This window comes from Pseudomonas sp. SWRI81 (genome assembly GCF_014268545.1).
Taxonomy (GTDB): domain Bacteria; phylum Pseudomonadota; class Gammaproteobacteria; order Pseudomonadales; family Pseudomonadaceae; genus Aquipseudomonas; species Aquipseudomonas hamedanensis.
In genome coordinates, this window is sequence record NZ_JABWQS010000003.1 from 1 (window position 1) to 230686 (window position 230686).

The 230686-nt window shown below is 59.7% G+C and carries 182 protein-coding genes and 4 pseudogenes (1 of these 186 cut by a window edge); 115 read left to right on the top strand and 71 right to left on the bottom strand.

The genetic code is table 11. From position 1 onward, the window contains the following. Positions 1-525: 525 nt before the first annotated feature. Both HU765_RS02685 and HU765_RS02690 read right to left on the bottom strand, forming a co-directional pair. Positions 526-1854 (bottom strand): ATP-binding protein, encoded by a 1329-nt coding sequence (locus HU765_RS02685; RefSeq protein WP_186618937.1) that lies wholly within the window; start codon positions 1852-1854, stop codon positions 526-528. Then, positions 1851-2558 carry a response regulator gene (locus tag HU765_RS02690; protein WP_186548271.1) on the bottom strand — a complete coding sequence of 236 codons (708 nt, stop codon included), beginning with the start codon at positions 2556-2558 and terminating at the stop codon, positions 1851-1853. Before HU765_RS02690 ends, HU765_RS02685 begins: the two co-directional genes overlap by 4 nt. 161 nt (positions 2559-2719) lie before the next feature. On the opposite strand from HU765_RS02690, the gene HU765_RS02695 reads away from it, so the two are divergent. The 3 genes from HU765_RS02695 to proP all read left to right on the top strand — a co-directional run bounded on the left by HU765_RS02695 (position 2720) and on the right by proP (position 5384). Beyond that, positions 2720-3037, top strand: a complete 318-nt coding sequence (locus HU765_RS02695; RefSeq protein WP_186618938.1) for a hypothetical protein — start codon at positions 2720-2722, stop codon at positions 3035-3037. After that, positions 3037-3696: a DUF3313 family protein gene (locus HU765_RS02700; RefSeq protein WP_186619080.1), complete on the top strand. Its 660-nt coding sequence runs from the start codon at positions 3037-3039 to the stop codon at positions 3694-3696. Before HU765_RS02695 ends, HU765_RS02700 begins: the two co-directional genes overlap by 1 nt. 185 nt (positions 3697-3881) lie before the next feature. Next, entirely contained in the window at positions 3882-5384 is a 1503-nt protein-coding gene (gene proP, locus HU765_RS02705; RefSeq protein ID WP_186618939.1) for a glycine betaine/L-proline transporter ProP, read from the top strand. Between the two features lie 12 nt (positions 5385-5396). Here proP and HU765_RS02710 read toward each other — a convergent pair whose 3' ends face one another. Continuing rightward, positions 5397-6503 carry an AI-2E family transporter gene (locus HU765_RS02710; RefSeq protein WP_186618940.1) on the bottom strand — a complete coding sequence of 369 codons (1107 nt, stop codon included), beginning with the start codon at positions 6501-6503 and terminating at the stop codon, positions 5397-5399. A gap of 425 nt (positions 6504-6928) precedes the next feature. On the opposite strand from HU765_RS02710, the gene HU765_RS02715 reads away from it, so the two are divergent. From HU765_RS02715 to HU765_RS02755, 9 genes are all read left to right on the top strand, one after another. Further along, positions 6929-8632, top strand: coding sequence for an amidase (locus HU765_RS02715; RefSeq protein ID WP_186618941.1), 1704 nt, complete (start codon positions 6929-6931; stop codon positions 8630-8632). Between the two features lie 265 nt (positions 8633-8897). Beyond that, positions 8898-9461 carry a nicotinamide riboside transporter PnuC gene (gene pnuC / locus HU765_RS02720; protein ID WP_186618942.1) on the top strand — a complete coding sequence of 188 codons (564 nt, stop codon included), beginning with the start codon at positions 8898-8900 and terminating at the stop codon, positions 9459-9461. After that, positions 9458-9982: an AAA family ATPase gene (locus HU765_RS02725; RefSeq protein ID WP_186618943.1), complete on the top strand. Its 525-nt coding sequence runs from the start codon at positions 9458-9460 to the stop codon at positions 9980-9982. The genes pnuC and HU765_RS02725 overlap by 4 nt, the downstream gene beginning before the upstream one ends. A 343-nt stretch (positions 9983-10325) precedes the next feature. Next, entirely contained in the window at positions 10326-10775 is a 450-nt protein-coding gene (locus HU765_RS02730; RefSeq protein WP_186618944.1) for a hypothetical protein, read from the top strand. A 1-nt stretch (position 10776) separates the two neighbouring features. Then, complete coding sequence (locus HU765_RS02735) at positions 10777-11349, top strand: adhesin (RefSeq protein WP_186618945.1); 573 nt, start codon at positions 10777-10779, stop codon at positions 11347-11349. 70 nt (positions 11350-11419) lie between these two features. Continuing rightward, positions 11420-12412, top strand: a complete 993-nt coding sequence (locus HU765_RS02740) for a heme utilization protein (RefSeq protein WP_186618946.1) — start codon at positions 11420-11422, stop codon at positions 12410-12412. 63 nt (positions 12413-12475) lie between these two features. Then, the gene (locus HU765_RS02745; RefSeq protein WP_186618947.1) at positions 12476-13156 is read left to right on the top strand and encodes a C39 family peptidase; all 681 of its coding nucleotides are present in this window, start codon (positions 12476-12478) and stop codon (positions 13154-13156) included. Between the two features lie 43 nt (positions 13157-13199). Beyond that, entirely contained in the window at positions 13200-13946 is a 747-nt protein-coding gene (locus HU765_RS02750) for a hypothetical protein (protein ID WP_186618948.1), read from the top strand. A gap of 45 nt (positions 13947-13991) precedes the next feature. Next, complete coding sequence (locus HU765_RS02755) at positions 13992-15296, top strand: hypothetical protein (protein WP_186548298.1); 1305 nt, start codon at positions 13992-13994, stop codon at positions 15294-15296. Positions 15297-15356: 60 nt separating this feature from the next. On the opposite strand, the gene HU765_RS02760 is transcribed toward HU765_RS02755, so the two are convergent. Then, positions 15357-16682, bottom strand: coding sequence for a sigma-54 dependent transcriptional regulator (locus tag HU765_RS02760; protein WP_186548300.1), 1326 nt, complete (start codon positions 16680-16682; stop codon positions 15357-15359). A 343-nt stretch (positions 16683-17025) separates the two neighbouring features. On the opposite strand from HU765_RS02760, the gene HU765_RS02765 reads away from it, so the two are divergent. The 4 genes from HU765_RS02765 to nhaB all read left to right on the top strand — a co-directional run bounded on the left by HU765_RS02765 (position 17026) and on the right by nhaB (position 21604). Further along, a complete protein-coding gene (locus HU765_RS02765) occupies positions 17026-17292 on the top strand; it encodes a hypothetical protein (protein ID WP_186618949.1) in 267 nt (88 codons plus the stop codon). Between the two features lie 281 nt (positions 17293-17573). Continuing rightward, positions 17574-18863: a hypothetical protein gene (locus tag HU765_RS02770; RefSeq protein WP_186618950.1), complete on the top strand. Its 1290-nt coding sequence runs from the start codon at positions 17574-17576 to the stop codon at positions 18861-18863. Positions 18864-19001: 138 nt separating this feature from the next. Beyond that, on the top strand, positions 19002-19925 hold the full coding sequence (locus HU765_RS02775; protein WP_186618951.1) for a hypothetical protein: 924 nt from the start codon (positions 19002-19004) through the stop codon (positions 19923-19925). Positions 19926-20101: 176 nt separating this feature from the next. Beyond that, positions 20102-21604, top strand: a complete 1503-nt coding sequence (nhaB, locus tag HU765_RS02780) for a sodium/proton antiporter NhaB (RefSeq protein WP_186618952.1) — start codon at positions 20102-20104, stop codon at positions 21602-21604. A 126-nt stretch (positions 21605-21730) separates the two neighbouring features. Here the strand turns inward: nhaB and HU765_RS02785 are convergent, their stop codons facing one another. Genes HU765_RS02785 through gnd form a run of 3 tightly spaced genes read right to left on the bottom strand, consistent with a single transcriptional unit; the run spans position 21731 to position 25037 of the window. Then, positions 21731-22540, bottom strand: coding sequence for an HAD family hydrolase (locus HU765_RS02785; protein ID WP_186618953.1), 810 nt, complete (start codon positions 22538-22540; stop codon positions 21731-21733). Further along, positions 22537-24060 carry a glucose-6-phosphate dehydrogenase gene (zwf, locus tag HU765_RS02790; RefSeq protein ID WP_186618954.1) on the bottom strand — a complete coding sequence of 508 codons (1524 nt, stop codon included), beginning with the start codon at positions 24058-24060 and terminating at the stop codon, positions 22537-22539. Before zwf ends, HU765_RS02785 begins: the two co-directional genes overlap by 4 nt. Next, a complete protein-coding gene (gene gnd / locus HU765_RS02795) occupies positions 24057-25037 on the bottom strand; it encodes a phosphogluconate dehydrogenase (NAD(+)-dependent, decarboxylating) (protein ID WP_186618955.1) in 981 nt (326 codons plus the stop codon). The genes zwf and gnd overlap by 4 nt, the downstream gene beginning before the upstream one ends. A 275-nt stretch (positions 25038-25312) precedes the next feature. On the opposite strand from gnd, the gene HU765_RS02800 reads away from it, so the two are divergent. The 4 genes from HU765_RS02800 (at position 25313) to HU765_RS02815 (ending at position 30323) form a co-directional block, all read left to right on the top strand. Continuing rightward, positions 25313-25495: a DUF6026 family protein gene (locus HU765_RS02800; RefSeq protein ID WP_186548314.1), complete on the top strand. Its 183-nt coding sequence runs from the start codon at positions 25313-25315 to the stop codon at positions 25493-25495. Positions 25496-25703: 208 nt separating this feature from the next. Beyond that, a complete protein-coding gene (locus tag HU765_RS02805) occupies positions 25704-27452 on the top strand; it encodes a phosphoethanolamine transferase CptA (protein ID WP_186618956.1) in 1749 nt (582 codons plus the stop codon). A 339-nt stretch (positions 27453-27791) separates the two neighbouring features. Next, on the top strand, positions 27792-30020 hold the full coding sequence (locus HU765_RS02810) for a TonB-dependent siderophore receptor (protein WP_186618957.1): 2229 nt from the start codon (positions 27792-27794) through the stop codon (positions 30018-30020). A gap of 93 nt (positions 30021-30113) precedes the next feature. Beyond that, positions 30114-30323 carry a hypothetical protein gene (locus HU765_RS02815; protein WP_186548318.1) on the top strand — a complete coding sequence of 70 codons (210 nt, stop codon included), beginning with the start codon at positions 30114-30116 and terminating at the stop codon, positions 30321-30323. Positions 30324-30405: 82 nt separating this feature from the next. On the opposite strand, the gene HU765_RS02820 is transcribed toward HU765_RS02815, so the two are convergent. The 3 genes from HU765_RS02820 to zapE all read right to left on the bottom strand — a co-directional run bounded on the left by HU765_RS02820 (position 30406) and on the right by zapE (position 32778). Continuing rightward, positions 30406-30903 carry a GNAT family N-acetyltransferase gene (locus HU765_RS02820; RefSeq protein WP_186618958.1) on the bottom strand — a complete coding sequence of 166 codons (498 nt, stop codon included), beginning with the start codon at positions 30901-30903 and terminating at the stop codon, positions 30406-30408. Positions 30904-31058: 155 nt separating this feature from the next. After that, positions 31059-31640, bottom strand: coding sequence for a DinB family protein (locus tag HU765_RS02825; protein ID WP_186618959.1), 582 nt, complete (start codon positions 31638-31640; stop codon positions 31059-31061). 19 nt (positions 31641-31659) lie between these two features. After that, positions 31660-32778: a cell division protein ZapE gene (zapE, locus tag HU765_RS02830; protein ID WP_186618960.1), complete on the bottom strand. Its 1119-nt coding sequence runs from the start codon at positions 32776-32778 to the stop codon at positions 31660-31662. A gap of 718 nt (positions 32779-33496) precedes the next feature. Between zapE and HU765_RS02835 the strand changes: the two genes are divergently transcribed. From HU765_RS02835 to HU765_RS26740, 4 genes are all read left to right on the top strand, one after another. Next, positions 33497-34354, top strand: coding sequence for an SDR family oxidoreductase (locus HU765_RS02835; protein WP_186618961.1), 858 nt, complete (start codon positions 33497-33499; stop codon positions 34352-34354). A gap of 87 nt (positions 34355-34441) precedes the next feature. Next, positions 34442-35053, top strand: coding sequence for a Yip1 family protein (locus tag HU765_RS02840; RefSeq protein ID WP_186618962.1), 612 nt, complete (start codon positions 34442-34444; stop codon positions 35051-35053). 42 nt (positions 35054-35095) lie between these two features. Beyond that, complete coding sequence (locus tag HU765_RS02845) at positions 35096-36439, top strand: cation:proton antiporter (RefSeq protein WP_186618963.1); 1344 nt, start codon at positions 35096-35098, stop codon at positions 36437-36439. A 21-nt stretch (positions 36440-36460) separates the two neighbouring features. Beyond that, positions 36461-36916 carry a hypothetical protein gene (locus HU765_RS26740; protein WP_238344632.1) on the top strand — a complete coding sequence of 152 codons (456 nt, stop codon included), beginning with the start codon at positions 36461-36463 and terminating at the stop codon, positions 36914-36916. Between the two features lie 105 nt (positions 36917-37021). Here HU765_RS26740 and HU765_RS02855 read toward each other — a convergent pair whose 3' ends face one another. From HU765_RS02855 to HU765_RS02870, 4 genes are read right to left on the bottom strand one after another with little or no spacing between them, the layout of a single operon-like run. Continuing rightward, complete coding sequence (locus HU765_RS02855) at positions 37022-37552, bottom strand: hypothetical protein (protein WP_186548336.1); 531 nt, start codon at positions 37550-37552, stop codon at positions 37022-37024. Positions 37553-37608: 56 nt separating this feature from the next. Next, entirely contained in the window at positions 37609-39549 is a 1941-nt protein-coding gene (locus tag HU765_RS02860; RefSeq protein ID WP_186618964.1) for a PAS domain-containing sensor histidine kinase, read from the bottom strand. Between the two features lie 5 nt (positions 39550-39554). Next, on the bottom strand, positions 39555-41873 hold the full coding sequence (locus tag HU765_RS02865) for an ATP-dependent DNA helicase (RefSeq protein WP_186618965.1): 2319 nt from the start codon (positions 41871-41873) through the stop codon (positions 39555-39557). Continuing rightward, complete coding sequence (locus HU765_RS02870; protein ID WP_186618966.1) at positions 41870-43522, bottom strand: VRR-NUC domain-containing protein; 1653 nt, start codon at positions 43520-43522, stop codon at positions 41870-41872. Before HU765_RS02870 ends, HU765_RS02865 begins: the two co-directional genes overlap by 4 nt. A gap of 190 nt (positions 43523-43712) precedes the next feature. On the opposite strand from HU765_RS02870, the gene HU765_RS02875 reads away from it, so the two are divergent. After that, positions 43713-43937: a YgdI/YgdR family lipoprotein gene (locus HU765_RS02875; protein WP_186548345.1), complete on the top strand. Its 225-nt coding sequence runs from the start codon at positions 43713-43715 to the stop codon at positions 43935-43937. A 139-nt stretch (positions 43938-44076) separates the two neighbouring features. On the opposite strand, the gene HU765_RS02880 is transcribed toward HU765_RS02875, so the two are convergent. The 14 genes from HU765_RS02880 to HU765_RS02945 form a co-directional block, all read right to left on the bottom strand. Then, positions 44077-44451: a hypothetical protein gene (locus tag HU765_RS02880; RefSeq protein WP_186618967.1), complete on the bottom strand. Its 375-nt coding sequence runs from the start codon at positions 44449-44451 to the stop codon at positions 44077-44079. Positions 44452-44686: 235 nt separating this feature from the next. After that, positions 44687-46540 (bottom strand): polyurethanase, encoded by a 1854-nt coding sequence (locus HU765_RS02885; RefSeq protein ID WP_186619082.1) that lies wholly within the window; start codon positions 46538-46540, stop codon positions 44687-44689. Between the two features lie 200 nt (positions 46541-46740). Then, the gene (locus HU765_RS02890) at positions 46741-48429 is read right to left on the bottom strand and encodes a polyurethanase (protein WP_186618968.1); all 1689 of its coding nucleotides are present in this window, start codon (positions 48427-48429) and stop codon (positions 46741-46743) included. A 57-nt stretch (positions 48430-48486) separates the two neighbouring features. Next, positions 48487-51564, bottom strand: coding sequence for an autotransporter serine protease (locus HU765_RS02895; RefSeq protein WP_186618969.1), 3078 nt, complete (start codon positions 51562-51564; stop codon positions 48487-48489). Positions 51565-51789: 225 nt separating this feature from the next. Next, positions 51790-54729, bottom strand: coding sequence for an autotransporter serine protease (locus HU765_RS02900; RefSeq protein WP_186618970.1), 2940 nt, complete (start codon positions 54727-54729; stop codon positions 51790-51792). Positions 54730-54795: 66 nt separating this feature from the next. Further along, positions 54796-56166, bottom strand: a complete 1371-nt coding sequence (locus HU765_RS02905; RefSeq protein WP_186618971.1) for a TolC family outer membrane protein — start codon at positions 56164-56166, stop codon at positions 54796-54798. A 2-nt stretch (positions 56167-56168) separates the two neighbouring features. Then, positions 56169-57518 carry an HlyD family type I secretion periplasmic adaptor subunit gene (locus HU765_RS02910; RefSeq protein WP_186618972.1) on the bottom strand — a complete coding sequence of 450 codons (1350 nt, stop codon included), beginning with the start codon at positions 57516-57518 and terminating at the stop codon, positions 56169-56171. Further along, entirely contained in the window at positions 57515-59290 is a 1776-nt protein-coding gene (locus HU765_RS02915) for a type I secretion system permease/ATPase (RefSeq protein WP_186618973.1), read from the bottom strand. Before HU765_RS02915 ends, HU765_RS02910 begins: the two co-directional genes overlap by 4 nt. Before the next feature lie 200 nt (positions 59291-59490). Beyond that, positions 59491-59919, bottom strand: a complete 429-nt coding sequence (locus HU765_RS02920) for an AprI/Inh family metalloprotease inhibitor (RefSeq protein WP_186548422.1) — start codon at positions 59917-59919, stop codon at positions 59491-59493. 92 nt (positions 59920-60011) lie between these two features. Beyond that, positions 60012-61457 carry a serralysin family metalloprotease gene (locus HU765_RS02925; protein WP_186548361.1) on the bottom strand — a complete coding sequence of 482 codons (1446 nt, stop codon included), beginning with the start codon at positions 61455-61457 and terminating at the stop codon, positions 60012-60014. Between the two features lie 462 nt (positions 61458-61919). Continuing rightward, positions 61920-63005 (bottom strand): polyamine ABC transporter substrate-binding protein, encoded by a 1086-nt coding sequence (locus HU765_RS02930; RefSeq protein WP_186618974.1) that lies wholly within the window; start codon positions 63003-63005, stop codon positions 61920-61922. A gap of 54 nt (positions 63006-63059) precedes the next feature. Then, complete coding sequence (locus HU765_RS02935) at positions 63060-63404, bottom strand: cupin domain-containing protein (RefSeq protein WP_186618975.1); 345 nt, start codon at positions 63402-63404, stop codon at positions 63060-63062. A gap of 31 nt (positions 63405-63435) precedes the next feature. Then, positions 63436-64842 carry an FAD-dependent oxidoreductase gene (locus HU765_RS02940; protein ID WP_186618976.1) on the bottom strand — a complete coding sequence of 469 codons (1407 nt, stop codon included), beginning with the start codon at positions 64840-64842 and terminating at the stop codon, positions 63436-63438. A gap of 52 nt (positions 64843-64894) precedes the next feature. Then, entirely contained in the window at positions 64895-65710 is an 816-nt protein-coding gene (locus tag HU765_RS02945; RefSeq protein ID WP_186548370.1) for a helix-turn-helix domain-containing protein, read from the bottom strand. A gap of 262 nt (positions 65711-65972) precedes the next feature. On the opposite strand from HU765_RS02945, the gene HU765_RS02950 reads away from it, so the two are divergent. Beyond that, a complete protein-coding gene (locus HU765_RS02950; RefSeq protein ID WP_186548372.1) occupies positions 65973-66245 on the top strand; it encodes a DUF1652 domain-containing protein in 273 nt (90 codons plus the stop codon). A gap of 187 nt (positions 66246-66432) precedes the next feature. Here HU765_RS02950 and HU765_RS02955 read toward each other — a convergent pair whose 3' ends face one another. Then, complete coding sequence (locus HU765_RS02955; RefSeq protein WP_186618977.1) at positions 66433-68907, bottom strand: UvrD-helicase domain-containing protein; 2475 nt, start codon at positions 68905-68907, stop codon at positions 66433-66435. Positions 68908-69165: 258 nt separating this feature from the next. Between HU765_RS02955 and HU765_RS02960 the strand changes: the two genes are divergently transcribed. After that, positions 69166-69861, top strand: coding sequence for a pirin family protein (locus HU765_RS02960; protein WP_186618978.1), 696 nt, complete (start codon positions 69166-69168; stop codon positions 69859-69861). A gap of 56 nt (positions 69862-69917) precedes the next feature. Here the strand turns inward: HU765_RS02960 and pgm are convergent, their stop codons facing one another. The 4 genes from pgm to HU765_RS02980 all read right to left on the bottom strand — a co-directional run bounded on the left by pgm (position 69918) and on the right by HU765_RS02980 (position 76155). Further along, positions 69918-71564, bottom strand: coding sequence for a phosphoglucomutase (alpha-D-glucose-1,6-bisphosphate-dependent) (pgm, locus tag HU765_RS02965; protein ID WP_186618979.1), 1647 nt, complete (start codon positions 71562-71564; stop codon positions 69918-69920). 106 nt (positions 71565-71670) lie between these two features. Further along, positions 71671-73071 (bottom strand): aminotransferase class I/II-fold pyridoxal phosphate-dependent enzyme, encoded by a 1401-nt coding sequence (locus HU765_RS02970; protein ID WP_186618980.1) that lies wholly within the window; start codon positions 73069-73071, stop codon positions 71671-71673. A 49-nt stretch (positions 73072-73120) separates the two neighbouring features. Beyond that, complete coding sequence (locus HU765_RS02975) at positions 73121-74584, bottom strand: hypothetical protein (protein ID WP_186618981.1); 1464 nt, start codon at positions 74582-74584, stop codon at positions 73121-73123. 548 nt (positions 74585-75132) lie between these two features. Next, positions 75133-76155, bottom strand: a complete 1023-nt coding sequence (locus HU765_RS02980) for a zinc-dependent alcohol dehydrogenase family protein (RefSeq protein ID WP_186548384.1) — start codon at positions 76153-76155, stop codon at positions 75133-75135. A 270-nt stretch (positions 76156-76425) separates the two neighbouring features. Here HU765_RS02980 and HU765_RS02985 point away from each other — a divergent pair, with 270 nt between their 5' ends. Next, positions 76426-77340 carry a LysR family transcriptional regulator gene (locus tag HU765_RS02985; protein WP_016774850.1) on the top strand — a complete coding sequence of 305 codons (915 nt, stop codon included), beginning with the start codon at positions 76426-76428 and terminating at the stop codon, positions 77338-77340. 97 nt (positions 77341-77437) lie between these two features. Here HU765_RS02985 and HU765_RS02990 read toward each other — a convergent pair whose 3' ends face one another. Then, positions 77438-78457, bottom strand: coding sequence for a chemotaxis protein CheB (locus HU765_RS02990; RefSeq protein ID WP_186618982.1), 1020 nt, complete (start codon positions 78455-78457; stop codon positions 77438-77440). Positions 78458-78602: 145 nt separating this feature from the next. Next, positions 78603-79697 carry a GNAT family N-acetyltransferase/peptidase C39 family protein gene (locus tag HU765_RS02995; RefSeq protein ID WP_186618983.1) on the bottom strand — a complete coding sequence of 365 codons (1095 nt, stop codon included), beginning with the start codon at positions 79695-79697 and terminating at the stop codon, positions 78603-78605. Positions 79698-79791: 94 nt separating this feature from the next. Here HU765_RS02995 and HU765_RS03000 point away from each other — a divergent pair, with 94 nt between their 5' ends. The 3 genes and pseudogenes from HU765_RS03000 to HU765_RS03010 all read left to right on the top strand — a co-directional run bounded on the left by HU765_RS03000 (position 79792) and on the right by HU765_RS03010 (position 82172). After that, on the top strand, positions 79792-81372 hold the full coding sequence (locus tag HU765_RS03000; protein ID WP_186618984.1) for a RimK family protein: 1581 nt from the start codon (positions 79792-79794) through the stop codon (positions 81370-81372). 150 nt (positions 81373-81522) lie between these two features. Beyond that, entirely contained in the window at positions 81523-81813 is a 291-nt protein-coding gene (locus HU765_RS03005) for a type II toxin-antitoxin system ParD family antitoxin (protein ID WP_169378849.1), read from the top strand. A gap of 2 nt (positions 81814-81815) precedes the next feature. Then, positions 81816-82172: pseudogene (locus HU765_RS03010) on the top strand (type II toxin-antitoxin system RelE/ParE family toxin). A gap of 162 nt (positions 82173-82334) precedes the next feature. Here the strand turns inward: HU765_RS03010 and HU765_RS03015 are convergent. After that, on the bottom strand, positions 82335-83216 hold the full coding sequence (locus tag HU765_RS03015; protein ID WP_186618985.1) for a LysR family transcriptional regulator: 882 nt from the start codon (positions 83214-83216) through the stop codon (positions 82335-82337). Between the two features lie 100 nt (positions 83217-83316). On the opposite strand from HU765_RS03015, the gene HU765_RS03020 reads away from it, so the two are divergent. The 6 genes from HU765_RS03020 (at position 83317) to HU765_RS03045 (ending at position 91468) form a co-directional block, all read left to right on the top strand. Continuing rightward, on the top strand, positions 83317-84330 hold the full coding sequence (locus HU765_RS03020; protein WP_186618986.1) for an aldo/keto reductase: 1014 nt from the start codon (positions 83317-83319) through the stop codon (positions 84328-84330). A 179-nt stretch (positions 84331-84509) separates the two neighbouring features. Then, the gene (locus HU765_RS03025) at positions 84510-84857 is read left to right on the top strand and encodes a DUF4190 domain-containing protein (RefSeq protein WP_186551442.1); all 348 of its coding nucleotides are present in this window, start codon (positions 84510-84512) and stop codon (positions 84855-84857) included. 17 nt (positions 84858-84874) lie between these two features. After that, complete coding sequence (locus HU765_RS03030; protein WP_186618987.1) at positions 84875-85327, top strand: DUF805 domain-containing protein; 453 nt, start codon at positions 84875-84877, stop codon at positions 85325-85327. 274 nt (positions 85328-85601) lie between these two features. Next, positions 85602-86855 carry a multidrug efflux RND transporter periplasmic adaptor subunit MexE gene (mexE, locus tag HU765_RS03035; protein ID WP_186551440.1) on the top strand — a complete coding sequence of 418 codons (1254 nt, stop codon included), beginning with the start codon at positions 85602-85604 and terminating at the stop codon, positions 86853-86855. 15 nt (positions 86856-86870) lie between these two features. Then, positions 86871-90050, top strand: coding sequence for an efflux RND transporter permease subunit (locus HU765_RS03040; protein ID WP_186618988.1), 3180 nt, complete (start codon positions 86871-86873; stop codon positions 90048-90050). After that, a complete protein-coding gene (locus tag HU765_RS03045) occupies positions 90047-91468 on the top strand; it encodes a TolC family protein (RefSeq protein ID WP_186551438.1) in 1422 nt (473 codons plus the stop codon). The genes HU765_RS03040 and HU765_RS03045 overlap by 4 nt, the downstream gene beginning before the upstream one ends. A 203-nt stretch (positions 91469-91671) precedes the next feature. Here HU765_RS03045 and HU765_RS03050 read toward each other — a convergent pair whose 3' ends face one another. Genes HU765_RS03050 through HU765_RS03060 form a run of 3 tightly spaced genes read right to left on the bottom strand, consistent with a single transcriptional unit; the run spans position 91672 to position 94967 of the window. Then, positions 91672-92637: an HlyD family secretion protein gene (locus HU765_RS03050; RefSeq protein WP_186618989.1), complete on the bottom strand. Its 966-nt coding sequence runs from the start codon at positions 92635-92637 to the stop codon at positions 91672-91674. Positions 92638-92641: 4 nt separating this feature from the next. Next, positions 92642-92842: a DUF1656 domain-containing protein gene (locus tag HU765_RS03055; protein WP_186551436.1), complete on the bottom strand. Its 201-nt coding sequence runs from the start codon at positions 92840-92842 to the stop codon at positions 92642-92644. Then, positions 92832-94967 carry an FUSC family protein gene (locus HU765_RS03060; RefSeq protein WP_186618990.1) on the bottom strand — a complete coding sequence of 712 codons (2136 nt, stop codon included), beginning with the start codon at positions 94965-94967 and terminating at the stop codon, positions 92832-92834. Before HU765_RS03060 ends, HU765_RS03055 begins: the two co-directional genes overlap by 11 nt. A 170-nt stretch (positions 94968-95137) precedes the next feature. Between HU765_RS03060 and HU765_RS03065 the strand changes: the two genes are divergently transcribed. The 3 genes from HU765_RS03065 (at position 95138) to HU765_RS03075 (ending at position 99495) form a co-directional block, all read left to right on the top strand. Then, a complete protein-coding gene (locus HU765_RS03065; RefSeq protein WP_186618991.1) occupies positions 95138-96193 on the top strand; it encodes a tetratricopeptide repeat protein in 1056 nt (351 codons plus the stop codon). Positions 96194-96325: 132 nt separating this feature from the next. Beyond that, positions 96326-97828: an ATPase domain-containing protein gene (locus HU765_RS03070; RefSeq protein WP_186551433.1), complete on the top strand. Its 1503-nt coding sequence runs from the start codon at positions 96326-96328 to the stop codon at positions 97826-97828. Then, entirely contained in the window at positions 97825-99495 is a 1671-nt protein-coding gene (locus HU765_RS03075; RefSeq protein WP_186551432.1) for an ATP-binding protein, read from the top strand. Before HU765_RS03070 ends, HU765_RS03075 begins: the two co-directional genes overlap by 4 nt. Before the next feature lie 131 nt (positions 99496-99626). Here the strand turns inward: HU765_RS03075 and HU765_RS03080 are convergent, their stop codons facing one another. The 6 genes from HU765_RS03080 to HU765_RS03105 form a co-directional block, all read right to left on the bottom strand. Continuing rightward, positions 99627-102515 carry an RHS repeat protein gene (locus HU765_RS03080; protein ID WP_186618992.1) on the bottom strand — a complete coding sequence of 963 codons (2889 nt, stop codon included), beginning with the start codon at positions 102513-102515 and terminating at the stop codon, positions 99627-99629. Between the two features lie 98 nt (positions 102516-102613). Then, on the bottom strand, positions 102614-102991 hold the full coding sequence (locus tag HU765_RS03085) for a response regulator (protein ID WP_186618993.1): 378 nt from the start codon (positions 102989-102991) through the stop codon (positions 102614-102616). 44 nt (positions 102992-103035) lie between these two features. Continuing rightward, positions 103036-104250, bottom strand: coding sequence for a hybrid sensor histidine kinase/response regulator (locus HU765_RS03090; protein WP_186551429.1), 1215 nt, complete (start codon positions 104248-104250; stop codon positions 103036-103038). Further along, entirely contained in the window at positions 104244-104837 is a 594-nt protein-coding gene (locus tag HU765_RS03095; RefSeq protein WP_186618994.1) for a chemotaxis protein CheB, read from the bottom strand. The genes HU765_RS03090 and HU765_RS03095 overlap by 7 nt, the downstream gene beginning before the upstream one ends. Continuing rightward, complete coding sequence (locus HU765_RS03100; protein WP_186551427.1) at positions 104834-105658, bottom strand: protein-glutamate O-methyltransferase CheR; 825 nt, start codon at positions 105656-105658, stop codon at positions 104834-104836. Before HU765_RS03100 ends, HU765_RS03095 begins: the two co-directional genes overlap by 4 nt. Then, positions 105658-109155: a response regulator gene (locus HU765_RS03105; RefSeq protein WP_186618995.1), complete on the bottom strand. Its 3498-nt coding sequence runs from the start codon at positions 109153-109155 to the stop codon at positions 105658-105660. The genes HU765_RS03100 and HU765_RS03105 overlap by 1 nt, the downstream gene beginning before the upstream one ends. Positions 109156-109420: 265 nt before the next feature. Between HU765_RS03105 and HU765_RS03110 the strand changes: the two genes are divergently transcribed. From HU765_RS03110 to HU765_RS03210, 21 genes are all read left to right on the top strand, one after another. Next, on the top strand, positions 109421-109792 hold the full coding sequence (locus tag HU765_RS03110; protein WP_186618996.1) for a response regulator: 372 nt from the start codon (positions 109421-109423) through the stop codon (positions 109790-109792). 168 nt (positions 109793-109960) lie between these two features. Next, positions 109961-113839: a hypothetical protein gene (locus HU765_RS03115; RefSeq protein WP_186618997.1), complete on the top strand. Its 3879-nt coding sequence runs from the start codon at positions 109961-109963 to the stop codon at positions 113837-113839. Between the two features lie 85 nt (positions 113840-113924). Then, the gene (locus tag HU765_RS03120) at positions 113925-115217 is read left to right on the top strand and encodes a glycosyltransferase (RefSeq protein ID WP_186618998.1); all 1293 of its coding nucleotides are present in this window, start codon (positions 113925-113927) and stop codon (positions 115215-115217) included. Between the two features lie 134 nt (positions 115218-115351). Beyond that, positions 115352-116239 (top strand): phospholipase, encoded by an 888-nt coding sequence (locus HU765_RS03125; protein ID WP_186618999.1) that lies wholly within the window; start codon positions 115352-115354, stop codon positions 116237-116239. Positions 116240-116314: 75 nt separating this feature from the next. Then, on the top strand, positions 116315-117220 hold the full coding sequence (locus tag HU765_RS03130) for an AraC family transcriptional regulator (protein ID WP_186619000.1): 906 nt from the start codon (positions 116315-116317) through the stop codon (positions 117218-117220). 341 nt (positions 117221-117561) lie between these two features. Then, a complete protein-coding gene (locus tag HU765_RS03135) occupies positions 117562-118872 on the top strand; it encodes a sugar ABC transporter substrate-binding protein (RefSeq protein WP_186619001.1) in 1311 nt (436 codons plus the stop codon). Positions 118873-119022: 150 nt separating this feature from the next. After that, positions 119023-119949: a sugar ABC transporter permease gene (locus HU765_RS03140; protein ID WP_186619002.1), complete on the top strand. Its 927-nt coding sequence runs from the start codon at positions 119023-119025 to the stop codon at positions 119947-119949. A gap of 8 nt (positions 119950-119957) precedes the next feature. Beyond that, positions 119958-120788 (top strand): carbohydrate ABC transporter permease, encoded by an 831-nt coding sequence (locus HU765_RS03145; protein WP_186619003.1) that lies wholly within the window; start codon positions 119958-119960, stop codon positions 120786-120788. A gap of 163 nt (positions 120789-120951) precedes the next feature. Next, complete coding sequence (gene ugpC, locus HU765_RS03150) at positions 120952-122055, top strand: sn-glycerol-3-phosphate ABC transporter ATP-binding protein UgpC (protein ID WP_186619004.1); 1104 nt, start codon at positions 120952-120954, stop codon at positions 122053-122055. A 10-nt stretch (positions 122056-122065) separates the two neighbouring features. Next, positions 122066-123538: a mannitol dehydrogenase family protein gene (locus tag HU765_RS03155; RefSeq protein ID WP_186619005.1), complete on the top strand. Its 1473-nt coding sequence runs from the start codon at positions 122066-122068 to the stop codon at positions 123536-123538. 144 nt (positions 123539-123682) lie between these two features. After that, on the top strand, positions 123683-125179 hold the full coding sequence (gene xylB / locus HU765_RS03160) for a xylulokinase (protein ID WP_186619006.1): 1497 nt from the start codon (positions 123683-123685) through the stop codon (positions 125177-125179). A 13-nt stretch (positions 125180-125192) separates the two neighbouring features. After that, complete coding sequence (locus tag HU765_RS03165) at positions 125193-126131, top strand: carbohydrate kinase (protein ID WP_186619007.1); 939 nt, start codon at positions 125193-125195, stop codon at positions 126129-126131. 45 nt (positions 126132-126176) lie between these two features. Beyond that, positions 126177-126797, top strand: coding sequence for a hypothetical protein (locus HU765_RS03170; RefSeq protein ID WP_186619008.1), 621 nt, complete (start codon positions 126177-126179; stop codon positions 126795-126797). Between the two features lie 363 nt (positions 126798-127160). Next, positions 127161-129209 (top strand): type VI secretion system tip protein VgrG, encoded by a 2049-nt coding sequence (locus tag HU765_RS03175; RefSeq protein ID WP_186619009.1) that lies wholly within the window; start codon positions 127161-127163, stop codon positions 129207-129209. Beyond that, positions 129200-130057, top strand: coding sequence for a DUF4123 domain-containing protein (locus HU765_RS03180; protein WP_186619010.1), 858 nt, complete (start codon positions 129200-129202; stop codon positions 130055-130057). The genes HU765_RS03175 and HU765_RS03180 overlap by 10 nt, the downstream gene beginning before the upstream one ends. 28 nt (positions 130058-130085) lie before the next feature. Beyond that, positions 130086-133640: a LysM domain-containing protein gene (locus tag HU765_RS03185; protein ID WP_186619011.1), complete on the top strand. Its 3555-nt coding sequence runs from the start codon at positions 130086-130088 to the stop codon at positions 133638-133640. Next, positions 133637-134644 carry a sel1 repeat family protein gene (locus tag HU765_RS03190; protein WP_186619012.1) on the top strand — a complete coding sequence of 336 codons (1008 nt, stop codon included), beginning with the start codon at positions 133637-133639 and terminating at the stop codon, positions 134642-134644. Before HU765_RS03185 ends, HU765_RS03190 begins: the two co-directional genes overlap by 4 nt. A gap of 109 nt (positions 134645-134753) precedes the next feature. Continuing rightward, positions 134754-135725 carry a sel1 repeat family protein gene (locus HU765_RS03195; RefSeq protein ID WP_238344633.1) on the top strand — a complete coding sequence of 324 codons (972 nt, stop codon included), beginning with the start codon at positions 134754-134756 and terminating at the stop codon, positions 135723-135725. 44 nt (positions 135726-135769) lie between these two features. Beyond that, positions 135770-136699, top strand: a complete 930-nt coding sequence (locus HU765_RS03200) for a sel1 repeat family protein (protein WP_186619013.1) — start codon at positions 135770-135772, stop codon at positions 136697-136699. A gap of 318 nt (positions 136700-137017) precedes the next feature. Then, entirely contained in the window at positions 137018-137287 is a 270-nt protein-coding gene (locus tag HU765_RS03205; protein WP_186619014.1) for a DUF2790 domain-containing protein, read from the top strand. A gap of 89 nt (positions 137288-137376) precedes the next feature. Then, positions 137377-137775, top strand: a complete 399-nt coding sequence (locus HU765_RS03210) for a hypothetical protein (protein WP_186619084.1) — start codon at positions 137377-137379, stop codon at positions 137773-137775. On the opposite strand, the gene HU765_RS03215 is transcribed toward HU765_RS03210, so the two are convergent. Further along, positions 137772-138041 (bottom strand): DUF1652 domain-containing protein, encoded by a 270-nt coding sequence (locus HU765_RS03215; RefSeq protein WP_186551408.1) that lies wholly within the window; start codon positions 138039-138041, stop codon positions 137772-137774. The two genes, HU765_RS03210 and HU765_RS03215, sit on opposite strands and share 4 nt — an antisense overlap. A 366-nt stretch (positions 138042-138407) precedes the next feature. Here HU765_RS03215 and eco point away from each other — a divergent pair, with 366 nt between their 5' ends. Beyond that, positions 138408-138893, top strand: a complete 486-nt coding sequence (gene eco / locus HU765_RS03220; RefSeq protein WP_186619015.1) for a serine protease inhibitor ecotin — start codon at positions 138408-138410, stop codon at positions 138891-138893. A gap of 36 nt (positions 138894-138929) precedes the next feature. Here eco and ilvA read toward each other — a convergent pair. Then, positions 138930-139925: pseudogene (gene ilvA, locus HU765_RS03225) on the bottom strand (threonine ammonia-lyase, biosynthetic); the annotation flags it as partial. A 249-nt stretch (positions 139926-140174) separates the two neighbouring features. On the opposite strand from ilvA, the gene HU765_RS03230 reads away from it, so the two are divergent. After that, the gene (locus tag HU765_RS03230) at positions 140175-140498 is read left to right on the top strand and encodes a DUF2834 domain-containing protein (RefSeq protein ID WP_186619017.1); all 324 of its coding nucleotides are present in this window, start codon (positions 140175-140177) and stop codon (positions 140496-140498) included. 96 nt (positions 140499-140594) lie between these two features. Next, positions 140595-140777: pseudogene (locus HU765_RS26745) on the top strand (hypothetical protein); the annotation flags it as partial. A gap of 195 nt (positions 140778-140972) precedes the next feature. Here the strand turns inward: HU765_RS26745 and HU765_RS03235 are convergent. From HU765_RS03235 to HU765_RS03245, 3 genes are all read right to left on the bottom strand, one after another. Continuing rightward, positions 140973-141215 carry a hypothetical protein gene (locus HU765_RS03235; protein ID WP_186619018.1) on the bottom strand — a complete coding sequence of 81 codons (243 nt, stop codon included), beginning with the start codon at positions 141213-141215 and terminating at the stop codon, positions 140973-140975. 162 nt (positions 141216-141377) lie between these two features. Beyond that, the gene (locus HU765_RS03240; protein WP_186619019.1) at positions 141378-142679 is read right to left on the bottom strand and encodes an ATP-binding protein; all 1302 of its coding nucleotides are present in this window, start codon (positions 142677-142679) and stop codon (positions 141378-141380) included. 4 nt (positions 142680-142683) lie between these two features. Next, complete coding sequence (locus tag HU765_RS03245) at positions 142684-143385, bottom strand: response regulator transcription factor (RefSeq protein ID WP_186619020.1); 702 nt, start codon at positions 143383-143385, stop codon at positions 142684-142686. Between the two features lie 263 nt (positions 143386-143648). Here HU765_RS03245 and HU765_RS03250 point away from each other — a divergent pair, with 263 nt between their 5' ends. The 8 genes from HU765_RS03250 (at position 143649) to HU765_RS03285 (ending at position 154204) form a co-directional block, all read left to right on the top strand. Beyond that, positions 143649-144806, top strand: a complete 1158-nt coding sequence (locus HU765_RS03250) for an efflux RND transporter periplasmic adaptor subunit (protein ID WP_186619021.1) — start codon at positions 143649-143651, stop codon at positions 144804-144806. Positions 144807-144821: 15 nt separating this feature from the next. Continuing rightward, entirely contained in the window at positions 144822-147920 is a 3099-nt protein-coding gene (locus tag HU765_RS03255) for an efflux RND transporter permease subunit (RefSeq protein ID WP_186619022.1), read from the top strand. 180 nt (positions 147921-148100) lie between these two features. Next, positions 148101-148742 carry a DUF1345 domain-containing protein gene (locus tag HU765_RS03260; RefSeq protein ID WP_186619023.1) on the top strand — a complete coding sequence of 214 codons (642 nt, stop codon included), beginning with the start codon at positions 148101-148103 and terminating at the stop codon, positions 148740-148742. A gap of 143 nt (positions 148743-148885) precedes the next feature. After that, the gene (locus HU765_RS03265; RefSeq protein WP_186551398.1) at positions 148886-149914 is read left to right on the top strand and encodes a LacI family DNA-binding transcriptional regulator; all 1029 of its coding nucleotides are present in this window, start codon (positions 148886-148888) and stop codon (positions 149912-149914) included. Between the two features lie 151 nt (positions 149915-150065). Further along, on the top strand, positions 150066-150848 hold the full coding sequence (locus HU765_RS03270) for a TIM barrel protein (protein WP_186619024.1): 783 nt from the start codon (positions 150066-150068) through the stop codon (positions 150846-150848). Then, entirely contained in the window at positions 150841-151869 is a 1029-nt protein-coding gene (locus HU765_RS03275; protein ID WP_186619025.1) for a sugar kinase, read from the top strand. Before HU765_RS03270 ends, HU765_RS03275 begins: the two co-directional genes overlap by 8 nt. A gap of 47 nt (positions 151870-151916) precedes the next feature. After that, positions 151917-153215, top strand: a complete 1299-nt coding sequence (locus HU765_RS03280) for an MFS transporter (RefSeq protein ID WP_186619026.1) — start codon at positions 151917-151919, stop codon at positions 153213-153215. Positions 153216-153226: 11 nt separating this feature from the next. Next, positions 153227-154204 carry a D-glycerate dehydrogenase gene (locus HU765_RS03285; protein ID WP_186619027.1) on the top strand — a complete coding sequence of 326 codons (978 nt, stop codon included), beginning with the start codon at positions 153227-153229 and terminating at the stop codon, positions 154202-154204. Between the two features lie 196 nt (positions 154205-154400). Here the strand turns inward: HU765_RS03285 and HU765_RS03290 are convergent, their stop codons facing one another. The 4 genes from HU765_RS03290 to HU765_RS03305 form a co-directional block, all read right to left on the bottom strand. Continuing rightward, a complete protein-coding gene (locus HU765_RS03290; RefSeq protein WP_186619028.1) occupies positions 154401-155588 on the bottom strand; it encodes an aminotransferase class I/II-fold pyridoxal phosphate-dependent enzyme in 1188 nt (395 codons plus the stop codon). A 41-nt stretch (positions 155589-155629) separates the two neighbouring features. Continuing rightward, positions 155630-157255, bottom strand: a complete 1626-nt coding sequence (locus HU765_RS03295) for a methyl-accepting chemotaxis protein (protein ID WP_186619029.1) — start codon at positions 157253-157255, stop codon at positions 155630-155632. A gap of 177 nt (positions 157256-157432) precedes the next feature. Beyond that, positions 157433-158572 carry a glycerate kinase gene (locus HU765_RS03300; RefSeq protein WP_186619030.1) on the bottom strand — a complete coding sequence of 380 codons (1140 nt, stop codon included), beginning with the start codon at positions 158570-158572 and terminating at the stop codon, positions 157433-157435. Between the two features lie 217 nt (positions 158573-158789). Continuing rightward, positions 158790-159908, bottom strand: a complete 1119-nt coding sequence (locus HU765_RS03305) for a sugar diacid recognition domain-containing protein (RefSeq protein ID WP_186619031.1) — start codon at positions 159906-159908, stop codon at positions 158790-158792. 170 nt (positions 159909-160078) lie between these two features. Here HU765_RS03305 and HU765_RS03310 point away from each other — a divergent pair, with 170 nt between their 5' ends. Next, a complete protein-coding gene (locus HU765_RS03310; RefSeq protein ID WP_186619032.1) occupies positions 160079-161389 on the top strand; it encodes an MFS transporter in 1311 nt (436 codons plus the stop codon). Positions 161390-161523: 134 nt separating this feature from the next. Here HU765_RS03310 and HU765_RS03315 read toward each other — a convergent pair whose 3' ends face one another. Continuing rightward, positions 161524-163461: a hypothetical protein gene (locus tag HU765_RS03315; RefSeq protein WP_238344634.1), complete on the bottom strand. Its 1938-nt coding sequence runs from the start codon at positions 163459-163461 to the stop codon at positions 161524-161526. 212 nt (positions 163462-163673) lie between these two features. Between HU765_RS03315 and HU765_RS03320 the strand changes: the two genes are divergently transcribed. From HU765_RS03320 to rarD, 3 genes are all read left to right on the top strand, one after another. Next, positions 163674-164687 (top strand): aldo/keto reductase, encoded by a 1014-nt coding sequence (locus tag HU765_RS03320; protein ID WP_186619033.1) that lies wholly within the window; start codon positions 163674-163676, stop codon positions 164685-164687. Between the two features lie 109 nt (positions 164688-164796). After that, on the top strand, positions 164797-166917 hold the full coding sequence (locus HU765_RS03325; RefSeq protein WP_186619034.1) for an acyltransferase family protein: 2121 nt from the start codon (positions 164797-164799) through the stop codon (positions 166915-166917). A 96-nt stretch (positions 166918-167013) separates the two neighbouring features. Continuing rightward, the gene (rarD, locus tag HU765_RS03330) at positions 167014-167895 is read left to right on the top strand and encodes an EamA family transporter RarD (RefSeq protein WP_186619035.1); all 882 of its coding nucleotides are present in this window, start codon (positions 167014-167016) and stop codon (positions 167893-167895) included. A gap of 188 nt (positions 167896-168083) precedes the next feature. Here rarD and hppD read toward each other — a convergent pair whose 3' ends face one another. Further along, positions 168084-169160, bottom strand: coding sequence for a 4-hydroxyphenylpyruvate dioxygenase (hppD, locus tag HU765_RS03335; RefSeq protein ID WP_186529047.1), 1077 nt, complete (start codon positions 169158-169160; stop codon positions 168084-168086). 244 nt (positions 169161-169404) lie between these two features. Next, entirely contained in the window at positions 169405-170352 is a 948-nt protein-coding gene (locus HU765_RS03340) for a DMT family transporter (protein WP_186619036.1), read from the bottom strand. Between the two features lie 78 nt (positions 170353-170430). On the opposite strand from HU765_RS03340, the gene HU765_RS03345 reads away from it, so the two are divergent. The 3 genes from HU765_RS03345 to HU765_RS03355 all read left to right on the top strand — a co-directional run bounded on the left by HU765_RS03345 (position 170431) and on the right by HU765_RS03355 (position 173546). Continuing rightward, positions 170431-171303, top strand: a complete 873-nt coding sequence (locus HU765_RS03345) for a LysR family transcriptional regulator (RefSeq protein ID WP_186619037.1) — start codon at positions 170431-170433, stop codon at positions 171301-171303. A 115-nt stretch (positions 171304-171418) separates the two neighbouring features. Next, on the top strand, positions 171419-172954 hold the full coding sequence (locus HU765_RS03350) for an EAL domain-containing protein (RefSeq protein ID WP_186619038.1): 1536 nt from the start codon (positions 171419-171421) through the stop codon (positions 172952-172954). Between the two features lie 226 nt (positions 172955-173180). Further along, a complete protein-coding gene (locus tag HU765_RS03355; RefSeq protein ID WP_123468398.1) occupies positions 173181-173546 on the top strand; it encodes a histone-like nucleoid-structuring protein, MvaT/MvaU family in 366 nt (121 codons plus the stop codon). 217 nt (positions 173547-173763) lie between these two features. Here the strand turns inward: HU765_RS03355 and HU765_RS03360 are convergent, their stop codons facing one another. Next, a complete protein-coding gene (locus HU765_RS03360) occupies positions 173764-174282 on the bottom strand; it encodes a DUF4946 domain-containing protein (RefSeq protein ID WP_186619039.1) in 519 nt (172 codons plus the stop codon). A gap of 140 nt (positions 174283-174422) precedes the next feature. Here HU765_RS03360 and gloA point away from each other — a divergent pair, with 140 nt between their 5' ends. Further along, positions 174423-174944, top strand: a complete 522-nt coding sequence (gene gloA / locus HU765_RS03365) for a lactoylglutathione lyase (RefSeq protein WP_186546354.1) — start codon at positions 174423-174425, stop codon at positions 174942-174944. 174 nt (positions 174945-175118) lie between these two features. Here gloA and ahpF read toward each other — a convergent pair whose 3' ends face one another. From ahpF to HU765_RS03380, 3 genes are all read right to left on the bottom strand, one after another. Then, positions 175119-176681 (bottom strand): alkyl hydroperoxide reductase subunit F, encoded by a 1563-nt coding sequence (ahpF, locus tag HU765_RS03370; protein ID WP_186619040.1) that lies wholly within the window; start codon positions 176679-176681, stop codon positions 175119-175121. Positions 176682-176805: 124 nt separating this feature from the next. After that, positions 176806-177369 (bottom strand): alkyl hydroperoxide reductase subunit C, encoded by a 564-nt coding sequence (gene ahpC, locus HU765_RS03375; protein WP_186546356.1) that lies wholly within the window; start codon positions 177367-177369, stop codon positions 176806-176808. Positions 177370-177506: 137 nt separating this feature from the next. Continuing rightward, positions 177507-178445 carry a site-specific integrase gene (locus HU765_RS03380; protein WP_186546357.1) on the bottom strand — a complete coding sequence of 313 codons (939 nt, stop codon included), beginning with the start codon at positions 178443-178445 and terminating at the stop codon, positions 177507-177509. A gap of 176 nt (positions 178446-178621) precedes the next feature. Between HU765_RS03380 and HU765_RS03385 the strand changes: the two genes are divergently transcribed. Further along, entirely contained in the window at positions 178622-179638 is a 1017-nt protein-coding gene (locus HU765_RS03385) for a DNA-binding protein (RefSeq protein WP_186619041.1), read from the top strand. Here HU765_RS03385 and gorA read toward each other — a convergent pair. Continuing rightward, positions 179635-180993: a glutathione-disulfide reductase gene (gorA, locus tag HU765_RS03390; RefSeq protein WP_186619042.1), complete on the bottom strand. Its 1359-nt coding sequence runs from the start codon at positions 180991-180993 to the stop codon at positions 179635-179637. The genes HU765_RS03385 and gorA overlap by 4 nt on opposite strands. A 129-nt stretch (positions 180994-181122) precedes the next feature. Further along, a complete protein-coding gene (gene galU, locus HU765_RS03395) occupies positions 181123-181962 on the bottom strand; it encodes a UTP--glucose-1-phosphate uridylyltransferase GalU (protein WP_007912230.1) in 840 nt (279 codons plus the stop codon). Between the two features lie 258 nt (positions 181963-182220). Here galU and HU765_RS03400 point away from each other — a divergent pair, with 258 nt between their 5' ends. Beyond that, on the top strand, positions 182221-182406 hold the full coding sequence (locus tag HU765_RS03400) for a hypothetical protein (RefSeq protein WP_016774922.1): 186 nt from the start codon (positions 182221-182223) through the stop codon (positions 182404-182406). Positions 182407-182540: 134 nt separating this feature from the next. Further along, positions 182541-182828 carry a hypothetical protein gene (locus HU765_RS03405; RefSeq protein ID WP_186546360.1) on the top strand — a complete coding sequence of 96 codons (288 nt, stop codon included), beginning with the start codon at positions 182541-182543 and terminating at the stop codon, positions 182826-182828. A gap of 4 nt (positions 182829-182832) precedes the next feature. Here the strand turns inward: HU765_RS03405 and HU765_RS03410 are convergent, their stop codons facing one another. Further along, positions 182833-183063, bottom strand: a complete 231-nt coding sequence (locus HU765_RS03410; protein WP_186546361.1) for a hypothetical protein — start codon at positions 183061-183063, stop codon at positions 182833-182835. Positions 183064-183135: 72 nt separating this feature from the next. Further along, positions 183136-183492 carry a hypothetical protein gene (locus tag HU765_RS03415; RefSeq protein ID WP_186546362.1) on the bottom strand — a complete coding sequence of 119 codons (357 nt, stop codon included), beginning with the start codon at positions 183490-183492 and terminating at the stop codon, positions 183136-183138. Between the two features lie 210 nt (positions 183493-183702). Here HU765_RS03415 and HU765_RS03420 point away from each other — a divergent pair, with 210 nt between their 5' ends. From HU765_RS03420 to ada, 5 genes are all read left to right on the top strand, one after another. Continuing rightward, positions 183703-184005 (top strand): DUF1883 domain-containing protein, encoded by a 303-nt coding sequence (locus tag HU765_RS03420; protein ID WP_007912251.1) that lies wholly within the window; start codon positions 183703-183705, stop codon positions 184003-184005. 28 nt (positions 184006-184033) lie between these two features. Further along, entirely contained in the window at positions 184034-184204 is a 171-nt protein-coding gene (locus HU765_RS03425) for a hypothetical protein (protein WP_186619043.1), read from the top strand. A gap of 94 nt (positions 184205-184298) precedes the next feature. Continuing rightward, on the top strand, positions 184299-185009 hold the full coding sequence (locus HU765_RS03430; protein ID WP_186619044.1) for a 2OG-Fe(II) oxygenase: 711 nt from the start codon (positions 184299-184301) through the stop codon (positions 185007-185009). Positions 185010-185014: 5 nt separating this feature from the next. Beyond that, the gene (gene alkB / locus HU765_RS03435) at positions 185015-185680 is read left to right on the top strand and encodes a DNA oxidative demethylase AlkB (protein ID WP_186619085.1); all 666 of its coding nucleotides are present in this window, start codon (positions 185015-185017) and stop codon (positions 185678-185680) included. Positions 185681-185766: 86 nt separating this feature from the next. Beyond that, positions 185767-186834, top strand: a complete 1068-nt coding sequence (ada, locus tag HU765_RS03440) for a bifunctional DNA-binding transcriptional regulator/O6-methylguanine-DNA methyltransferase Ada (RefSeq protein WP_186619045.1) — start codon at positions 185767-185769, stop codon at positions 186832-186834. Here the strand turns inward: ada and HU765_RS03445 are convergent. Further along, positions 186824-187807 (bottom strand): MDR family oxidoreductase, encoded by a 984-nt coding sequence (locus tag HU765_RS03445; RefSeq protein WP_186619046.1) that lies wholly within the window; start codon positions 187805-187807, stop codon positions 186824-186826. The two genes, ada and HU765_RS03445, sit on opposite strands and share 11 nt — an antisense overlap. A gap of 314 nt (positions 187808-188121) precedes the next feature. Here HU765_RS03445 and HU765_RS03450 point away from each other — a divergent pair, with 314 nt between their 5' ends. The 8 genes and pseudogenes from HU765_RS03450 (at position 188122) to HU765_RS03485 (ending at position 193908) form a co-directional block, all read left to right on the top strand. Beyond that, on the top strand, positions 188122-188337 hold the full coding sequence (locus HU765_RS03450; RefSeq protein WP_186619089.1) for a hypothetical protein: 216 nt from the start codon (positions 188122-188124) through the stop codon (positions 188335-188337). A gap of 84 nt (positions 188338-188421) precedes the next feature. After that, positions 188422-189486 carry a nitronate monooxygenase gene (locus HU765_RS03455; RefSeq protein WP_186619047.1) on the top strand — a complete coding sequence of 355 codons (1065 nt, stop codon included), beginning with the start codon at positions 188422-188424 and terminating at the stop codon, positions 189484-189486. A gap of 144 nt (positions 189487-189630) precedes the next feature. Then, positions 189631-190401 carry a molybdate ABC transporter substrate-binding protein gene (modA, locus tag HU765_RS03460; protein WP_186619048.1) on the top strand — a complete coding sequence of 257 codons (771 nt, stop codon included), beginning with the start codon at positions 189631-189633 and terminating at the stop codon, positions 190399-190401. Beyond that, positions 190401-191081, top strand: a complete 681-nt coding sequence (modB, locus tag HU765_RS03465; protein ID WP_186546370.1) for a molybdate ABC transporter permease subunit — start codon at positions 190401-190403, stop codon at positions 191079-191081. Before modA ends, modB begins: the two co-directional genes overlap by 1 nt. Before the next feature lie 3 nt (positions 191082-191084). After that, positions 191085-192164, top strand: coding sequence for a molybdenum ABC transporter ATP-binding protein (gene modC, locus HU765_RS03470; RefSeq protein WP_186619049.1), 1080 nt, complete (start codon positions 191085-191087; stop codon positions 192162-192164). Positions 192165-192232: 68 nt separating this feature from the next. Further along, entirely contained in the window at positions 192233-193270 is a 1038-nt protein-coding gene (locus HU765_RS03475; protein ID WP_186619050.1) for a DNA topoisomerase IB, read from the top strand. Between the two features lie 87 nt (positions 193271-193357). Then, positions 193358-193600: pseudogene (locus HU765_RS03480) on the top strand (hypothetical protein). A gap of 77 nt (positions 193601-193677) precedes the next feature. Continuing rightward, positions 193678-193908 carry a hypothetical protein gene (locus HU765_RS03485; RefSeq protein ID WP_186546374.1) on the top strand — a complete coding sequence of 77 codons (231 nt, stop codon included), beginning with the start codon at positions 193678-193680 and terminating at the stop codon, positions 193906-193908. Here the strand turns inward: HU765_RS03485 and HU765_RS03490 are convergent. Then, entirely contained in the window at positions 193901-195082 is a 1182-nt protein-coding gene (locus HU765_RS03490; protein WP_186619051.1) for a XylR family transcriptional regulator, read from the bottom strand. The two genes, HU765_RS03485 and HU765_RS03490, sit on opposite strands and share 8 nt — an antisense overlap. Positions 195083-195248: 166 nt before the next feature. On the opposite strand from HU765_RS03490, the gene xylA reads away from it, so the two are divergent. The 4 genes from xylA to HU765_RS03510 all read left to right on the top strand — a co-directional run bounded on the left by xylA (position 195249) and on the right by HU765_RS03510 (position 200554). After that, positions 195249-196565, top strand: a complete 1317-nt coding sequence (xylA, locus tag HU765_RS03495; RefSeq protein ID WP_186619052.1) for a xylose isomerase — start codon at positions 195249-195251, stop codon at positions 196563-196565. Between the two features lie 134 nt (positions 196566-196699). Further along, positions 196700-197701, top strand: coding sequence for a D-xylose ABC transporter substrate-binding protein (gene xylF, locus HU765_RS03500; RefSeq protein WP_186546377.1), 1002 nt, complete (start codon positions 196700-196702; stop codon positions 197699-197701). A gap of 159 nt (positions 197702-197860) precedes the next feature. Further along, positions 197861-199417: a D-xylose ABC transporter ATP-binding protein gene (xylG, locus tag HU765_RS03505; protein WP_186619053.1), complete on the top strand. Its 1557-nt coding sequence runs from the start codon at positions 197861-197863 to the stop codon at positions 199415-199417. Beyond that, positions 199418-200554, top strand: coding sequence for a sugar ABC transporter permease (locus HU765_RS03510; protein ID WP_186619054.1), 1137 nt, complete (start codon positions 199418-199420; stop codon positions 200552-200554). A 17-nt stretch (positions 200555-200571) separates the two neighbouring features. Here HU765_RS03510 and HU765_RS03515 read toward each other — a convergent pair whose 3' ends face one another. Next, positions 200572-201318, bottom strand: coding sequence for a gamma-glutamyl-gamma-aminobutyrate hydrolase family protein (locus tag HU765_RS03515; protein ID WP_186619055.1), 747 nt, complete (start codon positions 201316-201318; stop codon positions 200572-200574). Positions 201319-201757: 439 nt separating this feature from the next. Between HU765_RS03515 and HU765_RS03520 the strand changes: the two genes are divergently transcribed. Together HU765_RS03520 and HU765_RS03525 are read left to right on the top strand one after the other, a co-directional pair. Continuing rightward, the gene (locus tag HU765_RS03520; protein WP_186619056.1) at positions 201758-202588 is read left to right on the top strand and encodes an SRPBCC family protein; all 831 of its coding nucleotides are present in this window, start codon (positions 201758-201760) and stop codon (positions 202586-202588) included. After that, a complete protein-coding gene (locus HU765_RS03525) occupies positions 202588-203757 on the top strand; it encodes a zinc-dependent alcohol dehydrogenase (RefSeq protein WP_186619057.1) in 1170 nt (389 codons plus the stop codon). Before HU765_RS03520 ends, HU765_RS03525 begins: the two co-directional genes overlap by 1 nt. Before the next feature lie 56 nt (positions 203758-203813). Here HU765_RS03525 and HU765_RS03530 read toward each other — a convergent pair whose 3' ends face one another. After that, positions 203814-204128 carry a hypothetical protein gene (locus HU765_RS03530; protein WP_186619058.1) on the bottom strand — a complete coding sequence of 105 codons (315 nt, stop codon included), beginning with the start codon at positions 204126-204128 and terminating at the stop codon, positions 203814-203816. A 402-nt stretch (positions 204129-204530) separates the two neighbouring features. Between HU765_RS03530 and cyoA the strand changes: the two genes are divergently transcribed. The 12 genes from cyoA to HU765_RS03590 all read left to right on the top strand — a co-directional run bounded on the left by cyoA (position 204531) and on the right by HU765_RS03590 (position 228447). Next, the gene (gene cyoA / locus HU765_RS03535) at positions 204531-205460 is read left to right on the top strand and encodes a ubiquinol oxidase subunit II (protein ID WP_186619059.1); all 930 of its coding nucleotides are present in this window, start codon (positions 204531-204533) and stop codon (positions 205458-205460) included. A 2-nt stretch (positions 205461-205462) separates the two neighbouring features. Continuing rightward, positions 205463-207436, top strand: a complete 1974-nt coding sequence (gene cyoB / locus HU765_RS03540; protein WP_186546384.1) for a cytochrome o ubiquinol oxidase subunit I — start codon at positions 205463-205465, stop codon at positions 207434-207436. A gap of 2 nt (positions 207437-207438) precedes the next feature. After that, entirely contained in the window at positions 207439-208053 is a 615-nt protein-coding gene (gene cyoC, locus HU765_RS03545) for a cytochrome o ubiquinol oxidase subunit III (protein ID WP_186546385.1), read from the top strand. A 1-nt stretch (position 208054) separates the two neighbouring features. Continuing rightward, a complete protein-coding gene (cyoD, locus tag HU765_RS03550) occupies positions 208055-208393 on the top strand; it encodes a cytochrome o ubiquinol oxidase subunit IV (RefSeq protein WP_186546386.1) in 339 nt (112 codons plus the stop codon). After that, a complete protein-coding gene (cyoE, locus tag HU765_RS03555; protein ID WP_186619060.1) occupies positions 208351-209244 on the top strand; it encodes a heme o synthase in 894 nt (297 codons plus the stop codon). Before cyoD ends, cyoE begins: the two co-directional genes overlap by 43 nt. Positions 209245-209289: 45 nt before the next feature. Beyond that, on the top strand, positions 209290-209532 hold the full coding sequence (locus tag HU765_RS03560; protein ID WP_186619061.1) for a DUF2934 domain-containing protein: 243 nt from the start codon (positions 209290-209292) through the stop codon (positions 209530-209532). Positions 209533-209562: 30 nt separating this feature from the next. Continuing rightward, positions 209563-210711 (top strand): MFS transporter, encoded by a 1149-nt coding sequence (locus HU765_RS03565; RefSeq protein ID WP_186619062.1) that lies wholly within the window; start codon positions 209563-209565, stop codon positions 210709-210711. Positions 210712-210736: 25 nt separating this feature from the next. Beyond that, complete coding sequence (locus tag HU765_RS03570; protein WP_186619063.1) at positions 210737-211411, top strand: polysaccharide lyase family 7 protein; 675 nt, start codon at positions 210737-210739, stop codon at positions 211409-211411. A gap of 480 nt (positions 211412-211891) precedes the next feature. Next, positions 211892-223612 carry a BapA/Bap/LapF family large adhesin gene (locus HU765_RS03575; protein ID WP_186619064.1) on the top strand — a complete coding sequence of 3907 codons (11721 nt, stop codon included), beginning with the start codon at positions 211892-211894 and terminating at the stop codon, positions 223610-223612. A 46-nt stretch (positions 223613-223658) separates the two neighbouring features. Next, positions 223659-225095, top strand: a complete 1437-nt coding sequence (locus HU765_RS03580; protein ID WP_186546392.1) for a TolC family outer membrane protein — start codon at positions 223659-223661, stop codon at positions 225093-225095. Continuing rightward, positions 225092-227254, top strand: coding sequence for a type I secretion system permease/ATPase (locus HU765_RS03585; RefSeq protein ID WP_186619065.1), 2163 nt, complete (start codon positions 225092-225094; stop codon positions 227252-227254). The genes HU765_RS03580 and HU765_RS03585 overlap by 4 nt, the downstream gene beginning before the upstream one ends. An 8-nt stretch (positions 227255-227262) precedes the next feature. Beyond that, positions 227263-228447 (top strand): HlyD family type I secretion periplasmic adaptor subunit, encoded by a 1185-nt coding sequence (locus tag HU765_RS03590; protein WP_186619086.1) that lies wholly within the window; start codon positions 227263-227265, stop codon positions 228445-228447. On the opposite strand, the gene HU765_RS03595 is transcribed toward HU765_RS03590, so the two are convergent. Next, positions 228448-229044, bottom strand: a complete 597-nt coding sequence (locus tag HU765_RS03595) for a trypsin-like peptidase domain-containing protein (RefSeq protein WP_186619066.1) — start codon at positions 229042-229044, stop codon at positions 228448-228450. A gap of 938 nt (positions 229045-229982) precedes the next feature. On the opposite strand from HU765_RS03595, the gene HU765_RS03600 reads away from it, so the two are divergent. Further along, complete coding sequence (locus HU765_RS03600; protein WP_186619067.1) at positions 229983-230336, top strand: hypothetical protein; 354 nt, start codon at positions 229983-229985, stop codon at positions 230334-230336. A gap of 3 nt (positions 230337-230339) precedes the next feature. On the opposite strand, the gene HU765_RS03605 is transcribed toward HU765_RS03600, so the two are convergent. Beyond that, positions 230340-230686, bottom strand: partial view of a DUF4145 domain-containing protein gene (locus tag HU765_RS03605; protein ID WP_186619068.1) — the 3' portion only. Its footprint extends 325 nt past the window's final position; only the last 347 of its 672 coding nucleotides appear in the window; its start codon lies off the right edge, out of view — the gene reads right to left on this strand; the stop codon is at positions 230340-230342.

Genomic DNA, 230686 nt, shown 5'->3' on the forward strand with positions numbered 1-230686 from the left:
ACCTGTGGGAGCGAGCCTGCTCGCGAAGGCGCCGGTCAGTGAAATCAATGCTGACTGACCCACCGCCTTCGGGAGCAGCCCCCTCCCACAATTGGTTTTGTGGCGGGCAGTAATAACTCTGGTGTACCCCAAACCTGTGGGAGCGAGCCTGCTCGCGAAAGCGCCGGGTCAGTGAAATCGATGCTCACTGGCCCACCGCCTTCGGGAGCAAGCTCCCTCCCACAATTGGTTTTGTGGCGGGCAGTAATAACTCTGGTGTACCCCAAACCTGTGGGAGCGAGCCTGCTCGCGAAAGCGCCGGGTCAGTGAAATCGATGCTCACTGGCCCACCGCCTTCGGGAGCAAGCCCCCTCCCACATTGGTTTTGTGGCGGGCAGTAATAACTCTGGTGTACCCCAAACCTGTGGGAGCGGGCTTGCTCGCGAAGGCGGCATGTCGGCCGATATCTGTGCTAACTGACACACCGCCTTCGGGAGCAAGCCCCCTCCTACATCGATCTCCAACACTTGCGCCCCCCCCAAAGTTTCACACTGGCAACTCGACCCGTGCTACCAGTCCGCCCTTGCGTGCGTTGCGCAGTGTCAGTTCCCCGCCCTGCTCGCGCGCAATCGCTCGGGCGGTCGAAAGCCCCAGGCCCACGCCGCCGGTGTCGCGGTTGCGCGACGCTTCGAGACGGAAGAACGGGTCAAACACCTGCTCCAGCGCAGCCTCGGGGATGCCCGGGCCGTCGTCGCTGACTTCAATGGCGATGGCATATTCCTCACGATTCAAGGCAATGCGCGGGTGCTGCGCATACTTGCGCGCATTCTCCAGCAGATTGACCACCACCCGCTTGATGCCTAACGGCCGGCCTTCGTACACCAGGTGCGCCGGACCGTCGAAAACGATGTCAATGTGCTGATCGCGGTAGTCATCGACGATGGTTTGCAGCAACTCCGACAGGTCGAACGCCGTGGTTTGTTCGCGATGGGTGTCCTCCCGAAAAAACGCCAGGGCAGCATTGATCATCGACTGCATTTCCTCGACATCGCGAATCAGTTTGCGCTGGTGGTCGAGGTCTTCCATGAACTCGCTGCGCAAACGCATCCGCGTCAGTGGCGCGCGCAGGTCGTGAGAAATCGACGCGAGCATGTGCGTGCGCTCGCTGATGAAATGCTGGATCTGTGCCTGCATGGTGTTGAACGCCACGATGGCCTGGCGGATTTCATGCGGGCCTTCGATCTTGATCGGCGGCGCGCGCAAGTCAGTGCCGAAACGCCGCGCCGCGCAGGCGAAGCGCTGCAAGGGATTGGCCAACTGGCGCGTGGCGATCCAGGCGACCAGCACTGTCGCAATCAGGCCCAGCGCGATGATGATGGCGATCCGCGTGGGCAACTCCAGACCCCAACTGCGCTCGGGCGGGATAAAGGACAACCAGCTGCCGTCGACCAGTTGCACCAGTGCGGCGTAATGCGCCTGCGGATTATCGCCGGGCCAGTCGCCGGGGTTGAAGGCTTCGATCTTGCGCTGATCACCGAGCAATTGCTGCAGCACCGGCACCCTGCTCGCTTCGACGCGAGCGCCATCGCCCGGCAGTTCGAATTCAGCGCGTTGCGCTTTCCACGACACTTGCAGGAGGCTGCTGCTCGCCGCGGCGGCCAATTGCGGGCGCAGGCTGGCGGGCGCCGCCTCGATCACCCGTGAGGTTGCGGCAATTTGCTCAAGCAGGCCGGTGCGCTCGATGGGCGGACGCGCCCAGATGCCGGCGACCTGAACGAACAGCGCGTTCAGCGCCAGCGACGCGAGCATCGCCGCCAGAATGGTCAGGGCGATTCGCCGTCTGAGGGTGTCGCCCGGCAGCAGTCGGCGGATCACGAGCGGCTGACCTTGGCGGTGAACATATAACCGCCATTGCGCACGGTGCGAATCAGGTCCGGCCGTTTGCAGTCCGGCTCGATCTTGCGCCGCAGACGACTGACCTGCACGTCGATGCTGCGATCGAACGCGTCGTGGCCCTGGCCGTGGGTCAGATCGATCAACTGTTCGCGGGTGAGGATGCGTTGCGGATGGTCGAGAAACACCACCAGCAGATCGAACTCGCCGCCGGACAGCGGAATCATCACGTTGTCGGGTGAGCGCAATTCGCGACAGGTGATGTCCAGGTGCCAACCGGCGAAGGCGACGACCGGCCGCGCTGGCGTGGTCGGATTGCGTTGCTCGCCGGCGCGCCGCTGCAAGGCGCGCACGCGTGCCAGCAGTTCCTGCGGGGCGAACGGTTTAGTCAGGTAGTCATCGGCGCCCAGCTCCAGGCCGACGATGCGATCACTCAACTCGGCCATGGCGGTGAGCATGATGATCGGAATGCCCATCTGCGCGCGCACTTTCTGGCACAGGCTCAAGCCGCCTTCGCCGGGCAGCATCAGGTCGAGAATGATCGTGTCCGGACGTTGCGCGGCAATCGCCGCCCACATGGCCTCGCCGTGTGCGGCGACGTCGACGTCATAGGCGTGCTGCATGAAAAACTTCTTCAGCAGCGCGAGAATTTCCACGTCATCGTCGACGATCAGCAGTCTGCTCACGGTTCCAGGCCCACCCACGAAAAAACACGCAATCTAAAGCCAATCGGCGCCCGGGTCATTTATTTCAATCGTGCAACATCTCTACACCACCGACACCAAATGGACATCGTCCGGCAAAACCGCTGGGGCACTCTGCAGCCATTCCAGTCCAGGGGGTTTGCATGAAGGATTTGTATAACAGCCATCGCGTCGGCGGGCACTGCGTCAACCGGCCTTTGATCCTCAGCCAGCGCACCGCCGCGCTCGGCCCTGACACGCCGATTGTGTTCCATGAGTCATGCCTGGGCGTTTCCGACGACCAGAGCCGAATCGTCCTGCGCCGTTATTTCGAGCACTTCAGCCCGACCAGTGCGCACTGGGTCGAGTACGTCCACAGCATTTCGGCGGCCGATCTGGTCGCGTGGATCATGACTCACGGCCAGCTCCATATCGAGTGCTCGGACCACACCGGGTCTCAACACAAGGAAACTTCGCTTTGATCAACAGCGTTCGCTCACTGTCGCTGGCGCTCGCCGCCGCCCTGAGCCTGTCGGCGTGCACCAGCAAAAAAGCCGAAAACAGTGGCTTTCTGCATGATTACACGGTGCTGACCGAGCGTCAGTCACCGTCCGGTCAACCCGTGCTGGCCTGGGTCAGCCCGGCATTGGCCAGGGGCCGTTATACGCAGGTTTACCTGGCGCCGAGTCAGTTCTACCCCAGCGCCGAACCGACGGTGCGGATTCCTCTCAGCACGCTGTCCGGGGTCACCGATTATTACGACGCAGCGCTGAGAATCGAATTGAGCAAAGTGCTGCGCGTCGTCGACAGACCCGGCCCGGGCACGCTGACGGTCCGGCCGGCGATTACCCAGGTCGCCACTCACGTGCAAGGGTTGCGCTTTTATGAGTGGCTGCCCGTCACCCTGGTGGCCGCCGGGGTGAGTACCGCGACCGGGATTCGCGACCAGGACAGTACCGTCGCCACAGAGGTCTCATTTGAAGACGGCTCCACGGGAGAAGTGATCGCCGAAGTGGTGCGCACGGGCACCGGTCTGCCGCTGGACAACGACCGGCAGGTATTAAGCCCCGATGACGTTAAAGGGGTGCTGGACGGCTGGGCCAGCGACCTCGGCCAATCCTGGCTGACGCTGCGTCGATAATTCACTGCGCGATGGGTGAGTGAAGAAAATAAGCGTGAGTGGTGAATTATTTGGTTACTTCTGATCTCTGATCTCAAAGAAGGTGCCATCGAAAGGATGGCATCGCATGAGAACGGAACTCGTCTTCCCCGCCCCACCCCGGGGCCGCGGTTGTGACAAGACGGACCAGCGACAGAGTAATTCACATGAAATCACGCAAGAACACGGTCAAGCCGATCGGCCTGAAAGACATCACCATTGTCGACGACGCCAAGATGCGCAAGGCGATCACCGCCGCCGCGCTGGGCAACGCCATGGAATGGTTCGACTTTGGTGTGTATGGCTTTGTTGCCTACGTGCTCGGCAAGGTATTTTTCCCCGGCGCCGATCCTGGCGTACAGATGATCGCCGCGCTCGCGACGTTCTCGGTGCCGTTCTTGATCCGGCCCTTGGGCGGGCTGTTCTTCGGCGCTCTGGGGGACAAATACGGGCGGCAGAAAGTCCTCGCCGCGACCATCGTGATCATGTCCCTCAGCACCTTTGCCATCGGCCTGATTCCGTCCTATGCCTCGATCGGCATCTGGGCGCCGATTCTGTTGCTACTGGCGAAAATGGCCCAGGGCTTCTCGGTCGGTGGCGAGTACACCGGTGCCTCGATCTTTGTCGCCGAATACGCGCCAGACCGTAAACGCGGCTTCCTTGGCAGTTGGCTGGATTTCGGCTCGATCGCCGGTTTCGTCTTCGGTGCCGGCGTCGTGGTTTTGATTTCGACCATTCTCGGCGAGCAGCGCTTCGAGGAATGGGGCTGGCGCATTCCGTTCTTCCTCGCCCTGCCCCTGGGCATGATTGGCCTCTATCTGCGCCACGCGCTGGAGGAAACTCCGGCGTTCCAGCAGCACGTGGAAAAACTCGAGCAGGGCGACCGCGAAGGTCTGGCGCGCGGCCCGAAAGTTTCGTTCAAGGAAGTCGCGACCAAACACTGGCGCAGCCTGATGACCTGCATCGGCGTGGTCGCGGCGACCAACGTCACCTATTACATGCTGCTGACCTACATGCCGAGCTACCTCACGCATAACTTGCATTACAGCGAAAACCACGGCGTGCTGATCATCATTGCGATCATGGTCGGCATGCTGTTCGTACAGCCGCTGATCGGCTTCATCAGCGACAAGATCGGCCGCAAGCCTTTCATCGTGGTAGGCAGCATCGGCTTGTTCATCTTCGCCATCCCGGCGTTCATGCTGATCAACAGCGGCAGCATCGGCCTGATCTTTTCCGGGTTGCTGATCCTCGCGGTGCTGCTCAACTTCTTTATCGGGGTGATGGCGTCGACCTTGCCGGCGATGTTTCCCACGCACATCCGCTACAGCGCGCTGGCCAGCGCGTTCAACGTCTCGGTGCTGATCGCCGGCCTGACCCCGACCGCAGTGGCTTGGCTGGTTGAAAGCACCAACGACCTGTACATGCCGGCTTACTACCTGATGGTGATTGCCGTGGTCGGTCTGGTCACCGGTGTGACCATGAAGGAAACCGCTAACAAACCCTTGCGCGGTGCGGCCCCGGCAGCGTCCGACCTGGAAGAGGCCAAGGAATTGCTGCAAGAGCACCACGACAATATCGAACAGAAAATCGAAGACATCGACACGCAAATCGCCGAGCTGGAAGCCAAGCGCAAGGAACTGGCGCAACAGCATCCGCGGATTGATTGAGGCCAGGTCCGGTCACGGTTCAGGCGTTTCCTCGACAAGACGGCTGACATCCGCCGGCTGGTAGACCCAGCCGATGAACAACTCATAACCCACCGCGAGAATCACCGGGCCGGTGAACAAGCCGATGATGCCACTGGTAACCATGCCACCGAGCGCACCGATCAGCACCACCGGCATCGGCACCGCGACGCCGCGTCCCAGCAACAGCGGCTTGAGCACGTTGTCGGAGAGCCCGGCGATGATCATCCACACGGCAAAAATGATCGTGCCGGCGCTGACGCCGTCATGGGCGAATACGAAGATCACCACGGGGATTGTGATCAGCAGCACCGGTAACTGCATAATGCCCAGCAGCAACACCATCAGCGCCAGAATGCCCGCAGCGGGAACGCCCATGATCACCAGCGCGACACCGATCAGCAGCATCTGAATGAAGGCGATGCCGACCACACCCTGCGCCACTGCGCGGATGGTCGAGGTGCACAGTTGCGCGATCTGCGGGCCGCGCACCGGGCCGGAAATCCGCGTGGTGATTGCCACGGCGGTGCGGTGGCCGCGCTCGCCGTGGGTCATGATCAGCCCGGCGATAATCAGTGCGATGACAAACACCACGATCCCCGCGCCGACGCCGGCGGCCTGATGCAGCAGCACCTTGCCCCAGCTACTCAGGTGCGGCGCCAGTTCCTTGAACGCCCAGCTCAAATCCTGCGAGGCGTGTTGCCAGATGCCGAAGATTGGCGCGCCGATCAGCGGCCAGTCGGCGACGCTGGGCGGTGGCGGCGGAATTTCAAAATGGTCCGCCTCCATCGTGTGCATGCCGGCTTTGACCGAGTCGGCCACCGACGCACCGAGCAGGCTCAGCGGCACCATCAGGATCAGCAGGCCGAGCAACACCAGCAGGATCGCCGCCCAGGCATAGCGATTGCCCAGTTTTGCCCCGAGCTTCTGGTTCAGCGGATACAGGGTGATGGCGAGAATCAGCGCCCACAGCATCACGTTGAGGAATGGATGAAAGATATCGAAGCAGAACAGCACCAGCGTGGCGATCAGCCCGGCACGGATCAGCACGTCCAGCAGCGCTCTGGAACTGTTCAAGGCAATGAGCGGCTGTTCTTCCATTTCGCGTTCTCCCGAGGCTGAAAATCGTCACTGCGCTGAGCCTAGATCACAACGGCGCGGTCGTCGTGTTTTCGAGCACTGGCGCCAGTCGCGACACTGGTGCTTCGGCCGATTCCCGTCTAAACCTGATGCACGTCCCTGTTGATAAGGAAGTTGCGGATGCGGTCGACACACTCACTGATGATTCTGGCGTTGGCCGGCAGCGCCGGGCAGGCACTGGCGGGCACTGCCGGGCGGTATTCAGCTATATGAAGCCGGTCAGGAAGGTGCCGGTCGCATCGAAAATCAATCCTGCCGATTACTCCGCACGCGGCTTGGTGTTAAATAGGCGCCAGTCTTAACCTTGTCGTCTCAAGCTGTGCACCGAGAACCGAAATGAACACGCCTTCCAGACAAAAAACGCCCTGCCTGACAGCGGTGATTGCATGATCGAAGTCACCGAAGTTTCCATTGCCCAACTGCGCGCTGCGCTTGAATCCGGCCAGACCACCGCGGTCGAGCTGGTGCAGGCTTATCTGGCCCGTATCGATGCCTACGACGGCGCGGACACACCGACGGCGCTCAATGCCGTGGTGGTGCGCAATCCTGAAGCGTTGAACGAAGCACGCGCCTCCGATGCCCGGCGTGCCCGAGGCGAAACCCTCAGCCCGCTCGACGGCATTCCCTATACCGCCAAGGACAGCTATCTGGTCAAGGGCCTGACCGCCGCGTCCGGCAGCCCGGCGTTCGCCGATCTGATTGCCTATCGCGACGCCTTCACCATCGAGCGTCTGCGCGGTGCCGGTGCCATTTGCCTGGGCAAGACCAACATGCCGCCGATGGCCAATGGCGGCATGCAGCGCGGTGTCTATGGCCGTGCCGAAAGCCCGTACAACGCCGACTACCTGACAGCGCCGTTCGCTTCGGGTTCGTCCAATGGTGCCGGCACCGCCACCGCTGCCAGCTTCGCCGCATTCGGTCTGGCCGAAGAAACCTGGTCGAGCGGGCGTGGCCCGGCGTCCAACAATGGCTTGTGCGCCTATACCCCGTCGCGCGGGGTGATCTCGGTGCGCGGCAACTGGCCGTTGACCCCAACCATGGACGTGGTGGTGCCCTTCGCCCGGACCATGGCGGACCTGCTTGAAGTACTCGACGTTGTCGTCGCCGAAGACCCGGACACCCGTGGCGACCTGTGGCGCCTGCAACCATGGGTGCCCATCCCCAGCGTCAGCGAAGTGCGCCCCGCGTCTTACGCTGATCTGGCCGCCGATGCCAAAGCCCTTGCCGGCAAGCGTTTCGCCGTACCGCGCATGTTCATCAATGCCGATCCTGAGGCGGGCACCAGCGAAGCACCGGGTATCGGTGGGCCGACGGGGCAGCGCATTCAGACCCGCGCCTCGGTGATCGAGTTGTGGAACCAGGCGCGGCAGGCCCTCGAAGCCGCCGGTGCCGAAGTGGTCGAAACCGACTTCCCGCTGGTGTCCAACTGTGAAGGCGATCGCCCGGGCGCGCCGACGGTGTTCACCCGCGGGCTGGTGTCAAAAGAGTTCTTGCATCATGAGTTGTGGGACCTGACAGCCTGGGCATTCGACGACTTCCTGCAAGCCAACGGCGACCCGAAACTCAATCGTCTGGTTGACGTCGACGGGGCGAAAATTTTCCCGCACGACCCGGGCACCCTGCCCAACCGCGAAGGTGATCTGGCCGCCGGCATGGATGAATACGTGCGCATGGCCGAGCGCGGTATCACGCCGTGGAATGAAATCCCCACCGTGCCCGATGGCTTGCGTGGGCTGGAGCAGACCCGGCGCATCGACCTTGAAGACTGGTTGGACCGACTCGGCCTCGACGCGGTGCTGTTCCCCACCGTCGCCGACGTTGGCCCGGCCGATGCAGACGTCAACCCGCAATCGGCCGACATCGCCTGGAGCAACGGCGTCTGGGTGGCCAACGGCAACCTCGCGATCCGCCATCTCGGCGTCCCGACCGTCACCGTGCCCATGGGCCTGATGGCCGACATCGGCATGCCGGTCGGCCTGACCTTCGCCGGCCGCGCCTACGACGATTCGAATCTGCTGCGCCTGGCGTCGGCATTCGAATCGACCGGCAGCAAACGCCAGATCCCACCGCGCACGCCGCCACTGGTCTGACGCAACACAATTGTGGGAGCAGGCTCGCTCCCACAGGGGGAACGCATTTCAATTGTAGGAGTGAGCCTGCTCGCGATGAGGCCTTAAGCCGCACCCTCTCTGCTGGCTGGAAAGCCGCCTTCGCGAGCAGGCTCGCTCCCACATTGGATCGTGTGTAAACCTATTAATCTGATCCAGGCAGAGATCCCCGGGAGCCTGCGTCGGGCCATTATTCTGGCGGATGCAGTACAATCCGCAGCTTTCTCTCACTCCCCAAGGAGTTTTCATGTCCGGGCTCGAACTGTTTGCCGCCGCCCTCGGCGTGATCGCCGTCTGGCTGACGGTCAAACAGAATCCATGGTGCTGGCCGATCGGGCTGGTCATGGTGTTGCTCTACAGCTGGATCTTCTTTGAGGTGAAGCTGTATTCGGACATGTTATTGCAGGTGATCTACGCCGCGCTGCAACTCTACGGCTGGTGGCAGTGGACCCGCGCCGGCACGATGCACGACGGGCGGGATGTCACGCGGCTGACTTCGCGCGCGATTCTGTCCGGTCTGGGCATCGGTGCGGTCGGCAGTCTGTTGCTCGGCGCGGCGATGGCCCATTGGACGGATGCCGCGCAGCCCTGGCTCGACGCGGCTCTGACCGGGTTCAGCCTGGTGGCGCAGTGGTGGATGGCGCAGAAGCGCTTGCAATGCTGGACGCTGTGGTTCGTGCTCGATGTGATTTTCGTCGGGCTGTTCCTCTATAAAGGGCTGTACCTCACCGCTGCGTTGTACGGGCTGTTCACCCTGCTCGCCGTCCAGGGTTATCGCGAATGGCGAGCCGATCCGGCGCTGCAACGATGAAAGTTGTCGTGTTGACAGGACCTGAGTCCACCGGCAAAAGCTGGCTGGCGGCGGGTCTGCAACAACGTTTCGGCGGCGTTCGGGTGGATGAATACGTGCGTCGGTTTATCGAACTCAATCCCCGCGACACCTGCCTGGCCGACATCCCCGAGATCGCCCGCGGCCAGTTGCAATGGGAGGATGAGGCACGCGCGCAACAGCCGTCGTTGCTGATCCTCGATACCCATCTGTTGAGCAATATTCTCTGGAGCCAGACGCTGTTCGGCGCCTGCCCGGCCTGGCTGGAAGCGGAACTGCTCAAGCGCCATTACGACTTGCACCTTCTGTTGTCACCGGAGCAGATCGACTGGACCGAAGATGGCCAGCGCTGCCAACCAGACCTGCCCGAGCGTCTGGCGTTTTATAGCGCCACGCGCCACTGGCTCGAACAGCACCAGCAACCGTTGCAAATAATTCAGGGCGACTGGGCCGCACGGCAAGTGCAAGCCTTTGCCGCCGTCGAGCAATTACTCGCCGAATGATCCGGCGGCGGGTGCCAACGCCCGTCGAGTCGGCGCAAAGTGTCCATTTCTGAAACACCGCCGACCGCGCAAAGGCCGCTGCGGGCCATGTTCATGGCTTTGTCATCAGCGTTGTTACACCAATGAAACACCTCGACGTTAGCCCCGCGCCAGAGCATCCCTCAGGCCAGTGCCAACTGCGTGCCGCTCGGCGTGTTTCACGTTTGAAACAGATCCCAGCCCAAACCCGCACGGGGTTTACGCAAATCATTGAAAACCCAAGGCATTCCAAAAGCGGCACAGCTTTCGCTCTCTCCTTCACAACGCTGACCAAGGGCAGCCCACCGAAGAAGGAATTGCAGCCGTGGGGAATTTCAATAAAGGTTTGACCTGTCTTCTGCTGATCGGATCAGCCGCCAGCGTCGTGTTCAGTGTCAGCGCGCAGGCCGAAGGCAATGGCGTGATCGTCCTCAATCGCGACGTGCAGCCGATCCCTATCGGTCGCAATGGCGGCAAAGACCCCTACCCGACCACCGTCAACGCCAACCCTTCGGCGCGGATCAATCAGACCCTCAGCAACACCGAACTCAGCGACGGCGATTTCGCCGGTGTCGCCAGCGGTTCTTCGATTCGCGGCAACATGACCACCCCCAGCTCCAACCTGCCCGGCATGAATACCCTGACCAACCAGAACGGTCTGCCCGGCATGCGTGTTGGCACGGGTGGCGGCGCGGGCGGCTCGATCTCCAATACGGTCAACCGGGCGATGAGTACCGGTCTGGCGCCCCTGACCCGCATGGCCGGAGGCCAGTGAGATGAATCGCACTCTTGTGCTACTTGCCCTGCTCGGTTGCACCAGCGCCATGGCCGATTCGACTTCGGTCAACCAGGCAAATATTCAGGATTCAGGCGCGCAGTACCGCGGCAACTTCAATGTCAACCAGGCTGCCGGTGACCAGATGCAGCAAGCCAACACCAAGGCGATTGCCATCGGCACCGAAGCGCACGCCGCCACCCGCATCACCCAGACCCTCGATACCTCCGCCAGCCGCGCTATCGACGCGAGCGCCAACATCGGCGGCAATTCTTTCAGCAATGGCAACGGCATCCTCGGTGTGAACCAGGGTGCCGGGGCCAATAACCAGATGGCCAACGTCACGCGCGTCAGCATCAGTGCTGCACCGCAGAGCGTTGACGACAGCGCCCTTTCGCAACAGAACGTGGCGTTTTTACCGAGCTCAGGAGCAACTGGTACCCCACCCGGCAGTCGCCAGGTCACGACAAGTGATCAGGCCTTCACCGGCAGCCGCGGGGTCATCCAGGTGAACCAGAGTGCCGGGGTGGGGAACCGCATGGCTAACACCCTGAGCATCCGGGTCGCAGACTGACCCAAACACACGCAGTGCAATTAGAAAGTACCAACACTTAACCAACTAATAAGCACGATGGAGAAACACCATGAAACCTACAATGGCTCTCAAACCACTGGTTTTCGCACTTGCAGCAGTGATGGCAATCGCAGCACAGGCAGGCGGCCGCGACAACGGTCATGGTAACGGGCATGGCAACGGGCACGGTAATCACCAGCCCAAAGGCCCTACCCTGGAACAACTTCTGCAAATCACTGCCGGCGCCGGCGCCGCCGTACTTGACGTGCAAGACAGCGACGGCAACGTGGTGAAAAACCAGGGCACGCTCAATAACGCCAATGCCAGCGACTCGCTCAATGGCTCCAACGGCAACATGGGCGCCAACGTTGCTGCCGGCGACGGCAACCAGCAGGACAATGCTGCTGCATTGGCCACGGCTGACGAAAGCTTCATCTTCGGTAACGCGGTTGCGGCCTCGAGCGCGACTCAGGTCAACAACAATAACTACGTGAAAAACTCGTCGACCTTCAACAACGCCACCCTCAACAACGCAGGCAACAGTGGTTCCGGCAACATCGGGATCAACGTGACAGCCGGCAACTTCAACCAGCAGAAAAACAACCTCGCCATCGCCGTATCGGGTGGCCGTGTAGCGCAGGCTGCTGCCTCTGCCAACCAGTCCTCGACTGGCCTGGTTGTCGAGAACAAAGGCGTGCAGGCGTACAAAACCGACACCCTTACCGACACTTATGCAGCCGCTGGCACGTTCAAAGCCACAGGCAAAGGCACCTCCGAAAGTACGAACAACCACGGCGGTTGGGGCAATCGTGGCGGCGGCCACGGTGGCGACGATGATCAGAAATTCAAGTTCGAAGCCGTGGGTACTTTTGGCCTCGCTGGCGTCACCACCCACCAAGTGTTGACCAAAGACGGCTGGAAAACCCCTGTTGTCAACAATGCCAACATGACCAACTCGATGAACAACTTCTCCGGCAACGGTGGAGCCAACGTCTCGGCCGGTGTGGGCAACCAGCAAAGCAACTCGCTGTCCATCGCCGCAGGTTGCAAAGCCTGCATGTAACGCGATCGAAACGAAAGCCCCGGCAACGGGGCTTTTCCCCGGTTCCACAAGGCGTATTCGATCATGCGAACTCCTGCCCTCCTCGCTCTGCTTTGTCTGTGTGGCCTGACTCAGGCAGCGCAGATGCCTGTCGCTGCCCTGCCGGGTGGCGTGCTGGTTTACAAGGACGTGCAGAGCCTGCGTGAGCGCAAGTTTGCCGACATCGTCGAACAGAAGACCGATTTCAGCTGCGGCGCTGCTGCACTGGCAACGGTCCTGCGCCAGGCCTATTGGCTCGACGTCGATGAGGAGCACATCATCAAAGGCATGCTGGTCAACGCTGACCAGGACCTGGTGCGAACCCAGGGTTTCTCCATGCTCGACATGAAGCGCTACGTGGAAAGCATCGGCATGCGCGCCCGAGGCTACCGGATCCCGCCCGAGAAACTCGAAGCGGTGACCATTCCGGTGGTGGTCCTGATGGACATTCGCGGCTACAAGCATTTCGTCGTGTTGCAGCGTTCGGACAAGCACTGGGTGTACATCGCAGACCCGGTACTCGGCCACAAACGCTACAAACATGATGACTTTGTCAAAGGTTGGAACGGTATTGTCTTCGCCATCGTGGGTCCCGGGTATGACAAGGTCAATGCCTTGCGCAGCCCTCCGGTGCCGCTGACGGCAAAGAACAAGCTGGACGGTTTCAACCCGGTCAAAGATGCGGAATTGATGGATTTCGGGTTCATTCAGAGCGACTTCTTTTAATCGCCGAGTTAGAGAATGGGACTGGATGTCCCGGGAGCAGCAAATGAAAAGCTCATACTGGCTGGCCGCCGCCTGCCTGGCAGCGAGTGCATCAGGTTTTGCCCAAGCAGGGTTCAAACCCATTGAGATCAAGGACCAGGAGCTCGCCGAGCTGCGTGGTCGGTATGTGATGCCGGGGCGGATTATCAGCTTCGGCATTGTCATGAGCAGTACCTGGCGCAACGCCAGCGGCGACCTGATCGGGGCCGCGACCTCAATGCAGATCCAGGCTGCAACGGTCAAACCGGAATTTTATGTCTCGACCATCAAGGAGTCGGGCAACGGCAGCACCCCCACACTGGGCACTGGCACCGTCATCGGTGGCGCCGGCCTCAACAGCACGCAGGGCGTGACACAAAGCGTACGCGCGGCGGGCGATGGCAACACCGCCAACAACAATGTGGCGATCAACGTCAGCGAAGCCAGTCAGGCGCCGGCACTGCTGCCGTCGCAAGGTCAGGCGCTCGTGACCGGACAGACCATCACCGGCAGCAACGGCGCCGGCAGCGTCGCGGTTTCCGCGTCGGGCGGAGGCGTGCAAATGGCCATTCAGGCCAGTGGCAACCAGGGCACGGCATTGCAACAAGTCGCCCAGGGCGGACTGCTGCAGAACACCCGCCTGCTGGGCAGTGCCAACGTGGTCAATAACCTCACACAGCTCAACGTCGTACTGAACAATAACGGCAGAAGCGCCGGCGCACTGGACTGCAACCTGACTCAACTCGGGGCCCTACGCATAAGCGGATATTGAACTACGCTGACTCTCGATCATTGGGCTTAAAGGGACGGCTTATTCATGTATCGATCAGTATCACTGCGTGCCGCAGTGTGTTTGAGTACCCTTCTACCCGCGGCGATGCTGCAAGCAGCTCCCGACGCCGATGTAGAAGCCCTGAAACGGGAACTTCTGGAACTGAAACAACGATACGAAGTACAGCAACAGGCCCTGGCGGTACTCGAACAACGGGTTCGCCAGGTTGAAGAACAGCCCGCCGCCCCACCGCCAAAACGACTGGCCAAATCGCCATCGGACATGAAAGGCAACCGTGTCGCCACCGGCACCGGTGCAGCCGCTGCATCGGGAGGCGCCGCCGGGGGCAGTGGCGCTTCTTACGGTCAGTCGCTGGCCGACGATTCGCAACCGGCGCAAAGCGTCTCCAACCTGTATGACGAAGCCAGCGGCTTTTTTGGCGGTGGCAAGTTCAGTGTCGAGACCGGCATCACCTATTCGCGCTATGACACTCGCCAATTGATCCTCAACGGTTTCCTCGCGCTGGATTCGATCTTTCTCGGCAACATCAACCTCGACCGGATCAAGGCCGACACCTGGACCTTCGACCTGACGGGTCGCTACAACTTCGACAACCGCTGGCAATTCGACCTGAACGTGCCGGTGGTGTACCGCGAATCGACGTACCAGTCGGGTGGCGGTAACGAAGGCGCGGCCGGCGTCACCACCGAAGAAACCGTGACCAAGGACCCAACCCTGGGCGACGTCAACTTCGGCATCGCCTATAAATTCCTCGACGAATCGGTCAACACCCCGGATGCGGTCGTCACCTTGCGGGTCAAGGCGCCGACGGGCAAGGACCCGTTCGGCATCAAGCTGCGCCAGACCGATGCCAACTCCAACCTGTTCGTCCCCGATACCCTGCCGACCGGCAACGGCGTCTGGTCGATCACACCGGGTATCTCGCTGGTCAAGACGTTTGACCCGGCGGTGCTGTTCGGCAGCCTGTCGTACACGCACAACCTGGAGGAGTCGTTTGACGACGTCAGCTCCACGGTCAACCAGAAAAACCCCGGCAAGGTGCGCATCGGCGACAGCTTCCAGATCGGCGCCGGTATCGCTTTCGCGTTGAACGAGAAGATGAGTATGTCGTTCTCGGTGTCCGACCTGGTGCAACGCAAGAGCAAGCTGAAACAGGATGGCGGGGACTGGGAATCGGTGGTGTCCAGCGACGCCAACGCCGGATACTTCAACGTCGGCATGACCATTGCCGCCAGCGATAACCTGACCATCGTGCCGAACCTGTCGATCGGCCTGACGGACGATGCGCCGGACTTTTCCTTCAGCCTGAAATTCCCGTATTACTTCTAAAAGCAAAAGATCGTCCGAACGCTCGGGCCGCGTTCGGACGATCTTTTGATCTTCAGCTATCTAACGGATCTGATGTTTGTGCAGGAGCCGATAAAACGTCGGCCGCGACACACCCAACACTTTGGCGGCGACGCTGAGGTTATCGCTGTGGCGGTTCAACACGTCGCACAAGGCCTGGCGTTCGGCGCGAGTCTTGTAGTCTTCAAGTGTGCCCATGGGCGCGGTGACTGACTGCTGGCTGATCAGTCCGAGGTCGCGGGCCTCAATCTGCCGGCCTTCGGCCAATACCAGCCCGCGACGCACCCGATTGGCCAGTTCGCGCACATTGCCCGGCCAGTCATGTTTACCCATGGCGATCAAGGCATCTTCGCTGAAGCTGCGCGGCCGCCGTCCGGTTTCGTGGCTGTAGAAGTGTGAAAAGTGATTGGCCAGCATCGACAGATCGCCGTGGCGTTCGCGCAGAGGCGCGGTCAGCACCTGCAGCACGTTGAGGCGGTAATAGAGGTCTTCGCGAAAGCGCTTTTGCTCGATGGCGGCCTCAAGATCGACGTGCGTCGCCGCCAGAACGCGTACATCTACCGGAATGGGCTGACTGCCGCCCACTCGCTCAATGTGTTTTTCCTGAAGAAAACGCAGCAGATTGGCTTGCAGTTCCAACGGCAAGTCGCCGATTTCATCGAGAAACAACGTGCCGCCATTGGCCGCTTCGATGCGTCCGACTTTGCGCTGATGGGCACCGGTAAATGCGCCTTTTTCATGGCCGAACAACTCGGACTGAATCAGGTGTTCGGGAATGGCTCCGCAGTTGATCGCTACAAACGGCTTGCTGTGGCGTTGCGATTGCCGATGCAGCGTCCGCGCCACCAACTCTTTGCCGGTGCCGCTTTCACCACGGATCAGCACGGGCGACTCGGTGGGTGCGAGTTTGCTGAGCAACTTGCGCAGCTCACGAATCGGTTTGCTGTCGCCGAGCAACTCATGCTCCGGCTGATCGACATGAATCGTCCCCTGCCCGCGCAGGCGTGCCATGCCGAACGCGCGACCGAGCGTGACCTGCACCCGCGAGACATCGAAAGGCAAGGTGTGGAAATCGAAAAACCATTCACAGACAAAGTCGCCGACGTTCTGTAAGCGCAGGACCTCCTGGTTCAGCACGGCAATCCACTCGGTGCCACTGCGGCTGATCAGCTCCTTGACGGCTTCGGGACGTTCCAGATGAAAAGGCTGCAAACGCAGCAAGCCGACATCACACGCGCGGTCAGCGGCATGCTCCAGCGAACAACTGTCGACATCCCAGCCTGCCGTGCGCAAGCCGGGCAATAAACGGTGGCAATCGTCGCAGGGGTCGACAACCAGTAGACGGCGTAAGGCTGGCGCTTCGTTCATGTCTGATCCTTGGCGCCAAATTTTAGGAAATGATTGTAAAAACAGTCATTTGGCAGACCTGGCTGTAACACTAGCAAGATTTTGACAGAGCCTTGTACCGTTTGCTTATAGATGTACCAGCAAATCCGTTATAAGAACGGGATTGGTTAGTTGCCTATCGACACAAAACTTTCAGCACGCTTTCAAACGGCTCTTTATGGCGGGGCCATGAAATAAAGTCGAAATTTCTTCGTCTCAGGTGTGACCTGCTCCCCGGTTGCGTGCATCAGTACAAGTAACCAGCCGAACGGTAAGCCCAACCGACGGCACATCATTTGTTGGGCACTTATAGAGAGAAGACCCCATGACCGCCCCGCTCCGTATCAACGAAGCTCTTTTGATTGCCAACCACGCGTTCAAACCTTTCCAGTGCGTGGCCTGGGCACCACAAGACGGCAATGGCGAATTGAGCCTGACCGTTATCGACCGCACCAATTCCCACATCGGTCGCACACAGATTCCTAGCAGCACCTACTCTGATCCTGCGCAACTTGAGCAACTGCTGCAGCAAGCTCGAAGCGAACTTAGCAAAGAAGGTCATAAGCTGCAGTCCTGGTCGATGCCTCACTGATCACGGACAATGCGGATGACATTCACGTCATCCGCATGCTTGCCTTAGTTGCCCCTTCTTTTTTAAAAGACATTCTTTCGTACAACTTTTTACAGCGCTTTTTCGTTAAGTTGCTTGGCAGGCTTGCGACTGGTTCAAAAAGACACTGTTCTGGCACAGTGCGACCGTCCGCCTGCTACTTCTAACAGTTGTGCTTCCTCGCGTTCAGGTTTTGAATGTTCCGCTCATGCAGTTATCCCCGCCGGCTCCCGGCCGTGGTCAACTCGCAAGGAGATGCGTGCATGTCCACCCTGAACGCCTTTGCGCTTCCAGCGTCAGCAGACCATCCGGGCCCACTTGATTCGACGTTCGCCTTGCGCGGCGTTGCGCAGGTGTACTTTGCCGGCAGCTTGTCCAGCCTGACCCAGGATGTCGCCCTTGATGCCCAAGGCCGGATACTGGTGGCCGCCAAGGTCGGCACCCTTGAAGGCTGCCGTTTCGGTCTCGCGCGGTTGCTCGCCGACGGCTCGGCCGACTTGTCCTTCGGCGTTCAGGGCAGCGTGATCGGTACGTTTGCTGCGGGTTTCGAAGCCATGGCCAGCAAGGTCCAGGCGCTGCCGGACGGGCGCATTCTGCTGGCCGGCCTGCATTATGAAAACAGTCATCGCACCCTGCCCGGCCTCTCCCTGTTCGATGCGCAGGGCCGGCCAGACCCAGCGTTCGCCGATAACGGCTTTCAGGTTGTGCGACTGCCCGGCGACTTGTCCATGGGCACCCGCGACCACTGGTTACCGCCCGGTGTCCCGGGTGTCGAAGCCTGTGATTTTGCCGTGCAGGATGACGGCCGCATCTTGCTGATCGCCAACCATCATTTCGAACTCGCGGACCATGCCGGCCTGCTCATTCGTCTGAGGGCCGACGGCAGCCTGGATGACAGCTTTAACGGCCGCGGCTTCGTAATGGTCCGCCACTTGTTGCTCAATACCTGGCTGAGTCGCCTGCTGCTGAAAAACGATGGGAGGGTTGTGGTCGCCGGCTCCATCGGTTTTCCGCAAGAAGGCCTGCTGGCCGTCTACCTGCCCGATGGGCGCCTGGATGAACGGTTCGCCGTGGACGGCTTCATGGCATTCACGGCTCACGGCAAAAGCGCCCAGGTCAGTCAGGTCATCGAGTCCGGTGAGTCGCTGCAGTGTTTTGGCAGCAGTCGCGACCCGATTCGCTGCCTGGCGTTCAACCTGCACGCCAACGGCCGCCCCGACGCACATTGCAATAACGGCCAACCCCAGTTGCTGGATATCGGCCCCAGCGGCTGCCAGTGGAGCGCCGCCCAGCGCATGGCCAACGGCAACATCATCGCAGTGGGCGCAACCATCGGCGGGGTCGAGGCCGACTTTATCGTCGCCCGGTATCGGCCCGATGGGCACCTCGACCCAAGCTTTGGCGATGGCCAAGGCTGGCTGCGTACGCGACTGGGCAGAAGCCTCGACACGGCCAACTCACTGGTGGTGCAAGCGGATGGGGCGATTGTCGTGGGCGGGTATTCGCTGGATGGCAACTATCGGGCGATGGTTGCGCGGTATCTCAACCGATAAGACGAGTACAGCGCTCGCCTTTCGTCGGATTTAGCCGTGCACCTGTTATTTCTGACAGTAGACGCTTTTATTGATCGGGGTTCAGATGGCGGGACGCGCAGACGGCTGCGTGTTTAATCTGAAAAAAGGAATTTTTACATGACTGATCAAGAGAAATTATCCGGAAAACTGACGGGGGTAGATGCTTCAGGCAAGCGCACCAGTAGCGTCGCACCGTACATCCTCAAACTTACCGACCTGAAAAATAACTACATCGCATCGGGCAGCGTCGTTGAGATTAGCGACTTTATTCTCCATGGCTCGGCCAGCCCCGGAGAAAATGTAGAAATTCGGGATAGGGGAATTTCCGTTGCTTCGGTTCCCGTCAATAATGAGGGCGACCTCGCATATGTGCTGCATGAACAGCACGGCGGCTTTCATGAGTACACGATTGTCGATCGGGAGGGGCGAGAATCACGCTCTTGGGAAGTCATTGTGGACTACACGACACAGACATACATCGAATCTGTTCAGGGGCCTGACGGTGAGCCCATCGCAGACGGTTCGAGTACATCCCATACGACTCTGTATTTTGCCGGCAATGGTGTGCCTGGTCACGTCATAGAAGTTACGTGTGACGGCACGGTGCTGCGTCTGGTGACAGTCGATCACAGCAGGCATTGGAGCGCCAACCTCACGGATCTCAAGCCAGGCCGGCATGACTTCACTGTCCGAGAGCTCAACGGCAAAGAATCCCCCCCTTGGCGGATCGAAATAGAAAAACCGGCATTGTTGAGTATCCAATTCGGGTTCGGCCAGCGGAATTATCAACCCGTCAAAGATGGTGAAACCACTAACCAGACATCGGTGGTCCTGGTCGGCACGGCGAAGCCGAAGGAAGAGGGTACGATTCTCAGCGATGTCCATGGCCCGGTTGTCTTCCAAGCGAATGAGTTCGGGATTATCAACGCAATTGTTGAAGATTTGGCACCTGGCTATAGCTATACGTTCGTCTGCCGCTCCGGGGCGGATCGAACTTCGGAGCCTTTCACAATCAAGGTGGCTTCGTCGAAACTGCCATAAGGTAGACTTGTTTCAACACTAAAAAGGTCTGCCGAGTAACGACTCGGTAGGCCGTTGTTGTTTAACTGGAGATACCCCCATTTCAACCGCAACAGTGCTGAATAATTCCACGAACTCCTTGAACTTGCCCGTCACATCCGGCAACTTGCGCCCTTCAATAAAACAAGGAGCAACCGATGTCCGGATCAATGGCCCAGGCGTTCGCGCACAACTTTCTCGGGCAGTCGCCGCGCTGGTACAAGGCGACAATCATCGGTTTCCTGATTATCAATGCGCTGGTGCTGTTCACCGTAGGCCCGGTCGTAGCGGGCTGGTTGCTGGTGATCGAATTCATCTTCACCCTGGCCATGGCGCTCAAGTGCTACCCGCTGATGCCCGGAGGCCTACTGCTGGTCGAAGCGCTACTGCTGAAGATGACTACGCCGCAGGCACTCTATGATGAGCTGCTGCATAACTTCCCGGTGATTCTGCTGCTGATGTTCATGGTCGCAGGCATCTACTTCATGAAAGATCTGCTGCTGTTTCTTTTCTCGCGCCTGTTGCTGGGCGTGCGTTCGAAAGCGATCCTGTCGTTGATGTTCTGCTTCCTCTCGGCGTTTCTTTCGGCGTTTCTCGATGCCCTGACCGTGACCGCGGTGATCATCAGCGCGGCGGTGGGGTTTTATTCGGTGTACCACCGCGTGGCTTCGGGCAACGATCCACGCCAGGACAGCGAGTTCAGCGACGACCAGCACCTGCCCACGCTGCATCACGACGACCTGAACCAGTTTCGCGCGTTTCTGCGCAGCCTGTTGATGCACGGCGCGGTCGGTACGGCGCTAGGCGGCGTGTGCACCCTGGTGGGCGAGCCGCAGAACCTGTTGATCGGTCACGAGATGGGCTGGCATTTCGGCGAATTTTTCCAGAAAGTCGCGCCGGTCTCCCTACCGGTTCTGGCGGCGGGTCTGGTGACGTGCGCGTTGCTGGAAAAGCTGCGCTGGTTCGGTTACGGCACGCTTTTACCGGATAACGTGCGCACCGTGTTGGCGAACTACGCCGCCGAAGACAACGCCGAGCGCACGACGCGTCAGACTGCAGCATTGCTGGTGCAAGGTGCGGCGGCGCTGATTTTGATCGGTTGCCTGGCCTTTCATATCGCTGAAGTCGGCCTGATCGGTTTAATGGTGATCGTGTTGATCACCGCGTTTACCGGGATCACCGATGAGCATCGCCTGGGCACTGCGTTCAAGGATGCGATGCCGTTTACCGCGCTGTTGGTGGTGTTTTTTGCCGTGGTTGCGGTGATTCATGATCAACAGCTGTTTGCCCCGCTGATTCAATGGGTACTCGCTCTGCCGGTGGATCAGCAGCCGGGCATGCTGTTTATTGCCAACGGGTTGCTCTCGGCGATCAGCGACAATGTGTTTGTCGCGACGATCTACATCACCGAAGTCAAACAGGCCTTCCTCGCCGGCCACATGAGCCGCGAGCACTTCGAGACGCTGGCGATTGCGATCAACACCGGCACCAATCTGCCGAGTGTGGCGACGCCTAATGGTCAGGCCGCGTTCCTGTTCCTGCTGACCTCGGCGATTGCACCGCTGGTGCGCTTGTCGTACGGGCGAATGGTGTGGATGGCGCTGCCCTATACCGTGGTCATGGGCCTGCTCGGCTGGTATGCCGTGAGTTATTGGCTATAACTGACACCATATGCCCCTTGTAGGAGTGAGCCTGCTCGCGAAGGGGCCGTGTCAGGCAACCCAACTGCTCGATGACACACCGCCTTCGCGAGCAGGCTCGCTCCTACAGTTGGGTTTTGTGCTGGATCAGCGCGGGAGGATGTATTGCTCGATCGCCTGGGCCACGCCGTCTTCGGTGTTTGGCGCGGTGACGACATCAGCCTGACGCTTCACCGCCTCCTCCGCCTGGCCCATGGCGATCGACAGGCCGGCGCATTTGAACATCGCCGGGTCGTTGCCGCCGTCGCCGATTGCAGCCGTTTGCTCCAGCGGCACGCCGAGGTAATCGGCAATGGTCGTCAGTGCGGTGCCTTTATTGGCCTCCAGTGCAGTGACATCGAGATACACCGGTTGTGAACGCGACACTTGTGCCATGCCGTTGACCTTCGGCAGCAGTTGCGCTTCCACTTCGATCAACAGTTCGGTGTTGTTACTGGTGGCGACGATCTTGTCGATGCGGTCCAGATACGGTTCGAAGCTTTCCACCACTACCGGCGGGTAGCCCAGGCCGTGCTGCTCGCGGGGCACCATCGGCCCGTGCGGATCCTTGAGCAACCAGTCGCCGCCACTGAAGACCCAAATCTCGACATCCGGCTGATCGGCAAATTGCGCCAGTGCGATCAGCGCCGTTGTCGCCGGTAAATAATGCGCGGCCAGCAAAGTGCCGTCGGGATTGACGATGGTGCCACCGTTGAACGCCGCGGTCGGCAGATCAACGCCCAAGGCCTCGATCTGCTGCAACATGGCGCGCGGGGGGCGTCCGGTTGCGAGGCTGAACAACACGCCCGCCTCGCGCAGCGATCGCACCGCGTCAATGGTGCGCTGACTCAGCGTGTGATCGGGCAGCAACAGCGTGCCGTCCATGTCACTCAGTAGAAAACGGATCGGTTTGCTCATCCCAGGCCATGCCAGACGCGGCCATCGCGAGTCAAAAGATCTTCAGCCGCTTTGGGGCCATCTTCACCCGCTGCGTACGTCTCGACGCTTGCATCCTGCTGCCAGGCATCGAGAAACGGCTGCACCGCGCGCCAGCCATTCTCGATGTTGTCGGCGCGCTGGAACAGTGTCTGGTCGCCGGTCAGGCAGTCATAAATCAGCGTTTCGTAGCCGGTCGACGGCTGCATCTCAAAGAAATCCTTGTAGGCGAAGCCCAGCTCGATATTGGCCATGTTCAACGCCGGCCCGGGTCGTTTCGCCAGCAAGTCGAACCACATGCCTTCGTTGGGCTGAATCTGGATGCGCAGGTAGGTCGGCTGCAATTCATCCACTTCGGTGTCGCGGAACTGCGCGTAAGGCGCCGGTTTGAAGCAGATGACGATTTCGGTGTCGCGCACGCTCATGCGTTTGCCGGTACGCAGGTAGAACGGCACGCCGACCCAGCGCCAGTTGTCGATCATCACCTTCAATGCCACGTAGGTTTCCGTGGTGCTGTCGGGCGAAACATTGGGTTCTTCGCGGTAGCCGTTCAATGGCTGGCCGTCGCGTTCACCGGCGCTGTACTGGCCGCGAACCGAGTTGGCGCGCGCTTCCTCGACGGTCCAGGGACGAATCGCCCCCACGACCTTGGCCTTCTCGCCGCGCACCGCATCGGCGCCGAACGCCGCCGGCGGTTCCATCGCGACCATCGCCAGTAACTGAAACAAGTGATTGGGCACCATGTCACGCAGTGCGCCGGTGTGTTCATAAAAGCTGCCACGGGTCTCGACGCCGACGGTTTCGGCGGCCGTGATCTGCACGTGGTCGATGTAATGGTTGTTCCAGAAAGCTTCGAACAGGCTGTTGGAGAACCGACTGACGAGGATGTTCTGCACGGTTTCCTTGCCCAGGTAATGGTCGATCCGGTAGATCTGCTTTTCCGTCATCACCTTGAGCAGGCAAGCGTTCAAGGCTTCAGCGGTGTGCAGGTCGGAGCCGAACGGCTTCTCGATTACCACCCTTCTGAACGCTTCAGGGGTTTCTTCGAGCAAACCGGCGCTGCCGAGTCGGCGCACCACTTCGCTGAAGAAACGTGGCGCGGTGGCCAGGTAGAACACCGCATTGCCGGTACCGCTGGCGGCGATTTTCGCCGCCAGCGCTGAATAAGTGCTGTCGTCCAGAAAGTCGCCCTGGACGTAGCTGATGCCTTTGGCGAGCTTGGCCCACAAGGCCGGATCAAGCATCTGATCGCCCTTGCCGACCTTCGCCGCCACTTCGCTGCGGATGAAATCCTCGAGCTTCTGCGCAAAGGCGTCATCGGTAACCGCGTTGTGGTCGACGCCGACGATCCGCAGATTGTCGTCCAGCAGGCCGTCGCGACTGAGGTTATACAGCGCTGGCATCAGCAAGCGCTTGACCAGGTCGCCGTGGGCACCGAACAGAAACAGCGTGGTCGGTGGTGCGGGTTCTGCCTTGGATTTTCTGCGGATCGTATGGGTCATTTCCTGGCTGTCTCCACGTGGCCGCCGAAGCCGAAACGCTGTGCGGACAGGATCTTGTCGCCGAAGGTGCCCTGGCCGCGCGAGCGGTAGCGCGAGAACAGCGAGTTGGACAGCACCGGCACCGGCACCGCTTGCTCCATGGCCGCCTCGATGGTCCACTGGCCTTCGCCGCTGTCCGCTACGGAGCCGGAGAAACCGTCGAGTTTCGGGTCGCTGGCCAGCGCATCGGCGGTCAGGTCGAGCAGCCACGAGGACACCACGCTGCCGCGACGCCACACTTCGGCAATGTCGGCCACGTTCAGATCAAAACGCTGATCTTCGGGCAGGCGCTCGCTGGATTTGGTCTTGAGGATGTCGAAGCCTTCGGCGAACGCGGCCATCATGCCGTACTCGATGCCGTTATGGATCATCTTGACGAAGTGCCCGGCGCCGGCGGGACCTGCGTGGATGTAGCCGTGTTCGGCGCGGTGGTCGTCGGATTTGCGATCCCTGGTACGCGGGATGTCGCCCATGCCCGGTGCCAGAGCGGCGAACAGCGGGTCAAGACGCTTAACCGTCTCGGCGTCGCCACCGATCATCATGCAGTAGCCGCGCTCCAGGCCCCAGACGCCGCCGGAAGTGCCGACGTCGATGTAGTGAAGGCCCTTCTCGCCCAACGTCCTGGCCCGGCGAATGTCATCTTTATAGTTGGTGTTGCCGCCGTCGATGATGGTATCGCCGGCTTCAAGCAGATTGCTCAGGGTGTCGATGGTCTCTTCGGTCGGCGCACCGGCCGGCAGCATGACCCAGACGGCGCGTGGCTTATCCAGACCGGCCACCAGGGCCGGCAGGTCGGCGACGCCCGTGGCGCCCTCGGCGGCCAGGGTGTCGATGAAAGCGGTATTGCGGTCGTAGACAACGGTAGTGTGACCGTTGAGCATCAGGCGCCGCGCAATATTACCGCCCATGCGGCCCAGTCCAATAATCCCGAGTTGCATGTGCTGATGCTCCTTACTACAAATAAATGTGTGTCATTGGTTATAGCCCAACGCGGTTGATGGAGGTTAGTCCAGAGCGTTGCGATGAAGTTTCCGGGCATTGTGCCCGATCCAGACTGATAACGCCTCGAATCGTGCCGAAGACACACCGACCATGAAAAATAAAAAAGTTCCATTCACAGGCAAAAGAAATCAAAATTGGCGCCGATAGTAAGTCACGCACCTCGAAAGCGAGGGCGACTTACAGTTGATGCACGCCATTTGCGAGGTGAGCAATGGGCACAGTACACACAGCAATGCCGCCACAAACCCTCTACGTCACGATCCGTCGCGATGAATTGCGTCAGTTGAAGGACGAGCGCGACCAGTTGAAACACGAGTTGGCGCAGCTGCGCGCATTGACTCAAGACGCCCAGCCCCAACCCCGCCCGGTTGTGCTGCGCGCGCCCAACGCCTGATCCTGCCTGCTACGGGAGCGGCCATCGTCGTTCCCGACCTGTTTCACCCCTGCGCTTGCGGCTGTTGCATGGCGCCGATTAACGAAACTTTCACATTCGCTTGGGGATACTCCGCCCCCATTCTGGCCGTACCTGCGCGTACGGCTTTTGTTCGTCGGTGTCATGGATGCGTTCCGGCGGTGGTTTGATGACTGAGCTGGAGTGCTGAATGGCATTGTTCAAACGCAGCAAAACGACTGCGACAGGTTTCGACTGGGCTGGTTTTCTCTGGCTGTTCGTATTTTTCTGGTATTTCTCCGGTATCACCCAACTGTTGATTCAGTTGACCGGCACTTCCGGCTTCACCGGTTTCCGCCAGGCGTTTGTCATGAGCGCGATCTGGCTGGCGCCGATGTTGCTCTTCCCCAGACACACCCGCTTGCTCGCCGCCCTGATCGGCGTGGTGCTATGGGCCTGCTCGATGGCCAGCCTTGGCTATTTCTTCATCTATGAGCAGGAGTTCTCCCAGAGCGTCATCTTCATCATGTTCGAATCGAACATCTCTGAAGCTGGCGAGTACATGACCCAGTACTTTGCCTGGTGGATGGTTCCGGCGTTCCTCGCGCATACCGCATTCGCTTACTTCCTGTGGACTCGTCTGCGCCCGGTGTACATGCCGCGTGGCCGCGCCTTCGTTGCGGCGATGGCGATTCTGATCGCGGTGATCGGTTACCCGCTGGTCAAGCAGACGCTGCGCATGGGCTCTTTCGCCCAGGGCTTCGAAAAATTCGAAACCCGTATCGAGCCGGCCGTGCCTTGGCAGATGGTCGTGGCCTATCACCGTTATCAGGAAACCCTCGCCGACATGCAGGGCATGCTGCACAACGTGAGCAAGATCCCTCCGCTGAAAAACCTCAAGGACGCCTCCGCCAATCAGCCCGCGACGCTGGTGCTGGTCATCGGCGAATCGACCAACCGTCAGCGCATGAGCCTCTACGGCTATCAGCGCAACACCACGCCGGAACTGGACAAGCTCAAGGACCAACTGGCGGTGTTCAACAACGTCGTCACCCCTCGCCCGTATACCATCGAGGCGTTGCAGCAGGTGCTGACCTTCGCTGACGAAGAGCATCCGGACCTGTACCTGACGACCCCGTCGCTGGTCAGCGTAATGAAACAGGCCGGGTACAAAACGTTCTGGATCACCAACCAGCAGACCATGACCAAGCGCAACACCATGCTCACGACCTTCTCCGAACAGGCCGACGAGCAGGTGTACCTGAACAACAACCGCAACCAGAACGCCGCGCAATACGATGGCGACGTCATCGAGCCGTTCAACAAGGCTCTGGCCGACGCGGCGCCGCGCAAGCTGATCGTCGTGCATTTGCTTGGCACGCACATGAGCTACCAGTACCGCTATCCGCCAACCTTCGACAAGTTCCAGGATCGCCAGGGCGTACCGGCGGGCGTGCGGGACGATCAGGTGCCGACCTACAACAGCTATGACAACGCCGTGCTGTACAACGACTTTGTCGTGTCTAGCCTGATCAAGGATTACGCCAAATCTGATCCGAACGGCTTCCTGCTGTACCTTTCGGATCACGGTGAAGACGTGTTCGACTCGGTCGGCCACAAAACCCTGGGCCGCAACGAAAACAAACCGACCGCGCCGATGTACACCATTCCGTTCATGGCCTGGGCATCGCCGAAGTGGAAGGAAACCCACGACTGGAATTTCGCTGCCGACCTGGAGCGACCGTACAGCAGCTCGCACCTGATCCACACCTGGGCCGACATGGCCGGCCTGAGCTTCGACGAACTCGACCGCAGCAAGAGTCTGGTCAGTGACAGCTTCAAGGAGCGCCCGTTGCTGATTGGTGATCCTTACCAGACACAACAGCGTGCGTTGATTGACTTCAGTTTGATGAAGCCCAAAACCGCCGCTGCAGGACCTTCGGAGGTCGTACAGAAATAAACGTTGTTCGCTTACAGGAGAGCCTCGTATCGAAAGATGCGGGGCTTTTTTGCGCTTGGAGAAAGTACAAACGCGCTTGCGGCGGGGTGTCGTTCCAGATTTTCTGCGACTGATCCACCGCGTTCGCGAGCAGGCTCGCTCCCACAGGGGAACGGGTGTGCTTCGCAGGTTTTGCGGCGGTTGCCTGCCCTGCCCTCACTCCGACTTCTTTAAATGGTCCTGCGAAAAGCTGAAACATCCGCAAATAACAATACTTCTCGTCTACCCCTAAATCCCCACCCCACCCTTCGTCTTTGAACAAACGGAAATTTTTCCCTCGAAGACAAGGAGTCGGCTGCGATGTTTGCGCCCATCACCCGTTCCATGACCCTGACCCTAGGCCTGTGCAGCGCCACTTTAAGCGCTGATCTGCTGGCCGAATCCGAAGCTGAAAAGCCTCCGCAACCCGCCGGCAATGCACTGGAACTGGCCGCAACCAACATCAGTGCGCGAGGCCTGGGCACCAGCACTGAAAACACCGAGTCCTATACCACTGGTGCGATGAGCACGGCGACGCGCCTTAACCTGTCGATCAAGGAAACCCCGCAATCGGTGTCGGTGGTCACGCGTCAGCAGATGGATGATTTCAAGCTCGGCACGTTGTCCGAGGCGATGCGCCAGACCACGGGTGTGGTGGTGCAGCATCTGGATTCGGATCGGGTCAGTTATTCTTCGCGCGGTTATGCGATCGACAATTTCCAGATCGACGGGATGCTCAACACCTTCGATCGAATGAAGTCCGACTCGGACACGATTATCTACGACCGCATCGAAGTGGTCCGCGGCGCCACGGGGCTGACCACGGGCGCAGGGGATCCGTCGGCGACCATCAACATGGTGCGCAAGCGGCCGACTGCGCAATGGCAGGCGCTGGCCGGGGTCAGCGGGGGCAGCTACGACAATTATTACAGCTACGTCGATGTCGGTGGCCCGCTGGCGTTTGATGGTCGCTTGCGCGGCCGTACGGTGCTGGCCTATCGCGACAACCAGTCGATCAAGGACAAATACGCGCTGCAACGGGAGGTTGGTTACGGCGTGCTGGAAGCCGACCTGAGCGACTCCACCGTGCTGGCAGTCGGTTACGACTACCAGAACAAGCACGTACAAGGTTCGTCCTGGGGCACCGTGCCTTACTGGAATGCCGATGGCAGCAAGGCCGGGCTGGGGCGTTCGACCAACATGGCGACGTCGTGGAGTTCCTGGCCGCTGCAAGACAAAACCGCGTTCGCCACCCTCGACCAGCAACTGGCCGGCGGCTGGCGCCTGAAAGCTGCCTACACCCACCGGCAAAGCGATACCGACGGCAAGGTCTATTACGGCGGCGGCGGATTCCCCAAGGCCGACCGCAGCGGCATGAGCGCCTACACCTCGCACATGATCGGCACGCAAAAAATGCAGGCGTATGACTTCAATGTCTCCGGCGCCTACTCGCTGCTGGGCCGTGAACACGAAATGATGTTCGGCTACGGTGAGGCCGAGCGGCGCTCGCACTCCCCTCATACGGTTGCCAGCGCGCAACCCGGCGATTACGAAACCATCCGCGACTGGAAGTACATGAGCGGTATCGCCAAATTCAGCGACACCGTCACCGATCTCACTGGTTCCAAAGACAATACCCGGCAGCAAGCCGGATACATCGCCACGCGCCTGAGCCTGACCGAAGATCTGCATGCCGTGCTCGGCAGCCGATACGGCAGTTGGGAAGCGTCCAGCACCGGCAACAAATTCGATACCAATCGGCAACTGACCGAGGTCGATTACACCACGCAAAAACAGAACGATGTCTGGACGCCTTACGCCGGGCTGCTGTACGACCTGACGCCGCAATACACGGTGTATGTGAGCTACACCGACATCTTCAAACCCCAGGGCAACCGCGACAAGAATCGCAAATACATTGACCCGGTCGTCGGCAAAAACTACGAGTTGGGCCTCAAGGGCAGTGTGTTCGAAGAGCGCCTGAACCTCTCCACTGCGGTGTTCTGGAGCAAGCAGGACAATGTCGCCGAAGTCGACAATTCAGTGCCCCCGGACCCGGTAACCCGCGAACAGTTCTACAAGTCTGGCGGCAAGGGCAACAAGGTCAATGGCTTCGAAGCCGAGGTGTCCGGTGAAGTCATGACGGGCTGGAACATGACGGCCGGTTACACCTATACCCACTCGGTCAACGGTGCGAGCGAGCGTACCAACACCAGCGAGCCAATGAACCTGTTGCGAGTGTCCACCGCGTATCGCCTGCCGGGCGAGTGGCAGGCGCTGACAGTGGGCGGCGCGGTGAACTGGCAAAGCGATGTCTACGGCAACTCGATCCGCCCGGTTGGGCTCACTACAGAAAACGCGCGCATCAACCAGAGCGCCTACACGCTGGTCAATCTGATGTCGCGATATGCGTTCGACCGCCACCTGTCGGCGTCGCTGAACATCAACAATCTGTTCGACAAGAAGTACTACGACAACGTCGGCTTTTACAACGGCGTGTATTGGGGCGATCCGCGCACCCTGACAGTGAGCCTGGACTGGACGCTTTGAGCTGTTAACACCAACTTAATGCCGCACACCCACACTCATCTTCGAGGTCTGCTTCATGGATGAACGGCTCCCACTTGTTCAGTAGGAGGCACCATGAAAATCACTACCGCAATGTTCGCTGCACTGCTCGCCCTCGTCTCTTCGAGCGTTTTCGCCGAGGGCGGCGCCGAGCGCATGCGTTATTACTACGACAACTTCCCGGTCCAGCACGCGCAAAGCGCACAGAAGGCCGACGCTGACGCAAAAGAAATCCGCGTTCCCGCCGACCAGACCGCGCAAGTCACCGAGTCTTATCGCGACTGAATGTTGTGCATCACCGATGGACCTTCCATGGCTTCGCTCTGGCTTGGAAGTAGACAGTTGGCGCCCGTTTCGGGCGCCTTTTTTATGCCTGCAGGTTCTTGATCCAGAACAGCATCTGCCCATGATCGGGATTGAACATCCCCGGGGCGAAACCGAATTTGCGGTAAGCGCCTTGTGCCACGGCGTTGCCTGCGAGGACTTCCAGGGTGATCTTGCAGCAACCGCGCTGACGAGCGATGTCCTCGACCTTGCAGAGCATTTTCTGGCTCAGGCCGAGGCCGCGGAATTTGCCGACCACCGCCACGTCGTGGACATTGACCAGCGGTTTGCAGGCAAAGGTTGAAAAGCCCTCGAAACAGTTCACCAGACCGGCCGGCTCGCCCCCGACAAACGCCAGCACGCTGAAAGCATAGGGCCGCCGCGCGAGTTCTTCGGGCAGGCGTTGCAACAGCTCCGGGGCGATCGGGTGTCCGCCGCCCATGGGGTCTTCTGCATAATGATTGAGCACGATACCGATGGCCTCGGCGTGTAACGGATTGGTGTAGCTGGCCTGAAGCACAAGAATTTCTGCGCAATCCATTTCCATCCCCGAACAAACAATCGCCCCGGCGCGCAAAGTGCGAACTGAAAGGCTGGCCGACCTTAGCGCGAGTGCGGACCGGGCCACAATTGGAAAATAGAAAGATCGCAGCCTTCGGCAGCAGCTGCGTGGGGCCGCTGCGCTCTTTTGCTTTATCAATGTCCCCAGATCAGTTCCTCGGTCCAGCCCAGTTCGGCAAAGTCTTCGGCGCGCAGTGCGCTTTCGCCGGCACAGAAAAATTCATCCAGTTGCGGTGGCTCGACCGACGTCCCGCTGAGCATCGCATGGACCTGACCTCGATGATGGATCTGATGCTCGAACAGATGCGACAGCAGACGCAGACGACTGTCATGTTGCGGTGTGTCGCGCGCAATGGTGACGATTCGCGTCAGCTCGGCATCGCGCAGTTGTTCGCAATAAGCGATCAACCGTCGGTCGACGCGGGCCTGCTCTTCGCGCAACGGGGCGGCTTCGGCAAATGGCTCGTCCTGATTGAAGAACACGTAGCAGTCCGGGTGCGGCTCGTCACCGCGCAGCTCTCGCTCCAGCGCATCGACGTAAAACCAGTCGCAGGTGAGAATGTGGTTGAGCGTCAGGCGGATGCCTGGAAAGAAGCTCACCCGTGGCGCCGCCAGTTCAGCGGCGTCGAGCTGGATCCAGGCCTTGGCCAGACGATGATTGGCCCAGGCATTTTGATAGGCCATGGTCAGCAAATGATGGGACAGCGGTTGGCTCATGTCGGCGCCCTCTCCTTGTTCAAGCTTCGGCGAAACGCTGCAGTTGCATCTCTTGTAGACGGCTGAGGGTGCGGCGGAACGGGAACTGCAGATAACCCTCGGTGTACAGCGCATCCATCGGCACCTGCGCCTCGATGCACAACGGCACTTTACGGTCGTAGCACTCGTCCACCAGCGCGATGAATCGACGTACGCCATCGTCGTGCACCGACAATTGCGGCAATTCGCGATCACCTGCGATCACCCGTACGGCGCCATCTTCGGTGCCGCGGGCAATGCGCCCCTCGCGCTTGCGCGCACTCAGGTTCGGCACTTCGCTCAACAGAATAGCCCGGTAGCGGTCGCACAGCGCGATGAAGTCCATCGCGGCGAACGGTTGCTCGCACAGGTCAGCGTAACGGCACCACAGCACGGCTTGGCTGGCCCGCACCACATTGAGCATTCGGTGCCCCACGGCAACGGGCTCGGCAGCGGCCGGTTGCCCGGCATTCAGTACGTTGAACACCTCGGGTAATGCGCTCGGCGATCCGGCCGCACCGACAAAATAGCGCTGTTCGATGGCGCCCGGATGAAGGCGGTGATCCTCGGCGCCGTTCACTGCGACCACTTGCATGTGCGCCTTGATCGCGGCAATCGCGGGGGTAAACCGGTCGCGGTTGAAGCCATCGGCATACAGATCGTCCGGCGGCAGGTTGGAGGTACAGACCACCACCACGCCCTCGTCGAACATGACCTGAAACAGGCGCCCGAGAATAATCGCGTCGCCAATATCGTTGACGAACAGCTCATCGAAGCACAGCACGCGGACCTCAGCGGCCAACTCGCGCGCCAATGCCCGCAAGGGATCAGCGATGCCGGTCAGTTGAAACGAGCGCTGATGCACCCATCCCATGAAGTGGTGAAAGTGCTGGCGCCGGGCGGGCACGCGCAGGCTCTGATAGAACTGATCCATCAGCCAGGTCTTGCCGCGTCCGACCGGGCCCCACAAGTACACACCGCTGACGGAGCGGGCACCGCTGTGCAAGGCTTCATGGCATTTTTGCAGCGCCCAGACCGCGTGTTCCTGAGCTTCATCCTGGATGAAGCCCTTATGTTGGACCGCGTGTTGCCAAGCACTCAGGGGGGAGTCGAAAGTCATGCGCGGCAGTATGCCATGACCGCGACACGAGCGGCGCTGCCCGAAAGCGATGGGTCAGCCAAGGTTTCCAGACCGATCAATTGCGTTCGCGAGCAAGCCCGCTCCCACAGGGGAGGGGGCTTGCTCCCGAAGGTGGTGGGCCAGTCAGCATTGATGTCACTGACCCCGGCGCCTTCGCGAGCAAGCCCGCTCCCACAGGTTTAGGTACACCAGAGTTATTACTGCCCACCACAAGACCAATTGTGGGAGGGGGCTTGCTCCCGAAGGTGGTGGGCCAGTCAGCATTGATGTCACTGACCCGGCGCCTTCGCGAGCAAGCCCGCTCCCACAGGTTTGGGTACACCATAGTTATTACTGACCACCACAAAACCAATTGTGGGAGGGGGCTTGCTCCCGAAGGTGGTGGGCCAGTCAGCATTGATGTCACTGACCCGGCGCTTTCGCGAGCAAGCCCGCTCCCACAGGTTTGGGGTACACCAGAGTTATTACTGACCACCACAAAACCAATTGTGGGAGGGGGCTTGCTCCCGAAGGCGGCGGGTTGCGAAAGCGGTGGGTCAGCCAGGGTTTCCAGACTGATCAATTGCCTTCGCGAGCAGGCTCGCTCCCACGTTTGGATGCGATCTCCGCGAACTAAATCCGCTGCAAATCCGATCGAACTCAAGGCAAAGCCATCGGGTCAACCCCTAACACTGGCCTTGAAATCAGGAGACCCGCGATGACTGACTATCCAAAACCACCCTTCCCCCAACAAGCCCAACCGGTGCCCGGCTCGCAGCGTAAAATGGAACCGTACCCCGACTGCGGCGAGCAAAGCTACGTTGGCTCCGGGCGACTGAGCGGCAAGATCGCCCTGATCACCGGCGCTGACAGCGGCATCGGCCGCGCGGTGGCGATTGCCTTTGCCCGTGAGGGCGCCGACGTCGCCGTCGCCTACCTCAACGAACACGAAGACGCCCAGGAAACCGCACGCTGGGTTGAACAGGCCGGGCGTCAATGCCTATTGCTGCCTGGCGATATCGCCGAAAAAGCCCATTGCCAGGCGCTGGTCGACAAGACCGTTGAACGCTTCGGGCGTATTGACGTGCTAGTGAACAACGCAGCGTTCCAGATGACCCACGAAAACTTTGAAGACATCCCCGATGACGAATGGGTGATGACCTTCGACGTCAACATCACCGCCATGTTCAGGATTTGCCAGGCAGCGATCAAACACATGCGTCCCGGTTCATCGATCATCAACACCAGTTCGGTCAATTCGGACATGCCCAAACCCACCCTGCTCGCCTACGCCACCACCAAAGGCGCCATCGCCAACTTCACCGGTGGCCTGGCGCAGATGCTCGGGCCTAAGGAAATCCGTGTGAACAGCGTTGCACCCGGGCCGATCTGGACGCCGTTGATCGTCTCGACCATGCCCGAGGAAGAAGTGCAGAACTTCGGTGGCAACACGCCGCTCGGCCGCCCCGGCCAGCCGGTGGAAGTCGCGCCGATCTACGTGCTGCTGGCGTCGGATCAAGCCAGTTACATCACCGGCCAGCGCTACGGCGTGACCGGCGGCAAACCGATGCTGTAACCGTGTTCAAGAAAAACTGAACCCAGCGGCATGACGCCTCTCCATACCTGTAAGCGCCCAACGGGCCGTCAGGAAAAGGAGATCGTCATGTCCGCACCGATCGTCAAACTCTTCACCCAACCCAATTTCGCCTGGACCGATATTCGCCGCGAAGAAGAGGCTCATCCGCGCCACTATCTTGCGCATTTGCTGGTCCTGGCGCTGATTCCTGCTGTCTGCCTGTTCGTCGGTACCACCTATGTCGGCTGGAGCCTCGCCGCGGGTGAGACGGTAAAGCTGAGCGCCGCGAGCGCTGTGCAATTGTGCGTTTTGCTGTACCTGACCATAGTTATCGGCGTGGCGTTGATGGGCGGTTTCATCCGCTGGATGTCGCGTTCCTTCGATACCCGCCCGACGCTGAATCAGTGCATCGGCTTTGCCGCCTACACCGTGACACCTTTTTTCATCGCCGGAATCGCCGGCCTTTACCCAAGCCGCTGGCTGGCCATTCTGGTGCTGGGGGCAGCATCGGTGTATTCGACGTTCCTGTTGTTCGTCGGCCTGCCGACCTTCATGCACGAGCGCCGGGAGCAAGGCCTGTTGTACTCGGCGAGTGTCTGGGGCGTCGGTCTGCTGGTGCTGGTGACAATCCTGGTGTCGATGATCCTGCTGTGGTTCAACGTGCTCACGCCTGAGTATTTGCGCACCCATGCGGGTTGATCCGGTGCGTTTGCGCCTGACGACACGTGGCGGTGCCCGAAGATGAACTTCAGCGTATGGGTCGCGGTGCTCGGCGGCGTGCTGCTGACCCTTGCTCTGACATCTTCATGGCTACGCTGGTTGCCGGTCACGACGTCAGCGGTGTGCCTGCTGCTAGGCATCGTTATCGGCCCCAGTGGCCTGAACCTGCTGAAACTGTCGCTGGAAAACGCCTCGCTGTGGATGGAGCACCTGACTGAAGTCGCGGTGCTCTTCTCGCTGTTTGTCTGTGGGTTGAAATTGCGCCTGCCGCTGCGCAACAAAACCTGGTGCATCGCTTTCGGCCTCGCCGGGCCGGTCATGCTGCTGACGATCATCGGCGTGTGCCTGCTGCTGCATTGGGGCCTGCAATTGCCGTGGGGGCCGTCACTGCTCATCGGCGCGATTCTCGCACCGACCGATCCGGTCCTCGCCGCGCTGGTCCAGGTCAACGATGCGCAGGACGTTGACAGCGTGCGTTTCGGCCTTTCCGGAGAGGCTGGACTCAACGACGGCGTTGCGTTCCCTTTCGTAATTCTCGGCCTGCTGTTATTGCACGGCGATGGCAGCCCCGGCGAATGGCAGGACTGGGTATTGCGCAGCCTGTTGTGGGCCGTGCCGGTGGGTCTGCTGACCGGTTACTGGATGGGCCGAGGCATCGGCCGCATCGCCCTGTCGCTGAGAATCCACAACGAGGACAGCACGCTGGGGCCGAATGATTACCTTACGCTGGCGTTGATTGCACTGGCTTACGTGGTTGCGGATGCAATAGGCGGCTACGGGTTTCTCTCGGTGTTCGCTGCCGGCCTCGGCTTACGCCAGGAGGAAGTCAAATCCACCGGTGTCACCCAACCGCCGGCCGAGCATTTGGTGCAACCCGTGGTCGGCCATCAGAACGTCGAACCGCAGGACGCGGTGCATGGCGATACCGCGCAACTGCAGGACAGCCAGGTGGCCGCCGGCATCATGATGGGCGACATGCTCGCCTTCGGCAGCCTGGTCGAGCGGGCGATGGAAGTCTTTCTGGTGACCCTGCTCGGCGTCGTACTGATCGCACATTGGGATTGGCGAGCGTTGTGGATTGGCGCGGTACTGTTTTGTCTGATTCGCCCGCTGAGCGTGGCTGTCATGCCTTGGGGCAGCTTGCTCAGTTGGCCCCAACGCGGGCTGATCGGCTGGTTTGGCATTCGCGGCATCGGCAGTCTGTTTTATCTGTTTTTCGCCTTGAACCACGGCTTGAGCGCCGAGGTGGCGACGGTGTGCACCGACATTACGTTATCGGTGCTGGCCCTGAGCATTCTGCTGCACGGCGTGAGTACGCAGCCGATGCTCGCGCGGTACGAACAATTGAAGAAACGAAAAATCTGATTTTTCAAGCGCTTCAAATCGTTGGAAATAATCGAATTTTTTTCTGCAAAAAAATGGATCAGCCAGCCATGGGCGCGGGTCACAACATTAACCGCGCCAATCACCGGCGCGGCCCGGCAGGTTCGGTTCCCCTGCGGCACGCTGCCTATGAAAAGGAACCTCGACAACATTAAGGTCACGGTCATGAACGAATGCTCGACTCCTGCGCAAATCAAGGCTTGCAGAGCGCTGGCTCTGGAACGCAACCGCCAACTGTTCGAAGAAGCCCACGCGCTGAACAAAGCGGCGAACGAACTGCTTGAAACGACCCCGACGGACTTCGAGCGATTCGAGCAATACCGAGCCTTACGCAAGAAAGCCGATGCGAAGTTTGAAGACGCGATCGACCATTTGTATGTCTTGAACGAAGATTTCCCGCCCATTCCAGCAGCGGCGCAGAATGCCGTGCAAACGCGGCGTGAGCTTGAGACGGCGTAATTCAGAACTCATCACCCCAGCGCTTTCTTTCGCCAGAGGGCTGGGGTGAGGAGACATCCCACCCCACCACCAATTCAGCCCAAGCGACTCATCTGCCCATCCACCTCATGGGTTGGTCACCTGAATAAACACCGCATAAACGCCCAACAGAACCCAGAACGTGGCAAAGATCCACGGCGTGCGCACCGAAAACAGCAGCGACTTGCGATAACCCTTGTGGCTCGATTCCATCTCGCTGAACAGCGGCGACTCGTCATAGGCCAGGCCCATCACCGGTTCACTGTGCAGCAATTGGCTTTGCTTGAAATGCCAGTGGTCAATGATGTCGTACGCCGCGCGAATCCCCGGCCAGGCGTTGAGTGAACTGAGCACGCCAAGCAACGCCAGAAACGGCGGCACCACCAGGGTGAACATCTTGCCCCATTCCGGATTGAGGTTAGCCATGCACGAGGCGAAGGCAATCACCAGAAACGACTGCGCTGCCAGATAGGCGTCGGTGCGATTGGCGAGGATGCTGGTCTCGTACTGGATTTCCCGGCGATAGAAATCCAGCCGTTCCTTGGGCGAGCCGAACATCTTGGCGTTATGTTCGGTCAGGGTTTCTTCAGCGGTCGACTGAGTCAGTATGCGAGGCAAAAGACGCGCCCTCCAGATGAATAAAGACCATTGGAAGGCTGCGTATTCCGACAAGTTCAGCCGGATCGACCAGTGTCCCTTTTCATCGACCGGGCGATGATTTCGACCAGGTTCATCTGCGTGAATGGCTTGGGCAGTCGTGGCAGTTGCGCGGCGAACCCTTCCAGGCGTTCGGCATAACCGGTGGCAAGAATGATCGGCAGGTCCGGTTTGAGCAAACGCACGGCATGCGCCAGTTGCGCACCGCTCATGTGCGGCATGGCCATGTCGGTGATCATCAGGTCGATGACTTCGCCCGCATCGAACAGCTTCAGGGCCTGATTGCCCGAGGTAGCACTGACCACCCGATGGCCGAGGTCCTCCAGCAACAGACTGGTGCTGGTCAGCACCAGAGAGTCGTCGTCCACCACCAGTACGCTGAGCCTTGGCACCGTGATTGGCTCGGCAGACCGGCTCTGTGAGCGGCTTGGCGCGCCCTCGCCGGCCACCGGAATCCACAGTTCGGCGGTGGTGCCGTGGCCTTTTTCACTCTTGAGGACGAAACGCCCGCCCAACTGCTCGATAAAGCCATGCACCATCGACAGCCCCAGCCCGGTGCCTTTGCCCAAGCCCTTGGTAGTGAAAAACGGGTCCCTGGCCGAGGACAAGGTGCTGGCGTCCATGCCCTCCCCGTCATCGGTCAGACTCAGGCAGACATAACGCCCCGCCGCCAGCGTCGCATGGCTTTGTTCAAGCACCACTTGCGGTTGCGCAGCGATGATCACGCAGCCACCTTCGGGCATGGCATCGCGGGCATTGGTGGCCAGGTTGAGCAACGCCAGTTCCAATTGATTGTTGTCGGCCAGCACCGGTTCCAGCCCCTCGGGAAACCGCGTCTCGATGCGGATTCCCGGTCCCAGCGAGCTGCGCAGCAGCCCGGTGATGCCTTGCACCAATTGCGGGATATCGACCGACTCGGTCTTGAGTTCCTGGCGGCGGGCGAACGCCAGCATGCGCTGGGTCAGCGATACACCGCGCAAGGCACCCTGAGTGGCATTCTCCAGGAGACGGCCGATCCTGGCGTCGTCACCCACGCGCTTCTGGACGATTTCCAGGTTGCCGAGAATCACCGTCAGCAGGTTGTTGAAGTCATGGGCGATGCCGCCGCTGAGCTGTCCGATAGCCTGCATCTTCTGCGCCTGGAACAACGCTTCGCGGGTTTTCTCCAGCGCCACCTGCGCTTCGTGGGCCTCGGTCACGTCACGGGTGATCTTGGCAAAACCCAGCAGCGTGCCCGTGTCACCGCGAATCGCATCGACCACCACGTGGGCCAGAAAACGCGTGCCGTCCTTGCGCATCCGCCAGCTTCGGTTTTCAAAACGCCCTTCGCGGGTGGCGATTTCCAGCGCCCGCTGCGGCTCGCCGTTGTCGCGGTCTTCCGGGGTGTAAAAGATTGAAAAATGCTGGCCGATGATTTCTTCCGGCAGATAGCCCTTGATCCGCTGGGCGCCCTGGTTCCAGTTGCTGACGCGCCCCTCGGGGCTGAGCATGTAGATCGCGTAATCCGTAACGCCCTGCACCAGCAGGCGAAACTGCTGTTCGCTTTGCTTGAGGGTTTCCTCGGCCATCTTGCGGTCGGTCAGGTCGCGGGTGATCTTGGCGAAACCCAGCAACTGACCATTGGTGTCGATGATCGGATCGATCACCACGTGCGACCAGAAATGCGTGCCGTCCTTGCGTACCCGCCAGCCTTCGCCTTCAAAGCGTCCTTCGTTGATCGCGGTGTCGAGCGCCTGTTGCGGCAGGCCGGCAGCACGGTCGTCAGCGGTGTAGAACCGCGAGAAATGCTCGCCAAGGATTTCGTTTTTTTCGTAACCCTTGAAACGCTTGGCGCCCGAGTTCCAACTGGTGATGATGCCATCCGGGTCGATCATGTAGATCGCGTAGTCGACAACCGCATCGATCAGCAGCCTGAAACGCCGCTCCTCGATCGCAGCCGTCCTGTTGTGTTCACTCATCACTTTCACCGCACAGTGTCATGTGCTGAAGTATGCGTCATTGCGCCGAATTGGACAGCCACCGGGTCGTTTTTGAGCGCCCACCAGCGCGGCAACAACTGCTGGACCCGGGATTCGGCAAAGCGGTCGTCAATCAGTACCACCACCCCCCGATCCTCACGGGTGCGGATCACCCGGCCGGCGGCCTGTACGACTTTCTGCACCCCCGGATACAGGTAGGTGTAGTCATAACCGGCACCGAAGATCGCCGCCATGCGCCGCTTCAGTTGTTCGTTGACCGGATTGAGCTGAGCCAGCCCGAGGGTGGCAATGAATGCGCCGATCAACCGGGCGCCCGGCAAGTCGATGCCTTCGCCGAACGCGCCGCCCAGCACAGCAAAACCGACGCCTTGGCTGTCCGCGGTGAACTGGTCGAGGAAGGCTTGTCGCGCCCCTTCGGCCATGCCCCGCGACTGTTGCCACAAGGGAATCCGGGGATGGCGCTCAGCCAGCAAGGTCGCCACTTGCTGCAAGTAATCGAAGCTGCTGAAAAACGCCAGATAATTACCCGGGCGCTCAGCGAACTGGCGTGCAATCAGTTCGACGATGGGTTCCAGCGAGGCCTGACGGTGATTGAAACGAGTGGATATCTGGCTGACGATGCGGACCTGCAACTGTTCGGCGGCAAAGGGCGATTCGACGTCGATCCACACCGTATCGCCCGGGGTGCCGAGCAGATCGGCGTAATAATCACGCGGACTGAGCGTCGCCGAGAACAGCACGCTGCTGCGCGCCGCTTTCAATCGTGGCCCGATGAACGCTGCCGGCACCACGTTACGCAAACACAGTTGCGACATCGGACGCGGGCGGTCGAGGTCGCGTTTGCTGATGTCGAACAGGTAATGCGCGTCATACAACTCCGCTACCCGGGCAAACTGCAGCAAGTCGAAATAGAAATTCTGCAGTCCGCTGTCCAGGCCCTGCGGATGCTCATTGAGGTAATCGCCGATCGCACCGCAGGCCAGGGCAATCGCTTGCAGCAGTTTTTCCGGGGGCTTGTCGTACGCCTGATACGCCGCCAGTTGCGGGGCATGCAGGGCGTTCCATTCGCGGTTGATCCGTTGCAGGGCTTTTTTCAGCGCTGCGGGTGCGGTTTTACGCACGCTGGCGAGGGTGAACTGATCAAGGCTGGCGCTGTACATTTGCCGGCCGCGCTCAACCAGGTTGTGCGCCTCGTCGGCCAATACCGCGACGTTCCATTGATTGAGCTGCGCCAGGCCGAACAGCAGCGCACTGAAATCGAAGTAATAGTTGTAGTCGGCGACCACCACGTCAGCCCAGCGGGCCATTTCCTGGCTCAGGTAATACGGGCACACCGCGTGCTGCGCGGCGACTTCACGCATCGCCGCCTGATCCAGCAGGTTGACCCGGGCCGCGGCTTCACGGGCAGCGGGCAAGCGATCGTAAAAACCCTGCGCCAGAGGGCAGGATTCGCCGTGACAGGCCTTGTCCGGATGCTCGCAAGCCTTGTCCCGCGCGACCATTTCCAGAACCCGCAACGGCAAGGCCGGCGATTGCACGAACAACACCTGACTGGCATCGAGTGCCAGCTTGCGTCCCGGTGTCTTGGCCGTGAGAAAGAACACCTTGTCCAACTGCTGCGGCGCCAGCGCCTTGAGCATGGGGAACAGCGTGCCGAGGGTTTTGCCGATTCCGGTCGGGGCCTGGGCCATCAGGCAGCGACCGGTGCTGACCGCCTTGAACACCGACTCGGCCAGATGCCGCTGGCCCGGACGAAAGTCGGCATGAGGAAATGCCAGTTGCTGCGCTGCCAGATTGCGCGCCTGACGATGGGCCATTTCCTGTTCGGCCCAGTGCAGGAACAGCGCGCATTGCTGTTCGAAAAACGTTTTGAGCGCCTCAGCGCTGTACGCCTCGATCAGGCACGTCTCCTTTTCGCTGACGATGTCGAAGTACACCAGCGCCAGGTTGATCTGCTCAAGACCCAGCTTGCCGCACATCAACCAGCCGTAGATCTTCGCCTGCGCCCAGTGCAACTGGCGGTGATTGGCCGGTTGCTTGCTCAAGTCGCCACGGTAGGTTTTGACTTCTTCCAGGCAGTTTTGCGCCGGATCGTAGCCGTCCGCCCTGCCCTTGACTTTCAACTGGCGGAACTCGCCTTCCAGCGCGACTTCGCTCTGATAGTGCGCGCTGCGCCGCGCGGCCACGGTGCGATGGCCGACAATGCCTTCCAGCGCTGTCGGCGACGGGGTGAACCGCAGGTCGAGGTCACCGGTCTTGGCGGTGAACTCACACAACGCGCGCACTGCAACGCTGTAGCTCAAGCGCTCTGCTCCAGCCATTGCACGTAGCACACCGCAACCGGCATCTGATGCGCATGACAGAATTCCAGCCAGCGCAGTTGGTTGTCCTGCAAGCGGTCGCCGGGGCCTTTGACTTCAATCATCCGGTAGGTCTTGTGCTGGGGCCAGAACTGGATCAGGTCAGGCATGCCGGCACGGTTGGCCTTGATGTCGAGCAACAGACGCGTGAACCAGTGCCTGAGGTGTTCGGCCGGCAGGCAGGCCAGCGCCTGCTCCAGCAGGTCTTCATGCAAGGCGCCCCAGAACACGAATGGAGACTGTATGCCCCATTTGCTGACAAACCGGGCGCGAATGGTCTCGGCATAACGGCCGTCGTCAAGTTCGGCCAGGCACGCCTCGAACAGCTCGGCGCGGCGTTGCTGGAAGTCTTCGTTCAACAGGTCAACCGGGCCGCGCTGGAACGGGTGAAAGAACGCCCCCGGCAGCGGCGCGAAGATCGCCGGCCAGCACAGCAGGCCGAACAGTGCATTGATCAGGCTGTTTTCCACGTAATGCACCGGGCCGTTGTCATCATGCAGGTGCGCCTGCACATAACACTCCACCGACAATGCCGGGTCGCTGCGCGGCAGTTGCAGGTCCAGGCGCTCGACCGGTCTGGCCTTGACCCGTTTCAGCGGTGGTCCGCCGAGTTTGCGCCGCAATCGCGGCACTATGCGCTGCAGGCCCTGTTGTTCGGCGGCACTTTCCGGCGCCTGTTCAGCCAGCGTGGCGAGTTCCAGCGCCAACGGGTATTCGCCGCAACGCTCCAGAACGCGGATCATGCGCAACCGCGCGCCGGGACAGGCGCTTTCGCGGTAAACGCTCAGCGCGAAGGCAAACTCGCCGATGCGCTCGGCGTACTGGCCGATCTGGAACAGCACCTTGTCCCGGCGGCGTTGCAGCCACGGATTGTCGAAGTGCAGCGCGCTGACCTGCTCGGCGATGGCTTGCAGCGGTTCGCCGGCCTCGAAACGCAATTGGCACTGGTGCAGAAACAGGCAGGCGTCAACGTCAGCCCGGCTGCGCAGGCCGCGGGATTCGCTGCAGAATTCAACTTTTTCGTAGATAAAGATGCCCAGGTCGGCCAGCACGAACTCTGACCAGTCCTGATACAGGTTGCCGAAGAACATCAGCCGCAAGCGATCGCACAGGTCCATGATCGTCAGGCTGAACAGCCGATCGTCAAGCAACGGCGCCCAGTCGCACAGGCGTCGGGCGTCGGCAAACTGCTCGGCCAGCAGCGGCAGCCAATCGTCCTTGCGCCCCTTGGGCTGGTCGATGAAAGGGCCGAACGCTTGCAGAATCTCGGCCTTGAGCAACACATCGAACAAGTCGACCATGGACAGTGACGCCTGCGCGTCGAGCCAGCCGTGATCAAGCAGCGGCTGCGCGGCCTGCGCGATATCACCGATCTCGTCGTAATTGAGTTTACTCGCGCGAAAATGCACGCCCTTGCGCATGACCAGCCGCACCAGCAAACCCTGTGCCGCCTGGGGCAAGGCTTTGAAGTCGCGGATGAACCCGTGCTCGGTTTCGCTCAGCACATCGGCATAACGAAGTTCAAGCCAGTCAAGCACTTGCCGGAAGTTGTTGAGGTAATAGAACGGGTCATCGAGGGGATTGGCAGTCACGGGAATTCAGGGCCATGCGGGCGAATACTGGTTATGCGTACAGATACCAGTTCTGCCCCGCCGGGTGCAAACGGAAAAGGATCAGTGGCATTTTTTAACTGAGCCATCGAACTTTTTCCGGCGTAGTGGCACCAACCGCGTTAGAGGCCGACAATGCTCGGCATTACGTGATGAGGAATCAGAGGTGGGTATGAAAATCAAGGCACTGGGCATCCCCTTGGCAGTAACGGCGCTGCTGGCCCTGGGCGGTTGCTCGACGCAGACAGTGGTCACGTTGCAGAACGGCACCCAATACCTGACCGAGGACATGCCGAAGACCAAGACTGAGGATGGTTTCTACGAGTTCGAGGACATTTCCGGCGCCAAGGTCAAGGTTCGCGCAGACGAAGTCGCGACCGTTCGCAAAGAAGACTGACACATCGCGGTCTTCCCCGTAGAAGCTGCCGAAGTTTCGGGCCGCGATCGGAAAATCTTTGATCTTGCTTTGAAAACAAAATCAAAAGATCGTCCGATCGCGGCCCGAACCTTCGGCAGCTCCTACAGTGATCGTTTCGTCATTCGAAAGTCGGCATTCCGGGAATGCTGCCGTCGCAACGCAGGTAACTCCCGCCCCGCTTCACCAGTTCCCCCTGCAAACGTTGGCAACGCTCCAGATCCTGCTGCACCATGCGGTCGATGCTCAGATTGCCAGTGGTTTGCGGCACCTTGCCGTCGCCCAGGCGAATCGTCATGAACGGCTGTTCCGGCTGAATCTGAAAACGGCTCTTCTCTTCGACCGGCTCCACCGGTTCGGTTGCCGCCGGCGCCGGCAGTTGATCAGTGGTGATGCCGTAGCGGCTGAGGATCGAGCTTTGAGGCAGATCGGCCCAGACACTGGCCGAACACAGCACCCATGCAACGAAACCGACAGACCCCTTGAAACCTTTCACGTTTGAATCTCCTGTGCTCATGGGCGGCTAGCTGTAGAACGTGTGTAGACGTGCTGGCTTTAGGCCGCTTTTCCTGTTTTTGCAGGGTTTTGAGTCAGGAGATGGCTATCAAGTCACTTTTGATACCTGTCGTGGCGAGGGAGCTTGCTCCCGCTGGGGCGCGCAGCGGACCGAAAATAAGGGTGAGCGCTGCGCACTCAAGCGGGAGCAAGCTCCCTCGCCACAGGGGTATGGATCAGGCGATAACAATCCCGTCAGCACTCAAACTCCCCAGCGACACCCCCACCAACGTCACCGAATCCGCCCCGAATGTCAGCAGCGTATCCTGCCCTGCGCTGGAGGCGTGTGCGCGAAAATCATCTCCCGGCAACACACCCTGCACGCCCAGAAATACCAGTTTGTCGTTGGCCGTATAGCCAACCACCCGGTCCTGGCCGAACGCACCATTGAACAGGAAGGTATCCGCCCCGCCACCCGATTCCAGCAGATCGTTCCCGGCGCCGCCGACAAACACGTCATTGCCTGCGCCGCCGATCAAATGATCGTTCCCAGCGAGACCGAATAACCAGTCACCGCCGGCATGGGCCTTGAGGGTATCGGCGCCAGCGCTGCCTTTGCTGCTCGACTCGTAGGCGGTGAGGCTGGTGCCGGATTTCAAACCGCTGGCTGTGACGCTGTGTACCACATCGTCCTTGAACACGCCCCAGAGGAAACCGGGTTCCTTGGTGACGATGCTGCCGATGTCACGGGTGATGCTGATCCCGCCGTTGGCATCACGGATATACAGGGTGCCGGCGCCGTCGTTGGCAAAATCGAAGTTCTTCACCGTCTGCTGCAAATCCAGCGTGTTGCTGCCCTGCCCGCCGAGGATGACGTTGTAACCACCGCCGTCACGGAAGCTGTCGTTGCCGGCGCGACCCTCCAGATAGTCGCTGCCACTGCCGCCCTGAATCAGATCGTTGGCGTCGCTGCCGATGATAAAGGTGCTGCCTTTGTGGGTTTCGGCGTTGCGATTGAGGTCTTGCACCCAGGTGTTGGCCCGCGCCGGGTCGGACAGGTTGGCGACGATGATCGTCGAGTCGCGGCTGGTCAGGTCATAGAACGCCGACTCCAGCACGCGGGTCATGCCGTCGCCGTAGCCGGTCGGCAGGTGTGAAATCCACGTCGGGATATTGAGGATCGAGTACGGCAGCACATTCCAGGCATTCGAAGCGTAGTGATCGTTGAAGCTGACGATGTTGTCGGCGGTCGAGGTGTGCGGCGCATCGTGCACGCCGACCGAAGCGCCGGTGAACGTCGAGCCGTCGAGGGCGCGGAACACCGGGTCGTTTTCGTAGCCGATGTTAAGCACCTTGTCGGTGCTGCTCTGGGTGGGTGAGGCGTAGGCGATGTAATTGGACTCGGCAAAAAATTCGCCCCACTTGTCGCTGCTCAGATCGGCCATGCTGTTGACCGCCAGGCCGCCGAGGCTGTGGCCGCTGACCAGCACATCTTTGCCGGTCAGGCCGTTGGCCTGGGCGAACGCGACGACGTCGCTGAGCAGATTGCCAAAGGCTTCGCCGACATAATTCTTCGCATAATCCGCCGGGCCGAACGCGGCGAGCAGGTCGTTGATCACGTCACCAATCGAGTCGCCAATGAGGATTTCCCGCGGGCCGCTGGTGCCACGAAACGCAATGCCCAGCTCCGTCAGATGCCCCTGCGCGTCGTACTTGCCGAGGATTTCCACTTGCGCGCTGGTGTAGCCGGGCTTCTCGCCGAAAAAGGTTCCGCGGGCGTCGGTCTTGCCGTCGTAACCCAGTTGCGCCGCGGTGATCGGTGTCCAGCCGGCCTGTTTCACCGCCTCCAGGGCAAGTTTTTCCGAGTCGGGATTCCACGGGATACCGGGAATGACACCCTGCGAATCCGTGCCGCCAATCAGCGCGGTGACTAACGTCGCCGGCAGGCCAAGGCCGAAGCCGTTGTCCTGGTAACCGGCGGCAAAGCCGTTATCGAGGTTGTGGTAGGAATACAGCGTGATCGCCATGGCATCGCTGAACAATGCCTGTGACTCGGCTGTACCGAAGTTTTTGTAGTCATACACACCCATTGCCATTGCCTCTCTTGTTGTTGGAATTGTCAGAGATAGCTCACAGCCAGAGCGCCCCACGGGGACGCCCCGGAGCATTTCACAACTTCTTGCACATCATCCCTTGTAGGAGTGAGCCTGCTCGCGATAGCGGTCTGTCAGTTGAAACATCCGCAGCGGGAACACCGCTATCGCGAGCAGGCTCACTCCTGCATGGGTTATCAGGCGAACATGAAACTTGAGTCCGACAGATTAGCCACTCCGACCCCGATCAGGGTCACGGCATAATCGCCAATCTTCAGCACGGTATCGCCGCCGGACTGCGCCGCGTGCTGTTTGTAGTCGTAGCCCTGCCCCGCGCCTTCGACGCCCATGAACACCAGTTTGTCGCTGCCCTGATAGCCGTTGATCGCGTCAAAGCCGAACGCGCCGCTGAACAGAAAGGTGTTGTTGCCGCCCGTTGCCGTCATCACGTCGTTACCGGCGCCGCCAACGAACGTCACCTGGCCCTTGTCGCTGATCAGTTGGTCATCGCCACCGAGGCCGAACAGCCAGTCACCGTCGCCGCTCGCGTGCAAGGCATTGCCGTAGCCATCGCCATTGAGTGAGTGGCTGTAGGGGGTGAGTTCGCTGCCGTTGCTCAAACCTTTGCCGGTGATGCCCCAGGTGATCTCTTTGCTGCCCCACCATGAACCCGATTCCTTGCTGACCAGTGCGCCGATGTCGCGGGTCAGGCTGATGCCACCGTAGGCGTCGCGCACGTACAGCGTACCGTCACCGTCGGTGGCGAAGCTGAAATTCTGCAGCGGTTTTTGCAGCTCGAAAGTGTTGTGGCCCTGGCCGCCGAGGAGGATGTTGAAGCCGCCATCATCACGGAACCGGTCATCGCCGGCACGCCCCTCCAGGAAATCATTACCCGCCCCGCCCTTGAGCCAGTCATTGCTGTCGGTACCGATAATGAAGGTGCTGCCGGTGTGCGGCTCGCCGCTGCGACCGAGATCTTCGACCCAGGTTTTGCCTCGGGATGCCTCTTCCAGATTGGAGACGATGATCGTCGAGTCCTTGCTGGTGAGGTCGTAGAATTTCGAATCGATCACCCTGTTCAAACCGTCGGCATAGCCCAGCGAACTGTGCGCTGACCAGTTCAGCGGATTGGCGATGCTGAACGGCACCAGGTTCTGCGCGGTGGAGGCATAGTTGTCGGTGAAGTTGACGAGGTTGTCGGTGGTCGAGTCGTGCGGCTTATCGTGCTTGCCCAGCGACGCGGTGCTGAACGTAGTGCCGTCGAGTACGCGAAACACCGGATCGTTCTCGAAACCGATGTTCAATACATTGCTGCCCGTGCTGCTCTGGGTCGGCGAGGCGAACGCGATGTAATGGGCGTCCCTGAAGAAACCGCCCCAGTTGTCCGCGCTCAACTCGGCGACGCTGTTGACCCCGAGCCCGCCGAGGCTGTGGCCACTGATCAGCACGTCCGTGGCGGCAATACCGTTGGCAACCGCGAAGGCGGCGACAGCCTTGAGCAGGTTGTCGAAAGCGTTTTTCGCGTAATTGCTCGCGTAATCCGACGGCCCCACCGCTGCCAGCAGATTGTTTTTCAGGTCGCCGAAAGTGTCGCTGTAACCCAGTCCGCCGGTGCCGCGAAAGGCTATGCCGAGGCCGATCAATTTGCCAGCGGCGTCGTATTTGCCGAGCACTTCTGCCTCGGCGCTGGTAAAGCCTTCCTGCTCACCAAAGAACGTGCCCTGCGACCCGACCTTGCCCTGATAGCCCAGCGCCGTCGCGGTGACCGGCGCCCATGCGGTAGAGGGCAAAGGCTTGCCCGTTGGCGCGTAGGCATACAACGTCAGCGCGATGGCATCGCTGTACAACCCTTTGCCATCGGCGTTTTTGTAATCGAACAATCCCATGTGCTGCGCTCCCTTTTCTTCAAAACCGGCAGCTCGGCAAGAGCTGCCGGTCACGCGTCAGAACTGCCAGTCGAGGGTCAGACCCACGCCGTGGTCCTTCTCATTCGAACCGATCAGCCCGTTGTAATCCAGGTTGACCCGCACATCGCGGTTCAACGCCAGGCCGGCACGCACGCCAACCACCGCGGCATCGCGGTCCATCGACACGCTTTGCACGGTGAATGCGCTGTTGCCGTTGGCGAAGGCCAAATGACTGTCGGCATCGACGTCGCTCAGGTTGTGCTGCCAGCCGAGACTGGCGCCCAGTTCCAGTTGATGTTGATCCGACAGGGCGAAGCTGCGTTTGGCCCGTACCCCCAGGGTCGAGAGCACCACATCGCGATTGTCTTCACCGCCCTTCAGCGCCGCGGCATCACCCTTTTCGGTGAAGCTGTCGGTGTTGAGGTGCACGTAGGACAGGTTGGCGAACGGTTCGAGGTTCATCGGTTGCAAGCCCAGATCGTAAGCGGCCTCGGTGAATAACTGCGCCGTGGTCGCGTCACGCTTGGTTTTCTGTTTGCTGCCGGCAGCACCGATTTGCAGGTCACGCTTCACGTCGATGCGGTGCCAGCTATAGGCGCCGCCGACGGTCAGGCGCAGGGCATCGATTTCATGGCCCAGGTACGCGCCCAAGTGGTAGCTGTCGACCGACGCCGAAGAATGCGTGCCGCTGCCCATGCTCAATGAGCTGTCGCTGTAACCGGTGACGAAACCCAGCCGCGTATCTTCAGCAATCAAGCCGTCGACACCGGCCAGCAGGCCGCCGATGGAGCTGTTGGAGTCGGCGTTCTTATGCCCGCCGTCGCTCTCTCCCCAGGAACCCAGCACCTTGACCCAGGCATTGCTGCCCGCGTCGGTGGGCGCGTCGGCATTGAACAGATCGCGCTCACGCAGGCGCTCACCGACGGCCTCGCGCAGGTAGCGGCTGTCGTTGATCAGCAGCGTGCCGATGGCCGGGTGGATCTCGCCGGACAACTGTTGAAAGGCTTGTTGCGCCGACGCCGCGTTGGGCGACAGCAACAGGCTTTCGAACAACGCGTTGCCCGCGCCCAGGCGCTCGGCAGCGGCACCGACCGCACGCTGATTCGGCGTCAGGCCGACGCTGGCGAACGAGGCGGCGTTACGCCCCACCGCCAGCTGGATGCCGTCAGCCGAATAGTCCAGCGTGCCACCGAGAAATGCGTAATCCGGCAACACCTGGCCGAAGCGCCCTTCAATGCCGCCGGCCGCTTGCAGGATGTTGTAGCGCGTGCCGAGCAGGCTTTGCACTTCGCCGGTGCTGAGCAAGGTCGGACTGTTTTCCAGCGCCATGCTCACCGTGGCGCCCTCGATCACCGCTTTGCCGGTTGCATTGATCTGATCGCTGCTGGTTGGCGACAACTCTACGGCGTAGGTCGAACCCGGCGCGAAGGTGACGTCGCCGGCCACGTTCAGAGTGCCGATCGAGTTACCCGGCGCCACCGTACCGCCGCGGTTCACTGCCAGCGTGCCGATGCGGCCGTTGCCGCCGAGGATGCCGCCGTCATTGACCGTGACCGCCGATTGCAGCGAACCGTTGACGGCCAGGCGGCCCTGATTGATCAGGGTCGGGCCGCTGTAGCTGTTGTTGCCGGTCAGCACCAACGTGCCGATGCCTTGCTTGGTCAGGCCGCCGTGGCCGGCAATGTCGTTGCGCCAGGTGTCGAGGCCGCAGGTAATGTCGGTGCACACGCGTTCAGTCGGTTTGCCTTGATCGATGATCGCGCCGATACCCGGCAGATCGGCGACAAACTGGCCGGAGCCGTAGGCGCCCTGAATCCGGAACTCCTCGGGAATGTCCTGCTCGGTGACGAACATCGACGGGCCGTCGATGCCCTTGCGCAAGTTGATCATGCCCCAGCCGTACAAGGCGTCGATGCCCGGTGCACCGAGGTCGGTAGCGGTGGTCCGCAAGACCGTGGCGACCTGATCGCCAGTCATGTACGGGAAACGCTCCATCAGCACTGCCATGGAACCGGCCACATGCGGCGCGGCCATGGAGGTGCCGTTGTAGTTGGCGTAGCTGGTGGTCAGGTTGTCGGCGTTGGTGCCTTCGATGATCGCGCTGTAGATTTTCGTGCCCGGTGCCGAGACGCAGAAACTCGCCGTGTAGCCGCAACGCGAGGAGAACGTACTCATGATGTACGGATTGGCGCTGGCTACATCCGGATTCTTTTGCAGGGCCGCCACGGTGATCCAGTTCGGCGCGATGTCCGGCACGAAGTAACCGAGGCCGGCGATGGCGTCCGGGTTGTTGAGGTTGTAGTCGTTGCCGGCGGCGAAGATGGTCACGATGCCGCTGCGCGCAGCAGCTATCGCGCCGTCATAGGCGCCACCGGGTTTGGTGCCGAGCAGCGTGCGGATCTCGTTGAACTGCACCTGCGCATCGTTGACGGTGAAGTGTGGGTACGCCGGATCACGGCCGCCGAGGTCGAAGCGATCAGTGATGCCGATGCCCCAACTGTTGTTGATGATCCGCGCACCGCTGGCGATCAGCGCGTCCCAACCGGCCTTGTACACCGCGCCGTCGTTGCCGCGGACGATGCCGTCTTCCGGGCCTGGGTCGCCGTTATCGGCACTGATGATCTGCGCACCGAACGCGACGCCGTGCATCACCCCACCGTCACGACTGCCCGCGGCGATACCGCCGACGTGAGTGCCGTGTGCCCCAAGCTTGCCGTTGGAGCCGACCGAAGGCGAACCGTCATAAAGGAACGCATCGCCGGCCTTCACCGGGATATACGGGTCGGTGTATTCGCGGATGCCGCTTGTGACCAGAGTGACGACTTTATTGGCGCCGGAGAATTCCGGGTGCGCGGCGTATACCGGCTGATCGAAGATCCCCAGTTTCACACCCGTGCCAGTGTAGCCGGCGGCGTAGGCATGATCGGCGCCAATCGCTCCCAGGCCCCAGTCGGCCTGAAACTCGCTGCTGCGCCAACTCGACGGATTACCCGTGCGGCCATTTTCGAAATACGGTGCGGCTTGCGCCATGGCGCTGGCACACAGCATCGCCAGCGTCAGGGTTTTCAGGGCAAAGCAGCCACCCGTTTGCGCGGGGGTATTGTTGTTTTTCATCCAGCGACCTTCCTTAGTGTTGTTGCGAAAAATCCGTTTGCTTCAATAGCTGTGGCGAGAGGCACCTTTGTCCGCTGTAGCCAATGACACACCGCACCTGTGGCGAGGGGATTCATCCCCGCTCGACTGCGCAGCAGTCGCAAAACCTGTGTGTACGGTTGGCAGGAAAGATTGCTGGGGGCCGCTTCGCAGCCCAACGGGGATAAATCCCCTCGCCACAAGGGATCAGAACTGCCAGTTCAGGCTCAAGCCAACGCCGTGCAGCTTCTCGCGGCTCGCCAACTGGCCGTTGTAATCGAGGTTGACCCGCACGTCTTTGCTCAACGCCAGACTGGCCTGCACGCCGACCAGTGCGGCATCGCGCACCAGGGCCGAGCTTTCGACTGCATACGGCGCGCCGCCGCTGGCAAAGCGCAGGTGTTGCTGCGATTCGATGTCCGTCAGGCTGTGCTGCCAGCCGACGTGGCCGCTGACATCCAGCGACTGGCGGTTCGTCAGGTTGATCGTCTTGAGCGCTCGCACGCCGAGGGTGCTGAGCACCGCGTCACGCTGATCGCCAGAACTTTTCAGCGCTGCGCCATCGCCCTTCTCCCGAAAGCCTTCAGTGTCCAGATGCACATAGGTGAGGTTGGCGAACGGCTCCAGCACGTTGAGTCGATACGCCGCTTCACCGAAGACCTGGGTGGTTGCCGCATCGACTTTGGCTTTCTGCCTGGCACTGACATCGCCGTATCGCAGTTCGCGTTTCACATCGCCACGATGCCAGCTGTACGCGGCGCCGGTGCTCAAGCGCCAGGCGCCGATGGCATGACCGGCGTACGCGCCGAGGTGGTAGCTGTCGACCTTCGCCGAAGAATGCGTGCCCGAACCCAGGCTTAGCGAACTGTCGCTGTAACCGGTGACCAGACCGACGCGGGTCTGCTCGTCGAGCGCGCCGTCGACACCGGCCAGCAAGCCGCCGATCGAGGTGTTGTAGCCCGCCGTGTCGCTGCCCGAATCGGTGCGCCCCCAAGCGCCAAGGGCTTTGATCCAGCCATTGTTCTGCGCCGCCGCAGGCTGCTGCAGACGCTCGCCAACGGCGTCGCGCACCTGACGACTGTCATTGATCAGCATCGATCCGAGGGCCGGATAGATTTCGCCGCTCAATTGCTGGAAAGCCTGTTGCGCAGTGGCCACTGTCGGCGAACGCAGCAGGCTTTCATAGACTGGATTGCCAGCGCCCAAGCCCTCGGCGGCGGCCGCAACCGAGCGCTGATTCGGCGTCAGACCGACACTGGCGAAACTGTTCGAATTGCGTTCGATATTCAGCTGAATAGCGGTGGCGGCGTAGTCGAGACGGCCGCCGATAAACAGGTAGTTCGGCAGCACCGCAGCGAAGCGGCCCTGAATGCCATCGGCCGCCTGCAAAATGTTGTACTGCGTGCCGAGCAGACTTTGCACCTCGCGGGTGCTGAGCAGTGTCGGGCTGTTCTCCAGCGCCAGGCTGACCGTGGCCCCGCTGACGCTGGCACTGCCGCCGGCCACAAGGCGGTCGCTGGCGGTGGGCGACAGTTCCACGGCGTAGGTCGAGCCAGGCGCGAAGGTGACATCGCCCGCCACGTTCAGGGTGCCGATGGAATTGCCCGGCGCCACGCGAGCGCCGTTATTGGCCAGCAACGTTGCGATGCGCCCGGACCCGCCAAGCGTGCCGTTGGCGTTCACGGTAACGGCTGAGGCCAGCGAACCATTGACCGTCAGCAGACCGCCATTGACGGTGGTCGGGCCGCGATAGGTATTGTTGCCGGCAAGCACCAGTTGGCCGCCACCGGACTTGATCAGGCTGCCCTGATACACGCGATTCGCCGCTGCGGCATCGCGGGCCGTGCCGACCGCGTAATCGGTCTGCTCCTGCTGACTGGCGCCGACTGGAACGCCGCTCTGCCAGCCCTTGTCTTGCAGGGTTTGCTGCCAGGCGCTGTGTTCAGCGGCGTCTTCGCGCTGACGCTGGAGCAGCGCGGTGTCGGAGATGTCGTTGCTCCAGACATCGCGCTGGCCGGCGGCCAGATTGGCGTCGAAGGCGCCAAGCAGTTGTCCCGGGCCGCGCATCGCCCGGTTCAGATTGGCCACGCCCCAACCGACCCGCTCGCTCGGCGCCTCGGTCGGAGACCCGTCGAGCTGCGTGGCGGTGGTCAGTAGCACTTCGAGCGCTTGCTGATTGCTCATGTACGGATAGCGTTCCATCACCAGCGCCAACGCGCCGGTCGCGTGCGGCGCCGACATCGAGGTGCCGGACTTGATCGCATAGCCACCGCCGGGAATGGTGCTGTCGATCTTCGCGCCCGGTGTGCTGATGCACCAGTACTTGGCGATGCCGCACTGGTTGTACTTCTGCTGATTGCTTTGGTCCAGACCCGACACGGCCAGCCAGTGCCCTTCCAGATCCGGCTGAAAATACGGCAGTGCCGAACGCACGCTGGCATTCGGGTAGCCGCTGTTACCGGCGCTGAACACGTTGATCACACCCCGGCGCGAAACGTCGGCCGCCGCGTCGAGCCAAGTGCCTTTATTCCAGTGCTGGGCATAGGCGGCGTGCAAGTCCGCCAGCGTGCGGTAGCTGACGTCCGGCGGCTGACTGCCCCAGCTGTTGTTGATCGCTCGTACGCCAGCGTCGGCCAGGGCGTCGTACACCGCTTTGAAATAGCGCGGATCGGGATTGGGACCGAACAGGAAGCTGTCGTTCTTGTTGGTGTTGCCAACGAAAATCTGCGCGTTGTAGGCGACACCGTGCATGCCGCTGCCATCGCGGGAAGCGCCCATGGTGCCGACCACGTGGGTGCCGTGGGAATCGTTGTTGGGATTCAGGGTGCCGTTAACGGTGAACAGCGTACCGTCGACGTAACGGCCGCTGGCGAGTACCGGGTGGTAGCGCTCAGCCGCGAACTCGGGGTGGGCCGCATCGAAGCCTGAATCGAGAGCGCCGATTTTCACGCCTTTGCCGGTGATGCCGGCGGCATACGCTTGCTCGGCCTGCAGGCGGCCCAGGCCCCAGTCCCGGAGGAATTCGGCGCTGCGCCAACTGGCCGGGTCACCGGGCTGGCCGGATTCAAGATACTGCGCCTGGGCCGAGGTGGCAGAAATCACAAGCAACAAGGTGCCGACCGGGATCGGCTTGATGCGTACGTCCATGTTCATCACTCGCTTTTTTTGTTTTATCGGGTCTTTTTGCGGTGTTGCGTGTTCCGCGGGAGAGGCTTAGGGAGAGGGCTGTTGCGCGACCATAAAAGCCTCATCCACTCGCGCCAGGTCCTGCTCGTTCAAGGTCCCGGCGTAGTAATGCAATTTTGTCCAGGCCATTAAATAGTCGTAGCGCGCCTGGGCCAGATCCCGGCGAGTGGTGAACAGCTGCTGCTCAGCGTTCAACGCGTCGAGATTGGTCCGCTCACCGCCCAGAATGCTCTGCTTCGTCGAGACCACCAGCGCTTCAGCCGACTTCAACGCCTTTTGATAGGCGCGCAATTTGCTGACCCCGGACAGGCAGGCGCTGAACTGGCGGCGCAATTCGATCAGGGTTTCGCGGGTCTTGCCGTCGAGTTCGTATTCCGCCTGCTCCATGGTGCGGCTGGCCTGACGGGTGGAGGCCGACACCCCGCCACCGGCGTACAGCGGCACGCTGACTTCCAGCCCGATGGTGTTGGTTTCATAGCGCTGGTTGTAAGTGTTGCCGCTCTCCGACTCGTTATCGCGCATCGAGGCGTAGGCGTTGATTTTCGGCAGGTGCCCGGCGCGGTTACGCTCGACCTCATAGCGAGCCACTTCAACCGCTTGGCGCTGCGACGCCAGGTTCGGGTTGTTGCTGATCGCCAGCTCGTGCCAGGTGTCGAAGTTGGCCGGCTGCAAGGTGAAGGTCTGGAATTGCGGACCGAGCGGTGCCAGATCGCCGATGTCCACGGCCGGTACGCCGACCAGCGCCCCCAGCTCGCGCAGGGCCGCGTCCTGTTCGTTGCGCGCTTCGATTTCCTCGGCCGTCGCCAGTTCATAGCGTGACTCGGCTTCGAGAATATCGGTACGTGTGCCCTCGCCTTGCTTGAACATGTGTTCGTTCTGCTGGAACTGCTGTTCGTAGGCCTTCTTTTTGGCCTGGGCAATGTCGATCTGGTCCTGGGCAAAAAGCGCCTTGGTGTAGTTATCGAGCACCCGCACCAGCAGCTCCTGACTCTTGCCGCGAAACGCTTCATCGGCAAACAGCGACTGCGCCACGCCCTTGCGATACGCGGCGTAAGCCTCATAGTCGAGCAGCGGTTGCTGCACCGTCAGTGCCGAGCCGTAACTGTTGTAGTTGCGCTCGTCGGTACGGTTGCGCGCGCGCTCATCAAGGGACGTGGCTTTCGAAGAGTTGCGCCCCTTGTTGTAGGTGTAGCCAATTCTGGGTAACAGTCCGGCGCGGCCGATGGCGCGGTTTTCAAGACCGGCATCACGCTCCTTGATCGCGCCAAGGAACACCGGGTCATTGCGCAGCGCCTGTTCGTAGATCTCGAACGGCCCCATCGCCGCGACTGCCGAGTGGCTTGCGAGCAGCATCATCGCTGCCCCCAGCATTGAAAGCTTATTCATACAGCCGAACATCCTTATTCCTCGGTCAACGCGGAGCCGGCTCGATCGAGCAGCGGCTTGAACAGGTAGTTGAGGAGTGAACGCTCGCCGGTGCGCACGAACATTTCCGCAGGCATGCCGGGCTTGATCACCAGGCCGTTGAGTTTTTCCATGGCCTGATCGCTGACGCTGCTGCGCAACACGTAGTACGGCACGCCGGTTTTCTCGTCGACCATCTGGTCGGCGGAAATCAGGCTGACTTCGCCGGGTACACGCGGCGTTTTGCTTTGGTTGAAGGCGGTAAACAGAATGTCCACGGGCAAATGCGTGCCGACCTTGTCGATCAGGTTGATCGGCAAGTGCCCTTCCACTTCCAGGGTGGTGCCTTGCGGCACGATTTCCAGCAGGGTTTCACCCTGACGCACCACGGCGCCTTCGGTGTGGACGCCGAGGTTGACCGCGACGCCATCGGCGGTGGCGAGAATCTCGCTGTGTTGCAGGTCGAAACCGGCGGATGTCAGTTGCTCGGACAGGGTGACGCTTTTCAGTTGCGCGTCGGCCAGTTGCGTGCGGACTTCTTTCTGGTATTCCTCGCTGTGCTGCTGCAACTTCAGGCGCGACTCGAGAATGCCCTGCTCCACACGCCCGCTTTCGCCGGTGTTCTCTGCCAGTTGCTGTTGCACTTGCGACAGTTGTCGCTGGTAGTCCATCAAGCGGTTGCGCGGGATGTAGCCGTTGTCGGCGAGCGGTTGCAGGTTGCTCAGTTGTTGCTGCAAGGAACTGGCCTGGGCATTGAGGTCGCTGCGCGCACGGCGCATCCCCGCCAGTTGTGCGGTGGCGCCTTCGATGTTGGCGCGCAGTGCGGCTTGCTCACGAGAGAACGCTTCGCGACGGCTGCTGAACAGTTGGCGCTGGCCTTCAAGCACCAGCGCCAGGCGCGGGTCCGGGTCGTTGCTCAACTCGGCGGGAAAGGTCACTTGCTTGAGGTTGTCGCGCTCCGCCTGCCAGCGCGCGAGGCTGGCCCAGGCCATGCGGTATTGCGCTTGCAGCGATTGCACGTCGGCAGCGACTTGGGTCTGGTCGAGACGAAACAGCGGCTGGCCCTGCTTCACGATCTCGCCTTCGCGCACCAGAATCCGGCTGACCACGCCGCTGCTCATCGATTGCACGGCTTTGCGCTTGCCCGACACCACGACGGTGCCTTGCACGGGAATGCCTTGATCAAGCGGCGCCAGCGCGGCCCAGGTGAAGAAGCTGCCGGCACCGACGATGGCCAGGATCCAGCCCAGGCGCGCGAAGAATTTCGCGTCGCGTTCCGGGCGTTCGGTGAGGTAGGCGTGTTCCATGTTCGCTTCGTTTTCAGTGTTCATGCTGGCGCTGCTCATACACCCGAATTCCTTGTCGTGGGCTGATACTGCCGACTCATGCTGAGCCCGCCCGGTGCTGGTGCAGCTTTTTCACGGGGTTGTTCCTGCTGACCGGAGAGTGCTTTGAGCACGTCCTGGCTCGGACCGAACGCCTGCAAGCGGCCGTCATTGAGGACCAGCAGCTTGTCGGCCTGGGCCAGCACCGAGGAGCGATGCGTCACCAGTACGACGGTGGTGCCTTGCGCCTTGAGTTGCGCAATGGCACTGGCCAGTGCCGCTTCACCGACGGTGTCGAGGTTGGAGTTGGGTTCGTCCAGCACCACCAGGCTCGGGTTGCCGTACAGAGCGCGGGCCAGGGCCACCCGTTGTTTCTGGCCGCCGGACAAGCCGCTGCCGTCCTCGCCCAATTGCGTGTCGTAACCTTGCGGCAGGCGCAGAATCATCTCGTGAACGCCGGCCTGCTGCGCGGCGGCGACAACCTTTTGCGGGTCGGCGTCGCTGAAACGGGCGATGTTCTCGGCAATGCTGCCGCTGAACAGCTCGATGTCCTGAGGCAGATAACCGATGTAGGGGCCAAGTTGATCGCGGTTCCAACGGTGAATGTCGGCGCCGTCCAGACGCACCGTGCCGCCGAGGGTCGGCCACACACCCACCAGCACCCGTGCCAGCGTCGATTTGCCGGAGCCCGAAGCGCCCAGCACGCCCAACACTTCACCGGCGCCCAGATTGAAATTGACCATGTGCAGGGTCGCTGTCCGCTGCCCCGGCGGCCCGGCGCTGACCTGTTCGAACGTGATCTGGCCTTTCGGCGGCGGCAGGGCCATGGCCTCGTCGCTCGGCGGGAACGCCTGCAACAGCGCATCGAGACGGCGGTACGCCAGTTTCGCCCCGCTCCACTGTTTCCACACGGCGATCAATTGATCGATCGGACTCAACACGCGCCCCATCAGAATGGAACCGGCGATCATCATCCCCGCGGTCATATCGCCCTTGATCACCAGCAATGCACCGAGTCCCAGCACCAGCGATTGCAGGCACAGACGCAGGGTCTTGCTCAGCGAGCTGATCACCGCGCCGGTGTCGCTGGCCTGGTTCTGCAAACCGAGGAAGCGTGAATGCACCTGGAACCAGCGTTTGCGCAACGAGCCGAGCATGCCCATGGCTTGAATGGTTTCGGCGTTGTGCAAGTGGCTGGTAGCCAACTGGCTGGACTTCTGGGAAAAACCAGCGGCGTCGCCCAGCGGCTTTTTCGTCATGTATTCATTCAGGCACGCAAGTGCGATCAACAGCAGCGCCCCCGCCGTAGCAAGTACGCCCAGCCAGACGTTGAACAGGTAAATCACAAACAGGTAGACCGGAAACCACGGCGCATCGAAGAAAGCAAACAGCGCCGGCCCGGTGACGAACTGGCGAATGTGGGTCAGGTCACCCAGCGATTGCCCGGCGTTGCCTTCGCCCTTGAACAGATTGCGTTCGAACGCGGCCTGATAGACGCGCAGGTTGAAGCGGCGCTCCAACTGGCTGCCGATGCGGATCACGATAAAACTGCGGATCACTTCCAGCAAACCGATGAAGGCGAAGAAACCGACGACCATCAGCGACAGCATCGCCAGGGTGGTTTCGTTCTGCGACGAGAGCACCCGGTCATAGACCTGCAGCATATAAATGGAGGGCACCAGCATCAGCACGTTAATCAGCGCGGTGAAACAACCGACGCTGATCAGGATGCTCTTATAGTCACCCAGTGCCTTGATTAACGGAGCGGTGGCTGGGGCCTTCGCCATCTTCATTGGTTCTTCCTGGAATTATTGCTCGTCATGCGCTGACGGGACTTCAATTAATCAAGCGAGCCATGCGTCAACACTGTTTCGCGAGGGGCCGCTTACACTTTCATAACAACTAGCGCTGCTCAATGCAGTGCAGTTGTCCTCAAAAATCTTTTTATAACCAGTGGGTGAATCCTTATATCCAACTTGATTGGCAACCTCGATCATTTGTCGGGTGCTACACGCTCCAGCGTCACGACAAGGCCGGACTGCAAAGTCGCCAGATAATACCCATCACGTTGTCGGCTGAAGAACTGGATTCTTGAGCCTTCGTTGCCGGTCATGGATAAGCCGTCGGGGTCAGCAAACCAGCCAATCGGCGCCTGCTCCAGCCATGCGCCCAGACAATTGGTCCCTTGACCCAAAGTCTGGTTGGCAAGCAGTTCAACCTCACAGGTATTCGAGGGCTTGTCTTGCAGCTTTTGCGCCTTGGGGTCATCACGTGTGGTGGACAGCGTTGCCAGCCACTTTCCGGCAAACACTGAAGGTTCTTCGAGCCTGAGGCTGCTGGCCATACCTGTTTCTCCTGAAATCACAAGGAACGCCGCACAAAGCCACGCCGCTGCCCTGTAGGTAAAAGCTTTATTGACCATAAGAAAATTCGCTCCAGCCTGTAGCGTTGCGTACAGCGCGTACCGATGCAAGCAAAGAAAGCGACGCATCAAGCGCCGCTTTCCCGTTCACATCACGCCACGATGTCGCTGTACGCTGCCTGGCCAACCGTGCTGACAGCGAAGTCAGCCACGCCATGCCCGGTGAAGTCCACCGACAACAGGCTGTTGCCGCCCGACGAAGTCAACACCGCATCGCCGGCCGCACCGGTGAAGCTGCTGACGAAGTGCAGGCCGGCCCCGTTGGTGATGCCGGTCAGGTCGATTTTGTCCAGACCGCTGACGAAATCGAGGATCTGATCGATCGCACCCGGTTTGGAATCGGAACTCGCCGCAAACACAAACGTGTCCGAACCCGCCCCGCCCCACAGCTTGTCGGCACCGCCGGCGCCAAAGAGGATGTCGTTGCCGGCACCGCCCTTGAGCTCGTTGGCAATGCTGTTACCGATCAGCAAATCGCTGCCGGAACCGCCGATGGCGTTCTCGATGATCGCGCCTTTGGCGATGGACACGTTACCCACCATGCCGCCAACGTCGGAGAACGAGGCGTCATTGAGGTTGATTTTCTGGTTTTGGGTAAAACCGGAGAAATCCAGGGTGTCCTTGCCGCCGGCGTCCCACACCGAGAACACCACTTTGTCGCTCGACGACGAAGCGCTAAGGAAATCGCGACCGGTGTTGGAGTTGAAACCGTAGGTGGAGTCACCGGTACGGGTGGTGGTGTTGGCACCGTAGAGTTTCTGGATCGCAGCAATGTCATCCATCAACGGACCGGACGCGTAGGCTTCGACGCCGCCCTTGCTGAAGTTCTGGTTGGTGTTGCTCTCGCTCCAGTAACTCATGATGCTGTAGCCGCGGGTGTCTTGCCCGTAGGACGCATCGTTGTAGGTCGGGTTGCCATTGCCGGCGTTGTAGTCCCCAGGATGGGCCAGGCCCAGGCTGTGGCCGATCTCGTGAGTCAGGGTCTGACGGCCGTAGTTGTTCAGGTCCGGGTTCTTGTTTTGCGTATAGCCGCTGTTGATCAGGTACCACGAGGTGCCGTCATAACCGGCGCCCGTGCCTGGCAGATAGGCGAACGCTGCGGCACCGTCCTGGCCACCGCTGTAGTTACCGAAGGTCATGTGGCCGTCACCACCCGAGGCTTTCTCGGTGAAGGTCACGTTGGCCACATCCGCCCAGGATTGCATGGCGAGCTTGGCCTGGGCTTGTTGCTGCGCGCTGAACTGGCTGAATCCGCTGATCCCGTGTTTGTTCATCGTGCTGGACGATGCCGACGTCAGGAACGTGTAGGTCAGTTCGATCTTGCCGCTGCCGTCCTTGTCCTGGTAGGCAGCGCCGTCGCGCAGCAATTGCGTAGCTGCCTGGTCGACGGAATACGAAGGTTTGCCATTGACCGTGAGGTTGCCGCCACGATCGTACTGATGGCTGAAGCTATTGATCTGGTTGTACGCCGAGCTGAAGGCGGCCAGCTGGAAAGCCTGTTCGGCGGAATCAACAGCGTTGGTTTTAACTTTCGACATAAACACACTTCCTTGTTTAGCAATGGAACAGTTTTTGTCCGACAGGACGATCTTTGGCGAGATCGTCCTATCACTCGCCCAATGAAGGCGTAACGAACCTGACACAATTTGAAATCTGTCGTAAAGGATTTTTTTGCGATCCAATTTGGCTGTATCAGGAAACTGCCGTAAACAAAGCGCGTGGGGCGGGAATATTGTTTTTAGTTGCGTGAAGATTGGAAATTGTCTGACGATTTTCTATTTAAATATTAAATATCGGTGAGTTTGGTTTTGTTAGCAAAGTCTCATTTTGGCATGGCAGTGCCAGCACTCTGGCATCAATTAATATCAGGTCTTCCGCTCTCCCTTGTGGGAGCGGGCTTGCTCGCGAAGGCGGCCTGTCAGTCGATAACTGTGTTCGCTGGCCCACCGCCTTCGGGAGCAAGCCCCCTCCCACAGGGCCGCGTGTTTGCCTGAAAAAAATTAGCTACCTGTACGAATTTTGTTCCACACCCGCGTACGAATCCGGTCAATGTTCAACGGCATCGCCTCCAGAGCAAACAGCTTGCCCATCATCTCCGGACTCGGATAAACCTTGGTGTCGTTTCTGATCGCCGGGTCGATCAGGCTGTCGGCCTGTTCGTTGCCGTTGGCGTAGTGCACGTGGTTGCTGATGGCGGCCATGACGTCGGGACGCAGCAGGTAATTCATGAAAGCGTAACCGGCCTTCTCGTCCGGCGCGTCGGCGGGCATGGCGACCATGTCGAACCAGATCGCCGCGCCTTCTCTGGGAATCGCATAACCGATGTCGACGCCGTTCTTCGCCTCTTTGGCGCGATTCTCCGCTTGCAGGATGTCGCCGGAGAAGCCGACCGCGACGCAGATATCGCCGTTGGCCAGGTCACTGGTGTATTTCGAGGAATGAAAATAACTGACATAGGGCCGCACTTTCATCAGCAGCGCTTCGGCTTTTTTGTAGTCCTCGGGATTCTTGCTGTGATGTGGCAGGCCAAGGTAGTTGAGCGCCGCCGGAAGCAACTCCGGGCCGTTATCGAGAATCGCCACACCGCACTTCTGCAGCTTTTCCATGTATTGGGGCTTGAAGATCAAATCCCACGAATCCACCGGCGCATCTTCGCCCAGTACCGCTTTGACCTTGGCAATGTTGTAACCGATGCCGGTGCTGCCCCACAGATACGGAAAGCCGTGCTCGTTGTTCGGGTCATTGGTCTGCAACGCCGTGAGCAGCACCGGATTGAGATTTTTCCAGTTGGGCAGCTGGCTTTTGTCGAGTGTCTTCAGTGCCCCGCCCTCAATCTGTCGCGCCATGAAGTGGTTGGAGGGAAACACCACGTCGTAACCGGATTTGCCGGTCATCAGCTTGCCGTCGAGGGTTTCGTTGCTGTCGTAAACGTCATAGGTGACGCCGATCGCGGTTTCCCTGGTGAAGTTTTTTGTCGTGTCTGGCGCGATGTAGTCGGACCAGTTGTAGACCTTGACCGTCTCGGCCGCATGACTGACGGAAACGGCCAGCAACAGCGGCGCCAATGCGAGGGTTTTCTGGATCATGGGGCGATTCCTGTATGGGCTTTTTTTGTTGGCAGGCAATCAAAGATCAAGCAATCAGAAAATCAGCACGTAGCTCTTGCGCACGGTTTCCTGGATATCCCAGGTGCCGAGCGTGTTGGCTGGCAACATCAGTGCGTCGCCGCCTTGTATGTGCAGGGTTTCGCCACCGCCGTCCGGGGTGAACGTGCAGCGCCCGGCAATGAAATGGCAGAATTCCTGCGCGGTGATCTGCCGACGCCAGCGCCCTGGCGTGCACTCCCAGACGCCGGTTTCGACGCCGTCGACGCGCTCCACGCTGGTGCTCGAAGCGATAGCGACCGGCTCGCCCAGCGGCACGGCCACCGGGGCGGATTCATCGAGCGACAATGTCGCGGTGTGCTTGAATTGCGTGATGCTCATGGGCATGACCTGCTTTTTAGGGGGACGACGTTCAGTGCATGAAACCTTCCATGAACCCGGCGACGCGGCTGGCCAGTTTGCGCCGCCAGGGTGGCGTCGCCGGATTGGCCAGGGTCTGGTCTTCGTGCACGAAGCTTTTGATGATTGCGTTGTAGCCAAGCCAGCGGCACGGCTCCGGCTCCCACGCGCGCAAGGCTTGAATGCCGCCGTCCGGCAGCACCCACGGTTGTTGCGTCAGTTCGGTCTCGCGCTCAAGGATCAGATCGGCCAGGGTGCGCCCGCCCAGATTGCTGGCGCCAACGCCCTCGCCGCCGTAACCGCCGGACAGCGCAATGCCTTCGGCGCGATCACAAAGCATGTGCGGCCTGAAATGTCGGGACATGCCGAGGTTGCCGCCCCAGGCGTGAGTGATCCGCACGTTTTTCAGTTGCGGGAACAACTCACCAAACAGGTAGCGGCGCAGTTCGACTTCATCGCGAGCCAGATCAAAGTTGTGGCGCAAGCGGCCGGCGAACTGATAGCCGCCGCGCGCCCCGAACACCAAACGATTGTCGGCGCTGCGCTGACCGTAGGTAACCTGGCGGCTGAACTCGCTGAAGGCCTGGCCGCGACTCAGGCCGATTTCGTCCCAGGTCGCGGCAGATAAGGGCTCTGTGGCGACAATCAGGCTTTGCACCGGCAACTGGTAACGACCCAATGGCGGCAGCGTCACCGAATAGCCTTCGACGGCTGGCACGATCCAGCGGCTGCGCACGCTTGCCTTGGCGGTGCGCAAATGGCCCGATTGCCAATGGGTGACCGGGCTGTTTTCGTAAATCCTCACGCCCATGCCCTGCACGGTGCGCGCCAGCCCCCGCACCAGTTTTGCCGGCTGAATCGTGGCAACGTGCGGCGCAAAAATGCCGCCATAGGGTTTCGCCACGCGAATCTGTTGCCCCAGTTGCTCCGGGCTGAGCCAGCGATAATCGTCCTCGGTCAGGCCTTGGCCGTACAGCTTGCTCAGATAGTCGCGCAGGGCTGTCTCCTGCTCTGGATAGCGCGCCGCGCAATAAAGCACCCCGCCCTTGCGATAATCGCAATCGATGCCTTCTTTTTCGACGACGATTTCCACCTCATCGGGAATGCTGTGCAGCAGATCGAACGACGCTCGACGCTGCTCAGGCGACAACCCGGCCAGCAGGCGATCTTCGCCAAGCAGATTGCCCATCAGCCAGCCGCCATTGCGCCCGGACGCGCCGAAACCGGCGGTTTGCGCTTCGATGATGGCGATATCGAGTCCGGGAGCGTGTTGCTTGAGGTAATAGGCGGTCCACAGCCCGGTGTAACCGGCACCGATAATCGCCACGTCAACGTCCAGATCCTGCTCAAGCGCCGGACGCGCGATCAGCGGCTCATCGAGTTGGTCCATCCATAAACTGATAGTGCGCCACGCCGGCATGCAGGACTCCGCCACTGAGAACTTTCGATGACGTCGATCCTAGCGGCGGGCGTTAGCCGATGTCTTGCGCGCGTGTCCGCAAAGAAATTTGTTTGGCGTAAGCCTTTGGCGACTGCCCGGTGTGCTGGCGGAAACAACTGTAAAACGCCGACAGCGAGTTGAAGCCAGCGGCGAACGCCAGCTCATCGATGCGCACCGGCAATGTGGCGCTGTCCAGCGAGCGCAATAAATGCTGCAAGCGCGCCTGATTGACGTAACGATAGAAGCTTTGGCCCAGCACTTGATTGAGCAGATACGAGATCTGATTACGGCTATACCCGCACTCCTTCGCCACCCGTTGCAGGTCAAGCTCGGGGTCGAGGTAGGGTTGTTGTTGCTCAAAGTATTGCTGCAGGTCTTGCGCCATGAAGCTTAACTGCCGTGGCGACAGGCCCAGACGACTCACCGCCGGACGCTGGCTCGCCGGCGCCGTGCCGCTCGCCTGGGCACGCAGCAACGATGCGTATTCATTGACACGCCAGATCAGCCCGTCCCTGACCGTAATCGCCTCGCTGGAACGGAACGACACCAACCCTTCACCGCCGCGCAAGGTGACTTCGTATTGAATGAATGCAGTGTTGCCATCCACGCGAATGCGGTCGCAGTGCTCCAGCAGTTCGTCGGATTCTCGCGGCATGCTGACACGCACGTACTCGCGCAACTCATCCAGGCCCAGCACGCGATTCTGAAAGAAATCGTTGTACTGGATCGCCGGATGGTAGAGCGCCATGACGCTGTCCAGGTCCCGGTGCTTCCAGCTCAAATGGTAGCGCATGACCGTGGCGGCTGTGGCCTGGGTCTGTTCTGGGCCGTCGTCGTCGGCGTGCATAGGAGGCTCGGCGAAAAGAACCGAGCTTGCCCAAGATCGCCGCCGGCTTCAATGAAAAAACCGTAGTGGCGTTTTGGCGATTAGTGGAGGCGACGTGATCTACATCAAAAAAATCAGTGCAATCGCCAAACGGACTGAAAAAACTCACAGCTTTTTCACATACGGATGCTACTTTTAATACCTGTCACCGGTTGAGCCAATGAAGGCTCTTCCCTCCTAACATGAGCAAACGGAAGCGCTCGATGAAGAAGGCGGGCAACACATGAACAAAGGGTTTAGCAAAGTCACGTTTCCCAATGCCTGCCAGCTGATGCGCTGGCATTTTCATCCCATGGGGTTTGAGGCCACGATGGATGCGCCTGGCAGCCTGGTGGCTCGTTTGTTCGATCGAAAGAGCGGCGAAACCTTGATTGCAATCGCGGGCATTCCTTGTGCCACGGTAATGAATGCGGCGGATGTCGAGCTGATCATTGAGGCCATCGAGGCTGAGCTGGAGGCTTTTACTCCTCCGGAATTATTCAAGAGCTACGCGTAAGCTATTGATTTAATTTGAAAAGCCCGCAGCGATGCGGGCTTTTTGTTTGTGAGAGTAAGTGCTCGCGATAGCGGTTTGACAGCCGCCTCATCCATGACTGAACACACCCAATCCCGATACCCGCGCTCCAACGCCGCCCAAGCTCCAATGCAAAAAGCCCCGAGCCCAAAAGCCGGGGCTTTGTCGTTCAGCCGATTTTCTTTTCAGGTCGCTGGTCGGCAAAAAACGGCTTGCCCCTCGCCACCCGATCGGACGCACGCGGCATGTTGGCCGCGGGTGCTTCCTGAGGATCGACGTACCAGTAGCAATGGCTCACCGCCCGGGTGATGCCGACATAGGCCAGGCGCAGGATTTCGTCCTTTTGCGCGCTGTCGTAGGGTTCGCTGTCGCCGTTCTTGCCCAGGCCGGCCATGCGGTAAACCTGATTTTTGTAAGGTGAGCTGGTCAGGTGCTGACAATCGCCAAGCAGAAACACGGCATCGGCCTGTAGGCCTTTTGCGCTGTGATAAGTGAGCTGTTTGAGCCGTCGGGCTTCGTACGGCAAGCTCGAATCGACATTAACTACAGACTGAATATGCTCCTGTATCAATAACTTATCGCTGCTTCTTCGATAAAGCATCAAGATTGAATGACCCTGCCGGTAGTGCTCGGCGAGGCGCTGGCCCATGGCCTGATCATCGCGCTCCAAGACATTGACCGGGTGCGGGGTCTTCGGCTCACCGCTGGCCTTGGCTTTCTTGCCCGCGATCGCCGGTGCTGCACGGACGATGTGTTCCGCGGCGTCGATGATGTACTGGTGGCTGCGGTAATTGTCGCTGAGCATCACTCGGGTGGTGCTCGGCGACGGGAACTCCTTGTTGAATTCCATGAAGTAACTCGGCGAACTGCCGCGCCAGCCATAGATGGATTGCCAGTCGTCCCCCACGCACAGCAGCGACGAACGCTGCGCACCGCGGCCGATGTGCATGGCCGGGCCGCGGCTGCGGATTTCGCTGAGGCTGGCGCGGATCCACGAGACGATTTGTGGTGAAACGTCTTGAAATTCGTCGATCATCAGGTGCGACAAAGGCCTGAGCAGTTCGTCGCTGAGCAGCTTGAGATTCTCCGGCGAATGCTCGCTGAACAGCGCAAACATGCGGTTGTAAGTCATCACAGGAGGTTTCTGGTCCAGCAGGTGGTCTTCGAACGCCCGCCAGAACAGGCTCAGTGCCTCAAAGAAAAACCGGTCCGGATCATCCTTGGCGAAGCTCATGCGCCCGACGGCATCCGGCACATCCAGGCCCAGATTCTCGATAAAGCCTGCGGCCGCGACGAAACAGTCGAGCAATGGCGCCGAGGCCAGTTCTCCCTTGACCTTGTAATCGAAGCCGGGGCCAGCACTGGCATCACCGGCGAGGGTCGCCAGAACCCGGCGAGAAGATTCGTAGCTATCTAACCAAATCAAAGGCTTACGGCAGAAAGCTTGAAACAGAGTGCGCTTGACCGCCCACTCTGCACGCAGGCTAAGCTTGGCGTTGGGTCGGCAGACCTGCGGGTTTTCCCGGGGGTCAAAACCCAGCACCACCCAAGCATCCAGACTGGGGATGTAACCATGGCAGTGGAAGGTCGAGCCATTGATGTCGAACGTCTGCCGATTCGGCTCGATGCCTTTGATCGGCCAGGCGCCCGCGCGAAACCAGAGGTCTTCGATCGCATCGCACAGTTCCTCATCGCGCCTGGACGCCAGTTCGGTGACGGCCATGCGCTTCTGCACATCAGGATGGTCACGTTCCAGCTCCTTGAGCTGCAAACCGGCACGCGACAGCGGCTGAATCAACTGACGAAACCGCTCATCCTCGGTGAATAAACGGTGGTAACAGGCATTGAGTTGCTGGCGCTGCGCATCGTTGATGCGCAGGTCGAACGGATTGCTGTCCGCCTCCTCTTCGCCTGCGAGTGAACGCTGGCTGAGATTTTCGAAAGCCTGCAAACGCTCGAATCCCGCCAAGCTGCGCACCATGGGCAAAATTCGCGAGTGGAACGTGCGCACCAGCTCCCGCGCCTGCCTGAGGCTCAACGTCAATCCCCAAAGCGCAAACACTTCAATCAGTTTATCGATGAAGTCCTTGCGCGACTCGCGGGTGAAGGTGACCACGGTCATCGAGTCCAGCTCAAAACCCAAGTAATGACTCAGCAACAGAATGCGCAACACCAGCGTGGTCGACTTGCCGGCACCCGCGCCGGCCACCACGGAAGTCGACGGCGTATCGCTGAAAATCATCTTCCATTGCGCGGCGCTGGGCTGAGCGTGTCCGGGCAGCAAACGGCCGACATCCGCTTTCATGCGTTTTTTCAGTTCAGCCGTCAGCGGCAGGCGCCAGTCGTCGAACAAATGGTTATCAACACTGGGCGGCCGATGTTCGGTGCTGCGGCTGTCGCGGATCAACAGGACCTGACGCCCCTCTTCCAGCCCCTCGAGCTTACCCTCCTTGAAACCGTACTCGACGCCGGCCGTGTGGCCGCTGCGAAACCCATCCGCCTGGCCGTGCAGCCAGGACGCACGGTGCTGGGCGCGCAGACGGGTCAGTCCGTGGCCGAAGAAGCGTGCGGCCAGACGCTTGAACCAAGGCATCTCGGCCAGTGGACGAAGTTCGGGGGGCAGTTCGGGGGTGTGTTGCGCCACGCTGACGGGCTCCAGTGTCTGAGGCTGTTGGCGGCTATGGTGTCTGTATTCGCCGGCAAGTTCTAGCGAAATGCTTACGGGTCATTGGTTTAGGTGACGAAGTGAAGGTGGGATAAGACCACCACCAGCGCCCGACTGATCAAAAAACCGGATCATCATGCCGCAGTTTTTACGCTTTTTATCGATGGTTAACTGATAGATGATCGCCTCCATCAACCATGGGACACAGCCCATGGCGAACTTTTCGAGGCGACGATCATGCTGGAACTCAGACCTTTCAACTCCCTGGGCGGTGCCCACCACGGCTGGCTGGATGCCCATCACCACTTTTCCTTCGCTGAGTACTACGACCCGAACCGCATGAGTTGGGGCAACCTGCGGGTGTGGAACGACGACATCATTGCCCCCGGCACTGGCTTCCCTCAGCATCCGCACCGCGACATGGAAATCATCACCTATGTCCGCGAAGGTGCGATTACCCATCAGGACAACCTGGGCAACAAGGGCCGAACCGAAGCGGGCGACGTGCAAGTGATGAGCGCTGGCACCGGCATCGCGCACAGCGAATACAACCTGGAAGACAAGCACACGAAAATCTTCCAGATCTGGATTCTTCCTACCGAAACCGGCGCACCGCCGTCATGGGGCGCGAAACCTTTTCCCAAGGGGCAGCGCGAAGGCTTCGTGACACTCGCCAGCGGCAAGGCTGGCGACGATCAAAGCCTGCGCATTCGCGCCAATGCTCGTTTGGTCGCGGCCAAGATCAAGGCTGGCGAAACCGCAGAGTATCGGCTCGATGAAGGTCGTCGCGCCTACCTGGTTCCGGCGACCGGCGTGATCGACGTCAACGGTTTACGCGCTCAGGCGCGCGATGGCGTAGCGGTGACCCATGAGCAGGTGCTGACAGTCACGGCCATCGAGGACAGCGAAATCGTGCTGGTAGATCTGGCGTAAATCGCAGGCAAAAAAAAAAAGGGGCGACCTTGAGGTCGCCCCTTTTTTTTGTGCTGTCACTGGCCGGAAATGGCGCCATCCACCAGTGTTTGCGCTTCTGCCACCAATTGCTTGAGGTGGTCCTCACCGACGAAGCTTTCGGCGTAGATCTTGTAGATGTCCTCGGTACCCGATGGACGCGCCGCGAACCAGCCGTTTTCAGTCATCACCTTCAGGCCACCGATGGCCTGATCGTTGCCCGGCGCGTGACTGAGAATGCGCTGGATCGGCTCACCGGCCAGCTCGGTCGAGGTCACCTGCTCGGGCGACAGCTTGCTCAGCAGGGCTTTCTGCTGTGGGTTGGCCTTGGCGTCGACGCGCACCGAGAACGGCTCGCCCAGTTCATCGGTCAGCGCGCGGTAAGCCTGGCTTGGATCGCGACCGGTACGCGCGGTCATTTCGGCGGCGAGCCATGCCGGAATCAGACCGTCCTTGTCGGTACTCCAGACACCGCCGTCCTTGCGCAGGAACGATGCGCCGGCGCTCTCTTCCCCACCAAAACCGAGCGAACCGTCAAACAGACCGTCAGCGAACCACTTGAAGCCGACCGGCACTTCGTACAGGCGACGCCCCAGACGCTTGGCAACGCGATCGATCAGGCCACTGCTGACCACGGTTTTACCCACCGCCGCATCGGCGCGCCATTGCTCACGGTTCTGGAACAGATAATCAATGGACACGGCCAGGTAATTGTTCGGCGCGAGCAAGCCACCGGATGGCGTAACGATGCCATGGCGATCGTGGTCAGGGTCGCAAGCGAACGCGACGTCGAAACGCTCTTTGAGGCCGATCAGACCTTGCATGGCATGGCTGGACGACGGGTCCATGCGGATCTGCCCGTCCCAGTCGACGGTCATGAAACGAAACGTCGAATCGACTTCTTTATTCACCACATCAAGATCAAGACGATAGTGCTCGGCAATGGCTGACCAGTAGCGCACCCCTGCTCCGCCCAGCGGGTCAACACCCAGACGCAGTTTGGCGTCACGGATGGCATCGAAATCGATGACGTTGATCAGGTCGGCAACGTAGGTGTTCAGGTAATCGTGACGATGGGTGGTGTTGGCCCTGAGTGCCTGCTCGTAACTGATGCGCTTTACACCCGCCAGTTTGTTGGCGAGCAATTCGTTGGCCTTGGCTTCGATCCACTTGGTGATGTGCGTATCAGCCGGACCGCCATTGGTCGGGTTGTATTTATAGCCACCGCTTTGTGGCGGGTTGTGCGACGGTGTAATGACGATACCGTCAGCCAGACCCGAGGTACGACCACGGTTGTAGCAAAGAATGGCGTGGGAGATAGCCGGCGTTGGCGTGTACTCATCGCCTTCGGCAATCATCACGGTGACACCGTTGGCGGCAAGCACTTCCAGCGCACTCGCCCCGGCCGGGGTCGACAATGCGTGCGTGTCGATACCGACGAACAGCGGACCGGTGATGCCCTGGGCTTCGCGGTACAGGCAAATCGCCTGGCTGATGGCCAGCACGTGCCATTCATTGAAACTCAAGTCGAAGGAGCTGCCCCGGTGGCCGGATGTACCGAACGCCACACGCTGGGTGGAAACCGATGCATCAGGCTGGCCGGTGTAATAGGCCGTAACCAGTCGCGGGATGTCGACCAACAAGTCTGCCGGTGCCGGTTTGCCCGCAAAAGGACTGAGTGTCATGCAAAACCTCTGAAATCGAGTGGTTCAGGAAATACAGCGCAGTTTACTGGCAGTTTGACCGCGGGGCGATGGGATGTTTCCGAAGTGCGTCCGATGTTTTTTAACGTTATCCACGCTGGGACAAGCGCAACGCATCGCCCAGCAAGCCGATGACAGTGCCCAGATCGCGCTCGCCATGCCCCAGCGAGTTCAAACGCAGGTAATCGCTGTGCAATCCCTCGAGACTGAACAGCGCTCCCGGCGCAACGATGATTTGCTGCCTGAGCAGACGATGAAACACACGTTCCATGTCCACCGGACGTAACGACCCCACCCAGACGGTCGCCCCACCCTGCGGTTCGACCATGTGCAGCGCGTCCACCAGGCGCTCGCGCAATAACTGAATCAACTGCGTGCGACGCTCCTTGAGCATTCGCCGCAGGACGGCCAGATGTTGGTCCAGCCGTCCGCTTCCCAGGAGTCTGGCAATGGCTTTCTGGCGGATCGGCGACAGGCGAAACGCACGCAGCAGAAAATGTCGCTGCAGCTCGCTGCGCCAGTGGCGCGATAGCACAAAACCGAACGGCGCCTCGGCACCCATGAATTTCTCGAATGTGGAAAACACCAGCAGGCGATCAGGATCAAGCCAGTCACGCAGACGCTGGCCGCTGCCCGATTCATCGAGTTCGCTATAACAATCGTTCTCCAGAACCCAAGTCCCGTGGCAGCCCAGCAGATGGGCGATAGCCTGGCAGTTGGCCGCAGATAACAGGTTGCCCTGAGGCATGCTCAGCGCGGATGACAACAGAACCAGTCTGACCGGTTCACGTTTGAGCAACCCCTCCAGCGCCATGAGATCCAGCGCACCCTCGGCCAGCACGGGCAACTCGATGACCCGCACTTCGGCCGCTTCCAGCAGGCGCAGGATTACCCAGTCGCAAGGCGACTCCACCACCACAGTCGCCTGACGCAATTGCAGTACCGAGATCAGGATTTCCAGTACGCCACGCAGGTCGGCGCCAACGTAAACGTCATCGGCATACCAGCAGTTGGCCGTGGAGGTGGTGTAGCGTGCGGCCAGCACCGTGCGCAATTCCAGTTCGCCGCAGGGCTGCGCGATCGTTTGCAATTGTCGTGGATACTGACGCAAGAGTTCTCGCTCAAGCGTCAACAAGGGGCTATCCAACGGTTGCAGCGAAGCCGGCTCGTCGGCGCTCAACACACACATCCCTGGGCGACGGGCGTTGACGTACACGGTTTCGAGCAGATCACTGCCACTGTCGGGCGTGTCTGTCGCCAAAAGCGCTGGCGCGTAATAGCCCGACTTGGCGATTGAGTACACCCGGCCCTCTTTTTCCAGCAAGGAGTACGCGTACTGCACGGTCGAGATCGACACATTCAGCCGGTCTGCCAATTGCCGCAATGAAGGCATGCGCACCGGCGCATGACTCCCCGCTTCTTCAATCAGCATCGTCAGATATCGGTAGACCGCCTGATAAACGAAGTCATTTTCCCGCGGCGCTTTCACAACGCCGGTTCCGTAAACACCGACGCAAATCCTGACAAATGGCTCACACTCAGCTTTCCGTCGACCGCTCGACTGCCGGCACAGTCCCCGTCCCGCCCTGGCAACCATCGCGTGAGGCACTTTCGCGCACGGCCGAGATTTGCACCGGACCCATTGCATAGAGACGTTCGATCAAGACGGTCGGCAATCCGCTGACGTCGGTCATCCACTTCAGAACTTGCTCCGGTGCCTGCAAGCCCTGCATTGCACGGTGCAGCTCCGGCATCGCGACCAGCATCCCCGGATGGCAATTGCGCAGGAACCGTTCAAGACCGGCACCAGCATCGATGAACGGCGCGAACAGCAGGCACGTCAGCTGCACTTCATTAAGATCGAAGCTCTTCAACAGATAACTCTCTGCCGCGTGCAAAGGGTCAGTTGGCTGCACATTGCCAAGGCTTGCCAGCAACTGCTCGCAAACCGGCTCGGGCACCGACTCCTTACGCATCCTGACCAGCCGCGCCTCGAGGTAATCACTGACGCCCGCCTGATACGTCCGCCCCTCGATGAACTGTGCATGCAAACCGCGCAAATGCGCCGAAACCAACGGGTCCGCGAAGGGCTCGTCACAGGGGTAAAGCGTCAGGTCATCGGCATCGAACTCGAGAAAATCGCCAAGCAGCGGCCAGCGCTCCTCAGGCCCGCCGACGATCATGTCGTTGATGTCGATGAAGTGGGCACGCCGGCAGGTTTCAAATTGGCCTTCGGGACGCCATTGCGCACGTTCTTCCTCGATATTGAACTCTCGGTAAAAGTCATTACCCAGCCCGTCGAGCAGCGCGAACAGCATGTCGAATCCGGCGCCACCCGGCAGCGGACCGGCCAGCCCTACCCGCTGCACTGCACGATTCAATCCGTCGATAAAGTGCTGCTGGCTGGCTGTCGATTCGGTACTGACCATGGCATCGACGCCGTTATTCCAGCGGGCAATCTGGCCGTAATAATCGGCCGTTGCCAGGTAAGCGTCATCCCATAGCTCCAGCGTTTCAATCCAGTTGCGGCGATGGCCGACCAGCATCAGATTGATGCGGCTGGCCTCGCGCCCCGCCTCGCTGACGGGCGCACGATGGTCGAACGGCAAAACCTCGCAGTGGTCCACCATCAGCAATTCGACCCGAGGATCGTCGTAAAGGAACAGCGCACTGTAGCTGCGGTGCATGTTCTGCAAGGCCGCGGGACGTTCGCCATTCCAACGCAGCGTTGCCACGCGCAGCTGGAAGGTCGCCGGGGCACGCCCAGCGATACTCAACTGCGCCGCCCGAAGCAAGGCCAGCGTGTAGCAGCTGTCGCGAGACCCGGACTGATTCACCAGCACCTTGAAATGCCCGATGTTATCCATGCCGCCAGCCGCTGCGACCAGGCGCTGGATCAATAACTGCAATGCAGTGCGTTCTGCGCGCGAGAAGAAACCCAGCAAGCGTTGTAACACTTGCTGGTAGACATAGTTCATTGCCTGATCATGGATCGTGCTCATCAGTATTTACCCGGAATCGAAATTTCACGCCATGCAGACTGGAGTCTCTGCCGCATGGCAATTCATCAATAAGTAATAGACGCCCAAATGCTAACACTTACAAAGTTGTAGTCACTTGAAACACTTGAGCGCAGAAAAGCTCGAAAATCAGCCATCTCCTAGCTCTATCTATTTGTTTTTTATGTGTTTTTTATATCGAGAAAATATCCTAGGAAACTTCCGACAAGGTCCGACGCCAAATGAGTACAAGAAAAAGAGAAGCAGTTTCGGAATATGCCTACAGCAATTAAACAGAACCTGACAAAGCGAATAACGCTAGCCGTTTGATATTGCCGGAGACAAATTGAATGCACAGCCATGGCTCATTCCTTGAGATGAAAGTAATCACTCAATTATCAGGGCTTACATTGTGATTAGTAGATACAGATCAACAGGAAAAACCAGCTCAGTTGCTGAGCGGCGAGAAAATCCCGGATCAGAGAGGAGTGTATTTCAACGCGGCATAAACGCAAAAGAGTCCGTGGGGCCACGGACTCTGGTAGCCGGCGTTACGCCGGTTCGACTTGAAGGGCAACCCGCTCGCGGCAAGGGCATTCGTCCATGTAGCGATGAGCTTCGACGAACTCGTTGAACGCGAACACGCGAGTCTTGAGCGGCAGCAACACACGGTCAGCGGTCAACTGGTTGATGTCGCGCAGGGCACGTTGCAGGGCGACGTGATCCTGAGTGATGCCCAGTTCCGGCTTGCCAGTGAAGTTGCCGATGCAGTGCACAAAGAACTGGATGTTCTTCTGGAACGCTGCACACGCCGGGAATGGCGTCTGGTTACCACCCTGCAGGCCGTACAAGACGAGGCTGCCGCGCGGTGCGAGAACATCGCCAAGCAATGACATCTGCGGGCCGCCAAGGCCATCGAAGACTACATCGACGCCACGGTTGTCGGTGATCTTGTTGATGCGCATCAACAGATCTTCTTCCTCGGTGACAATCACCTTTTCCGCGCCGAGGGACAGCAGATACTCGCGCTCTTCCGCCGTTTTGGTCGCGGCAATGACCCGCACACCTAGCGCCTTGCCCAACTGGACAAACGAGGGGCCGGCGCAATGGCTCGCGTCGGTGACCAGGGCAAACTGCCCGGGCTTGACCCGCGCCAGATCGGCGTAGGCGAAGTAGGCGATCAACAGCGGCGTGTAATGCACGCTGGCTTCGATCGGGCTGAGTACATCCGGGTAACGGGTCAGCGCGGTACGCGGCAACACGATCGACTCGCCGTAAACCGGATAGTCGTTCGGGCTTTCGGCCGGGAAACTGGCGACTTTGTCTCCGACGCTGAGGTCTTCGACATCGGCGCCGACGGCAGTGACCACCCCCGCCATTTCATGACCCAGGCCCGAAGGCAGCCGTGCCTGTGACGAGGCCAGGTTCTGACGCCATAACGTGTCGTACCAGCTGATGCCGATCGCCTCGACACGCACCTGCACTTCGCCAGGACCTGGCTGAGCGGCCGCATGCTCTTCGCATTTGAGCACCTCGGCCGGACCAAACTTGTGAAAACGGATCGTGCGGGACATCGCAAACCTCGTCAAAGTAACCTCTAATGCCATGAACTCTATCTGGGCTTTTGACCCAAGACCATCAGTGGCTATTAATAGTCGACATGCCTGTCATTGATTCCGCAGCAGAAGCGGCACGGGCACAAACGTTGAAAAAACTGTGGTCGCCGTCTCGGTAAAGCTGAATTTTCCGGTGCAGAGTACCAGCCTTTCCCCGTAAGATTCATGCCGGCCATTGTTCTCATATGGCCGCTCTCGTCAAGCTTGATGACTCTGCCAGGACTCCAGATGAATCGTAATGACCTGCGTCGTGTCGACCTGAACCTGCTGATCGTGTTCGAAACATTGATGCACGAACGCAGTGTGACTCGGGCCGCGGAAAAGCTCTTCCTCGGCCAACCGGCCATCAGCGCGGCGCTTTCTCGCTTGCGCAGCCTGTTCGATGATCCGCTGTTCGTGCGCACCGGCCGGAGTATGGAACCGTCCGCCCGCGCGGTGGAAATCTTCGCCCTGCTCTCGCCTGCCCTCGACTCGATTTCCACTGCGGTCAGCCGCGCCGCGGATTTCGATCCGGCGACCAGCACTTCGGTGTTCCGCATCGGCCTGTCCGATGACGTCGAGTTCGCCCTGCTGCCGATGCTACTCAAACGTCTGCGCGCCGAAGCGCCGGGCATCGTCCTTGTCGTGCGGCGGGTCAATTACATATTGATGCCGGGCCTGCTGGCCTCCGGCGAGATCTCCATCGGCGTCAGCTACACCACCGACCTGCCGGCCAACGCCAAACGCAAAGTCTTGCGCCGCAGCGCCCCGAAACTGCTCCGCGCCGACACCGTCCCCGGCCCCTTGAGCCTGGACGACTACTGCGCCCGGCCGCACGCATTGGTGTCGTTTGCCGGCGATCTCAGTGGTTTTGTCGATGAAGAACTGGAAAAGCTCGGACGCAAACGGCACGTCGTGCTGGCGGTGCCACAGTTCAACGGGTTGGGGACACTGCTCGCGGGCACAGACATCGTCGCCACCGTGCCGGATTACACGGCGGAAGCCCTGACCGCGGCTGGCGGTCTGCGCGCCGAGGATCCACCGCTGCCCACGCGCACCTTCGAACTGCACATGGCATGGCGCGGCTCGCAGGATAACGATCCGGGCGAGCGTTGGTTGCGTTCGCGGATTCAGATGTTTTTTGGCGACCCCGATAGCCTGTAATGGAGTTCCAGTGGAATTCCATAAAACCGTTACAACAACAAGGCGCCTTTCTAAATCCAATGGGCTTTAGCTACGTGGAGACACGGGGGCGCCTGGATCACGAGCCTGAAACAGGGCGTAGCTTCGTCACCAAAACCCGAAGCGTCTCCTTGTGGCTTTCAAGCCCCTCCCTTACGAGTTCGTACTCTTGTACGGCGCTGGTTCGCCCCGAATCTCTGCCATTTTGAATCTGTCTACCTAGCAGTAACTGTTTTTCGTGCATCGCCCGAATTGCCACCCATAAAGCCTCCTCAATCGTTTCGCTTTGGGCTTGTAATAATGCGGTGGAGGTATAGCCATGCCCAGTGTGGCAACGAAAGCGCGGGGGCGAAGCTCCCAGCTCCCACAATGAGCCCCCGCATTCTGGGCAAGACAATCCTGAGACCTTACCTATCGCGTCTAAAGCATATGCTCCACCTGAACTTAGATCTTCAGTAAGGTCGTGTTCAGTAGCATACGGTTCGATGCGATTAAACGTCCGGGCTGGCGGAGCTTCAGTAGCGCGCTGCTGGATAGTTCGCCCCAGAGCATTGCCCAGTTCGCCCAGCGGCAAGCAAACATCCACCTCAACATGACGGAGAGCGTTCGCAGGCATGGAAGGAGCTTCAGCTGTCTTTGGATCTTGAGCAAACGCCATGCCTCCGTAAGCCTTGATCGCCTGAAGGCCGACGACCCCATCATCAAGCTCACCCGTGAGGATCACTCCTGTTGTTCTGTCCCCGTAGCTGATGGCAGCGGATCGGAACATGGGATCAATTGCAGGGCGAGAATGGTTTTCTTTAGCGCTCCGGACCAGCCGTATCGTTCCGCGTTTGATCAGTAGGTGTCGATCCGGTGGTGCAACATAAATACGACCGCTCTTTATTTTTTCTCCGGACAAGGCGAAGTCGACATCCAGGGAGGTCGCCGTAGCAAGAAGACGTGGCAGCAAACTCGGTTGGTCGCCTATGTGCATCGTTATAAAAACCGAAGCGTCCAGGTCGGCTGGAAGCTGTTCAAGCAATGTTCGCAACGCCTCTAATCCACCGCTGGAAGCACCGATCACAATGATTTGGTCCACAGAGCTGTCTTGCTGCATCGGAACGTCCCTGCTGGTAACTGTGCCGCCTATGAAAATTTCGAAACTGCGGGCACCTTCTGAACATTCCGGTATGCCACCTATCTCGTGCGATCCCATTTAGCGACCCGCTTTTTTGTTCCGACAGGTGAGCGCTTACGAAGGTTCAGCGTGCGCGCAGCATTACGGCGGCACGAACGCGCTGAATACCAAACACCGTCATGCGAAGGAATTCCTCATGGCTAACCGGCAAGTGCTGGCAGTCCAGGCCGCGTTTCAGCTTGCTATGGTCGATATCTGGGTCATGCAGGTACACGAACTCATCGTCGCAGCCTGTAATGATCACCCAGTGCGGGGCTTTCAATCGGGTGAATCGATAGCTGCTGATCAGCACCACTGGCCTGAAGCCGGCTTTCAATGCAGCGCCGACGTCCAGAGAAGAGGCGAGAACCTGTTTAACACTTGTTTCAGCCAAGTCTTGGGCAAACCCTTCCTCCACCAGCTTCATGATGGACTTCTTCTGCGGGCTACGTACGCCGTGCAGAAAAAGCGAGCCCGAATGACTGACTTCCAGACGCACGTCATAACCTCGTCGCCATGCCGCCAATGCCATTCCTCGGGGGCTGCAGCCACCGTGCCCTGCCGTCATGAAAACGGTGGTCGCCTCGCGCCAGAGTTGAATCTCCTCCGAGCGACTCATGGGACGGCTCACGTCGATCGCTGCCATGGCCATTAGCAGACACGCCGCGCCGCAGGTGAAATCGGTGGTCTGCGGGTAATAGGGCACCTGGCGTGCGGGTGTTGGAGCATCACACAGGATGCGTTTCTCGTAGCGCAACGCCTCAGCGTGATCTTCGTAGTAGTTCTCGACGATTGCGAATCGATGGAACCCATTCGCTTCATAGAGCCGAATGGCGGCGGGGTTATCAGCGCGCACCTCCAGCCGCAGCCATGCGCAATTGCGCGCTAACGCGCAGGCCTGGGCTTCATCCAGCAGACGCTGGCCAAGGTTATGCCCTCGCCATGCGGGGCTGACGGCAATGGAATACAAGCGTCCAAGCGAAGTGCCTCGGTGAAAAAGCACCAAGGCATATCCGGCCAGTTTTTCGCCCGAGGTGGCGACGATCAGAGATGCATTGGCTCGACTGAGCATCCAGCTGAAGTTGCGCTGATTCAATCGGTCAAGCGTGAAACATTCCTGCTCCAATTCGACCAGATCGTCGATATCGTCCATCGATGCAAAGCGAAAATCAAAAGACATGGCAACACCGTAATTTTTGAGTAACGAACCGGGACAGGCCGAGAAGCCCGTGATTTATTGAAGCGGCGTCTTCTTCAACAGGGATCCATTACTCATGTCAGCGGTGCAAGCCAACGTGAACGAAGTATTAGACAAAACCGAGCATTCGACAATCTCCCTCAGCGAGGAACCTCCCAGTCTCAACCACTCAGGGAGTCGACTGCTGATCCTCGTCGAGCGTAAGGATGACTGGGCCGATTACTTACCCAGCGAGAGCCTGATGCTCGCTCAGGATTACCTTGAACACAGTGATGATTTTCCTCACCGTACTCAAGTCATCAACCTCTGCCGCAATTACAAATACCTCGGCCAGGGTTACTACTGCTCATTGCTGGCCGAGGCCCGCGGGCACAAGGTTTTCCCCTCGGTACGCACCGTCAGCGAGTTGGCACGCAAAGCGCTCTACGGCGTCGGGCTGAATGATCTTGAGCGTACCCTGGAGGGAGCGCTGGCAAACCATCCCTACGGCGAAACCGAAGCCTTCACGCTCTCGTTGTACTTCGGCAAGGCGTCGATTGAACCGCTGCAAGAGATCGGTCGCCAACTGTTCGAGGCCTTCCCCTGCCCCATTCTGCTGGTGGAATTCCGCAGGGGTGAGACGTGGCAGATCGCAGGTATCAAAGCCGGGGCGCTGCACAAGCTTCGGGACGAACAACAGCATGTCTTCGCTGACGCGCTGGATACCTTCAACCGCAGGACTTGGCGACAGCCTGCATCCAAACGCGTTGCCCGATACGACCTGGCCATCCTGCATGATCCTGCCGAGGCGCTACCACCTTCCAATCCGATGGCATTGGAGCGCTTCATCGACGCCGGCAAACAACTGGGTATCGATGTCGAGCTGATCGAGAAAAAGGACTATGCGCGCCTCGCTGAATTCGACGCGCTGTTCATCCGCGAAACGACACGAGTGGATGATCACACCTATCGGTTTGCGAAGAAGGCTGAAAGCGAAGGACTCGTGGTCATTGACGATCCGTCGTCGATTCTGCGATGCACCAACAAGGTTTACCTGGCCGACTTGCTGAAGCGTCGAGGTCTGGGCATGCCAGCGACGGAGATACTCTACAAGGATCGTCCCCAGGAGCTTGAGAATGTCGGGCGTCGTCTGGGTTTCCCTTTGGTGCTGAAGATTCCCGATGGTTGTTTCTCACGAGGCGTCATCAAAGTCATCGACGCGCAAGCATTGGCCACCGCAGCCCAAGAGTTGTTCGAGCACTCCGTGCTGCTGCTTGCCCAGGAATATTGCTACACCGAATACGATTGGCGCGTCGGTGTGCTCAACGGCGAGGCGCTTTACGCATGTAGATACTTCATGTCTAAAGGGCATTGGCAGATTTACAACCACAAGGCGGTTCCTGGGGAAATCAACGGGATGTGCGAGGCGGTGCCCGTGGATCAAGCCCCGCCCGAAGTCGTACTGCTTGCCGTACAAACAGCCCGCCTCATCGGAGATGGCCTCTACGGTGTCGACCTCAAGCAGGCGGGTGATCGGGTACTGGTGATCGAAGTGAACGACAACCCTAACCTGGACGCGGGCATCGAGGACGCAGTGCTTGGAAACGAACTCTATCTGCGTGTACTACAGGCCTTCACGCAAAGGCTGGAACTGAAACACCGTGGCCAGGCGTGGTGACCGATGATTGAAGGTTACGCTATCCACCGGGACCGGGGCTTAAGTGACCGAGGATATCGCCGGATGTCGGCCCCAAGCTATTCCCTGAGCGAAATTGGCATAAAATGCCAACAACCAAAAGTACCTGTTTGCATAGACCTGGAGCTAGTTATGGCGACGCGAAACGTTGTGCTCACCCCTCACCAGGAACAGGTTATCCATGACTTGGTGCAGTCCGGCCGTTATCAGAATGCCAGCGAAGTGATGCGAGAAGGTTTACGTTTATTGGAGCAGCGCGTCGCCGAAGACACCGCCAAAATTGAGGCACTGCGTCAGGCGACCTCGATCGGCATCATGGATCTTGAGCACGGGCGCTTTACTCAGGTGAACGAGGGTGATCTGGAGAACTACCTCGAGGGCTTGAGCCTGGAGGCAACCCTTTCCACGAGAGAGAAGCACTGAGTATGCCGCAGTATCGGATTTCCAACTCGGCGCGCGCCGACATTGTCGACATCCTTAGGCTCTCTCAGACGCAGTTCGGCGATCAAGCACGCCAGCGCTACCAGGCGCTGATCCTCGCGGCGTTGCAAGCGCTTGCTGACACGCCTTAACGCATTGGCAGCCACGACCGCGATGAACTTGCACCGGGCCTTCGCAGCTATCACCTCATCTATTCACGCCAGCAGGCCAAACAAACCCATGGAACGGTCAAAAGCCCACGCCATATCGTGTTCTGTCGTGTGACAAACGGCGACGTGATCGAGGTCGTCAGACTCCTTCATGACGCCATGGAAGTGCAGTTGCACTTGCCTAACGACTGATCAGCGACCTGGCCGAACGGCTTAACTGGCCAGGAATAGCGAAGTCCGTCGAAGATCGCCATTCGCGATCACACGCACACTCGGTACGAATGGGGGCAAAAGTGGGGTCTCTAAAGGCGTGAGGCATCGAAGTTAACAAGCCTGACAACAACGCACGCCCCGTCACACCCGAATGAAATCTACCAACGCCCGCAGCACCGCGGGCAGGTGCCGCCTTCCGGAGTAATAAAGAAAGAACCGGCCCGGCGGCGCAGCGTAGCCCGCCAATATCGCCTTCAGCCGACCTGCGGCCAAGTCGTCGCGCACCATCGCCTCATAGACGTAGGCCACGCCCGCGCCGTCGCACGCGGCCTGGATCATCGGCACGTCGTCGTCGAACGTCAGGGGGCCGCTGACTTCAATAGTCAGCGGCTCGCCATTGGCCTGAAACTCCCAGGCATAGCGCTTGCCGCTTGGGAAACGGCGACCAATGCAGGCGTGACCGAGTAACTCGCGCGGCGTCTGTGGCGTGCCGCGCAAGGCAAGATAGGCCGGCGCGGCCACACAGGCGAAACGCTGCGGCGGCCCGACCGGCACCGCCACCATGTCCCCGGCCAGGCTCTCGCCGAAACGGATGCCCGCATCGAAACCATCCCCCACGATGTCGGCCAAGCCGTCGTCCGTCACGACGTCGACTTGCACGCGCGGGTACTTCGCCACGAATCCCGCCAGCATCGGCGCCAGCACCAGCCGTGCTGCCGGGCGCGGCACATTCAGGCGCAGCGTGCCGCTCGGCTCGGCCTGCAAGGCGGTCAGGGCCGCTAGCGCGTCGGCCACTTCTCGCAAGGCTGGGTCGAGGCGCTCCAACAGCCGCTCGCCCGCCTCGGTCGGCGTCACGCTGCGCGTTGTGCGGTGAAGCAAACGCATGCCCAGCCGTTCTTCCAGACTGCGCATGGCATGGCTCAAGGCTGAAGCGGACACGCCGCGCTCAGCCGCAGCCTTGCGAAAGCTGCGATGCCGCGCCACCGCCGCGAAGGCATCCAGATCATGTAGGTCAGGCGTCATTGATGAATTTTTCTCAGTAACCAATCAAGCAAAACCCAGCTTATCAACTTCTATCGACCAAGTGACACTGGCGCCTTCTCACTAATGCAGGGATTTGACAATGCAGCAGCAACGACTCGGCAGCACCGACTTCATGATTTCACCGATCGGGCTGGGCACCTGGGCCATCGCGGGGCCCGGCTGGGAATTTGGCTGGGGCGCGCAAGACGACGCTGAGAGCCTTGCCGCGCTGGAATACGCGGTGGAGCGTGGGGTGAACTGGATAGACACCGCCGCCGTCTATGGCCTGGGCCACGCCGAGGAACTCGTCGGGCAGCTGCTGCGTCGCGTGCCTGCCTCGCGCCGTCCGCTGGTGTTTACAAAGGGCAGTCTGGTCTGGGATCGCGCGAGTCGGCAGATTTCGCATTCGCTGGCACCGGCGTCGCTGGCACAAGAAATTGACGACAGCCTGCGCCGCCTCCAGATCGAGACCATCGACCTGTACCAGATCCACTGGCCGACCTTTCCGCCGGGTGGCCCGGACGAAGGCATCGAAGCTGCACTCTCGGTGCTGGACAAGGCGCGCAGACTGGGGAAAATTCGCGCCATCGGCGTATCGAACTTTGACGTGGCCCAACTCAAACGCGCTCAGGCGGTGACGGCGATCGCCTCGCTCCAGCCGCCGTACTCGGCATTGATGCGCGAGGTCGAGGACGACATCCTGCCGTTCTGTGAGCAGGCCAATATCGGCGTCATCGCCTATTCCACCCTGCAATCGGGCCTGCTGAGCGGCGCCATGACGCGTCAACGCATCGCCGGCTTGCCGAACGACGACTGGCGCAAAACCCGCAGCCCAGACTTTCAGGAACCACGCCTGACCGCGAATCTGGCCTTGGTTGAAGCCTTTCGCCGTATCGGAGAGCGTCACGGGCTGACACCGGCGGCGGTGGCGATCGCCTGGGTGCTGCGGCAACCCGCTGTGACCGGCGCTATCGTCGGCGCACGCCGGCCGGCGCAAGTCGACGGGCTGCTCAGCGCGGCTGAATTTCGCCTGAGCACTGATGAACTGGCCGAGATCGCGCCATTGTTGCCCGAGGGTATGGGCACCAACGTGCCCGAGGCAGCTAGCTCCTGAGCGGAAATTTGCCACTGCGCTCACGATGACCACGTCCCCCGCCCCGTCGCCGCCTGACTGAGAGTGGCGACGGCCGCCCCAATGATGGCAAAGAGCCGTGACAAATCCTCTAATAGAGATTAAATTACCGCCGCCCCGCCGATGGAGGGTCGGGCATTCGCACTCAGTTAAGGAAAACGATGGCAATGGTCTATTGTCGTGCTTGCGCCAAGGAGCTTCATGAAACGGCGCTCACCTGCCCCCAATGCGGGGCGAGCCAACAGGCCTTCGTGCCACCCACGCAAGCCGGGGTTCCCTGGCTCGCCATCGTTTCGCTGATCTGCGGAATTATCGGCGCTCTCACCCTTTTTGATGATTCCGAATGGGACATCGAAACGATCCTCGGCGTCGGACTGTTCAGCGTCGCAGGTCTCACTTGCGGCATCGTCTGCATCAACGAAAAACACTCGGGAAGAAACCTCGCGATCGCCGGCATCATATTGTCAGGCTTCACCGCGTTGATTCTTTGCTGTCTATCGATTCAATAATTTTTAGGGAAAAAAACATGAGCATGGTTTTCTGCCGCGGTTGTGCCAAGGAAATAAGTACGCTGGCCCTGGCCTGCCCGCAGTGCGGCGCGCCTCAGGCAGCTCAGCAAACCTACGCAAGCGGCCCTGCCATCACCACAGGCAACCCCTACCTTGAGGCGCTGAAGAATTACGCCGTGTTCAACGGTCGCGCTACGCGTCGTGAATACTGGCTGTTCTTCCTGATCAACATGGGTATCGCGTTCGTCATGGGTTTCATGGATGGCTTTTTGAACACCGGTGGAGTCCTGCAAGGCATTTATAATCTGGCGCTGCTGGTGCCGAGCATTGCCGTCGGTGTGCGCCGTATGCACGACACCGATCGCAGCGGCTGGTGGTTGCTGCTGCCGATCGTCAATATCGTATTCCTGGCACAAGACAGCCAGCCGGGGCCGAATCGCTTCGGTGCCAACCGCAAAGGCATCAACTGACACACAGCGGCGACCCGCTGATCGAAACGGCCTTCATGGCCGTTTCTTTATTTCTGGCAGGCGCATCCACGGCTGATCGGAATCGTTGCGGTTCTCGCAACACACTTTTGTCACCGATACAATTGATAGTGCCCTAACGAAAGGCCCATGCTAGAGGGCTGATCTGGTGCTTATATCATTCCGAATGATAGTTACCTTTGCTTCATTCGATTCGTGCCATCACACCCCGCCGAGCATCATCCGCCCATCTTCAATACTTTGGCGGATGCATTCCATGGAACAGTCACTCAAACATTTGCGCTTCCCGTTGGCCATGTTGGCCGTACTGGTGATGAGCGCCTGCGGCAAGACTCCGGAGACTGCCGCCACGATGCCTGCGGCAAAAGTCAGCGTGGCCAAGGTGCTGGAACAACCGGTCAACGAGTGGGACGAATTCACCGGGCGCCTCGAAGCGCCGGAAACCGTCGAGATTCGTCCACGGGTGTCGGGCCAGATTGATCAAGTCGCGTTCACTGAAGGCGCGCTGGTCAAGAAAGGCGACCTGCTCTTCCAGATTGACCCGCGTCCGTTCCAGGCTGAGGTGCGCCGCCTCGAAGCACTGGTCGCCCAGGCCCGTGCCACCGCCAGCCGCAATGAAAACGAAGCGAGCCGCGGTGAACGTCTGCGCGCCAGCAACGCGATTTCCGCCGAACTCGCCGACTCGCGCACCACCGCCGCTCAGGAAGCCCGCGCCGCTGTCGGTGCCCTGCAGGCGCAACTCGATCTGGCCAAGCTGAACCTGAGTTTTACCCGTGTCACTGCGCCGATCAGTGGTCGCGTCAGCCGTGCCGAAATTACCGCCGGCAACCTGGTGACCGCCGATACCACCGCGCTGACCAGCGTGGTGTCGACCGACAAGGTCTACGCCTACTTCGACGCCGACGAGCGTGTGTTCCTCAAGTACACCCAGCTCGCCCGTAACGGCCAGCGCGGCGCGACGACTCCGGTGTACATGGGCCTGTCCAACGAAGACGGCAATCCGCACCTTGGCCAGATGAATTTCGTCGACAACCAGGTCAACCCAAAGACCGGCACCATCCGTGGCCGCGCGGTGTTCGACAACAGCGACGGCACCTACACCCCGGGTCTGTATGCGCGTCTGAAACTGGTCGGCAGCGGCACCTACAACGCGATGCTGATCAACGACGAAGCTGTCGGCACGGATCTGGGCAAGAAATTCGTTCTGGTCATGGATGCGGACAACAAAACCGTTTATCGCGCCGTCGAGCTGGGGCCGAAAATCGAGGGCCTGCGGATCGTGCGCAACGGTCTGAACAAGGACGACACTATTATCGTCAAGGGTCTGCAACGGGTACGTCCTGGCTCGCCAGTGACCCCTGAAGTGATCCCGATGGCCAGCGAACAAACCCTTGCGGCACTCGCTCAACAACGTCAAGCGCTGGAAGCCAGCAACCTGCCTAAAGTCGCCCCTGCCAAAGGCGCCTCGGGTCCGGCTGCGAAGCTGGCTGCTACGACCCCACGCGGTTAAGGGACGACAACTCCGATGAATTTTTCCCAGTTCTTCATATTCCGGCCGATCTTCGCAGCGGTGCTGTCGCTGCTGATCCTGATTGCCGGTGCGATCTCGCTGTTCCAGTTACCGATCAGCGAATACCCCGAAGTCGTGCCGCCGACCGTAGTGGTCCGCGCCAACTTCCCGGGTGCCAACCCGAAAGTCATCGGTGAAACCGTGGCGGCTCCGCTGGAGCAGGCCATCACCGGTGTCGAGAACATGCTGTACATGTCCTCGCAATCGACCGCTGACGGCAAGATCACCCTGACCATCACCTTCGCGCTGGGCACCGACCTGGATAACGCGCAGGTGCAGGTGCAGAACCGCGTGACCCGTACCGAGCCGAAACTTCCCGAAGAAGTGACGCGCATCGGTATCACCGTCGACAAGGCTTCGCCCGACCTGACCATGGTTGTGCACCTGACCTCACCGGACAAGCGCTACGACATGCTCTATCTGTCCAACTACGCGATCCTCAACATCAAGGACGAGCTCGCTCGTCTGGGCGGTGTCGGTGATGTGCAGTTGTTTGGTATGGGCGACTATTCGCTGCGGGTCTGGCTCGATCCGAACAAGACCGCTTCGCGCAACCTGACCGCAACCGATGTCGTGACAGCCATTCGTGAGCAGAACCGTCAGGTCGCCGCCGGTCAGTTGGGCGCGCCCCCTGCCCCGACGGCGCAGAGTTTTCAGCTGTCGATCAACACTCAGGGCCGTCTGGTCACTGAGGAAGAGTTCGAAAACATCGTCATTCGTGCAGGCGACGATGGTGAAATCACCCGTCTCAAGGACATTGCTCGCGTAGAACTGGGCTCCAGCCAATACGCCCTGCGTTCGCTGCTGAACAACCAGCCCGCGGTCGCGATCCCGATCTTTCAGCGCCCTGGCTCCAACGCCATCGACATCTCGAACGAAGTGCGCGCGAAGATGGACGAGCTGAAGAAAGGCTTCCCGCAGGGCATGGACTACAGCATCGTCTATGACCCGACGATTTTCGTGCGCGGCTCGATCGAAGCGGTGGTTCACACCCTCTTCGAAGCGCTGATCCTCGTGGTGCTGGTGGTCATCCTGTTCCTGCAGACCTGGCGCGCCTCGATCATTCCATTGGTGGCGGTGCCGGTATCGTTGATCGGTACGTTTGCGGTCATGCACCTGTTCGGTTTTTCGCTCAACGCTCTGTCGCTGTTCGGCCTGGTGTTGGCCATCGGTATCGTGGTTGACGACGCCATCGTCGTGGTGGAAAACGTCGAACGCAACATCGAACTGGGACTGACCCCGGTCGAGGCCACCAAACGCGCCATGCGTGAGGTGACGGGGCCGATCATCGCGACGGCACTGGTGCTGTGTGCGGTGTTTATTCCCGCAGCGTTCATCTCTGGTCTCACCGGACAGTTCTATAAGCAGTTCGCTTTGACCATTGCCATCTCGACCGTGATTTCGGCGTTCAACTCGCTGACCCTGTCGCCGGCATTGGCTGCGGTACTGCTCAAGGCCCATGACGCGCCGAAAGACCGCTTCTCCCGGGTGCTCGACAAGCTCTTCGGTGGCTGGCTGTTCCGCCCGTTCAACCGCTTCTTCGACCGCGCCAGCCATGGTTATGTCGGTACCGTGCGCCGGGTAATTCGCGGCAGTGGCATCGCGCTGTTCCTCTATGCCGGCCTGATGGTGCTGACGTTCTTCGGTTTCTCCAGCACGCCGACCGGTTTCGTGCCCGGCCAGGACAAGCAATACCTGGTGGCCTTCGCCCAACTGCCGGACGCTGCCAGCCTGGATCGCACCGAAGACGTGATCAAACGCATGTCCGACCTGGCCCTGAAACAGCCAGGCGTGGAAAGCGCCGTTGCCTTCCCGGGCCTGTCGATCAACGGCTTCACCAACAGCCCGAACGCCGGCATCGTGTTCGTCACCCTGAAACCGTTCGACGAGCGTAAAGACCCGAGCATGTCAGCCGGGGCGATTGCCGGTGCCTTGAACGGCCAGTACGCCAACATTCAGGAAGCGTACATGGCGATCTTCCCGCCACCGCCGGTACAAGGCCTGGGCACCATTGGCGGTTTCCGTCTGCAAATCGAAGACCGGGGTAACCTCGGCTACGACGAGCTGTACAAGGAAACCATGAACATCATCAACAAGAGTCACAACGTGCCAGAACTGGCCGGCCTGTTCACCAGCTACACCGTGAACGTGCCGCAGGTCGATGCCGCCATCGACCGTGAAAAAGCCAAGACCCACGGCGTGGCCGTCAGTGACATCTTCGACACCCTGCAGATCTACCTGGGTTCGCTGTATGCCAACGACTTCAACCGCTTCGGGCGCACCTATCAGGTCAACGTTCAGGCCGAGCAGCAGTTCCGCCTCGAATCCGATCAGATCGGTCAACTGAAAGTACGCAACAACAAAGGCGAAATGATCCCGCTGGCGACCTTCATCAAGGTCAGCGACACCTCGGGGCCGGATCGCGTGATGCATTACAACGGCTTCATTACCGCTGAAATCAACGGTGCCGCCGCCCCCGGCTACAGCTCCGGCCAGGCCGAAAAAGCCATCGAAAAACTGCTGAAGGACGAGTTGCCGAACGGCATGACCTACGAGTGGACCGACCTGACCTATCAGCAGATTCTGTCCGGTAACACCGCACTGTTCGTGTTCCCGCTCTGCGTATTGCTGGCGTTCCTGGTACTCGCCGCGCAGTACGAAAGCTGGAGCCTGCCACTGGCGGTGATCCTGATCGTACCGATGACCCTGCTGTCGGCCATCACCGGCGTGATCATCTCGGGCGGTGACAACAACATCTTCACCCAGATCGGCTTGATCGTATTGGTGGGACTGGCCTGTAAGAACGCGATTCTGATTGTCGAGTTCGCCAAGGACAAACAGGAAGAAGGCCTCGACCCGCTCGCCGCGGTTCTGGAAGCCTGCCGCTTGCGTCTGCGGCCGATTCTGATGACTTCCTTCGCGTTCATCATGGGTGTAGTGCCACTGGTGTTCTCCAGCGGTGCCGGTGCCGAAATGCGTCATGCCATGGGTGTAGCCGTGTTCTCCGGGATGCTTGGCGTGACCTTCTTCGGTCTGTTGCTGACCCCCGTGTTCTACGTGCTGATTCGTAACTTCGTTGAACGCAGCGAGGCCCGCAAGGCGGCCAAGGCGCTGAAACTGGAGGCGCAACAATGAGTCTGAAAGTCTTCCTGCCGACCCTGCTGGTGCTGGCCCTCAGCGCCTGCGCCGTCGGCCCCGACTACAAGACCCCAGCCACAGAGGCGGCCAATATCACGGCCGCCACCGATGGCGCCGCCGGCCAGAAGAACTTCGACCGGTCGAAATTCGAAGGCATCTGGTGGCAGCAATTCGACGATCCGACCCTCAACCAGTTGGTGACGCAATCGCTGCAAGGCAACCGTGAACTGCGCGTGGCGTTCGCCCGTTGGAAAGCCGCCCGGGCGATCCGCGACGACGCCAGCAACGACGCGATGCCGACCATCACCAGCCGCGCCAGCAGTGACCTGGGCAAGGGTCAGATTCCCGGCCAGACCACCGACCGGGTCAATAGTGAACGCTATGACCTGGGTCTGGACATGGCTTGGGAGCTCGACCTGTTCGGGCGCATCCAGCGCAATCTGGAAGCCAGCGATGCCGACCAGCAAGCGGCTGAAGCCGATCTGTACCAGTTGCAGGTCACCATGATTGCCGAACTGGTCGATGCCTACGGTCAACTGCGCGGCGCCCAGTTGCGCGAGAAGATCGCCGTGGCCAACCTGAACAACCAACAGGAGTCGCGCAAGATCACCATCAGCCTGCGTGATGCTGGCGTCGGCGATCAACTGGACGTCGAGCGGGCCGATGCGCGCCTGGCCAATGTCGAAGCGACCATCCCGCAGTTGCAAGCGGAGCAGGTTCGGCAGAAAAACCGTATCGCCACCCTGCTCGGTGAGCGTCCGGACAAGCTGACTGTCGATTTGAGTCCGAAAGACCTGCCGGCCATTGCCAAGGCCTTGCCGATCGGCGATCCGGGCGAGCTGCTGCAACGTCGTCCGGACATCCTCAGCGCCGAACGCCAATTGGCATCGGCCACGGCGCGCATCGGCGTGGCTAAAGCCGATCTGTTCCCACGGGTGAGCCTCAGCGGCTTCCTTGGCTGGACCGCCGGGCGTGGTTCGCAAATCGGTTCCTCAGCCGCCAATGCCTGGGCGCTCGGCCCGAGCATCACTTGGGCAGCGTTTGATCTGGGCAGCGTGCGCGCCCGTTTGCGCGGTGCCGATGCAGAAGCCGAAGGTGCGCTGGCGACCTATGAGCAACAGGTCTTGCTGGCCCTGGAAGAGTCGGAAAACGCGTTCAGCGATTACGGCAAACGTCAGCAACGGCTGATCTCGCTGATTCGTCAGAGTGAATCGAGCCGCAAGGCCGCCGATCTCGCGGAGATCCGCTATCGCGAAGGCACCACCGACTTCCTTGTGTTGCTCGACGCCCAGCGCGAGCGCCTGAACGCCGAAGACAGCCAGGCCCAGGCCGAAGTCGATCTGTATCGCGGCATCGTCGCGATCTACAAAGCCCTCGGCGGTGGCTGGCAACCGGAGACCGTCGCCAGCAAGTAAAGATTGTTAAAGAGCTCCTTTGGTTGGCCGCAACCAACCAATTCTTTTGCCCCGCGTATCATTCGGTCGCGGGGTTTTTTTATGCCTTTTTTCGGTCAATGAGGTCCCTTGTGGGAGCGAGCCTGCTCGCGAAAGCACCCTGTCAGGCAAATCACCGGTGGCTGACACTCCGCCTTCGCGAGCAGGCTCGCTCCCACAGTGGATCAGGGCTGGTCTTGAGAGTTGTGATCTTCCAGGACGGTGACGGTCGCGGTTGTACCGGCGCGCAAGCGATTCTTGCCGGCGAAATCACCATCAATGCCAATGCGCACCGGCACCCGTTGCGCCAGTTTCACCCAGGTGTAGCTCGGGTTGATATTGGCCAGCAGCCGGCTGCCGGGGGCGTTCTCGCGGTCGGCGATGGCAAAAGCAATGCTTTCGACCGTTCCGCCAAAACGTTCTCCGCTCATCAACTGAATGCGCACCCGGTCGCCCTCCTCGATTCGCGGCAGCTTGGTTTCCTCGAAGTAACCACTGACATAGAACGAATCGCTGTCGACCAGCGCCAGCAGTGCGCCGCCTGCCTGCGCGTAATCGCCTTGACGGGTCAGCAGGTTGGTCACGTAACCGCTGACCGGCGACTCGACGCGGGTACGCTGCAAATCGAGTTCGGCCTGGGTCAGGGCGGCAATCGCCAACTGCACATTGGCCTCGGCCAGCCCGAGGTTGGCCTGATTGCGCAACAGGTCAGCCTGAGCGACAGCCACGTCAGTGCTCGATTTCTCCCATTCCTCGCCGGAAATGGCGAAGCCCTGTTTCAGCGTGCGTCGCCGGCGCTCCTCGCTTTGGCGTTGTTTGAGCAACGCTTCACTGGCAACAATCGCCGCTTGCGATTGCCCCAGCGAAGCCTTGGATACCTCGACCGAACGCCGGGCATGTTCTACGGCCAATTGATAACGCGCCGGATCGATTTCCAGCAATAACTGGCCCTTGTCGACATGCTGATTGTCCTGCACCGCCAGCTTGGCGATACGTCCGGAGACATCGGCCGACAGCGTCACCACATCTGCCCTCACCCGGGCATCCCGGGTCCAGGGCGCGCGGGTGTAATACTCCCAGGCGAACCAGCCAAGGACGATCGCCAGGATCACCACCGCCACGGTCGTCATTCGTGCAACTAGCGCTTTCAAGGCATCAGGCTCCCATCAACAGAATCAGTGTGGCGCAGACACAGGCATACAACGCCCCCTCGAACAGCGCCTCATGCCAGACCAGACGCAGCACGCCCAGACGCCGCAAACACCCGTCCAGCAACATGAAGATGGGAATTGCCAGTAACAGCGCTTGGGCAATCGGCGGCAGATAGACGCCGCCAATCTCGAAATCAATGGGCAAGTTGCGGTTCTCCATCCAGAGCTTCAGGTTGCAAATACTCGCCGTGGCGTTCAAGGAACGACACAACGATCAGTAGCGCCACGCGCATGCGGAACACCGACCATAAATGCTCATGACTGGTGGCATGCAAATCATCCAGTTCATCGCCCAGTTCGTGGAGCATGGCCAGCAACCCTGCGAGTTGTACATCCTGACGCCCGGCGACGAAACGACCGGTCTTGCGTAACGCCGACGCCAGGCGCTGAGTGAATGCCTCGGTCAACAAGGCGTTGCTCTGTGCCTGCTGACGCAACTGATGCGTGGCCACCCCCAACGCTACGCAAGCCAGACTGATTTCATACAATCGCTGCATGGCGCGCTCATTTGCTGCTGGCAACAGGCCGAGCATGCTGGTCAGTCGGTCGGTCATCCGACTCTCGAAGGCGAATTGTTGTTCATCGGTCGCCGGCATTTTGCTCAGTTGATATACCTGCTCGCGCGCTTCGCCGTACAACCGACGAATTCGCAAGCCTGGGCGGAACGGAAAGATCAGCGCATAGACGATCAGCGCCAGCATGGCTGCACTGACGTAGGCACCGGCGAATTCGAACCATTGAATCGCTGTGTTCTGCCCGGTGCCGAAGTTCTGTGGCCCGATCATAAGGAAACTCGACAGGCCAAGCCCCATGCCGATCCCGGCAGTCGCCGGACTGGCAATACCGACGGCAATGGCATACAACAGCGGCACCAGCAGCAAGGCCAGCAATTCGAAATCACTGATCGCCGGCACCAGCATGTATTGATAGATCGCCGACACCACCAGCGCCAGTCCCAACCCTCTGGCATAGCTTTGCGCAGCCATTAGCGGACGTGGAAAGGTCGCCATCAGCGAGCAGAGAATCCCCACCAGAATCATCCCGCCCCGCGCGCCGTCCCATGCCGTTTCGATCCAGATCAGCCCGGCGACCAGAAGCGCAGTAAAGGCTCGAATGGCGTTCATCGAGGCCAGGGTGAAATCCAGATGCAGCGGACTTGACTGGCCACGATACAGGCAACTGGCCGGTCGCCCTTGCTGAATGGCGTCGCTCAGCTCAAGAATCTGCTCCAGTTGCTGCAGCAGTCGCGCCTGCTCCCAGCGTAAGGCCCAGGCCAGTGAGCGCAGGGTCGCGCTCATGTTCTCGGTCTGTTGCTCGGCTTTGTACGCCAACGCTTCGAACTGTTGCTGCAAGGTGACGAAGCGCTGCCGGTCCTCACCAGGGAGTGCACGGCCCTGTTGCGCCAACTGATCCAGTAACGCCAGCTCCTCGGCCCGCAGTTGCTGAACCTGCGGCGGCAAATCGCCCTCCCAGCGCTCTATGAGCAGTTCGCGTTGATGACGCAGTGCGGTGAGTCGCGAGGTCAGCAACATCAGTTGGTTGCCCAGCAGCAATACCAGGTTATCGGCGCTGCGCAACCGTGGCGCATCGAAATACAAATGGCGCCGCAACCCTTCCAGCGCACTGATTTCACCGAGCAGCTGCATTTGCCGACGCTGGAAATCGGCTTCGCTTTCTTCCGTGCGAAGAACCTCGGCGGCGTGGCTGGCGGCCAGTTTGATCACCTGATCGACCTTGGAAAAATAACCCTTGGCGACGGCTTCCGGCCGGGCCGTCAACAGGCTGACCACGCAAACGCAAGCGACCGCCAGCAGGGTTTCAGTGACGCGAGTGACGGCGAGCAGAAACGTACCGTCCTGATCCGGAATCGCCAGCAAAGCCACGACCACAGCAGTGTATCCGCTGAGCACGAACGCCTGGGAGCTGGTGTAGCGCAGCAAGGTGCCGCCCGCCGTGCACAGCGCCAGCCACAGGGCCAGCGTGGTAATGAACGGCAACGGCGCCTGAGGGAAAATCGCCATGATCAGCACTGCCACCGCCGCGCCGACAGTGGTGCCAATCACTTGGCCAAAGCTGCGCGCCAACGCCATTCCCGCCAGCGGCTGACTGACAATGACCACGGCCATGATCGACCACTTGGGTTGCTCGAGATCGAACACAAACGCCAGATAAAGGGTCAACAGCCCGGCGGCGATGGTGCGCAGGGCAAACAGCAAAACAGCCTGGCCGGGATGGATCAAAGCCTTGAAGTAAGCAAACAGCGCTGGCATGGGCACACTCTTTAAAACGACTTCTGCAAGCGTAGACACTGCTTCAAAAGCCTGACGGATTTCACAGTCGACACGACGCGTAGGACGATTCGCTGGCAAGGGTTTGACTCACGCGCCAAGCTGACCGAAGCTTGCCGCTCTGCTCAAGTTCGAAGCTTTCGGAAACCCGCATGACTCAGTCCCGCCGCAACCTGCTGATCGGCCTTGGCCTCGTACTGGTCCTCGGTGTCGTCTGGCTGTCTTTGCGCAGCGCCACACCGACCCTCCCCGACGCTATCAAACATGGCTACAGCGAAGCGTTGAACGCAGCCCGAACCGGCGAACCCGGCGCGGCGCGTCAGCTGTACCAGCAAATGGGCCGGCCGGACATCTCGGTCAAGCGTCGGGTCTGGCTACATGGTGAATTACCTAATTATCCGAGTCCACAGGCCTTGAAACTGGCCGACGCGGACCTGCACCACGAAGCGCCACAAGTGCGCGTGGCTGCGATTAAAAGTGTCGTCGGTCTGGTGCCCGGCGGGCAACGCAGTCTGCTGCTCGGACCGTTGCTGGACGATGAGGATCAGACGGTCCGCTTCGCCGCCATCAATGCCCTGCTCGGTCTGACGCCTGACGAGCTGGGGCTGTACTTCGCCCCGTTGCAGCAAGCGATCGATGGCTGGCAACAGGCGCTTGAAGGACAGCCGGAAAGCGCTGCCAATCAGGCGCAACTGGCGCGTCTTTACATTCATAACGCTGAATACAAGCAGGCCCGACAGGCCCTGGACAATACGCTGCGGCTGGAACCCGGCAATCTGCCGGCGCTGGTGATGCAGATCGACGTGCTCGACCGTCAGGGCCAGAGCGATGCCGCGCGTCAATTGCTCGCCCAACAACTCAAGGCGCAACCCGATTCGGCCTATCTGCAACACGCCCTCGGCCTGTGGCTGTTGCACCATGGCCAGCGTGAATACGCCCTGCTCGGCCTGTCCAAGGCAGTCGAGCTGGAACCGGACAACAAAGATTACCGCTACGACCTGGCGACCACCCTGCACAGCGCAGAAGAGCTGGAAGCGGCGCAGAAACAATTGCAGGAAATCGTCCAGCGCCACCCCGCCGACCGCAAGGCGCGGGTCCTTTTGATCAACTACTGGAAAGAAAGCGGCCAGCTGCAAAACGTGCAGATTCTGTTGGCGCAACTTGAGCAGTTGAACCCGGACGACCCGGCCCTGCAGCAAGGCCTCTGATCAAGGCTCAGTGAGCGCAATCTGCCATCTATCGAAAGAAAAAGCGGAACCGTGAACACGCCATGAGGTCAAGTAACTCAGGCGGCTCACTTAAGCCAGTCGCCTGATTCCCTAGTCATAAGAGGGCGTTTTTTGACTACATCAAACGAGTTGATCAGTGCGAAAGCCGCCATCGGCGTTGAAGGTCTCGATGACATTCTGGCCGGTGGACTGTCTCGTGGCCACGTGTTCCTGCTCGAGGGTGAACCCGGTACGGGTAAAACCACGGTGGCCCTGCATTTCCTTCGTGCCGGCGCGCTGGCAGGTGAACGCTGCCTGTACATCACGCTCTCGGAAACCGAGAAGGAACTGCGCCAGGGCGCACTCTCCCATGGTTGGGAGCTGAACGAAAAAATCGAAATATTCGAGCTGACGCCGCCGGAAAGCCTGCTCAACGCCGAGCATCAGCAAAGCCTGCTGTACTCCTCGGACCTTGAACTGGGCGAGGCAACCCGGCAGATTTTCGAGGTAGTCGAACGCTTCAAACCGACGCGCGTCGTCCTCGACAGCCTCTCGGAGATCCGTCTGCTGGCGCAGAGCTCGTTGCGTTATCGCCGACAAATCCTCGCAATCAAGCACTACTTCGTGCGCTATGACGCCACCGTCCTGTTGCTTGATGACCTGACCACCGAATCCCTCGACAAAACCGTGCACAGCGTGGCCCATGGCGTGATTCGCCTTGAAGAGCTGACGCCGAGCTACGGCGCGGAGCGCCGCCGGGTGCGCGTAGTCAAGTATCGCGGGCAGAAATACCGTGGCGGCTTTCACGACTTCACCATCATGGGCGACGGCGTGCACGTGTTTCCGCGCCTGGTCGCTGCCGAGCATCGCGGCGACTATGCGCGACTGCAATTATCGAGCGGCATCAAGGAACTCGACGCGCTGCTCGGTGGCGGTATCGAAACCGGTTCAAGCACCCTGATCCTGGGTCCGGCCGGTACCGGCAAATCGCTGATCTCGATGATTTTCGCGGCCGCCGCCGTGGCCCGCGGCGAGAAGGCCGCGCTGTTCATTTTCGACGAAGAGCTGGGCCTGCTGTTCGAACGCATGCGTCATATCGGCATCGACCTCAAAGCCTTGCAGGCGACCGGCAATTTGCTGATCGAACAAGTCGACGCCGCCGAATTGTCGCCAGGCGAATTGTCATACCGCGTTCGGCGCTGTGTCGATGAGCGCGACATCAAGACCGTGGTCATCGACAGCATCAACGGCTATCAAGCGGCAATGCCGGAAGAAAACGCGCTGGTGCTGCACATGCACGAATTGCTGCTGTACCTGAACCGTAAAGGCGCGGCGACTTTCATGACCGTTGCCCAGCATGGCCTCGTCGGCGACATGCAGGCGCCGGTCGATATCACTTACCTGGCCGACACGGTGATTCTGTTGCGTTACTTCGAAGCCCTGGGCAAAGTCCGTCGGGCAATATCGATCATCAAGAAACGCACCGGCAACCATGAATCGACCATTCGTGAATACCGGATTTCCGCGCGCGGCATGACCATCGGGCAACCGCTGGAGTCCTTTCAGGGCGTACTGCGTGGCGTACCGACTTACATGGGAGCGAGCAATCCATTGCTCGAGGATGAAAGCTTGTGACGGTCAACACGCCGCTGGCCGAACGGGTCCTGATTCTGGCGCCCTTGGGTCGCGACAGTCAGATCGCGCTGAAGATCCTTAACGAAGCAGGTTACGAGGGTCAGATCACGGCGAGTCTCGGCGCCCTGTGCGCCGAGCTGGAATTCGGCGCCGGGCTGCTGTTGATCGCTGCGGAAGCCTTGCGCGGACCAGAGCTGGAAGGGCTGATCCTCTACCTCGATCAGCAGCCCGCCTGGTCCGACCTGCCGATCGTGCTGCTGACCCATCACGGCGGCCAGGAACAAGGCCCGCCGTCCGGCCTGAGCGAATTGCTCGGCAACGTGACGTTTCTTGAGCGCCCTTTCCACCCGGCGACACTGGTCAGTCTGGTCACCGCGGCCTTGCGCGGACGGCGACGACAATATGAAGCCCGCGACCGCCTGATTGATCTGAGCGAAAGCGAACGGCGCCTGCAATCGACCCTGGAAACCCTTGAACAACAGGTCGAAGAACGCACCGCGCAACTTCGTCATAACGAAGAAGCGTTGCGCCAGTCGCAGAAGATGGAAGCGGTCGGTCAACTCACCGGCGGCATCGCACACGATTTCAACAACATGCTGACGGGCATTATCGGCAGCCTGGAACTGTTGCGCCGGCGTCTGGCCCGGGGCCGTACCGAAGACCTCGACAGTCTGATTGACCTTGGCGTGACCTCAGCCAACCGCGCCGCCGGCCTGACCCACCGCCTGCTCGCGTTCTCCCGGCGCCAGTCGCTCGACCCCAAAGCCGTGCAAATGAACACGCTGGTGCTGTCGATGGGTGAACTGCTGCAGCGCAGTCTCAACGAAAGTATTCATCTGGAAATGCGCCTGGACGACGACCTCTGGGTCGCCGAAGCCGACCCCAATCAACTGGAAAGCGCCCTGCTTAACCTGGTGATCAATGCCCGCGATGCCATGCCCGAAGGCGGCAAACTGGTGGTGGCGACCAGCAATGAGGTGCTGCATCCGGAGTTCACCGAGGCCTACAGCAATCTGGAGCCTGGTGATTACGTCATGCTCAGCGTTACCGACAATGGCAGCGGCATGCCGCAAAGTGTGGTCAGCCGGGCCTTCGACCCGTTCTTTACGACCAAACCCATCGGCCAGGGCACCGGGTTGGGCCTGTCGATGATTTACGGTTTCAGCAAACAATCACGCGGCCATGTGTCGATCGACAGCGAGATCGATCAGGGCACCACCGTCAAACTGTACCTGCCGCGCTTTCGCGGTGAGGAAATTGAACTCCCTGTGTCGGATTCGCAGCAAGCGCCCTATGCCATGGATGGCGAAACCGTGCTCATCGTCGAAGACGATCCGGCCGTACGCGTGCTGGTCAGCGCTGTACTCAGTGAGTTGGGGTATGCCTTCGTCGAGGCCAGTGATGCGGACGGCGCCATGCCGATCCTGAACTCTTCGCAGCGCATCGACCTGTTGATCAGCGATGTCGGCCTGCCCGGCATGAATGGCCGGCAACTGGCGGAGGTCGGCCGCCAGTACCGACCAGGCCTGAAGGTATTGTTCATTACCGGATACGCCGAACACGCGGCGGTGCGCGGCGGATTCCTCGACTCAGGGATGCAGATGATCACCAAGCCGTTCACATTCGACCTGCTGACCGCCAAGGTGCGGGAGATGATCCGGGGATGATCTGATGATCAGCTCCCATCAACAGCAGGTCACGCCATTTATATCAACAGGGCAGTTGCTTCGCGCTGATTTGAAGTTAACCGCCTTTGCTGCGCAGCCTGGTAAACGATCTAAAGAGGCGCCAGGTAATCTCAAACGGCCCCATAGTTTTGAACCTTTGTGTCAGCAAGCGGTGGGCGATTCGTTTTCACCATTTTCTGCAGGCCGGACTTTATGTCGCGTTTATAAGCATTTCGCATTATCTGAAACCCGGAGTTTACAGCGTAATTCACGGTTTCTCGTACGCCGTCGCTGATTACGGCGCTCACGCCCTCAAGCTGCAGCCCTTGCGCCGCCAGTCGAGGGACCGCGCTAAAAGAATCTCGGCCGGCCACATTGCTGAGCTGTTTTACAACTGAAAACTGCGAGAGATCTCGACTTTCCTGGTATGGCGCCTCCTCCGGGAAATAACTGCGGGAAAAACTCATACTCATGGCCACCGCCCCTTTGGTAGCTGCGGGGTACAAAACCTCTTGGGCAAGGCTTACAGAAAGGGATTGCGCAGGACCAAACAGGTTGTAATCAATTAATTTGGAAACCCCTTTAGTCAGCACCGTAGCGCCGATCTCAGCGTTAATACCGGCTCTTGGAGGCGTCCCCGTCCAATCATTGTTCGGCCGGCTTGCTTCGAATTGAGAAAAAAATTCAAACCCGAAGTTATCCCCTAATGACGTGATCTGATCGATTGCCGCAAGATTCAATCCCGGGGTGAAAAAATGCTCAACCGCCACAGGAGCAGCCGTTAATACTGCGCCTCCCAAGGCTCCCGCGGAACGCTCTGCATATCGCCGTAAACGACCGATATCTTCATTCTGATTATGAGCGACCCATGCTGCTCCCGTGATCGCCCCATTGATCGCTGCCGAAGCCCCGCCTGCAACTGCCAACACCCAACTCGCCGGATTCGCAGCCTTTATGAGATAGCCGATAGCCGCCGCAGGCACTTTTGCTGCAAAGTCAAAGCCACCGGCCCATATCATCGCCTTGGCCGTCTCCCATCGCGACAAGCCCTGCAAATCGACATACCCGACCGGGTTGCCACCGACCATCGCGTACAGATTCAGCCCATCGTGGGTGCCCCCCGGGTCGGCACTCAGCCATCGCTGTCGCCACGGCATGTAGTAACGAAACCCGTAATAGTAAAGGCCGGTGGCGTCGCGCTCTTGCCTTGAATAGCGCACCGTCCGGTAGCTGGCCTCGACCTCGTCACGCCCGGCCCACCAAGCTGTGGCGCCATAGGCATAGTAACTTTCCTGACTGATCAGGTGCGCCTCGAAATCCAGCTCCAGACTGCTGGAGCCCAGATGATCGGTGAGGATGTAGCGATGTTGATTGTCGGCGATACGCGAGGGCCGACCCCTTTGCCAGTGCAGGACCTGCACAGTGCAGCGGCCAGCCTGAACAGTGATGATGTGCAGGGTTTCTTCAGTTGTAGTGCGGATTTCCAGCCCCGGCAAATAGCGGGTTTCATGGGTGCGGGTCAGTTCAGGGGTATGTGCCGTGCGAATTTTACGCAGACGTTGACCCGTACAGTCATAAAAATAGCACTCGCTATCGTTGGGACCGTTTTTACGAATCACTTGATGGACCTGGCGCAACTGGTTGCGCCTGTCCCAAAGAAGATTCTGGCCTGTTTGCAGCAGGTTGAGATTGCCGTTGGCGTCGTAACGTCTGGCGATTTCTACCTCATCCGGTCGCTCACCTGCGACGGTGTACGGCAAACTACGATTGCTGGTCAGCGCGACAGCCGTGCGTTCGCAGCGCGAACCACTGTCGGCGGTGTGCTGCAGCATACAAAGGTTACCAGCGCTGTCGTAGTCAAACGTCTGCTGATAATTTTCCAGTTGCAGCGGATCCGCCGGTGAGATGAACTCGGGCAGCTGCGGCCCGCTCAGGGCCCGGATTCGTTGCCGACCAGAGGCTTTGATCAATTGCCCAAGCGTGTCGTACCCATAGGCGGTGAGAGGCGCGACTCGTTGATTGCGGAAATAGTGGATCGGCTGAGCGCTGTCGGTGATGCTTAGCAACTTGCCCACCGGATCATAGTCATACGCGAGATCCTGCAGCACCGGCTCGTTGGCCGCTTGCGCGGCCAGGCTATTGAGCCGTCCATTCTGCGAGTCGAAAACGCTGCGAGTGACGACCCCGTTACCGGCAGTTTGCTGTTCTATTTGACCAGACGCGTTGTAGCGGATATCAGCCACTAACGTGGTGTATCCGTTGGCGCCGACCGGTTTCAGACACGCCCGGGCCAATTCCCCGGCCACGGTCTGTCGCAACAATTGTTGATTGCCCTGCGCATCAACGTGCCGGATCAGGTCACCTGAAGCGTTGTAGTCCATACCGGTGATGGCATTCCAATCTTCCAGCAGGGCGTCGCGCTTACTTGCCTCTTCAGGCCAGTCCGGCTCATTCAGCTCTTTGAGGAATCGCCGAGATTGCTCGATAGGCGCACCGTTGAGGCCAAACTCAGTAAAGTACGCCGAACCCGCCGCATCGTCATGACGGACCAACTGCCCGCAGCGATTATGCCGGGCAGACTCGAGGCTGGCGTCGGCGTAAGACAGGCATTCGCTTCGGTGCTCGGACTCGCCGGCCGAACGGTCGAACACGAACGTCGGGCGCAGCCACGCATCGTATTGCACGCGGCGGTGATTGAGCTTTTGATCCCAGCTTTCAAGAGGCTGGCCAGACGCTCCCGTCAACGTCAAACGCCAACCGGCATCCACGTTGACCGATAGCAAGGATGCTCCAGACAGAGTGGTGATGCTGGTCTGGTTGGCGGGAGAGGTATCGTCGCTTTGAAAGCGCAAAAACAGCCGCGGATCACGCGTGTGACTCGCGCGGCGCGGAAGGTCATGAACCGTTTGCCAGACATAGGCTTGAAGCTCGTCCAGGCCCGATCGCCGAAAGTACGAGACCTCGCGTACCGCGGCACCACGAGGTTCAATGACGGCAAGCTTTGGCGTGTGACGATGCATGAACAGTGACCTCGCGGTGGTTACGAGGTCTTTATTAGCTCTGAAGCCGCGTGTGTCAACTGTCAGAAATTACAGGTATCGCGCCATTTGCCGCGTTTTCAGGCCAGCAATTCCTGAATCTTTTCCTGCAGCACGTCCAGGTCAAACGGTTTTTCAAGGATCGGCGCCTTGCTGGTAATCGGGCTGCCGGTCTCGCGGATTTCCTGCGGATAGCCGCTGATAAAAATCACTTTGAGGTCAGGTCGCAACTTCACGGCAGGTTCGGCGATCTGCACGCCGGAGATGCCGCCCGGCAAACGGTAGTCAGTGATCAACATGTCCAGGTGCGGTTTGCTGGCGAGGATTTCGAATGCCTGCTCGCCGTTTTCCGCTTGCAGTACGCGATAGCCCTGCCCTGACAAGTAATCGGTCAGAACCATCAAGATAACCGGTTCGTCTTCGACGACGAGTACAACATCTTGCGCATCTACGCTCATGGGAAGCCTTTGTTCGGTCAATAGCTGCTGATACGACCGTGTGGTCACTCAGAGGTTGCGTCGGATGTGCCGTTTTCCTGGATGGGCAGACAAACGCGAAACAGGGCGCCTTCGTTGATTTCACTCTCGACGACGATGGAGCCGCCATGGGCGGCGACGATCTGCTCGGAGATGAACAGACCCAGTCCGAGCCCGGCCACTACCGTCTTGGCGGAGACCCGTTCGAACTGTTGAAAAATACGCTTCTGGTTCTCGGCACTGATGCCGATGCCGTGATCCTGCACCTCGATACGCGCCTCGTCATCGACGCGGTAAACGCGCACCTGAATCGGACTGCGACCACCGTAACGCAAGGCGTTGGTCAGCAGATTGGACACCACCTGCTCGATCCGGAATTCATCCCAGTGCCCCTCCACCGGCTCCGCTGCGGTGAAAGACACTTCGGTTTCCGCCGCCTCGATCTGTTGCGCAAAGTTTTGCAGCAGATTGCTCACCAACTGCACCAGATCGAAATGGCTCGGCCGGATCGACAGCTTGCCGGTGCGAATGCGCGACACGTCGAGCATGTCTTCGATCAGCCGGATCAGGCTTTTGATCTGCCGTTCATCGCGGTCGACCATCGCGTGCATTTTGTCGAGCGTGAACGCCGAGGCGTTGTCCCGCGCCAGGTGCATCTTGCGCAGTTGGGTTTCCAGTATCAGCCCGTTGAGTGGCGTGCGCACTTCGTGGGCGACGATTGACATGAAGTCATCGCGCATACGCACAGCCTGCTCCAGCTCAAGCTGGGTACTCTGCAACTGCTGGAGCAAGGCTTCCTGCTCGCGGCGCGCCTGCTCCAGTGCTTCGACCTGCTGCTTCATCGCCTTGCTCTGGCGATACAAATCGACAAAGACGTTGACCTTGCTCTTCACCGCATGGATATCCAGCGGCTTGTGCAGGAAATCCACCGCACCGCTCTCGTAGCCCTTGAACGCATAGTTCAGTTCACGGCCGGCGGCGCTGACGAAGATGATCGGGATGTTCTTGGTTTTCTCGGTGCCGCGCATCAACTCGGCGAGTTCAAAGCCGTTCATGCCGGGCATTTGTACATCGAGGATGGCCATGGCGAATTCGTGTTGCAGCAGCAGCGACAACGCTTCATCTGCCGACAGCGCCTTGTAGACGGTGCGGTCTTCACGCTTGATCAACGCTTCAAGGGCCAGCAGGTTTTCCGGCAGATCGTCGACGATCAGCAATTTGGCTTGGATATTACTCAGCATGCGATTCGTTCCAGCTCGACAAGCAGACGGCCGATGCCGTGAATGGTTAGGACATGATCCGGCTGGTGAACATTCAGCGCAGCCTGGGGCATGGTGGCAACTTGTGCTTCTGTGGGGTCCTGGACAATGGTCAGTCCGCCCCGCTGTTTGACGACGGCCAGGCCACGTGCGCCGTCGTGGTTGGCCCCGGTCAGCAGCACGGCGGCCAGTGCCGGGCCGTACGTGTCGGCGGCGGACTCGAACAGAAAATCGATGGATGGCCGGGAATGATGCAAACGCTCTTCCAGGCTCAACGACAGACTGCGGTCCTGCTCCACAGACAGGTGATAACCCGGCGTGGCGAAATAGACGGTGCCGGGGAGGATGTCTTGCTTGTCGCGGGCTTCTTCCACAGGCAGCGCCACACGCCGGGCAAACACTTCGGCCAAATGACTGCGGCGTTCTTCAGGCAGGTGCAGGACGATGATGATCGGCAGCACAAACCCTTGGCGCAGCGGGCCAAGCAGCGTCAGCAGCGCTTCAACGCCGCCGGCCGACGCGCCGATCACAACAGCCTCGATTCGAGGCAGGCTTGGGGTGCCGTTCATGATTTGCGGTAGATCCGTTCTTGTTTCACCAGCGGCTCGAACTGGTTGGCGTAGCTGGAAAAATCCAGGGTTTCCTTGCTGCCCAGCACCAGAAAGCCACGGTGCGAGAGCGATTCATGGAACAGCCCGAACGCCCGGTCCTGAAGCTTCTTGTTGAAATAGATCAACACGTTACGGCAGGAGATCAACTGGGTTTCGGAGAACACACTGTCGGTGGCCAGGCTGTGGTCGGCGAAGGTCACGTTCTCGCACAGACTCTTGTCGAAAATCGCGTAACCGTACGCCGCCGTGTAATAGTCGGCGAACGAACACTGGCCGCCGGCCTGCTGGTAATTGGCAGTGTAGGCACGCACGTTCTCCATCGAGAAAATCCCTTGCTTGGCTTTATCCAGCGAGCGCGGGTTGATGTCGGTGGCGTAGATGATCGTGCGGTCAAGCAGGCCTTCTTCGCGCAACAGGATCGCCATCGAGTACACCTCCTCGCCCGTGCTGCATCCGGCAATCCAGATCTTCAGCGACGGATAGGTGCGCAGCAACGGCACCACTTCCTGGCGAATCGCGAGAAAGTGCGACGGATCGCGAAACATCTCGCTGACCGGGATCGTCAGCAATTGCAGCAGCTGCATGAATGCCGTCGGATCGTGCAGGACTTTCTCCTGCAACGCTGAAATCGTCGCGCACTCGAACTGGTTCAACGCATGCAGCACCCGGCGCTTGATCGATGCGCCGGAGTAATCGCGAAAATCGTAGCTGTACTTGAGATAGATCGCCTCGATCAGCAAGCGCAGTTCGATTTCGCTGTTTCGTTCACTTCGTTCCACTAGATGCGTTCCATCTTCGGTAACCACACGCGAATCAGCGAGAACAGGCGATCGAGATCAATCGGTTTGGCCAGATAGTCATTTGCGCCGGCCTGCAGGCAGCGTTCCTGGTCGTCTTTCATGGCCTTGGCCGTCACCGCAATGATCGGCAGCTTGCGCCAGCGCGGATCCTTGCGGATCTCGACAGTGGCTTCGAAACCATCCATTTCCGGCATCATCACGTCCATCAACACCAGATCGATGTCTTCGACTTCGTTGAGTCTCTCAATGGCTTCACGGCCGTTACGGCCGATCACCACCACGGCGCCCTTGTGCTCCAGCGCACTGGTCAGGGCGAAAATGTTGCGGACATCGTCATCCACCAGCAGCACCTTGCGACCTTCGAAGACCTTGTCGCGGCTGCGTGCGGTCTTGAGCATCTTCTGCCGTTCATGGGACAACTGCGATTCGACTTTGTGCAGAAAGAGTGTGACCTCGTCCAGCAGTCGCTCTGGCGAACGCGCCCCCTTGATGATGATCGAACGCGAATACTTGCGCAGTTCGGCCTCTTCATCGCGGGTCAGGTTGCGTCCGGTGTAGACGATGACCGGCGGGAATGAACAGATATCTTCGGTGGACATGCGCTTGAGCAAGTCGTTGCCGAGCATGTCCGGCAGTTTCAGGTCGATCACCATGCAGTCGTAGATCGTGGTGCGCAACAACTCCAGCGCATCCTGGGCGAGGCCTACAGCGGTGATTTCGATGTCCTCATCGCCAATCAGCCGGGCAATGCTCTCGCGCTGCAAATCATCGTCCTCGACCAGCAGCACGCGCTTGACCTTCTGGGTCAGCTTGGCTTCAAGGCGGGCGAATACATCCTTTAGCTCCTCGCGGGTGGTGGGTTTGACGGCGTAACCGATCGCGCCCATGTGCATCGCTGCCTCAACCCGGTCCTCGACCGAGATTACGTGCACCGGAATGTGTCGGGTTCCAGCGTGCTCCTTCAGGCGTTGCAACACAGTGAGACCAGAGTGATCCGGAAGGCGCATATCGAGCAGGATCGCGTCCGGGACGAACTCACGGGCCAGGTCGTAGCCCTCATCGGCGCCATGGGCTACCAGGCAGTGATAACCGAGTTCATGCGCCAGATCGTAGAGGATGTGTGCAAAGTTCGGCTCGTCTTCCACCACCAGAATGCACCGCGTGGCAAACGGTGCCTTGTCTCGGTCGTCGGCGAAGCGCGGAATGTGTACTGGCGCCAGCGGCGAAACCACGGGCGTGGGTGCAGGTGCGACGGCCTCGCTCGGGGCCGGCGGGGTAAACGTCGACGGTAGCGATGCGACCTGGTTGGACTCGCTGTAGTGTTGCGGCAATACCAGCGTGAAGACGCTGCCCTGCCCCGGTGTACTGGAGACGCTGATCGAACCACCGAGCAAGGTCGCCAGATCGCGGGAAATCGACAGCCCCAGTCCGGTGCCGCCGTACTTGCGATTGGTGGTGCCGTCGGCCTGGCGGAACGCTTCGAAAATGCTTTCCTGCTGATCGGCCGCAATGCCAATCCCCGAATCTTGCACAACGAAGGCAATGCTGTCGTTCGGCTGACCGCTGATGGTCAGGCTGACGGCGCCTTGTTCGGTGAACTTCACGGCATTGGACAGCAGGTTCTTGATCACCTGCTCCAGACGCTGGCGATCGGTAAACAGCACCGACGGCGCGCCCGGGAGCAAATCGACACTGAACGTCAGGTGCTTGTCGGCGGCCACCGGTTCGAACAGGCTGCGCAGGCTGTCGGCCAGACGGGCGACGCTGGTGTTCTCCGGAACCACCTCGAGCTTGCCGGCTTCAACCTTGGAAATGTCCAGAATGTCGTTGATCAGGTTGAGCAGATCATTGCCTGCCGAGTAGATGGACTCGGCAAACTTGACCTGTTCGGCGGTGAGGTTTTCGTGCGGATTTTCCGCCAGCAACTTGGCCAGAATCAGCGAACTGTTCAGCGGCGTGCGCAGTTCGTGGGACATATTGGCGAGAAATTCTGACTTGTACTTGCTCGAACGCTGCAACTCTTCAGCGCGCTCTTCGAGCTGCACCTGGGCCTGGTTGAGCAAGTTGTTCTTCAAGTCCATGGCATCGCGCTGCTCGGCCAGGGTCTGCGCCTGCTCGGCAAGCTGCTCGTTGGTCTGTTCCAGTTCGACCTGCTGGGTTTCCAGGTGCGCCTGGGACTCCTTGAGGATGCGCGACTGTTCTTCCAGCTCTTCGTTGGCGGTTTTCAGCTCTTCCTGCTGCACTTGCAACTCTTCGTTGAGTTGCTGGGTTTCGGCGAGCACTTCCTGCAATCGCTGGCGGTAACGTGCCGCTTCGATCGACGTACCGATGTTGCCGGCGATCAGTTCCAGCAGGTCGATGTCGCGATCGGTCAATGGGCGCAGAAAGCCCAGTTCAATCACACCGTTGACCCGATCGTCGTCGCTGGTCGGCACCACCAGCACGCTGTGCGGCAGACCTTCGCCAAGACCCGAGCTGACCTTGAAGTAATCGGCCGGCACCGCGTCCAGACGAATCAGGCGCGCCTGCTGGGCGACTTGTCCGGCGATACCTTCGCCACTGTAGATCACCTGTTCCTGGTCTTCCTGCTCCCGGGAAAAACCATAAGTGGCGACGCGTTTGAGACCACCGTGCTCTTCACGCACATACAGCGCCGCGACGGCGCTTCCCAGGTATTGCGCGCAGAACTGCAGAATATTGCGGCCCAGCAGATTCAGCGTGAGTTGCCCCAACACCTGCTCGGCCAACTGCGTTTGCCCATTGCGCAGCCAGGCCTGGCGCTCCAGACGTTGGGCGCTGGCCTCCTGTGCCGACAGGGTGGCGGAGTAACTTTGGGACAGGTTGACCAGATCACGGCGACCTATATAAGCCAGCAGTCCGCTGATCCCGGCGATGAACAGCAGGTACAGGCTGATGCTCCAGACCGTCGTGCGGCGTACATCCTCGTTGCGCGTGGCGCGCAGGACCTGCTCGGTTTCGATCACGTCTTCAAACTGTTTACGAATCTCATCCGTCAGGCGCTTGCCCCGCCCCGCTTTCACCGCGCCGCGGTAATCGCCGCTGCTGCGCTGCAAATCAATCATCGACTGCGCGTAGTTGGCCCACTCCACCTGCAACGCCTGAAGACGACGCAGGCGATCGGTCTGAATAGGATTGTCCGCCGTCAATTCGAGCAGCGTGTTGAGCGCGACGGCGATACGCGGCTTGGCCGTTTCGTAGGGATCGAGAAAATGCTCATCGCCACTGAGCAGGTAACCGCGCATCCCGGTTTCGAGGTCGACGGTCAACTTGACCGCCTCGTTGGCGTTATTGATGACCCGGTCGGTGTGCTCGACCCACTGGATCACCGACAGCAAATAGGTAATCAGCGACACGAAGAACACCGCACTGATCGCGCCAACACCCAGCGGCAGGCTGATGTTGCGACTCAGAAGTTTACGAAACCGTTGTTCATCAACCGAAGACGGAGAGGACATGGGGCAGCCTTGTCGAACTGTTGAAAACCCGAGAGTTTGCCCCAAAACCACAGGCTGGATCCATTTTTCTGACAATATTGATGGCATTTTCCTACACGCCTGCCCTTTGTGATGGCAGCAGCAGTTATCCTTGTCGCCGCGCACGGCCCTGCTCTTTTTTTGTATCAGAACGGGAACTTGTGGCTATGCGCCATTTACTCATGCAAGAGTCCGGTGATTTTGATCGACCGGTATCCCCCGATTTCCTTCTTCCGAGAGTCCTGTCATGTCTGCCAACCCTGCCACCCCTGCCACCATCCTCGTCGTAGAAGACGACGACATCGTGCGCATGCTCATTGTCGATGTGCTTGAGGAGTTGGAATACACGGTTGTAGAGGCTGATGGTAGCGCTGAGGCGCAGGTAATCCTCAAGAATCTGGACACCCGCATCGATCTGATGATGACGGATGTGGGGCTACCCGGCATGGACGGTCGTGAACTTGCCACCGAAGCACGAAAGTCACGCCCGGAACTGCCTGTACTGTTCGCCAGTGGCTATGCCGAATCGATTGATGTCCCGAAAGACATGTACATGATCGGCAAGCCGTTTTCGATTGATCAACTACGCGATAAAGTAAACGGCATCTTGAAAAGTTAAATGACGTCGAAGCACCTTGTTATACTCAAGCACTCTTTGCAATGCTTAAACGCTTTCAATCACTAACCGCGCCTCCTTATCCTGAGTCAACTTGCTAATTAAGGCGTCACTCTATCGTGACGCCACAACCAACAAAAGTTGAAACCAATCCAACTCAGGAAGAACGGCATGCGCCTGATTTTTACAGATAAACCCCGCATTATTGATCGCTCCAACTTCGATAAAAATGAAAAAGCCAAAGTCATTGAAGCTTTAATTACCTGCTCCAAAATGACTCACGATGAGGACTTCTGGTCCACTACCGGCTGGTTTTCGCACCTGCATGGCAAATCCAGGTTCGGCAGCATTTTCATTCCGCGCGTGCCTGACAGCACCTTTGACGAAGTGTACGACCCGGCACGCAACCTGTTGCAAAAAATGATCGCGAAGGAAGAGTTTTCATACCTCCCAAAGCAGTACGACCTCACCCTCGATGCCCGATTTGGCGTCGATGGCAACGGCGTACTGTTCGCACTCGAATTTACCGGTCGACGCGACGTACCCGGTGCAGCGAACAGCGAACTTGAAACGCTTGCTGCGTTCGCAAAAATAACCGGCGGTTATGTCTATACCGGCGAAGTCATTCAACTCGCACAATGGCTGGCGTTCGAAGGTTTGACTGCACCTGAATCACGCGACGAGTTAAACGAGCTGATCAGCTACTTGCAGTTCGAGATCCCCGCCGCGCCTGATGCCGGCGATTACCATGAACTACTGAACGCCCCAGAGGATTCGCCGTTTCATTTGTCGACCGCTGATCGCGACGTAATTACAGGCGTCATTGAGGAGGTCACACAGGGCAAGACACGCCTCTTGCAAAAGCTGGTCTTCGCCAATTTCAATGCTATTGCGGTTGTCGATAAACGCGAACACGCCGACAGATTCCTGAAAACATTCTTGAGCGGCAAAGTCGCCAGCAACCTGGGGCAGACGCTGCACGAGCGCCTCAACTGGCAACTGGAGGTGGACGAACAGGTACGCTCACGTCAACTTAAAGAGATGGTTGTGGCTGCGCTGGTCATCGACATGCAAGCCAAATCGAGTCTGGCCGGCTTCGATCCGTACCAACCTGCCAATGCAACGTTACAGGCACTCCAGGTACGCGAAGACTTTGAGGATCATCTGGTTGCTGCCGGCATGGCCGATCCGGACAGTGCGGCGTTGGCGGCGCACCTTCTGCTGGCCGGAGCAGCGCCTGAGCTACTGATACGAGACGTGCCTCCCGGGCTAACCTTGGGAAAGCCTGGCTGGATGGCTCTTTCCCGGGCAGTGGCCTTGATCGAACAGGCTTCGCCCGGCTCATCGCGACTGATGAAATACGCGCACATCATGGCGTTTTCCGAGCTGGCGCCGGTGTCACCCGAGCAAATTCAACTGCATCAGCAAGCGGGCGTTATGCCGGTGATCAACTGGGCAGTTCTCAACAGCGTTATACCCCACCGTGCAGCAAAGGATTACGACCAGGCCCAAGTGGTGACGGCCACGTCTTGCTTCAAGCGATACATGGAAGCCTTCGCGCAATCCGAAACCGGCTTGTCGACGCCACCGCCCAGCCGAAGGAAAGTCGGACTTGAGGAACTGCAAAAGGTAATGCCTGCCGGCGATTATCTGGAACAGAAAGCTTATAAACTGAAATTTGCCGATGGTTTAAACGAGAATGGTTGGCTGGCACTCCTGGGATATTCAAATCCGCTTGGCCATTGGGCCTTGTATCATGATTACCAGTTAAGCAAGACCGACAATAATCAAGATGCAATAAACCATTTATTGCGCATGCGCTTCTCAATCCTGGATCTCTATCTTTCCGACGACTTGATCGAAAACGGTAAGTTCACGCAGCGATTCGACGCCCTGAGCGACTTCCGTCCGCCAGCCCAAGCGTTTGAAAAGCTATCACAACTAAAACCCGCCAATGACGTGTTCAAGCAAGCTGTCGATAATTATTACGACTGCGTACGAACAGCTTTGTCTTCTATTATCAAAATGGCTATCACGAGCCTGCCTGAACGCGACCGCTACGCATTGACCAACGGCAAGCTGTCGTTTTATACCGTGCGAAAAGAAGTCAACCCCCTCAATCCTAATCAGGAAACACAGAACGCCCGTGACGAAGCGATAAGCCGCCACGGTATTATTGTCTGCTGCGAAAATCGCACTTCGTTGCGGGCCTATGAATTTTTCACACTGCGCGGCCTGTTTCGCGAGCGCCCGGAACTGGCTGCGCTGCTAAATAGTACGGGTATCATCAATGACAACCCGAAGCTTTCCTTTACCGGCAGCAAATTCGATTTCCAACCCAAGAACAAGGCCCGCAACTGGCCACTGGATTATGCTGCGTACAACGAAGGAAGCGAAGCACGAAACGGCATCACTTCCAATGTAGTCGTTGAAAAACTTTGGCACTTGAGACTTGAAACTGCCAGCGTGCAGCCCGTGCCTTTATTCTTTTCCCCCCAAGTCAACGATATCGCTGAGTTGCTGCTGACCCATCATCCGGTGGCCAGCCGGGAGGAAATATATGGCTCGCTGAATGTCCCGACTGAACTTGAGGAGTGGCGCACCACAAAAGAGAAGGTAGAAACCCTGCTGATCAACATCGTCGTCCCCTTCAAGCAATGTATCGAGGATATCCGCTCGGGGCGGACGGACCGGGTCGCTGAAGGCATTGGTGGATGTGTGCTCGACGGACTTTCCATCATCGGATTGATGATCGGCGTGGGGGCGTCGGTGGCGAGCATCATCGCCAAAACCGGTTCGACCACCGCGAAAATATTGAAGATCGCCAGCACTGTCGCCCGTGCTGCCGTGTCTGTTTTCAACCCCCTCGACGGGCTCCCGGCGTTGGCACAGGGAGGCTTTCGTTATGCCAAGCGCGGCATCGTTTACGTGGGCAAGCACTCCCTGAACGCTATCAGCACGGCAACCGGGCAGTTGAAGAAACTCGCCATCGGCACCGATATTCATCCGTTGATCAAGGCCGGCAGTCTGAGCGACGTGCGCGTGGCTGCGTGGCGTCATGCCGATGATCTGGGCGATGCGATTGATCTTGCAGTGCTCCCGCGCAATAAGGAGTGGCACGCACTGAATATCAAAACCGGTGGCGCGTGGGGGCCGCGCCTGAAGGTCCAGGGCTTGGGTGATTTTTCACGTTTGAGACAACTGTTGGGGCTTAACAAGCCGCACAGCTACACGCGAGGATATTTGACCAAGGCGATTCCGCACGCCAAAAGCAAGTTGGATAACGCGATCAGCACACTGTCGAATGCACCTGATGAAGAAGTACGTGCCGTTTTGAAACACGTATTCGGCACTGACTCCGCCGCCGCCGCGGAGAATCTGGTCGATAACATGCGCGTCATGCGCTCAGACCTTGAGTCGTTGAAGTTGTCTAATATTGAGTTTCGCCCGGCGACGGATAGCGCCGTTGCGGCTCTGTCACCGCCGGCCTATATGCGTTGGAAGGAAGGACTCGCGGGCGGGGTTAAATACGACAAGTCGGCGACACGCTTTCTAAGCGTGTTTCCAACTAATCTGGACGACCACTACAAGCTAAACAGATATGACGATGCCGCTATCGGTGACGTGCTGGTTCATGAAATGTCACACGGCGGCCCCAATACCTTTGATATGTATTATGCGGTCAACTTCCCGGATTCGTTAAAAGGCGAATTTGATGCTGCCGCATTGCTCGACTTTGCGCGGAACCCGCACAAAGCCCACCCCAACAACCTGTTCAATCCTCACACAAGTTTCCACCGGCCTCACTTTGAGTTGTTCGACAAAGCCAAGAGCAGCTTCCCACAGGTTGTCCGGGACTACCCCGCGCTGGCGAATGCGGAATCCTATTTATTGGCCGTCGCATTGCTTGACCAACGCAAGACCCTTCCTGACCAGTTCGCCGCTAATTTGCAAACCATTGAACAGGGTGTGAAAAACACCACAACGCTGGGTTTCATTGATGGCCCGGTGCTGCTCGGTCTCTCGAAAACGCCTCGCCCGCTCCCATGATCCCGTAGCCTGAAACAAGGCGCATCCGGCCACCTTCACTGTGGTTTAATTGCGCCTTTTTTCGCCAGTACTCAAGGATCCAAACATGACTCGCCCCTGCGCCACCAAAGTTCTGGTTATCGGTTATGTCTGGCCCGAACCCCGTTCTTCGGCGGCCAGCGGGCATGTCATGCAAATACTCGAAACGTTCCAGCGGCAAGGCTGGGACATCACCTTCAGCAGCCCGGCCGGGCCCGGTGAACACAAGGCCGATCTCGCCTCGCTGGGCATCCGCGAAGTCGCCATCGAGTTGAACAACAGCAGTTTCGACGCGTTCATCACAGAACTTGCACCGGACATCGTGCTGTTCGACCAATTCATGATGGAAGAACAGTTCGGCTGGCGCGTGGAAAAGCACTGCCCGAACGCGTTACGCGTACTGGAAACCTCCGATCTGCAAAGTCTGCGACATGCGCGACATCAACGGCTCAAAGAACGATTGAAAGCCAACACTGATCAGGATGACTTCAGTGAGTTGTTCCGCCCTGCCCTGCGCGAAGAGTTTGAACGGATGGCCGACACCGATATGGCCAAGCGCGAAATCGCCGCACTGTATCGCTGCGACTTGAACCTGATGATTTCTGAAGTCGAAATCGAACTGCTGGTCGAGCAATTCGGCTTGCCACGCGACTTGCTCCATTGGTGTCCGCTGATGATTGATCCGCCGGCGACGGCGCACCGCGCATTTGCCCAGCGTGCGCATTTCCTCAGCATCGGCAACTTCCGCCACGCGCCGAACTGGGACGCCGTACTCTGGATGAAAACCACACTCTGGCCGTTGATCCGTCAGCGACTTCCCGACGCCCAGTTGCACGTTTATGGCGCTTATACACCGCCGAAAGCCACAGCCCTGCACAATGCCGCTCAAGGGTTTCACGTGATGAACTGGGCGGAAGATGCCTTGCAGGTGATGTCCGAGGCGCGCATTTGTCTGGCGCCCTTGCGCTTCGGTGCGGGCATCAAAGGCAAGCTGATCGATGCCATGCTCTGTGGCACTCCAAGCGTGACCACGCCTGTCGGTGCCGAGGCCATGCATGGCCCGCATGCCTGGTCTGGCGCGGTCGAAAGCTCGGCATCGGCGCTGGCCGACGCGGCCGTCCAGCTTTATCAGGACGAAACACGCTGGCAAGCAGCCCAAGCGACCGGTGATGCCTTGCTCGCCGAACGCTATCAGCAAGCGATACACGGCCCCGCGCTGGTTGAAAAGTTGCAGTTCTGCCGGCAGCACTTACAAACCCGTAGAAACGATAATTTTACCGGCAGCATGTTACGACATCATCTCCACAAGAGTACGCAATACATGGCGCAATGGATTGAAGCAAAAAACCAGCGCGATTGAATACAGCAATTCTGGTATATCCATTTACATATAACTCGCATTAAAACAAGCATTGGCTCAACAAGAAACAACCACTATAACGTTCCTGCGAAAACAACTTCTGCCTCCGCACAAAACAACGCAGGAACAACCACATGAACAATGGAACAAGTATCCAGGTACACCAATGGATGGCTGATACGCCGCACATCGATAACTTATCGCTGATGGAACTGACATTACCCGGCACACACAACGCGGGCTGCGACTGGGAAGCTTCCTACCCGCTGATTCCTGGAGCCAACTGGCTCGCGTGTCAGGACGTGCCGTTTTATTCGCAATTGAATCGCGGCGCAAGGGCACTTGACGTCCGACTCATTTATGACGCGAAAGCTTCAGGCTTCAACAAGTTTCGCTTCCAACACAGCAATTACCGCTCTACTCGACATTTGGGTGATCTTGTTCGCGACATTAATGGTTTTCTGGAGCGAAGCAGCGACGAGTTTATCGTTCTGGATTTCCATGAACTTGCCGATGGCAGCACCAAATTCAATCACGCCGAGTTCAAACAACTGATGCTGCAACATCTGGGCGAACGGATGATCCCGCCGGACCATCGCCGCTTGACCCTTGGCGAGCTGAAAGACATCAGTCGTAGGCAAAGAGTGTTGGTGGCGGCATCCGTGCCTTGGACAGTTGACCAAGGCACATTCGACAGGCAGATTGATCATCGCTGGATCGGGCAGTCGCAGGTCAGCACCGCGGAACTGCAGCGCTTCATCACCGAAGTAATGAGCAATCCGCCGGGCACATGGGACATGTGGTCCCTGTCAGCGACCTGCTACACCCTCGGTGGTCCGCAGCGAATTCTCGACGAACTGGACGATTGGTTCGATCCGGCCAGAACAGACTGGGCGAAGAAGTGCAACATCATCAACTTCGACTTCATCAAAAATTCGAACATCGTGAAGTTCTGCCTGGAGGTCAATCGGCAGAAAGCCATGGATAAATCGGCGCTCGAACGCAACCGACAGGGCCGTTGACCGTCACGGTGCGCTGGCACAAGGCGCGCGGAACGAGGCATGATCGGCAGGCGATAACAAGAAAAGTACCGAGCCATGACCCGAACCGCCCGTGTGACCGACCCTTCTTACGAGTTGATGGATGACCACAACGGGTTATCCATCATCTACCGCCAGCATGGTTTCCCTTGCCCGCTGGTGCGCTGGCATTTCCACAAGGAATACGAACTGCACTTGATCGTCGCCAGTTCCGGCAAAGTGTTCATCGGCGATTACATCGGCAACTTCTATCCCGAGACGCTGTTTCTTACCGGCCCGAATCTGCCGCACAACTGGATCAGCCAGGTGGCCGAGGATGAAGTGGTGGAAAAGCGCGACATGCTGGTCAATTTCACCGATGAGTTGTTTGAAAGCGGTCACCAGGTCTTCGCCGAGCTTAAATCCCTGGCGCCGTTGCTGGAGCGTGCCCAGTACGGCATCGAATTCCGCTGCAAGCGCACGATCCGTCAAGCCATGACCCTGATGCAACGCATCGCCGACAGTCAGGGCATCACCCGCCTCGGACACTTTTTCATCTTGATGGAGTTGCTGGCGGCGAGCGATGATTTTCAGCTGTTGTCCGGCGCCACCACACCGCAGCTGGCGGATGAGCACAACATCGACCGCACCAACCGTGCGGTCGACTACATTTTCAGCCACTACGCCCGCGATATTTCGCTGGAGGAAGTTGCCGAGCACCTGGGCATGACACCGACCTATTTCAGCCGCGTGTTCAAACAGGCCACCGGGCGCAACTTCATCGAGTTCGTCAATCGCCTGCGCATCAGCAAGTCCTGCGAATTGCTGGCCGACGGTGATAAACCGGTCACCGAGGTGTGTTTCGAATCTGGCTTCAACAATATTTCCAACTTCAACCGGCGCTTTCAGCAACTCAAGGGCATGACGCCGTCGCATTATCGGCGATTGGCTGTCCAGCGCCTGACGGAACAAAACCACCACTGACACCGCAAATTCCCTGTAGGAGTGAGCCTGCTCGCGATAGCGGTTTGTCAGCCAACGCATTTCAAACTGACACACCGCTATCGCGAGCAGGCTCACTCCTACAGGGGGCTGTGGGTATCCGAAACCTGTACACATCGGATAAGCCCTGGCCGCTGCAATCCCCTACCCTGCGTTCCCGTCGCCAAAGCCCAGTGCAAAAAAGTATCAACAAAAGTGCGACGGATGATTTGTCACCCAAGCGATTGACCGTTGTAATCAGCGCAGATTCTTCCTGCATTCGGAAGACACAAAAACAATAACTGTCCTTCTGCGACCCGCCGGGTGCAGAAAAGGAGTGCACGATGCAACCCACTGCAAAAGCTCTGCTGGCCCTCACCTGCATGACCCTCGGCAGCGTCAGCCTTGGCGCTCAGACGCTGACCATCGCCACCGTCAATAACAGCGACATGATCCGCATGCAAAAGCTCTCGAAAACCTTCGAGACCGAGCATCCGGACATCAAGCTCAATTGGGTGGTGCTGGAAGAGAATGTCCTGCGTCAGCGCCTGACCACCGATATCGCCACTCAGGGCGGGCAGTTCGATGTGCTGACCATCGGCATGTACGAAGCGGCACTCTGGGGTGGCAAGGGCTGGCTGGAGCCGATGAAGGATCTGCCGGCCGATTACGCCCTCGACGACGTGTTCCCGTCGGTGCGCGAAGGCTTGTCGGTCAAGGGTTCGCTGTATGCCCTGCCGTTCTACGCGGAAAGCTCGATCACCTATTACCGCACCGACCTGTTCAAGAATGCCGGGCTGACCATGCCGGAGCGGCCGACCTGGGAACAGATTGCCGGGTTCGCGGAAAAGCTCACTCAGAAAGACAAAGAGCAGTACGGCATCTGCCTGCGCGGCAAGGCCGGTTGGGGCGAGAACATGGCGCTGATTACCACGGTCGCCAATGCTTACGGCGCGCGCTGGTTCGATGAGCAGTGGAAACCCGAATTCAGCGGTCCCGAGTGGAAAAACGCGCTGAACTTCTACGTCGATACCATGAAAAAATCCGGCCCGCCGGGTGCCTCCAGCAATGGTTTCAACGAGAACCTTGCGCTGTTCAACAGCGGCAAATGCGCGATCTGGGTCGATGCCAGCGTGGCGGGGTCATTCGTCACCGACAAAACCCAAAGCAAGGTCGCCGATCACGTCGGCTTCACCTTTGCCCCGCATCAGGTCACCGATAAAGGTTCAGCGTGGCTGTATTCGTGGGCTCTGGCGATTCCGACCAGCTCCAAGTCCAAAGACGCGGCGAAAGTCTTCAGCGCCTGGGCCACCTCCAAAGCGTATGGCGAACTGGTCGCCAAGACCGACGGCATCGCTAACGTGCCGCCGGGCACCCGCGCCTCGACCTACAGCGATGCGTACATGAGCGCCGCGCCGTTTGCCAAGGTGACGCTGGAATCGCTGAAAGCAGCCGACCCGAGCAAGCCGACGCTAAAACCGGTGCCTTACATCGGTATTCAGCTGGTGACCATTCCTGAGTTCCAGGCCGTGGGCACCCAGGTCGGCAAGCTGTTCTCGGCGGCGCTGATCGGCCAGAGCTCGGTGGATCAAGCCCTCACCGCGGCCCAGCAAACCACTGAGCGCGAGATGAAGCGCGCGGGTTATCCCAAGTAATTCCACGGTTCGCTCTTGCCTTTTGTAGGAGTGAGCCTGCTCGCGATAGCGGTTTTCCATCCAGCCAAGTGGTGACTACCACACCGCTATCGCGAGCAGGCTCACTCCTACAGGGGATCTTCATTTGCCTGTCGGAAATCGGTTACTGCCATGAATACTTCAACTGCCAAAGCCCACCTCGACCTTGCGCCACCCCAGCGCAAAATCCGCGTGCGCAATCCCGGCTGGTTTCTGGTCAGCCCTTCGGTGGCGCTATTGCTGCTGTGGATGATCGTGCCGCTGGGCATGACCGTGTACTTTTCGATGATCCGCTACAACCTGCTCTACCCCGGTGAAAACCAGTTCGTGGGGCTGGAGAACTTCACTTACTTCCTGAGCGATTCGGGGTTCATGCCCGGTGCGACCAACACCCTGCTGCTGGTTGGCAGTGTGTTGCTGATCAGCGTGGTGTTCGGCGTGTTGATCAGCGCGCTGCTGGAAGCCAGTGAATTCCTCGGTCGCGGCATCGTCAGGGTCATGCTGATATCGCCGTTTTTCATCATGCCCACGGTTGGCGCGCTGATCTGGAAGAACCTGATCTTCCACCCGGTTTCGGGGATCCTCGCCTACATCTGGAAACTGTTCGGGGCGCAACCGGTGGACTGGCTCGCGCACTACCCGCTGCTGTCGATCATCATCATTGTTTCGTGGCAGTGGTTGCCCTTCGCGATCCTGATCCTGATGACCGCCATGCAGTCGTTGGATCAGGAACAGAAAGAAGCCGCACGCCTGGACGGTGCCGGCCCGATCGCGATTTTCTGGCACCTGACCCTGCCGCACCTGGCACGGCCGATTGCCGTGGTGGTGATGATCGAGACGATTTTCCTGCTCTCGGTGTTCGCCGAGATTTTCACCACCACCAACGGCGGTCCCGGTTACGCCTCGACCAACCTTGCCTACCTGATCTACAACCAGGCGCTCGTGCAGTTTGACGTCGGCATGGCTTCGGCAGGCGGCTTGATTGCCGTGGTCATTGCCAACATCGCCGCGATCATTCTGGTGCGGATGATCGGCAAAAACCTGACTGACAAAACCTGAGGCCCGCCATGACTCTCCAACAATCCCGCCGCTTGCAAAGCCTGTTGCTCGGCACGCTGGCCTGGGCCATCGCGATCGTGATTTTCTTCCCGATCTTCTGGATGGTGATGACCAGTTTCAAGAGCGAAATCGATGCGTTCGCCACGCCGCCACAGTTCATCTTCGCGCCGACGCTTGAAAACTATCTGCACATCAATGAGCGCAGTGATTACTTCAGTTTCGCCTGGAACTCGGTGGTGATTTCCTTCAGCGCCACGGCGCTGTGCCTGCTGATCGCGGTGCCGGCCGCCTACTCCATGGCGTTCTACGAAACTCAGCGCACCAAAGGCACGCTGCTGTGGATGCTCTCGACGAAAATGCTGCCGCCGGTGGGCGTGCTGATGCCGATCTACCTGTTGGCCAAGAGTTTCGGCCTGCTCGACACGCGCGTGGCACTGATCGTGATCTACACCCTGATCAACCTGCCGATTGTGGTGTGGATGGTTTACACCTACTTCAAAGACATCCCCAAAGACATCCTCGAAGCCGCCCGCCTCGACGGTGCGACGCTGTGGCAGGAAATGGTTCGCGTGCTGCTGCCGATTGCCAAGGGCGGACTGGCATCGACCGTGCTGCTGTCGCTGATCCTGTGCTGGAACGAAGCGTTCTGGTCGCTCAACCTGACCTCATCGAAAGCCGCGCCGCTGACCGCGTTGATCGCCTCGTATTCCAGCCCCGAAGGCTTGTTCTGGGCCAAGTTGTCGGCGGTCTCGACCCTGGCCTGTGCGCCGATCCTGATCTTCGGCTGGATCAGCCAGAAACAACTGGTGCGCGGCCTGTCCTTTGGCGCGGTGAAATGACTATCCCGAACCCGGCACAACCCTCTGTAGGAGTGAGCCTGCTCGCGATGAGGCCGTGTCAGTCGACATCTATGTTGAATGACATTCCGCTATCGCGAGCAGGCTCACACCTACATAAAACGTGCCCGGTTCAACTGAATAATAAATTGCGGAGGCCCATCTCATGGCCAACCTGAAAATCAAGAATCTGCAAAAAGGCTTCGAAGGTTTTTCCATCATCAAGGGCATCGACCTGGAAGTGCACGACAAGGAATTCGTGGTCTTCGTCGGCCCGTCCGGCTGCGGTAAATCCACCTTGCTGCGGCTGATCGCCGGCCTGGAAGAAGTCAGCGGCGGCACCATCGAACTCGACGGCCGCGACATCACCGAAGTCAGCCCGGCCAAGCGCGATCTGGCGATGGTGTTCCAGACCTACGCGCTGTACCCGCACATGACGGTGAAAAAGAACATGTCGTTCGCCCTCGATCTGGCCGGCGTACCGAAAGCTGAAGTCGAAAAGAAGGTCGGCGAAGCGGCGCGCATTCTTGAGCTCGGCCCGATGCTTGAGCGCAAGCCGAAACAGCTGTCCGGTGGCCAGCGTCAGCGTGTGGCGATCGGCCGCGCCATCGTGCGCAACCCAAAGATTTTCCTGTTCGACGAACCGCTGTCCAACCTCGACGCCGCGTTGCGCGTGCAGATGCGTCTGGAACTGCTGCGCCTGCATAAAGACCTGCAAGCGACGATGATCTACGTGACCCATGATCAGGTCGAAGCGATGACCATGGCCGACAAGGTTGTGGTGCTCAATGGCGGCAGGATCGAACAGGTCGGCTCGCCGCTGGACTTGTACCACCAACCGGCGAATCTGTTTGTCGCCGGGTTCCTCGGCACGCCGAAAATGGGTTTCCTCAAGGGCAAGATTGCGCGCATTGACGGCCACAGTTGTGAAGTGGCCCTGGACGCGGGCAGCCGCATCGTCCTGGCGTTCAATGCCGGCGAGCTGAGTGTCGGCAGCGCCGTGACCCTGGGCATTCGCCCGGAGCATCTGGAGCTGGCGCAACCGGGCGACTGCACCTTGCAGGTCACGGCCGACGTCAGCGAACGGCTGGGCAGCGACACTTTCTGCCACGTCACCACCGCGGCCGGTGAAGCCCTGACCATGCGCGTGCGCGGCGATCTGGCCAGCCGTTACGGTGAACAACTGAGCCTGCGTCTGGACCCGACTCACTGCCATCTATTCAATGCCGACGGCGTGGCGCTGACCCGCCCACTGCGCGCGGCCGCCTGAGACTTTTGCGATGAAACTCAACTCACACAACCTCAACCGCCTCGCCCCCGAAGTGCAACTGCCGCGCTATGGGCTGCGCGACACGCGCCAAGGCATCGCCCACATTGGCGTCGGCGGTTTTCATCGCGCCCATCAGGCGTATTACACCGACGCGCTGATGAACCGCGGCGAGGCACTCGACTGGGCGATCTGCGGCGTCGGCCTGCGTGCCGAAGACCGCCGTGCCCGTGACGATCTCAAGGAGCAGGACTACCTCTTCACCCTCTTCGAACTGGGTGACAGCGATGACACCGAAGTGCGCGTCATCGGCGCGATCCGCGACATGCTGTTGGCCGAGGACGGCGCGCGGACGCTGATCGACAAACTGGCCGATCCGCAGATCCGCATCGTCTCGCTGACCATCACCGAGGGCGGTTACTGCATCGACGACAGCAACGGCGAATTCATGGCGCACTTGCCGCAGATTCAACACGACCTGGCCCACCCTGACGCGCCGAAAACCGTGTTCGGTTTCCTCTGTGCTGCCCTGGCCAAGCGCCGTGGCGCGGGCACGCCAGCGTTCACTTTGATGTCCTGCGATAACCTGCCGCACAACGGCGCGGTGACCCGCAAGGCGCTGCTGGCGTTCGCCGCGTTGCGCGATCCCGACCTGCGTGACTGGATCGAGCAGAACGTCAGCTTCCCCAATGCCATGGTCGACCGCATCACGCCAATGACCAGCACCGCGCACCGTCTGCAGCTGGCCGACAAGCACGCCGTCGACGATGCCTGGCCGGTGGTCTGCGAGCCGTTCGTGCAATGGGTGCTGGAAGACAAATTCGTCAACGGCCGTCCGGCCTGGGAAAAGGTCGGCGTGCAGTTCACCGACGATGTAACGCCCTACGAAGAGATGAAAATCAAACTGCTCAACGGCAGCCATCTGGCCCTGACGTATCTGGGTTTTCTGAAAGGCTATCGTTTCGTCCACGAAACCATGAACGATCCGTTGTTCGTGCGATACATGCGCGCCTATATGGATCTCGACGTTACACCGCAACTGGCACCGGTGCCGGGCATCGACCTGAGCGACTACAAGGACACGCTGGTGGCGCGCTTTTCCAATCAGGCGATTGCCGATCAACTTGAGCGGGTGTGTTCGGATGGCTCGTCGAAATTCCCCAAGTTCACCGTGCCGACGATCAACCGATTGATCGCCGATGGACGCGAGACCAGACGCGCTGCATTGGTGGTAGCGGCGTGGGCGTTGTATCTGAAGGGCGTGGACGAGAATGGCGATACCTATTCGATACCGGATCCGCGGGCGGCTTTTTGCCAGGGACTGGTGGCGGAGGACGGGTCGATAACGGAACGGTTGTTGGGCGTCGAAGAGATTTTCGGCACGGCGATACCGAACTCGGCGGAATTTGTTGCGGCGTTCGAGTGGTGCTGCGAGAGTTTGCGCGCGGTTGGGGTTTCGCGGACTCTGGAGCGGGTCCTGGCCTGATCCTGCGACGATGCCACTGACGCCTTCGCGAGCAGGCTCGCTCCCACAAGGAATTTCGGAAAACCGGATATGTCCAGTGGGAGCGAGCCTGCTCGCGAATAGCCGCCAGACCCGGAACCACCCTGACACCCTGAGGACCTTACTGTGACGACCCAACAACTTTTTCTGGGTATCGACTGCGGCACCCAAGGCACCAAAGCGATCATCCTCGACGCCGTCAGCGGTCAGGTACTCGGCCAGGGCGCGGCGCCACACACGATGATCAGCGGCGCCAACGGTCGCCGCGAACAGGACGTCCAGCAATGGCTGGACGCGTTCACCATCGCCACGCGTCAGGCATTGCAATCGGCGAACGTCGACGGCCAGTCGATTCTCGGTATCGGCGTCTCCGGCCAGCAGCACGGCCTGGTCCTGCTCGACGATCAAGGGCAAGTCCTGCGCCCTGCCAAGCTGTGGTGCGACACCGAAACCAGCGCTGAAAACGACCGTTTGCTGCAACATCTGGGCGGCGAAAAAGGTTCGCTGGAACGCCTCGGCGTGGCCATCGCACCGGGCTATACCGTGTCCAAGCTGCTCTGGACCAAAGAGCAACATCCCGAGGTGTTCGCACGTATCGCGCGGATCCTTCTGCCCCACGACTACCTCAATTTCTGGCTGACCGGGCGTTGCTGCAGCGAATACGGCGATGCGTCTGGCACCGGCTATTTCAACGTGCGCACCCGCCAGTGGGACTTGCAGCTGCTGCGCGATATCGACGCCAGCGGACGCCTGCAAGCCGCGCTGCCAGAGCTGATCGACGCCCATGAAGCGGTCGGCACGCTGCTGCCGTCGGTTGCCGAACACTTGGGCATCAACCCTGATGCAGTGGTCGCCAGCGGCGGCGGTGACAACATGATGGGCGCAATCGGCACCGCCAACATCCGGCCCGGCGCAATCACCATGAGCCTCGGCTCCTCCGGCACGGTGTACGCCTATGGCGACGTACCCAGCGTGAGCCCGGATGCCTCGGTTGCAACCTTCTGTTCGTCCAGCGGCGGCTGGCTGCCGCTGATCTGCACCATGAACCTGACCAATGCCACCGGTGCGATTCGCGAGCTGTTCAATCTCGATCTTCCTCAGTTCAACCAGTTGGTCGCGCAGTCGCCCATCGGTGCGGACGGCGTGAGCCTGCTGCCGTTTTTCAACGGTGAGCGCGTGCCCGCCCTGCCCCATGCCACCGGCAGCCTGCACGGGCTGACGCTGGACAACCTGACCCAGGCCAACCTGTGCCGCGCCGCCGTCGAAGGCACGACGTTCGGTTTACGTTACGGGCTGGATCTGCTGCGCCAGAATGGTTTACAAAGCCAGCGCATCTGCCTGATCGGCGGCGGCTCGAAAAGCGCCGTGTGGCGGCAGATCGTCGCCGACATCATGAACACCTCGGTGATCTGCACCGAGCAAAGCGAAGCGGCGGCACTGGGCGCGGCGATCCAGGCGGCGTGGTGCCAATCGTGGACTGACGGACACGAAGTCAGCCTTGCCGACCTGTGTCAGCGCTGTGTCAAGCTTGACCCGAACAGTGAAACCCTGCCGATCGCGGCCAATGTCGCAGCGTTCCAGCAGGCCTACGAACGCTATCAACAGCATGTCGCAACCCTATAAAGAGCAAACAACTATGTACCTGGTGTGTGGCGAAGCCCTGTTTGATTTCTTCAGCGAAGACGATGCCAGCGGTCTGGCGTCGAAAGTGAATTTCAAGGCAATTGCCGGCGGCTCGCCGTTCAACGTCGCGGTGGGATTGCGCCGGCTCGGCGTGGATTCAGCCTTGTTCGGTGGGTTGTCCACTGACTATCTGGGCCGGCGTCTGCAACAAGTGCTGCGCGAGGAAGGTGTGTGCCCGGACTATCTCGTGGAATTTGCCGCGCCGACCACCCAGGCGATGGTTGCCGTGGGTGCCAACGGCTCACCGCACTACAGCTTTCGCGGCGAAGGCTGTGCAGACCGACAACTGAGCGCGGCGCATTTGCCGGCGCTGGGGCCTGAGGTGCGCGGCTTGCACGTCGGCTCGTACTCGCTGGTGGTGCAGCCAGTCGGCGACACCTTGCTGCAACTGGTCCAGCGCGAAAGCGGCAAACGCCTGATCAGCCTTGATCCGAACGTGCGCCTCAATCCCGAGCCGAACATCGACCTGTGGCGCGAACGCATCGCCACGCTGGTAAAACTGGCCGACCTGATCAAGGTCAGCGACGAAGACCTGAGCCTGCTCTACCCCGAGCAGGACCCGCAGAACGTGATCGAGGGCTGGCTCGAACATCGCTGCCAACTAGTCTTTCTCACTCGCGGAGGCGACGGTGCGAGTGTGTTCAGTCGCCGACACGGCACATGGTCGGTGCCGGCCGCCTCGGTGAACATCGCCGATACCGTCGGTGCCGGCGATACCTTTCAGGCGGCGCTGATTACCTGGCTGAGCGAACATGCTCTGGATTCGGTGGAGGGCGTGCAGCAACTCGCACGCGAGCAGATCGACGCCATGCTCAGGTTCGCCGTGCAAGCCGCCGCGCTGACCTGCAGCAAAACCGGCCCTGATCTGCCCTATCGTCATCAATTGCGCTGAGCGCGTAGACTGTCGGCCTTTTTGCGCATGACGGGATAACCGCTTTTGAACTACCGGCAGACCTTTGCACTCCTGACACTGGCAACCCTGCTGAGCGGTTGCGGCACCTCGCCGCCCCGCTCGCCGGAAGACATCTGCGAGATCTTCCGGGAAAAAAGCGACTGGTACGACGCCGCGCAAGTCACGCAAAACCGCTGGGGCGTACCGATCCAGGTGCCCTTCGCGATCATGTATCAGGAGTCCGGCTATCGCTACGACGCGAAGACGCCGCGCAAATATCTGCTCTGGGTGATTCCGTGGGGTCGGGTGTCGACGGCGTCGGGTTACGCGCAAGCCAAAGATGAAGTGTGGTCCGATTACCAGAAAAGCACCGGCAGAAACTGGGCCGACCGCGAAGACTTCGATGATGCCATCGACTTCATCGGCTGGTACATGGACAAGACCACCTCAATCAACGGCGTCTACAAATACGACGCCTATAACCAGTACCTCAACTACCACGAAGGCTGGGGCGGCTTTCGCAACAAGACCTACGCGAGCAAAGCCTGGCTGCCGCCGACGGCGCGCAAGGTGCAGAATCGTTCAGATATGTATGCGCGGCAGTATGCCGGGTGCAAGGAGGATTTGAATCGAGGGTTCTGGAGCCGGTTCTGGCATTGGTTGTAGCGCCGATGCTGACGACGCATTCGCGGGCAAGCCCGCTCCCACAGGCACCTCAGTAAACGCAGATTTCGTGTTCACCCGAGAAACCTGTGGGAGCGGGCTTGCCCGCGAAAGCAATCTTTCGGGCACCGCCAATCGCTTTGGTCTGAAACCAAGCGGTCATCACTGACCATACTGGCGCATCAATATCGGCATTCTGCCTCCAGCAACGTTAACGAAATGCCCGGTATTACTGGGCCAAAACGGACCTCTAAGGGTTTTCCCTATGTGATGCGGCGCCCACGCCTACGCCATTTGCGCCTTGAATGAGGCGGTCTAATCCTGCAACATCCATCACCTGCTTATTCAACGGACGGAATTCAAGGCATGCTGGACGCCAATGCAACCCACATCACCCTCACGATCGAAGGCGCCAACGCCGACCTGCAAGTCCTCAGCTTCACCGGTCGCGAAGCCCTCAACGAACCGTTCCGTTTCGACCTCGAACTGGTCAGCGCCCGCCCCGACCTGAAACTCGAAGAGCTGCTGCACAAGCGCGCCTGCCTGACTTTCGGGGCCACCGGCGAAGGCAAGATTCATGGCCAGGTGTACCGCATCGAACAAGGCGATTCGGGCAAAACCTTGACCCGCTACTGCATCAGCCTGATGCCGCAACTGGCCTATCTGCAGCACAACCACGATCAGCAGATCTTCCAGCAGTTGACGGTGCCGAAAATCATCGCTCAGGTGCTGGAAGACCGCGGCATTCTCGCGGACGCTTATAGTTTCCAGCTCGGCGCCGAGTACCCGGAACGCGAATACTGCGTGCAGTACGACGAATCCGACCTGCATTTCATCCAGCGTCTGTGCGAAGAGGAAGGCATTCACTTCCACTTCCAGCACAGCAGCAGCGGGCACAAACTGGTGTTCGGCGATGACCAGACCGTGTTCCGCAAACTGAAGCCGGTCAGCTACCAGCAAGACTCCGGCATGGCCGCCGAGAAACCGGTGATCAAGCGCTTCAACCTGCGTCTGGAAACCCGCACCACCCGCGTCAGCCGCCGCGACTACGATTTCGAAAAACCGAAGATCCTTCCCGAAGGCGCCGCCAAATCCGAGTTCGCCCCTGACCAGGAAGACTACGACTACCCCGGCCGCTTCACCACCCGCGAGCGTGGCAAGTTCCTCTCGACCCGCGCCCTCGAACGCCATCGCAGCGACTACAAACTCGCCGAAGGCAAAGGTGACGAACCGACCCTCACCAGCGGCCACTTCCTCAGCCTCGCCGAACACCCGCGCGCCGAGTGGAACGACCTGTGGCTGCTGCTGGAAGTCTTCCACGAAGGCAAACAGCCGCAAGTGCTCGGCGAAAACGTCACCAGCGACGTCACCGACAACAAGAGCGATTTCCACCAGGGCTACCGCAACAGCTTCATTGCCACCCCTTGGGACGCGCACTACCGCCCTGCCCTCGAACACCCGAAACCGAAAGTCCTCGGCAGCCAGACCGCCGTCGTCACAGGTCCCGCCGGTGAAGAGATCCACTGCGATCAGTACGGCCGCATCAAAGTGCAATTCCACTGGGACCGCGACGGCCAGTCCGACGACAAAACCACCTGCTGGATCCGCGTCGCCAGCGGCTGGGCCGGCGCAGCCTACGGCGGCATCGCCATCCCGCGTATCGGCATGGAAGTCCTCGTCACCTTCCTCGAGGGCGACCCCGACCAGCCACTCGTCACCGGCTGCCTGTACCACAAGGAAAACGTCGTCCCCTACGACCTGCCGGCGAACAAAACCCGCAGCACCTTCAAAACCCTCAGCTCCCCGGGCGGCAAGGGCTACAACGAATTCCGCATCGAAGACAAAAAAGGCGCCGAACAGATCTACATCCACGCCCAGCGCGACTGGGACGAAAACATCGAACACGACCAGAAAATCCGCGTCGGCAACGAACGCCACGACACCGTGGAAGCCAACACGCTGAGCGAATTCAAGGTTGAAGAGCACCGGATTACCCATCTGGACCGGATCAGTGAGATGCGCGCGGATGATCACCTGACGGTGGGGGTTACGCAGCATGTGAAGGTGGGGACTGGGCAGTTTGTTGAGGCTGGGACCGAGATTCACTACTACGCCGGCCAGAAAGTGGTGATCGAAGGCGCCATGGAACTGACCGCCAAGGCTGGCGGCAGCTTCGTCAAGGTCGATGCGGGTGGCGTGACGATCAGCGGGGCTGAGGTGAAGGTGAATACGGGCGGTGCGCCTGGGGTGGGTACGCCGGCGGCGCCGTTGCTGCCGGGGCCTATGAAGGTTGTGGATGCGGATAAGGCGGGGAAAGCACCGCTCCCTGCCCGTCTTAATGAGTCAGGTATCACCCCGCTGTGTGGAAAACAGAGTAACGGCGCTTGCAGCCGTAAGGATTGCACATGCATGTAAAAGCGCTGAGCGCCCTCCTCTCGGAGCCTCGTTATAATTTTTCGGACTTGCCCGTTACCAGCGAATCGCTGTGTTTCATCATCGACCAAGGGCTCCAGCCAGACGCTTTGGGCCGTCTTTATCGAGTAGGCGAACCCGTTGTTGCCCACGGTCTGTTTGTCGGGACAGACCTCGCAGAGATTCCTGAAGAGCCATTGTGGCTGGTGGCGCCAAAGGGCGGCAAAGTGGCAAAGGTCGCTGCGGAACTTTGTGAGGAACGCTTTTCGGGAATTGCAATCTCAACCCCGGATCCTGAAAAAGCCCTGGCTCATGCACGCTGGTTGCTTAGAGCAAATGACGGTTCGGGTGGCCAAAGTCTGTTGAGCTTCCACAAGCCGAGTCTGTGGGCAGCGCTGGCATACACCGCCGATAAAGCATTCGACCAGTTACTAGGCTGCTGGAATGCGGTCTACAGCCCGGCGCCGATTCATTTCGGTCAAGAACGTGGTCGATGGCTGGTCTGGACGACCAACGGTGAATCGACATGGTCAGGTGATAGAGCGGCGTTCAATCTGCCTGAGGCAGCTGCGAAAGTACAAGCGCGCCTGGGCTGGGTGTATTGGGTCGATGAAGAGTACGCAGCATTCAATGAGCCAGACGATGACCGCTTGAATGACATTGCGGACAACCTCGACTTGCTGCTCAAACACAACATTTATGATGGCGATCACCTGCTCAAGCTTGGCCCTGTCGTGAACGGTCCGCTGTTCGAGACCCAGCTTGGGATCATGGCGATCCTGCAATCAAAGGACGAGTCGTTTATCAAAGTAGATCGGCTCCTGGAATCAGCCGCCGTCGCTCAACATTAAGGCGACGCGACAACAGAACGGAATCACCATGGAAATTACAAATCACGCCGTGATGCCTGGCGAAACTCTGGGCAAGATCGCTACGCGCTACAACACCACTGTGGCGCAACTTCGTCAGATGAACCCCTTCATCACCCATCCGGACAATGTCAAAGTCGGATGGAACCTGAGCGTTCCGAAAGGCGAACAATCGCCCGCTGCGCCTGTCGCTCAGACACCCGCCGCAGCTCAACCGCCTGCGCAGGCAACCCCGGAGGCCGCCACTCAGTGCTCTGCGGAGGATCTGGTTGAACTGGAGCCTGTCAAAGACACCCCAGATCAGAACTCGAAAACCTTCAAGCCCCATGCGCCTCCATGCTCAAAAAAGTTTGCCAGCGCGATATATGCCACCGAAGAGCAAGAGTTCTGGCTGCTGCCTGAGCGCGCAGTGTCCTCCATCAAAGAATCGATGTTCGCACTAGAGAAGATGATCGCGCCGAACAAGCCTCGTGATGAACGCCTGAACGGGCTTCAGGAGTCAGGCTTGCTCGAGTCCTTCCTTGAGCCAAAGTTGAGCAACTTCCTCTCGGGCGAGCAGCGCACGCGCATGGAAGAGTTTGAAGCTCTGGGAGATGAAATCGACATAGATCCTGCGACGGCTAAGCAAAGACAAGACGAAGTCGATAAGAAAAGTCCAGTAGCTACTCCTGCCTCCCTTCCTCAGGAGGACACTGCTCGATCGCGCATGGATCAAATGACAGCCGAAACGGAAGCCCGCGAGGGCATCCGTCAGCAGTACGTAGACTTTCACAACCGTCGGGCTGAGTTCAACGCGCTTAAAAAAGAGGCCGTAGCGGCAGCTAAACTGCAAGGCTACACCTACGAAAGTGGGTCGTTGTACTCCAAGGAAGCCATCGAAGCCCGCGCCCGCGTGCAAACTTACCTTGAGGCACGCAAAAAATTCCTCAGCAGCAAAGACTTCAAACCCGTGTCGCTTGAAGACGTGGCGAAAGCTTTGGCCGAGCAGAAAAAAAGCTATGACAATTTGTGCAGCGGCATGAATGATTGTACAGCCGACCTGGTTGGGTACGCTTACACGCTATACAAAAACGCCGATGCGCTGGATTACCATGCATACACCGAATCCATCATGAAAGCGTCAGATTATGGAATCGCGCTTCCCGAATTCGCGCTTATAAACGACGGGGTTGCGTCTGGCATCGAGCAATTCAAGCTGTATCTGGATACAGAGAAAAAACAGGCGGAAGTTACCGCGCGGCTTCAGGAGAAGTATAAACGCTGGATCGAAGCGACCGGCCAGAATGCGCAGGCACCAGCAGGTTTGGTAGATGCGGAGCGCGCAGAATGGGATCGCCTGCAGAAAATCAAGGATGACCTCCAAAGAACCGCTCAGAAAAATGTCAATGCGGCAAAACCTGGACGTCATCTGATTTGGGAGCCGGAAGCATTCCAGCCCAAGCCAGTAGATCGCATGGTTAAACCTGGCTTCCCCCTGCGCGAAGTCAGTCTCTCGGACGCCAAGGGCACGCCCTTGGGCTGGTTCAGTATGACGAACTTGAAAGACGCAAAAAAGATCATGAAAGAGGACTTAAAAAAAGTCCCTGGCTCTATAGGCAAAGCCTTTAAAAGCCCCCCGGCAGATGCCACCGAAGGCTCTGAAAAAAACAGCGAGCTCAGTTCGTTCCGCCAATGGCTGCTGGCTCAGGGCGCGGTAAAATTCAGCGATCAGGTCGGCGACTGCTTCGATAAAAAAGGCTGGTTCATCGCCAAGGATTTCTACGCTTACATCAAAAAACAAGGTTATGAAGTCAAGGACCTTGAAGACGAGGCCGCGCTAACCAATTGGGGCCAGCACCTCCAGCAACTCGTCTTCAAAAAGAGTATTCGGGGCAAGGTCCGGCTTTTTGACAATAGTCCGCAAGCACAATTCGTACGTTGCCTGACGCCTCCACAACCAAGCATTCACGGGGATGTAAAACTCGAAGGCCCGAAAATTTCCGCTGCTGAAGGTTTTCAGGCATCCGCCGCGGTTGGATTAAGTCTGGACCTGGCCCGTGGCGAAGTGCAATTGATGAAAGTGGACATGCCCGCCCAGACCAGCGCACAAGAAATCACGCTCGACTACTTATTGGACGGTAGCCCCCAAAAAATGAACTTTGGGCGTTTTTCCTTCCACTTTGGCGTGAAAGCCTGGGGTTATGCTGGGGCTTCGTTGCTACTGGCCGGTAGCGTCGAACTGAGCCCTATTCTCGGCAATGTCAAATACGGAGCTTCCCTTAGCCCGGTCAAACGCGCACAGCGCGAAGACGCCTCAGCCAAACAAGAACGCTCCGATCATGACGCAACCAAGAAAGCGAAAGCCGACAGCGGCGACGACAGCCCTACTCCCGATCTCGAACATCAATCAAAGGCTCCCACCGCTGCGGGCACCCTGAGCACAGGTCAAATGTCATCCGGTCGTCTCGCCAATGTTCAAGTCGAAAATGGCGCGAAGGCAAGCTTCAACGTGTTCGGCGGCTTGCAAGCCGCTATTGAACTCACTGGAGCATTAAACTGGGCACCGCCAAAAGAACTCGTCGCCTTACGCACCGCGCCGTCGATGGGTATGGGCAGCGCTAAAGACGCAAAGACCGCTAACCCATGGCTGACACTCGCGAAACTGAGTGGGTCCGTAGGAGTCGCGTTAGGCGCGGGGTTCCAAGGGAACGCTCAAGTTTCTCTGGATAAAGGGCGGTTCATTCTTAATTTGAAGGCAACGGTAGTGCTTGGGCCCGGCGCTAACGGTAGTTTTAAATTTGAAGTAGGTTATGAGGCGGTGGTTGACCTTATTAACCTGTATCGCAAAGAGCTGCATAAGACCAAGGGCCGTAAAGTTGAGTGGATGGATCCTGAAGCGAGTGAGTATGCTTCCGCACTTAACGCTTTGGGCGCTGCTGGATTGAATGTGGCGATGGCGTACATGATGCGTTGGGATGTTGTGATGAGTCTGTATGAATCTCTGACTCGTAGTGGCAAGGGCGGACCGATTGCAGACGCGATCATGAATTATAGAAACCAAAGCGAGCTCGAAGAGTGGATCGTGAATGCGATTCCTAGCGCATTGGGCCCACTGCTAAGAACGCTTATAAGTCAACCTGACGGGTTTAAGATTACGGTAGCCAGCTCTGAAGACGATGGAACATCTGACAAGGGTCGCGTATATAGTCAGCCCGAAGCTCATGTTCTTCAGCAAAAAGCCATAGAAAGAATTCTGCGCTGGATAGTCAACAACGCAAAGAAAACCAACACTATTGACAAAGCACAAAGTCAATTTGAACTCACCTGCATGTCCATGAATGAGTTCGGTATAAAAGAGCAAGCAGGAAAACAGGACTATTGCAAAAACCGCATGTCACTGGATAATTTCATGGCGGAAAGTGTACGAAGCCTCTTCGATGACGCGAGCGTTGAAGCGCGTGAAAGCTACAAAGCCCACACAAAATTACTTGGCGCAAACCTAGCTGAATATTGTCAAAAAAATTACATACTGGAACCAACCTACTCGCCTAGCGGGGCGACACCCTATTTAAAAGGCTACCAATGAATCGATCTATTAGAATCAAACTAAGTCAAATCGCCTTACTGTTCAGCTTGGGTTTGATTTCATTGCTGCCTTACAGCGTCAACCTTACCAATGCATCTCCAGCCGCACTGAATAATGAACAACGCGGAATCGTTCTTTACAATCAGATGAAAATAGATGATGCCATCCCGCAGCTAAAGCGAGAGGCAGAAAATGGCGATATTGAATCGCAGTATTATCTGGCGGAGTCTCTTCGAAAGAAAAATGGCTATATGACTCCCGAAGCGCAACTATGGTACGAATCGGCAGCAGAGAAAAAAAATATATATGCAATGATTCAGTTGGGCCGGGCAAAAAGAGATCGTTGCGCAACAATGGAAAATTGCCCGCCGTCAAAAAAAACTCAAGCAGAATGGTTCGCGGAAGCAAAAAAAATAACCTTGCCGAAGGCAAATGATGGCGATCCTGAATCACTCTATTTGATGTATGAAATCACGCTGGATCATCATTGGTTGGAAAAATCTGCAAATTCAGGCTATCCACTCGCGCAATATTGGATGGCTGTCAGTGAAAGGCAGGGAGAAGGTTACTTCTTCACTCCTGGAGGACGTGAAGCGTCAGTAAGAAAATGGCTGCTGCTTTCTTCCGAGGGTGGCAACCCAAAAGCCATGATGCAATATCTAGAAACGCTTTATGAGGAAGGAGACATGGCAGGCATTCGACACTGGCTTGAGGTGGCTGCAGCAACCGGCGAACAAGCCGCAATGAGTAACTATGGTGCGTACATTTCACACACCCCAGATAAAGTAGGCTATTCATTGGATTTAGTTAAAGGCTACGCTATTTTTTCTTTATTAAAAGAACTGGGTGACGCCGGTGGCGTGCAAGATTACGTTGACCGTAAAATCGAAAAAATTTCGGAAAGAATGACACCAGAACAAATTGAACAATCCAAAACTGTTGCTCAAGAGTGGAAAGCGACTCACCCACCGCTATCTTTCTTCCCCGACAAGCTGAGTAACTAAATATATTCACTCGTATTTTTAGGTGGTGCCGCACCCAGAGCTTTACCTTGGCGAACTATCGCCCCTTACTTTTGATGAAGCCACTACCCATAACTCGGCAAAGACTCCCATGAAACTGACGGCCACTGCGTTAACATTTTTAGCTCTAGTTTCAGGCCAGTCAAACGCGCTCACGACGGAACAATCCCAGGCAAAAATCAAAGGCATAGAGTTATGTAGCCAATACAAAGCTATCTCCGCAATTGAACAACTGGAAATAGCAGCCGGAGGCGGTGACGATGAAGCACTTTACTACTTGGGAGAATCAATAAGAAAAAACAACAGATACATGACACAGGAAGCACAAAAGGCTTACGAAGAGTCAGCAAATAAAGGGAATATTTATTCTATGATTCGGCTCGGGGGCGCAGACCAAGATTTGTGCATCACTATGAAAAACTGTTCTTTCTCTCAGCAAACGCCTGAAGATTGGATGAATAAAGCTAAGAAGCTTGCTACTGATCAGGCATCCCATGGAAACGCTGAGTCGATGTACCTGTTATGGGAGATAACAGGAAACGATGAGTGGCTAGAAAAATCTGCAGAGAAAGGTTTTGCATTAGCGCAATTTCGTTTAGCAACCAAGTATCAAGAGGGAGGCGGGGTATTTCTACTGCCCTCCAAAAAATCAGATGAAATCGAAAAATGGATGAAAGCAGCTGCTGAAAATGGTTATCCTCCGGCCATGATGGGATTTGCCGCTAGCAGGATTAAAAAAGCCGATTTTTCATCATTTAGAAATTGGAATGAAAAAGCTGCAGCTTTAGGCTACGTATCGGCAGTTTTTGGTTATGCGTCATATATTGGCGAAGCCGAACCAAAATATGGATTCGAATCAGACCCAGTGAAGTCATACGCGCTATTGTCAAACTTACTAGAGCTTGATGGTGGTGGAAACGTAATAAACAATGTTAATGATTTATTGCCAGAAGTGAAAAAAAGCCTGTCAAAAGAGCAATTAGAAAAAGCAAAAGAGCTCGCGAAAACGTGGAAGCTCAGCCACCCGCCGCTCTCGTTCTTCCCTGACAAGCTAGGACACTAGCGCCAATGAGGCTACTCCCACACTTTTTTATCGCTACATTTATTATGAGTGCCGACCCTATATTTGCTTCAGAGTCAGAAACCAAAGTCTCTACAGGCAGTATTTTATATAACCAATTAAAGCTTGATGCAGCCGTGCCCGTATTGGCAAAAGAAGCGCGCTCTGGAAATGTGGAGTCGCAATATTACTTAGGCGAAGCTCTTCGGAAGCGCAATCGCTATATGACGCCAGAAGCGCTCCATTGGTATGAAACAGCTGCTAATAACGGATCCATATTTGCAATGATTCAACTAGGTCGTCAAAATGATGACCTTTGTAAAAAAACAGGCAATTGCCCCACTAGCAAAAAATCAAGCTCCGATTGGTTGAACCAAGCAAAAATTCAAGCCATGAAGGAAGTGGAGACAGGCAACCCTGAGTCTCTATATTTAATGTATGAAATAACTTTTGATCGTACTTGGTTAGAAAAATCTGCTGAAGCAGGTTATGCGCTCGCTCAATATTGGATGGCCGTAGGTGATCGACAAGGTGAGGGGTTTTTTCTTATACCTGGAAAACGTGATGAGGCCATCAGCAAATGGCTGAAAGCTGCCTCTGAAGGCGGCAACCCAAAAGCGATGATGGACTACATTGAGATCCTGTATAAGAAGGGCGATCTCGAAGGTGTCCGCCATTGGCTTCAGACAGCAGCTGAAACGGGGGATCAGAAAGCAATTAGTAGTTATGGCTCTTACATCGCACACGCACCAGACCAAGTTGGCTACCCTCTGGACCTTGTTAAAGGTTATGCACTGATTAGCCTGTTGAAAGAGCTTGACGGTGGAGGCGCTATTCAAGATTTCGTACACGATACACTTGAAGAAATTGGAAGTAAGATGACAGCTGAACAGATTGATAGCTCAAGAGCTGTGGCAAAGGAATGGAAGGACACTCACCCACCATTGTCTTTTTTCCCTGAAAAACTCGGCAGATAGTTACGGCTGACGTCGGGTGCTGGTTAAAGCGTCACTCGAGAATGGTTTTCAAAAAGCAATGCTCGAGTACTCAGCACTTTTATATGAAAACAATAGCGATATGTCTGTGGTACGGTACTGGATCGAGGAAACAGCAAAACTAGACAGGAGCCATCTTCTCCCTTCTGCTCCGCACGACTCATCCGGTTAACCCTCCCTTAACCCCGCAGTCAAAAAATCGACCTAACCGCACGCCCTCAGCCCCCTCGCGCTGACGCCAGTGCGGCAGGTTCGGCCGTTGTCATGCCGAGCGTTCTTATGTCACTTGGGAGTCCCCTCATGAACACTCATCCCATCCTGCTCACCGCCACCCTCGCCTTCAGCGCATTCGTCGGGCTGGCCCAGGCCAATGACAGCACTATCCTGTCCAACGCTGTGCCCTACCAATACGGCATGCCACTTCACGTGGCGAAGGTGCTTTCGTTAACCGAGCCGCCGACGCAGGAGTGCAAGGTGATTACGGCCGATATGAAGTACATCGACAACACCGGCAAGCCTGCAGAGATCAGTTACAGGAAATTGTCTGATGCGTGCAGTCTGCAGAACTGACAGAAAATTCTGATTTGCGGTTTGGCGGTAGGTTTAAGCTGTTTTCAGCAGGTATGCTCAGGGCTTACCTACTGCCGCAAGGACTGGCCATGCAGTTGTCGTTTCGTACGTTGTCGACCTTCACTTCCATGTTGTGTTTGCTGTTGGCGCTGGTCTGGGGATTTTTCCCGGAGGTGTTGCTGGCGATTTGGAGTATTGGCTATTCGGAAGGCACCGGCGTAGTCGCAAGACGTAGTGCGGTGTTGTTTGTGGCGTTGGGGGTGATGTTTTATTGCCTACGCAATTCACCGCCATCCGTCGCACGGAATGCGCTCAGTAATGGCTTTATCGTCGGCTGTTTCGGCTTGGCGGCGCTCGGTTTTGGCGAATGGCTCAACGGCCATGCCGGCCCCGGGATTTTGCTCGCGGTGCTGGTCGAGTTCGCGCTGGGCCTTGGCTTTGTGCAGGCCCGGCGCGTGACGGTCGAACAGGTTGAAACGGTGAGTTAAATGGCTCGGGATCGTGGGCTGTGCTGATGCGAGGCTGTCTGCTGGGCGAGATCCGAACGCAGGCCCGCGACCAGGTTGTTGATTTCACGGCAGCTGTTGAGTCGGCTTGCGTCGATTCCGCTGACGTACAAATCGGCTTGATCGGTTCGATGGTCACCGAACACTTTGACGGTCATCGACAGGTCCGGCGATAACGTGCATTGGCAGCGTTTCGGCAGAAAGCTGCTTTCGATGATGTTACGAAGTTCCAAGGCAGATAAAAACATGGCGAACCCTCTCCTTTCTATGCGTTTGCCAATCAACTATTCACACTGACCTTTTGCCGATCCTGCACGGGTGTGCTCCCCGCTTTTCCCTGGTCGGCAACGGGCAGTACTGCGAAATGCTCATTGGAGTGTAGGCGCCCAAACCCGGTGCGCTGCACTATTACGACGCATAAACCATGCCTTTGGTCAGGTCATTTTGAGCCTAGCGAAATCAAAGACTTGGCGGCGGGGCCAGTACTTTGCTATTTGCAAAATGCATGAATCGACCACCCGTCTCCTGCAATATGCAATCCGCCGCGAATTTGCTTTCGAGGGCCATGGCGGCAAGAATGCTTGCATTGCAATCTCACCTGCACGGAGGCTTCCATGAATTCTTTACGTCTTTATGCGACGACTGGCCTGATCATCGCCAGCCTGTCCACCCTCGCCCACGCCGCCAGGCTTGAAGACGTCGCGCCGTACCCCAAAGCAGAAGCTGGATTCACCCGCCAAGTCATTCACCTGCCCAAACAGGAGCAGGAAGAAAACTTCCAGGTTGAAATTCTCGCAGGCAAGACCCTTGAGGTGGATTGCAACCGTCAGCGCTTGGGCGGCGTTCTGGATGAAAAAAATCTTGAAGGCTGGGGTTATCCCTTCTATCGCCTGGAGAAGGTTATCGGCCCGATGAGTACGATGATGGCCTGTCCGCCCGGCAGCGAGAAGAAACGCGCGTTCGTGCCGGTCGTCGGGGATGGCTTCATGTTGCGCTACAACAGCAAACTGCCGGTCGTGGTGTACGCACCTGCTGACGTTGAGGTGCGCTATCGCATCTGGTCGGCGTCGGACAAAGTCGGCACCGCCCTCCAGCAATAATCGCCGCTTCTGCTCTCATCACGCCGTGACGCCGCACACAGCGGCGCGCTCGGCGACATGACGCAGGCTATCGAAGTTGATATTGGCGCCCGAATCGATGGCGACGAAGGTTTGCTCGCGCACCCTGGTTCGCGCAACATAGCGCTTGATCCCGGCCACGGCCAATGCACCGGAGGGCTCGGTGATCGAACGGGTGTCGTCATAGATGTTCTTGATCGCAGCGCACAGTTCGTCGTTGCTGACAGTGATGACCTCATCCACGCAAAAACGACAAACCTCGAAACCGAATTCCCCGATCTGCGCCACCGCCACACCGTCGGCGAACGTACCGACGCAGGGCAACACCACACGTTCGTCCGCCACCATCGCCGCTTGCAGGCAGGCCGAATGCTCAGACTCGACCCCGATGATGCGTATTTCCGGGCGCAGGTATTTGATGTAAGCCGCAATGCCGGCGATCAAGCCACCGCCGCCGACCGGAATAAAGATCGCATCCAGAGCGCCTTGATGCTGGCGGAGGATCTCCATCGCCACGGTGCCCTGCCCGGCGATCACTTGCGGGTCATCGAAGGGTGAAACGAAGGTGCGCCCGGTTTGCTGTGCCAGTTGCAACGCGTGGGCCAGGGCAAACGGAAAACTCTCACCGTGCAGCAGCGCTTCGGCCCCGCGACTGCGAACCCCAAGAACTTTAAGCTCCGGTGTCATCGACGGCATGACGATCGTCGCCGCAATGCCCAACTCGCGCGCGGCCAGCGCCACACCTTGGGCGTGATTACCGGCTGATGCGGTGATGACACCACGGGACTTTTGCTCATCGCTCAGTTGCACCAGTTTGTTGTAGGCGCCGCGAATCTTGAAGGAGAACGTCGGTTGCAGGTCTTCGCGTTTGAGCAAGACGTTGTTGCCCAGCGCATCAGAGAGTGCCGGCGCTGCCTGTAGCGGCGTGCGCACGGCAATGTCGTACACCGGCGCTGCCAGAATTTGTTTCACATACTGTTCAAGCAGGGCTTGCTGGGCGGGGCTATACGGCATGGTCGTCTCCTGACGTTTTTCAGAACCCGGGAGACAGAAAGTAAAAACCCGCCTCCAGGGGCGGGTTGGGTGCTGCAGCCGTGCGCTAGCCCGCCAAATGAGGAATGGCGGTAATAATGCTTGGCTGGTGGCGCAATACGGTGAAAGTCATGGGCTGGAAATTAGCCTGCGGGCGACTGACAAGTCAATGGCCTATTTTGCGAGCTGCCGGTAGGCTGGCGTTCTGCTTATCACCCAAGGAAGGAATCCATGATGTCCATCGCCCTGCCCCTCACCGCCTTGCTCGCTTTTAGCGGTTACACCCTTTCAGTGATGATTCAGGCGGAACATTCATTGATCGACTTCGGGATCAGCCTGATGTCGCGCCCAGACACGGCGCAGGTGGTGATCGATCTGTATCTGCTGGCGACACTCGCTGGCGTATGGATCGTCAGGGATGCCAAATCTCGTGGCCAGTCAATCTGGTCAGTATTGCCTTACCTCCTGCTGACAGTGGTTTTCGTTTCGATCGGGCCGTTGCTATATCTCGTGGTGCGCGGGATCCGCCCGGGCGGAAAACCAACGATCGCCTAGCCCCGCCTCCCCGGATTCGTCAGTCGCTGACAACGCAATGAATGAATTTCGTTCGGTGGTGTTCTAAGTAGTACATACCTTCCGTGGAGCTTTGCCATGACTATCCGTTGCGTCAAGTTCGCCACCCCTTGGCTGTTGGTCGCTCTCGTATCCGCTCAAGCAGGTTTTGCCAGCGCTGACGAAGACCAACCTGTACAGAAACCGGAATGTCCTAAAGGTCAGGTCTGGGACAGCAAGTCGCAAAAATGCGCATTGCAAACCAGCCACTCGGGGAGTGAACTTACGAATGAATAGGATATGCACCCAGCGATTGCACGCTTAGACTCGCCGGCCTGTTCAGCCAATTAGCATGTAAAAGGAACAGTAATCAGTGAGAACTAATGTTCACGAAAACGATGCGTGCGTTAGAAATTCTGCCTTATTTTAGATTAGGCAGCACCTCGCGCAGTTTGCATTAAAGACAGTCGTGGCGGTTTAGTCATCTACTCTCTGGCCAATGGAGTATTTGTTGGCATGAGCCTTAAATTCCTCTAGCCCACTCCCGTCATCGAGCTCAACGACTACATTTACGTTATCAGTCCCGTCCATCAGAAGTTGATAGATCTCCCTAACCGTTCCTTTGATGGGCTTCTTAGCTGGAAAGGGTTCGACGGTGACAGTTATTCCTTCAGGTGTCATTTTTTTATCCTCAAATATTAATTCGATCAACGCATTCATGAAATGCGCTGCGTCACGGATAAAATCTAACGCGCTTGTACTGCAATGAATACTGTCAGACCTGACAGGTAAATCGCATAAATCAGTGCAAATCACCGCCGTCGGTCGGAATAGTCCCACGAAACCTCATGGAATCTCTGGAGAACGGTCGAGCTGATGCACTCAGGCGGATGTCGGCAACCACAACCTGAATCGCGCCCCACCCAGTGGTGAGTGTTCTACCGTCAAGGTTCCGCCCTGAGCTTCCAGAGCCCGGCGGCTGATTGCCAGGCCCAAGCCAAAACCACCGGTCGCCCGGTCGCGACTGCGGTCGAGCCGATAGAAAGGCTCGAAAATCCGCTCGCGCTCGTCGTCGGGGATACCGATCCCGTCATCGTCCACCCAGATTTCACAGCCGTCGACATTGACCTGTACACCAATCTGAATGCGCTTTTCGCAATAGCGCATGGCATTGCGCAGCAGATTCTGGATCGCTCGCGCCGTCAGACGCGGATCCAGCGCAAAGCGTTCCAACTGACCGTGCAGCAACACATCGATAACGATCTCCGGCGATTCCAGCTCCTCGTCGACACTGCCCAGGATGCTGTCGATGAACTCATCCAGCGCCACCTCGATTCGCTCGGGCAATTGCGCCGGATTCTGCAAGCGACTGTAAGACAGCAATTCCAGCACCAACTCATCCAGCTCACGAATATGCGCGACCAACCCTTGCAGGCGTTCGCGACTGGCAGCCGGCAAATCATCGGACAGTGCCAGCGCCAGGCCGAAATCCAGCCGCGTCAACGGCGTGCGCAACTCATGGGAAACGGCATTGAGCAGGTCGCGTTGCTGGTTCAGGAGGTTTTCGATGTCACCGGCCATGGTGTCGAAGACTTTGGCCAGGCTACCGATGTTGGAGCTTGGCGCAATGTTCGTGCGTTCGCTCAGATGGCCCTTGCCGAAGCGCTCGGCGGTGCTTTTCAGGCGCTCCAGATCGCGCCAGTGCGGACGCAGCCAGAGCAGCAGGCAGCCGAGTAGTGTCGCGCCGATCAGCACGTTGATGCTCCAGTACAACAAATCGACGTCCACCGGATCGGGCGGAACGACCATGCGCACCGCCATCTCATCATTCAGCGGGGTGACCGCCAACGTGCGCCAGCCCCAGTCGCCAATGCGCACCACGTTTTCACCGCGGTGCAGGCGCTCCTGCTCGATGGGCGTGAACACAGCGTCGTCGATACGCGTCAGCACAATGTGCAGCGGCTGGAATTCCTTATCCATCGTCGCCGCGATGGCTGGCCACTGATCTTGCGGTGCAGCATGAAACTGTTTGGTGATCAGCGATTGCAGGCCACGGGAAAAATCCAGGTTATAGGTGACGAACCGATCCCTGAAGGCCATCACCACCAGATCCGGCACCAGATAAATCGCCGCGCTGTACGAAACGATCGTCACCAGATACAGGCGAAACAGAATGCGAAACATCAGCTCAGCATTCCCATTCGGAGCGGCTGAACAGATAGCCTTTGCCCCACACAGTCTTGATCTTGCGCGCCTCGCCCGCGTGATCGTCAAACTTGCGCCGCAGCTTGGAAATCGCCACGTCCACCGAGCGGTCAGTGCCGTTGAATTCGATACCGCGCAAGCGTTGCAGAATCTGGTCGCGGCTGAGCACCTCGCCGGCATGCCGGGCGAGCACCACCAGCAAGTTGTACTCACCGCTGGACAGTTCCACCGCTTGCTCGCGCCAGGTGACGGTACGTTCGGACAGGTCAATGCACAGGTTGCCCATGACGATGCGGTCGTTCACCGTCATCGGCTCGCCGAGGCTGCTGCGGCGCAACAACGTCCGCACCCGGGCCAGCAACACCCGCGGCTCGCACGGTTTGGTAACGTAATCGTCGGCGCCCATTTCCAGGCCCAGCACCTGGTCGTGGCTGTCGTCGCGGGCGGTGAGCATCAGAATCGGCAGCATCGCCGAATCCGCGCGCAGCAAGCGGCAGACTTGCAGGCCATCCAGCCCCGGCAGCATCAGGTCGAGGATCACCAGATCCGGCGGATTGATCCGCGCCCGCTCGCGCACGTGGTCGCCACGGCCGATGACGCTGACGGAGTAACCGTTGCGTTCCAGGTAGCTGGAGATCAGTTCGGCGAGGGCGGTGTCGTCTTCGACCAGGAGGATGTTGGGCATGGGTGTTCCAGAAGATGCAGTGGCGACAGTCAGGGCTCATTCGGGAGCAGGCTCGCTCCCACAGGACATCGTAGACAAATGTGGGAGCGAGCCTGCTCGCGAAAGCGATCGAACTGTCGCAATAAATTTCAGGCCTGCAGGATATACGTCCTCACCCGCCCCTGAGCAAAACCCTTACACAATTTCACACAGCAGCTACAAAGCTTCACCGCTAACCTCCTCGTCTGGCCGTAGGATGCGGCCATCAATATTGGGGGTTGTACATGTCGAAGAAACTGCTGGCCGGGCTCGGCCTGATCGCAATGGCGTTGTCGCTGGGCGCCTGTGATTCATCCTCGAACGCCGAACAACAGACGCCGCCAGCGACCGTGCGCATCGAGACCCTCCAGGCCCGCCCCCTGTCCATCAGCAGCGAACTGAGCGGGCGCATCGCCGCGCCACGGATCGCCGAAGTGCGCGCGAGGGTCGCCGGCGTGGTTCTGCAACGCACCTTCCGTGAAGGCAGCGACGTCAAACAGGGCGACGTGCTGTTTCGCATCGACCCGGCACCGTTCAAGGCCGACCTCGATAGCGCCGAAGCAGCGCTGCGCAAAGCCGAGGCCAACGCCTTCCAGGCAAAATTGCAGGAGCAGCGCTATGCGCAGTTGATCGACGACAAGGCCATCAGTGCTCAGGATTACGACAACGCACGGGCCAATGCGCGGCAGACCGCCGCCGACGTCTCTGCCAGCAAAGCCGCTGTGACACGGGCGAAGCTCAATCTGGGTTATGCCACTGTGACCGCGCCGATATCCGGCCGAATCGGTCGCGCGCTGGTCACCGAAGGGGCACTGGTCGGGCAGAACGAAACCACGCCCCTGGCACTGATCCAGCAGCTCGACCCGATCCATGCCGACCTCACCCAGTCGACCCGCGAACTCAACGAGCTACGCCGCGCATTCCGCTCCGGACAGTTGCAGGAAGTCGGCCGGGATCAGGTCAAAGCCACGCTGATTCAGGATGACGGCAGCCTCTACCCGCTACCGGGCAAATTGCTATTCAGCGACATCACGGTCGATCCGGGCACCGGGCAGATCATTCTGCGCAGCGAATTCCCCAATCCGGATCTCGACCTGTTGCCGGGCAGTTTCATCCGTGTGCGTCTCGAGCAGGCAACCATCCAGAACGGCATCACCGTGCCGCAACGGGCCGTACAGCGTGACAGCGCCGGCGTTGCCCAGGTGCTGACGGTTGATGAGCAATTGCGTGTGGCGCTGCAACCGGTGCAACTGGGCGCGGTGCAGAACAATCGCTGGATTGTTACCGGCGGCCTCAAGCCCGGCGACCGCATCATCACCGAAGGCCTGCAACATGCCCGTCCCGGCGAAAAAGTGCAGATCGACGAAACCCCTCTTCCACTCGCCCAGACTTCTGGTCAGTAAGCAGGACGCTTTTTTATGCCGCAGTTCTTTATCGACCGCCCGGTGTTCGCCTGGGTTGTCGCGTTGTTCATCCTGTTGGCCGGTGCGCTGGCCATCCCGCAGTTGCCGGTGGCGCAGTACCCCGATGTCGCGCCGCCGCAGATTGAAATTTATGCCGTGTACCCGGGCGCGTCGGCGCAGACCGTCGATGAAAGCGTGGTCAGCCTGATCGAGGAAGAACTCAACGGCGCTGATCACCTGTTGTACTTCGAATCGCAGAGCAGCCTCGGCAGCGCGACGATCAAAGCGACGTTCCAGCCCGGCACCAACCCGGAACTGGCGCAGGTCGATGTGCAAAACCGTCTCAAGGTGGTCGAGTCACGCCTGCCACAAGCGGTCAATCAGCAAGGCTTGCAGGTCGAGAAAGTCTCGTCCGGCTTCCTGTTGCTGATCACCCTGACCTCCAGCGACGGCAAGCTCGATGACGTCGCGCTCAGCGATTATCTGGCGCGTAACGTGATGAACGAGATCAAGCGTCTCGATGGCGTCGGCAAGGCGCAGTTGTATGGCGCCGAACGGGCCATGCGCATCTGGATCGATCCGCAGAAACTGATTGCCTTCAACCTGACCCCAGCTGACGTCAACGAAGCCATCGTTGCGCAGAACGCTCAGGTCTCGGCGGGCAGCATCGGCGATCTGCCGTCGCCCTCGTCGCAGGAAATCACCGCGACGATTCTGGTCAAGGGCCAGTTGTCGACGCCGCAAGAGTTCGCCGACATCGTGCTCAAGGCCAATCGCGACGGCTCTACCGTGCGCATCGGCGATGTCGCGCGAGTCGAGATTGGCAGTCAGGAATACCAATTCGGCACCCGTTTGAATGGAAAGCCGTCCACGGCCGTCGGCGTGCAGTTGTCGCCGGGCGCCAATGCGCTGAACACCGCAACGCTGGTGCGGGCAAAAATGGATGAGCTGGCGCGTTACTTCCCGGCAGGCGTGGAATACAAGATCCCGTACGACACCTCACCGTTCGTCAAGGTCTCGATCACCAAAGTGGTTTACACCCTCGGCGAAGCGATGCTGCTGGTGTTCGCGGTGATGTTCCTGTTCCTGCAGAACGTGCGCTATACGCTGATCCCGACGCTGGTGGTGCCGGTGGCGCTGATGGGCACGTTCGCGACCATGCTGGCGCTAGGGTTCTCGATCAACGTGTTGACCATGTTCGGCATGGTGCTGGCCATCGGTATTCTGGTGGACGATGCCATTGTCGTGGTCGAAAACGTCGAGCGCATCATGGCTACCGAAGGCCTGTCGCCCAAGGAAGCCACGCGCAAGGCCATGACGCAGATCACCGGTGCGATCATCGGCATCACGCTGGTGCTGGTCGCGGTGTTTATCCCGATGGCGTTCATGCAAGGTTCGGTCGGGGTGATCTATCAGCAGTTTTCGCTGTCGATGGCGACCTCGATTCTGTTCTCGGCATTCCTCGCCCTGACCTTGACGCCGGCATTGTGCGCGACATTGCTCAAGCCTGTCGCCAAAGGTGAGCATCACGAGAAAACCGGGTTCTTTGGCTGGTTCAACCGGCGTTTCGAGCACCTGACCGATCGCTATCAGGGCTGGGTCGGGTATGCACTGAAACGCACCGGTCGCTACCTGTTGATCTACGTTGTGCTGCTGGTGGGTCTTGGGCTGTGTTTTGCGCGCCTGCCCTCCTCGTTTTTGCCGACGGAAGACCAGGGTTACACCATCACCGATATTCAATTGCCGCCCGGCGCAACCAAAAACCGCACGGTGCAAGTGGCCGAACAGCTTGAAGCGCATAACGCTGGCGAACCGGGCATCAGTGACAGCGTGGTGATTCTCGGTTTCAGCTTCTCCGGCAGCGGGCAGAACGCGGCGCTGGCGTTTTCTACGCTGAAGGATTGGTCGGAACGTGGCAGCGACGATGCCGCGAGTTCGATTGCCGACCGCGCCAACGTCGCCCTGAGCCAGATCAAGGACGCCATGGCCTTCTCAGTGCTGCCGCCACCCGTGGACGGTCTCGGTACGTCGAGTGGTTTCGAGTTTCGCTTACAGGATCGCGGCGGCCTCGGCCACGCGACCTTGATGCAGGCGCGCACGGAACTGCTCGCCGCCGCGCAAAAGAGTCCGGTGTTAATGAATGTGCGTGAAAGCGCACTGGCCGAAGCGCCGCAAGTGCAATTGATCGTCGATCGCAAGCAGGCCAACGCCTTGGGCGTATCGTTCGCCGACATTGGTAACGTGCTGTCCACTGCAGTGGGTTCCAGCTACATCAACGACTTTCCCAATCAGGGCCGCATGCAGCGCGTGGTGGTGCAGGCTGAGGGCGACCAGCGCAGTCAGGTCGATGACTTGCTGAAAATGCACGTGCGCAACAACGCCGGGAACATGGTGCCGCTGTCGGCATTTGTCCAGGCCAACTGGATTCAAGGCCCGGCGCAGTTGACCCGATACAACGGCTACCCGGCGATTGCAATCTCCGGCGAACCGTCTGCGGGGTACAGCACTGGTGAGGCCATGGCGGAAATCGAACGTCTGGTTGCGCAGGGGCCGACAGGTCTGGGCCAGGAATGGACCGGTTTGTCGTTGCAGGAACGCTTGTCCGGCAACCAGGCGCCGATACTGCTCGGTTTGTCGTTGCTGGTGGTGTTCCTGTGTCTGGCGGCGCTTTATGAGAGCTGGTCAATCCCGACTTCGGTGTTGCTCGTAGTCCCGCTGGGCGTGCTTGGCGCGGTGCTGGCAGTGACGCTGCGCGGGATGCCCAACGATGTGTTCTTCAAGGTTGGCCTGATCACCATCATTGGCCTGTCAGCGAAGAACGCCATCCTGATCATCGAATTCGCCAAGAGCCTGTACGACGAAGGCCACGATCTGATCGACGCGACGTTGCAAGCAGCGCGTTTGCGTCTGCGGCCGATCGTCATGACCTCGCTGGCGTTCATTCTTGGCGTAGTACCGTTGGCCATTGCCACGGGTGCCAGTTCGGCAAGTCAGCAGGCAATCGGCACCGGCGTGATCGGCGGGATGATCACCGCAACATTGGCAGTGATCTTCGTGCCGGTGTTCTTTGTCGTCGTGATGAAGCTCGTGCGGCGATTCACCAAGCATCACTGATCGAACCTGTGGGAGCGAGCCTGCTCGCGAATGCATCCGGTCTGCCAACATTGATGTCGAATCCACCGTCGTCTTCGCGAGCAGGCTCGCTCACACAGGATTTGCATACAGCCAGCATTCTAGTCACACCTCACATCGCTGGGCTAAGGTATCTGAACCGCCCTGGCCCATCGAGTCCCCATGCGCTTCCTAGCCCGCACCCATCCTCGCTTGTCTGCCGCCACACTGTTCGGCCTCGCGACAGGACTTCTGGCGCCCGCCGATTCGATCGTCAGCAAAATCCTCGTCGGCTGGAATGCCGGTGTCTGGGCTTACCTGATCCTGATGTTCTGGCTGACCGTGCGCGCCAAGGCGCCGGACGTCAAACGCATCGCCGAAGTCGAAGATGAAAATGCGGGCCTGGTGCTATTCGTGGTGTGCATCGCCGCGCTGGCGAGCCTGGCTGCCATTACTCTCGAACTGGCCGGCAGCAAGGACCTGGAAAGCTCGCGGAAATTGCTTCACTACGGCTTCACTGCGTTGACCGTTATCGGTTCATGGTTACTGATCGGGGTGATTTTCTGCGTACATTACGCGCGCCTCTACTACACCTGGGACGGCAGGGAACCCGCGCTACGCTTCGCTGAAGGGCTGACCACACCCAATTATTGGGACTTCCTGTACTTCTCGTTCACGATTGGCGTGGCCGTGCAGACTGCAGATGTCGGCGTCGCCACACGGGAGCTGCGCAAAATCGTATTGGCGCAATCCTTGATCGGCTTCGTGTTCAACACCGCAATCCTGGGCTTCTCCATCAATATCGCGGCAGGCTTGCTCGGCTGACCGTTAACCCCGCCCGTCGGCGTCGGGTGGAGGGCAGGCAATCATTCACTTGACGATGGATTTGTTTTTGGTGTTTCCTGAAACCGGTTTCAGTGCCTTCCAGTCACTGACACCCTATAAATCCAATAACAAGGTTTCAGACCGTGAATGATTTTTCCATCGCCCAGCGCAGTCGCGTGACCATGCTTGATGTCGCCGAACGCGCCGGCGTATCCAAGGCGAGCGTTTCGCGCTTCATTGGCGATGACCGCGCCCTGCTCTCCGATGCCATTGCCCTGCGCATCGAACAGGCCATCAGCGAACTCGGCTATCGCCCCAACCAAATGGCCCGCGGCCTGAAACGCGGTCGGACGCGTCTGATCGGCATGTTGGTCGCCGATATCCGTAACCCTTATTCGATTGCAGTGATGCACGGCGTGGAAACCGCCTGCCGTGCGCACGGTTACAGCCTGGTAGTGTGCAATACCGACCGCGATGATGAACAGGAGCGCCAGCATCTGGCGCTGTTGCGCTCCTACAACATCGAAGGGCTGATCGTGAACACGCTGGGCCATCACCGTGACGAGTTACACGCGTTGCGCCGCGAGATGCCGATGGTGCTGGTGGATCGCAAAGTCGATGGGCTCGACAGCGACATGGTCGGGCTGAACAACCCGCAAGCGATTGAAATGGCACTCACACACCTTGAGCAGCGCGGATATCGCGATCTATTGCTGGTCACCGAACCGTTCGACGGCACCAGTTCGCGGATTGAGCGGGTCAGCAGTTTTCAGGCGCAGGTTGCGCAGCGCTCGGGGTTAACCGGTGAAGTTATTGAAACCGGTGATGATCTTGAAAGCCAACTTCAGACGTTTATGAACCGAACCGATGCAGGGCCGAAAGCGCTGTTTTGCGCCAACGGCGTAGCGGCGCTGGAGGCGACTCGTGTGTTGCGCGCGCTCGGTGTGCGCCTGTTTGAGGATGTCGGACTGATCGCGCTGGATGATCTGGACTGGTATCCCTTGGTGGGCAGCGGGATTACTGCTCTTGCGCAACCGACCCAGGAAATTGGCGCGCGGGCGTTTGAGTGTCTGCTTAGGCGTTTGCGCGGCGATGATGAGGTGGCGCGGGTGGTGGATTTTGCGCCGGTGCTGGTTGAGCGGGGCTCGACCCTTGGGGTCCGTGGCGCTTGAAATGACGCCATCGCGAGCAGGCTCACTCCTACAATTTGAAATGCCTTCCAATGTAGGAGTGAGCCTGCTCGCGATAAGGCCCAAAAGAACAACACAAAACATCAGATATTTTTTTGAACAAAAATGAAACCGGTTTCAGAGGTCAATAACAATGAATAAACCCGCCGTTTCCATCAGTCTGTCCAGCTACGGCGCCGAGCTTGTGCGCCAGCGTGGGCAAGATTCTTTCATCGATATTCTGGCCGCGGCCGGCGCCAATCGCATCGAGTGGCGCGAAGAACTGCTGACCCGCGAAGATCCTGCGCAGTTGGCCCAGGCCACTCAGGCGCAGGGTTTGCAAAGCATCTATTCCTCGCCCACCGAACTGTGGCTCGCCGGCCAGGCGCAGCCGAATCCCGAATTGATCACTGCGCTGCAGCAGGCCCAGGCGTTCGGTTCGAAATGGCTGAAAGTATCGCTCGGCTATTTCACTGATAACTCTGATTTGCACGCATTGGCCGAGCGGCTCAAACACAGCCCCGTGCAACTGCTGGTAGAGAACGATCAGACCTTGCAGGGCGGGCGCATCGAGCCGTTTCAGCGCTTCTTCGACGCCGTCGAGCAGCACAATCTGCCGATCAAAATGACCTTCGATATTGGCAACTGGCACTGGCAGGACCAGTCCGCCGCCAGCGCCGCCCGCGCGCTCGGCCGTCACGTGGGTTATGTGCATTGCAAAGCAGTGGCCCGTCGCGCCGACGGCAAACTGGTCGCCGTACCGCCGGCCATCAGCGACCTGCATCTGTGGGAACAACTGCTAAGGCACATGGACCAAGGCGTTATGCGCGCCGCCGAATATCCACTGCAGGGCGATGATCTGGTGCAACTGACCCGCGAACACGTCGCCGCCCTCGCCCGCCTCGGTCAATCGCGCCTGGAGCCTGCCCATGTCTGAGATCGATATTCTCTCGTTCGGCGAAACCATGGCGATGCTGGTCGCCGAGCAGACCGGCGATCTGGCCGCGGTCGAGCTTTTTCGCAAGCGCATCGCCGGGGCCGACAGCAATGTCGCGATCGGGCTGTCGCGCCTGGGTTTTAACGTGGCGTGGCTGAGCCGGGTCGGCAACGATTCGCTCGGACGTTTTGTGGTCGAGACGTTGGTTAACGAAGGACTCGATTGCAGTCACGTCGACATCGATAAACAGCATCCGACCGGTTTCCAGTTCAAGTCCCGCAACGACGATGGCAGCGACCCGCAGGTCGAGTATTTCCGTCGCGGTTCGGCAGCCAGTCATCTGTCGCCGAAATCGATCGAACCATCGCTGCTTAACGCCCGCCATCTGCACGCCACGGGGATTCCGCCCGCGCTGTCGGCGTCGGCACGGGAAATGTCGTTTGAACTGATGACTCGGATGCGCAACGCCGGGCGCAGCGTGTCGTTCGACCCCAATCTGCGCCCGAGCCTGTGGGCCAGTGAAGGCGAGATGATCCGCGAGATCAACCGTCTCGCCGCCCTCGCTCACTGGGTACTGCCGGGATTGAGTGAAGGTCGTTTGCTCACCGGTTTCGACGACCCGGCGGACATTGCCGCGTTTTATCTGGACCAGGGCGCCGAGGCGGTGGCGATCAAGCTCGGGCCGGAGGGCGCCTATTACCGCACGCATCTGGATCAGGGCTTTGTCGCGGGTGTGCCGGTGACCAACGTCGTCGATACGGTGGGCGCCGGTGACGGCTTCGCGGTGGGGATGATCAGCGCCCTGCTGGAACACCAGAGCTTTGCCGAGGCGGTGCAGCGTGCCAACTGGATTGGCAGTCGCGCGGTGCAGAGTCGCGGAGATATGGAAGGGTTGCCGACCCGGGCGGAACTCCTCGTTGAATTCAAAGGCGCCGATCGCGAGCAGGCTCACTCCTACAAGGGAACGCATTTCAAATGTAGGAGTGAGCCTGCTCGCGATGGGGCCGTCACAGACAACTGATTAATTGAACCTGCTGCGACAAAAACAACAAGCTCAGGAGTCACACCATGAAAACCGCAACCCTTGCCACCCGCCGCTGGTGGTACATCATGCCCATTGTGTTCATCACCTACAGCCTGGCGTATCTGGATCGCGCCAATTACGGTTTTGCCGCCGCGTCCGGCATGGCCGAAGACCTGATGATCACTCCGGGCCTGTCCTCGTTGCTCGGCGCGCTGTTCTTTCTCGGCTACTTTTTCTTTCAGGTGCCGGGCGCGATCTACGCGCAAAAGCACAGCGTGAAGAAGCTGATTTTCGTCAGCCTGATTCTCTGGGGCGGTCTCGCCACGTTGACCGGCGTGGTGTCCAACGCCTATTGGCTGATCGTCATCCGCTTCATGCTCGGCGTGGTCGAAGCGGCGGTGATGCCGGCCATGCTGGTCTACCTGTGTCATTGGTTTACCCGCGCCGAACGCTCGCGCGCCAACACCTTTCTGATTCTCGGCAACCCAGTGACCATGCTGTGGATGTCGGTGGTTTCGGGGTATCTGGTCCAGCATTTCAGCTGGCGCTGGATGTTCATCATCGAAGGCTTGCCAGCGGTATTCTGGGCGTTTATCTGGTGGCGTCTGGCCGATGATCGTCCAGCCCAGGCCAAGTGGCTCAATGAGCAGGAAAAACACGACCTGGAAAGCGCCCTTGCCGCTGAGCAGGTCGGAATCAAAGCGGTGAAGAATTACGCCGAGGCGTTCCGTTCGCCGAAGGTGATCATTCTGGCCCTGCAGTTTTTCTGCTGGAGCATCGGCGTTTACGGTTTCGTCCTGTGGCTGCCGTCGATCCTTAAAGCCGGCGCGCAAATGGACATGATCGAGGCCGGCTGGCTGTCGGCGCTGCCGTATCTGGCGGCGGTGATCGGCATGCTCGCGATATCGTGGGGTTCGGACAAATTGCAGAAGCGTAAGCGCTTCGTCTGGCCGCCGCTGCTGATCGCTTCAATCGCGTTTTACGGTTCTTACGCACTCGGCGCCGAACACTTCTGGTGGTCGTACACGCTGCTGGTGATCGCTGGCGCCTGCATGTACGCGCCGTACGGGCCGTTCTTTGCCATCGTCCCGGAAATCCTGCCGGCCAACGTCGCCGGCGGCGCGATGGCGCTGATCAACAGCATGGGCGCGCTCGGCTCTTTCGGCGGTTCATATCTGGTCGGCTACCTGAACAGCTCCACCGGTTCGCCTGGCGCGTCGTATCTGTTGATGAGCGGCGCGTTATTGCTGTCGGTGGTGCTGACGATTTTTCTCAAGCCCGGCGCCAGTGATCGCGTCGTCGCCAAAGCCGTCGCCACGCCGCGCGTGCCGGCGCACTCCTGAAGGGATTTGCCATGAAAAAACACATCGTGCTGTACAAGAAACTTTCACCAGCGCTGATGGCGCGGCTGCAAGAGCAGTTTGACGTGACGCTGATCGAAAGCCTCGACGCCGACGGCCTCATGCAACTGCGCGATGCCCTGCCCCGCGCCCACGGTTTGCTCGGCGCCAGCCTGAAACTCGATGCGGCGCTGCTGGATCTGGCGCCGCAACTGGAGGCGATTGCCAGCGTCTCGGTAGGTGTCGACAACTACGACATCGATTACCTGAGCCGACGCAACGTCCTGCTCACCAATACTCCTGATGTGCTCACCGAAACTACCGCCGACACTGGTTTTGCGCTGATCCTCGCCACGGCGCGGCGTGTGGTCGAACTGGCCAACATGGTGCGTGGCGGGCAATGGAGTCGCAACATCGGCCCGGCGCATTTCGGCACCGATGTGCACGGCAAGACGCTGGGCATCATCGGCATGGGCCGCATCGGCGAGGCCTTGGCTCAGCGTGGACATTTCGGTTTCGGCATGCCGGTGATCTACCACAGCCAGTCGCGCAAACCGGCGGTCGAGGAACGTTTCGACGCGCAATATCGCAGCCTCGATGATTTGCTCAAGCAGGCCGATTTCATTTGCCTGACCTTGCCATTGACGGCGCAGACTGAACGACTGATCGGCGCGGAGCAGTTTGCGCTGATGCGACCGGAGAGCATTTTCATCAATATCTCGCGCGGTAAAGTAGTCGATGAAGCGGCGATGATCGATGCCTTGGCCAACAAGCGCATTCGCGCTGCGGGGCTGGATGTGTTTGAGCGCGAGCCGTTGAACCATGACTCGCCGTTGTTGCAGTTGAGTAATGTGGTGGCGACGCCGCACATGGGTTCGGCGACCCATGAGACGCGTGAGGCGATGGCGCGGTGTGCGGTGGAGAATCTGTTGGCGGCGTTGGGTGGGCAGCGGCCGGCGAATCTGGTGAATCCCACCGCTTGGCAGGGCTGAGACTTTCGGCGTCTGCTAAACCGCCTTCGCGAGCAGGCTCGCTCCCACATTGGAATGCCGTCGCTTGTGGGAGCAAGCCCGCTCCCACCTTGGAATGCGGTCACCTGTGGAAACAAGCCTGCTCCCACATTGGAATGCCGTCACCTGTGGGAGCGGGCTTGCTCGCGAAGGGGCCGGATCAAACAATACAAATTTTTCAGGCACTACGCGCTTGCAACAGCTGCACCGCGCACAACGCAATCCTCGCGCAGGCATCCGCCAGTTTGACCCGATCCACCACCAGCCCGATCCGAATGTGCCCCGCCGCGCTCGGCCCGAATGCTTCGCCGGCAAGCACCGACACGCCATAGCCCTCCAGCAACTGCTCGGCAAACGCCTGCGCGCCGAGGCCGGTCTGGCGTACATCGACCATGACGAACATGCCGCCATCCGGACGAATCGGCCGCAGCCCCGGGCAATCGCGCAAACGGTCGCAGACGAGATCCCGGCGCAAGCGGTACTCCTCACGCATCTGCGCCACCTCGGGCAAGTCACTCTCCAAGGCAACCTGCGCAGCCTTCTGCACAAAGTCGGGCAGACCGAACAGCATGCTCAGTGACAGGTTCACCAAATGCTCAGCCAACGGTTTCGGCCCGATCATCCAGCCGATGCGCCAACCGGTCATCGCATGGGATTTCGACAGGCTGTTGATCGTCGCCGTGCGTTCGGCCATGCCCGGCAGGCTCGCCGGGCTGATGTGTCGGCCTTCATATAAAAGCTCGCTGTAGACCTCGTCGCTGATCAGCCACAAATCGTGACGAATACACAGTGCCGCCAGTGCCTGCCAGATCGGCAGTGACAGACTTGCGCCACTTGGATTGTTCGGACTGTTGAGCAACAGGGCGCGGGTCTTCGAGGTGATTCGCGCAGCGACATCGACAGGGTCGACGCGAAAAGCGTTTTCCGGCCGCACCGGCACCGCAATCACCGTGGCGCCGCAAGCGCCGAACACGCCCTCGTAAGTGACGTACATCGGTTCGGCGACGATCACTTCGTCGCCCGGATCGAGCAGACACTGCGCCACCGAATACACCGCGCATTGCGCGCCGGGCAGGACAATCACCTGGTCCGGATCAACGCGCTGACCGCTGCGCTGGCAATGGCGCTCGGCAATCAGCCTGCGCAGCTCGAGCCGGCCACGAATGTCGGCATAGTGCGTATCGCCGGCCAACAGGCTGTCGATGGCGCCATGCACAATCGGCAACGGCGTGCCGAAATCCGGATCGCCCACGCTGAGCAACAAAACGTCGACGCCCTCGGCGCGCAGTTCCAGCGCTCGGTCGTGAATCTGCCAGGCCGCGGCACCCTTCCCGGCGATTCGTTGGGTCAAGGCTGAATAGCGCATGTACGTCTCCTGATTGCGCGGTTTCCAGCCTTCACCGTATCTCAAATCACGAAACGCGCCACCATGGCGTTCAAATCCACCGCCAGTCGCGACAGCTCGTGGGTCGCGGCGCTGGTCTGGTTGGCGCCGGCTGCGGATTGCGTGGCGAGGTCGCGGATGTTGACCAGGTTGCGATCGACTTCCCGCGACACTTGCGCCTGTTCTTCCGACGCGCTGGCAATGACCAGGTTGCGTTCGTTGATCAGGTGGATCGAATGAGTGATTTGCTCCAGCGCCACACCGGCAGCGCGGGCCATTTCCAGAGTGGACTGGGTGCGCTGGTTGCTTTGCTGCATCGACGAAACCGCTTCGCCGGTGCCGTTCTGAATGCCGGCAACCATTTTCTCGATTTCCTGGGTCGATTGCGCAGTGCGATGGGCCAGGGCCCGCACTTCGTCGGCGACCACGGCGAAACCACGCCCGGCCTCACCCGCGCGGGCAGCTTCGATGGCGGCGTTGAGCGCCAGCAGGTTGGTCTGTTCGGCGATGGCGCGAATCACGTCCAGGACCTTGCCGATGTCACGACCTTGCGCGGCGAGGCCTTCGATCATTTGCGCGGTGTTTTGCACGTCGTGGGTCATGGTCTGGATCGCGTCGACGGTTTTCACCACTTGGTCGCGGCCTTCGCGGGCGGCTTGAGTCGACTGGTTCGACGCTTCGGAAGTGGACACGGCATTGCGTGCGACTTCCTCGACGGCGGCGGTCATCTCGTTGACGGCCGTGGCGGCTTGTTCGATTTCATTGTTCTGTTGCTGCAGGCCGCGCGAGGCTTCTTCGGTGACAGCGCTGAGCTCTTCGGCGGCGGCGCCCAGTTGTGTAGCTGAACCGGCAATCTGTTCGATGGTTTTACGCAAATTGGTTTGCATCGCGGCCAAGGCTTCCAGCAGACGCGCCGGTTCGTCCTTGCCGTCGATCTCGATGGCTTTGCTCAGGTCGCCGCCGGCAATGGTTTGCGCGGCCTGCACGGCGCGGTTAAGCGGTGTGACGATGCTGCGGGTCAGTAACCAGGCGAGCAACACCGTAGCCAGCGCCGCTATCACGGCAACGATGATGATCCCGGTGATGGCGCTGTCATAGTTTTCACCGGCTTGAGTGGCCGCCGCTCTGGCCCCGGCCGTGTTCATGCCGATCAGCTTGTTGAGCTGCTCGCCCATCTGATCGGTGCCTTCCTTTATTCGCGTGTTGATCAACGCACGCAGCGCTTCGAGATCGCCCTGGCGCGACAGCTCAAGCATCTGGTTCTGCGCTTGCAGGTAATTGTCGAGCGTGGTCGAAAATGTCTGGAAGACCGCGCGCTCTTCAGGACCTGCCGGCAACGCAGCGTAGCTGGCCTGAGCTTTGCGCACCTTGTCGACCAGCACAGCGATGCGGGTCTGCGCCTCTTGCAGGCTGGCCGGTTCGCGATTGACCAGCACTCGGAACGAGAGAATGCGCATGCGCAGGACGTTTTCCGTGACCACGCTGAGGTGGGTCACGCTTGGCAACTGGTTGGTGTCCATGTCGATCGACGCCTGACGAATGACCGTCATGCGACTGACGGCGAACACGCCGAGGACAATCACCAGCAAGGCGATAAAGGCAAAACCGAGGAACGCACGGGGCGCGATATTCAGATTACGCAGGGACATGGTCGGACTCTCGAAAGAAAGAAACTACGAGCGTCCATGCCATGATCACTGGCCCCTGGGCGGGCGGCAGTCCGGCGTCACTGTTATGCGAATTTTGTGTGCGCCTGATCGTTGTATCGGCCAGGCTTGAGGAAGGTTTCGGGTTCGTCGCAAATATTTTCGTAGAAGGCTCGCGGATCAGCGCTTGACGGCGAGCTGCCAGACCCGGGCGATGTCGGTGGCGCGTTCACGTAGCAGACGCGGGGCTTCGGCGCAGGCTTGTTCCAGCGTCATCGGTCCGCTGGTCACGGCGAACGCGGCGTCGATGCCGTGTTGGTAGAGCTCCTGATAGCCCTCACCCAAGGTGCCGGCGATGACAATCACCGGCACGGCGTATTGTTTGGCGACCCGCGCGACACCGAACGGCGTCTTGCCGCGCAGGGTCTGCGCATCAAAGCGGCCTTCGCCGGTGATCACCAGATCCGCGCCTTTGACCGCCTCAGCGAGTCCAACCAGTTCCGCCACCACCTCGACACCGGCCTGAAACAGCGCGCCGAGAAACGCCTTCGCGGCAAACCCCAGACCACCCGCCGCGCCGCTGCCCGGCTCATCGCGCACATCCTTGCCCAGCGCCTGCGCGCACAGTTCGGCAAAATGTCCCAGTGCCTGATCGAGTTGCTGAACCTGCGCGGGCGAAGCGCCTTTTTGCGGACCGAAAATCGCCGAGGCGCCGTGTGGGCCGCACAGTGGATTATTCACGTCGGCGGCGATGTCGAAGCGCACGCTGGACAAGCGCGGGTCAAGCTCACTCAAGTCCAGCCGCGCCAGTTGCGCCAGGGCCAGGCCACCGGGGACCAACGGCTGATTCTGCGCATCCAGCAGCTTCGCGCCCAACGCTTGCATCGCCCCGGCACCACCATCGTTGGTGGCGCTGCCGCCAATGGCAAGGATCACCCGCTGCGCGCCAGCGTCCAGCGCCGCGCGAATCAACTCACCGGTGCCAAATGTACTGCTGATACACGCATCACGCTGTCCCGGCGGCACCAACTGCAAGCCGCTGGCTTCGGCCATTTCGATGATTGCGGTGTGATTACCCGGCAACCAGCCCCAGGCCGCGTTGACCGGCGCCCCCAACGGGCCACGCACGCGGGTGCGGCGCAATTGGCCTTCGCACGCGGCGAGAATCGACTCGACCGTGCCTTCCCCGCCGTCGGCCATCGGGCATTTGACCAGCGTCGCGTGCGGCCAGACCTGCGCCAGGCCCAGGGCAATGGCCTCGGCAACGCCTTGGGCACTCAGGCTGTCCTTGAACGAATCGGGGGCGATGACGATCTTCATGCGAATTCTCCGGTTGCATTGGCCTTCATGCTGCCAGTCGGCATGGGCGTTGACGCCTGTCGGCTGCACAAGGGTTAGGGAGGATTGTTGTTCATTTTCACAAAAGCCTTGCGGTGGATGTTCCGGCCCTATCGCGAGCAGGCTCACTCCTATAGGGGGTGCGCATTCCAAATGTAGGAGTGAGCCAGCTCGCGATGGCGTCTTTGAAGACGCCCAATTAACCCGGATCTGTCTGCGGCAACAACTGCACCCCCAGATACAACGCCAACATCCCGTCCAGCTTCAAAGGATTAACCCCACTCAGCTCAGCAATCCGCTCCATGCGATAGCGCAGGCTGTTGCGATGGATGCCCAGCGCCTCGGCACAGGCCTGACTCTGCCCGTCGTGCTCGCACCAGCTACGCAAGGTCGCCAGCAGTTGCCCGTTGCTGTCCCTGGCGATTACCTTGCGCAGTGGTTTGAGCAATTCGTCCAGTGCATCATCGTTGCGATGGCGCCACAACATGACCGGCAACCGATAACGGTTCAGCGTCAACAAACGCGAGTGCGGCAGCACATCACGACCATAAGCGAGCAAGTCGCCGACCCGTCGATAACAGCGGCGCAACCCGGCCAGGCCATCGGCCTGCCCGCCCACCGCAATGCGCAGAATCTTCCAGCCGAGGCCGTCGAGTTTTTCCAGCAGACGGTCATGCTCGACGTGCTGACTCGCCGGCCGGCACCACAGCAGCGATGACTTGGCCGAGCTCACGCACCAGCTGTCCGGGTAACGCGACATCAGCCAGGCACTCAGCGCCTCGACGGTTTGCCCCGGGCCGTGTTCCAGGCCCAGCTCAAACAGATACGGCACCCGCGTCAATTGTGGCTTGAGCCCGAGCTGTTGTGCCTCATCGACCAGACGCGGCGAATCGCCCGCCTCACTCAACAGCAACGCCAAAAGATCATCGCAACGCTGCCGCCGCCATTGCTGCTCGGCCTGCTGATTGCGCTGGCCAACGAGCATTTCGGCGGTCATGCGTACGAGTTCGGCATACGTGCGCAATTGCTCCGGTTCGCCGGTGATGCCAAGCACCCCGATCAAGCGCTGGTCGAGCAACAACGGCAGGTTGATGCCCGGCTGCACACCCTTGAGGTGCACCGCCGTCTGCGCATCGATCTCGACCACCCGGCCGTTCGCCAGCACCAATTGCGCGCCTTCGTGGCGGGTGTTGATGCGCTCCGGTTCGCCGCTGCCGAGGATCAGGCCCTGGCTGTCCATGACGTTGACGTTGTACGGCAAAATGGCCATCGCCCGGTCGACGATGTCCTGAGCGAGGTCGTGATCGAGTTCGAACATGATGGACAGATCCTTGAAAAATACGGCACGCGGTTGTTCACCGGCACAGGGCTTGGCGGCAATCGCTGTGCGCTGGCACAAAGACAATCCGGCCGGAGGTGGCCGAGACTCTCAGGGCGATCAACGTTACCCTTTGCATCGCAAAAAATCATAATAAAGAGAGAGCCGCCATGTCGCAGAGCGCCGCTGCTACCCAGACCATCGACGACGGTAAAAACGCCGTCTACAAACGCATCACCCTGCGTTTGATCCCCTTCATTTTCATCTGCTACCTGTTCAACTACCTCGACCGGGTCAACGTCGGCTTTGCCAAATTGCAGATGCTCGACGCCCTGAAATTCAGCGAAACCGTGTACGGCCTCGGGGCTGGTATTTTCTTCATCGGCTACGTGCTGTGCGGCGTGCCGAGTAACCTGGCCCTGACGAAGTTTGGTCCACGGCGCTGGATTGCGCTGATGATGATCACCTGGGGCACGCTGTCGACCTGCCTGTTGTTCGTCACCACGCCCACCGGGTTCTACACCCTACGCCTGTTTACCGGTGCGGCCGAAGCCGGGTTCTTCCCCGGTGTCGTGCTGTACCTGTCGCAGTGGTTCCCGACCTTCCGCCGTGGGCGGATCATGGCGCTGTTCATGTCGGCGATCCCGGTCTCGGGCTTGCTCGGCAGCCCGTTCTCCGGCTGGATCCTCAATCACTTCGCCGCCGGGCAAGGCGGTCTGGCCGGCTGGCAGTGGATGTTTCTGCTGCAGGGCATTCCGACGGTAATCCTCGGCGCCCTCGCCTATTTCCTGCTCAGCGACAGCTTCGCCAATGCCAAATGGCTGACCGCGCACGAACGCTCGGTACTCGAAGCCGACCATGCCGAAGACCTCGCCAACAAACCGAAAACCGCGACCGACTCGCTGCTCGCGGTGTTCAAGAACCCGGCGATCTGGGCGTTTGGCCTGATCTACTTCTGCATTCAAAGCGGCGTGTACGCGATCAACTTCTGGCTGCCGTCGATCATCAAGAACCTGGGTTTCAGCGATAACCTGGTGATCGGCTGGTTGAGTGCGATCCCGTATTTGCTCGCCGCGGTGTTCATGCTGGTTGTCGGGCGTTCGGCAGACTTGCGCAAGGAACGCCGCTGGCATTTGGTGGTGCCAATGTTGATGGGCGCGATCGGTTTGGTCATCGCGGTGAATTTCGCCGCTAACCCGGCGATTGCGATTCTCGGCTTGACCATTGCGACCATGGGCGCGCTGACGGGTCTGCCGATGTTCTGGCCGGTGCCGACCGCCATGTTGAGCGCAGGGGCTGCGGCCGGTGGCCTGGCGTTGATCAATTCGATGGGGCAGATGGCCGGTTTCCTCAGCCCATACCTGGTGGGTTGGGTCAAGGACAGCACGGGGTCGACGGATGCGGCGTTGTATCTGCTGGCGGCGGTGATTGTCGGTGGGAGTTTGCTGGCGTTACGGATGACGCGGGCGTTGCGGGCTTGAGTTTTTAACAAAATAGGAAAGCGGTCTTCGATCGGACCGCTTTTTATTTCAGGCTAGATCCTGATTGAATGCTCTATCGATCACACGCTTTGCGGGGAAAGGAAAAAATGCTTTTTGTCGTCCTCTCGTTTCACCTAAATGGACACAACGCACCAAGCATTGTAGGTGGATGAACTGGAACGATAAGTAAATTGTCCATCGGTAAGCAAGACGACTCCAGGCAGACCTGTCCAAACCGCACTCGCCCGCGGAGGAGGTATGTATACGCGGTAGACATCCCAGTAAAACGAGGCATAAACGCCATATCCTTGTATCGAATTCATCCATTCTACAGCCTCTGGCGAGGTCACAAGCTGATCATTGATTCGCAATTGATAGACGTTCGATACAGATACTCGATAAGTCACCTCATTGCCTTCCTTGTCTACGACATAAATCGTTGGCGATCCATGTTTAAGCCCCGTCACCTTTCCGCCTCTCTCCGTCACCGATGCGGTCAGCGGCTCAGAGGACAAATAGGTGTAGGGTGGCACCCCTCCAGTGGGCGTTCGCACGGCTGTGTTGCGAAGCGAGTCCTCGCCCGTTTTTGGCCAGCCCGAGATCTTCACAGAATAGCCGTTCAGGATCATGGGCTGTTTGTCGATACTGAACGCCAACCGCTCAATCAACCAAGGCTCGGACTCGAGCTGGCTTCCACTTTTTTCCTTCACTGTATAACGCCGTTGCCCCACGCTAATCGGTATCCAGATGCTTCGCCATTTATAGTCCGCACCCGTTGTGACTTCCCCTATAACAGTAGTTTCCTCGAAAATTTGCAGTACGGCACCGTCCAACGCCGAACCCGACAACATAACTTTGTTATCAGAAACCGTACCTCCATTCTCAAGTTCAACCCCAAACGAGTTCTTCAATGAAGTGATTACCGGTTTCACGATCACCCGTGCCCGCGCAACTTTCGACGTTGCAATAACACCTCCACCACGCACTTGCTCGTACGTCACAGCAACCGTGCTGTCAGCAATCACCTTGGCATTAGGAATCATCAACTTGTGCACGAACGGAAGTCTGCCGACAAGCTCTTCGACAACATGCTCTACCACGGCTCCGGTCCCAGGCGTCGCGCGGTATGTCACCCGGACGGTATCGTTGATTGCCCACCGCGACTCCAGTACATGCACCTGGACGGTCAGGTCTTTGCTGCCCAGTTTATTCAGGTCGATGGTGTCCGGAGCGTCATAAGGGTCATCTGGATCTTCAGCGATATCCGGCGCCGCCATCCGTGTGCCCTTCAGATCAACAACCACCCGAATCGGCGCAGACCACGGCGAATTCAAATCGGGGCTGTTGCCGATCTGGTCATTCACCGTATAGAACAAAGGAAACTGCAGATGATCGCCCGCCGCCTCCAGGTCGGTTTTTTTCAACAGCAAACCAATCCGGGTCGGCACGCTGGTCGGTGCAGCGGGTGCCTCGTCGGGATGAACCTCGCGATATACGTCATGGCCGTTACAACTGAGCTGGATCCGGTCGTAGGCCCGGCAGTAGGGATAGGAAAAATACACCTGCACACCCAGTGCTGCGCGGTCGGCATCGATACCGTCCTGAAGCACATCGCCAGGCAAAACCAACTCCAGTTCGGAGTGCCCTTCATCGCCGTTCTGGTCCTCCATTCCGGGGCGAATGGCGTTGTACAGAATCGTGAAGGGCAGCTCGTAGGTTTCCTCTGCGCCGGTGGTGCGTTTCACTGTGTAAGTGAGTTCATTGACGAAACCCGGCTCGGATCTGAGCAGGTTTTTCGGGATATGCAGGGTCACAGTGTCGTTCGTGGATTGGGCCTGCTGGCTGTCGACCCGCATCTGCCCGTTCACATGGATTGAAAATGTATCCAGCGGCTGCTGCGCCAGAACCGGATGGATAATGACTGTCGCGCCATCGGGCCGCAGATCGTAAAAGGCCTTGGCGATACCGCAATCGGCACCGGCTACTGATGTGTTGCTGTCTGGAAGTTGCGGCGCGTAAAGGTTGATTTCCGCGTCCTCTGGCAACACCTCATCGAAAGTTCGCATGCTCATGACAGCGCTCCTGATTTCAAGAAAGGGCAGGCCTCTTCTACGAGGCCATACCTTAGAATCAGGCCAGAACAAGCGTCGACCCGCCTACTGTCAGATCTGACAGTCCCGACGAATGGCCAACGGCTGCTGAATGCGCTTCTCGACAAAACGGTTGGCCGGTTTCAGCGCTTCTGGTATTTGGTTACCCCTTCCCACCGACAAAAGGATTCGGCATGAGCTATCGCACACTGGGTCACTCAGGCTTGCAGGTGTCCACCCTGACCCTCGGCACGATGATGTTTGGCGAGCAGACCAGCACCGAGGAATCGTTGCGCATCATCGACAAAGCCTGGGATCAGGGCATCAATTTCATCGACACCGCCGACGTCTACACCAATGGCCGCTCCGAAGAGATCGTTGGTGAAGCGATTGCCCGCAATCGGCACGAATGGGTGCTGGCAACCAAGGTTGGTTTTGGTCCGGTGGACGGCGTGCCGAACCGCAGCGGTTTAAGCCGCAAACACATCTTCAACGGTCTGGAGGCCAGCCTGAACCGGCTCGGCACTGACTATGTCGACATCTATTACCTGCACCGCGAAGACCACAACACGCCCCTTGAGGTGAGCGTTTCGGCAATTGGCGACCTGATTCGTCAAGGCAAGATCCGCTACTGGGGCCTGTCGAACTATCGCGGCTGGCGGATTGCCGAGGTGATTCGCATCGCCGACAAACTGGGCGTTGATCGCCCGGTGATCAGCCAGCCGTTGTACAACATCGTCAACCGTCAGGCAGAGGCCGAGCAGATCACCGCGGCCCACAGCTATGGGCTCGGAGTGGTGCCTTACAGCCCGCTGGCCCGTGGAGTGCTCAGCGGCAAGTACGCGCCGGATGTGACGCCAGACGCCAACAGCCGGGCCGGGCGTCAGGACAAACGCATTCTGGAAACCGAATGGAGGGTCGAGTCGTTGCGCATCGCCCAGCAGATCCAGCAGTACACCGAGCAACGGGGTGTCGGCATGGTCGAGTTTGCCATTGCCTGGGTGCTGAACAACGCGGCAGTGACATCGGCAATTGTCGGGCCACGGACCGAAGCGCAGTGGGAGCAATATACCCTGGCGCAGGCAGTCAAAATCACCGCGCAGGATGAAGCGTTTATCGATTCGCTGGTGACGCCGGGCCATGCCTCGACGCCGGGGTTCAACGATGTGAGCCATTTTGTCTCGGGACGTAGAGCGCTTCAGGTTTAAGATTTTCCCTAAGTGTTGAACAGCCGATACAATCGGCTGTTTTTCATTGAATCGAGCGCGATCAGGGAATGAATGGATTGATCGCTCGACACCGGCCAGGGATAAAAAAATGTTCAATCGCCCCGCTGACTTATCCGCAAAGGTTTCGCGCGGGCTGCTGTTGAAAAATCCTGCTGACGAAACGGATCAGCATCCGCCCGCGGCAGCCGTGGCGAGCGCCGCTGTCGGCCATCGCAAATCCTCTATTGAGTACCGTGCGGATATCGACGGATTGCGCGCGATTGCCGTTCTGCTCGTACTGATCTTTCACGGCGGACTTGCCGTTTTTCCGTCCGGATTTATCGGCGTCGACATTTTCTTCGTGATTTCGGGCTACCTGACCACGTCGATCATCATGAAGTCGCTGGAGAATGGCACGTTCAGCTTCACCGGGTTCTACACCCGCCGCATTTGGCGCTTGCAGCCGGCGGTTATTGCGTTGTTGCTGACGACTTTATTGGTCACCACGCTGGTGTACTTGCCGGATGATTTTATCGATTTTCTGAAAAGCGAGAAGTACACCTCGCTACTCATTTCCAACCAATACTTTTCCAAGGTGACAACGGGCTACGCGACCGCTGACGCCGCCAGTCTGCCGTTATTGCACACCTGGTCGCTGGCCATCGAATGGCAGTGGTATCTGGTGCTGCCGCTGGGTATCTGGCTGCTCAATCGTTATGTGGCCAAACATGCGTTCAAGGCTGTGGTTCTGGGCCTGACCCTGACGGCCGTGGCACTGGCGCTGTACCTGTCTCGGGCGTATCCCGACCTTAACTACTATTACTTCACGGCACGCATCTTCGAATTGATGATCGGCTCCTGCGCGGTCATTTTCAGTTCAGACCGATTCAGATTGAACCGTTTGAGCGCATCGCTGATTTGCGCACTGGCGCTCGCGGTGATTGGCTACTGTGCCGTCCAAGACGACATTCTTGCCGGATTCCCCAGCTACCACGCTATCGCGGTCTGCGTCGCGACGGCTGTGTTGTTGTTTCAAGGCATTGGCGATGCCAGCCTCACGTCGCGAATCCTGGCGTTCAAGCCGCTGGTCTTTATCGGCACCCTCTCCTACTCGCTGTATCTGTGGCACTGGCCGATCCTCGCGGTGATGGCTTATCTGGGTATCGCTTTAACGCCGGCAGTGACAGTCATCTACTTCGTGTTGACGTTCGTGATGGGCTACCTGTCCTTTATGCTCATCGAAAACCGCTATCGCAAGGCGCGGGCCGGTTTCGGCAAGACCTTGCTGTTGCTGATGATTGTGCCCGCGATCGGTCTGTCGCTGCTGCACTCGGCTGGCAGGAACCACGAAGGATGGCCGAACCGTTTTGGTGAAGACTCCGTCGCTATGTTCAGTACCTTGAAAGCGTTTGTACCGGCTAATCGTGAAGACTGTCTGGGTGCCAGCGACGGTAGCAATCCCGGCTGCATCATGGGCGCAGCGCAGGCAAAACCGCAGGTATTGCTGATGGGTGATTCCTATTCAAATCACTATTGGGGATTTGTCGAAACACTGGCCAGGGATGCCGGCCTTTCGGTACTGGCGCAGGGTCATCCGGCCTGTCTGGCGCTGCCCGGGATTTATCTCTACAACTGGTACAAGGCCAGGAACGCTCTCTATGAAAAATGCCACGCCGCCGCGCAGCGCTATTACGAGCTTATCGCGAACGGCCAATTTCAATACGTGATCATTGGCCAGTTCTGGGAGGCGTACCTCACCGACTCCATCGTTACCAAACTGGATGACCCGCGCAGCCTCGAACTGTCGCAGCAACGCCTCGGCACAGCGATTCGCGAAGCATTGGCTATCATCGTCAAGAGCGGCGCCACGCCAATCCTGTTGATGAACACCTTCCCGATGCCGACGGGGATTAATGAATGCCTGCTCAAACAGGTGAAACTGCGCGGACTGATGGGCAGCGCCGAGCACAGCCGCTCTTGCGCTTCGGTGCGATGGTCAGGTCTTGAGGATCCCTTTATGGCGACGCTGTTCAGTGAACTGCAGGCCGAGTATCCGAGCCTTGTCGTTATCGACCCGAAAGACGTGCAGTGTCAGGACGGCACGTGCCGGACCACCGTCGATGGCGTGCCGGTCTATCGTGACATCGGCCATGTTTCCGATTACGCGTCGTATAAATTTGGCGAGCTGTACCTTGAGCGCTTTGGCAATCCTCTTAAAGCCAAGCCCTAGCGCGCCATGTTGAAAATAATGAGCATCCGGCCAATATTCAGCACAGAAACCACGTATCCTGCGCGCCCCGTTTGATCTCCTACCCGCGAGGACAGTTTGTCTAAAGGTATCGCTCTATCGGTTTCAGCCTCGGTGCTGTTCGCCGTCATGTATTACTACACTTCGCTGCTCACCCCGTTGAGCGGCGTGGAAATCTTCGGCTGGCGGATGCTGTTGACCGTGCCCTGCATGACCGTGTTCATGCTGGTTTCCGGCGAATGGCGGCGGGTGCTGGAACTGGTCCGGCTGATGGTGGCGAAACCAAAGCGGCTCGCGGGCCTGATCATGTCGTCTGCGCTGCTGGGCGTGCAGTTGTGGCTGTTCATGTGGGCGCCGCTCAATGACTACAGCCTCGACGTGTCGCTCGGCTATTTCCTGCTGCCACTGGCGATGGTGCTGACCGGGCGAATCGCCTACGGCGAAAGCTTGTCGTATCTGCAAAAAGTCGCGGTGTTTCTTGCTTGCCTTGGCGTGTTGAACGAGTTGTATCAGGTCGGCGGTTTCTCTTGGGCGACGCTGCTGGTCGTGGTCGGCTATCCGCTGTATTTCGTGCTGCGTAAACACCTGAACACCGACAACCTGGGCGGCTTGTGGGTGGACATGACGTTGATGCTGCCGGTCGCCTGGTGGTTTGTGCGGGGTGGCGAGCAAGGCCTGGCGGTGTTTGCTGAGTACCCGGGACTGATGTGGCTGATTCCGCTGCTCGGCCTGATCAGCGCGTCGGCGCTGGTGGTGTACATCATTGCCAGCCGCTTATTGCCTTTCAGTCTGTTTGGTCTGTTGAGTTACGTCGAGCCGGTGCTATTGCTGGCGGTAGCGCTGCTGCTAGGCGAGAGCATCAAGCCGGGCGAATGGCTGACGTACATACCGATCTGGCTGGCGGTGGTTGTGTTGGTTTTCGAAGGTTTTAAACACCTGATGCGCCAGCGCCGCCCTTAAAGTCCTGCGCAGTTCAAAATGTGGGGGCGGGCTTGCTCGCGAAGGCGTCCGTTCAGTCAGCCTCATTGTTGAATGGAAGGCCGAATTCGCGAGCAAGCCCGCTCCCACATTTTTTGTTATCTGTGTGAGGCATAAAAAATCCCGGCTCTGCATCGCTGCAGGCCGGGATTTTTCATTTCAGTTGCCGATTACTCGGTGGCAAGCACACCACGACGCACCTGATCGCGCTCGATGGATTCGAACAGGGCCTTGAAGTTGCCCTCGCCGAAACCGTCATCGCCCTTGCGCTGAATGAACTCGAAGAACACTGGCCCCATCAGGGTCTCCGAGAAGATCTGCAGCAGCAGGCGCTTGTCGCCCTGCTCCGACGCACCGTCCAGCAGGATGCCGCGCGATTGCAGTTGATCGACCGGCTCGCCGTGGTTCGGCAGACGCCCTTCGAGCATTTCGTAGTAGGTGTCTGGCGGTGCGGTCATGAAGCGCATGCCGATCTTCTTCAGTTGATCCCAAGTCTTGATCAGGTCGTCGGTCAGGAACGCAACGTGCTGGATGCCCTCGCCGTTGAACTGCATCAGGAACTCTTCGATCTGGCCGGCGCCCTTGGACGATTCTTCGTTCAACGGGATGCGGATCATGCCGTCCGGTGCCGTCATGGCTTTCGAGGTCAGGCCGGTGTATTCGCCTTTGATGTCGAAGTAGCGGATCTCGCGGAAGTTGAACAGCTTCTCGTAGAAGTTCGCCCAATAGGCCATGCGGCCGCGATACACGTTGTGGGTCAGGTGATCGATGATCTTCAGGCCGGCGCCGACCGGGTTGCGGTCAACGCCTTCGATGAACACGAAGTCGATGTCATAGATCGAACTGCCTTCGCCAAAACGGTCGATCAGGTACAACGGCGCGCCGCCAATGCCTTTGATCGCCGGCAGGTTCAGTTCCATCGGACCGGTTTCGATGTGAATCGGCTGCGCGCCGAGTTCCAGTGCGCGGCTGTAGGCCTTTTGCGAATCCTTGACGCGGAACGCCATGCCGCACACTGACGGGCCGTGTTCGGCGGCAAAGTACGAGGCGACGCTGTTGGGTTCGTTGTTGAGGATCAGGTTGATCGCGCCCTGGCGGTACAGGTGCACGTTCTTGGAGCGGTGGGTCGCGACCTTGGTGAAGCCCATGATCTCGAAGATCGGCTCCAGCGTGCCGGGCGTCGGCGATGCGAACTCGATGAACTCAAAGCCCATCAGGCCCATTGGGTTTTCGTATAAATCTGCCATGGTGGCGCCTCATCATTTCTTATCAATTAACCAGGGTTATTTGTCAGTCATGTGAGGTCTGGGGTGGCGCGCAGGAGATGCCACGCACACTGCGGGCGAGGAAGTCACCGTAGATCAGTTGAAACCCGAATATCTTCATTGTCGACCCAAGGCTCTTGCGGGCGAGGCTTCTGCTGCCAGAAGACGATTATTATTGTATGCGTAAACCGATTCTACACAGCGTAACCCGGCTTGTCTGCTGCCTCTATAAAATCCGCTTTTTTGCCATCGGTGCAAGGGTTTTGTTACACAGATAAATGCCCAGCAGAATCAATGTTGCACCCAGATACATGGCGGGGGTCAGTTGCTCGCCGAGCAGTAACGCACCCAGCATTACCGCCGTCAGCGGGTTCAGGGCGATGAAGACGCCGCTGCGCGTCGCGCCGATTTTACGGATGCCATCGTAATAACCGATGTAAGCCAGCGCCGAGCCGAAGACGCCGAGATAGATCAGGCTCAACCATTGCGCAGTGCCAAGCTCGATCAGCGCAGTCCAGCTCAGTTCGCCACGAACGACCGCCAGAACCCACAACATGGCAGTGCCAATAAGGATTGAGTAAGTGACCGTCTGCAGCGGCCCCAGGCTCTGATTGAGGCTGCGGGAACACAGCGAATAAACGCCCCAACCCACCACGCAACCCAATATCAACAGGTCGCCGACCCACGCATCCGCGGTTGCCGCCAGCAACTGCGGGTTGCGACTGACGATGACCAGACTGGCACCGGCGATGCAGAGGACGATGCCGGTGACTTTCACTCGCCCGAGACGCTCCTTGAACAATAGCCAGGAAGCCAGCCCGATCACCGCCGGGTTCAACGCGACAATCAACGAGGCGCGTGAGGCGTTGATGTACTGCAGACCATAAAAGAAGCACAGGTTGTAGAAGAAAATCCCGAACAAGCCCAGAAGACTCAGCTGCGACCACTGCCGTGCCGTCGGCCGCGCCAGTGGAATGCGCGCCAGCCACAGGAAGCCGAGCAACGCGGCACTGGCCAGCAGAAAACGCAGACTGGCGGCGAACATCGGACTGAGACTGCCCGCCAGAAAACGCCCGGCGACAAAGGTCCCGCCCCAGATCATGGTGACGGCCGCCAGCGTCACGTACACCGGCATAGCGGATTCGCCCCGATGGGCTTGCTCAAGGTTACGCATGACACTCCAGACCCATACCGTTAAGGGATGGCATATCATCCCGCTCATTATCCGTCATCGTAAAATGAGCAAATACTCATGACCCTCACGCAACTGGAAATATTTTCGCGCGTGGCCGAACTGCGTGGCTTTACCCTCGCCGCCCAGCGCCTGGGGATCTCGCAGTCTGCGGTGTCTCACGCGATGAAATCCCTTGAGCAGGAACTGGGTGTCGAGCTGCTGCGCCGCCATCAGTCCCAAGTCGAACTCAGCGATATCGGCGAACAACTGCTGCTGCGCGCCCGGGCGATGCTCGGCCTCGCCAACACCTTGCGCCAGGAAGCGGCGGATGCACGTGGCATGAAAACCGGCACCCTGCGCATCGGCTCGTTCGGCCCGACCTCGTCGATCAGGCTGTTACCGAAGATTCTGCAGCGCTTTCGCCAGGCGCATCCGGGCATCGAAGTGCACATCGATGAAGGGCCGGATCGGCAAGTTATTCAATGGCTGGAGGAGCGGCGCATCGACGTTGGTTTCGTGGTGCTGCCCGAAGAGCGTTTCGACACCTTCGCCTTGCTCGAAGATCAAATGGTCGCGCTGCTCCCACGCGGACATCGACTGGCGGCGCAGTCAGCGTTGAGACTCAAGGACCTGTGCGACGACCCGTTTGTGCTCACCGAAGCAGGTTCCGCAGAGTTGGTGTCGCGACTGTTCATGGCGGCGCGGTTGCAACCGAACATCCGTTATCGTTGCTCGCAACTGATCAGCACCCTCGACACGGTCAGCCGTGGCGACGCGATCACAATTGTCGCTGCAAGCTCATTACCGAACGACGCCAGCGCGGGTTACGAGAAACGGCCCTTGCTGCCGGCCGTCAAGCGTCAGGTCGGTCTGGCCGTGCTTGATCAGCGCCAGGCCTCACCGGCAGCGCTGGCCTTTATCAAACTGGCCACAACCGTCTCCCAACAATGAGCGGCACAAGCGTCATCTGCCATCTATCCTCCCTTTTGCTTCAACGTTTGTCCGGCGCCGCGCCATCGGCAGGCCTGAACTCAAGCGCCCCACTTCATCGCAACAGGATGCGTCCATGCCGCTCACCGTGAGACCCCGCCGCAAGCGCAGCACGCGCATCATCGTGACACTGCTCAGTGGCCTGCTGCCCATCGTGCTCGGTAGCGTGATTCTGTATATGCAGGCTGAGCGCACGTTGCAGCAAAGTTCGCAGCACACCGCCGAGGAAGCGCTGCGCCAGTTCGAGTTGATGCTCGACAACACCGCGCAGGCCGCCCGGGATCTGCTGCCACTGGCCGGAAAAACTTGTGAAGAGGTGAAGCTGGCCTTGCGCGAACAGGTCACCCGCCGCCCCTTCGTGCGCTCGACCAATCTGGTGTGGGACAACGACTTGTATTGCAGCTCGCTGTTCGGCGATTTCAAGGAAGCGGTCAACGCGGGCGATTATCACGCCGGCAAATTGTGGCTCATGAACGGTAACCCGGTAACCCCCAACACCGCGCTGCTGGTGTACCGCCTCAGCGACGGTCGCGGCGGCGCGCTGACCACGCTCGATGGCTATCACCTGAGCAACATCCTGCGCCTGATCGGCCGGCAGACCTTGCTCGTGCTGCAAGTCGGTGAGAATTGGCTGTCCGCCGACGGCAGCGTGCACCAGGGCGAGCTTCCCGCTCTGCCCGTTGCGCAAAGCACGCTGAGCTCCGCCCGTTACGCGTTCAGCGTCGCAGCGGGTTTCCCGCAGGGACAAGTCTGGCGCTACATGGCGGACGAATACCCGCCCTTGTTCAGTCTGCTGATTTTTTTCGGAGTGGTCTCGGGTGCTATTGGCCATATCGTGCAGAAGCGCTCGACCTCGCCGAGCCACGAAATGCTCCGTGCGCTGGAGGCCGGCGAGTTCATCCCGTACTTCCAGCCCGTGGTTCATGGTGACAGCAAGGCATGGTCAGGCGCCGAAGTCCTGATGCGTTGGAATCACCCCAAGGAGGGCCTGGTGCGCCCGGACCTGTTTATTCCCTTCGCCGAGCATTCGGGGCTGATCGTGCCCATGACGCGTTCACTGATGCAGCAGACCGCGGCCCTGCTGGGACCGCACTCGGCAACGTTCGCCACACCTTTTCACATCGGTATCAACATTACCGCCAGCCATTGCCGTGATCTGGATCTGGTCGAGGACTGCCGCGAATTCCTCGACGCCTTTGTCGCCGGCAGCGTAAGCCTGGTGCTGGAGTTGACGGAACGAGAGCTGATTGAACCCACTGACATTACCCGTCAATTGTTTGAGCAACTGCACTTGCTGGGCGTGAAGATCGCGATCGACGACTTCGGCACCGGCCACTCCAGCCTCGGCTACTTGCGCAAATTCAATGTGGACTTCCTCAAGATCGATCAAAGTTTTGTCGCGATGATCGGCATCGACGCGTTGTCGCGGCATATTCTGGACACGATTATCGAACTCTCGGCCAAGCTCGACCTGGGTATTGTTGCCGAAGGTGTCGAAACTCAGGCCCAGGCTGATTATCTGACCGCGCACCACGTCAACTTCCTGCAAGGCTATTTGTTCGGCAAACCAATGCCGGCCGCGGATTTCATCAGCGCATTAAGTCACCATTAACTACATGACACAACGACCGGACCGGCGCACCAAATTGATACAAAAAAGCGCTGTTGTTACATGAAGACAAGATCAGGATTTACTCTGGGGCGATTAACTACTACAATTTTTTCAACCTGAGCAAAACTGGCGGGTAAGCCATTTATCACCGAGTCGCTTCAAGGCTCCCGGCTTATAGCTTTGTTTGCGGTTGGTATCAGCTAAACACACTATTGGAGTAAAGATATTGTCCAGACTCGCTGAATTTCGTGCAGCTGAAAAGGCCCTTCAGGAACAGCTCAAGCAGCTGGAATCGCTGAAGAACGATGCCGGGCTCAAGAAAGAAATCGAATTCGAAGAAAAGCTCCAGGGGCTGATGAAAACCTACGGCAAAGGCCTGAAAGACATCATCGCCATTCTCGATCCGAACCCGGCAAAATCGGGCCTGCAAGTGTCCGCAGCGCCTAAAACCCGTCGCGCCCGCGTGGTCAAGGTTTATCAGAACCCGCACACCGGCGAGTTGATCGAAACCAAGGGCGGCAACCACCGCGGCCTGAAGGCCTGGAAGGAACAATACGGTGCAGCTACCGTTGATTCCTGGTTGCGCGGTTAATCTTCCGCCAACAAAAAGCCCTGCCAGAAGCAGGGCTTTTTTATTGACAATATTTAACAAATGAAATGATTTTCATCCTGCAAGTTGCCAGCATTTGCTAGCGTAAGGGCGGTGCACCGCTAAACATTTTGCTGCGTAATGTTGCGATTGCGGTGCAACGTCCAACTTTGTGCTTAATCCCTTCGGCTATTTAACCCTGTCACAAAATAACACTCTGCTAAAGTTTCAGGCTGTTTCTTGCCGCGACTATTTCCTCGGTGCTCGCCTTATAAACCTCTGCCTGCCCTGCATAGGAAAGAACATAAGCCCGGCCCGCCTCGACTGCGGCGACCAGTGTTTGCGACAGCACATGGCGACCGTTCTCAGTGATGGTGCAGGTCGTCTCCAGCGCTGGCAAAGACCCCAGCGTTGCCGCATGCACTTTGTTGCACACACTTTGGTAACCGCTCTGGAAAAAATCCTTCTGGATGGATTTGCGCATTTCCATCAACACGCCCTGCAAGTTGACTTGATGCCCGCTTTCAACCGGCGTCATGGTCAACTCCATGACCATTACCTGATTGCGATCGGCATCATTTTTCACGGCTCGCTGACGGGAAACCGACGGCGTCGCGTCGGCAAGCTTCGCGACTACCCAGCCCGCTGGCCAGGTAATTTGCGGTTCGGCGGCGAACACCGAAGTGCCGACCGCAACCATGGCCAATAGAACCAACCCAGACTTGAACACTCGGATCATTAGCGCACGCACTCGCAGAGATGAGCCGCAAAGTCTGAGCCTCGCCCGAGCGCAGAGCAAGCTTGCCCTTTCATTTGGTGATGCTGGCAGGCTTGCGTATCATTGCGTCCATCCACTCGCCCATAGTTATTGGAGGGCCCATGAGCCTCAACGAACTGAACACTTTCCCCGGCGTTACCGCCACGCCAGACAGCGCAACCCGTAACTTCGTGTTCAACCACACCATGCTGCGTGTGAAGGACATCACCCGGTCGCTGGATTTTTACACCCGTGTGCTGGGGTTTTCGCTGGTCGAGAAGCGCGATTTTCCGGAAGCCGAGTTCAGCCTGTACTTCCTCGCCCTGGTGGATAAAGCGCAGATCCCCGCCGATGCCGCTGCTCGCACGCAATGGATGAAGTCGATCCCCGGCATCCTCGAATTGACCCATAACCACGGCACCGAAAACGATGCCGACTTCGCCTACCACAACGGCAACACTGATCCGCGTGGTTTCGGCCACATCTGCATTTCGGTTCCGGATATCGTTGCCGCATGCGCACGCTTTGAAGAGCTGGGCTGTGATTTCCAGAAGCGCCTGAGCGATGGCCGCATGAAAAGCCTGGCGTTTATCAAGGATCCGGACGGTTACTGGGTCGAGATCATCCAGCCTGCGCCGCTGTAACTGACTGACTGGTTTACTTGTGGGAACGAGCCTGCTCGCGAAAGCGGTCTGTCGGTCAATGAAGTATTGAATCCGCTACCGCCATCGCGAGCAGGCGAAGGCCTACAGTTGAATTGTGTCAGGCATAAAAAAACCCATGATCACTCATGGGTTTTTTCATTTCCGACTTGGCAATTACGCCGGCGCCGAAGTCCGGATCAAGTGATCGAAAGCACTCAACGAAGCCTTGGCGCCCTCGCCCACGGCAATAACGATCTGCTTGTACGGCACAGTCGTGACGTCACCGGCGGCGAAGATGCCCGGGATCGAGGTCTCGCCACGGTTATCGACGATGATTTCCCCGCGCGGCGACAACTCGATGGTGCCTTTGAGCCAATCGGTGTTAGGCAGCAGACCGATCTGCACAAAGATCCCTTCCAGCTCGACCGTGCGCAATTCGTCGGTGTTGCGATCCTTGTAGCGCAGGCCGTTGACCTTCTCGCCATTGCCAGTCACTTCAGTGGTTTGCGCACTGGTGATGACTGTCACGTTCGGCAGGCTGTGCAGCTTGCGTTGCAGCACGGCGTCGGCACGCAGTTGCACGTCGAACTCCAGCAGCGTTACGTGCGACACGATACCGGCCAAATCAATGGCCGCTTCAACGCCGGAGTTGCCGCCACCGATCACTGCCACGCGCTTGCCCTTGAACAACGGACCGTCGCAGTGCGGGCAGTACGCCACGCCTTTATTGCGGTATTCCTGCTCGCCCGGCACGTTCATTTCACGCCAGCGTGCGCCGGTCGCGAGAATCACGCTTTTGGCTTTGAGGGTCGCGCCACTGGCGAAGCGGACTTCGTGCAGCTCGCCGTTCTTGCCAGGAATCAGCTTGTCGGCGCGTTGCAGGTTCATGATGTCGACGTCGTACTGCTTGACGTGTTCTTCCAGCGCCGTGGCCAGTTTCGGGCCTTCGGTTTCCTGCACGGAAATAAAGTTTTCGATGGCCATGGTGTCCAGCACCTGACCGCCAAAGCGCTCAGCGGCAACGCCGGTGCGAATACCTTTACGCGCTGCATAAATGGCGGCCGAAGCGCCGGCTGGGCCACCGCCGACGACCAGCACGTCAAAGGCTTCCTTGGCGCTGATCTTCTCGGCCTGACGCTCAATGGCACCGGTGTCGAGCTTGGCGAGGATTTCTTCCAGGCCCATGCGGCCCTGGCCGAAGTTTTCGCCGTTCAGGTAAATGCTCGGCACGGCCATGATCTTGCGATCATTGACTTCATCCTGGAACAGCGCGCCGTCGATGGCGACGTGGCGAATGTTCGGGTTGAGCACAGCCATCAGGTTCAGCGCCTGAACGACGTCCGGGCAGTTCTGGCAAGACAGCGAGAAGTAGGTCTCGAAGCTGAACTCGCCTTTGAGCGAGCGAATCTGCTCGATGACTTCAGCACTGGCTTTGGATGGGTGGCCGCCGACTTGCAGCAGCGCCAGTACCAGCGAAGTGAATTCGTGGCCCATCGGAATACCGGCGAAACGCAGACTGATGTCAGCGCCCGGGCGGTTGATCGAGAACGATGGCTTGCGTGCATCGTCACCGCTGTCGACCAAAGTAATCTGGCTCGAAAGACTGGCAACGTCTTTGAGCAGGTCGAGCATTTCACGGGATTTCGCACCGTCGTCGAGGGATGCAACGATCTCGATCGGTTGGGTGACCCGTTCCAGGTACGATTTCAACTGGGCTTTAAGATTGGCGTCCAACATACGGGCGATTTCCTATATTTGAGGCAAAAAAAAGCCCGAGCGAATCTCGCCCGGGCATTTTTATTGGGCGGTGCAGCTAACTTAAGAAGGTGCGGCGTACCGCCCTGCGTTGCGTGTCACAGACTTAGATCTTGCCGACCAGGTCCAGGGACGGAGCCAGAGTGGCCTCGCCTTCTTTCCACTTGGCTGGGCAAACTTCGCCTGGGTGTGCAGCAACGTACTGAGCAGCCTTGATCTTGCGCAGCAGCTCGGAAGCGTCACGGCCAACGCCGCCGTCGTTCAGTTCAACGATTTTGATCTGACCTTCAGGGTTGATCACGAAGGTGCCACGATCCGCCAGACCGGCTTCTTCGATCAGCACGTCGAAGTTGCGGGAGATGACGTGGGTCGGGTCGCCGATCATGGTGTATTCGATTTTGCCGATGGCTGGCGAAGTGTTGTGCCAGGCAGCGTGGGCAAAATGCGTGTCGGTGGAGACGCTGTAGATTTCTACGCCCAGCTTCTTGAACTCAGCGTAGTTGTCGGCCAGGTCTTCCAGCTCGGTTGGGCAGACGAAGGTGAAGTCGGCTGGGTAGAAGAACACGACCGACCACTTGCCCTTCAGGTCAGCGTCCGAAACTTCAACGAAATCGCCGTTTTTGAACGCGGTAGCTTTGAACGGTTTTACTTGGCTGTTGATGATAGGCATCGATGACTCTCCGTCAGGGGTTATGAAGTTGATGGGTGAATCCTACCCATTCGCTGGACGGAAGGCTCATTGGCAAACCTGATACTGCTGATTTGTTTTCGCTATTACGTGACTGTATTAATAGAAGAAAACGATCTCTACGCTTGATCCGGCTTATCCATGATCCGAGCCATTCCCAGGAATGGGCTGACCTCAACATAACGCATTGCGGATTTCATGTCCTTCCAGCCGACGTAACTCATCAGCGACTTCAAATCCCAGCCGCTTTGATGAGCCCAAGTGGCGAAGCCGCGACGCAATGAGTGGCTGGTGTAGTTCTCAGCGGCGATCCCCGCGCGCTGCAAGGCCTGGCGTAATAGCGGGATAATGCTGTTGGCGTGCAGGCCCTCCTCGTTCAGATTGCCCCAGCGGTCGATGCTGCGAAAAACCGCGCCACGGACCAGCGCCGCTTCGGTGACCCAGTCGATGTAAGCCTGGACCGGACAAAGCTTCAACAGCGCCGGCGCCTGATAGGTCTGCCCCAGATTCTCGCGATCGCCCTTGCTGCGCGGCAGGTACAAGGTGATGCCGCGGCCAGCGTGAGCCTGCACATGTTCGACCTGCAAGCGGCACAGCTCGTCGCTGCGAAAGCCGCGCCAGAAACCCAGCAGAATCAGTGCGCGATCTCGATAAGCCTTGAGCAACGCAGGGCGATCCTGCTGTTGTCGGGCGGTCTGAGCTTCGTGTTCCAGCCAATCGATCACACGCTGCAAATCCTGCAATTGCAACGGCTCGGCCTGCTTTTCCTGAGCCGGGTGCAATGCGCGAATACCTTTGAACACCTTGCGCACCACCGGCGCCTTGGTCGGGTCGGCAAACCCCTGACTGTTGTGCCACTGCGCCAGCGCCGACAGACGCAGCTTCAGCGTATTGATCGACAGCACCCCTGCATGCTCCACCAGATAGCGCGCAACGCTGTCGGCTGTTGCAGGCAAGAAGCCGCCCCAGACCACTTCAAAATGCTCGATGGCGGCGCGATAGCTGCGGCGCGTGTTGTCACGGGTCGCTGCTTGCAGATAGCGATCCATATCGCTCATGGGCGGTTTTCTCTCGGCGTACTGAATCAGGGATGCAAATCGGCATTTTGCCGCCTGACACTGGGTAATACCAGTATATCCCGCCCCTTCTATATCAAATATTTAACTTTATTTTCAGCGTGGTACACTGCGTACTTTAGTGGCATGTACCACAGTACGTAACCGTAGGAGTTCACATGGCCCGTGGCGGCATTACCAAAGCCCTGGTGCAGATTGCGCGCACCGCGATTCTGGCTCGCGGCGAACACCCGAGCATCGATGCGGTACGCATTGAAATGGGCAACACCGGCTCGAAAACCACGATCCATCGCTATTTGAAGGAACTGGATGACGGTGCACAGCCCGTCGAAGCCTCGGCGCAACCGATCGATGACGAGCTGGCCGCACTGGTCTCGCGCCTCGCGCAACGCCTGAAAGAACAGGCGCAGGAGCCCATCGAACAGGCGCGTGAACAATTCGAGGAGCAGCGCGAGGCGCTGGAATCCGAGCTGAAGCAGACACGTTTGACCCTGGAGAAACTCGAACACGAGCACGACATTCAGGGCGCCGCCCTGGCGCGTGAGTCCGAAGCCCTGAGCAATACGCGCTCGATGCTGCAAACCGAACAGACCCGCAACGCCGGGCTGAATCAGGCGCTGGCGGACTTTGAATTGCGCCTGCAGGACAAGGATGAGCAGATTCGCTCCCTGGAAGAAAAGCATCTGCACGCCCGCGATGCGCTGGAGCACTACCGCAACGCTGCCCGAGAACAACGCGAACAGGAGCAGAGTCGCCACGAAGCCCAGGCTCAGCAACTGCAAGCCGAACTGCGCCAAGCCCAGCAAAGCGCCCTCGTACGCCAGGACGAAATCACCCAACTGCACCGCGACAACGAGCGTCTGCTCACCGAAAACCGCGGCACCCAGCGCGAACTGAGCCTGATGCAGGACCAGCTCAAGCAGAGCAACCTGCGTCAGGATCAGTTGCTGGAGCAAGCCACTCGCGTCGACAGCGAGCGCACCCTCCTCCAGGAACGCCTGCGCGTGGCCTCACTGGAGAGCCAAGTGCTCAAACAGAACGTCGAGGAGCAGACGCAACTCAATCAGGCGCTGGAAAAGGAATTAAGCAAAGCGCAGGCAAATCTTGAAGAAAGCCAGCGTCTGGCAGCCACCGTTGCGGCGGCGCCAGACCTGGCCAAACCGAAGGACGCTTAAGCGCCGACCGGCGTACGCATGGTGACGAATTCTTCGGCGGCCGTCGGGTGGACCCCGATCGTGTCGTCGAAGTCGCGCTTGGTTGCGCCAGCCTTCAAGGCAATTGCCAAGCCCTGCACGATCTCACCGGCATCCGGTCCGACCATGTGGCAGCCAAGCACTTTGTCGGTCTTGGCATCGACCACCAGTTTCATCAGGGTTTTTTCCTGACAGTCAGTCAGGGTGAGCTTCATCGGCCGGAAGCGGCTCTCGAAAATCACCACCTCGTGGCCGCATTCGCGCGCTTCTTCTTCGCTCAAACCGACGGTGCCAATGTTCGGCAGGCTGAACACGGCGGTAGGGATCATTTTGTAATCCACCGGACGGTATTGCTCAGGTTTGAACAAACGCCGCGCCACGGCCATGCCTTCGGCCAGCGCTACAGGCGTCAGTTGCACACGACCGATGACGTCGCCCAGCGCGAGGATCGATGGCTCGGTGGTTTGATATTGGTCGTCGACCTTGATGAAGCCCTTGTCGTCGAGCTGCACACCAGTGTTTTCCAGACCCAGATTGTCCAGCATCGGACGTCGGCCGGTGGCGTAGAAAACGCAATCCGCTTCCAGAACACGGCCATCCTTGAGGGTTGCTTTCAGGCTGCCGTCGGCCTGCTTGTCGATCCGCGCGATGTCAGCGTTGAACTGCAGGTCCATGCCGCGCTTGGTCAGTTCTTCCTGCAAATGCTTGCGCACCGCACCATCAAAGCCCCGCAGGAACAGATCGCCGCGGTACAGCAGTGTAGTGTTGGCGCCAAGGCCATGGAAAATCCCGGCGAACTCGACGGCGATGTAACCGCCGCCGACCACCAACACACGCTTGGGCAGCTCTTTGAGAAAGAATGCTTCGTTCGAGCCGATAGCATGTTCGTGGCCTGGAATCTGCGGAATCTGCGGCCAGCCGCCGGTCGCAATCAGAATATTCTCGGCAGTGTAACGCTGGCCATCGACCTCAACCTCGTGCGGCCCGACGATCTTCGCGTGCGCCTCATGCAGCGTCACGCCGCTGTTGACCAACAGGTTGCGGTAGATACCGTTGAGGCGATTGATCTCGCGATCCTTGTTGGCAATCAGCGTCGCCCAATCGAAATTCGCCTCGCCCAGGCTCCAGCCAAAACCGGACGACTGCTCGAAATCTTCGGCAAAGTGCGCCCCGTACACCAACAACTTTTTCGGCACGCAGCCAACGTTGACGCAGGTGCCGCCCAGATAACGGCTTTCAGCCACCGCCACCTTCGCGCCAAAACCGGCCGCAAACCGCGCCGCCCGCACACCGCCGGAACCGGCGCCAATCACATAAAGGTCAAAATCGTAGGCCATTTCTATCTCCTCGGCAGGCGATCAGCATACCTGCAGCCATCCATTGGGCAAGCGCTGCCATCCATATAAGGGCGGAAAACGAAAAAGCCACCCGAAGGTGGCTTTATCTTGCAGACAGCTCAAACGGACTTAGTAAGCCTTGCCCGTCTTGTAGAAGTTCTCGAAGCAGAAGTTGGTCGCCTCGATGTAACCTTCAGCACCACCGCAGTCGAAACGCTTGCCTTTGAACTTGTAGGCCATGACGCAGCCGTTCTGGGCTTGTTTCATCAGGGCGTCGGTGATCTGGATTTCGCCGCCCTTGCCTGGCTCGGTCTGTTCGATCAGGTCGAAGATGTCCGGAGTCAGGATGTAACGACCAATAATCGCCAGGTTCGACGGTGCGTCTTCCGGCTTTGGCTTCTCAACCATGCTGTGCACGCGGTAGATGTCGTCGCGGATCATCTCGCCGGCGATCACGCCGTATTTGCTGGTTTCCTGCGGGTCGACTTCCTGGATGGCGATGATCGAGCAGCGGAACTGCTTGTACAGCTTGACCATCTGGGTCAGGACGCCGTCGCCTTCGAGGTTGACGCACAGGTCGTCCGCCAGGACCACGGCGAACGGTTCGTCACCGATCAACGGGCGACCGGTCAGGATCGCGTGGCCGAGGCCTTTCATTTCGGTCTGACGGGTGTAGGAGAACGAGCACTCGTCGAGCAGCTTGCGGATGCCGACCAGGTATTTCTCTTTGTCGGTGCCCTTGATCTGGTTTTCCAGCTCGTAGCTGATGTCGAAGTGGTCTTCCAGAGCGCGCTTGCCACGACCGGTGACGATGGAGATTTCCGTCAGGCCGGCGTCCAGCGCTTCTTCAACGCCGTACTGGATCAGTGGCTTGTTTACCACCGGCAGCATTTCTTTAGGCATGGCTTTAGTCGCTGGCAGGAAGCGAGTACCGTAACCGGCTGCTGGGAACAAGCATTTCTTGATCATATAAGTCCTTGAAAAGGCTGTGTGTACGAGTTTCGGCGCAGTCTAATCAGGCGGCGTGCACCTTACAATGCCCCGCACTGGCTAACCGATGCCATCATAGAGAAATATTCTTGCCGATAGTTCCATCGGTGTTTCGGGCGGCGCACTCAGCGTAGCGCAAGACGCCGGCAAACGGCACTACCATACGCTTTTCAGACCCGGATGCGAGCAATTGCCGGTATCATGGCGGCTTTTGAACCAGCGAACGAGACAGACTAGATGGCCGCGGTAAAAATCATCAACGGGTATGTGATCGACAAGAAGGACGGCAAATGGACGCTGACCACTACCAACGGCGAACACATCGCCGGGCCGTTCGACAGCGAACAGATGGCGACAGACGTGGCATCGGTGTTCACAGACACTCCGGCATCGTCAAAACGCCGTGGCAAGGATCAAGACTGATCGGCGCCAGGAAACACAGAGCCCTGCCATGCGCAGGGCTTTTTTGTGCCGGCATACAAACAAGTGGCAAAACGCTATAACCTTTTCACCGCGGCGCTGTCAGAGCGTCTAGTCCCCCTCGCTGAAGACCTGATATGACCAAGAAAACGTTGCTGCCCCTTTTTGCACTTCTGCTGGTCGGCGGTTGTGCCACCTCGCAACCCACCTACCTTAAAAACGGCGAACAGGGCCTGAGCATCGATTGCTCCGGCGAAGCCAACTCCTGGGCGATGTGCTACGAAAAAGCCGATGCTTCTTGCGCTGGCACCGGCTATCGCATCGTCGGCACCGATGGCACGCCTGCGCCAGCGGAAAGCGACAAGACCCTCGGCGTCGATGTCGGCAATTACAAGAATCGTTCGGTCGTCGTGGTCTGCAAATAACAGCTTACATGTGAATCTCGGCGAACTTGATGCCAAGACCGCGCACGACGTCGATAAGATCGTCGAGCCGGTTGAAAGATTCGACTTCGTCGTTCTCGTCGACCAAAAAATAACTGCGCCCGGCGCTTTTCTTGAAAAACACGATCCACTCCCCAGGATTCGCCGGGTTCTGGATGACATGGGTGGCAGAAATAAGGCCTTCTGCGTGGCGCTCCCGCACGTGCTCTCGCTTCATCGCGACTCCCGGAATGAAAATGCCGTCACAGCGTGACTGTGACGGCATTCGATACTGATGACCGATAGTCTATCAGCCGGAAATGCAGGCGTTTGCGGCTTTCTGCACATCATGCGGGCGAACCGGCACGTTGGACATGCGCTCATGCAGCTTGATACTGCTGCCGCCGGAGCGGTCTTCGATATCAAACACAGCCGCCGGGCCTGAAGACAGTTTGCCCGGAACGATCACACGCACGCCTTCCTTGTGCGGCTGCAACTGCAGCGCGCCGCGGCTGTCGGCAAGCTTATCGGACAGGCACTGCGCGTATTCAAGGGGCTTCTTTCCGGAGATCACGCTCATGGTCGGCAGTGTTTCATTGATTTCGGCAACATTCGCACAACCGGCCAGAGCCAGAATCCACGGCACACACACCACACCCCACTTCATACCTAACCTCCGTTAAAGACCGTCCGACAGCACAAATGCCGTTTTTATCCGGAGCCTTTTGCATTTAACCCGCATCCAATCGCGAATATCTGTTCAAAATTGTCAAAGCGACGCCCGACGGCCAGATAATAACCCGTGCGGGCTGATAAACTGCGCTCATTGACAAGCTATCGTTTTGATTTTGTAGAAAAAGCCCTTCTGGAGGCGCCCATGAAATTTATTCACCAGCGCGAACACCTTAACGAAGACGACATCGTCGTCATCCAATGCTCGCAAATGTGCAACATTCGTCTGATGAACGACGCCAACTTCCGCAGCTTCAAGAATGGCGGCCGTCACACTTACCACGGCGGCGCCTTCGACACGTTTCCGGCGCGCATCACCGCGCCCAGCACCGGCTTCTGGAACATCACCATCGACACCGTCAATCGCCGCGCAATCAGCGTGACGCGCAAGCCGACGCTGACTCACTCGATCAAGATCATCCGTCGTTCCAGCACTAAACTGAGCTGAAACACGTAGCCTATTCTGAAAGGAAACCATGACCGTGGCGCAAAAGACCAAATACGTCATCAAATACAAGCTCGACGGTGAACAGCGTTTCGAGTTCGCCGAGCTGGAAACCGGCACCGACGAGGAAGCGAAAGCGGCGCTGCAAAAGCTGCACACCGACGAAGAAGTCACTGAGATCAAAGTCAGCAAAGCGCTGTAAGTCGTCTTGTCATAGAGTTCGACCGCAAGTGGCGGAGTGTTTTGCCGCCAAGGCCTGCCTAGACTGCCCCCTCGATGACCATCAAGGAGTCGGCATGACACTGTCACCTTCCCGGCTGGATGCACTCGACTGGGCAAGCCTGGAGCAGCAACTGGATCAGCACGGCTGCGCGATTATCCGCTCGTTGCTACGGACCGAAACCTGCGAGCGCTTGAGTGCTCTGTATCCACAGACCGAACCGTTTCGTTCGCAGGTCATCATGGCCCGCCACGGATTCGGTCGCGGCGAATACAAGTATTTCAGCTATCCCCTTCCTGCCCCGGTCGAACGTCTGCGCACAGCGCTGTACCCGCGACTGGTGCCGCTGGCTAACCGTTGGTACGAGCGGATGGGTCTGGCGCAGCGTTTTCCAGCGACTCATGCCGAATTTGTCCAGCGCTGCCATGCTGCCGGCCAGCAGCGCCCTACCCCATTGTTATTGCAATATGGCCCGCAGGATTACAATTGCCTGCACCAGGATCTCTACGGCGAGCAGGTGTTCCCGCTGCAAGTGGCGCTGCTTCTGTCGCAACCGGGTCGGGACTTCACAGGCGGCGAGTTCGTGTTGACCGAACAGCGCCCGCGCATGCAATCGCGCCCGCAGGTGCTGGATTTACAGAAAGGTGACGCGGTGATTTTTGCCGTCAATCAACGGCCGGTCAAAGGTGTGCGGGGCGATTATCGGGTGACCATGCGTCACGGCGTCAGTCGCCTGCACAGTGGCAATCGGCATACTCTAGGCATCATTTTCCACGATGCGTCATGAGCGCCATGCAACCGAATCCTTTTGATCTGTTCAGCGATCACGAACCCGTACAGCAGCCGCGTAACGAGCAGATCGGCGAGCAATCGTGGGTGCTGCGCGGTTTCGCCTTGCCCCGCATCGAATCGTTGCTGACGCAGCTGGCGGCTATTCTCGCCGCCGCCCCGTTGCGGCACATGGTTACGCCCGGGGGCTTCAGCATGTCGGTCGGCACCAGCAGTTGCGGCGCGCTGGGCTGGATTACCGATCGCAGCGGCTATCGCTACACCCGTGTCGATCCTCTCAGCGGGTTACCCTGGCCGCCGATGCCGACGGTGTTTGCCGAATTGGCGCATGCCGCCGCCGAGCGGGCCGGTTTTGCTGATTTCCACGCTGATTCCTGCCTGATCAATCGCTATGTCCCCGGTGCCAAGATGTCGTTGCATCAGGACAAAGACGAAAAGGCCTACGCCGCGCCGATCGTTTCGCTGTCGCTGGGATTGCCGGCGATGTTCCTGTTCGGCGGTTTCGCACGCAGTGACAAGAGCCAGCGCATCCCCCTGCTGCACGGCGATATGGTGGTCTGGGGCGGCGTCGATCGCCTGCGTTTTCATGGGGTGCTGCCGATCAGACACGGCCGGCATCCGCAACTTGGCGAACAACGAATCAATCTGACGTTCCGCGTTGCCGGATAAGCGCAAGAATTTGAGCGCAAGGCCCGGAGTGTTGCGATCATCAAGGCTGGTTAACCTGAGTCAAACAGGCCAACGGATGTCCTCTCATGAAAACGCAGTCCTACACTCTCGACACCGAAGCTGATCCACGCTGGGCCGCTGTGGTGGCGCGGGACCCGCAGGCGGACGGGCAATTTGTCTACGCCGTGAAAACCACCGGCATCTACTGCCGCCCGAGCAGCCTTGCACGGCTGCCGAAGCCAAAGAATGTCGAATTTTTCGACACGGCCGAACAGGCAGAAGCCGCCGGTTATCGTCCGAGCAGGCGCGCCAGCAAGGACCACAGTGAAGTCGCCGCGCAACGTGCCGCCACCGTGGCGATCGCCTGCCGCCGTATCGAGTCCGCCGAGACGTTGCCGTCGCTCAATGAGCTGGCCGCAGCGGCCGGGTTGAGCCCGTTTCATTTTCACCGTGTGTTCAAGGCGGCTACAGGACTGACGCCCAGAGGCTACTTTGCTGCCCATCGCTCGCGCCGGGTACGTGAGCGTCTGGCGGGCGGTGGTTCGATTACCGATGCTCTTTATGAGGCGGGCTTCAATTCCAATAGTCGCTTCTATGAATCGGCCGATCGGTTGCTGGGGATGAAGCCGGCTGAGTACCGCTCGGCCGGGCACAACAATGACATTCGTTTCGCTGTCGGCCAATGCTCACTCGGCGCGCTGTTGGTGGCGCAAAGCGCGCGCGGCATTTGTGCGATTCTGCTGGGCGACGACCCGCATCAGCTGGTGTGCGATCTGCAGGATAAGTTTCGCCAGGCCAACCTGATCGGTGCCGACACCGACTTCGAACAGCTGATCGCCAAGGTCGTCGGGTTTGTCGAAGCGCCGGCAATTGGCCTCGATCTGCCGCTGGACGTCAGAGGCACTGCGTTTCAGGAACGCGTATGGCAGGCGCTGCGGGAGATTCCGAGCGGCAGCACCGCCAGTTACGCTGAAATTGCCCAACGCATCGGCGCACCGACATCAATGCGCGCCGTGGCGCAGGCGTGCGGCGCCAACAAGCTCGCGGTGGCGATTCCCTGCCACCGCGTGGTGCGCAGCGATGGCAACCTGTCCGGCTATCGCTGGGGCGTCGAACGCAAACGCCAGTTACTCGACCGTGAACTCAGCGATTGACGTCGACCACCACGCGCCCGCGAAGCTGTCCAGCCAGCAACTGCGGTGCGGCGTCGAGGGCTTCGCTCAAGCTGATCTCGCGGCTGATCAGCGCCAACAGAGCAACGTCGAGGTCTGTCGCCAGGCGATCCCACGCTTGCAGGCGACGCGCCTTGGGCTGAGTGACGCTGTTGATGCCAGCCAGCGTGACCCCGCGCAAAATGAACGGCGCCACTGAGGCGGGAAAGTCCATGCCCTGGGCCAGACCGCACGCCGCCACGGTGCCCTCCGAACGCGTGCTGGCGCAGGCATTGGCCAACGTGTGACTGCCGACCGAATCGATGACCCCGGCCCAGCGCTCCTTGGCCAGCGGCTTGCCCGGCGCGGATAGAGTGGCACGATCAATAATTTCAGCGGCGCCCAGTTGCTCGAGGTATTCATGCTCCGACACACGACCGGTAGACGCCACGACCCGATAACCCAGCTTGCTCAACAGCGCGATGGCAAAACTGCCGACACCGCCGTTGGCGCCGGTCACCAGCACCTCCCCCCGGTCCGGCGTCACGCCATTGCGCTCCAGCGCCAGAATACACAGCATGGCCGTGTATCCCGCGGTGCCGATGGCCATGGCTTGTGCCGGGGTAAACGCCTCGGGCAACGCAATTAACCAGTCGCCGTTGAGCCGTGCCTTCTGCGCCAGACCGCCCCAATGTTGCTCGCCGACGCCCCAGCCGTTGAGCAACACTTGATCGCCCGGTTTGTAGTCCGGATGCGAACTGGCTTCGACGGTGCCGGCAAGGTCGATCCCCGGCACCATCGGAAACTTGCGCACCACCGGGCTGCTGCCGGTGATTGCCAGGCCATCCTTGAAGTTCAGCGTGCTGTACGCAACCTGCACGGTCACATCGCCCTCGGGCAATTGCGCGTCATTGAGTTGCTGCAGGCTGGCGCGATAACCGCTGTCGTCTTTATCGATAACTATGGCGTTGAACATGACGGCCTCTCGTTGCTGTTGTGAAGATAGCGTGCCTTCAAATACCACATCGCAATAAAAAACCCACTGGCACCACAAAAAAAACTGTGGGAGCGGGCTTGCTCGCGAAAGCGCCGGGGCAGTGAAATAGTTGCTGACTGACCCACCGCCTTCGGGAGCAAGCCCCCTCCCACGCTGATCTCCAATATTCACGCTGCCACACTCGACTTTGCGCCAATCGGGGTATCCGCCGGGCGTTTCCATCGCAGGCGACTATGCTTTTTCGACGGCGGTCATTCCTTCAAAACAGCCCTGTCGATGGAGTTGACAATGTCTTGCCGTGCAGTTCAGCGCGCACACTCTGGTCGACAGGGCCACCCGCTGGGTCGCGCTGGATCAATACCCGCCCGCTGTTACTTAAAGACGCGCAGGGTCGACATTACCTGCATGTCTTCGATGGCTGGATGATGGCCGAGCGATTCGATGGCGATTATCAGCGCCTGGTGGCGGCGGAGCACACCGGCGCTGAAAAGCTGCACAAGATGTTCTGAATTTCGAACTGGCTGAACATCGGGTTTTGCTGTTAAAAAACCGGCTCAGCCGTTCCTGCCCGTTCCGTCGTTCGGAGAACCCCCATGAGCCAATGGCCAGACACCCGTCTTATTGATCTGCTCGGCATTGAGTTGCCAATCATTCAAGGCCCCATGGCCGGGGCGACGAACTCGTCCATGGTGATTGCCGTGTGCAATGCCGGTGGACTCGGCTCAATGCCGGCAGCGATGCTGAGCATCGAGCAATTGCGCGACGAACTGAAAACGATTCGTCAGCACACAAGCAAACCGTTCAACGTCAACTTTTTTTGCCACCAGCCTCCGGCGGCCGACGAGCAACGCGCCCGCGACTGGAAAAACCTGCTGGAGCCTTATTACCGCGAACTGGGCGTCGACTTCGACGCGCCCACCCCGGTGTCCAACCGCGCGCCGTTCGATGCTGCCGCCTGCGAAGTGCTGGAAGCGTTTCGGCCTGAAGTGGTGAGTTTCCACTTCGGCTTGCCTGAAAAGTCGTTACTGGATCGGGTCAAAGCCACCGGCGCAAAAATTCTCTCGTCCGCCACCACGGTGGATGAAGCCGTGTGGCTGGAGCAGAACGGCTGCGACGCGATCATCGCCATGGGCTATGAGGCGGGCGGCCACCGCGGGATGTTCCTCAGCGAGGATTTGAGCAGTCAGGTCGGTACGTTTGCCCTGGTGCCACAAGTGGTCGACGCTGTGCGCGTGCCGGTCATCGCGGCCGGCGCGATCGCCGACCCGCGCGGTGTCGCGGCGGCATTCATGCTCGGCGCGGCCGGGGTGCAAGTTGGCACCGCGTATCTGTTTACGCCCGAAGCGAAAGTCAGCGCCGCCCATCACCGCGCGTTGCGCACCGCCAAAGAGAGCGAGACGGCAATCACCAATCTTTTCACCGGACGACCGGCGCGGGGCATTCTCAATCGCGTCATGCGGGAACTCGGGCCGATGTCGGACAAGGCGCCGGCATTCCCCTTGGCCGGTGGCGCACTGATGCCGCTGCGGGCAAAAAACGAAGAGCAGTTCGCCAATCTCTGGGCGGGCCAGGCGTTCACGCTGGGCAAAGAGCTGGGTTGCGCGGAACTGACGCGACAACTCGCCGAAGAAGGCCTGGCCAGGCTGCAACAGCATTGAGCAGCAACCGGGCGAGAGCCGAGCGTTCTTGTTCGGTTGAATATCAGCACTTCCTGTTGCCCGGCGTTCCGCTATATATTTCACTACATAGCGCTTTCGCCAACTTTGTCGACACGGCTGTTCTCTCGGACACCGGCCCGGCATATGCCAACTCGGAGCTGTTCAATGATCCTGCGTGCCTGCCTCGCTTCTTTGCTGTCGATGTTTACCGTCGCTGCCGTCCAGGCTGACGAAGTGCAAGTGGCGGTCGCCGCTAATTTCACCGCGCCGATTCAGGCCATCGCTGCCGATTTTGAAAAAGCCACCGGACACAAACTGATCGCCGCCTACGGCGCGACCGGCCAGTTCTATACGCAGATCAAAAACGGCGCGCCGTTTGAAGTGTTTCTGGCGGCCGACGACAGCACCCCGCAGAAGCTTGAGGCAGAAGGCGAAACCGTCAAAGGCTCGCGTTTCACCTACGCCATCGGAACCCTCGCCCTGTGGTCGGCCAAAGCAGGCTATGTCGACGCCAAGGGCGAAGTGCTGACGAAGAACCAGTTTCAGCACCTGGCCATCGCCAACCCGAAAACCGCGCCCTACGGCCTCGCCGCCACCCAGGTTCTGGACAAGCTGAAGCTGACTGAGGCAACCCGCGCGAAAATCGTCGAAGGCCAGAACATTACCCAGGCCTACCAGTTCGTTTCGACGGGCAATGCCGAACTGGGCTTCGTCGCCCTCTCGCAGATCTACAAGGACGGCAAAGTCAGCAGCGGCTCGGCCTGGATCGTCCCTGCCGACCTCCACCAGCCAATCCGGCAAGACGCCGTGATACTCAACAAAGGCAAGGACAACCCCGCCGCCAAGGCGCTGGTTGATTACCTCAAAGCCGCAAAAGCCACGGCGCTGATTCAGTCCTTCGGCTACCAGCGCTGATGTCGCTGACGAGCGCGGATTTCGCCGCAATCTGGCTGACCCTGAAGCTGGCATCGCTGACCACGGTCATCCTGCTGCTGATCGGCACGCCGATTGCGCTGTGGCTGGCGCGGACCCGCTCATGGTTGCGCGGCCCGGTCGGCGCGATCGTCGCGCTGCCGCTGGTGCTGCCGCCGACGGTCATCGGCTTCTATCTGCTGGTGCTGATGGGCCCCCATGGCGCGCTCGGCCAGTTCACCCAGTGGCTCGGCCTCGGCACCCTGACATTCAGCTTCACCGGGCTGGTCATCGGTTCGGTGATCTATTCCATGCCGTTCGTGGTGCAGCCCTTGCAGAACGCGTTTTCGGCAATCGGCGATCGCCCGCTGGAAGTGGCTGCCACTTTACGGGCCGGGCCTTGGGACACTTTTTTCAGCGTGATCCTGCCGCTGGCACGCCCGGGGTTTATCACCGCGGCGATCCTCGGTTTTGCTCACACCGTCGGAGAGTTTGGTGTAGTGCTGATGATCGGCGGCAACATCCCCGACAAGACCCGCGTGGTCTCGGTGCAAATCTACGACCACGTCGAAGCGATGGAATACGCTCAGGCCCATTGGCTGGCAGGCGCGATGCTGGTGTTTTCGTTTGTGGTGTTGCTGGCGCTGTACTCCAGCCGCAAAACCCGCATGGGCTGGAGCTGATTGATGATCGATGTACGTCTGAACCTGGTCTGGCCGGATTTCAATCTGGACGTCGATCTGCATTTGCCGGGACGGGGGGTGACGGCCTTGTACGGTCACTCGGGTTCCGGCAAAACCACCTGCCTGCGCTGCATTGCCGGGCTTGAACGCGCCGCCCACGGACTGATCCGGGTCAATGACCAAGTCTGGCAGGACAGCGCCAAGGGTATTTTCGTCGCGCCGCACAAGCGTGCGCTCGGCTATGTCTTTCAGGAAGCCAGTCTGTTTGCGCATCTGTCAGTGCGGGCCAATCTGCAGTTCGGCCTCAAGCGCATCGCCCGTGCGGAACGCCGCGTCGACCTGGCGCAAGCCAGCGAACTGCTGGGTATCGGCCATTTGCTGGAGCGTCATCCGCAGCATTTGTCCGGCGGCGAACGCCAGCGCGTGGGCATCGCTCGCGCGCTGCTGACCAGTCCCGAATTGCTGTTGATGGACGAGCCGCTGGCCGCACTCGACAGCCAGCGCAAACGGGAAATCCTGCCGTATCTGCAACGCCTGCACGATGAATTGGACATTCCGGTGCTGTACGTCAGCCATGCTCAGGATGAAGTGGCGCGACTGGCCGATCATCTGGTGCTGCTCAGCGCCGGCAAGGCTCTGGCCAGTGGCCCGATCGGAGAAACGCTGGCGCGGCTGGATTTGCCCATGGCGATGGGCGATGACGCCGGCGTCATTATTGAAGGCCAGGTCAGCGCCTATGACGCCGACTACCAACTGCTGAGCCTGCAACTGCCCGCCACCGCGATGCACATCCGCGTCACCCACGCACCGCTGGCGCTGGGCCAGGCCTTGCGCTGCAAGGTGCATGCGCGGGACGTCAGCCTGTCTCTGGACAACGCCGAGTCGAGCAGCATTCTCAATCGGTTGCCGGTCACGGTGGTCAGTGAGCAGGCGGCGGACAACAGCGCGCACGTGCTGATTCGACTCGACGCCGGCGGCACCCCGCTGCTGGCGCGCATCACGCGGTTTTCCCGGGACCACTTGGGCGTGCACCCGGGGCAGGCGCTTTGGGCGCAAATCAAGGCGGTTGCCGTGCTGGCCTGAATCCGTTGGCACGACGGCCATGGCGTGCGGTCAATCGCTTTATTGATCTGCCGCCAAGGAAACCTGCCATGTCCGATACCGAGCTGACCGTTGCACTGCCAGCCGACCTGCATTACGTCGACGACACCCAGCCCGGCATCACGCGTAAGAAGCTGCGAGGCAAATTCTGTTATTTCGACCCGTGCGGCCAACGCATCAGCGATCCCGAGGAAATCAAACGCATCAACGCCCTCGCCGTGCCGCCGGCGTACACCGACGTGTGGATCTGCGCCGATCCGTGCGGGCATTTGCAAGCCACCGGCCGCGATGCCCGCGGGCGCAAACAGTACCGCTATCACCCGCGTTGGCGCGAAGTGCGCGATGCCGACAAATATTCACGCCTGCGCGAGTTCGGCATGGCTTTGCCGAAACTGCGCAAACAGCTGGAGACCTTGCTCGCCGCGCCCGGTTTCAGCCGCGACAAAGTCATGGCCACGGTGATTCTGCTGCTCGATGCGACATTGATCCGCGTCGGCAACACGCAATACGCGCGCGACAACCGCTCCTACGGCCTGACCACCCTGCGCAGCCGCCACGTCGAGGTCAACGGCAGCGCGATCCTGTTCCAGTTTCGCGGCAAAAGCGGCATCGAACATCAGATCACCGTCAAGGACCGGCGCCTGGCACGAGTGATCAAGCGGTGCCTGGAGATTCCAGGGCAGAACCTGTTTCAGTATCTGGATGAAAACGGCGAGCGCCACACCGTGACCTCGTCCGACGTCAACGCCTACCTGAAAACCCTCACCGGTGCCGATTTCACCGCCAAGGATTACCGCACCTGGGCAGGCAGTGCGTTGGCACTGGCGACACTGCGCGAGGTCCGCCACGAATCGGACAGCGAAGCCAAGCGCCACGTGGTGGACATGGTGAAGAGCGTCGCCAGACAACTGGGAAACACGCCGGCGGTGTGCCGCAAATGCTACATCCATCCGGCCGTAGTCGAGCATTTCATGCGCGGTGCTCTCGCCGAACTGCCACGGCCACGCACGCGCAAGGGCTTGCGCGAGGAGGAAGTGGCGCTGGCGATGTTTCTGGAGCGGATGAGCGAGATGGCGCAAGCCTCCTGAGAAGGCATAGGCGCAAGTTGTCTATTTTTTGCACAATCGCCATAGGCTTCTATAGTTGATGTGACACGAATCAACTGCGGTGACGCCATGGAAGACCCCTTCATCGTGAAGCGTTGCAACAAGATCGTCATTCATGGACGCCGCGCCGGGGAGCGCCCGCAGCCACCGGCCGAAGCCACGGCCTGGTTCCGTATCTGCGATACGCGTACCAACGGTTTCATCGGTGACGGCTAGGACGATCAGCTCGATGCGCAACGCGAATGCCAGCGACTCAACGCAGCCAGTTCTGTGTTAGCGGCCCACCGTCACCGGGCGGAGGCCGGCGATTAGCGGGTCTATACTGAAATCAGCTGTGACTCGCCGGCCTTTGGCTATCACTCACTGATGTTCTTGAATGGAGGTGTTCCATGTCCGAAAAAGAGTCCATCACCACCCTCCTCACCCTGCTCGACGCCCGCCAGGCGCGCCTCGCCGCCGCTTGCAAGGAGATCGCCGACTGGGTCGATCACCAAGGCGGCCACCCCACCGCGCTGCGCATCCGCGACCGCCTGAACGATATCGAAAAAGACACGCCGCTGATCCGCAACACGCTGTCGTCGCTCAAGCCCGTCGACCGGCCGCTGCCACGTTTCAGATAGGCCGGTCGCCCTGCTGATATTCGCGCGGCGTGCAGCCAAATTCACGGCGGAACACCGTGTGCAGATATTGCGCGGATTTAAAACCGCAACTGCGCGCGATGTCGGCAATGGCCGCGCCGGTATGGTTCAGGCCACTGGCCGCGGCCGCCAGTTTGAAGCGCAGGATCTCGTCGTGCACGCTGCAACCACGGACCTTGCGAAAATGTGCTTCCAGGGATGAGCGCGAAATGCCGACATAACCGGCCACTTGCGCCGTCTTGATGCCCTGACACGCGTACTGACGAATGAACAACAGCGCTTGCATCACATACGGATTGCCCAACGGCTGATGCAGGCTTGAGGTCTGCACATTGATCGCGTCCGGCGGGATGAGGATCTGTGTCCCCGTGGACGGCATGCCGTGCAGCATCTGATGGAGCAGATGCGCGGCGGTGCGGCCCATGGTCTCGGTGCCCTGAATCACTGAACTCAACGGCACGCGGGTCAGACTGCGGGTCAGCGGATCGTTATCGATGCCAATCAACGCGACTTGCTCGGGCACTGCGATGCCGGCGGTCAGGCAAGCCTGGAGCAACTGCCGCGCCCGGGCGTCACTGACGGCGATAATCCCCACCGGTTTGGGCAAGCTTTGCAGCCAGGCGATCTGTTGTTCGACGGCGCTGTCCCACAGCGGCGCGCTGGTGCCCATGCCGCGATAGATCTCAACCTCCAGGCCATCGCGCTGCATCAAACGGCGAAAGGCTTTTTCGCGCTCTTGCGCCCAGCGGTTGGCTTGCGCCTCGGGCAGGCTGAAGCAGGCAAACCGCGTCAGTCCGGCCTCGATCAAATGCTCGTAGGCCATTTTCATCAGGGCGTCGTTATCGGTCGCCACGTAGGGAATGCCCTTGGGGTAGGCCCGCGCATCCTGATAAGAACCGCCCACTGCGACCACCGGCCTGTTGATGCCAGCCAACGCTTCGCCGATCAGCGGATCGTCGAAGTCGGCAATGATCCCGTCGCCCTGCCAGCGCTCGATGCCTTTCAGGCGACAAAGAAAATCCTCCTCGAGAAACAGATCCCAGGACGCGCGCGTGCTGCTCAGGTAGTTGCCGATGCCGCTGATGATGCCGCGGTCGTAGATCTTGTTGCCGTTGAACAACAGGGCGATGCGGTGCACGGGCGGGACGGTTTTCATGGGTCGGATCCGGGCGTTCGATGCCGAGGCGATCGACACAGACTAGGCCCGCGCGCGGCGAAGCTCAATAGTCAAAATCGCACACCCGGTTGGTGATTTTCATAATCAGCACCCCCTGCGCCGTTGCTAGTATCGAGGCACACCAAGAACAACAAAGGACCGCCCCATGTCGTTTTTCCCCGATGTCGACAAGATCCGCTACGAGGGCCCCGCCAGCGAATCCGCCCTCGCCTTCCGCCACTATGACGCCGATAAAGTCGTCCTCGGCAAACCGATGCGCGAGCACCTGCGCATGGCGGTCTGCTACTGGCACACGTTCGTCTGGCCGGGTTCCGACGTGTTCGGCGCCGGTACGTTCAAGCGGCCCTGGCAGCGCAGTGGTGACCCCATGGAATTGGCGATCGGCAAGGCCGAGGCGGCGTTCGAATTCTTCAGCAAACTGGGCATCGATTATTACTGCTTCCACGACACAGACGTCGCCCCCGAAGGCAACTCCCTGCGTGAATACCGCCATAACTTTGCGCAGATGGTCGATCATCTGGAGCGTCATCAAGAGCAGTCGGGTATCAAGCTGCTGTGGGGCACCGCCAACTGCTTCAGCAATCCGCGCTTCGCCGCTGGCGCCGCGAGCAATCCCGACCCGCAGATTTTCGCCTGCGCCGCCGCCCAGGTGTTCAGCGCAATGAACGCGACACAGCGCCTCAAGGGTTCGAACTACGTGCTCTGGGGCGGTCGCGAAGGCTATGAAACCTTGCTCAATACCGACCTCAAACGCGAGCGCGAACAACTCGGGCGCTTCATGCGCATGGTGGTCGAGCACAAGCACAAGATCGGCTTCAAGGGCGACCTGCTGATCGAACCGAAACCGCAGGAGCCGACCAAGCATCAGTACGATTACGACACCGCCACGGTGTTCGGCTTTCTCCAGCAGTACGGTCTGGAAAACGAAATCAAGGTCAACATCGAAGCCAACCACGCAACGCTTGCCGGGCACAGTTTCCACCATGAAATCGCCACGGCGACGTCGCTGGGCATCTTCGGCAGCATCGACGCCAACCGCGGCGACCCACAGAACGGCTGGGACACCGATCAGTTCCCCAACAGCGTCGAGGAAATGACCCTGGCCACCTATGAAATCCTCAAGGCCGGAGGTTTCACCCATGGCGGCTTCAACTTCGATTCCAAGGTGCGCCGCCAGAGTCTCGACGACGTCGACCTGTTCCACGGCCACGTTGCCGCCATGGACGTGCTCGCCCTGGCGCTGGAACGCGCCGCTGCGATGGTCCAGGACGACCGCCTGCAAAAATTCAAGGATCAGCGTTACGCCGGCTGGCAACAACCGTTAGGGCAGGCGGTGCTGGCTGGCGAATTCAGTCTCGAGTCGCTGGCCGAACACGCCTTCAGCAACGAGCTCAACCCACACGCCGTCAGCGGCCGCCAGGAGATGCTCGAGAACGTCGTCAACCGGTTCATTTATTCCTGAGCACGACGCGGGTCGCGGTGACATTTCCATGACAATTCTGTCGCCGCGAACCTCGATCAACGTTCTACAGTTTCTGGCGCACCATGCGCCTCGTCAGGCAGTGTCTTCCAACAACAATAAAAGGACGCACCACCATGAACAAAGCCAAACGTACCTTGCTCGCCGGCGCCCTCGCCCTGCTCTCGTTACCGGTCATGGCCGACTCGGCCAACCCGAAAATCGGTTTTTCCATCGATGACCTGCGCCTCGAACGCTGGTCGCGCGACCGCGATTATTTCGTCGCGGCGGCGGAGAAAATGAACGCCAAGGTCTTTGTGCAATCGGCCGATGCCAACGAGCAGAAGCAGATTTCACAAATCGAAAACCTGATTTCCCGTGGCGTCGACGTGATCGTCATCGTGCCGTTCAATGCCACCGTGCTGACCAATGCGGTCGCCGAGGCGAAGAAGGCCGGGATCAAAGTGGTGTCGTATGACCGCTTGATTCTTAACGCCGATGTCGACGCCTACATTTCCTTCGATAACGAAAAAGTCGGCGAGATGCAGGCCGGCGGTGTGCTCAAGGCTGCGCCGAAGGGCAATTACTTCCTGCTCGGTGGCGCGCCGACCGACAACAACGCGAAGATCCTGCGTGAAGGCCAGATGAAGGTGCTGCAACCGGCGATCGACAAAGGCGACATCAAAATCGTCGGCCAGCAATGGGTCAAGGAATGGAACCCGACCGAGGCGCTGAGCATCGTCGAAAACGCACTGACCCGTAACAACAACAAAATCGACGGCATCGTCGCCTCCAACGACGCCACCGCCGGCGGCGCAATCCAGGCGCTGGCCGCGCAGAAGCTGGCCGGCAAGGTGCCGATCTCCGGCCAGGACGCCGACCTTGCCGCTGTGAAGCGAGTCATCGACGGCACGCAGACCATGACCGTCTACAAGCCACTGAAACTGATCGCCTCCGAAGCCGCCAAGCTGTCGGTGCAACTGGCGCGCAACGAAAAACCGACCTATAGCTCGCAGTACGACAATGGCAGCAAAAAAGTCGACACCATCCTGCTCACGCCCACCGCGTTGACCAAGGACAACATCGACCTGCTCGAACAGGACGGCTTCTACACCAAGGCACAGATCGCCGGGAAGTGATCAGACCGTAACGTTCTGATCATGCACAACCCTTGTGGGAGCGAGCCTGCTCGCGAAGACGGTATGTCAGTCAGCAAAGCAGTGTCTGGACTGACGCTTTCGCGAGCAGGCTCGCTCCCACAGGTCCAGTGTCCGAGTCTTGGTCTGTGAGCCTCTCCCATGTCCGACTATCTGCTGCAAATGAACGGCATCGTCAAATCCTTCGGCGGTGTCAAAGCCCTCAATGGCATTGATATCAAGGTCAGGCCCGGTGAATGCGTGGGCCTGTGCGGCGAGAATGGCGCCGGCAAGTCAACGTTGATGAAGGTGCTGTCGGCGGTCTATCCCTACGGCACCTGGGACGGTGAAATCCTCTGGGATGGCCAGCCGCTGCGCGCGCAGTCGATCAGCGAAACGGAAGCGGCCGGCATCGTCATCATCCATCAGGAACTGACCCTGGTGCCCGACCTGTCCGTGGCCGAAAACATTTTCATGGGCCATGAACTGACCTTGCCCGGCGGGCGCATGAATTACCCGGCGATGATCCACCGCGCCGAAGCCCTGATGCGCGAGCTGAAAGTGCCGGACATGAACGTCTCGCTGCCGGTTTCGCAGTACGGCGGGGGTTACCAGCAACTGGTGGAAATCGCCAAGGCCTTGAACAAACAGGCGCGCCTGTTGATTCTCGACGAGCCCTCCTCTGCCCTGACCCGCTCGGAAATCGAGGTGTTGCTCGACATCATCCACGACCTCAAGGCCAAGGGCGTCGCCTGTGTTTACATCTCGCACAAACTCGATGAAGTGGCTGCGGTGTGCGACACCATTGCGGTGATTCGCGACGGTCGGCATATCGCGACCACGGCCATGGCCGACATGGACATCGCGCAGATCATCACGCAAATGGTCGGACGCGAAATGGCCAACCTCTACCCCACCGAACCGCACGCGATCGGCGAGGTTATTTTCGAGGCACGCCACGTCACCTGCTATGACGTCGACAGCCCGAAGCGCAAACGCGTCGACGACGTGTCGTTCGTTCTCAGGCGTGGCGAAATACTCGGCATTGCCGGCCTGGTCGGTGCCGGGCGCACAGAGCTGGTGTCCGCGCTGTTCGGCGCCTATCCGGGGCGCTACGAAGCGCAGGTGTGGCTGGAGGGTCAGTGCATCGACACGCGCACGCCGCTCAAAGCGATCCGCGCCGGCCTGTGCATGGTCCCCGAGGACCGCAAGCGTCAAGGCATCATTCCGGATCTGGGCGTCGGGCAGAACATCACCCTGGCGGTCCTCGACAGCTATTCGAAACTGACACGCATCGACGCCGAAGCCGAACTGGGCAGCATCGAGCGGGAAATCTCGCGCCTGCACTTGAAAACCGCCAGCCCGTTTCTGCCGATCACCAGCCTCTCGGGCGGCAACCAGCAAAAAGCCGTGCTGGCGAAGATGCTGCTGACCAAACCGAAGGTGCTGATTCTCGACGAGCCGACCCGTGGCGTCGACGTCGGCGCCAAGTACGAAATCTACAAGCTGATGGGCGCGCTGGCTGCCGAAGGGGTGGCGATCATCATGGTGTCGTCGGAACTGGCCGAAGTGCTCGGGGTGTCCGACCGCGTGCTGGTGATCGGCGATGGCCGCCTGCGCGGCGACTTCATCAACCAGCAATTGACCCAGGAACAGGTGCTCGCCGCCGCGCTCAGCCAACCCGATGGGCATCACCATAATGATCGGAAGTCCGCGTAGATGAATCAGGTCAAACAACTGTTCACCCGCTACAAAATGCTCGCGCTGGTCATCGCCGTGGCGCTGATCTGGCTGTTCTTCAGTTGGCAGACCGAGGGTGGTTTCCTCACCCCGCGCAACCTCTCCAACCTGCTGCGGCAAATGTCGATCACCGGGATTCTCGCCTGCGGCATGGTGCTGGTGATCATCAGCGGCGAGATCGATTTGTCAGTCGGCTCGCTGCTGGGTTTGCTCGGCGGGCTGGCGGCGATTCTGGACGTTGTCTACCATATTCCGCTGCTGGCCAACCTCAGTCTGGTCGCGCTGTGTGGCTTGATGATCGGCCTGGCCAACGGCTACATGACCGCCTATCTGCGCATCCCTTCGTTCATCGTCGGCCTGGGCGGCATGCTGGCGTTTCGCGGCATCTTGCTGGGGATTACCGGCGGCACGACCATCGCCCCGGTGTCGCCGGAACTGGTGTATGTCGGCCAGGGTTATCTGCCGCACGCGGTGGGCAGCGGGTTGGGCATTGTGCTGTTCGCACTGACGCTGTTCCTGACCTGGAAGCAACGCCGCAACCGCGCGCTGCATGGATTGGCCGCGCATTCATTGGTGCGGGATGGACTGCGGGTGGTGCTGATCGGCGCGGTAATCACCGGGTTCGTCGTGACCCTCAACAGCTACGACGGGATTCCGGTGCCGGTGTTGCTGCTGTTGGTGCTGCTCGGTGTGTTCAGCTACGTCACCAGCCAGACCGTGTTTGGCCGTCGGGTGTATTCGGTGGGCAGCAATATGGAGGCGACGCGCCTGTCGGGCATCAATGTGCAGGCAGTGAAATTATGGATTTTCGGCATCATGGGGGTGATGTGTGCGTTGGCCGGGATGGTCAATACCGCGCGCCTGGCGGCCGGTTCGCCGTCGGCGGGCAGCATGGGCGAACTCGACGCCATTGCCGCGTGCTTTATCGGCGGCACCTCGATGCGCGGCGGATCGGGCACGGTGTACGGCGCCCTGCTCGGGGCCCTGGTGATCACCAGCCTCGACAATGGCATGTCGATGCTCGACGTCGACAGTTACTGGCAGATGATCGTCAAGGGCAGCATCCTGGTGCTCGCCGTGTGGGTCGATGTCAGCACCCGCACCGCCCGGCGCTGAGCGTTCCGGGCCGCCCGCTAGCGTGACTGGGCGCGCTGGCGGCAGGCCTCGCCGAAAGCATGGAAAATCACCCGGTAATCGGCATTGTCCATCACGTGCCATTCCGGGTGCCATTGCACCGCCAGGGCGAAGCCCTTGCTGCCTTCCACCGACAGCGCTTCAATCAAGCCGTCCTCGGCGATCGCCTCGATACGCAGGCCTTCGGCGACTCGCCCGATGCCTTGTCCGTGCACTGAATTGACTTTGATCACCCCGTTCAAGCCCAGCCGCGACAGCACACCGCCCGGTTGCACGGTCACGTCGTGGGTGCGAGCGTATTGTTCCTCGATTGATTCGTCGCTGGGCGGTTCGTGTTCCGGCCCCGGTTCGTCGAGTTGCTGATCAAGCGTTCCGCCGAACGCCACGTTCAGTTCCTGCAACCCCCGGCACAGGCCGAGCACCGGTAAACCGGCGTCAACGGCCGCGCGCCATAGCGGCAGCGCCAATTGATCGCGCGCCGGATCGTGCTCGGTGCCCGGCGGGTTCGGGCGGCCACCATAGTGATGCGGTTCGATGTTCGACGGCGCGCCGGTGAACAGCAGACCGTCGAGGCTGGCGATGATCTGCGCCGGGTCGAGCAAGTCGGGAAACATCGGCAGAATCAGCGGCAACCCCTTCGCCGCCGTGGCCACCGCCTGCGAATTCTTGTCGTCATTCATTTGCACGGCGTGCGGACCGATCTGCGAGGAACAGGCCGTGACCCCGATGATGGGCAGACGAGACATGTGAACACCCCCGTTGTGCTGTTATCAGTGCTTGTCCCTATGTGGATTGCGCTGCGAGCCGGTGCGTTCATTTAGTTTCGACCGCAGCCGATCCCACCTGCGGGAACGGGCTTGCTCGCGAAAGCGCTGGGTCAGCCAGCACTGCTCTGGCTGAAAGATTGCCTTCGCGAGCAAGCTCGCTCCCACATGGATTGCCGCTGCACACACAACCTGCTGACACACAATAAAACCTGTAGGAGTGAGCCTGCTCGCGAAAGCGCCGGGTCAGTCGCCACTTCTCCAACTGACAGATCGCCTTCGCGAGCAAGCCCGCTCCCGCATGGTTTTTTCTGGATCCAGCCACTGGCAAACGACCTCTCATCCCGTCACGCACGAATACAGTTGAACCTCAAACGGCGGCGTTTTTTCTATCGCTAACACACCGATGGAGGACTGCAACATGACTGACCATCCGCTGATAGCGACTCACTCCCGAAACAACAGCCAGCAGCGCGGGGCGATGACCGGCGCCGAGCGTGCGTTGTCGCTGACGGCCGGGGCCGCGTTGTTGACGCATGGCTGGCGCAAGGGTGGCCTGGCCGGTGCTCTGGAGATCGTGGCCGGGGCGTATGGCGTGTGGCGCGGCGTTGCCGGCCATTGCCGTTTGAAACAGGCGCTGACGCCCACGCCGTTCGAGCAGCAGTTCAGCCGTGAGCACCACTGGCCGGTCAGCGAAGCCATTACCCGCAGCGTGACCATCATGCGACCGCTGGAAGAAGTCTGGGACTTTATCGCCCGTGTCGACAATATCGGCCCGCTGCTGCGCTGGGTCGACAGCGTCGAACAACTGACGCCCGACACCACGCGCTGGACGGTCCGCGCGCCCGCCGGGCGGCGTCTGCACTGGACGCTGGTCCGTCAGCCTGCCGAGAGCGGCAATTCACTGCATTGGCAGACCTCGGCCGAGTCGCGCTGGCAGCACGATATCTCGGTATCGCTCACGCCTGCGCCGGCCGGTCGCGGCACCGAAGTCAAAGCCGTGATCGCCTGCAAACCGTCGATGGGCAAACTCGGCTACGGTCTCGCCCGGGCCATCAGCCTGTTCAGCGACAAGGCCTTGCTCAACGGCCTGCAAGCGATAAAACAGCAAATGGAAACCGGCGAAGTCAGCAACAACCGACTGCGCCCCGAAGGCGACGATGATTTCTTTTATGTCCACGGCGAAAGCACGGACACCGCCGGCCAGCAATCGGTCAAGACCGGCGTGGTGATTGAAGGAGGGATTCACTGATGCGCGCACTTACCTGGCAAGCCCCCAACCGTCTGCAAGTCGACAACGTGGCCGATCCGGCGATCCTCAACCCGCGCGATGCAATCATCCGCGTGACACTGTCGTCGGTGTGCGGCTCCGATCTGCATTTGCTCGGCGGTTACGTTCCGGCGATGAAGCCGGGCGATATCATCGGCCATGAATTCATGGGCGAGATCGTCGAAGTCGGGCCCGGCGTCAACGGCCTGCGCAAGGGTGACAAGGTCATCACCATTTCGATCATCGGCTGCGGACATTGCGAACACTGTCAGCGCAGCGATTTTTCCTGCTGCGACAACTCCAACCCCAACCCCTCGGCGACCGACCTCGCCTATGGCCAACCGTGCTGCGGCATCATCGGCTACAGCCATGCCTTCGGCGGGTATCCGGGCAGCCATGCCACCTACGTGCGCGTGCCGTACGCCGACACCAACCTGTTCAAAGTGCCTGAAGGCGTACGCGACGAACAGGCGTTGTTCGTGTCCGACGCCGCGCCAACCGGCTATTTCGCCGCCGACAACGCCGGGATCCAGCCGGGCGACACGGTGGCGGTGTGGGGCTGCGGCGGGGTCGGGCTGATGGCGATCTGCAGCGCCTATCTGCTCGGTGCAGAACGGGTGATTGCGATCGACCGCTACCCGGACCGCCTGCGTCTGGCCGAAGAACGTGGCAAGGCGATCACCATCAACTACGAACGCACCAACGTCCACGAAGCCCTGTTGGAACTGACCGGCGGACGCGGGCCGGATCGTTGCATCGATTGCGTCGGCATGGAGGCCCACGGCACCGAGATCGATTACGCCTACGACAAAACCAAGCAGATGCTGCGCCTGCACACCGAGCGCGGCACGGTGCTGCGTCAGGCCATTCGCGCCTGTCGCAAGGGCGGCACGGTGTCGGTGGTCGGTGTGTACGGCGGCCTGCTCGATAAATTCCCGATGGGCGCGATTGTCAACAAGGCCCTGACGCTCAAGTCCGGGCAGCAGCCAGGGCAACGCTACGCGCCGACCTTGTTCGAACACATCCAGAAAGGCGAACTCGACCCCTCGTGGTTGCTTACCCACCCCATGAGCCTGGAGGATGGCGCGCAGGGCTATCAGATGTTCAAGGAAAAAACCGACCAGTGCCTGCGAGCCGTATTCAAACCATGATGAGCACAGCGCCACTGACGCCGGCAGGCGTTGCCGGCAGCAGTGGCGTTGCCAACCTAGTCGTCCGCGTGATTATGCGCATCGGCGCACGGCAACCGGCCTGACTCGCCACCGGCAATTCGCTCCGCCTGGTCGATACCGCGCTTGAGCGCGTCTTCAACGGTCCACTCGATGCCCGGCAGTTTTTTGATTCGCTCGTGGGCGCATTCACCGGTCGCGGTGTAGACGCTGATGAACATTTCAATGTCGCCATCCTCCGCCTCCCGTGTCCGCACTTCGATGTGACAGCCGTTTTCGACCTCTTCCGTATGGCACTTTTCGTCCTTTTCCGTCGCCTTCCATTTCCTGTAGGTTTCGCCGCGTATGAACATGTCGTACTCCTGAAGTGAATCCGCTCTCTTCAAAGACCCACCCTCTCGCTGGATGATTCCCGGTTTGCCGAGAGGCATTTTCAGCATAACTCGCTAGTTCCCCTCTGCCGTTTCGCTAGTTCAACCGTTCGTCAGTTTGCGAAACATTTTGTCAAACCAATGCCTGAGCGCTTATTCAAAAATTTCGAGGCCCAGGCGAGCTCAACTACTACTCGTTAGTCAGCCCCACGGTAATAAACCGGTACAGAAATAGTGCTTTCTGTCCACGGCAAACTGTTGCCGAAAGAATATAACGGGCCCACTTCGCTTCGCTTACCCAACAAGCGAAGCGCTATTACCCCGGGATAAACACGCGTCGCCGTTACGACGTTAAAAGGATCGATACTTAGAACAGGAGCCTATATGAAGCGAACAATCAGCTATTGCCTGGTCTATCTCGCTACCAGCGTTCTGCTCGCCGGTTGCAATCTGATCGTGTTCAATCCCAAGGGCCAGGTTGCCCGGGACGAGCGCGACCTCATCATTCTCGCAACGGGCCTCATGCTGCTGGTAGTGATACCGGTGATTGTCATGATGTTCGTGTTTGCCTACCGTTACCGCGCCACCAACAAGAAGGCCAAGTACTCGCCGCGCTGGGCCAGCTCGCACAAGATCGAGGCAGTGGTCTGGGGCGTGCCGTTCCTGATCATTTGCGTGCTGGGCTGGGTGACGTGGGAAACCACCCACTCGCTGGACCCTTATCGACCGCTGGATTCGGACACGCCACCGCTCAACGTGCAGGTCGTGGCGACTGACTGGAAATGGTTGTTCATCTACCCCGACCTAGGCATCGCTTCGGTCAATGAACTGGCGGTGCCGGTCAATACCCCGGTGAGTTTTACCGTGACTTCGGATGCAGCGATGACTTCGTTTTTCATCCCGGCGCTGGGCGGCCAGATTTATGCAATGGCGGGCATGCAGACCAAGTTGCATTTGATTGCCAACGAAACCGGCCAGTTTCGCGGGATTGCCGCCAACTATAACGGCCATGGTTTCTCCGACATGCACTTCAGTACGTTGTCGCTCACTGGCGCGGATTACGAAGCGTGGGTCAACAAAGTCAAAAGCGCGCCACAAAAACTTGATCACGCCAGTTATGCGCAGTTGGCCAAACCTTCCGTCGCCCACCGGATTACTTATTACTCGGCCGTTCAGGATCGGCTGTTTCTGGACATCGTCGACAAGTATGAAGGCATGAACAAGGCACCCCGTGCCAAAGACAGTCAGGTGCAACGCAACAGCGATGACAAGCGCGCCGATCAACAACCGAGTCTGCTGGCCGAGGAGCGTTAATAATGTTCGGGAAACTTTCGTGGGACGCCGTTCCATTGCACGAGCCGATTGTCATGTACACCCTGGCCATCGTTGGCCTGATGGGTTTTGCCCTGATCGGCACCGTCACCTGGAAGCGCAAGTGGGGTTACCTCTGGCGTGAGTGGTTCACCTCAGTCGACCACAAGAAAATCGGCTGCATGTACATCATCGTCGCGCTGGTCATGCTGCTGCGTGGCTTCTCCGACGCAATCATGATGCGCACTCAGCAGGCGATGGCCTCCAGTGGCGGGCCGGGCTATCTGCCACCGGAACACTACGACCAGATCTTCACCGCCCATGGCGTGATCATGATTTTCTTCATGGCCATGCCGTTCGTGGTCGGCCTGATGAACATCGTCGTGCCCCTGCAGATTGGTGCGCGCGATGTGGCTTACCCGTTTCTCAACGCACTGAGTTTCTGGCTGTTCGTGGTCGGCGCGGCGTTGGTGAACATCTCCCTGGGCGTCGGCGAATTTGCCCGCACCGGCTGGGTCGCCTACCCGCCCTTATCCGAACTGGGCTATAGCCCCGGGGTCGGCGTCGACTATTACATCTGGTCATTACAGATATCCGGGATCGGCACGCTACTGACCGGGGTCAATTTCTTTGTGACCATCCTGAAGATGCGCACCGAGGGCATGACCCTGTTCAAAATGCCGGTGTTCACCTGGAACGCGTTGTGCACCTCGGTGCTGATTCTTGCGGCGTTCCCGATCCTCACCGCAACGCTGCTGATGCTTACGCTCGACCGTTATCTGGGCATGCACTTCTTCACCAACGAGGCCGGCGGCAACCCGATGATGTACGTCAACCTCATCTGGGCCTGGGGCCATCCGGAGGTATACATCCTGATCCTGCCGGCGTTCGGGGTCTTTTCCGAGATCGCCGCGACCTTCAGCAGCAAGCGCCTGTTCGGTTACGTTTCACTGGTGTGGGCAACGATCGCGATCACGATTCTCTCGTTCGTTGTCTGGCTGCACCACTTCTTCACCATGGGCGCCGGGGCCAACGTCAACGCGTTCTTCGGGATCATGACGATGATCATCGCGGTGCCGACCGGGGTGAAAATCTTCACCTGGCTGTTCACCATGTATCGCGGCCGCGTACGTTTCGAAACGCCGATGCTGTGGACCCTCGGCTTTATCGTCACGTTCAGCATCGGCGGCATGACCGGTGTGCTGCTGGCCGTGCCCGGTGCCGACTTCCTGTTGCATAACAGCCTGTTCCTGATCGCCCACTTCCATAACGTCATCATCGGTGGCGCGGTGTTTGGCTACATGGCCGGGCTGACGTACTGGTTCCCCAAAGCCTTCGGCTTCCGTCTCAACGACAAGCTCGGGCGCATCGCGTTCTGGTGCTGGCTGATCGGCTTTTACTTCGCTTTCATGCCCTCCTACGTTCTCGGTTTCATGGGCATGACCCGGCGCCTCAATCACTTCGACAATCCCGACTGGCAGCCCTGGCTGCTCCTGGAATTGCTGGGGGTGGGCATCATTCTCTGCGGCGTCACCGCGCAAGCGCTGCAACTGTTCGTCAGCATTCGCAACCGCGCCAAATACCGCGACCTCACCGGCGATCCGTGGGACGGGCGCACGCTGGAATGGGCCACGGCCTCGCCGCCGCCGTTCTACAACTTTGCCGAGCAACCGAAAGTCAGCGACCTCGACGCCTACTGGGGCATGAAGGAGCGCGGCGTCAGTACGCTCAATCACACTGACTACCGCGCCATACATATGCCGCGCAACACCTCGGCCGGTCTGGTGATCAGCGTGTTCGCGCTGATCTGCAGCTTCGCCCTGGTGTGGCACATCTGGTGGCTGGCGATCTTCGGGCTGGTCGCTTCGGTGGCGGCGATGATCGTGCGCAGCTACGACGAAGACATTGACTATTTCGTGCCGGCTGAAGAAGTCGCGCGGATTGAAAAAGCGCGTCTCAAAGACTTGGCGGAGGCCTGATCATGTCCAATATCGTGCTGGATAAAGACATCGCCCATAGCCATGAGCAGGGCCACGAAGATGCGGGTTCGATGCGCGTGTTCGGTTTCTGGATCTACCTGATGACCGACTGCATCCTGTTCGCCACGCTGTTCGCCGGCTATGCGGTGTTGCGCGACAGTGTGGCGGGCGGTCCCTCGACGGTGGACATTTTCGAGCTGCCGTATGTGCTGGTCGAAACCGCGCTGCTGTTGTTGAGCAGCATCACCTACGGCTACGCAATGCTCGCGATGAACCGCAATCACACCGGCCATGTGCTGCGCTGGCTGGGGGTTACGTTCGTTCTGGGTTGCGGCTTCATCGCGATGGAAATCAACGAATTCCATCACCTGATCGCCGAAGGCTACGGGCCGGACCGCAGCGGTTTCCTTACTGCGTTCTTCACCCTGGTCGGCACCCACGGGGCCCACGTGCTCAGCGGGCTGGTGTGGATGGCGGTGCTGATGGCGCAGATCCGCAGCCGCGGCCTGACCAATACCAACACCACGCGCCTGAGTTGCCTGAGCCTGTTCTGGCACTTCCTCGATGTGGTGTGGATCTGCGTATTTACCGTGGTCTATCTGCTGGGGGTGGTCTGACATGTATAACCAAAGTCCGATTCATAGCAGTGCCGGCACCAGCCATGGCACCGCCCGTTCGTACCTGATCGGGTTCATCATTTCGGTAGTCCTGACCGCGATCCCGTTTGCGCTGGTGATGTATCCCACGCTGCCGCGACACCTCACCGCGTGGGTGGTTGTCGCGCTGGGGGTGGTGCAGATTTTCGTCCATCTGAAATATTTCCTGCACCTGGACACCGCCGCAGAGCAGCGCTGGAACCTGATCGCGCTGATCTTTTCCGTTGTCATCATTGTGCTGCTCGTGGGGCTCTCGTTATGGATCATGGACAGCATTCATCACAACATGCTGGCGCACTGAAGCAATGGCTGCTGCCGCTCAATGTCGGTATCGAACTGACCAAACCCGGGATCATCTTCGGCAATCTCGCGTCGGTGTTCGGCGCGTATTGCCTGGCCGGCGCCGGGCAGCCGATTGCGCCAGGGCATCTGCTCGCGACGTTACTGGGAACGGCGCTGGTCATCGGTTGTGGCTGCGTCATCAACAATTGCGTCGACCGCGACATCGACCGGCGCATGGTACGTACCTGCCACCGTGCGCTGGCGATTCGCGCCGTCTCGGTCCCGACCGCGCTGTGCTATGCCCTGACGCTCGGCCTGATCGGTTTTGGCCTGTTGTGGACACGCACCAATGCCGTCGCGTGCGCAGCGGCGGCGGTCGGTCTGCTGATTTACGCGGGGATTTACACGTGCCTGATGAAGCGCCGCTCGCACTGGGGCACGCTGGTCGGCAGCCTGTCCGGTGCGATGCCGCCAGTGATCGGTTATTGCGCCGTGACGGCACTTCTGGATGCGACGGCGTGGATGCTGATCGTGGTGTTCTGTTGCTGGCAAATGCCGCACTCCCACGCCATCACGTTGATGCGCCGCGACGATTTCAAGGCCGCCGGATTGCCGACCTTGACGCTCGCCGAGGCGCGCAAGCAGATCCTCGGCTACATGATTGCGTTCCTTGCCGCCAGCCTCTTGCTGGGCCTGATCAGCCGACTCGGCGTGGCGTATTTTTTGCTCGTGGCGAGCCTCGGCGGCTACTGGCTCTGGCTCGCGCTGCACAGCCCCCCGGCAACCGATCAGAAAGCCTGGGCGCGGAAGATTTTCGCAGTGTCGATCATGGTGGTGCTCGGGTTTAACCTTGCCATGACGCTGGGCTGACACGCGGTCAGCGCATGCAACGATTCCATCCGCAGGAGAACTGATATGGACGAAGAAACCCTCAGAAAAACCGCCTACCGCATCTGGGAAGAACAAGGCCGCCCCCACGGTCAGGATTTCGAGCACTGGTTCCAGGCACAAGCGGAACTGGATGCGTTTGATTCGGACGGCTTGCCAGGCTCTATCGCCAGCAGCGTAGCGCCGCCTGCGCCAAAGAAAAAATCCAGAGACGCGCCTGCGTCAGCGGAGAAAAAGCCTCGCGCCAAAACGCCTTCGGCGAAGAAATGACCCCGTTGCGCACAACCGGGCGGCGAACGGATGAAACGTGGCATTAATCTGGTTGCGGCCGCGTTCGCCCTCACCGCCCTGTCGTATGGCCTGGCGCGCTTTGCCTATGGACTGCTGCTGCCAAGAATTCGTGTGGATCTGGGGCTCAGCGTATCGGCCGCTGGATGGATCGGCGGCAGTGCCTTCGCCGCTTACTGTGTCGGCATTGTCGCGACGTTTTTGGGCAACGGCCGACTGAGCGCGCGTGCGCTGGCGGTGATTGCCGGCGCCATGGCGTCGCTGGGGATGGCCGTGATGGTCCAGGCCTCGAACGGTTGGATGCTGGGCTGTGGCGTCGCGCTCGCCGGCTTGAGCACCGGCCTGACGTCACCACCGCTGGCCAGCGCCGTCGCTGCGCAGTTCGCCGACGATCAGCGTCCTCGGGCCAATGGTGTTATCAACGCCGGAACGGCGGCCGGCATCGTATTCTCCGGCGTGGCGGCGATGTTGGCCGCCGGGCAATGGCGTGAACTGTATGCGCTGTTCGCGATGATCGGCGTCGCGATAACGCTCTGGTTGTGGTTCGCCGTAGCGCCAGACGCTGCGACTGACGCTGCACCGAGCGTCTCTTGGTCCATGCTAGCAAGGCCCGGCTTGCTTGCCCTCAGTTGCAGCGCTTTTCTGATGGGGCTGGCGAGCACGGCGGTGTGGACATTCAGCGCTGACATTCTGCGTAGTCAATCCGGCTTCACCGAAGGGGCGATTGCCTGGGCCTGGATAGTGCTCGGCGTGGCCGGTCTCGGTGGCGGCTTCACGGGCGTGCTGACCCGTCGATTCGGCATCGCCAGGATCCATGGACTCGCCCTGCTCGGCATTGCCCTTGGCACGCTTGCCCTGGCGGCGGCCGCAGTCGCGCCGCTGTACGGCTTCGCAGCCCTGTGCCTGTTCGGCGCGGCTTACATCGTTTCGTCTGGCGCCTACCTGATTCAGGGCATCGGTCTGTTCCCGGATCGCCCGGACCTGGGCCTCGGTATTCCCTTCCTCGTTCTGGCGCTCGGCCAGACCGCCGGCACACCGCTTTTTGGCACGTTGCTGGAGGCGACCGGGGTTTTCACTGCTTTGATGGCGTGTGCAGTGGCCGCTTGCTGCGCCATTTTCTTGCGGCCGAATCAATCACGGCTCGACAGAGCCGACAGGTGACATCCAATGAAGTGAGGGCTCGACAATGACTGTGGACATCAGCAATTTCACCATTACCACCCCCCTGCCCATTTCGCCGACCAACCCGATTGCGCTGGAACTGATCGGTTCGCGAGCACTGCTCGAGTGCCCTGAAGTCATCGCAATGCTGCCGGACGGCTCGTTGCAGATGACGGCGCCCACCTTGGGTGCCTCCAGCAAGAGCACCAAGCGCACCCGCTGTGAATGGAAAGAGCCGGGGTACTGGCTGGTATCCAGTGCGCCTGACCACTGGTGCCGTCAGCAAATGCGCCTGGTGAAAGTCAACTCCTTGCAGAAAGTGGTCATCGGCCAGATACACGTGAAAGGTTCCCAACAGCCTCCGCTCAAGGTGTTCTGGAACAAGGGCAAGATAACCCTGGGATTCCGCGCGAGCTTTCTGCAAGCGGATCCGGTCAACACGACGGTGCTGGAAAATGTGCCGCTCGGCGCATTGTTCCAACTCAACATCCACGCCAACGCAAACGGTGCCGTGTCTGTGTCGGCCAGTTGCAACGGCGTTAAGTCCACCTCCGCCATCCTGCGCTTCGACGACACCTGGAACACCCAGACCCTGGCTTTCCACGGCGGGGTGTACAACCAGATCGATTACTCCGCCACCACCGACCCGAGCGACGGCTCGGTGTGCATTATCACCGACCTGTCCATCACCCACGCCTGACAGGGGCCGCTAGCTATCGTCACGCTCGATCATTTCGAGGCTAGATAGCTAGCGCATCAACTTGTAGATCAGCGAAAAGAAGGCGCCCAGACATAGAAAACCGATGGCCCGGTTTTCTTGTACAAGGCTGTCTCGCTGTCCTTCCTTAGGCATTAATTCCTTGGTAGGCACACCCGCTGAAGGTGAATCACGAGGTTGGATATTGCGTAGGCGTGATCGCCGACGCCGGTGACAGGAGAATCGCCCACGCCTTGTGCAAACGGTGAAGGCGACACATTTTGTTTCATTCAAAACTTGGTTGGATCCAACATTCCGATAAGCGGATAAGTCCATTTTTCTGCTTTTTAATCAATCGGATATTTGATCTGTCTGAAGACCTTTGGTTTATCGCCAGATATCAGACGCCCCCAACTGACGTGCGTTATCTATGGTTCTGGACATACCCGTGGACGTCCACCCATGCACTCTCAGGGAGAAGTAATGGACAACATCGTCATCGCCGACAAATCCAGTTCTCAGCTCACTGCCCAAAACTGGGGCAATGTTCAGCTCAACCAGCCTTCAGTTGTACAAATGCCCGTCAGCCCCGACCAGTTGGCTTCAACCAGCCGGAGCGGTCAGGATTTGATCGTCAATCTGAAAAGCGGCGAGCAGATCAAAATCTCCAATTTTTTCGTCACCAGCCCTGACGGTGTTGCCAACGACATCGTCTTTCAAGGCGAAGACGCGACGCTGTGGCAGGCGCGCTACAACGCCGAGCCGTTCAATGGCTTTACCTTCGACGAAATCGGTTCGCTGGACGAACTGATCGCCGGCGTCGGCGTGGTCGAAGGCGCGACGCCCGCCTGGGCGATCGCCGGGCTTGGCCTGCTGGGCGCGGGAGGCGCTGCGGCGGCAGCGGGTGGAGGTGGTGGAGGCGGCGGTGGTGGCGCAAGCAGCGGTGATGCGACGCCTCCCGCGCCTGCGACCGGGTTGACCTTATCGGCCGATGGCCGAGTGCTGAGTGGTTTTGGCGAAGCCGGCAGTCTGGTGCAGATACGTGACGCGGCGGGCAATATTCTAGGCACGGGAACCGTAGGCGCCGACGGGCGCTTCCAGGTCGAACTGGGTACGCCGCAGACCAATGGCCAGCCGCTCGACGTCACGCTCACCGACGCTGCGGGCAATGTTTCCACACCCGGCTCCGTCACTGCGCCGGATGCCACCGCGCCCACGCCACCCGCCAATCTGAGCGTAAGCGCCGATGGCACGCAACTGGGCGGGACCGGGGAAGCCGGCGCCACCATTGAGGTGCGTGCCGCCGATGGCACCCTGCTCGGCAGCGCCGTCGTGGCGGCGGACGGGACCTTCAATGTCACACTCAGCCCGGCGCAGATCGGCGGACAGCCACTGATCGTCAGTGCCACCGATGCCGCCGGCAATACATCCTCTGGTGCCACGGTCAGCGCACCGGAAATTGTCGAACCGCAAACCCCGGCCAATCTCGGTTTGAGCAGTGACGGCAGCCAACTGACCGGCACCGCCAGAGCGGGAACAACCATTGAAGTTCGCGCGGCCAACGGAGAGTTGCTCGGGCGCGCGGTGGTGGGCGCCGACGGCACCTTTCTCCTGACGCTCATCCGTGCGCAGGCCAACGGCGAAGTCCTCAGTGTCCTGGCAATCAACAGCGTTGGCACGCAATCGCCAGCGGTCACGTTCAATGCGCCGGACATCACCGGCCCAGGCGCCGCGACTGATCTGGCGATCAGCAGCGATGGTGTTTCGATCACAGGTCGTGGCGAACCGGGCAGCACCGTCAGCGTCACCAATACTCAAGGGACTGTGCTCGGCACAGCGCTGGTCGCAGCTGATGGCTCGTTCACGGTGCAACTCAACGTTGCGCAGATCAACGGTGAAACACTCAACGTGCAGCTCACTGACGCGGCGGCCAATCCGTCGCCGGTGGTGACCCTCATAACGGTTGACCTCGACGGCCTGACTCAGCCAAGCGACCTCGTCCTGAGCGTCGATGGCGCTCAAATGAGGGGGCGCGGCCAAGCTGGATCAACCGTTACGGTACGCGATGCCAACGGCAACGTGCTCGGCGCGGCCGTGGTCGCAGCAGACGGTACGTTCGTCGTGCAACTGAGCAGCCCGCAGAACAATGGCGAAACGCTGCTGGTCAGTGCCAGCGACAGTGCCGGCAACACCTCTGCCCCGTTGACTTATGTGACGCCTGATACCCAAGGTCCTGCGCCGCTCACGGGCCTGACACTCGATGCTCAGGGCCAGACGCTGACCGGCAAGGGCGAAGTGGGCGCCTCGATCACCGTCCGTGACCCGGACGGGAATATTATCGGCACTGGCACGGTGGGCGCCGATGGCAACTTCACCGTCAACCTCGCGACGGCGCAAACCGATGCGCAACAACTGCAAGTGATCCAGACCGACGCTGAGGGCAACCCGTCGGCGCCAGTCAATGTGATCGCACCGGACTTGACGATACCGGTTGCAGTCTCTGATGTGTCAATTTCGGCGAACGGCGCAATCGTCACCGGTGCGGGCCAGGTCGGCGCGACCGTTACCGTGACCGACGCAGCTGGCGTCGTGTTGGGAACGGCCATCGTCGGCAGCAACGGCCGCTTCGAAATCAATCTGTCGTCGCCACAGACCAATGGCCAGAATCTGAGCGTCGTGCAGACGGACGGCTCGCCCTCCGCCGCTCCGGCGGTGCCGGTCCAGGCACCTGATATTCAGGCCCCCGCCGCCCCTGCGGATCTGGCGCTGGATGCGGCCGGTACAACACTTACCGGCCGCGGTGAGCCTGGCGCCACCGTGTCGGTCAAGGATCTGGCCGGCAATACGTTGGGCACCGCGATCGTCGACGGCAGCGGTGCATTTTCGGTAACGCTGAACAGCCCGCAGGTTGATGGTCAAGCGCTGCAAGTGAGCCAATCGGATGGCGTGAACGTTTCACCCGAGACACCGCTGACCGCGGCGGACACCACGGCGCCGCTGGCACCTGACAACGTCGTGCTTGGCAGCAATGGCGTGACATTGACCGGGACCGGGCAAGCTGGGAGCACGGTCACGGTCAGCGCGCCGGACGGCACAGTGCTGGGTACCACGGTCGTTGCGAGCGACGGCAGCTTCACCGTCAACCTGAGTCCGGCACAACTTGACGGCCAGGTATTGGGTGTCATCCAGACCGATGCGAGCGCCCTGCCCTCACCGGTCACCCCGGTCACCGCGCCGGACATCACCGCCCCATCCGCGCCGACCGGTCTGATCATCGATCCGGCAGGCGCGACGGTGACCGGCACGACGCAGCCTGGTAACACGGTGCAGGTGCTGGATGCCAACGGCAACGTCATTGGCAGCGCGACCGCTGACGGCAGTGGCGCCTTCACGGTCAATCTCGATACCGCGCAGAACAACGGCGAAGCCTTGCAGGTGGTAGCCTCCGACGGTACTAACAGCTCGCTGCCGGGCAATGTCACCGCACCGGACAGCACGCCGCCTGCGCCGGTCAGCGATCTGGCGATCAACCCGGCGGGTGATCAGGTGTCGGGGCTTGCCGAGCCCGGCACGGTCGTCACCGTCAGCATTGCCGGCGGCAGCGTGCTGGGCACCGCCACCGCTGGGGCAGACGGCCGCTTCGTGGTCCCGCTCGACCCTGCGGCAGGCACGGGCAGTAGCCTCGAAGTGATCAGCACTGACGGCGGCGGCAACGACTCGTCGGCGGTACCGCTCGCAGGCCCTGATGGCTCGCAGGTCGCGACCCCAAGCGAACTGGCATTGAGCGCCGACGGTTTCACCCTGACGGGCGCGGGTACGCCTGGCAGCACGGTGACCGTGACCAACAGCAATGGCGATGTGCTCGGATCGGGGCTGATCAACAGCTTCGGTCGGTTCACACTGGTGCTGAATGCCAAACAGATCAACGCGCAAGTGCTGCAAGTCACCGCGACCAGCCCTGACGGTGACGTGTCGGTGCCAGGCACCGTTACGGCGGGCGATGGCACGGCGCCGGACGCTGTGTCGAATCTGCTGCTCAATGCCAATGGCAGCGCACTCACCGGCCGAGGCGAAGCCGGTGCTACGGTGACCGTGACCGACAGCAATGGCACCGTGCTGGGCACGGCACTGGTTGCCAGCAACGGTACGTTCAGCCTGACGCTGACGCCGGCGCAGCTCAATGGCCAGACACTCACCGCGACGCAAAGCGATGCCGCCGGCAACCCGTCGCCGCCCGCCAGCATTATCGCCCCGGATCTGCAGCCACCGGCCGCCGCGACCGGTGTCAGCATCAATGACGTCGGCACCGTGGTCAAAGGCCAGGGCGAAGCCGGCAGCACCGTGACGATTCGTGACGCCGCCGGCAATGTCCTGGCGACCGGTCTGGTCGATCAAAGCGGCAACTTCCAGGTCACCCTGCCCAACGCGCAGAACTCGGGTGAAACCTTGCAGGTCACGCTGACGGACGCGAACAGCAATACCTCGACTTCCACCGGCGTCGCCACTGTCGACAGCACCCCGCCCGCCGCCGTGCAAAACCCGCTGATCAGCGCCGATGGCAGCACCCTCAGCGGGACCGGGGAAGCCGGTGCGACCGTGAACGTCAGTAATGCAAGCGGGGTCTTGCTGGGCAGCGCTGTCGTTGCCGCAGACGGTTCGTTCAGCGTGACGCTGGCGCCCGCGCCGACCAATGGCGAGGCCTTGGCGATCAGCCAGACCGACCCGACCGGCAACATTTCGCCGTCGACCAGTGTCAACGCGCCCGACATCAGCCCACCGGCCGCCCTGACGCAAGTCGCGGTGAATGCCGATGGCGTGACGGTCACCGGTCACGGTGAACCCGGCGCCACGGTGTCGGTACGCAGCGCCGACGGCACATTGCTGGGCACGGCGCAGGTCGGCAACGGTGGCACGTTCAGCGTCACCTTGAACACGCCACAGCTCAATGCCGAAGTGCTGACGGTCACTCAGGAAGATCCGCCGGGCAACGTTTCCACGGCCATCGAAGTGGTGTCGGTGGACTTGACGGCGCCGGCCATTCCGAGCGCATTGACCCTGAACGCAGCCGGCGTGCAACTGGCCGGTAACGCCGAGGCTGGCAGCACGGTGACCGTGCGCGACAGCCAAGGCAATATCCTCGGCACCACGACCGCGGCCGCCAATGGCACGTTCCAAGTGACCCTCAATAGCCCGCAAGCCAACGGCCAGGTGCTGAACGTGACGGCCCGTGACGCGGCGGGCAATCCATCCGCCCCGGCACTGATCAATGCCGCCGACACCACGGCGCCCCTGGCGGCCAACAATCTTGCGGTCAGCGCTAACGGCGCGACGTTGACGGGTACCGGCGAAGCCGGCGCCACCGTTGAAGTTCGCGACGCCGACGGAACCCTGTTGGGAAGCACCACTGTCGGCAACAACGGCAGCTTCAGCCTGACGCTGTCCCCCGCCGCGGTGGCCGGTTCGACCCTTTCGGTCCTGCAGATCGATACCACGGGCAACACCGGGCCGGCGACACCGGTAACCGCCCCGGGCAACCTGGCGGAAAGTGCGCCGACCAATCTGGCGCTCAGCGCCGACGGCTTGACCCTGACCGGCACCGCCACGGCTGGCAGTACCGTAAGCATTCGCAATGCCTCGGGGACATTGCTCGGCAGCGCGCTGGTGGCGGCCAACGGCACCTTCAGTGTCACGCTCAATGCCGCGCAGCTGAACGGCGAGCAACTGTCTGCCGTGGCGACGTCGAGCACGGGCATCAACTCGTCCCCGACCGACTACACCGCTGCTGACATCGCAGCACCGGCGCCGCTCAGTGAACTGAGTCTGGCACCCAATGGCACCGCCCTGACCGGACGCGGTGAGGCCGGCGCCACCGTGACCGTGCTCGGCACTGGTGGCGCTATTCTCGGCAGCGCAGTGGTGGCCGCCAACGGCACCTTCAGCGTCACCCTCAGCCCGGCGCAAACTTCGGGCCAGACGCTGAGCCTGAGTCAGGCCGACGCCGCCGGCAATGAATCCAACAGCGTCAGCCTGATCGCGCCCGACCTGATTGCCCCCAACCCACCGGCAGCGCTGGCGGTCAGCAATGACGGCAGCGTGTTGTCCGGTACCGGTGAGGCCGGCACCACGATCAACGTGTACAACGCCGCCGGAACACTGGTCGGCACCGGCACCGTGAGCATCGATGGCACGTTTGCGATCACCCTGGCCACACCGCAAGCCAACGGCCAGGCCCTGACCGTGTCGCTGACCGATGCGGCGGGCAACACCTCGGCGGCCACACCGTTCACGTCGGTCGACAGCACACCACCAACGGCGGTGTCGCAACTGAGCATCGGCGGCGACGGTGCAACCGTGACCGGTCGCGGCGAACCCGGCGCCCAGGTCAGGGTGATCGACAGTGACGGCAACGTGCTCGGCACTGCAGTCGTCAGCCCGACCGGTACGTTCACGCTGACGTTGACGCCAGCGCTGAGCAATGCCGAAGTCATCACTGTGGTCCAAGCTGACGCCGCGGGCAATGACTCCCCGGCGGTGAGCCTGACCACGCCGGACTTCACCCCGCCCGACCCGCTGGCCAATGTCGACATCAACAGCGCGGGCGCGCTGGTCACAGGGACCGGCGAACCTGGCGCGACCGTGACGGTGCAAGATGCCAATGGCGTCTTGCTCGGCACCAGCGTGGTCCTCGCCGACGGCTCCTTCAGCGTCACCCTGAGCCCGCCGCAGATCAATGAACAAATCCTCAGCGTTCAGCAGGCCGACCCACCCGGTAACGTCAGTGCGCCGGTAACGGTCACCGCACCGGACCTGACACCGCCGGCAACGCCCGCTGATCTGCAGCTCAATGCCGACGGCGACTCGCTCACCGGCAGCGCCGAAATCGGTGCCAGCGTCCGTGTCACCTTGGCCGACGGCACGGAACTGGGCACCGGCACGGTGGGCAGCGACGGTCGCTTCCAGATCACTCTGACGCCGGCACAGACCAACGGCCAGGCGGTTTTCGTGGTCCTCGCCGATGCCGCGGGCAATGCCTCGCCTGCCGGCACGCTGGCAGCGCCTGACAGCACGCCGCCTGCTGCGTTGACCGAGGTCGATATCGACGCCAGCGGCAGCCTCATCACCGGGTCCGGTGTGGCCGGTTCGCAGGTGGTGGTGACCAACGCCGTTGGCACCATCATCGGTACTGGCACCGTCGCGGCCGATGGCAATTTCAGCGTGACCCTCGATCAGCCGTTGCTCAACGGTGAAGCCTTGTCGGTGATCCAGCGCGATGCCGCGGGCAATCCATCGCCCGTCACGCCTGTCACCGCGCCGGATATCACGCCGCCCGCTGCTCCCGCCGGCCTCGACCTCAGTCCCGATGGGCTGACGCTGACCGGCACCGGTGAAGCCGGCGCCACCGTGCGCGTGACCAGCGCCGCCGGCACCTTGCTCGGCTCTGCGACAGTCGCCGCCAATGGCACGTTCAGCGTCACCCTCAATCCAGCGCAAGTGAACGGTGAGGTGTTGAGCGTCAATCAGACCGACCTGGCCTCAAACACTTCGCCAGCCGCGCCCGTGCAAGCGGGCGACAGCACCGATCCGCTGGAAGTCGCCGACCTCAACGTCAGCCAGGACGGCCTGACCGTGACCGGTACCGGTGAGCCCGGCGCAGTCGTCACCGTGCGTGACGGCGCGGTCGTGCTCGGCACGGCAACAGTCGGCGCAGACGGCAGTTTCAGCGTCACGCTCTCGGCTGCGCAACTCGATGGCCGGACACTGTCGGTGGTCCAGGCGGACGCGCAAAACAACCTGTCCGAGCCGGCACTGGTCGACGCACCGGACGCCACTGCACCGATCGCGCCAACGGTCACCTCGTTGACCGGCGCGGGCACCTTGCTCGCGGGAACTGCCGAAGCGGGCAGCACCGTGACGGTGTTGTCGTCCACCGGCACCGTGCTGGGCACGACGGTGGCCTTGGGCAATGGCAGCTACACGGTCACACTCAATCCGGCCCAGGCCAACGGTGAGTTGTTGTCGGTCATCGCGACGGATGAGGCGCTTAACGCATCGCCAACGCTGCTCTACCCCGTGGATGACATTACTGCACCGGATGCCGTCACCGGCCTCACCATCAGCGGCGACTTGAGCCAACTCGCCGGTCGCGGCGAGGCCGGCGCCAGCGTCGAGGTCACCGACGCGCTCGGCAATGTCGTCGGCAGCGGCACCGTCGCGGCCAACGGTACATTCCTGGTCGATCTCGATCCGGGCATCACTGCCGGCCAAGTGCTGACGGTGAACCAGACGGACGTCGCCACCAACGTGTCCGAGGACACCCTCCTTACCGTTCCGTTGGTTCCGGCGCCGGATGCGCCGGATAACCTGGCCCTCTCGGCCGATGGCGTGACGCTTTCCGGCACGGCGGCGATCGGCACGACGATCAACGTTTTCGGGGCTGACAACAGCCTGATTGGTACGGGGGTCACCGGTCCGGATGGCACGTTCAGCGTCGTGCTGACGCCTGCGCAAACCAACGGCGAAAGTCTCGAAGTCACCGCCAACACCCCGCTGGGCGGCGCCTCGCTGCCAAGCGAAATCACCGCGGCCGACACCTCGGCGCCGGCACCGCTCAGCGATCTGGCGGTCAATGCCAGCGGCACGCTGGTCACCGGGCGCGGCGAAGTCGGCGCGTCGGTCACCATTACCGGCGCTGGCGGCGTGGTTTTGGGCAACGCGGTGGTTGGCGCCAATGGCACCTTCAGCGCACAACTCAATGCGCCACAGGTCAACGGTCAGGTACTCAATGCTGTACAGACCGATGCGGCCAACAACACCTCTTCCGGTCTTGCCGTAACGGCGCCAGACATCACCGCCCCGGCGGCACCGACGGCACTGGTGCTGAGCGGCGCCGGCCTTGTACTGGGCGGGCTCGGTGAAGCCGGGGCCACCGTCACCGTACGCGGTGCCGGTGGTGCGTTGCTGGGCACCGCGACGGTGGCTGGCAACGGCACGTTCTCAGTGACCTTGTCGTCCGCACAGCTCAATGGCCAACAACTGAGCGTCACGCAAAGTGACGCGGCGGGAAATGTTTCACCACCCACCAACCTCAGCGTCGCCGATACCACGTTGCCGGCGCCGCTGAGCAACGTGACCCTGAACGGTACCGGGCTGGCAGTCAGCGGTACGGGCGAAGCCGGCGCCACGGTCAGCGTAACCAATGCGGCCGGCACCGTGCTGGGCACCGCCGTGGTCAATACCGGCGGCACGTTCACCGTGCAACTGTCCAGCGCCCAGCTCAACGGCCAGCAGCTCAACGTGCAACAGGCAGACCCGGCGGGCAATCTCTCGCCGGTGTTCAACCTGACGGCGAGCGATGTGCAGGCGCCCGTCGCGGCCAGCGGCCTGACGCTTGCCGCGAACGGTCTGACCTTGAGCGGTACCGGTGAAGCCGGTGCAACGGTCAATGTCTATGGCCCGGGTGGCGCATTGATCGGCACCACTACGGTAGGCAGTGGCGGCACGTTCAGCTTCAACCTCAACAGCGCACAACTGGATGGACAGTTGTTGACCGTGCGCCTGGTCGATCCGGCTGGCAACCTGTCGCCCAACGCCAGCTTGACGGCGCCGGACGTCACCGCGCCCGGCATCCCGACCGGCGTCACTGTCAATGGCAGCGGCACTTTGCTCACTGGCGTCGGTGTGCCCGGCTCGACGATCAGCGTGCGCGGCGCTGGCGGTGTGGTGCTGGGCACCGCCACCGTCGCCGCCAACGGCAGTTTCTCCGTGGTGCTCGCCTCGGCACAAATCAACAGCCAGGTTCTCAGCGTGACCCAGGCGGATCCGAGCGGTAACGTTTCGGCGCCGGCCACCGCGACGGCGCCAGACCTGACTCCGCCCGCGGCCGCTACGGCGCTGCTGGTCGGCGCCGACGGTCTGACCGTCACGGGTACCGGTGAGGCCGGAGCGACGGTCACCATCAAGTCGGCCACCGGCACGGTCCTGGGCACCGGCACGGTGAATAACCTCGGGGTATTTACCATTGCCCTGAACAGCGCGCAGATCAACGGCGAGAAACTCACCGTTAACCTGAGCGACGCTCGCGGCAACGTCTCGGTAGCCGCCAACGTCACGGCGCCGGACATCGACGTCAACGCGCCGGTGGTGGCCAGCGACAACCTCGCCGTTGGCACCGTCACCCTCACGCCGGCCACTGCGACGCAGACGTTCAACGACTCGTTCACCACGCTGCTGTCGGGTTTCTCGAAAACCTTTACGTTCACGGTGTCCAGTGGCACTCGCCTTGACCCCACCCTGACGCTGACCACCAGCAGCCTGATTTCGCTGATCGATGGCGTGGTCTATACGCTGCAAGTGAAAAACGCCAGCGGCGTCTGGGTCACACTCGACGCCAACGGCAGCGCTGGCTTGCTCGACCTGATTGCCCTGGCCGGCCAGGGCGTGCGGGTCGACATCGCTAACCTGCTGGCGGGCGACTACCGACTGACAGTGTCGAGCACCGGCATCGGCGTGCTGACCACGGTCAATACGCAACTGCAACTGGACGTCAGCAGCCTGACCCAGTTCAACGGCATTGCCGGGCCAGCCGCGACCGGCAACGTCATCACCAACGTCGGCGTCGATGGCACAGCGGACCAGACCGGCCCGGACAACGGCGCGCAACTGCAGATCTTCAAAAACGGCGCCTACGTCAGTGCCGGCGCCGGCACCACAGTGCAAGGGCTGTACGGCACGCTGACCATCGATGCCAGCGGCAACTACAGTTACACGCCCAACGGCAGCGTCAGCAGTGTCGGCAAGGTCGATGTGTTCAGCTACCAACTGGTGCACCCGAACGGCTTGAGCGACACCGCCAATCTGTACGTGCGTATCGACAGCCCACAAGCCACCGAAGTGTGGAATGACGCCAACCTCGGCAGCCCCGCGCTGGTGCTTGACGCCACCGCGGATGTCGCTGCAACCGACGTCACTCTGGTCAACCGTGAAGTCACCACCAACTCCAACCTCGGCACTTTCAACGTGCTGCTGGGCGGCGGCAGCGGTAACTACAACACCGTGGTGGCGGCGGACACGGTCAGCGATCTCACCGTGGTGGTCAATTCGAGCAACCTGCTGGCGCTGTTGGGTTCGATGACGGTGGGCCTGTACAAACTCAACACCGCCACCAACCAGTACGTGCTGGTCAAGAGCTACGGCGGCAATGCGCTGCTCAATCTGGGCGGCGGCAACTACGGGATCAAGTTCGACGACCAGACCGCTGGCAGCTATCAGGTGCGGGTGGCGGTGGGCGGCCTCGGCCTGCTCACCAGCGTCAACACCAGCCTGATCAACGTGGCGACGTACACCAATCAATTTGTGGTCGGCAGCTACACGCCCGTGTCGGGCAACCTGCTCACCGACACCGCGGGCGGCGGCGCCGATGTGTTGGGCTCGGTCTACACCTTGCTCAGCGTGCTGGTCGCCGGCAGTTACGTGGCGCCCGGTTACAACGGCGTCTCTCTGGTCGGCAACTACGGCACCTTGCTGGTCCAGGCTAACGGCAACTACACCTACACGCTCAAGGCCGGGCTGACCGATGCGGTCATTGGTCAGGAAGACACCTTCACCTACCAACTGACCCACCCCAACGGCAGCGTCGATACCGCCACCCTGACCATCGACCTGAACAGGGCCGGTGCGTTCGCTACCACCGCGTTTTCGGCACTGGCCAGCGATGACCTCGGTCTGGCGCACGCCGCTGGCAGTGAGCTGATCCAGGGCACCGACGGCAACGACACCCTCGACGGTTCGCACGGTGGCGCCATTTCGCTGCAAGGCGGCGCCGGCGACGACACGCTGATCATCGCCGACCAACAGTTCACGTCGGTCGATGGCGGCAGCGGCACCGACACCCTGCTCTGGGCTGGCGGCGACGTGGCGATCAACCTCGGCGATTTGCAGAGCAAGATCCACAACGTTGAGATCCTCGACCTCAACCATTCCAGTGCGGTTGCGCTGACGTTGAACCTCAGCGATCTGCTGGCGATCACATCTGCTGACAACAACACGCTGCTAATCAAGGGTGACGAAAAGGACAGCGTACACATGACCGATGGCTGGACCGCAGAGGGTACGCAGCAGGCCGACGGCATCGACTATGTCCAATACACGGCACAGGAGGATCCGAGCCACCACCTATGGGTGCAGAACGGCATTCAAGTCGTCTGAAAACGCAACATTGGCAATGTCCGTCTCTCAACAGTAAGGGAAGTCTGTGGAGTCAGTTTTTCGCAAGCAATGGCCGGTGGTCGTGTTGACCATCGGCCTCTACCCCGCTTTCACCGTCGGCGTTCGCGCCGACGACAACCTCGACAGCAGCTTGCGCAGCATCAGCCCGTCGCAACTGCAACAACCAGCAGGCAACGACAGTCGTCAGCGCCCTGCCCCTGCTTCCAGGGCGTCCGCCGATGAGCAGGCGCTGGGACTGGAACAAGCGGTCAGGCTGGCCGTGGACTGGCACCCGCGTATCGGCGAGGCCATCGGCACCCTGTTCCAGCAAGGCGAAGGCGTGAATGTCGCCGAATCCGGTTATTACCCACAGGTCACCGGCGGCATCAAAGGTGGTTACACCAGCGGTTACGGCAGCGATGCCGGCAGCCAGTCGGTGAATATTTCCCTCAAGCAGATGCTGTATGACTTCGGCAAGGTGTCCAGCTCGGTCGACGCTGCCCGCGCCCGGGTGGCGCGCAGTCAGGCCGGGATTCTGCTGGCGATCGACGACATTGCCCGCGACACCGCCAAGGCCTACATCGAAGTGCAGCGTTATCAGCGTCTGCTCGACGTTGCCCGCGAGCAGATTCAGGGCATCGGCGGCATTGTCGACCTCGCCAGACAGCGTAACGACATGGGCGCCAGCACCCGTTCCGATGTGGTCCAGGCGCAGTCCCGGGCCGAAGGCGCGACGGCCACGTTGCAGGAGTTCAAAGCGCAATATGCGCGCTGGCAAGCAACCCTGACCAGCCTGCTCGGACGGCGCACGCCGCCGGCAGTGAGCGACGCCGCCGCGTCGACGCTGAGTCAGGCCTGCGATGCTTCGCAAATTTCCGATGCCCTGCCCGCCGTCCTGCAAGCCGCCGCACAACGCACCCAGGCCCAGGCCGAACTGGCGCAGGCAAAAGCCGAAGCCTACCCGACCCTGTCGTTGCAACCCTCGGTCAACCAATACCTGGATGACAATTACGACGACCAGAACTCGCGAGCCGATCGCACTCAGGTCGGGATCTTTCTCAACCTCGAAGTGCCGATTTATCAGGGCGGCGCCATCAGTGCCCGCAGCCGCGCCGCCGGCCATGCGCTGACTGCCGCCGATTCGGCCGAAGATTTCGCCCGGCTGCAAGCGCGTCAGGGTCTGGCGGAAGCCCAGGCGCAGACGTCGGGACTGAATCGTCGCCTGCGCTCGCTGGAATTTCGTCAGACCAGCATCACCGAGGCGCGCATGTTGTATGGCCGCCAATACCTGGAACTGGGCACGCGCCCGCTGCTGGATTTGCTGAACGCCGAGCAGGAAATCCACCAGTCGCGCTTCGATCTGGTCAACACCCAGGCCGATCTGCAACGCCTGCAGATCGACTGCTTCTATAACAGCGGTGCGATTCGCCGGGTCTTCGGCATCGACCACAGCGCCATCCAGAATGTCGAGATACTGCCATGACCGATGCCAGCATCACTGTTCCTGAACCCGCCGCTGCCGAGGCACGAGAAGATTATTCGCCGTGGCTGGAAGCGGTGCTCAAAGTTGCTCGGCACTATCGGCTCGACGTCTCGCCGGAAAGCGTGCGTCTGGCTTCGGTGCACAGCGAAGGCCGCGTCGAAGAAGTGGTCCGACATATGGCGCGTCAGGCCGGTTTGAGCGTGAAATTCGCGGTATTCGACAACAAGAGCCTGAGCCGCTGGCGCACGCCGCTGGTGGTGCAACTGCGCGACGGTCAGGTCGGTGTGCTCGAAAGCATCGGCGAAACCGGCGAGCTGGGGATTTGCTTCAGTGGCGATCAGGGCTTGCAGAGCCGCATGGACACGGCAGCGCTCGCTGAGCAGGCATTGCGCACGGTGATTTTGCGACCGACGCAACCGGTGGCCGACGTGCGCACCAATGACTACATCAAACCCTACGACGAACACTGGTTCCGCCGCATCGTCCTCAGCGACCTGCGGCCCTACAGCCAAGTGATGATCGCCTCGCTGGTGGCGAACCTGCTGGGCATGGCCGGGGTACTATTTTCAATGCAGGTGTACGACCGGGTGATTCCGGCCGAATCGCTGCCAACTTTGTACGTGTTATTCGGCGGGGTGATGCTCGCCCTGCTGTTCGATTTCGTCATGCGCATTCTGCGTCTGCGCATCACCGATGTGCTGGGCAAGCGCGCCGACCTGCGCGTCTCCGATCTGGTGTTCGGCCACGCCTTGCGCCTGCGCAACTCCGCCCGGCCAAAATCCACCGGCTCGTTCATTTCGCAACTGCGCGAACTGGAGCAGATCCGCGACCTGATCACCTCCAGCACCGCAACGGCGCTGGCCGACATGCCGTTCTTTCTGTTGTTCCTGCTGGTGTTTTATTTGATCGGCGGGCCGCTGGTGCTGATTCCGCTGGTGGCGCTGGTGTTCATGTTGCTGCCGGGCATCCTCGCGCAGCCACGGCTGGCGAGACTGGCCAATGCCTCGATGCGCGAAGCCGCCCTGCGCAACGCCATGCTTGTGGAAAGCATTCAAGGCCTCGACGACATCAAGGCACTGCAAGCCGAGCAACGCTTCCAGCAACAGTGGAATCAATACAACGCGGCCTCGGCGGACAGCAGCCTGCGTTTGCGCAGCTTGACCAACAGCCTGGTGGCCTGGACGCAGAACGTGCAAGGCGGGGTGTTCGCGGTGGTGATCGTGTTCGGCGCGCCGATGGTGATTGCCGGCGACCTGACCACCGGCAGCCTGGTCGCGGCGTCGATTCTGTCATCGCGGATGATGGGGCCGATGGCGCAACTGACCCACGTTCTCACCCGCTGGCAGCAAGCCAAGGTCGCGCTGGAGGGCTTGAACCGGATCATGCAGATGCCGGTGGATCATCCCGAAGGCAGTCAGCGCGTACATCTGCCGGCGATTCGCGGTGACTACCGCCTGCGTCAGGCCAGTTTTCGCTACAGCGAGGAATCGACGCCAGCGCTGAATGCCATCGACCTGAGCATTCGGCCCGGCGAGCGCATCGCCCTGCTCGGCCGCAACGGCGCCGGCAAGTCGACGTTACTGCAGGCGCTGGGCGGCGCGATGGATCTGAGCAGCGGCGAAACCACGCTGGACGGCATCGCCCTCGCGCATCTCGATCCCGCTGACCTGCGCCGCGATGTCGGCCTGTTGTCGCAACAGGCGCGACTGTTTCACGGCACCCTGCGCGACAACATCACCCTCGGCGCCGGTCAGGCCAGCGATCAGGAAATCATCGCCGCGCTGACCGTAACCGGCGCCCTCGACTTCGTTCGCCAGTTGCCCAAAGGCATGGACCATCTGGTGCTTGAGGGTGGCCTCGGTCTGTCTGGCGGTCAGCGTCAGAGCCTGTTGCTGTCGCGGTTGTTGATCCGTCAGCCACAAGTGTTGTTGCTGGACGAACCGACGGCCGCGCTCGACGACGTGACCGAGCGTCTGCTGCTGGAAAAACTCGCGACCTGGACCCAGGGCCGGACTCTGGTGGTCGCCACGCACCGGGTCAGTGTGCTGCAACTGGTCGAGCGGATCATCGTCCTCGACAACGGGCGCATCGTCATCGACGACCATCGCGACGCAGCACTCGCGCGGTTGCGTGCACCGGGCAAGGGAGTAGCGGTATGAAATCGACCATGACCGACGTACCGGACCCGATGTCTTACCTTGACGGCCGCGATGAGCGTGCGATTGCCGGTGGCGCAAAGGTGATTTGGGGGTGTGCGCTGATGCTCGCCTGTTTCATTGCCTGGGCGGCGTGGTTTGAGATCGTCGAGGTCTCGACCGGCACCGGCAAAGTGGTGCCGAGCTCGCGCGAACAGGTGATTCAGTCGATGGAGGGCGGCATTCTTGAGCAGCTCAACGTCAGCGAAGGCGCTTTGGTCGAGCGCGGCCAGATCCTCGCCCAGCTCGACCCGGTGCAGAACCAGTCCAACGTCGGCGAAAGCGCGGCCAAGTACCGCGCGGCACTGGCGAGCGTCAATCGCTTGCAAGCCGAGGTCAGTGAAAAGCCGCTGGCGTTCGATCCATCGTTGCAAGCGTTCCCCGAGCTGATCCGCGCCGAAACCGAGCTCTACCAGACCCGTCGCAAAGGCCTGGCGGAAACCCTCGACGGTATTCAAAGCTCATTGAAATTGGTGCGCAGCGAACTGGCGATCACCGAGAATCTGGCGAAGATCGGCGCCTCGAGTCGGGTCGAAGTGTTGCGCCTGACCCGCCAGCGTTCTGAGCTGGAACTGAAGGCCACCGAAGCGCGCTCCGATTACATGGTCCGCGCCCGCGAAGATCTGGCCAAAGCCAACGCCGAAGCGCAGATGCTCGAAGCGGTGATTCGTGGTCGCACCGATTCGCTGTCGCGCCTGACCCTGCGCTCGCCGGTGCGTGGCATCGTCAAGGACATCGAGGTCAGCACGATTGGCGGCGTGATCGCGCCCAATGGTCAAGTCATGCAGATCGTGCCGCTCGATGAACAACTGCTGATCGAGACGCGCATCTCGCCGCGTGACATCGCCTTTATTCACCCCGGACAGGCGGCGAAAGTCAAAATCACCGCCTATGACTATTCGATCTACGGCAGCCTCGACGGCGAAGTGGTGACGATCTCGCCGGACACCCTCCAGGACGAAGCCAAACCGGAAATCTTCTACTACCGCGTGTTCATCCGCACCGCGTCGGACGAACTACGCAACAAGGCCGGCAAACGCTTCGCCATCGTGCCCGGGATGATCGCTACGGTTGACATTCGCACCGGCGAAAAAACCGTACTCGACTACCTGATCAAACCGCTCAACCGCGCGCGCGAAGCGTTGCGCGAACGCTGATCAGCGGCTGGCGAACTTGGTGGCCGGCGGCACCGTCGGGGTGATGCTGGCCAAGTAGCGCGACCATTCGCGATTGATCTCCGCGTAGGGCAGAAAAATGCTCACGCGCGGCTGATCCAGCAAATCCTGGCGTTTAAGCCGGCTGACATCGTCACGGGTCAGAAACGCGACGTTGATGCCTACGACTTTGCCATCTGCGGAAAATACCGGACCGCCAGACATGCCTTTCGCCAACGCGCCATTGTGGGTGCCGTAAAGCACGTTGCCCTCTTTGACGTCGAGGCGAACCATGGCCGGCAACGCCTGGCCGCTGCCCTTGACCGACAGGTACAACGAATTGAACCCCACCGAGGTCAGCTCTTCGCCAGGCTTGTAACCGCGCCATGCCGGCACACTGCTGGCCTTGTGGCGGAAGAACTGCACGTCCGCCTGCCCCTTGAACACCGCGCCTGACAAATAAGGAATGTGCTTCACCGTGACGGCGAAATCTTCATTCCATTGCACAGCCGAACCCATCAGCACGTAAGGCAAAGGCGCGCCGGAGTGAACGACAAAGGCGTGGTCTAAAACAGGATCCTGAACGAAAGCGACTGGCATTCCATTGCACCCGCTGAGCAGCAACGACGCTGCAACAACTGACTTGAGGAGGCGCATGTCTGGTACATCGTAAAGTGGGAAAAGGAGCTGCAATATGTCATTGCGCCATCACCTTAAGCAATAGGCTAAGACTACCGCTTGTCGACAGGCGATAAAGTGAGCTAATTGGATCCAGAGCACTGGGGAGGTGCTTGGTGGACGTAAAGTGATGAACACTCAGCCCAGAAACGAAAAAAGGGTTTGCATCGGCTTTCGCCAGCAAACCCTTGTTTCAAGATGGTGCCCGAAGCCGGAATCGAACCGGCACGCCCTTACGAGCGGGGGTACGGAGCTGCTGGTGCCGTTGTGGAAATCTCAAGATCTGGAACGCCGCCATTATCGAACAGATACATGTAATACCAAATGTTGGGCGTTGCTCCGCCCAAGCCGGTTTTGGTTATTGGAGCCGATACCACCAGTGTCTTTTATGTTCCAGGGATGAACGCTGAACCGCTATCGACTCCGAGCGAAGTACTGGACAACCATCGCGGCGCGAGTCCCTCAATATAGGCTTAGCCTACTCCGCCCTGCGCGGCAGCTATCGGTTTCGTCAGACCCGAGAGTTCGGTGATATCCGAGTTGGCGCCCGACTTCGCTGCGACCAGCGTAGCGCGCGCTGCTGGAGCATCGGCGTCATTGAGCATGCCCAGAATGAAAGCGGATAAATCCGTGATTACCTGGAGCTGCGCAACAGCGCGAACCCGAACCATCTGGTGGCCTCAGGCTGGATCGCCATGCCGGACGAGATCTCAATGGACGAAGCCCAAGCCGCGAAACTGTTCTACGCCGCCGGCGCCTGGCATCAGGTGAAGGCCGCAGCGTGAGACGTTTTCGCACCCAACAACGCAAACGACAGACCTGGCTGGACTTGCCCGCCAGCGGAATTGGAGAGGTAGGCCATGGCCGAAGTACAGGAGCCGACGAAGGAAGCGATCAAGCAGAAGAAAAAACGCGAGAAGGCAGCAGCAAAGGACGCTGCATTGGGCGTCGAGAAATTTACTATTGAGGTGGCCGGGGTGTTCAAGCCAGACCTCAAGCGGGTCATGGCCGCCCACGACATCAACAACCAGCAGGAGGTTTACAAGCTGCTGTTGATGAACCTGATCGCCGCCGACTTCGAAACCCATGCACAGATGCTGCAGTGTGTCACGACACCTTATGAGATTCCAGAGAAGGTGTCGCGAGCATTCTACGAAATAAGTATGGCCGAGGGTGCCCGAGATGCGGACGATGAAATTATTTCTCCGAGTTGATGCTCACTTCTTGCTATCGGCAGCAGCTTTAATTTTAGCAAGATGTTCTTGACGTTTATTTCGCGCCACATACCAATCTTTAATTAAAGTCTCGATCAGCTCTATGAGGAGCTGAGCCTCTGATGGCTCTACGTCTATAATTTCATTAATATCCTTCTCCATATGAGCGCCGATATTTCCAATCTGGCGCACGGCATCAATAGCAGACCAAGTATCAGGATCCACCTCATCTCTCAATGCTTCGATTTCGTCGACCAACCGTTTTTTAATAATGCCTTTGAAATCTCGTATTATTCCTTGAAGGCATCTACGAGAGAGCGTTGCAGAAGCTTTAGGACTAAGATCTCTAA

Bases quoted from the DNA above. Each gene is read 5' to 3' on its own strand.
- HU765_RS02695 (WP_186618938.1), top strand. From the start codon at position 2,720: ATGAAGGATTTGTATAACAGCCATCGCGTCGGCGGGCACTGCGTCAAC.
- proP (WP_186618939.1), top strand. From the start codon at position 3,882: ATGAAATCACGCAAGAACACGGTCAAGCCGATCGGCCTGAAAGACATC.
- HU765_RS02710 (WP_186618940.1), bottom strand. From the start codon at position 6,503: ATGGAAGAACAGCCGCTCATTGCCTTGAACAGTTCCAGAGCGCTGCTG.
- HU765_RS02715 (WP_186618941.1), top strand. From the start codon at position 6,929: ATGATCGAAGTCACCGAAGTTTCCATTGCCCAACTGCGCGCTGCGCTT.
- pnuC (WP_186618942.1), top strand. From the start codon at position 8,898: ATGTCCGGGCTCGAACTGTTTGCCGCCGCCCTCGGCGTGATCGCCGTC.
- HU765_RS02725 (WP_186618943.1), top strand. From the start codon at position 9,458: ATGAAAGTTGTCGTGTTGACAGGACCTGAGTCCACCGGCAAAAGCTGG.
- HU765_RS02735 (WP_186618945.1), top strand. From the start codon at position 10,777: ATGAATCGCACTCTTGTGCTACTTGCCCTGCTCGGTTGCACCAGCGCC.
- HU765_RS02740 (WP_186618946.1), top strand. From the start codon at position 11,420: ATGAAACCTACAATGGCTCTCAAACCACTGGTTTTCGCACTTGCAGCA.
- HU765_RS02745 (WP_186618947.1), top strand. From the start codon at position 12,476: ATGCGAACTCCTGCCCTCCTCGCTCTGCTTTGTCTGTGTGGCCTGACT.
- HU765_RS02750 (WP_186618948.1), top strand. From the start codon at position 13,200: ATGAAAAGCTCATACTGGCTGGCCGCCGCCTGCCTGGCAGCGAGTGCA.
- HU765_RS02755 (WP_186548298.1), top strand. From the start codon at position 13,992: ATGTATCGATCAGTATCACTGCGTGCCGCAGTGTGTTTGAGTACCCTT.
- HU765_RS02760 (WP_186548300.1), bottom strand. From the start codon at position 16,682: ATGAACGAAGCGCCAGCCTTACGCCGTCTACTGGTTGTCGACCCCTGC.
- HU765_RS02765 (WP_186618949.1), top strand. From the start codon at position 17,026: ATGACCGCCCCGCTCCGTATCAACGAAGCTCTTTTGATTGCCAACCAC.
- HU765_RS02770 (WP_186618950.1), top strand. From the start codon at position 17,574: ATGTCCACCCTGAACGCCTTTGCGCTTCCAGCGTCAGCAGACCATCCG.
- HU765_RS02775 (WP_186618951.1), top strand. From the start codon at position 19,002: ATGACTGATCAAGAGAAATTATCCGGAAAACTGACGGGGGTAGATGCT.
- nhaB (WP_186618952.1), top strand. From the start codon at position 20,102: ATGTCCGGATCAATGGCCCAGGCGTTCGCGCACAACTTTCTCGGGCAG.
- HU765_RS02785 (WP_186618953.1), bottom strand. From the start codon at position 22,540: ATGAGCAAACCGATCCGTTTTCTACTGAGTGACATGGACGGCACGCTG.
- zwf (WP_186618954.1), bottom strand. From the start codon at position 24,060: ATGACCCATACGATCCGCAGAAAATCCAAGGCAGAACCCGCACCACCG.
- gnd (WP_186618955.1), bottom strand. From the start codon at position 25,037: ATGCAACTCGGGATTATTGGACTGGGCCGCATGGGCGGTAATATTGCG.
- HU765_RS02800 (WP_186548314.1), top strand. From the start codon at position 25,313: ATGGGCACAGTACACACAGCAATGCCGCCACAAACCCTCTACGTCACG.
- HU765_RS02805 (WP_186618956.1), top strand. From the start codon at position 25,704: ATGGCATTGTTCAAACGCAGCAAAACGACTGCGACAGGTTTCGACTGG.
- HU765_RS02810 (WP_186618957.1), top strand. From the start codon at position 27,792: ATGTTTGCGCCCATCACCCGTTCCATGACCCTGACCCTAGGCCTGTGC.
- HU765_RS02815 (WP_186548318.1), top strand. From the start codon at position 30,114: ATGAAAATCACTACCGCAATGTTCGCTGCACTGCTCGCCCTCGTCTCT.
- HU765_RS02820 (WP_186618958.1), bottom strand. From the start codon at position 30,903: ATGGATTGCGCAGAAATTCTTGTGCTTCAGGCCAGCTACACCAATCCG.
- HU765_RS02825 (WP_186618959.1), bottom strand. From the start codon at position 31,640: ATGAGCCAACCGCTGTCCCATCATTTGCTGACCATGGCCTATCAAAAT.
- zapE (WP_186618960.1), bottom strand. From the start codon at position 32,778: ATGACTTTCGACTCCCCCCTGAGTGCTTGGCAACACGCGGTCCAACAT.
- HU765_RS02835 (WP_186618961.1), top strand. From the start codon at position 33,497: ATGACTGACTATCCAAAACCACCCTTCCCCCAACAAGCCCAACCGGTG.
- HU765_RS02840 (WP_186618962.1), top strand. From the start codon at position 34,442: ATGTCCGCACCGATCGTCAAACTCTTCACCCAACCCAATTTCGCCTGG.
- HU765_RS02845 (WP_186618963.1), top strand. From the start codon at position 35,096: ATGAACTTCAGCGTATGGGTCGCGGTGCTCGGCGGCGTGCTGCTGACC.
- HU765_RS02860 (WP_186618964.1), bottom strand. From the start codon at position 39,549: ATGAGTGAACACAACAGGACGGCTGCGATCGAGGAGCGGCGTTTCAGG.
- HU765_RS02875 (WP_186548345.1), top strand. From the start codon at position 43,713: ATGAAAATCAAGGCACTGGGCATCCCCTTGGCAGTAACGGCGCTGCTG.
- HU765_RS02885 (WP_186619082.1), bottom strand. From the start codon at position 46,540: ATGGGTGTGTATGACTACAAAAACTTCGGTACAGCCGAGTCACAGGCA.
- HU765_RS02890 (WP_186618968.1), bottom strand. From the start codon at position 48,429: ATGGGATTGTTCGATTACAAAAACGCCGATGGCAAAGGGTTGTACAGC.
- HU765_RS02895 (WP_186618969.1), bottom strand. From the start codon at position 51,564: ATGAAAAACAACAATACCCCCGCGCAAACGGGTGGCTGCTTTGCCCTG.
- HU765_RS02900 (WP_186618970.1), bottom strand. From the start codon at position 54,729: ATGGACGTACGCATCAAGCCGATCCCGGTCGGCACCTTGTTGCTTGTG.
- HU765_RS02905 (WP_186618971.1), bottom strand. From the start codon at position 56,166: ATGTTCGGCTGTATGAATAAGCTTTCAATGCTGGGGGCAGCGATGATG.
- HU765_RS02910 (WP_186618972.1), bottom strand. From the start codon at position 57,518: ATGAGCAGCGCCAGCATGAACACTGAAAACGAAGCGAACATGGAACAC.
- HU765_RS02915 (WP_186618973.1), bottom strand. From the start codon at position 59,290: ATGAAGATGGCGAAGGCCCCAGCCACCGCTCCGTTAATCAAGGCACTG.
- HU765_RS02920 (WP_186548422.1), bottom strand. From the start codon at position 59,919: ATGGTCAATAAAGCTTTTACCTACAGGGCAGCGGCGTGGCTTTGTGCG.
- HU765_RS02925 (WP_186548361.1), bottom strand. From the start codon at position 61,457: ATGTCGAAAGTTAAAACCAACGCTGTTGATTCCGCCGAACAGGCTTTC.
- HU765_RS02930 (WP_186618974.1), bottom strand. From the start codon at position 63,005: ATGATCCAGAAAACCCTCGCATTGGCGCCGCTGTTGCTGGCCGTTTCC.
- HU765_RS02935 (WP_186618975.1), bottom strand. From the start codon at position 63,404: ATGAGCATCACGCAATTCAAGCACACCGCGACATTGTCGCTCGATGAA.
- HU765_RS02940 (WP_186618976.1), bottom strand. From the start codon at position 64,842: ATGCCGGCGTGGCGCACTATCAGTTTATGGATGGACCAACTCGATGAG.
- HU765_RS02945 (WP_186548370.1), bottom strand. From the start codon at position 65,710: ATGCACGCCGACGACGACGGCCCAGAACAGACCCAGGCCACAGCCGCC.
- HU765_RS02950 (WP_186548372.1), top strand. From the start codon at position 65,973: ATGAACAAAGGGTTTAGCAAAGTCACGTTTCCCAATGCCTGCCAGCTG.
- HU765_RS02960 (WP_186618978.1), top strand. From the start codon at position 69,166: ATGCTGGAACTCAGACCTTTCAACTCCCTGGGCGGTGCCCACCACGGC.
- pgm (WP_186618979.1), bottom strand. From the start codon at position 71,564: ATGACACTCAGTCCTTTTGCGGGCAAACCGGCACCGGCAGACTTGTTG.
- HU765_RS02975 (WP_186618981.1), bottom strand. From the start codon at position 74,584: ATGAGCACGATCCATGATCAGGCAATGAACTATGTCTACCAGCAAGTG.
- HU765_RS02980 (WP_186548384.1), bottom strand. From the start codon at position 76,155: ATGTCCCGCACGATCCGTTTTCACAAGTTTGGTCCGGCCGAGGTGCTC.
- HU765_RS02985 (WP_016774850.1), top strand. From the start codon at position 76,426: ATGAATCGTAATGACCTGCGTCGTGTCGACCTGAACCTGCTGATCGTG.
- HU765_RS02990 (WP_186618982.1), bottom strand. From the start codon at position 78,457: ATGCAGCAAGACAGCTCTGTGGACCAAATCATTGTGATCGGTGCTTCC.
- HU765_RS02995 (WP_186618983.1), bottom strand. From the start codon at position 79,697: ATGTCTTTTGATTTTCGCTTTGCATCGATGGACGATATCGACGATCTG.
- HU765_RS03000 (WP_186618984.1), top strand. From the start codon at position 79,792: ATGTCAGCGGTGCAAGCCAACGTGAACGAAGTATTAGACAAAACCGAG.
- HU765_RS03005 (WP_169378849.1), top strand. From the start codon at position 81,523: ATGGCGACGCGAAACGTTGTGCTCACCCCTCACCAGGAACAGGTTATC.
- HU765_RS03015 (WP_186618985.1), bottom strand. From the start codon at position 83,216: ATGACGCCTGACCTACATGATCTGGATGCCTTCGCGGCGGTGGCGCGG.
- HU765_RS03020 (WP_186618986.1), top strand. From the start codon at position 83,317: ATGCAGCAGCAACGACTCGGCAGCACCGACTTCATGATTTCACCGATC.
- HU765_RS03025 (WP_186551442.1), top strand. From the start codon at position 84,510: ATGGCAATGGTCTATTGTCGTGCTTGCGCCAAGGAGCTTCATGAAACG.
- HU765_RS03030 (WP_186618987.1), top strand. From the start codon at position 84,875: ATGAGCATGGTTTTCTGCCGCGGTTGTGCCAAGGAAATAAGTACGCTG.
- mexE (WP_186551440.1), top strand. From the start codon at position 85,602: ATGGAACAGTCACTCAAACATTTGCGCTTCCCGTTGGCCATGTTGGCC.
- HU765_RS03040 (WP_186618988.1), top strand. From the start codon at position 86,871: ATGAATTTTTCCCAGTTCTTCATATTCCGGCCGATCTTCGCAGCGGTG.
- HU765_RS03045 (WP_186551438.1), top strand. From the start codon at position 90,047: ATGAGTCTGAAAGTCTTCCTGCCGACCCTGCTGGTGCTGGCCCTCAGC.
- HU765_RS03060 (WP_186618990.1), bottom strand. From the start codon at position 94,967: ATGCCAGCGCTGTTTGCTTACTTCAAGGCTTTGATCCATCCCGGCCAG.
- HU765_RS03065 (WP_186618991.1), top strand. From the start codon at position 95,138: ATGACTCAGTCCCGCCGCAACCTGCTGATCGGCCTTGGCCTCGTACTG.
- HU765_RS03080 (WP_186618992.1), bottom strand. From the start codon at position 102,515: ATGCATCGTCACACGCCAAAGCTTGCCGTCATTGAACCTCGTGGTGCC.
- HU765_RS03085 (WP_186618993.1), bottom strand. From the start codon at position 102,991: ATGAGCGTAGATGCGCAAGATGTTGTACTCGTCGTCGAAGACGAACCG.
- HU765_RS03090 (WP_186551429.1), bottom strand. From the start codon at position 104,250: ATGCTGAGTAATATCCAAGCCAAATTGCTGATCGTCGACGATCTGCCG.
- HU765_RS03095 (WP_186618994.1), bottom strand. From the start codon at position 104,837: ATGAACGGCACCCCAAGCCTGCCTCGAATCGAGGCTGTTGTGATCGGC.
- HU765_RS03105 (WP_186618995.1), bottom strand. From the start codon at position 109,155: ATGTCCTCTCCGTCTTCGGTTGATGAACAACGGTTTCGTAAACTTCTG.
- HU765_RS03110 (WP_186618996.1), top strand. From the start codon at position 109,421: ATGTCTGCCAACCCTGCCACCCCTGCCACCATCCTCGTCGTAGAAGAC.
- HU765_RS03115 (WP_186618997.1), top strand. From the start codon at position 109,961: ATGCGCCTGATTTTTACAGATAAACCCCGCATTATTGATCGCTCCAAC.
- HU765_RS03120 (WP_186618998.1), top strand. From the start codon at position 113,925: ATGACTCGCCCCTGCGCCACCAAAGTTCTGGTTATCGGTTATGTCTGG.
- HU765_RS03125 (WP_186618999.1), top strand. From the start codon at position 115,352: ATGAACAATGGAACAAGTATCCAGGTACACCAATGGATGGCTGATACG.
- HU765_RS03130 (WP_186619000.1), top strand. From the start codon at position 116,315: ATGACCCGAACCGCCCGTGTGACCGACCCTTCTTACGAGTTGATGGAT.
- HU765_RS03135 (WP_186619001.1), top strand. From the start codon at position 117,562: ATGCAACCCACTGCAAAAGCTCTGCTGGCCCTCACCTGCATGACCCTC.
- HU765_RS03140 (WP_186619002.1), top strand. From the start codon at position 119,023: ATGAATACTTCAACTGCCAAAGCCCACCTCGACCTTGCGCCACCCCAG.
- HU765_RS03145 (WP_186619003.1), top strand. From the start codon at position 119,958: ATGACTCTCCAACAATCCCGCCGCTTGCAAAGCCTGTTGCTCGGCACG.
- ugpC (WP_186619004.1), top strand. From the start codon at position 120,952: ATGGCCAACCTGAAAATCAAGAATCTGCAAAAAGGCTTCGAAGGTTTT.
- HU765_RS03155 (WP_186619005.1), top strand. From the start codon at position 122,066: ATGAAACTCAACTCACACAACCTCAACCGCCTCGCCCCCGAAGTGCAA.
- HU765_RS03165 (WP_186619007.1), top strand. From the start codon at position 125,193: ATGTACCTGGTGTGTGGCGAAGCCCTGTTTGATTTCTTCAGCGAAGAC.
- HU765_RS03175 (WP_186619009.1), top strand. From the start codon at position 127,161: ATGCTGGACGCCAATGCAACCCACATCACCCTCACGATCGAAGGCGCC.
- HU765_RS03180 (WP_186619010.1), top strand. From the start codon at position 129,200: ATGCATGTAAAAGCGCTGAGCGCCCTCCTCTCGGAGCCTCGTTATAAT.
- HU765_RS03185 (WP_186619011.1), top strand. From the start codon at position 130,086: ATGGAAATTACAAATCACGCCGTGATGCCTGGCGAAACTCTGGGCAAG.
- HU765_RS03190 (WP_186619012.1), top strand. From the start codon at position 133,637: ATGAATCGATCTATTAGAATCAAACTAAGTCAAATCGCCTTACTGTTC.
- HU765_RS03195 (WP_238344633.1), top strand. From the start codon at position 134,754: ATGAAACTGACGGCCACTGCGTTAACATTTTTAGCTCTAGTTTCAGGC.
- HU765_RS03200 (WP_186619013.1), top strand. From the start codon at position 135,770: ATGAGTGCCGACCCTATATTTGCTTCAGAGTCAGAAACCAAAGTCTCT.
- HU765_RS03205 (WP_186619014.1), top strand. From the start codon at position 137,018: ATGAACACTCATCCCATCCTGCTCACCGCCACCCTCGCCTTCAGCGCA.
- HU765_RS03210 (WP_186619084.1), top strand. From the start codon at position 137,377: ATGCAGTTGTCGTTTCGTACGTTGTCGACCTTCACTTCCATGTTGTGT.
- HU765_RS03215 (WP_186551408.1), bottom strand. From the start codon at position 138,041: ATGTTTTTATCTGCCTTGGAACTTCGTAACATCATCGAAAGCAGCTTT.
- eco (WP_186619015.1), top strand. From the start codon at position 138,408: ATGAATTCTTTACGTCTTTATGCGACGACTGGCCTGATCATCGCCAGC.
- HU765_RS03230 (WP_186619017.1), top strand. From the start codon at position 140,175: ATGATGTCCATCGCCCTGCCCCTCACCGCCTTGCTCGCTTTTAGCGGT.
- HU765_RS03235 (WP_186619018.1), bottom strand. From the start codon at position 141,215: ATGAATGCGTTGATCGAATTAATATTTGAGGATAAAAAAATGACACCT.
- HU765_RS03240 (WP_186619019.1), bottom strand. From the start codon at position 142,679: ATGTTTCGCATTCTGTTTCGCCTGTATCTGGTGACGATCGTTTCGTAC.
- HU765_RS03245 (WP_186619020.1), bottom strand. From the start codon at position 143,385: ATGCCCAACATCCTCCTGGTCGAAGACGACACCGCCCTCGCCGAACTG.
- HU765_RS03250 (WP_186619021.1), top strand. From the start codon at position 143,649: ATGTCGAAGAAACTGCTGGCCGGGCTCGGCCTGATCGCAATGGCGTTG.
- HU765_RS03255 (WP_186619022.1), top strand. From the start codon at position 144,822: ATGCCGCAGTTCTTTATCGACCGCCCGGTGTTCGCCTGGGTTGTCGCG.
- HU765_RS03260 (WP_186619023.1), top strand. From the start codon at position 148,101: ATGCGCTTCCTAGCCCGCACCCATCCTCGCTTGTCTGCCGCCACACTG.
- HU765_RS03270 (WP_186619024.1), top strand. From the start codon at position 150,066: ATGAATAAACCCGCCGTTTCCATCAGTCTGTCCAGCTACGGCGCCGAG.
- HU765_RS03275 (WP_186619025.1), top strand. From the start codon at position 150,841: ATGTCTGAGATCGATATTCTCTCGTTCGGCGAAACCATGGCGATGCTG.
- HU765_RS03280 (WP_186619026.1), top strand. From the start codon at position 151,917: ATGAAAACCGCAACCCTTGCCACCCGCCGCTGGTGGTACATCATGCCC.
- HU765_RS03285 (WP_186619027.1), top strand. From the start codon at position 153,227: ATGAAAAAACACATCGTGCTGTACAAGAAACTTTCACCAGCGCTGATG.
- HU765_RS03290 (WP_186619028.1), bottom strand. From the start codon at position 155,588: ATGCGCTATTCAGCCTTGACCCAACGAATCGCCGGGAAGGGTGCCGCG.
- HU765_RS03295 (WP_186619029.1), bottom strand. From the start codon at position 157,255: ATGTCCCTGCGTAATCTGAATATCGCGCCCCGTGCGTTCCTCGGTTTT.
- HU765_RS03300 (WP_186619030.1), bottom strand. From the start codon at position 158,572: ATGAAGATCGTCATCGCCCCCGATTCGTTCAAGGACAGCCTGAGTGCC.
- HU765_RS03305 (WP_186619031.1), bottom strand. From the start codon at position 159,908: ATGTTCGAACTCGATCACGACCTCGCTCAGGACATCGTCGACCGGGCG.
- HU765_RS03310 (WP_186619032.1), top strand. From the start codon at position 160,079: ATGTCGCAGAGCGCCGCTGCTACCCAGACCATCGACGACGGTAAAAAC.
- HU765_RS03315 (WP_238344634.1), bottom strand. From the start codon at position 163,461: ATGAGCATGCGAACTTTCGATGAGGTGTTGCCAGAGGACGCGGAAATC.
- HU765_RS03320 (WP_186619033.1), top strand. From the start codon at position 163,674: ATGAGCTATCGCACACTGGGTCACTCAGGCTTGCAGGTGTCCACCCTG.
- HU765_RS03325 (WP_186619034.1), top strand. From the start codon at position 164,797: ATGTTCAATCGCCCCGCTGACTTATCCGCAAAGGTTTCGCGCGGGCTG.
- hppD (WP_186529047.1), bottom strand. From the start codon at position 169,160: ATGGCAGATTTATACGAAAACCCAATGGGCCTGATGGGCTTTGAGTTC.
- HU765_RS03340 (WP_186619036.1), bottom strand. From the start codon at position 170,352: ATGCGTAACCTTGAGCAAGCCCATCGGGGCGAATCCGCTATGCCGGTG.
- HU765_RS03345 (WP_186619037.1), top strand. From the start codon at position 170,431: ATGACCCTCACGCAACTGGAAATATTTTCGCGCGTGGCCGAACTGCGT.
- HU765_RS03350 (WP_186619038.1), top strand. From the start codon at position 171,419: ATGCCGCTCACCGTGAGACCCCGCCGCAAGCGCAGCACGCGCATCATC.
- HU765_RS03360 (WP_186619039.1), bottom strand. From the start codon at position 174,282: ATGATCCGAGTGTTCAAGTCTGGGTTGGTTCTATTGGCCATGGTTGCG.
- gloA (WP_186546354.1), top strand. From the start codon at position 174,423: ATGAGCCTCAACGAACTGAACACTTTCCCCGGCGTTACCGCCACGCCA.
- ahpF (WP_186619040.1), bottom strand. From the start codon at position 176,681: ATGTTGGACGCCAATCTTAAAGCCCAGTTGAAATCGTACCTGGAACGG.
- ahpC (WP_186546356.1), bottom strand. From the start codon at position 177,369: ATGCCTATCATCAACAGCCAAGTAAAACCGTTCAAAGCTACCGCGTTC.
- HU765_RS03380 (WP_186546357.1), bottom strand. From the start codon at position 178,445: ATGAGCGATATGGATCGCTATCTGCAAGCAGCGACCCGTGACAACACG.
- HU765_RS03385 (WP_186619041.1), top strand. From the start codon at position 178,622: ATGGCCCGTGGCGGCATTACCAAAGCCCTGGTGCAGATTGCGCGCACC.
- gorA (WP_186619042.1), bottom strand. From the start codon at position 180,993: ATGGCCTACGATTTTGACCTTTATGTGATTGGCGCCGGTTCCGGCGGT.
- galU (WP_007912230.1), bottom strand. From the start codon at position 181,962: ATGATCAAGAAATGCTTGTTCCCAGCAGCCGGTTACGGTACTCGCTTC.
- HU765_RS03400 (WP_016774922.1), top strand. From the start codon at position 182,221: ATGGCCGCGGTAAAAATCATCAACGGGTATGTGATCGACAAGAAGGAC.
- HU765_RS03405 (WP_186546360.1), top strand. From the start codon at position 182,541: ATGACCAAGAAAACGTTGCTGCCCCTTTTTGCACTTCTGCTGGTCGGC.
- HU765_RS03410 (WP_186546361.1), bottom strand. From the start codon at position 183,063: ATGAAGCGAGAGCACGTGCGGGAGCGCCACGCAGAAGGCCTTATTTCT.
- HU765_RS03415 (WP_186546362.1), bottom strand. From the start codon at position 183,492: ATGAAGTGGGGTGTGGTGTGTGTGCCGTGGATTCTGGCTCTGGCCGGT.
- HU765_RS03420 (WP_007912251.1), top strand. From the start codon at position 183,703: ATGAAATTTATTCACCAGCGCGAACACCTTAACGAAGACGACATCGTC.
- HU765_RS03425 (WP_186619043.1), top strand. From the start codon at position 184,034: ATGACCGTGGCGCAAAAGACCAAATACGTCATCAAATACAAGCTCGAC.
- HU765_RS03430 (WP_186619044.1), top strand. From the start codon at position 184,299: ATGACACTGTCACCTTCCCGGCTGGATGCACTCGACTGGGCAAGCCTG.
- alkB (WP_186619085.1), top strand. From the start codon at position 185,015: ATGCAACCGAATCCTTTTGATCTGTTCAGCGATCACGAACCCGTACAG.
- ada (WP_186619045.1), top strand. From the start codon at position 185,767: ATGAAAACGCAGTCCTACACTCTCGACACCGAAGCTGATCCACGCTGG.
- HU765_RS03445 (WP_186619046.1), bottom strand. From the start codon at position 187,807: ATGTTCAACGCCATAGTTATCGATAAAGACGACAGCGGTTATCGCGCC.
- HU765_RS03455 (WP_186619047.1), top strand. From the start codon at position 188,422: ATGAGCCAATGGCCAGACACCCGTCTTATTGATCTGCTCGGCATTGAG.
- modA (WP_186619048.1), top strand. From the start codon at position 189,631: ATGCCAACTCGGAGCTGTTCAATGATCCTGCGTGCCTGCCTCGCTTCT.
- modB (WP_186546370.1), top strand. From the start codon at position 190,401: ATGTCGCTGACGAGCGCGGATTTCGCCGCAATCTGGCTGACCCTGAAG.
- modC (WP_186619049.1), top strand. From the start codon at position 191,085: ATGATCGATGTACGTCTGAACCTGGTCTGGCCGGATTTCAATCTGGAC.
- HU765_RS03475 (WP_186619050.1), top strand. From the start codon at position 192,233: ATGTCCGATACCGAGCTGACCGTTGCACTGCCAGCCGACCTGCATTAC.
- HU765_RS03485 (WP_186546374.1), top strand. From the start codon at position 193,678: ATGTCCGAAAAAGAGTCCATCACCACCCTCCTCACCCTGCTCGACGCC.
- HU765_RS03490 (WP_186619051.1), bottom strand. From the start codon at position 195,082: ATGAAAACCGTCCCGCCCGTGCACCGCATCGCCCTGTTGTTCAACGGC.
- xylA (WP_186619052.1), top strand. From the start codon at position 195,249: ATGTCGTTTTTCCCCGATGTCGACAAGATCCGCTACGAGGGCCCCGCC.
- xylF (WP_186546377.1), top strand. From the start codon at position 196,700: ATGAACAAAGCCAAACGTACCTTGCTCGCCGGCGCCCTCGCCCTGCTC.
- xylG (WP_186619053.1), top strand. From the start codon at position 197,861: ATGTCCGACTATCTGCTGCAAATGAACGGCATCGTCAAATCCTTCGGC.
- HU765_RS03510 (WP_186619054.1), top strand. From the start codon at position 199,418: ATGAATCAGGTCAAACAACTGTTCACCCGCTACAAAATGCTCGCGCTG.
- HU765_RS03515 (WP_186619055.1), bottom strand. From the start codon at position 201,318: ATGTCTCGTCTGCCCATCATCGGGGTCACGGCCTGTTCCTCGCAGATC.
- HU765_RS03520 (WP_186619056.1), top strand. From the start codon at position 201,758: ATGACTGACCATCCGCTGATAGCGACTCACTCCCGAAACAACAGCCAG.
- HU765_RS03525 (WP_186619057.1), top strand. From the start codon at position 202,588: ATGCGCGCACTTACCTGGCAAGCCCCCAACCGTCTGCAAGTCGACAAC.
- HU765_RS03530 (WP_186619058.1), bottom strand. From the start codon at position 204,128: ATGTTCATACGCGGCGAAACCTACAGGAAATGGAAGGCGACGGAAAAG.
- cyoA (WP_186619059.1), top strand. From the start codon at position 204,531: ATGAAGCGAACAATCAGCTATTGCCTGGTCTATCTCGCTACCAGCGTT.
- cyoB (WP_186546384.1), top strand. From the start codon at position 205,463: ATGTTCGGGAAACTTTCGTGGGACGCCGTTCCATTGCACGAGCCGATT.
- cyoC (WP_186546385.1), top strand. From the start codon at position 207,439: ATGTCCAATATCGTGCTGGATAAAGACATCGCCCATAGCCATGAGCAG.
- cyoD (WP_186546386.1), top strand. From the start codon at position 208,055: ATGTATAACCAAAGTCCGATTCATAGCAGTGCCGGCACCAGCCATGGC.
- cyoE (WP_186619060.1), top strand. From the start codon at position 208,351: ATGGATCATGGACAGCATTCATCACAACATGCTGGCGCACTGAAGCAA.
- HU765_RS03560 (WP_186619061.1), top strand. From the start codon at position 209,290: ATGGACGAAGAAACCCTCAGAAAAACCGCCTACCGCATCTGGGAAGAA.
- HU765_RS03565 (WP_186619062.1), top strand. From the start codon at position 209,563: ATGAAACGTGGCATTAATCTGGTTGCGGCCGCGTTCGCCCTCACCGCC.
- HU765_RS03570 (WP_186619063.1), top strand. From the start codon at position 210,737: ATGACTGTGGACATCAGCAATTTCACCATTACCACCCCCCTGCCCATT.
- HU765_RS03575 (WP_186619064.1), top strand. From the start codon at position 211,892: ATGGACAACATCGTCATCGCCGACAAATCCAGTTCTCAGCTCACTGCC.
- HU765_RS03585 (WP_186619065.1), top strand. From the start codon at position 225,092: ATGACCGATGCCAGCATCACTGTTCCTGAACCCGCCGCTGCCGAGGCA.
- HU765_RS03590 (WP_186619086.1), top strand. From the start codon at position 227,263: ATGACCGACGTACCGGACCCGATGTCTTACCTTGACGGCCGCGATGAG.
- HU765_RS03595 (WP_186619066.1), bottom strand. From the start codon at position 229,044: ATGCCAGTCGCTTTCGTTCAGGATCCTGTTTTAGACCACGCCTTTGTC.
- HU765_RS03600 (WP_186619067.1), top strand. From the start codon at position 229,983: ATGGCCGAAGTACAGGAGCCGACGAAGGAAGCGATCAAGCAGAAGAAA.